The sequence below is a fragment of the Wenyingzhuangia sp. 2_MG-2023 genome (assembly GCF_030548295.1).
Classification (GTDB): domain Bacteria; phylum Bacteroidota; class Bacteroidia; order Flavobacteriales; family Flavobacteriaceae; genus Wenyingzhuangia.
The window spans coordinates 1-230,686 of the sequence record NZ_JAUOSB010000004.1; the positions used below are offsets into that span (position 1 = coordinate 1).

A 230,686-nucleotide genomic window follows, 5' to 3' on the forward strand; every position below is an offset into this window, starting at 1 on the left:
AGAGAGATATTCAACCTAAAAACAACCCTACAAATTGCTTATACAAAACTAGCGCATTGGTATAAACAAGTAGAAAAATCAGGGTTTAATCAATTTAAATCTATAGTAAATACAATTACTCTAAACTACAGATCAATCCTAAATTACTTTGTAAATAGAAGTACCAATGTTGCGGCTGAATCTTTCAATGCTAAAATTAAAGCTTTTAGAGCGCAATTTAGAGGGGTTAGAAATCTAGAATTCTTCCTCTTTAGATTAACCAATATTTTTGCCTAAACACAACAACTTGTCTTGATCCCTCAAAGCTTCTAAAAAGATTTTTATTATTCAGAAGCACTCATAATAATTGGTTAAAATATAATTTTCGAGATTGATTTTTATTTGTAATAAATATAAAAAACGCGAAAAAAGCCTTACTGATTATCAGTAAGGCTTTGTAGTCCGTAGGGGAATCGAACCCCTGTTACATGGATGAAAACCATGCGTCCTAACCCCTAGACGAACGGACCAAAATTTCGTTTCTTATAAAGAAGCTACGTGCTTTGTCAATTTAGACTGTAAGTTAGCTGCTTTATTCTTATGAATAATATTGTTCTTAGCTAACTTTTGCAACATTGCAACAACTTTAGGCAATTGCCCTTCAGCCTCTGCTTTTTCTGTCATGTTACGTAAAGCTCTAACAGCGTTTCTAGTTGTCTTGTGCTGGTACTTATTTCTTACCTGCTTAGCGCTGTTACTTCTTATTCTCTTTAATGCTGACTTGTGATTTGCCATCTTATTCTATGTGTTATCTTATTCAAAAAATTGTAGTCCGTAGGGGAATCGAACCCCTGTTACATGGATGAAAACCATGCGTCCTAACCCCTAGACGAACGGACCAAAATCACTAATTAAAAAAGCGCTCTGCTTTTTGCTTTAGCGGTTGCAAATATACACACGTTTTGTAATACTGCAAACTTTTTTTCAAAAAAAATCAAACTTTTTTTATCAATACGCTTTTGCAAACAAAACACGTTTGTGTGAAGGTTCTCCAGAAAACACACATTCCCCCTCTTCCTCTTCAAAATCTAAGGGAATGCAACGAATGGTTGCCTTGGTTATTTCTTTTATTTGATCTTCTGTTTCTTCCGTCCCATCCCAATGAGCCGCTACAAAACCACCTTTGTTTTCTATCGCTTCTTTAAACTCCTCAAAAGTATCTACATATGTAGTGTGTTCTTTTCTGTAATCCAAAGCTTTGTTTAACAAATTCTCTTGGATTTCTACTAGTAATTTTTCAATCACCTCCACAGCCTCTTCTTGCTGGTAACTTTGCTTAACCAAAGTATCTCTACGTGCAATTTCTAAAGTACCATTCTCCAAGTCACGGGCTCCAATAGCAACTCTTACAGGTACTCCTTTCATTTCATATTCCGCAAATTTCCATCCTGGCTTGTACGTGTCTCTATCGTCAAATTTCACAGAAATCCCTTTTGTTTTTAATTGACTCACAATCTCATTTACTTTTTTTGAAATTGCATCCAACTGTTCTTGTCCTTTGTATATGGGAACAATCGCCACTTGAATTGGAGCCAATTTTGGAGGTAATACCAAACCATAATCATCGGAATGTGTCATGATCAATCCACCAATCAAACGAGTAGAAACTCCCCATGAAGTAGACCAAACATGTTCTTGTTTCCCTTCTTTTGACGTATATTTCACATCAAACGCTTTGGCAAAATTCTGTCCTAAAAAGTGAGAGGTTCCCGCTTGCAATGCTTTTCCATCTTGCATTAACGCTTCTATAGTATAGGTATCATCTGCACCAGCAAAACGTTCACTTTCAGACTTCACTCCTTTAACTACGGGCATTGCCATAAAGCTCTCTGCAAACTCAGCATAAATTTGCTGCATTTGCAAAGTCTCATCAATAGCCTCCTGCTTGGTTGCATGTGCTGTATGACCTTCTTGCCATAAAAACTCAGCAGTTCTTAAAAACAATCGTGTTCTCATCTCCCAACGCACTACATTTGCCCATTGGTTTATTTTGATAGGCAAATCACGATACGATTGCACCCAACCTCTATACGTATTCCATATGATAGCTTCACTAGTAGGTCTTACTACCAATTCTTCTTCTAATTTTGCATTAGGGTCTACAATTAATTTCCCCGGATTGTCTGGATCTGTTTTTAATCTATAATGCGTTACTACAGCACATTCTTTCGCAAATCCTTCGGCATTTTTCTCCTCTGCTTCAAACAAACTTTTAGGAACAAATAAAGGAAAATATGCATTTTCATGACCTGTTTCTTTAAACATTCTATCCAATTCATTTTGCATTTTTTCCCAAATAGCATACCCATAAGGTTTGATGACCATACATCCTCTAACTGCTGAATTCTCAGCCAAATCGGCCTTTACCACCAATTCGTTATACCATTTTGAATAATCAGCACTTCTACTCGTTAATTTTGCTCCCATATGTATTTTTTTGGCACAGAAATTGTAATTTTACTATATATAGTTTGGATCCTATGTCCAGCTGGCAAAACTACTATTTTTTGCATTGTTCAACAATAAAATAAAAAGTATTATGAATATCTATAAAGTATTTTCTCTGCCTTGGACAAAATTTATTGTACTAGGAATCATCAGTTTCACCTATAGTTCTTGTACCTTTTACCAAAATTATCCGTACTACGACGGTATCTACGAAACTAAGAAGCATGTACCCAATACGGTTTTTAGTGATGAAATGAAAAAAGTAAATGGTTTGGATCCTATTTTGTCTGACCCTTCACTTTTGACACCAAACAGCATAAACCCCCAAGAGGTTTACTCATCAAGAGAAATACCTCAAGAAGTTAATATATACGTACAGCCGAACAGCAATTACGACAATTCTGGATGGAACGATCCTTTTTGGTGGAATGATTACCGTTGGAATCGTTATTACTGGAACAATAATAGTTACTACGGATACAACAACTGGAACTGGAACTTGGGGTTTGGATACAACTACAATCCCTACTGGGGAAGCCCTTATTATTACGGATCTATGAATCCTTATTATTACCAAAACTACCAATACCCTAACACCAATTACAGAAATAGGACACAAACAAAAAGAGACAATACCAATCGCTATAGAAGCAGTTACTCTAATCAACAATATTCAACTCCGAGCAGCTCTACTACTTCACAAAAAAATAGTAGCTACTACAGAAGAAGTTCTAGCAATACAAACAACAACACCTACACACCTTCTACAAGAAGCTCTAGGAGTAACAACAGCAATTCTTCTAACTACTACAGCCCTAGCAGTTCATCAAGTAGTGGTAGCAGTAGTAGCTCTAGTTCAAGTTCCAAAAGAACCAATTCTAACAGCTACCGAAGATAATTTTAAAAAAAGACATCATGAAAAAAACCTTTTATATCGCTTTGACAATTGCCTTATCTAGCATTGTCTCTAAAGCACAGAGTTTGAATTACACTGATTTAGGAGTGTTGTTTTCATCTGAAGAAAACTTGGGAACTGCCAGATTTTCTGGACTTAACGGAGCCATGGGAGCTGTTGGTGGTGATTTGAGTGCCATCAATGTCAATCCAGCTGGAGCGGCAATTTTTAATCATGGTGAGTTTGCGCTTACCTTTGGTGTAAACAATTACAAAAACACCAGTGACTATTACAACACGACTACAACTAATACTTCTAGCGATTTTAATCTAGAACAAATTGGAGGTGTTTTTATCTTAAAGAATTACGCTTACAACAGTGGGTGGAATAAAATAGGACTTTCTGTAAACTATCAGAAAACAAATCACTTTCAAAAAAGAGATTTGTACAGAGGTAACAGTGGATATGCTGACTTCTACATACACCCCAACGACGAGGAAAACGAGTACAACAACGCACAAAGTCAACGTTTTTACAATGATTATGAAGGAGATCTTTCTAAACTTAGTTTTGTACTAGCAGGACAATTTGAAAACAATTTAAACCTTGGATTTGCATTAAATTTTCATAGTCTAGACTTTTATCAATCTACTGAATTGAATGAAATCAACGAAGATGATTCCGCTCCAAGCAATGTTCTAGACGTATTGTTTGAAGAAAACAACTCTCAACAATCAGATGGAATTTCTGTTGGTGCAGGAGTTATTTACAAACCCATACATGAATTGCGATTAGGATTGGCTGTTGAATCTCCAACTTGGTACTATACAATTACAGAAGATTATAATTCTCTTACCCGATTTGCAAGCATCCCTACTAAGAATATAAATGCTGCTAATTTGAGTCCTGAAAGTTCTTATTTTGAATACAAACTTAGAACTCCAAGTAAAGTTACAGCAAGTATTGCTTACGTTTTTGGCAAACTTGGGTTTGTGAATATTGATTACACTTATAAAAGCTATACAGCTTTAGATCTTTATGGTGAAACCGATTTTAGAGAAGACAATTCCTATTTTATGGATGTGCTACAAAATACAAATAATGTAAACATCGGAAGTGAATTTAGATTGGGAAAAATGTATTTGAGAGGAGGTTTTGGTTATCAACAAAGTCCATTTAAAGACAATGTAGACCCTAGAAACATTGATGTGGTAAAAATTGGTGAAAAATACTCCGGATCTTTTGGAACAGGAATACGTTTTGGAAATTCTAAACTAGATATTGCTTACAACAAAACGAAACAAACCAATGAGTACGATTTTAACGACCGAGAAAGCACCGTAAATCCTGCTAAAATCAAAAATAACAATTCTAGACTAGCACTTACCTATACTTATATATTTTAGGTTTATTTAGAGCAATTATCACCTCAGCCCTTTCTCAAATTCACAAGGAATTTAAATTTAAATAAACTACTTTTGTACAAATTTTTCAGAAATGAGTACACACAACATCACTATAGCAGGTACAAACAATACATCTATTGTTAAGTTTGTCAGCAATCAACAAGTTACCAACGGAGGAAGTTATCAATTTAATAATATAGATGAAGCTAAAGAATCACCTATATCACAACAGTTGTTCAAACTTCCATTTGTAAGCAAGGTATTTATTAGTGCAAATTTTATTGCTATTGAAAAATACGATATTGTAGAATGGAGTGACATTCAGAACGACATTAGAGAACTGATTGAAATCTACTTGAACGAAGGAAACACCATTGTTACTGACAAAGCAGAGACAAGAAAAGTTGCTGTTGAAATCTATGCAGAAAGCACTCCCAACCCCATGGTGATGAAATTTGGTTGTAACAAAATGTTAACTCCAGATGATCATGAATACAAATCTTCGTCAGAAACTAAAAACTCTCCTTTAGCTCAAGTTTTGTTTGAGTTTCCGTTTGTAAAAGAAGTTTATATTTCAGAAAATTATGTTTCTATTACTAAGAATGAATTGATTGAGTGGGGAGAAATCAACTTGCAATTAAGAACTTTTTTAAGAGAATACATTCAGTCAGGAAAATTAATTATTGACACGACTATAGAAAAACCTAAAGTAGAAATTGAAACCACTCCTATTGAAAACCTAGAAGGAACTCCTTTAGAAATTGCAAATATTCTAGAAGAATACGTAAAACCTGCAGTTGCTAATGATGGAGGAAATATTGTTTTTCAATCTTATGATGCAACAACACAAGATGTACATGTAATTCTACAGGGAGCTTGTAGCGGATGCCCTTCTTCTACCATGACTTTGAAAAATGGAATTGAAACCATGTTGAAAGAAATGTTACCCAACAAAATAAACAATGTAATTGCCGTAAACGGATAATCTAAGTCAACGCTCATGTCTAAAATTATAAAACCCTACAAAGATTCTGATGCTACTAAAAAAACACAAGTAGCCAATATGTTTGATACCATTTCTGGAAACTACGACGGACTTAACAGAGTCATTACTTTTGGTATTGATGTAAAATGGAGAAAAAAAGTTGTTGAAATTGTAAAAGCTACCGAACCTAAAAAAATCTTAGATATTGCAACAGGAACTGGTGATCTTGCTATTATGCTAAGCAATTCCATCTCAACAGCCAAAATTATAGGCCTTGATATTTCTGCCGGAATGTTAGAAGTAGGAAACGAAAAAATAAAAACATTAGGACTTAGTAACAGTATAGAAATGGTACTGGGAGATTCTGAAAAAATTCCATACGAAGACAACTATTTTGATGCAATTACCGTTTCTTATGGGGTTCGTAATTTTGAAGATTTGAACAAAGGATTGCAGGAAATACATAGGGTTTTAAAACCAGGAGGTACTTTTGTAGTCTTAGAAACTTCGGTTCCTACTAAGTTTCCCTTCAAGCAAGGATATCAATTTCATAGTAAGGTAATCCTTCCATTTGTGGGTAGACTTTTTTCAAAAGACAAAACAGCATACAGATATCTTTCAGAATCTGCAAATTCATTTCCCTACGGAGAACAGTTTAATTTAATATTAAATTCGGCAGGTTTTATAAACGTTAAAGATTTTATTGTTACATTTGGAGTATCAACAATCTATAAAGCAAACAAACAATGACCCCTAAAATTGTTATATTTTTCTTATTACTTTGTACATTTTCTTTCGCACAGGAAGAAAAGATAAGTAGACTACAGCATTTTGACAAAAGTAAAATCCGTTATGGATTCTATCTTGGACTGCATCAAAAAGGTTATTCTGTTGAATCTGACGATCCTGTTTCTGTTACAGTAGGTAGTGGATTTCAACTAGGGGTAATTGCAGATTACAGTCTCACACAAAATATTAGTATATTTTTAGAACCAGGTATTATGAGTTCTAGCAACGTACTGTCTTTTGGGGGGAGAAGCTTCGACTTGAACGCAACCTATTTTCGTTTCCCTGTATCCTTGAAATTAACTACTGATAGAATCAATAATTTTAGAGTTTTTGCTACAGGTGGATTGTCAATGAATTATAATTTTAATACTGAAGACAATAACAATAATAATGGGGCTGATCCTTATGATTTTAGTTTGAAAACAACGACAGTAGCTGCAGAAATCTCTATGGGTTTCAATATTTACCTTCCTTACTTCAAATTAACACCATCTCTAAAAGGGATTTATGGTGTAAACAGTGAGTTTTCAGGTGAAAATATGGGGTCAATAGCAAGAACAAATGCTCCTTACAAATTGAACTCTAGAGCTATTATGTTTAGCTTAATTTTTCAATAAAAATATTACGTCTAAATTCATTCAATAAAATAGCCGTAGCAGTAGCTACATTTAGGCTTTCTGTTGCTTGAATTTCTCCATATCTTGGAATTGTCAATTTGTGGGTTACTATCTTCTTGATATCGTTACTGACTCCATTGGCTTCATTCCCCATGATTACAATTCCATCACTTGGCAATTTTGAATTGTAAACATTCTCCCCTTCCATATCTGCAATAAACAATGGCTGTGATGTTTGTTCTATGTAAGACATCAAATCAACATATTTGATATTTACTCTTGTCAACGACCCCATCGTAGATTGCACTACCTTAGAATTGTAGCAATCAACTGTGTTTTTACTACAAATTATTTCTTTTACACCAAACCAATCACACAATCTGATAATTGTTCCTAAATTCCCTGGATCATTGATATCGTCTAACATTACTTTTAACCCCAATAGTTGATCAATTCTTGTTTCTTTAGGAATTTTAAAAAGTGCTAGTACTTTGTTTGGAGACTTTAATCCACTTATTTTTTTTAATTCTATCTCTGTAATTATTTCAGGATTGGACCCAAAATAACATTCTTTTACATCTTCAGTGCAAAAAAGAGAGTTCAACTCAAAGTCAGACTTCAAAAACTCATCTACAACTTTTATTCCTTCTACAACAAAAAGACTTTCTTTCAAACGATACTTTTTTTGTTGCAAACTCGTTATCAACTTGATTTGACTTTTAGATATAGACATATTTTTATTTTTTGAAACACCAAATTTACTACTAAAATTCAACAAGCATTACTTAGTAACCTATTTAATGCTTATTTTTGATTTACAAATTATTGATATTTGAAAACGTCTTTATACTCTTTCTTATTTTCTCTTTTAGTTAGCTGTGTATTTACAGCATGTAACACTACGAAGTATGTGCAGAAAAATTCTTTTTTACTCAAAAAAAACGCCATTCGTATAGATCAGGATAAAACTTCTGACATAGCAATTACCTCTTATTTAATTCAACGCCCTAACAATACGTTACTTGGTTTCCCTATAAGTTTAGCTGTTTACAATATTGGAAACCCTGATTACGATTCCATTCATCAACAAAAAATAACCAACTTCATCAACAGAAATAATCTGTTCACCAAAATACTATCTAAAAAACAAACTTTAAAATTACTCAATAAAAAAAGAAGCATCAATAATTGGTTTTTAACTACTGGAGAGGCTCCTGTAATTTTAGAACCTAAAAAAACAACTCGTACAGCTGACAACTTGAGAACTCATTTTTTTAATCATGGTTATTTTGATGCAAGCGTAAAAACTATTGTCATCAAAGATTTAAAAACGGCCAACGTTACGTATGAGATCACCAAAAACAAGCCTTATTATTTAGGAGATATCACTTACAAAATCGCCTCCAAGGCTATAGACTCAACCCTTAGCAAACACAAAAACCACATACCTCTAAAAAAAGGAGATCAATACAATTTAACCAATTTCACAAAAGCATTGTCAGAAATTACTACAACCTTACGAAACAATGGTTTTTATCATTTTTCAGAAGGATTGATTAGTTTTAGAAACATAGATACTCTTGCTCAAAATCACATTACCTCTGTAGAAATCAACATTGACAATCGAAAAATAAAAAAAGAAGATAAAATAGTTGAGTTGCCTACTGAGATTCAAACCATCAAAAAAATATCTGTATTCACAGACTATTCCTACAACAATAGAAACAATCCATACGATGTAAAAAAAACGTATCGATTTATAGATTTTTACGCGCACCATAAATTAAAGCACAAATTAAAAACACTTAACAATTCTATTTTTATTCAACCCAACCAGATTTACAGCGATAAAAATGTGGAGTTGACCCGAAACCATCTTAGGTCTCTTAACAATTTTAAATCTGTTAAAATCACTCACAAAGAACTTTCTGACAATACACTTTCTACAACAATTGTTTTGACACCACAAAAGAAGTATGGAATTGGACTAAACACAGAAATTATTCATTCTAACATCAAAAACCTGGGTTTGTCTGGAGGATTTAGTTTTGTAAATAGAAATCTATTTAGAGGAGCAGAAATGTTTCAGCTTTCACTACAAGGAAGTATTTTTGACACCGCAACTAAAGTTAGTGGAGAAGAATCAAGAGATTTTGATGCTTTTGAAGTGGGTATTGATGCTTCCTTGGAGTTTCCTAAATTCATTTTTCCTTTTTTAGGAAACATCATCCCAAGAACCATGACTCCAAAAACAAAAATTACCATTGGTACTAGTTTTCAGAAAAACATAGGATTAGACAAACAAAAAGTCTCTGGGATTATTGATTACAATTGGAAATCATCAACAAAAAATACGCATACATTTGAAATTCTAAACCTACAGTTTATCAATAATTTAAATCCAGAATCTTATTACACCATTTACAGTTCTGAATATACAAAAATTGAAACAATTCAACCTCTTGTTGGAGCTTATGATTTGACTACAGAAAATGCAAGAAATTTTATTGAGAGTGTTCCTTCATCCTTTGGGGACACATATCCAGATGAGTACACCACGCTACAAAACATAGGAAAAAGAGAAGACATTATTACAAGCAACAACATCATACCCGCTACTTCTTATTCTTTTGAACACAATAGTCGCAAAGGCCTTTCTGACACCAATTATAATTATTTTAAAACTAGAATTAGCTCTTCTGGAAATACAACTTCTTTTTTATATCAAGAAAAGGACGAGCAACCTGTTTTTGAAGATATAGTAATCTCTCAGTTTGTAAAACTAGATTTAGATTTTCGAAAATTCTGGAGTACTACAAACAACAATTCAATTGCTTTAAGAACTTTTATGGGAATTGCAATTCCAACAGGAAAAACAAAAGAAATTCCTTTTATAACCAGTTATTTTGCTGGTGGTTCTAACGATATTAGAGCATGGAAAACATATGAGTTGGGACCTGGTAGCTCCAATTCTGGATTGGAATTTAATATTGGAAACTTAAAATTACTATCAAGTCTAGAGTATCGATTCAAAGTCATCAATAGTATTCACGGAGCTGTTTTTATAGATGCCGGAAATATTTGGAATTTACCAAGCTCAACTACCGCCTCAGAAGAGGAAATCTTTAGAGGCATCAAATCTTTAGAAAATATTGCTGTAGGTAGCGGTTTTGGGGTTCGTTATGATTTTAACTTTCTTGTATTACGTTTGGATTGGGCTTTTAAAACCTATGAACCTTACTTAGAAAAAAACAAATGGTTTTCTAACTACAGGATCAACGACTCTGTATTGAACATTGGAATCAATTATCCCTTCTAGAACGATATCGTTTTCGTATAACTATCGTGATTCTGACCCTTATATCTTATAAAAAATGACTATTTTTGTTAAGATTAATACCATAAACTAATTATATAATGAGTTACAATATTAAACCAGGAGTTGCTACAGGAGATGCAGTTCAAGAAATTTTCAAATTAGCAAAAGAGAAACAATTCGCATTACCTGCAGTTAACGTAACGGGTAATAACACGATCAACACAGTTTTAGAAACTGCTAAAGAGTTAAACTCACCAGTAATTATACAATTTTCTAACGGTGGAGCAGTTTTTAACGCAGGTAAAGGTTTGCCTAACGATGGTCAAGCTGCTGCTATTGCTGGAGCTGTAGCTGGAGCAAAACACGTTCACGAATTGGCTGTTGCTTATGGAGTGCCTGTAATTTTGCATACAGATCACGCTGCAAAAAAATTATTGCCTTGGATTGATGGTTTGTTAGATGCTTCTGAAAAGCATTTTGAAGAAACCGGAGCTCCATTGTTCTCATCACATATGATTGATTTGTCTGAAGAGCCTATCGAAGAAAACATCGCTATTTGTAAAGAATACTTAAAGCGTATGGACAAAATGGGTATGACTTTAGAAATTGAATTAGGAATTACAGGAGGTGAAGAAGATGGTGTTGATAACTCTAATGTTGACGAATCTAAATTATACACACAACCCGAAGAAGTAAACTACTGCTACGAAGAATTGTCTGCAATTTCTCCTAGATTTACAGTTGCCGCTGCTTTTGGAAACGTTCATGGTGTATACAAGCCAGGAAACGTAAAATTAACTCCAAAAATCTTAGACAATTCTCAAAAATTTATTGAGAAGAAACACGGATTAGGACACAACCCAATTGATTTTGTATTCCACGGTGGTTCTGGATCTTCTGTTGAAGAAATTAGAGAAGCTATTGGTTATGGAGCTATCAAAATGAACATTGATACTGACTTACAGTACGCGTTTATGGAAGGAATTAGAGATTATATGGCTGCAAATAAAGATTATTTAGCTTCTCAAATCGGTAACCCTACAGGTGCTGATGCTCCTAACAAAAAATACTACGACCCAAGAGTATGGTTGCGTAAAGGTGAAGAAACTTTAAAAGCTCGTTTGATCAAAGCTTTTGAAGATTTGAACAACGTAAACACTTTATAATCTGCTTTTAGATTAGGTTAAAATATCTATACACAATAGAGAAACTGATTTTATTCAGTTTCTCTATTTTTTTTAGTAAATTGCCCTCCATTAAAATGAATAATTTATGACAGCTTGGTTTAAAAGAAGTGATAAGGGAATTCAGACTCCTACTGAAGCAAAAAAGGATGTTCCTAAAGGACTGTGGTACAAAACACCTAGTGGTAAAATTATTGATACCGAAGAATTGAAGCAAAACCTTTACGTAAGTCCAGAAGACGGATATCATGTAAGGATTGGTAGTAATGAGTACTTTGAAATTTTATTCGATGACAATAAATTTACTGAGTTGAACATAAATTTAAGCTCAATAGATTCTTTAGAATTTGTAGATACAAAGCCGTACCCAAATAGAATTAAAGAAGCACAGGAAAAAACAAAATTAAAAGATGCTGTTAGAACTGCTGTTGGTAACTCTTTTGGAAAACCTTTAGTGATTGCTGCTATGGACTTTGCCTTTATTGGTGGATCTATGGGTTCTGTAGTTGGTGAAAAAATAGCTAGAGCAATAGACTACGCTAGAGAAAACAAAGTCCCTTTTTTAATGATTTCTAAATCTGGTGGTGCTCGTATGCAAGAAGCACCTTTGTCGTTAATGCAATTGGTAAAAACATCGGCAAAATTGACCCAGTTAGCAGAGGCTAAAGTACCTTATATCTCTTTGTGTACAGATCCTACTACAGGAGGAACAACAGCTTCCTACGCTATGCTAGGAGACATTAACATAGCTGAACCTAACGCCTTAGTAGCTTTTGCAGGACCACGTGTGGTAAGAGACACTACAGGTCAAGACTTACCAGAAGGATTTCAACGTTCTGAATTTTTATTAGAACATGGATTCTTAGATGCTATCTACGAACGCAAAAACTTAAAAAAACAAATCAACTTGTATATTGATTTGATTCAAAACAATAAAGTTCGAACTGAGAAAGTATAATTCTACAAGAATTTCACTTTTTTTAATAAACATAAAAAAACCTCCTAATGGAGGTTTTTTTATGTTTATATGATAATCTGCAATTTCTATCTTTCTTCTATTGCAACATAAGGCCTTAAAGTTTCACCAATATATAATTGACGAGGACGACCAATTGGCTCTTTGTTCTCTCTCATTTCTTTCCACTGAGCAATCCAACCTGGCAAACGTCCCATTGCAAATAAAACCGTGAACATTTCTACAGGAATTCCTAAAGCTCTGTAAATAATTCCCGAATAAAAATCTACGTTAGGATATAAGTTTCTTGATTTGAAGTATTCATCATTCAACGCCGCTTCAGACAGTCCTCTAGCAACATCCAAAACGGGATCTTCAATTCCTAAATCTGCCAACACCTCTTCCGCTGCTACTTTTATAATTTTTGCTCTTGGATCAAAGTTTTTATACACTCTGTGTCCGAACCCCATCAAACGGAAAGGATCTGATTTGTCTTTTGCTTTTAAAATGTACTTTTCAAAATCACCATTATCTTCTTTAATTGCTTCCAACATTTCAATTACAGCTTGATTTGCTCCACCATGTAAAGGCCCCCACAATGCAGAGATACCCGCAGAGATTGACGCAAACAATCCAGCATGAGAAGAACCTACAATTCTTACGGTAGACGTAGAACAGTTTTGCTCATGATCCGCGTGTAAGATCAACAATTTATCCAAAGCGTCAATAATCACTTTGTTGCATGTGTATTCTTTGTTAGGTCTTTTAAACATCATTTTCGCAAAATTCTCTTCATAACCCAAATCAACATCTCCATAATCTAAAGGCTCCCCTTTCATTTTACGCATACACCATGAAACCAAAACAGGAAATTTCCCCATCAACATGGTAATTGCACGATACATATCCTCTTCAGAAGAAACTTGTACAGCTTTTGGATTAAAAGCTGTTAAAGCACTTGTCAGACAACTTAAAACTCCCATTGGGTGTGCATTCTTAGGAAAAGCATCTAATATTTTGTGAATGTCTTCATCCACCATAGATTGATCTTTGATATCTTGATCAAATTTATCCAATTCCGCTTTTGTTGGCAATTCACCAAAAATCAATAAATAAGAAACCTCTAAGAAAGAAGCTTTTTCAGCAAGCTCTTCAATTGCATACCCTCTGTATCTCAAAATACCCTGTTCACCATCTAAAAATGTGATAGCACTTTTACAAGAACCTGTATTCTTAAACCCTGGATCTATTGTAGTTACACCACCTGTTGCAGCCCTAAGCTGTTTGATATCAATAGCGATTTCCTTTTCAGAACCAACTTCTAATGGAAATTCGTATTTTTTTCCTTCAATTTCTAATGTTGCTGTATTTGACATATATACTGTATTATTCCTTATTTTTATGAATTTCACAAATCTACAAATAAATAAATATTCTCAAAAGAATTAAATACTTAATCTCACTAAGTACATATACGTAATACAAGATTATTAAACACATTCCATCAAAAAACATGAATTTTTAACTTTGCAATAAGCTTAAATACGATTTCATCACCTAGACACCATGTAATTAAAAACACAAACAATTCATAACAAACACATTAACAACTAAAAACAACATCTGGACAACGTAAGTTTTTTCGATTTATTTTTTAAAGGCTCATCTAGTATCCTAATTTTGACAGTTGTAAAGTTATATTTGAAAAAACAAACTTAAAAATGGCATTAAATAAACACAGTCAGAGACTAACACAAGATCCTTCACAACCAGCTTCTCAAGCTATGTTGTATGCTGTAGGATTAACGGATGAAGACATGAACAAACCTCAAATTGGTATTGCAAGTACTGGTTATGACGGAAATCCATGTAACATGCACTTGAACCGATTGGCACAAGAGATCAAAACCTTCACCAATCAAAATAACCAAGTAGGATTGACATTCAATACCATTGGAGTGAGTGACGGTATTTCTATGGGTACTTCTGGAATGAACTACTCTCTAGCATCTAGAGACATTATTGCAGATTCTATGGAAACAGTAGTCAATGCTCAGAGTTATGACGGTTTGGTTGGTGTTGTAGGATGTGACAAAAATATGCCTGGAGCCGTTATTGCCATGTTGCGATTGAACAGACCTTCTATCATGGTTTATGGTGGAACCATTGCTTCAGGAAAATACAAAGGACGCAAATTAAACATCGTATCTGCTTTTGAAGCTTTAGGACAAAAGGTAGCAGGAGAAATTGACGAAGCCGAATATAGAGAAATCATCAAAGCATCTATTCCAGGAGCAGGAGCTTGTGGAGGAATGTACACAGCAAACACCATGGCATCGTCTATCGAATGTATGGGATTGGCACTGCCTTACAACTCCTCTATTCCTGCTGAAAACCCAAATAAATTAACAGAAGCTGAGCGTACTGCACAAGCCATGAAAAATTTATTAGAGTTGGATTTGAAACCTAGGGATATTGTTACCAAAAAATCGATAGAAAATGCCATTGCTATTGTAAATGCCTTAGGAGGTTCTACCAATGCTGTTTTACATTATTTGGCCATTGCCTATGCAGCTGATATTGAGTTTACTTTGGAAGATTTCCAAAGAGTATCTGATAGAACTCCGTTGATTGCTGATTTAAAACCTTCTGGAAAATATTTAATGGAAGATGTTCACAGTATCGGAGGAACACCAGCCATCATGAAATATTTATTAGACAATGGTTATTTACATGGTGATTGTATGACTGTGACAGGTAAAACCTTAGCAGAAAACCTAGCCGATGTTGAAGCGATGGAGTTTGAAGATCAAGATGTGATTCACCCAACAAGCAAAGCTTTAAAATCTTCTGGTAACTTACAAATTTTATACGGAAACCTTGCTGAAAAAGGTGCAGTTGCTAAAATATCTGGAAACGAAGGATTGAAATTTGAAGGTAAAGCTGTGGTTTACGATGGTGAACAAGCTGCAAATACTGGAATTTCAAATGGAGAAGTAAACAAAGGAGACGTCGTCGTTATTCGTTATGTTGGACCTAAAGGTGGACCTGGAATGCCAGAGATGCTAAAACCAACATCTTTAATTATGGGAGCTGGTTTAGGAAAATCAGTTGCTTTGATTACGGACGGACGTTTTTCTGGTGGAACTCACGGGTTTGTAGTAGGTCACATAACGCCCGAAGCACAAGACGGTGGATTGATTGGATTGGTAGAAACGGGAGATACCATTACTATTAGCGCAGAAGATAATTCTATTACACTGCAAGTTTCAGAAGAAGAAATTGCAGAACGTAAAGCAAAATGGATACAACCACCTTTAAAACACACTAAAGGTATTCTGTTTAAATATGCAAAATCAGTAGCTTCAGCTTCTGAAGGATGTGTAACAGATAAATATTAAATTTTAGTACCCAGTACTAAGTACAGAGTCACTAGTTTTAAACTCTGTACTTAATACTTTGTACTTTATACTATACGAAGTATGAAAAAAACAGAAAGAATCATAGGAGCCGAAGCCGTTGTAAGATCACTTATTGCAGAAGGTGTTGATGTTGCTTACGGTTATCCTGGTGGTGCCATTATGCCCATCTATGATGAATTGTACAAATATCAAGACCAATTGCATCATGTTTTAACAAGACATGAGCAAGGTGCCACACATGCAGCACAAGGTTTTGCAAGAACTTCTGGTCGTGTTGGTGTAGCTTTTGCTACTTCTGGGCCTGGAGCTACCAACCTGATTACTGGAATTGCAGATGCACAAATTGACTCTACACCCATGGTGTGTATCACAGGTCAAGTAGCTTCTCATTTGTTAGGAACCGATGCGTTTCAAGAAACAGATGTGATTAGCATCTCTTCTCCAGTTACCAAATGGAACGTACAAGTAACCAAAGCAGAAGACATTCCAGCAGCAATTGCCAAAGCATTTTATATTGCCAAATCTGGAAGACCAGGACCCGTATTGATTGACATCACCAAAGATGCTCAATTGGGAGAGTTGGATTACAGTTATGAAAAATGTACCGTTGTTAGAAGTTACAAACCGATTCCAGAAACAAATATCGAAAAGGTAAAAGAAGCTGCTACACTGATCAACGCTGCTAAAAAACCCATGATTATTTTTGGTCAAGGAGTAATTTTAGGAGGAGCAGAAAGTGAATTGAAAGCCTTGGTTGAAAAAGCAGGAATTCCATCCGCATGGACTGTTTTAGGATTGTCTGCATTAGCAACCAATCATCCTTTAAACGTAGGTATGGTAGGAATGCACGGACATTATGGACCCAACAAATTGACCAACGAATGTGATTTGTTGATTGCTATCGGAATGCGTTTTGACGACCGTGTTACGGGTGATTTGAGTAAATATGCCAAACAAGCCAAAGTCATTCATTTTGATATTGATCCTGCAGAAGTTGACAAAAATGTTAAAACAGATGTTGCTGTCATCGGAGACTCTAAAGACACCTTGGCAAAGGTTTTAGAATTTATTGATGAAAAAGAACACTCTTCTTGGTTGCAAGAGTTTAGATCTTTTGATAAAATTGAATTTGAAAAAGTAATCAACGGTCAGCTAAACCCTACCAAAGAAGGTTTGACCATGGGAGAAGTATTGCAAGGAATTAACAAAGCAACACATGACGATGCTGTTATTGTTTCTGATGTAGGACAACACCAAATGATGGCGGTTCGTTATGCCAACTTTACCCACACTAGAAGCAATGTAACTTCTGGAGGATTGGGAACTATGGGATTTGCTTTACCAGCTGCAATTGGAGCTAAAATGGGAGCACCTAGCAGACATGTTGTTGCTATTATTGGTGATGGTGGTTTTCAAATGACTTGTCAAGAATTAGGAACTATTTTACAAACAGGAACTGCCGTTAAGATTGTAGTATTGAATAACGAATTTTTAGGAATGGTACGTCAATGGCAACAATTGTTTTTTGACAAACGTTATGCCTCTACAGAAATGATCAATCCTAATTTTGTAAAATTGGCAGAAGCCTATAGTATTCCAGCCAAAAAGATTGTAAAACGTGAAGACCTTCAAGGAGCTATTGACGAAATGATTGCCTGTGAAACCTCTTACTTTTTAGAAGTGATGGTAGAAAAAGAAGACAATGTATTCCCAATGGTACCTACTGGATCAAGTGTTTCAGACATAAGACTTGAATAACAGATCATTACAAACAAATGAAAGAAATGAAGTCTATTTGATTTGACTCCGTTTCTTTCATCTAGAACCCTAAGACATGGAAAAAAAATTATATACCATATCCGTTTATTCTGAAAACAATTTAGGATTGTTGAACAGAATTTCGACCATCTTTGTCAAAAGACACATCAACATAGAAAGTTTAACCGTTTCTGCTTCAGAAATTGAAAACGTATCTAGATTTATTGTTGTTGTCAACATGACGGAAGAAGCTGTAAAGAAAATTATTGGTCAGTTAGAAAAGCAGGTGGAAGTAATTCAAGCTTATTATCATACCGATGATGAGATTATTTTTACAGAAACAGCTATGTTCAAATTCAAGTCTGATTTGTTGTTTGAGAATCCACAGATTCAAAATATCATCAAAGAAAACAATATGAATATTGTGACCGTAAACAGAACTTTCTTTATTGTAGAAAAGGCAGGCAGAAGACACGAAATAGATGCTATTTATGATGCTTTTGCTCCTTTTGGAATTGCTCAATTTGTACGTTCAGGTAGAGTAGCCATTTCAAAAGAGGCCATGAACATTCGTAAAATTTTAGGAGAGATAGTTCAATAGAATTCCCTAAATTTGGCAACGCATTAAACAAAATCATGAGCCAGCAAAGAATTCAATTCTAGCCAACTCATTTTTAGCACAATAACTAGTAAACAATTAGAATAAAAATAAAAGCAAAATGGCAAATTATTTTAACACACTTTCTTTAAGAGAGCAATTAGAGCAATTAGGACAGTGTGAATTTATGGATAGAAGTGAATTCAGCAATGGAGTAGAAGCTTTGAAAGGTAAAAAAATCGTAATCATTGGATGTGGAGCACAAGGGTTGAACCAAGGTCTGAACATGCGTGATTCAGGATTGGATGTATCTTATACTTTAAGAGCCGCTGCTATTGAAGAAAAGAGACAATCTTTTTTAAACGCTAGTGAAAATAACTTTGCTGTAGGAACTTACGAAGAAATGATTCCTACTGCTGACTTGTTGATCAACTTGACACCAGACAAACAACACACTGCTGTTGTAACTGCTGTGATGCCATTGATGAAAGAAGGAGCTTGCTTGTCTTACTCTCACGGTTTCAACATCGTAGAAGAGGGAATGCAAGTTCGTAAAGATATTACGGTAATTATGGTAGCACCTAAGTCTCCAGGATCTGAAGTTCGTGAAGAATTTAAAAGAGGATTTGGAGTACCTACATTGATTGCTGTTCACCCAGAAAACGATCCAGAAGGAAAAGGATGGGATTATGCAAAAGCGTATGCTGTTGGTACAGGAGGACATACTGCAGGTGTTTTAAAGTCTTCTTTTGTAGCTGAGGTAAAGTCTGATTTAATGGGAGAACAAACCATTTTATGTGGATTGTTACAAACTGGATCTATCTTATGTTTTGACAAAATGGTAGCTGAAGGAATTGATGCAGGATATGCTTCTAAATTGATTCAATACGGATGGGAAACTATTACTGAAGGTTTAAAGTACGGTGGTATTACAAACATGATGGATAGATTGTCTAACCCAGCTAAAATTGAAGCTTTTAAAGTTTCTGAAGAGTTGAAAGACATCATGAGACCTTTGTTTCAAAAACATATGGATGATATCATTTCTGGTGAATTCTCATCTACAATGATGGCTGACTGGGCAAACGATGATGTAAATTTATTAACTTGGAGAGCTGCTACAGGAGAAACTAACTTTGAAAAGACTCCAGCTGGTGATATGGAAATCTCTGAGCAAGAATACTACGACAATGGTACCTTAATGGTTGCTATGGTAAAAGCTGGTGTAGAATTGGCTTTTGAAGCAATGGTTGACTCTGGAATTGTTGAAGAATCTGCTTACTATGAATCTTTACACGAAACTCCATTAATTGCAAACACTATTGCTCGTAAGAAATTATTTGAAATGAACCGTGTTATTTCTGACACTGCTGAATACGGATGTTACTTATTTGACCACGCTTGTAAGCCTTTAATTGCTGAGTACGTAAACAACGCTCCTATCAACTTGATTGGAAAACCTTTTGGAAACACTAGCAATGGTGTTGACAACGCGGAATTGATTGCTGTAAACAAAGCTATCCGTGAGCACGAAGTTGAATACATTGGTGAAGAATTACGTGAGTCTATGACTGCTATGAAAAAAATCGTTTCATAAACAACGTATTTTTATACATATTTTAAAGCCGTTGCATTTTGCAACGGCTTTTTAGATTTATACCTTTTTCTTACACAAACCCTGTTAGAGTACTATTTGAGGCTTAAAAACAGCAACAAACTGATCAACGCCATCTACTTTATTTCTAAGTTGATTTCTCGTTAAAAAACTCTTCGAATTTTTACAGAAAAAAAGACTCAGAATTTGTTTCCAATCCTGAGCCTTTCTTACTTTTACCTTATCTAAAAAATTTCTTATGCTAACTTTGGCTTCCGTTATCAAAGCTCAACTGAATATCAAAGGTGTTGTGCAAAACACTCCCCTTACTTACATAGACAACTATTCTAAATCATTAGAAGCAACTATTTATTTTAAAAGAGAAGATTTGCAAATGGTTCGTTCTTATAAAATTAGAGGAGCTTATAACAGAATCAAAAATCTAAAACCAAAAGAATTAGAAAACGGTGTTGTTTGTGCCAGTGCTGGTAACCACGCACAAGGAGTTGCTTACGCTTGTAACGCCTTAAAAGTACAAGGAGTTATCTTTATGCCGGTGACCACACCTAAGCAAAAAATATCTCAGGTAAAAATGTTTGGAGGTAATTACACCACCATTCAGCTCATTGGAGATACTTTTGATGAAAGTTCTAAAGCCGCAGAAGATTATCAACAAGAAACCAAAGCCATTTATGTACACCCTTTTAATGATTGGGATGTGATGGCTGGACAAGGTACTGTAGGTTTAGAAATTTTAGATGCAATCAACGTTTCTATTGACTATCTATTTTTGCCTATTGGAGGTGGTGGCTTGGCTTCTGGAATTATTACTGTTTTTAAAAACTTGAGTCCCCATACCAAAATTATTGGACTAGAACCCAAAGGAGCTCCTTCCCTAAAAACCTCTTTAGAAAAAGGGGTAAATACCAAAATATTTGACATCGACAAGTTTGTTGACGGAGCTGCCGTTCAAAAAATGGGCGATAGAACTTATGAAATCTGTAAAGAACACTTACACGATGTTGCTCTTATAGATGAAGGACATATCTGTAAAACGATTTTAAAACTGTACAATGAAAACGCTATTGTTGCAGAACCCGCAGGAGCATTGTCTATTTGCGCATTGGATTTGTACAAAGAAGAAATCAAAGAAAAAAACGTGGTCTGTATTTTGAGTGGTGGAAACAATGACATCACCCGAATGGAAGAGATGAAAGAACGTGCCTTGTTGTACGATGGATTGAGGCATTACTTTATTGTACGTTTTCCTCAAAGAGCAGGAGCCCTAGAAGAATTTGTAAGTAATGTTTTGTCTGACACCGACGATATTGTTCATTTTGAATACACCAAAAAAAACAGCAGAAGCACTGCCTCTGCCGTTGTGGGGATAGAACTTAGTAACAAAATTGATTTTGAACCTTTGCTTGAAAGAATGAAAAACAAAGGTTTTTTTGGAGAATATTTGAACGAAAAACCTGAATTGCTAGGGTACTTGATTTAAAAGTGTACTGCTACAGGTTGCTCAATCACAGGAAATTTTACCATATCATTTATCAACTCATCAATCTGAATTTTTGTTACATTGGGCATACAAATGATATGTGAAATAGCTCCCTGAGAAGCCAATTGCCATTTTAAAATCACTTCGTTAGAAACTCTTGGTAAAATCACGGTAATTGCTCCAGGATTTTTCCAAGATTCAATTCCGATAGTCTCTAATTTCTGAATGCAATAAGCAGCTACCTCTAAACTGTGATGGTAACGCTGTTTCAAACCTTCAAATCCATATTTTTTTAAGGCATACCACAAGAACAAAACACTGTGTCCATTTCTAGACCCTGTGATGGTCGTATCTAAAGTACCAATTACAGAAACTCCTTTAGCCACCCGATCTCTGTTAGATTTTTTTGTGATGATGACTCCAGCAGGAATGGGAGCTCCAATAAATTTATGTGCACTGATGGAAATACTATCAACTCCATCTACAAAATCAAAAGGCACACGAGGTTCTACAAAAACACCATAAGAACCCGACAAAGCAGCATCGCAATGAATGTAGTGATCTTGAATTCCGTAATGAATCAAAGTATTTTTTATTTTTGAAACATCGTCTTTTGCTTCCGTCATAGTCGTTCCAAATGTGGTCAAAACAATAGCAGGTCTGTGTCTATTCAATTTGATTACATTTTCAAAATCTTCATAATCTATTTCTCCGCTTTTTTGAGATCGAATTACAATACTCGGTATGTTCAATAATTCTATATTTTTACGAACACTATAATGTGTAGCGTCCGAATAATAGACCATTGCTTTAGGATACAATTCCCTCCCCAAATACAGACCGTACAAATTGCTTTCAGATCCACCGTTAGTCACATATCCCCAATAATTATTGATTTCTGCTCTGAATAACTTTGCAAAAAAAGAAACCACCTCTCTTTCCATAAAATGAGTTTGCACTTTGTTTGTTCCTTCTTCAAAAGGGTCTCCCACGTTGTTGATTGGAAATTTAAAAAACGGAATCAATTCCTGATAATCAAAATCTTTAGAAACAGGATATCCTAGCATAAATTCGTTGTTCTTATCTAAATTGATCCTAAGATTTTCTAAAATATCTTTGTCTTCTGGTTTTAGTTCTTTCACAATCATATTAATTAATTTATAATCACTGCAAAAGTAACAAAAATCAAAATTAAAAACTTTTATTAATTACAAACACAGTAAATAAAACTTGAATAACAAATAAAACAGTACATTTACACTAATCGAAACAGTCTACTAATACAAAACAGAATATTTTTCTAATTCATGGACACTATTGATAAAAAAATACTGATGTTATTGCAAGAAAACGCAAAGCAAAACACCAAAGAAATTGCCAATAAAATAGGACTAACCGTATCTCCTACCTTTGAACGAATTAAAAAACTAGAGCAAAAAGGATACATTAAGAAATACAGCGCAGTGCTTGACAGAGCAAAAATTGACAAATCCATCATTGTTTTTTGTCAAATTTCTTTGCAAACCCACTCCAAAGAATTGTTAGAAAGTTTTAAAAAGGAAATCTCCACAATTAAAGAAATAACAGGTTGCCATCACATGTCTGGAAATTATGACTTTTTATTAAAAATTGCCGTAAACGATATTAACGAGTATCAAAAATTTGTTGTAGACAAACTTTCTGTTGTAAAAGGAATTTCTAACGTTCAAAGCTCTTTTGTTATTGAGGAGGTTCTTGACGGAACTGTGTACGATTTAGCATAAGATCCAGATTCAAAAAAAAATCAGTAACCAACACCAATAAAACGCTTCAGTAAACATCTAAAAAATAAAAACAAAGACATTCTCTAATTTAAGAATCTATTGCCTTATAAAAGATTATGTATTTACTAAAATTTTTAATATTTTTAGTAAAGTTTAAAATATATAAAATTTAATCACTGACTCACAATCACTTAAATTTTATTTGTTTTTTCACCCCTTTACCTCAACCCCTAGAAAACAATGAAATTTATCAACATCAAAAAGCTCCTACTATTTTTCATTCCATTGGTTGCTCTTAGTTATTTGGCTATTGATCATTATTACCATATCATTACTAAAAACGAATTAGAAATTATAAAAAACGGAGCCGTTAATGATTTAGATACAAAAGGAATTTTCATCAATGACGTGTATAAATATTTGGCAACAGATATAGACATTATACAATGGGAATATGATAAAGATTTTAATAAAAGCTTGCAACCTAAAAAAAAGAACCTGGTAGACTTTTTTTTGCATCTATCTAATTTACAAACCACGTACGATCAGGTAAGATTTATAGACACTCTTGGAAACGAAATTATTCGTGTTGATTTTGATAGCATCAATACTGCTAAAATTAGAGACTTTGACAAACTACAAGACAAAAGCAAACGCAACTATTTTAAGCGTGCTAAAGAATTACAAAAAGACGAAATCTATTTTTCTGACATAAACCTAAACATGGAGTATGGTAAAATTGAAATACCATACAACCCAGTACTTAGAGTAGCTAAAAAAGTACACAACGCAAAAGGAGAGTGGAATGGTGTTATTGTGATTAACTATTTTATCAACAATCTATTTTATAAACTAACCAAACAAAACAACCTGTACTATTCTTCTTTTGAATTGAGAAACGCAGAAGGATTTCCTTTAATTTCTGAAGATGAAAAAACTACTTTTAGTCATATTTTATCCAATTCCGATAGTTTGACTTTGCAGCATACACACAAAAACATTTGGGACAAAATCAAGAAAAACAACGCTGGTAGTGACACTTACAACAATGCCATTTATGTATTTAAAAAACTAACCATCAACGGTAAGAGTACTAAAAACATTCATTACAAAGACACTAAGTCGTTAATCCTTATTCATAAAATTGATTTAAAAAAAGTAAATCAATCTCAATTCATCTATGTTGTTTACGAATGGGGTTGTATCATCATCATAAACCTCTTAATCCTTATGATCTTAATATGCCATCAATATTACCTTCATAAATTGCATCTTCAAAATAAAAAATTGCTGACTACAAATAATGAATTGGAAAAATTAAAAAACAAAATAGAAGAAACATTAAACATCAAATTAGATGAATTAAAACTTACTGAAAAAAAGTTTTACTCTATATTTAACAATGCAGGTATTGGTATTGCACTTTTAGACTTGACAGGAAAACCATTATTCACTAATAAAAAATTCACAACTATTTTAGGGTATTCTGAAAAGGAACTTACCCAAAAAAAAATTGCCGATTTTACGCACCCTGATGACTTAGATACTGACCTTAAGTTATTTGATAAACTAATAAATAGAGAAATAGAATCTTATCATATAGAAAAACGTTACATCCGAAAAGATGGAGCTATTATTTGGGGTAATTTGGATGTTTCTTTGCTTGTAGATGAAGAAAATAATATTATCAATGTAATTGGGGTAGTAACCGATATTACCGAACTTATAGATGCACAAACAGAAACTAAAAATCTCAAAAAAATTATTCATAGCCTTAACTACATTGCAAAGGTTTTAAATATTGATTCCATAGAAAATATTGCTGAAATAAATGAGTCGGTAAACTTGGTAAAACACATAGAAAAACAATCTGATGACATTTTACAAGCTAATAAAGCTAGAGAAATATTGTTGAAGAATTTAGAGTATAAAAATGTTGAACTGAACAACTATGCACATATTGTTTCACACGATTTGAAAACACCGTTGCGAGGTATTTATACTTTGTCTAAATGGATAGAAGAAGAAACAGGTAATAAATTAACCGATGAAAGTAAAATGTACTTTCAGTTAATTTTAGAAAATCTAGAAAAAATGGAATCTCTTATCAATGGTATTCTAAACTATTCTAGTATAGATAAAAATGAAGAATCTGAATATGAAATTAACACCTATGAATTGGTAAACGATATTGTAAAACTCATACCGATACCAAAATCAATAGAAATTAAAATTGACAAAAATCTTCCTATCATTAAAAGTAACAAAAGTAGAATGCATCAGGTGTTTCAAAATTTACTTCAAAATGCCATCAAGAGCATTATTAATGAAACTGGAACCATAGAAATTGGTGCAAAAGAAACTCCAAAATCGTGGGAGTTCTATATAAAGGATAACGGAAAAGGAATTGATAAAAAGTATTTTAAAAAGATTTTTGAATTATTCCAAAGCATAGATGATGATCCAAAAAGTTTAGGAATGGGACTTTCAATTGTTCAAAAAGTAATCGATTTTTATAATGGAGAAGTTTGGCTTGAAAGTGAGGTTTCTAAAGGATCTACTTTTTATTTCACACTACCTAAATAATCAGCAAATACCTACTATATTTTTGGCACTGAAATTCGTTAATTTGATAGAAATTCTTTAAAAACTTCTATCAAAATTCACTCAAATTTCTAAAACCAAGAGACTATTGGCGTTACGCTTTGATGTATTTTATATTTTGAATGGCTGTTTTTGTTTTTAACTTCAACAAATACATTCCCTTGCTCCAATCCTCATTTTTATTGTATTCAAACGTTTTTACATTGTTGAATTCATTTTCATAAATCAAACAACCATCCATACTGTAAACCTCCACAATCAATTGAGTCTGAAACTCATTCAAATCAATTGTGAAAGGACCTTTTGAAGGATTTGGAAACAAGGTTCCTAACTTTTCTTTTTTTAAGCTTTCCTCGTCAGAAGTCAAATCCTCTCCTTTTTCATCTGTCAATTCAATCAAATAAACATCGTAAGGTTTTAAAATTAATTTAGCAGGCACCTTTACTCCATTCAACAAATCCTTGCAAACTGTTCCATTCTTAGCTTCTTTTATTTTTATATCTAACGTAGCATCTGTTTTTCCTAAATTCACAATAGACAGTACGTAATTTCCTTTTTCATTTTTTACACATCTCCAAGTACATCCTTTGTAACCATTTGCATTGGTTTCTACAACTGTAACTTTTGGCAAGTTGTTTTTGGATGCTAAAATTTGCAGAGCCTCCATTTTTGCATGCTCAACTGTATTCGCTAAAATCAACCTACCTTTGGTTTGTTTCAATCCTGTTAATGGGAGTCCGTATTCATTCTTTTTCAAACTTATTGCATCCGAAATTACAGTCCCTCCATTGTCTATGTAATTCTGTAAGGTTTTTAACTCCTCTATGGTTACTTGCTCTGTTTTGTGTACCACAATCACATCCCACAAATCTGTATTTTGTTTTGATACAATGTTTTTGGTAGCAAAGCCCAAAGGAATTCCTTCAAAATTTAAAGCCTCGTACATTTCAAACACACCTTCCATATAGTTCCCTTTATTAGCAGCTGCAGCTTTGGAATAGAAAACTCTAATTGGCTTACGTTCTCGTTGCATTTTCATGATTAACTCACTATGTGTATTTAAATCCATCATAGTTGCATGCAATGCATTTGTAACACGAGGTTGCTGATTGTTAGAACCCGCATAAGCACCTGTTATGCCAGACTTAAGAGAACCGTCCTCTTTTCTTGGCCAATACCAAGTTTGAGAAGCGTTTAACCCTAAGGTATGCGCTACCCAATACACAGCTCTAGGATATTTTGGATCCATGTACAAGTCTCTTGCATTGTTGGTACTTAACAAATGACTTTCTGAATTAAAGATCAACTGATTCGGTTGTACAGATTTTAAGAAATCATAGCCCATATACAACTCTTTCCATCCAAAAGCATATTTCTCATCTTTGATACTTTTTCCTTTGACCATGTAATTGTAATTGGCAGCTACATCATTTCCGTTGATCTCACTCAACTCGGTTAAAGCCTCTAAATCTATTCCTGTAGCAGGATCATTTTCAGTAAAGAACGAAGGCATTATTTTTAACTGAGCTTTGGCAGTAGCATCGTATTTTCTTAATTCTGATTTCATCCATGTAAACCAATCTGTAACTCTATCTTCATTAAAAGTTACCCAATCGTACCATTTTGGTGTTCCCATTAAAGAAATATCAATTGGAATGTCTATAGCCACTTCCTCAAAATTAGAAAAGTTGGAATTCCATAAAGCATTTAACTGAGCTATATTCTGATGTTTGTTTTGCAACCAACCTTTAAACTTATCTATGGTATAATTACTCACACCACTTGTGTACCAAACTTTTTTTGCACCATCTTTGTAGGTAATCCATCTTGGCTCATTACACAACATATAGCCTAAATCTGTATAATGTTTCCCTTTCATTTTTGCCACTGTTCCTTTTAACAAATGAGATACCATCACTTTTGCTCCTGGATGATCAATATCATAATCTAGAAATGGAGCACCTTGAAACTTCGTAAAATCCTCACCATAATTATCGATAGCCCATTGAGGTACATTTTTATTATTGATGAACACAAAACCAGGAGTACCACTCTCTTTTGTATTTAAATTATTTATTACGTTTTGATTTATTTTACCCGAAGCATTGGTCACATAGTTTGGAGAGATGTAAAAACCATTCAATTCACCATAAAACTCAGTCAACTCAGGTGTATCAGGTTTCCAAGTGTAATCTGCCAAAAAAACAGGCTCGTTGTTTTCTCTGATAATTTCATCTTTTTTGACTGTTACTTTTGACCAATCTACTTTTGGAATAGGGGCTCTAAAAACCTCTCCTTTTTTAATTTTTTTAATGTACGCTATGGATTCATCTAACAATGCTAAAATGTCATTTCTCTCAAAATCTGGCAATTCCTCAGCCATTTGCGTTGCTACGTTTTTGTACAACCAATACTTTTCAAAATGACTCTTATTTTCAGCTATGTTTTTTTCATCCCAGTTGGCAAACTTTAAGAAAATTTCAGCAGTACGAACTGCCAACTTTTCTTTTAAAGCATCTTTTCCTAAGGATTCTACCTCAGCAATTAATGTGTTTAAACTATCTATTTTAACTCTTGCTTTTTGCTCTAATGTTTGTGAAAAACCACTTTGGGTTAACATCAATACAAATAATAGCAAGTACTTACCTAACTGTTTGTATATCATTTATTAAATTTTACGATTATTTAAATGCCGTTCTGTAAGTTACCAACAAGTAAAACTTCATAGAAACACTATGTATACTTATACAAGTATTTTTTAAACACTGAGTTTAACAATATTTGAAGTTTCATCATTTTAATTTAATAAAAAATAAGGCATATAAACCCCTACTAAAATTTAAATAAATAATATGAAGCTTTAAATGCTATGAAAAATTTATTAAAAAACTATTAGCGATCGTTGCTATGTCGATTTGTTTAACTTCTTGTACAAAAAATGTCCAATTAGAATTCGATGACATGACTGCTGATAAAGTTTTAAAGAATAAAAACTTACTTATGAGAGTTAAAAAAGCCTGTAAGAATTAATTCTTACAGGCTTTTTTAATTAATTGTAACAACTACTAAATACACTACTCTATAATTACTTTTTTAGTAAATACCTTACCTACATTTGCCACTTTTACAAAATAAACTCCAGAAGCTAAAGATGAAGCATCTATAGATGCTTGGTTAGATGAAGCTACCAAACCACCTGTAATAGCATATACATTAGACTGGCTTCCTACTGGTGCTACAATGTTTATAACATCATTAGCTACAGACACATTTGCTCCTTCTAAAGTGTTGTTTTTAGTACTTAACAGATTCGTTGTGAGAAACTCAACAGAATCAATCTCTACTGTTTCTCCAGCAAAATTAGCTCCATCTACTCCTATAAATGCCATTGCTATGTCTGATGTAGTTCCACTCCAAAAAGTATCTTCGGATAAATCTAAATCATATGTTTTAAAACTAGTGTCATTTTTGGTGATTGCTTTATCCGTAATATTTTTATATCCACCAGCACCATCAATTTTAACCCTAAATCTTAAAACTTCACTTTCAGAATTATTCTTTAAAACTATTCTTACATATTGATAAGTATCTGTATTAAAACCTGAAGGATCTGTATAATTTGTTGGCATATATGCCTGAATATTAGCATTATCCACAGACTTAGCTTTTATATGCAAAATTCCTGTATTAGGAGACGTTCCTGCTAAATATTCATTAGTAGATCCCCAAGCTCCAGCACCATTAGATATCCAACCTTCTGTATCAGTATCAAAAGTATATACCTGTGCACTTACGTGTATTGTTGCAAAAGCAAACATTAGCAACATTGATATTTTGTGTAATTTTTTAATCATGATTGTTTCGTCTTTAATTAGATAACAAAACTATCACATATAACTAGTTGGTTATAATCACTCATTCACAAGAGCAAGTCCTTTTTTGATTAATTCACATAAAAAACCTATAAAATTACATTTTCAGCAATAATAAAGCTAAAAAACAGCATTAAACCACATACATAAAACAGGACAATTGATATATTTAAACTAGACAAAAACAAAAAAATGTTCATACACATCAAAAAACGACTTAAAAAAGCAATACAGTACTGTTATTAGCTAAAATCAACAAACTTATTATTAACAAAAACTCGTCTCTTTGTATTTAACATTTTGTCAGTAAATTATAGTTAAAATTAAGAATTATATAATTTTAAAAGGACAAAAACCATAAAACTAATCCAAACTAAAGTAAATGAAAGGTAATCTAAAAATAGTATGTCTAAAAAAAACACTATTCGTGTTAGGACTTATTTTATGTTGCTGTAGTATTAACAGCTATGCACAAAAAATAAAAGTACAAGGTACTGTAACAAATCAGGTAGACAAAACACCTCTATTAGGAGTTAGTGTATTAATCAAAAATTCTAACAAAGGTGTTTTTACAGATTTTGACGGGAACTACTCCATTAAAGCTTCTATGGGAGATATTCTAATCTTTAACTCCGTAGGAATGATTAACAAAACCGTCAAAGTTACTTCTGCAAACATGAACGTATCCTTGCTACCCAGTGTAGAAGACTTAGATGAAGTTGTTGTGATTGGATACGGTTCTGTAAAGAAAAAAGAAATTACAGGTGCTGTTTCACAAATAAAAGCAGAAAGCATAGAAAACTTTGTAAATCAAGATATTGCCTCTAGCCTACAAGGTCAAGTTTCGGGAGTAAATATTACTGCTCCTAGTGGAGAACCAGGAGAAAGTGCTAGTATTCAAATTAGAGGTATTACCTCTTTAAGTGGTGATAACACTCCTTTATTTGTTGTTGATGGAATTCCACAAGAAGGAGACCCTAGGTTGAGTCCTAACGAAATTGAAACCATTGATATTTTAAAAGATGCTGCTTCTACGGCCGTTTATGGTACTAGAGGAGCTGCCGGTGTTATTTTAATCACGACCAAGCAGGGAAAAGAAGGAGCTATGAGTATTAGCCTTAATGCTTCAAACAGTTTTCAATATCTAGGTGATGTAGTTCCTTTAATGAATGCTCAAGAACGAATTTCTTATGAATTGACAAAATACAATTTAGGGACTCCTGATATTGGAACCCCTGGTCCTTTAAGAAACCCCGATTGGTTAAATAACGACAATAGATTTGATGATCTTGTTCTGGTCAACGGAGCACAAACACAACAATACACCTTGAATGTATCTGGAGGAACAAAAAACTTTTCTTACAACATGGTTGGAGGATATTACGATCAAGAAGGAGCTTTGATCAATTCTGGATTTAAAAGATACAACGCTAGGGTTAGTACTACCTATAAAACAGACCAATGGCAAATAAATGGAAGTTTGGCTGCTACTACAGAAACCAATAACAGAGTTAGTTCTGGGTTGGTGGTGAGCGCTATTAGATATCCAGCCTATTACCCTAGAGTAGAACCCAATGCAGACGTAGTATATACCGATCAACTGGGAAGATCGAACATTAACAATTTTGCACAAGCTTTGTCTCGCACCAATGTAACGGATACCGATAGAGTAAATGCAAGCTTGAATATTACTAGACAAATCACCAAGGAGTTTGATATCACCGCTCGTATTGGAGGTACTATTTTAAACCAAAATCAAAATCAATTTTCTCCTCAATACACCGAAGTAGATATTGATGACGATGTTAGTAGCAAAGATCCCACGCGTAGTTCAGTTTCTGCCTCCAACACAAGAAGAACCAACTATACTGCAGAAGCTATCTTAAATTATAATAAAAGAATTGGAGACCACAACATTCGTCTTTTAGCAACCACCTCCATTAACGAAACGCAACAAAAAGAATTTACCGCTTACAAACAAGGGATTATCAATAACAATGTAGATGTTTTGAACGGAGCAAGTATCAATCCAGATGCATATTCAGGATTCAACTATACCTCAAAAATTATTGGTCTTTTGGGTAGAGTTCAATACAACTACAAAGGTAAATACTTAGTTTCTGCCTTAGTCAGAAGAGATGGTTCTTCTAAATTTTCTCAAAATAATAGATGGGGTGTCTTCCCTTCCGCTTCTTTAGCCTGGAATATTTCTGATGAAGATTTTTGGCAAAATATGAAAGGATCTGTAAACAATTTTCGTTTGAGAATTAGTAGTGGAACTGTAGGGAATGAAAGTTTTAATCCTTACGAATACACCTCTAACATTGCCTTTGGTAGTGATTATGTTTTTGATGCAGATGACAATTCTCCCTCTTATGGAACCGCTATTAGATCATATGCCAATGCAAATGTAAAATGGGAAACTTCTGTTCAGCAAAATATTGGTATCGATATAGGAATTCTTAAAAACAAAATCATCTTTACGGCCGATTATTACAATACACAGAAAAAAGACATGTTATTCCCTGTAAGGTTACCAGGGTCTTCAGGAGCTTATTACGACCCTACCATTACCTTAAACGTAGGTAACATGACCAATTCTGGGTTAGAACTAGCCACAAAATATAGAGAACGAATCGGAAAAAGCAGGTTGGATGTGAATGCAACTTTTACTACCAACAACAACAAAATCACCAAAATGTCTGGTGACACTGGTGTGATTTACAATGCTAATTCTTCCTTAATAAACGGTGACCCACAAGCTATTACCACCGCTATTGCCAAAGGTTACGAAGCTGGTGCCTACTTTTTATTAGAAACTAATGGAATTATTAAAACTCAAGAACAACTAGATGAGTATAAAAAATTCCCATCAAGATCTGATGCGCAATTGGGAGATTTAATTTATGTAGATCATAACAAAGATGGAGATATTACAGATGAAGACAGACATTACATGGGAAGTGGATTGCCTGATTTTGAATTTGGTTTGAACCTTAAGTGGACCTACCAAAACTTTGATTTGGCTATGAATTGGTATGGAACTGTAGGATCCGAATTGTTAAACGGAACCAAAGCAGCTGCTTATGCCGTAGGAAATCACAAAGGACTGGTTGATATGTGGACTCCACAAAACCAAGACACCAATATTCCATTAAACAATGGAGACAACAAGAGTGGTTCTTACAATTACCGAGGAAACACAGATTATTGGTTAGAAAATGGAGATTATTTAAGGTTAAAATTAGTAACTCTAGGATACAATCTTTCTAAAAAAATAAATGAGCAATTGGGAATTACCAATGCAAGATTTTATGTTTCAGCACAAAACGCATTAACATTTACCAAGTACTCTGGATACAATCCTGAAGTAGGTGGAAATGTTGCTACTAGAGGTTTGGATAGAGCTAGATATCCGCTAACGGCTTTATACACTGTTGGACTTAACCTTAAATTTTAAAACTAAGAAATCATGAGAAAACTATTATTATATATAAGTTATACCTTATTTACATTTGTTGCTTCTTCTTGTTCTGAAGATTTTTTAGAAGAAACAAATCCTAACACCATTTCTGCAGACTTGTATTGGAGTAATTTAGAAGAATCTAATGCCAACCTTACTTCTGTATATGGTGCCTTATTAAACAACTACCTTATTTCGGTAGATTTTGAATCTTGGAGAAGTGATATTGCTTATCCAAAAGACAGAGACAATCCCTATCAAAACGCATTGCCCTGGTATAGAAAAACCTATAACAACAGTGTAAAAGACTACGAAAAAAGTTGGGATGCTATGTACCAAGTAATTTGGAGAGCTAACCAAGTAATTGCTGGTTTAAACAGTATGGGACAAGAATTTAAAGAGCAAGACGGATGGAAAGAACAAATGGGACAAGCTCGTTTTTTTAGAGGTTTGATGCATTTTTACTTAAATTCAAACTACAACAATGGTAAGGTAATTATTAGAGATAAAATTCCTGTAACCATCTCCGATTTTTCTAAACCTGTATCTAGTTCACAAGAAGTGATTGATTTTTACAGAGAAGATTTGATGTATGCATACAACAACCTTCCCCCTACTTTTGAAGATAAATCAAGAGTAACTGCAGGTACAGCCGCAACCATTTTAGGTAAAAGCTACTTGTACACTCAGGAGTATGCATTAGCCAAACAATACTTATTAGATGTAATTACCAATAACGATTACGGATATAAACTATTAGAAGGAGACGATGTTAACTTGCTATTTACAAAGGCTGGAGATTTTAATGATGAATCTATTTTTGAAATTAACTACTCTCAAGACCACCAACAACAAGACGGTACTTTTGATGAAGAAAGTTTCTTTAACAGATTTGCTAGATATGCTGCACCAACAGTTGCCAAAGGAGGTTCTTTTATGGTACCTACCGCTTGGCTAACTTATGAATACTCTGCTGAAGAATTAGACTCTAACGACCCAAGAAATTATGTAAGTGATGGTAGCGGAGGTGTAAAACTTAGAAATGTATCTTTAAGAGCTGCACAAATGGTTGCTGTAGTTAATGATGAACAATCAGAATATTATGGAACCACTGCAAACGTACTAACCACCTTTGCAGGTACCACCTTCTCATATTTTAAAAAACTTACTAATCACGATATTGTAACAAGTGAAGATAATATTTTAGAAACTGCATGGAAATCTGGTAAAAACTTAGTACTGTATAGACTAGCCGATGTGTATTTAATGTATGCCGAATGTCAAATTAAAACTGGAAACATTACAGATGCTTTAACGTACATCAACAAAATTAGAAGACGTTGGGGATTGGTACTTTTAGGGCCTAGCGATGGAAGTTCTTATGATTTTGACGAAGTAATTTATACTGAAGAATCTTTAATGGAACATTTAATGTATAAAGAAAGACCTTTGGAATTGTGTAATGAAGGATACGCACAAAGATCTATTGATCTTAGAAGATGGGGTGTTATAGAGGATCGCTTCAACTCTTTGGCCAGTCAAGAATATTACTTAGATGACTATACAACGCAAACAGGTACAAATAGAAACAAATCCTTAATTCAAAAAGGGACTAGTCCAGATCCATCAGATGCTACTATTACTATTAATGAATTTGATGAAGCAGCCGCTAATTACAATTCCAATTTACACGATTATTTACCATTGCCTATTTCAGAAACCTTATACAATCAAGGTTCTTTAAAATAATAAAAGCACAAATCCATGAAAAAACTATTCATATTATTCCTATCATTTACAGCTTTAATTGGCTGCAGTAATGATCCCGATTTAACAACCGACCACTCGTCATTTTTATGGTACACCAGTGGTGGGTTCGAAGAAGCTGACTATACCTTAGGTATTGAAGACTACATTACTTTGTTAGACTTATCTAAAAACCCAAGTACTAATTTATTTACCATTCCAGAAACGGCAAAATTTATTAAAGGAGATTTAAACAGAGCTATTGCAGATTTTACTCCTTACATTATCCCAAATACTGGAAATACGATAAGTGACACTAAAGTTAATGTGATTTTTACAGAAGCTGGTTTACAAACCATTACTCTTAAAAACACATATGAAGAAGAAATAGAAGGAACTACACTTATAGAAGACCAATGGGTAGCAGAACAAACTTTTACTATTGATGTTTTTGACAGAATTAAACCTGCTCTAAAATTATCTACCTATGATGTTACCGATCCTGAAAACCCTGTTTTACAAGATGTTTTTTCTTTAAATGAAAACGATGAACCCACTATAGAAAATAAATCTGACTGGCAAGTAATTAACATTGAAGCAGGAGAAGAAGTTGTTTTTACAGATCTTACCACAACAGGAAGATCGACTGCAAGAACGTGGTATACAGATGGGGGGAAACCAGAAGAATCTACCAAAGAAGTTTCCAATGTACGATATAATAAACCTGGAGAATATACTGCTTATATAGAAAGTAAAAGAAGTGGTTCTGATGTACCTGCCTATACTACCGAAAAACTAATCCCTGTACTTATTAAAGTAATCCCATCTAGCAAACCTTTTGTGATTGATGGTAACGTAACGTTAAACAATGGTATTATTTCATTTAGTGTCACTGGAGAAATTGAATCTGTCATTGCACAAGCCTCTAAATTCACAGTCCACGTAACCAATACTGCTGCTGGTTTTGATGCAAATATACCTGTATCCAGTGTTTCTATCAACTCAGATGATAGTTCTCTAATAGACCTTGAATTAGCAGAAACTATCTATAATACAGATACGATTGAAATCTCTTTTACAGACGGTAATGTAACTTCTGTTGATGGTCGAGTTTTAGAGAATTTTGGTCCTTTAGAAGTAAAACAAGATGCAGGAGCTAGTGTTTTTGTACAAGATGTTGCTGGTTTTGAAAACGAAAATGCCAACTGGAAAAAAGGACTTTGTCAAAACTATTTTATTGGTAACAGTAACGGTACAGAAAGTAATCCTATTTTTGTAAGAACTACTGAAAAAGCTTTCGATGGAGATGCTAGTATGAGATTTAAAATTGAAGAACTTAGCAACATTAGTTTGTTAGGGTCTGATTTAAGCAAACCTAGTGGAATTGAAGCTGGAACCTACTTAATGAGCTATATGATTTATATTGATGATATTGATACAGATGACACTAATGATATTAAAATATTTAAAACTCAAATTAAATCTGGACCTACATTATTACAAAACGAAGATTGGTCTATAGATGGTGTAGAAAAAGGAAAGTGGGTAAAAATTGAAAAAGAAATTACAATAGATGCTATTGCTGCTGGAACTAGAATTGACATTCGATTTGAAACTGCAGACAATCCAAACACTACTGGACCTCAAACTATTTATTTTGACAGTCTTTCTTGGATTAAATTAAACCCTAGACCCTAAGAGCAGTTTATATACTCTATTTAAAAAAGAGGGAAGCTTTAAAAGCTTCCCTCTTTTTTGTTTTGTTTACCTAAGAAAAACTCATTTACCTCATCCTGTCTTTAGCAATAGAAAAAATACATCCTTTGTTCAAGAGTACATTTTCTTAATTTGGATGAAATTCTAAAAGCATTCTCATTCAAAAAATTCAGATAAACAATAATTATCGATACAATTCTCTATCGAAAACCACTAGAACTTACCCTTTGCCCCCTTTTAAATATTCCTAAAGGCACTACAGATTTATTTTTTATTTATCTATTTACCGGTAATTTTAACACCTTCCAAAGCTCTAAGCAAGCATCTTTTTAAACTAGTAATTTCACATAATATTATATACTTACAGCAATACTCTAGAAAACAAAAAAAAAGGCAAAGAATGTGTGTTCTTTGCCTTTTTTAGAATTACTTATTCTAATTCTATTTGTAAACCTCAGCGTTTAATTGCTTCGTTAATTTAGCCACCAACTTAGGATTTTCTTTTGCAATATTTACAGACTCAATAGGATCTTTTTTATGATCGTATAATTCAACATACAAAGGTTCTTCATTGAGTCTTCTTCTATCTTTCCAAAGCACCAACCTATAAGAGTCCGTTCTCATGGCATAGCCCATTACAAAACGCTCAAAAGTATCTCTATCCCATTTATCCCCCATTTGCTTTTCTATTTTAGCCTCAATCTTTTCTATCAAAGGCATAAAAAAGGTCGTACGGAAAGGAGGTGTAAAAGGTCTTGCTGCCCACTCTCTTAAGGCAGGTGATGGAAATACACTAAACGCAGCTTTTGCTCCGTTAGCACTTGGTTTTTTCAACAACTTTACCAGACTCTTACCTTCCAAATGTTTTGGTTTTTCTAAACCTGCTATATCACACAAAGTAGGATACACATCTAGCAACTCTACCAAAGCATCCGATTTTTGTCCTCTTACTTTGTCGGAAACTTTTGGAGCCACAATTATAAAAGGGACTCTTGTAGCTATTTCGTAGTTGGTTGCTTTTCCCCAATATCCCATTTCACCTAAATTAAATCCATGATCTGACCACAAAACAATAATTGTATTGTTGTATTCTCCTGAATCCTTTAAAGCTTGTACCATTTTTCCTATTTGAGCATCTATATAACTGATACACGCATAGTATCCATGGCGTAAATGACGTTGCAATTCTGGAGAAAAATCACCTGTTTTTGGCATATCTGCCCCTACTCTAACTTCTAAAGATTCAGACAAACCAATAGCAGCACCATCTTTTGGGGGATTTACTTGGGTAGCAATAGGAATATTGTTTTCCTCATACATATCCCAATATTTTTTGGGTGCAATCCAATCTAAATGTGGTTTTTTAAATCCTAAGCCTAAAAACCAAGGCTTATCATTTTTAACTAGCTCCTCTAAAGTTGCGATAGCACTTTTAGTATTGTACCCATCTTCATAAGTGTCATCAGGAACATCAGCACATTCGGTATCTGGTCCTTTTGCTAACCAATTTTCACGAATGATTTTTGCACCATACTTAGCTTCTAAAGCAATTTTATTTTGAGTATAAATTTCTTGACTTTCTTTTAAAGCATATCCTCCTTTGGTAATAGGAGCATTTTCGCTTCTTTTTACTTTTACAGGTTTACGACTCCACGACATTACGTCATCTGTATATTGACCGTGAAATATTTTTCCTGTAAATACAGTTTCATATCCATTTTCTCTAAAATGTTGAGGAATGGTTACAATACTAGGTCTGTTTTCTCTAAAATCTTGAAATAAATCAATAACATTGATAGTTTCTGGTCTAGCACCCGTCATGATACTTGCTCTAGAAGGACCACAAATTGCCTCTTGACAATAAGCTCTATTAAATTGTACTCCTACGCTTGAAAGTTTATCTATATTAGGAGATTTCACGATTTCTGAACCATAACACCCTAATTCGGTTCTTAAATCATCCACAGCAATAAACAGCACATTCGGTTTTTTATTTTGTGATTGAATAACCGTTACTGAACTCAATAGGAATACAAAAAAAAGATGTTTCATTCTAAGATGTTTTTATTTATCAAATAGTAAGAACTATAATTCTTGTTTGTTGCCTTTTTAGAAAAGGCAACAAACAAAGTAAACAAATAAAAAGCTGTAGTTTTTAACTATTATTAGCTTATATCAACACTATTTTCACCTTGAAATGAAAATCTAATAAAAATCTCCTAAGACTTCCATTTCGGTCTGAAAAGAAATTACTTTTTCACTACTAAATTTCGTCATCATTTTTGCATTCATTCTCCCGACATCTTCTAAATAGAAAGCCTTAAAAAGTGCTTTGCTCTTAACGGCATACTGTACAGAAAATGTTTTACCTCCCATTTCTTCTTGAATCATTACCCTACTCATTTTAGCTCCTGTAAATTTACCTGTAGCCATCATTTCAGGAATGTAAACTTCTTTCATCCACAACAACCAATCTTTAACAACATCTTCGGTAACATTGGTAGTAACATTGTATATATACATCATCTGTTTTTAAAACAAAAATAAGATTTATTTAAAGTTTGGTTTCCTTTTTTCAAAAAAAGCAGTAGTTCCCTCCTTAAACTCTTCCGTTCCAAACCCTTGTCCAAACAATCTAATTTCTTCTTTAAGCCCACTATCATCAAATACAGAATTGATTGCTTGAATTCCTCTTTTGATTGCTTTGGGAGAATTTTTTATCATTTTGTGCGCAATTTCTATAGATTTCAACAACAAATCTTCTTGAGAAACCACATCATTTACCAAGCCTAATTTCAAAGCTTCCTCTGCAGCAATCATATCTCCTGTCAAAATCATCTCAAAAGCTTTCCCTTTCCCGATCAATTGTGTCAGTCTCTGCGTTCCTCCATAACCTGGAATCAACCCTAAAGAGACCTCAGGCTGTCCTAATTTTGCGTTGTCAGAAGCTACTCTTACATGCGCTGCCATCGCCAATTCTAATCCTCCACCTAATGCATATCCGTTGATTGCTGCAATGACTGGTTTTGAATAATTTGCTATTTTATCAAACAACAATTCGTGTCCAAACTGAGCCAATTCCTCACCTTCCTTTTTAGAAAAATGAGCAAACTCTTTGATATCTGCTCCTGCCACAAAAGCTTTTTCACCCGCTCCTGTTAAAATGATGACTCGGATCGATGCATCATCTTCACACAAACACAACAGATGATTCAATTCTAAAATGGTTCTTTTGTTCAACGCATTCAATTGCTTTACACGATCTATTGTGATGTAAAAAATTTGTCCTTCTTGTTTGTAATTAAGATTTTCAATATGCATTACTTATCGTTTTTTGGTAGTCTTATGATAAACTCTGTTCCCAAACCAACTACCGAATTAAAATCTATTTTTCCTCCATAAGCTTCTACAATGTTTTTTACCATTGGCAAGCCTAGCCCCATCCCACTACTTTTTGTGGTGAATTTAGGTTCAAAAATGTAAGTTTTATCAACCTCCGAAATTCCCTTTCCATTATCTTTTACGGTAAGAATCACCTCATCATTGGCTTCTTCTAAACTTACTTCTATCTTTGGTTTTTCAACCATTTCTACTGCCTGTATTGAATTTTTCACCAAATTGTTCAACACTCTCGTGATTTGATTTTTATCTAAAAAAAGATATATCTCCTTCTTTTCACAATAAAACGAAATCTCATTCTGATAGAAAATATCAATCGCAGATTTTACAACATGAATCAATTCTATACGCTCTACATTTTTATTTGGCATTCTAGCAAAATCAGAAAAAGAAGTGGCAATAGACGACATCACATCTATTTGTTGGGTCAACATTTCTGCGTAATCTTTAACCTTTTCTCTAATTCCCTCTTCATTAGGATCAAAAGTTCTTTCAAAATTTTGCACTGTTAATTTCATTGGAGTCAGTGGATTTTTAATTTCGTGAGCCACCTGTTTTGCCATTTCTCTCCATGCTTGTTCTCGCTCACCTTTTGCCAACTTTTCGGCACTTATTTCCAGCTCATCAATCATTTGGTTGTAAGCATCTACAATAGAAGCAATTTCAGAAGTAGTTCCTTCTGCATCAATTCGCTCATTCTTTTTCATCAATTTGGTCTTTTGAATTTTGTCTGAGATAGAATGTAACGACCTGGTGATATAACTAGATAAAAAGTAAGCAAAACTGACTGCTAAAAAAAGCATCGCTCCATAAACCAAATACAACCTGTTCAAAAACGTTGACAATTGCTCTTCTTCCTGAGTATTGTCTTGTAAATATTCTACTTTTAAAATACCTACTTTGTTAGAATTCTTGTCATGAATGTAAGAATATGCAAACTGAGAAACTTTACCACTTTCCAAACGCATGGATTCTTTGTACTCATCTTTTCGTTTCAATTCCAAAATAATATTCTTTGAAATACGTTCGCTAAAAATACGAAACCAAGGTTCGTATGAATTCAATTGCAGTTGTCCATTTAGATCGTAAATGCTCATCTTCATGTTGTGAACAGTAGCAATTTCGTATATACGTTCTCTAAAAATAAAACCTAAAAACTGCTGTGCTGCTGGGTAAATTGTGTTTTCTAATTCATAATTTACATTTTTCTGAGCTGCCTTTTCTTTTCTCTCAAAGCGTAAATCATAATATTCTTTATTCTGTCTCTTATACTGCTTTACGGTAACCACAGCTATCAATATAGAAGCTAAACCGACTAGCAACAACATTGCTAAAAATATTCTTGTTCTTAAAGAAACTTTATTCATATTCTATACTCTAAATGATGGATTGTGCTTAAGTATACAAAAGCCAAGCCAATTTAATCAATATACCCTCCAGAAACAAAAAAGACGATACCAAGGCATCGTCTTTTTTATAAAGCTAAAAAATATTATCCTACTATGTTGATAATTTTTCCAGGTACAATAATTACTTTTTTAGGTGTTCTACCCTGTAATTGTTCTTGTGTTTTATCGTGTTCCATCACTATTTTCTCTATCTCTTCTTTAGACAAGTCTAATGGCAACTCTAACTTAAACCTCATTTTCCCATTAAAAGACACAGGATATTCTTTTGAACTTTCTACCAAATGACTGGCATCAAATTCTGGAAAAGGAGCAAAAGCAATAGACTCTGTATTTCCTAACTTCTCCCACAATTCTTCGGTGATGTGTGGTGCGTATGGAGATATTAACACCAACAAAGGCTCTAAAATTTCTTTTTTAGCACATTTCAAAGCTCCCAATTCGTTCACTGCAATCATAAACGTACTTACCGAAGTATTGAAAGAAAAATTCTCTATATCTTCTTGTACTTTTTTGATGGTTTTGTGTAAAACTTTTAATTCGTCTTTGGTTGGTTCTCCTGCTACTCCTTTAAAATCGTTGGCATTGGCATACAATCTCCATAATTTTTTTAAGAAAGAATGTACTCCAGAAATCCCTGCGGTGTTCCAAGGTTTAGACTGTTCCAAAGGCCCTAAAAACATTTCGAACAAACGCAAACTATCTGCTCCAAACTCTTCACAAATACTATCTGGATTGACTACATTGTATTTCGACTTCGACATTTTTTCTACCTCACGTCCTACAATATACTTTCCATCTTCTAACACAAATTCTGCGTTTTTATATTCTTCTCGCCAATTTCTAAAAGCTTCAATATCTAATTCATTTTGTGGATTCACAAAAGAAACATCTGCATGCAACTCAAACGAAGAAAAACGATATACATTTTCATAAAACTTCCCTACTTCAGTTTTATCATGAGAAATTGCGTCTGGGAATTTATTTTTGATAAAATTGTCTATTTCTGTATAATCTTTTGAAACTTGAATTTCATCATATTTCCCTTTAGAAATAAAGACAGGAAATGGACGTTCTACTGGAATAGCTATTAAATCTCTACTGCTACTTTTATTCAAATTAGCAAACTCAACCCAAAAACCACATGCTAAAGCAGAAGTCCCCGTAATCATCCCTTGATTGATCAATTTTTTGGCAAATTCCTCTACAGGAACATAATTCAAGTCAAACAAGAATTTTTGCCAAAAACGCGCATATAATAAATGTCCTGTTGCGTGCTCAGAACCACCTAAATACAAATCCACTTCTTTCCAATATTCCAACGCTTCTTTACTAGCAAACTCGTTTGGATTGTTCGCATCCATATAACGGTTAAAGTACCAAGATGAACCTGCCCAACCTGGCATGGTGTTCAATTCTAGCTGAAACACTGTTTCGTTATTGATTTCATCATTAGAAACCACTTTATTATTCACAGTATCCCATGCCCAAACTTCAGCATTTCCTAATGGTGGTTGTCCATCTTCTGTTGGCAAGTATTTTTCTACTTCTGGTAATAAAACTGGCAAATGTTCATTGTCAATCATTTTAGGCATTCCATCTACATAATAGACTGGAAATGGTTCTCCCCAATAACGCTGACGGCTAAACACAGCATCACGCAAACGATAGTTTATTTTTCCTTGTCCAAAACCTTGCTTTTCCATTTCATAAATAGCCAACTTAGTTGCTTTTTTTACGTTTAATCCTGATAAGAAATCAGAATTGGTAATTTTAGCGGTTTTGTCTTCACAAGCACCTTCAGAAATATCTACTCCTTCAAAAATATTTTTGATTTCAATTCCAAAATGTTTGGCAAAATCGTAATCACGTTGGTCTCCACATGGAACCGCCATTACCGCTCCTGTTCCGTAGCTAGCCAATACATAATCTCCAATCCAAATTTGGATTTTTTCTCCTGTAAAAGGGTGAATGGCATAAGCTCCTGTAAATGCACCAGAAATGGTTTTTACATCGGCCATTCTATCTCTTTCAGAACGTTTTGCTGTTGCTTGAATATAAGCTTCAACTTGCTCTTTTTGCTCTTCAGTTACTATTTGTGATACCAACTCGTGTTCTGGAGCTAAGGTCATAAAAGTGACTCCAAAAATAGTATCGGGGCGAGTGGTGAAAACTTCTATTTCAAAATTTTGCTTCTCGACTCCGCTCGAAGACCCTTCTAAGTTTTGGTTATTGGTTGTTGGTTGCTCGACCCCATCTCGACTACGCTCGATGACCTTACTCGAAGACCCATCTACTTTAAATGTTACACTTGCTCCTTGAGAACGTCCAATCCAATTGGTTTGAGAATCTTTCAGTGGCTGAGGCCAATCAATGGTATTCAAACCATCTAACAAACGTTGTGCATAAGCTGCAATACGCATAGACCACTGCATCATTTTTTTACGAACTACAGGATGCCCTCCACGTTCAGACAGTCCGTTGATGATTTCGTCATTTGCCAAAACTGTTCCCAATGCAGGACACCAATTCACTTCGGTTTCAGACAAATACGTCAATCTATACTTAGCTAATATCTGCTCTTGTTCTTTTTCAGAAAAAGCTTTCCATTCGCTTGCAGTAAATTCAATTACATCTTCGTCACAAACAGCATTTACATTTTCTGTCCCGTTAGCTTCAAAAGACTGAACTAAGGATTCAATTTTTTCCGCTTTGTCTGCTTCTTTATTGTACCAAGCATTGAACAACTCGGTAAAAATCCACTGTGTATGTTTGTAATATTCGGGTGTAGAAGTTCTAATCTCTCGAGACCAATCAAAAGAAAAACCAATTTTATCTAATTGTTTTCTATAGGTATTGATGTTGGTTTCTGTAGTGACAGCAGGATGTTGACCTGTTTGAATAGCATACTGCTCTGCTGGTAATCCAAAAGAATCATATCCTTGAGGGTGCAATACATTAAAACCTTTGTGACGTTTGTAACGTGCAAAAATATCTGAAGCAATATATCCTAATGGGTGTCCAACGTGCAACCCAGCTCCCGATGGATACGGAAACATGTCCAATACATAAAACTTTGGTTTTTCAGAATTATTATCGGCTTTAAAAGTTTGTTTGTCAGCCCATGTTTTTTGCCACTTGGCTTCTATCTCGTTAAAATTGTATTCCATTTTTTAGCTATTCGCTATTGGCTTTTAGCTTTGCTCATTCCCTTTTTGCAACATTGCTAAAAGACAGAGGCTAACAACTAAAGGCTAACTGCTATTTTGAGTGGCAAAAATACAGTTCTTAAACGAGAGTTGAAAGTTATCATCTCCCTAAAATTTAGACATAAAAAAACAGCAATATTACATGCTGTTTTTTTATATTATGTTGTTTAGACTGTAAAAAACAATTTTTACTTTTCGCTCATCGGCAAAGTCACCAACGTAGTTCCCCAAGCCATATATAGATTCATATCCTTATCAAAAGCCATGGTAAAAGCCTCAATGCTTTCTTTATTTTCAGAAACCTCAGCTTTTACTCTTACAACATCATTTTCTTTTTTATAGGAATACGCACCCCATACATTGATGTCTTTGTTTAAAATAACCGTCCATTCTTTTTCACCAGGAATAGCAAATAATGAATAGGTTCCTGCTTTTACTTTCTCACCACCAAAAACCACATCTTTATACAATCTTACTTCAGTAGCTTCATTAGCTCCCATTCTCCATACTTTTCCATTTGCAGCTAAACTCTCTATAGATCTTCCTTTTAACTGAGGTCTGCTGTAGATAATCTTCACTACTTTCTCCGATGTTTTATAACTTAAAGGATAAGATAAAGCATCCATTGGACTTACATCCAAATCTCTAAATTCCTGAGCGCTTATTGCTAAAGAGCTCAACATCAATGCAAACAAAAAAACTACTTTTTTCATGATTTAAATAAATTTAATAATTGATTTTCTATGTAGGCAATATACAACACTCCTTACATAAAAACAGTAATTTATTTAGATGCGATTATTATCCCAATGGAATACTCTATATTTGCACGTTGAACAAGCTAGTATTTTACGATAAATGAAGAACATAAGAAACTTTTGCATCATTGCACATATTGATCACGGTAAAAGCACATTGGCCGACAGGTTGTTGAGTTTTACGAACACAGTTACCCAACGAGAGGAACAAGCACAGCTTTTAGACAATATGGATCTGGAAAGAGAACGTGGAATTACCATCAAGTCTCATGCTATTCAGATGGAGTATCACTACGAAGGAGAAGACTATATTTTAAACCTGATAGACACTCCTGGTCACGTAGATTTTTCTTACGAAGTTTCTAGATCTATTGCTGCTTGTGAAGGAGCTTTGCTAATTGTAGATGCCGCACAAAGCATTCAAGCGCAAACAATTTCTAACCTATATCTTGCTTTGGACAACGATTTGGAAATCATCCCCGTATTGAACAAGGTAGATTTACCAAGTGCAAATCCTGAAGAAGTAACGGATGATATTGTAGATCTTTTAGGATGCGACCCAGAAGACGTAATTCACGCAAGTGGAAAAACTGGTTTTGGTGTAGACAACATTTTAAAAGCAATTCTAGAAAAAGTTCCAGCTCCAAAAGGAAATCCAGACGCTCCTTTAAAAGCCTTAATTTTTGATTCTGTTTACAACTCTTATAGAGGAGTTGAAACTTATTTCCGTGTGATTGATGGAGAAATCAAAAAAGGACAAAAAATTAAATTTATTGCTACGGGTCGTGAATATTTTGCAGATGAGGTTGGTACCTTAAAACTAAAACAAGCACCCAAACAAAGTATAAAAGCTGGAGATGTTGGTTATTTGATCACAGGAATAAAAACTGCATCCGAAGTAAAAGTTGGAGATACCATCACTGATTTTGCCAACCCTACTCAAGATAAAATTGATGGTTTTGAGGATGTAAAACCTATGGTATACGCAGGTATCTATCCTGTAGACACAGATGAATACGAAGAGCTAAGAGCCTCTATGGAAAAGTTGCAATTGAACGATGCTTCTTTGGTATTTCAACCAGAAAGCTCTGCTGCTTTAGGTTTTGGTTTCCGATGTGGATTCTTAGGAATGTTGCACATGGAAATTATTCAAGAACGTTTGGAACGTGAATTTAACATGACGGTGATTACTACCGTACCCAATGTATCTTACCACGCATTTACCAAAAAAAATCCAGAAGAAATTATTTTGGTAAACAACCCAACAGATTTGCCAGACCCATCCAGCATGGACAGAGTAGAAGAACCTTACATTAGAGCTTCTATCATTACCAAATCTAATTTTGTAGGTCAGGTGATGAGTTTGTGTATTGAAAAACGTGGAGAAATTGTAAACCAAACCTATTTGACCACCGAACGTGTGGAATTGAACTTTGACATGCCGTTGGCTGAAATTGTTTTTGATTTTTACGATCGATTGAAAACCGTTTCTAAAGGATACGCTTCTTTTGATTATTTCCCTACCGGAATGAGAGCTTCTAAATTAGTGAAAGTAGATATTTTATTAAATGGTGACTCTGTAGATGCGCTTTCTGCATTGATTCACACAGACAATGCACATCATATTGGGAAAAAGATGTGTGAAAAATTAAAAGAACTAATTCCACGTCAACAATTTGACATCCCAATTCAAGCAGCTATTGGTGCAAAAATTATTGCTAGAGAAACCACCAAAGCCTTACGAAAAGATGTAACTGCCAAATGTTACGGAGGTGATATCTCCAGAAAACGTAAACTTTTGGAGAAACAAAAGAAAGGAAAAAAACGAATGAGGCAAGTTGGAAATGTTGAAATTCCACAAGAAGCATTCATGGCTGTTTTAAAACTAAACGACTAATTATCAGAGACCTTGCTAAGCAAGGTCTTTTTATTTTCAAATCCTTTGGTTTTTTTTGCGAATATCTTTACGTAACTCATTTCATTTTATTAATTTAATAGTGTTATTAAATGATAAAAGTTTTTTACTAAGTTTAGTCTCATGAATTAAATTAACCAACTATGAAAGTAATACATGTTAGTGCCGAATGTTATCCAGCAGCAAAAGTGGGAGGTCTTGCTGATGTTGTAGGTGCGCTACCAAAATACCAAACCAATTTAGGTTATGAAGCCGCAGTTGTCATGCCTTATTATGAAAACAAGTATGGTAAATCCTCTAAACATACTACAGATTACCAAACAGTAGTTGATTTGGCTGAAAACAATTACAAGGCAACTGTTTATAAAACGGACAATAGTCTTAAAGAATTTGGATACCATTTGTACCAAGTTCACATTGAAAACTTATTAGATCGTGAAGAAGTTTATGGTTATGAAGATGACACAGAACGTTTTATTGCTTTTCAAAAAGTAGTTTTGGATTGGATTTTGCAATTTGCACAAGTTCCAAAAATTATCCATTGCCATGATCACCATACAGGATTGATTCCTTTTATGTTAACTCAATGTACCAAATACATTCCTATTAGAGGAATCCCCACTGTTTTCACCATTCACAATGCACAATACCAAGGGGAATTTTCATTTGAAAAATTAGCATACTTGCCAGAATACAACCTTGAGCAATCTGGAATATTAGAATGGGATTATTCTATAAATTCAATGGCAGCAGCTATCAAAGCCTGCTGGAAGTACACTACTGTATCTCCAAACTACATGAATGAATTGCCTTATGCAGCAACAGGATTGGATTGGTTGTTTGATACCGAAAGAGACAAATCCGTAGGTATTTTAAATGGAATTGACACGGATGTTTGGAATCCTTCTTCTGACAAAATGATTGCCAAAAATTACACTGTAAGAACCGTAGAATCTGGAAAACAAGCCAACAAAGCACTTTTGTGTGAGAAATTTAATTTGGATCCTAAAAAACCATTGGTCGCTTTTATTGGTCGTTTGGTGTATCAAAAAGGGGCAGATATTATGGCCGGAATTTTTGACAGAGCTTTAGATGCTAACGACATTAATGGATTGGTATTAGGTTCTGGAGATCCTCATGCAGAGTTTTTACTAAACGAATTGAAGGAAAAATACCCAGGAAGATACAACACTTATATTGGGTACAATGAAGAACTTTCACATTTGATATATTCTGGAGCAGATTTCTTAATCATGCCTTCTCGTTTTGAACCTTGTGGTTTGAATCAACTATACGCATTAAGATACGGAACCATTCCTGTTGTAAGAACTACAGGAGGATTGAAAGATACCGTAAAAGATATTGGAGAAAAAGGTGGTTTTGGAATTAGACACGAACATGTTTCTGTAGACGACGTAGCATTGGCAATTACAAGAGCAAACAAACTTTACAACGATACTGCTGAGTTCAAACGTATTCGAAAAGAAATCATGAAAATTGACAATTCTTGGGAAAACTCAGCGCAAGAATACATTGAATTATACAATCTTATAGCACAATAAAAAATCATGAAAAAAAAAGTATTAGGAATTATTTTAGGAGGAGGACAAGGGTCTAGACTGAAACCTTTAACATCTACACGATCAAAACCAGCAGTACCCATAGCCGGAAAATATAGATTGGTAGACATCCCTATTTCTAATTGTTTGCACTCTCAAATTGACAGAATTTTTGTTTTGACACAATTCAACTCTGCCTCATTGAACAAACACATTAAAAACACCTATACTTTTGGTAACTTCTCGGGTGCTTTTGTAGATATTATAGCTGCCGAGCAAACTCCTGAAAATGACGGTTGGTTTCAAGGTACTGCGGATGCCGTTCGTCAATCTATGCAACATTTCATGGCTTACGAATGGGATTATGCTTTGATTCTTTCTGGTGATCAATTGTACCAGATGGACTTTAACAAAATGGTTAAAAGCCACGAGAAATCTGGAGCAGAAATTTCAATAGCAACGTTGCCTGTAAATGCTCATGACGCTACTGGTTTTGGTATTTTAAAAACAAATAATGCAAACGAAATCACCTCATTTATTGAAAAACCAACCCATGAACAGCTGGCAGATTGGACATCTGAAGTTAGAGATGAAATGAAACATCAAGGAAGAGAATATTTAGCTTCTATGGGTATTTACATTTTTAATAGAGAGCTCTTAAAAGAATTGATGTGCGATAAGGAAACCATGGATTTTGGAGGTGAAATTATTCCACAAGCAATCAAAACACACAAAGTAGTTAGTTACCAATACGAAGGGTATTGGACAGATATAGGAACAATAGGTTCTTTCTTTGAAGCAAATCTTGGTTTGACTGATGACATACCTCAGTTTGATTTGTTTGACAATGATAAAAATGTATTGACTCGTCCAAGATTCTTACCACCAACAAAAATATCTGGAACCACACTAGAAAAAACATTGATTGCAGAAGGTGGAATCATAAGCGCTAGTAGAATTGAAAGAACCATTGTTGGTATTCGTTCTAGAATAGGAATTGGCTCTACCATTTCTAATTGCTATGTAATGGGAAATGACAAATACGAAGGTGCTGAAGAAATTGAACACAAAAGAAATGCTGGCATTCCATTAAAGGGAATTGGTGAGCGTTGTTACATCAACAACTGCATCATAGATAAAAACTCAGCCATAGGTAACGACGTTAAGATTAACGGAGGAAACCATCTACCAGACGCAGATACCGAACTATACACAGTAAGAAACGGTATTGTAGTTATTAAAAATGGAGTTGTAATACCTAGTGGAACAACCATTATTTAAGCTACAAGTCTAACTCACTCACATACATCCCAAGGCCTACTTTTCTTGGGATGTATTTTATAAACTCATAACTACTTATAACACATGAATCATGTAAAACCTTATAGTTTATTTACAGAATTTGACATATACCTTTTTAAGTCTGGAAAACATTTTAGACTTTATGAAAAATTTGGAGCACACCCCGTTACAATTGACGGTGTAAACGGAATGTATTTTTCTGTTTGGGCTCCCACTGCTAACAGAGTTTCTGTTATTGGTGATTTTAATTATTGGAATGAAAACGAACATGCTTTAAATGTTCGATGGGATAGTTCTGGAATTTGGGAAGGTTTTATACCCAACGTAAAAATTGGAGAAGTTTATAAATACAAAATTCACTCCAACAATAGTGGAGTTGTTACAGAAAAATGTGATCCTTATGGTTACCATACAGAACATCCACCAAAGACAGCTTCTGTTACTTATGACATAGAAGGTTACGAATGGCAGGACAAGGATTGGATGCAATATCGCCAAGACAAAAACGGTTTAGACAAACCCTATGCGGTTTACGAAATTCACTTTGAGTCTTGGATGAAAAATGTAGAAGAAAATAGACCTCTTAGTTATTGGGAAGCTGCTACCAAATTGGTTCAGTACGTAAAAGACATGAATTTTACACATGTAGAATTTATGCCTATTATGGAGTATCCTTTTGATCAATCTTGGGGATATCAAATCACAGGATATTTTGCTCCTAGTTGTAGATTTGGACACCCTAAAGAATTCATGAATTTGATTGATGAATTTCACAAAAACGATATTGGTGTTATCTTAGACTGGGTTCCTTCACATTTCCCTTCGGATGCACACGGTCTTGGATTTTTTGATGGATCTCATTTGTACGAACACCCTGACAAAAAGAAAGGATACCATAAAGACTGGAAAAGTTTGATTTTTAACTACGGAAGAAACGAAGTTCGTTCTTTTTTAATTTCAAATGCTTGTTTCTGGTTAGACAAATACCACATTGATGGTTTGAGAGTAGATGCAGTTGCTTCTATGCTCTATTTGGATTATTCTCGAGAAGATGGAGAATGGGAACCTAACGAGTTTGGAGGAAATGAAAATTTAGATGCTATTTCTTTTTTACAAGATTTTAACAAAGAAGTCTACGAAAGTTTTCCTGGGGTACAAACCATTGCGGAAGAATCTACTGCTTTTTCTGGAGTTACAAGATCTGTAGAACACGGTGGACTTGGATTTGGTATGAAATGGATGATGGGATGGATGCACGATACTTTAAGTTATTTTAAAAAAGATCCTATTTACAGAAAATACCATCACAACGAAATTACGTTTAGTTTGGCTTATGCATTTACAGAAAGGTACATGCTTCCTCTATCTCATGACGAAGTTGTTTATGGTAAAAAATCCATCATTGGAAGAATGCCTGGAGACAAATGGCAGAAATTAGCCAATTTAAGATTACTTTTTGGAAATATGTACACGCATCCAGGAGCGAATCTATTATTTATGGGGGCTGAATTTGGACAAGAAAACGAATGGAGTTATGCCAAAAGTTTGGATTGGCACTTGTTAAATGATCCTGGGCACAAATCGGTTCAAACCTTTTTAAAAGATTTGAACCAATTTTTAAAAGACACACCCGCATTGTATGAAAAAAGTTTTTCTCGTGAAGGTTATGAATGGATCAATTATGAAGATGGCGAACGATCCATTTTAAGTTATATTAGAAAAGGACACGACCCTATAAACGACTTGATTATTGTATGCAACAATACTCCTGCCGTACAAGAAAACTACCTTATAGGAGTACATAAAGAAGGAAGCTTAAAAGAAATATTTAATTCCGATTTGAAAAAGTATGGAGGAAGTGGTGTTAAAAACACCAAAAGTATTAAAACCTCTGAAAAACCTTGGAACTGGAAGGATTACTCAGCAGAAGTAACATTACCTCCTTTGGCTATTGTGGTCTTCAAAATAAATTAAAGCAGATTAAAGTCCTTAAAAAATATTTTTAAGGACTTTGTTTATTACACATGCTTTAAGTTTTTACGATAGACGTTATTATTTTTCTAAGAAAAATAGTTATTAACTATTTAATCACTAAAAACAAAACACAACAAACCTACTCTAAAGTATTTTTTATACATTAGGACTATTGGAACAAGAATAAATCGCTGAATATTATGATTTTAAACGAGCAAATTGAACACAAGGGGAATGCATTTCCTACAAAAATAATTGATTTTAAAAAAGATGTAGACACCCTTTATTTCAGTAGTGAAAACGGTGTTATTTTACAGATGACCATCTTAAGAGACAGTATGTTTCGTTTTCGTTATGCAACTGGTGCAAAATTTGAAAATGATTTTTCTTATGCTATTTCTCATGATGCCGTTAGAGGATACAACAAATTAGAAATCACAGAGGATATTGAAAAGTACATCATTACAACCTCTAAACTTGTTTGTTACATTTCTAAAACTGATTTACGCTCTCGTATCTACGATGCTATTGATGAAACTCTAATTAGCGAAGACGAATTAGGTTTTCATTGGGAAGAAAGTTACGAATTGGGAGGTAACATCGTAAAAATGACCAAAAGCTCTCCAAACGGAGAAAGTTTTTATGGTTTGGGAGACAAAGCGGAGCACACCAATTTAAAAGGAAAACGTTTCCAAAATTGGGCAACAGACTCTTATGCTTTTGGTCGTTATACAGACCCTATTTATAAGGCGATTCCTTTTTACACAGCACTTCAAAATAAAAAATCTTACGGAATTTTCTTTGACAATTCTTTTAGAGCTTATTTTGATTTTTGTTCCGAAAGAAGAAACGTAACTAGTTTTTGGGCTGAAGGTGGTGAAATGAATTACTACTTTATTTACGGACCTAAAATGCAAGATGTTGTAGCGGCTTATACCAACTTAACAGGTACACCAGAATTACCACCTTTATGGGCTTTGGGATACCATCAATGTAAATGGAGTTATTATCCAGAATCCAACGTTAAAGAAATTACACAAAAATTTAGAGACCTAAGAATTCCTTGTGATGCCATCTATTTAGACATTGATTACATGGAAGGTTTTAGATGTTTTACATGGAGTAAAGATTATTTTCCGGAACCAAAAAAAATGGTAAAAGAACTGGCTGATGATGGGTTTAAAACCGTTGTTATTATTGACCCAGGAATTAAAATAGATTTAGAATACGATGTGTTTCAAGAAGGTTTGGAAAAAGACTATTTCTGTAGAAGAGCTGACGGCCCTTATATGAAAGGAAAAGTATGGCCAGGAGAATGCTATTTTCCAGACTTTACACGTAAAGAAGTTAGAGAATGGTGGGCTGGTTTGTTCCAAGAATTGATTGAAGACATTGGTGTAAAAGGTGTGTGGAATGACATGAACGAACCTGCTGTAATGGACGTTCCTGGAAAATCTTTTCCAAACGACGTACGTCATGATTACGATGGAAACCCTTGTTCTCATAGAAAAGCACACAATATTTACGGTATGCAAATGGCCAAAGCAACCTATATGGGATTGAAAAAATACAACTACCCATTGAGACCTTTTGTCATTACACGTTCTGCATATTCAGGAACACAAAGATATACATCTACTTGGTTGGGTGACAATGTTGCTACATGGGAACATTTATGGATTGCCAATGTGCAAGCACAAAGAATGGCCATGTCTGGTTTTTCTTTTGTAGGTTCTGATATTGGTGGATTTGCACAACAACCTAATGGAGAGTTGTATGCTCGTTGGATACAATTGGGAATTTTCCACCCATTCTGTAGAACACATTCCTCTGGAGATCATGGAGACCAGGAACCTTGGACTTTTGGACAAGAAGTTACCGATGTTGTTCGTAAATTTATTGAATTACGTTACCAATTATTACCTTACCTATATACTTCTTTTTACAAGTACATTGAAGAGGGAATCCCGATGTTAAAATCATTGGTTTTGTTTGATCAAGAAGATACACAAACACATCATAGAACAGATGAGTTTATGGCAGGTGAACATATTTTGGCTTGTCCTATTGGAGAACCTAATGCCAAAGGACGTAGAATGTACATTCCCAAAGGAACCTGGTACAACTTTTGGACTCACGAACAAGTGCTTGGTGGTGATGAAAAATGGGTAGATGCTGACTTAGACAGCATGCCTCTTTTTGTAAAAGAAGGAGCTATTTTGCCTATTTATCCTGTTCAACAATATGTAGGGGAAAAAGAGATTGAACAATTAACTTTAGACATTTATTATAAAGATGGAAAAGAAGAATCTGATGTTTTTGAAGATGCAAATGATGGATATGATTACACCAAAGGAAGGTATTCTTTAAGACATTTTACCTTAACAGGTAAAGAAGGAAAATTAACTATCAAACAACACAAGTCTGGTAGTTTTATTACCAGCTACGAAACCTTTAAAATCAATTTGATTGGATTACCATTTGAAATTAAAACCATCAAAATAGATAGTGAAGAAATAAGTTTTGAAGATTTAAAATTAACGCACAGAACATTTGAAATCACCAAAAATTTTAACCAATTGCAGGTGATAGGATAGTTAAAACTACCAAGAACAACAAAAAGCCGAATAGTAATTATTCGGCTTTTTTACTTTCTAAACTATCTATATTATTTCCATTTGATACTACAACCAATACTAGGCTTTATGTTGTCTTCATAAGGTTTTTCATCCAATAAAGTATTGAGCACTTTTTTAATATCTTTTCCTGTAGTAGGAATTCCGTTTCCCGGTCTAGAATCATCCAATTGTCCACGATAATAAGCTTTTAAAGCTCCATCAAATACATAAATATCTGGGGTACAAACAGCATTGTATGCTTTTGCTACATTTTGAGTTTCATCATATAAATAAGGAAATGGGTATTTATTACTTTCTGCATGAATTTTCATTAGATGAGGTGCATCTTGAGGATAATTTTCTACATCATTACTACTAATTGCTACAAAATTAACTCCCTTCTCTTTGTATTCATTTGCTAAAGAAACCAGTAGTGAATTTACATGAATTACAAAAGGACAATGATTGCATACAAACAACACAACCGTTGCTTTGTTTCCTTTGATTTCTTGCAGGTTCATTTCTTTATCAGAAACCGTATCTAGCAAACTAAAATCAGGAGCAACAGTTCCTACTTTTAACATATCTGAAAGAGTTCTTGCCATAATAATTGTCTTTTACGCATTAAAGTTAGTTACTTCAAATTACAAACAGGCTCAAAACAGAATCAATTTTCATTGCTACAAACACTATCAAACAATAAATTCTATTGGTTATTTCTATGGATTAGGAGTTCTTAGAAATTAAAAAATGTTGATACAAAACTTTGTACCAACATTTTTGAAAACTTACCCCAATGCTTACCCCTAAGCATTGTGTGCTATGTAAATACTTACCCCTAAGTATCTATACTGTAAACTTACATCATAACTAATCAAAATTTCCATGCTATCAACAACCAATTCTGACAAGAAAAAAATCATTTCAGACATTTCTATTAAATACTCAAACAAAAAAATACCCAATAAGTTGATTATCAAACATTAACAAGAAAAACACTTGTTACTAATAATCTTTATGCCTTATATTGCATAGGATGTTATGAAAGCAAAATGTATCTTTACATTAATAAACATAGTAAAATATGCTAGTATAAAGAACTACTCTTTTAACCATACACTATTAAAGTTATATTTTGATAAGTTGTAAATAACTAATAGATTTTTAAACTCATTTGCATATTAATTTGGAAAACAACATTAACAAAAATATCCCCCTAAAAGAGAACTCAATTCAGACAAGAATATTAGTTGTAGATGACTCGTACGAAACAAGATTCTACATCAGATCTATTCTAGAAGATTATGAGTTGATAGAAGCTTCAAATGGTATTGAAGCTTTAGAGATCATATCAAATCAATCAATAGACTTATTGATTACCGATTATTTGATGCCCAATATGAACGGGTATGAATTGGTAAAAGAAGTCAAAAAAAACAATTACCTATTCCCTATTATTGTCATTACAGCCCTAGATTCCCATTCTAGAAAACTTGATCTTCTACGTTTGGGAATTGACAATTACCTCTACAAACCTTTTTTTAAAGAGGAGTTGAATGCCATTATTGACAGAGCTTTGGTCTACCACAAAGCTATGATGATTCAAAAAGAAATCAACACTAATTCTGATGATCTAAATGTTCCCTTAGGTTTTAAAGAGAATCTAGAAAAAATATTATTTAAGAACATAGAAAATCACTTGTTTGGTGTAGAAGATATTGCCAATCATTTTAATATTTCTTCTAGAACATTGGCAAGAAAAACAAAAACTATTTATGGTCAAACCCCAAATCAACTGATTTTAGAATTTCGTTTGCATAGAGCAAAAGACATTCTTAATGAATTTCCACACATTAGCTTAAAACAGTTGACAAAAATGGTAGGATTAAAAAATAGTAGTTATTTAAAAAAAAGAATGAATATTAGGTTTAACGAATAACACATACATTATCAAGCCTTTGACATTTGATACATGATGAGGCAAAAAATTATTAAAACCTCCCTAATAGTTCGTGAACAAAAGTTATGCAGACTATTTTTATTATACTAAATTGAACTTTCAAACATATTTTTGATGAAAACTAAAGACTTTAACGTAGTAGCAATTGGTGCCTCGGCCGGTGGACTCGATGCTATCCAACAATTGTTTGACCATGTGCCAAGCAATACGGGTATTGCATTTATTGTTATTCAACACTTATCTCCAGATTTCATAAGCTTGATGCCGGAATTGTTGGCGAAACACACCAAAATGAACATCTATACTGCGGAAGACAAGTTAGAAATAAAACCCAATTGTATCTATCTTAACCAACGTAATAAAAACCTACATATTAAAGGGAACAAACTTTACCTTTTAGACAAAGGACCTAAGCACAACCTAAATTTACCTATTGATATTTTCTTCCATACATTAGGAGAAGAGTACAAAGAAAAATCAACTGGAATTGTATTGTCTGGTACTGGTTCTGATGGATCTCGTGGTATCAAAACCATTAAAGAAGCTGGAGGTACAATTTTAGCACAAGACCCAACAACAGCACAATTTGATGGAATGCCTAATAGTGCCATTGGCACAAATTTGTGTGACTTTATTCTTTCTCCCCAAAAAATTGCTAAAGTAATTGCTAAAATACCAACGCAACGAATCCTGATACACACAGATATGGACAACAGCCAATCTAACGACGTCATTTTTAATAAAATTTTAGAAGAAGTTCATAAATCATCTGGAATTGACTTTAGACAATACAAAAAAAATACTTTGATTCGTAGGCTTGAGAAACGAATGAATATCAACAATATTGAGCTACTTTTTGATTATCATGTATTTCTAAAAAGCAACCCAAAAGAAAAAGAAATGCTAAAGCAAGACTTTTTTATAGGTGTGACTAGTTTTTTTAGAGACATAGAAGCTTTTGAATCGCTAAAGAAAAAGGTTATTCCTAATCTCTTTAATTCCACCCCTGCTAAAGATGTTATACGTGTCTGGGTTCCTGGTTGTTCTACAGGTGAAGAGGTATTTTCTGTTGCCATGTTAATTGACGATCATATTAGAACCAATAGAATCAATCAAGATTTTAAAATATTTGCAACGGATGTAGATAGCAATGCTTTGGCTATTGCCGGACAAGGAAGCTTTAACATAAACGCGATCAACGAATTAGAAAGCTACTACCTTGAGAATTATTTTATAAAAGCAGGCGACAAACTCATCATTCAAAAACGCATACGCGATAAAATTGTTTTTTCAAACCACAATCTTTTAAAAGATCCTCCATTCATTAGAATGGACTTAATTACCTGTCGTAATCTCCTTATTTATTTTGATTCAAGAACACAACGAAAAGTGATTCTTAACTTTCAATTTGCCTTAAATAAATTTGGTCATTTGTTTCTTGGAAGTAGTGAATCATTAGGAGAAATTGATAAATTTTTTAAAGTGATTGACACCAAGTGGAAAATATTTCAAAACATATCTGACACTAAATTAATTCCAACACAAGCAAGTCCTGAAAGTAGGATTACCACTATCTCTTATAGAAATCCTGTAAGAGATATTCACAACTCAGAATTTCGTTTTAAAGAGAATCCTGAAACTGTTTTTCACAAATACTTAAGTAAAAAATTTAGTCCTTCATCTATTTTTATTGACAATGAGTTTAACATTCTTTTCATTAAAGGAGATGCTGGAAAAAAGCTAATGCACAATGAAGGACTGTTTCAGAACAATTTGCTTAAAATGGTGTCTACAGAAATTGGAACCGTAATTCGTAACGGTGTACGAAGACTGGAAACCGAAAAAAAAGATATTTTAGTCAAAGATGTTGCCTTTAAACAAAACGGTGAAACCTACACTTTTGATTTAAGTTTTCACAAACCTTATGATGAAGACAACTTAAGCGGTGTTTATTTGGTGCATTTTAGTGAAGACAGAGTCTTAGACAATAATGTTTACGTTATTGAAAACATGCCTATGGACAAAGTTTCTAAAGAGCGTTTGGAAGATTTAGAAACAGAATTAAAAAGTACCAAAGCAGAGTTGCAAAATGTTGTAGAAGAATTAGAAACTAGCAACGAAGAACTACAATCTTCTAACGAAGAATTGATGGCTTCTAATGAGGAGCTACAAAGCACCAATGAAGAACTACAATCTGTAAATGAAGAATTATACACGGTAAATGCCGAATTGCAAGAAAAAAACAAAGAGCTAGAATTGATCAATAATGATATTACCAATTTACTAGACAGTACCGAAATAGGGACTTTATTTCTTGATTTAGACTTGCGCATACGAAGGTATACTCCAGCCCTGCACCAATTGTTTAATTTGCACGAAACCGATATTGGTAGACCTATCACAAGTTTTGCTTCCAATTTTTCTGAAGAACACAGAGGACTTATGTTGGATGACACAAAAGAAGTACTCAATAGACTTTCTATGATAGAGAAAGAAATTATGGACATAGATGACAATCATTATTTAATGAGAATCATTCCGTTTGTAACCGTTGATAAAAAAATAGATGGTGTGGTGGTTACTTTTGTAGATATCACAAAAGTAAAAGAAACAGAAACAAAATTAGCTATCAGCGAAAAACGTTTAAAAGAAGCTCAATCTATAGCTTTGCTAGGTAATTTTGAGCATGATTTTGAATTGAATACACAATGGTGGTCAGATCAAACGTATAAAATATTTGGTTTTGACAACAACGAAAAACCACCTGTTTATGAAGTTTTCATCCAATATCTTGATGAGAATGATGCCAAGGAGATAGAATCTCTTATGACAAATGCAGCTACTAATGGTGAAAATTTTACCATTACGTACAAGTATTTAATGCCAAATACCAATCAATTAAAGCACATACTACTAAATGCTGAAGTTATTTATGAGAAAGGCAACAAACCAAAAGGTTTAAAAGGTATTGTTCAGGATGTAACCGAGAGAAAGGAAATTGAAAATCAACTGGCTTTTGAAAAACAATTTACGGATAAAATTGCCAAAACTTCTCCGAGTGGTATTTATGTTTATGACTTAGAAAAAGGAACCAACATATACACAAACAAACGATACCACGAAATTTTAGGATACAGTATTGATGAAATGAACACCATGTCTAATTCTGAGTTCAATAACCTTTTTCATGCTGATGATATAGAGACCATTCAAAAGCACCAGCAAAAAATTGCTGAGGGCTTAGAAAACTGCAAAGTAGAATATCGTTTTAGACACAAAAATGGACACTGGGTTTGGTGTTATTCTATAGACAATCCTTTTGAAAAAGACCAAGATGGCAATGTAGTTAGTTTTATTGGTTCTTTTATGGATCTTTCTGAAAAAAAGATTTTTGAAGAACAACTTAAAGACGCTAAGCAAAAAGCTGAAATTGCAAACATTTACAAAAATCAATTTTTGGCCAATATGAGTCATGAAATCCGAACTCCCATTAATGGTATTGTCGGTTTTGCAGACTTGTTGAAAGAAAAAGGTTTGTCTCCACAAAAAAGAGAAAAATACTCAGAGGTTATTAAAAACAGTTCAAACCAACTGTTGATTTTAATAAATGATATTATTGATATTTCTAAAATTGAAGCTGGAGAATTGACCCTTTTGCAAAAGCCTTGTCATGTTGGTAATATGATGCAAGATTTGGAAACTACTTTTAATGAAATAAAATTTCAAAAAAACAAAGAGCATATAGAAATTATATCTGTTATCCCTTCACAACATTCAGATTTAATTATTGAAACCGACCCCTATAGACTACAACAAGTACTCTCTAATTTGGTAAACAATGCGTTAAAATTCTCTAAAAAAGGAAAAATAGAATTTGGATTTGACGTTATTGATGATCTTATCAAATTTTATATTAGAGACGAAGGAATTGGTATTCCTAAAGAAAAAATAAACCTGATTTTCAATCGTTTTGAACAATTAGGAAATGGACATTTAGGGAAAAATGAAGGTACTGGTTTAGGACTTTCTATTTCTAAAGGAATTATCAATCTATTGAATGGTAATTTAATTATTGAATCTCTTGAACATAAAGGTAGCATAGTAACCATTGAATTGCCTTTGACCAAAACAGACGTTATTGTACAAAATCCAGAACCGAACAAGATTAAAGACGAAAAAAATATCATAGACGGTTCTACAATTTTAATTGCTGAAGATATCTATGTAAACAAAGAATATTTTAAAGAACTTTTGTCTTCTTTTTCTTGTACTACTATTTTTGTAGATAATGGGAAAGAAGCCATAGATACTTATTTCTCTAATAAAAACGTTGATATTGTTTTGATGGACATTCGAATGCCTATTGTGAATGGGATGGAAGCTCTAAAACAGATTTTAGAAAAAGATCCAAAAGCTAAAATTATTGCTCAAACAGCCTATGCAATGGAGTCTGACTACGATAAATTTCTTGAACTAGGATTTGTAGATTATATTTCAAAACCTATTATGAAAGAGCAATTATTGTCTAAAATAGCTTTTCACCTAAAAAACAAATAAAACTATATTCTCATTTTGCATGAGTAGCAACAATTGACAAGATACTTTTTAAGAATGTTATTTCTTACAAGTCTTTTTAGATAAAAGTATCCATACAACCATCGCTACTCATGCAATTTGTTTATTATCTCATTCCGGGAGAATAACCAGAACTCCCTTCTTGACTTTTTTGTATTTCCCATTCATTAAGCTCAAACTCTGCATTGGGCTCCGTTACTGTTTCTTTTCTGACCCCTACTCCATCTGTATACTCCCAATCCTCCCCTGTACCATCACTATTGGGGTTTCCAAATACATCCACAACATTTCCAAACGGATCTATCAACTCATAAGCATCATCACCATTTCCATCTAGGTTGGTAAAAGTTGCATCAGGACTCATTCCAAAATATGTTTCAAAATCCAATTGATTTCTTGCAATCACCAAAAATCCTTTTGCAGGAATGCTTAATGCATCCAGAGACATTGGTAAAGCAGCCAATGTTTTGGTGTTTTTAGCTGTTGTATAATTGTACCTTACCAAAGACCAATTTTTCAAAGGAACTTCGGAATCTGTAGCATTGTAAATTTCTACAAACCTTGCTCCAACCTGTTCTTTAGGGTCTGCAATTTCAGTAAGCAACAAAGGTGCCGTCTGTATCAAAATTGGCGTTTCTGTAGATGTTCTTTCAAAGGGACTAAAATCTGCTGGTGCTTCTTGATGATCTTTGATTACTGTCCATTCCTCTAGATTAAATTCTGAATTTGGTTTTGTAATACTAACATTTCTATACACTCTCCCATCAGTATATTCCCAGTCTTGTCCCGATCCATCTACAGCAACCTCTCCAAATATATCTACTACCACTTCGTTTTCATTGATCAAGGCATAAGCATCGTTCCCATTTCCATCCAACTGAGAATTTGTCAAACTTGGTTCTCTTCCAAAAGCGTCTTTAAAATTTAAATTGGCACTAGTGCTTTCTTTATTGTTTGCAATGATTAAAAATCCTTTTGCTTGTACAACCAATCCGGATAAAGAAATTTTAGACTCCGATGTTCCGTTGTTGTACCTAATTAGCGACCAACCTTTCAAATCTACCGCTACATTTTCATGGTTGTACAATTCCACAAATCTAGAAAAAGAAGCATTTTCAGGATCTGCAATTTCCGTCATCAAAACATCTGGAATTTCAGTATTGCAATCCACATAACGACCTCTCTCTAACAAATCTTGAAATTGATTCAACACCAAAATAGGCTCATCATCAAAGTTGATGCTATAAATTGCTTTTACATCCATCTGATAGTTTGGAATTTCTTCAGAAGCAAAATCAGAAAAATTACTCGTTTCTAACAAAATTGTGTCACGTCTAAAAGTCTCACAATACACCAACGTTCTTTTGCCATCAAAATCATCCGTAGGCAAACCTGCCAACACCATTCCAACTTGAGAACTTTTAAAATGTACATTTTCTATACTCACCAACGTGTTCAAATCTTTTGTAGTCAATTTAGCTATTGTCGTTTCTTTAGGAATTAAAGTTGCTATTTCTTCAAATTTTAAGATGTGTGTATCCAAATCAAATTCAGAAATATCTTTGATGTACGTATTGCTAGGTTTCCCAATAGTCAGCAAATCATCACTTACGGTTCTTTTCAAACCCTCTAGATTGATAGCTATTTTTCTTCCTTTTGCGTATTTGGTACTTGTTGTAGACAAACCTACACGCACTCGCAATCCCATCCTAGGGTTGTCACTTCCTAAATCTGTTGCATTCTGAGTATTCTGAATATAAATTTCTTTGTAAAAATTACCCTGTTGATCGGTAGAAACCACGTACCCCGTGACCAATGTATCTCTTCCGATTTCATTGCTATGCAAATCAAACAACTGCTGAAACGTAATCTCTGTCTTTTCAGAAATATCAGGATTGATTGTGGTCGTATTTATATTTTTATGATCAAAATCCTCTACACAAGAGAGCAGAAATATCAAAACAAAACCTATTGTATATTTTTTCATCGTTCTATTTTTTTAAAATGAGTAATACAATCCTGTAAAAAACGTTCTTCCATTCCCTACAAAATACCGACTTCCAAACAGTGGCTGTTCTCTATTGTAATCATTCAATTGTTCGCTATAATTGGCAGCTCTACCACTGGCAAATCCACCTGTTCTGTAATTGATTTCTAATAAATTTTGTACCGTCCAAAAAATACTCAAATACCCATGATCTCCCAATCTCCAAGATTTCCCTCCAGACAAATTGATCAAGGTAAAATTTTTCAACTTTTCCTGTTCTCTAAATTTGCTCACCAAGTTAGTGTCTAAATTCTCTATAAGATTTCCATTGATTTCATGTGTAAAATTACTGGTATAACGCAAAGGGGCAATATCTACATAATTGTTTCTAAAATGATTCACACTCAGTTTGATTCGCCAATAATTAGGATCGGTATAGGCCAAAAGAAATGAAAAAGCCTGTTGAGGACCTGCTGCTATTTTTTTATCTTTTACCATTGCCTTTCCAAAATCTTTTTCGCCGTTTACAAAACCCAAACGTTGTGCAGTGTCATCATCTTCTGTAAACAAACGTAAATTTGGATTGTTGTTATAAGTATATGTTCCCAAACCAATTACTCCTGTCAATTTTATAGAAGCATTCAAATCATAAGAAGCCCCAACTTCTGCACCTTTATATTTTTTCTCAATATTGTTCAAAACCTCTTGCACAAACAAGCTATTCTCATCCAACAAGTCTTCACTTTCTGGATTGTCTGTATTCTGAGTTCCAAACCCCTCAGCAAAATAAAAACCTGTTTCTGTAGCGTTGCTCTGCAAATTGTAATAACCCGTTAGTTTTACATTGTAGTTCAATCCTCTACGTATAAAACTCAATGAATTGGTCCACAAATTCTCTGTTTTTATATTGTCTAAAATTTTATTACTCACTCTAGCATTTGGAAACACCAATTTTACACTGGGTGATTTTTGCAAATATGCTGTTTTAAAATCCACCAAATTTCTTCCTGAAAATTTATACAATACACTAGCTTTGGCTTGCATTGCCAACAAATTAACTCTCTCACTTTTGCCTTCCGCATCTGCATAATTTTCATAATTGTACTTTCCATCTCTTTCATGGTTGGAATATGAAATACCAATAGCTTCTGAAACCTCTATTTTTTTCTCTTTCCAAACGGCTTGTAAAAACCCATGAACGTTGGAACTATTTATATTGTAATGGTATTTGAATCTATCTCCCTCTTGCACCACTCTATCAGGATGATTCAAATCACTCTGTGCTAACGTAAAACTAGCCACATCTAAATAGCCGTTCCCTCCAAGTAAATCTATCACTTCTGCATAATTTTCAGAAGTCGTTTTTCGATAATCTACACTCGCATTTAATTGCCAACTCTCATTGATTTTTTTAGTCAAATTAGAATTGAACTGAAATCTTGTTTCGTCTCGTTTGTCGCTGTACAATACATAAGCTGCTGGTTGATCTAAAGCTGCCATTTCTGCATTTGCTTCGTATAAAAAACTCCACTCTAACTGACCATTCCGAATAAATTGCTGCTCATAATTGTAAACATTCTCGTAATCAACTGTATTTCTTGACAACCAATAACTCGGCAATTTTTGATAATACGCAGGATCGGGATTGGAACCCCCATTGTAATCCAACCTAGAATAACCAATACTACCTGTTTGGTATAAGACTGTATTTTCCCATCGAGTTCTGTCTTCATCCTCATAAGTATGTGTCAACAAAAACAAAGGCTCTTCTACCTCTTTTACCCGAGCATTTCTTTTTTTGTCGTTTTGATATCCCCAATTCCCATTGTAACTATTGGATTTTAATCCAAACACTTCATTGGTGTAAGACCCTGCAACTCCCCTTCTATTGGGTGTATATAAGAAACTTGCTGTCAGACTATGTTTTGTATTTAAATATTTTTCTACACTCAACATCAAAGAATTCGCATCGTAAAAAGTTCCCTCTCTATATCCTTGATTCCCCCATCTTCTACTTGCAGAAACCACATAAAACCAACTATTCGGCAAACTTCCTACATGACTTACAGAAGCTTTATTTTCATAAGACCTGTTGGAACGAGCATAAGAAACTCGTGTTCCCATTCTATATTTAGAAGCTCTAGTAGTCAATGAGTTCACTCCCAAAGCTCTTCCCATCGTTTTTTCTGAAACTCCCAGAGGCTCCGAAACATCTTGTGTCCTATAAATACCGTCTACACCTCCCCAATTGTTCCAAGCAGGTACATCATCATACAATCTATTTTGATTGACACCATTCAATAAAAAAGTAACTTGATCGGAGCCCAAACCTCTAGCTCTGTAATAGACTCCTTGAAATTCAAACCCAATTGTATTCAAATAAATATCATCCGAAGCGGAGAAAATTCCAGCAATATTGGCTACCTCACCACTTTCATCGTCTAAATCATCATCTGTTAAATTGACCAAACTGAAAATATCTTTGCTTGCTTCTGCAGATTTTGGAATTGTATCTTGAGCATGTACCATTGCACAGAACATTCCTGCGCAAAAAAACTTACGAACGAATACCATAAAAAATTATTGAAAAGTTAGAAAATAGCTATTTTTTTTATTAATTTATGAATTATGTTACACAAAAACAACTTATTAGCCATCTTATACATTTCTTTTTGTTTGAACACCAGTATGTTTGGGCAAAAATCCTATGCCATTCATACGGTGGCTTTTTACAATCTTGAAAATCTTTTTGACACCATTAACGATGTTACCAAAAAAGATGAATTGAGTCCTATGATGGAAATAAAATCCAATCGGAAATTTATCTATCAAGACAAACTTTCAAAGTTAGCCTCTGTTTTAACCAAAATTGGTAGTGAGCAAAATTTCTTGCCTCCTGCGGTTATTGGAGTGGCAGAAGTAGAAAACAGAAAAGTTTTGGAAGATTTGATTGCCACTGCTCCTCTAAACAAATATCCTTATGATATTATTCATTACGACTCACCAGACCAACGAGGAATTGATGTGGCTCTTTTGTACAACAAAGATATTTTTAGACCTACACATAGCGAATCTATTGATGTTCGACTCTATAAAGACGGTTATAAAGTAGACACCCGAGATATTTTACAAATAAGTGGCTACCTGACCAACGAAAAAGTTCATTTGATTGTAAACCATTGGCCCTCTAGACGTGGTGGGGCTAAAAAAAGTAGTATTCTAAGAGAGAATGTGGCTCGAAAAGATTTGTACATTTTAGAAAAAATTAGAAAGCAAGAACCAGAAGCTAAAGTTATTTTTATGGGAGATTTTAACGACAATCCTACCGACAAAAGTTTTAAAAAGGTTTTAAAAACTGAAAAATCAAAGAAGAAAGTTAAAAAAGGGGAGCTTTACAATCCTTTTGAAAATATGTTTCGAAAAGGCTACAACACACTTACTTATAGAGGTGAGATGTTTTTGTTTGATCAACTTTTTTTCACTGATAATTTTATAAAAAACACTAACAAGCCATCAACTTTTAAATTTTACAAGGCAGGTATTTACAACCCTAGTTACATGACCTTACAAAAAGGAAAATACAAAGGAAGCCCCAAAAGAAGTTTTTCTGGAGGTAGCTATCTCGGTGGTTATAGCGACCATTATCCCGTATACATCTATTTGTTGCAAGAAATCTCCCCAAATTAAGACAAGATATTTAGCATTCTAAAGTATCTTTGTTAAAAATTTATGGAACATGGCTCTGATTCTTAACATAGAAACTTCAACTAAAAACTGCTCTGTTAGCATTGCGAAAGAGGGAACGTGTATTGCGCTCAAAGAAGAGAACAATGGTAATTACTCACATGCAGAAAAACTACATGTTTTTATAGAAGACATCTTAAAAGAACAACAATTAAAAATTTCTGATTTGGATGCCATTGCCGTTGGAAAAGGGCCTGGATCTTATACAGGACTTAGAATTGGTGTTTCTACAGCTAAAGGACTTGCTTATGCTGCAGACATTCCTTTGATTGCTATTGATACCTTAAAAGCACTGGCAAAAAGCATCACTATTGAAAAAGGATTGATTGTTCCAATGATTGATGCCAGAAGACTAGAAGTTTACAGTATTATTTTTGATGCAAATTTTGATTTGGTTAGAGATGTAGAAGCTCAAATTATTGACGAAACTTCTTTTAAAACTTACTTTGATGCAAACCAAACACTTTATTTTTTAGGTGATGGGGCTGCAAAATGCAAATCGATATTGACAGATTCTAATGCTGTGTTTATTGATGACCACTTTCCTTCTACCCAAGAAATGTGTGCTCTGGCTGAGCTAAAGTTTAAAGACAAAGCCTTTGAAGACACCGCTTATTTTGAGCCTTTTTACCTCAAAGATTTTATGGTAACACCTTCTAAAAAATAAAAAAAGCATTGTTTGAAACAATGCTTTTTACTGTGTTTTATAAAATTTCTTAATTCTGATTGGTCACATATACCTCTCTTTGTGGAAAAGGAATTTTGATACCTGCATTGTCCAATGCAATCTTGCAATTTTCCAAAGTACCAAAATACACATCCCAATAATTTTCTGGAGTTGCAAAAGGTCTTACGGCCAAATCTACACTGCTTTCTCCCAAAGAAGAAACATTCACAGAAGGAGCAGGAATTTTTAACACTTTAGGATCCGCTAACATTACTTCTTCTAGAATCTTTTTAGCCAATTTTATATCAGCATCGTACGCAATCCCAATGGTCAAATCTACTCTTAGCTGACCTTCTTCCGTATAATTTTTAATATTTCCATTAGACAACGGTCCGTTTGGAATGATGACTAATTTGTTTTGAGGTGTGACAATTTTGGTTACAAAAATCTGAATCTCTTTCACCACTCCTAACTCACCCTGAGCCTCTATCAAATCATCCACTTTAAAAGGTTTGAACAACATGATTAGTGCTCCACCTGCAAAATTCCCCAAAGCCCCTTGCAAAGCCAAACCTACAGCCAAACCAGCAGCACCTAAAATTGCAATAAAAGAAGTAGTTGCAATTCCCAACTGTCCTAAAATGGTGATTCCCAACAACACCTTTAAAACCCAATTCAACAGATTTCCTAAAAATTTCTGAAGAGACAATTCAATTTTAGACTTGTGAAATATCCCCATGATCACTTTGTCAATCTTTTTTATCAACCATAATCCTATGATTAACAACAGAACGGCTGTGGTAATTTTTACTGCGTATTCTGTAACAATTGGTAAATACTCTGTTACCAATCCTTTAAAATCTATTTCTTCCATAATTAAATATTTATTTAGTTGCTACTAAAATTAACAATTCCCTGCCCATCACAATGTTAAAACTCATTTTTTTAAGGTGAAATCTAATGAAAATAGTAATGTTAACTTAACAATAACAATGTTGAACTTAAATACTTTTGTAACGTTTTAAACTTAAACATATATAATGGACGATATATACATTTTAATGGTTGTCGCACTTGCATTACTAGCCGTTATTGACTTGGTAGTTGGAGTAAGCAATGACGCTGTAAACTTTTTGAATTCAGCAATTGGTTCAAAAGCGATTCCAATTAAAAAGATAATGATGATTGCCAGTCTAGGGGTTTTAGCCGGTGCGCTTTCTTCTAGTGGTATGATGGAAGTTGCACGTAAAGGGATTTTTGTTCCAAGCCAATTTCAATTTCACGAAATCATGTACATTTTTATGGCCGTGATGATTACCGATATTATTTTATTGGACGTCTTTAACACCTTGGGAATGCCAACATCTACAACAGTATCTATTGTATTTGAATTGCTTGGATCTGCTGTTACCATTTCTATCATCAAAATTTTAGGAAACGATGCACAAACCATGCAAGACATATGGTCCTATATCAACCATCAGACGGCAGTAACTATTATACTAGGAATTTTACTCTCTGTTGTGGTTGCGTTTAGTGTGGGAGCTATTGTACAATTTGCTTCTAGATTGGTTTATTCTTTTAATATTGATGAAAGGCCTAACTACATAAGTGCTATTTTTGGTGGTCTTTCTATCACATCTATCACCTATTTCATCATTATCAAAGGGATGAAAGGAACAAGTTTTTACAATGAAATCAAACACATTATCAACGATAATACTTTAGAAATTTTAGGAATTGCCTTCATTATTTGGTCACTGATTTCTTTCTTTATCATTTCTGTTTTCAAAGTCAATATTTTAAAAATAATCATTGCGATAGGAACTTTCTCTTTAGCCATGGCCTTTGCAGGAAATGATTTGGTAAACTTTATTGGTGTGCCTATTGCTGCTTGGAACTCTTACGAAATCTGGTCTGTTTCTGGAATTCCAGCAGAGAACTTCTCTATGGGAATTTTAGCAGAAAAAGTACCTTCTAACAATTACCTACTTATTTTAGCGGGAATCATTATGGTTGTTACTTTGTGGTTTTCTAAGAAAGCGAGATTGGTTATTGAAACAGGTGTCAATTTATCGAGACAAGGAGATGGTCATGAAAAATTCAAACCAAACTCTGCTTCTCGTGCCATTGTAAGAACTGGAATTACTATCAACAATCTGTACACCAAAGTAGTTCCTCAAAAGACTTTGGATTATGTAGATACTAAATTTAGCAAACCAAAATTAGAATTTACAAGAACTGAAATCAAAGACATTCCAGCTTTTGATATGGTTAGAGCTGCTGTAAACTTGGTAGTAGCAGGAATCTTAATTTCTATAGGAACGTCTTTAAAACTGCCTTTATCTACTACTTATGTAACTTTTATGGTTGCTATGGGTACTTCTTTGGCTGATAGAGCTTGGGGTAGAGAAAGCGCTGTATATAGAATTGCGGGAGTATTGAGCGTTATTGGTGGTTGGTTTTTAACCGCTATTGTTGCTTTTTCTGCTGCAGCTGTAATTGCTTATCTAATTTATTTAGGAAGCATCGTGACCGTCGGAATTTTATTGACCTTAATTTTAGTTCTCTTAGGTAAAAGCTACCTATTCAAAAAAGGTTCTAACAAAGAAGAAGAAGTTGCCCTACAAATTGCCAAAGAAAAAGAAACTATTGACACTATTAGCGGCGTGATCAAAGATAGCTCTGACAAGATACATGAAGTAACCAGGAGAGTTATGAAACTATACAGTAATGTAATTGATAGTTTGATCAATGAAAACCTAGACAACCTTCGTAAAAACGACAAGTCCGTTAGAAAATTAAACGAAGACATGGAGTCTTTGAGATCTAATGTTTTCTATTTTATCAAATCGTTGAATGACAATTCCGTATTGGCAAGTAAATTTTACATTGTCTCGTTAGAATACATTCAAGATGTTGCTCAATCTGTAGAATACATTTCTAAAATTAGTTTTCAACACGTTCACAACAATCACAAAAAACTAAAGAAAGAACAAATCAAAGACTTAAAGGCTACCGAAGAACAAATGAAAATTGTTTTTAGTCAAATGTTGGTTTTCTTTGAAACGGTTGATTTTGACAAATTACCAAGTATCATTAACAATCAACAAAACTTGTTGAACAAAGTTTCTAAATCCGTAGAAGAACAGATTCAACGAATTAGAACTACAGAAACTTCAGCTAAAAATAGTACGCTATATTTTGGTATTATTTTAGAAACAAAAGATTTGGTTTCTGCATTGATCAATTTATCATTGCAATACCAAAGTCATTATACCGACACCAAAACCATTGAAGATAAAATTACTTTCTAAACATAGAAAAGAATTTTGCAGCAAAAAAACTCCATCATAATTATATGATGGAGTTTTTTTTTAAGCTTGTTGTTAGCTTACATCTATTAAAAACTTATTACATAAAAAAGTCCATCTTGTAAAACACAAGATGGACTTTTGTTAATGACGCTAGTATAATAATTAAGACAATACTTCTTTAATTCTTTTCACCGCTTCTTTTAATTGAGCTTCTGATGCTGCATATGAAATACGAATGCATGTAGGTGCTCCAAAAGACTCACCAGATACTGTTGCAACATTTGCCTCTTCTAACAACAACATAGAAAAATCTGCTGCTGTTTCAATTGCTTTTCCTTTAAATGTTTTACCAAAGAAAGCAGATACGTCTGGAAAAATATAAAAAGCTCCTTTAGGAACATTCAATTTAAATCCTTCAATTTCTCCTAACAACTCCAACATCATGTTTCTTCTTTTTTCAAACTCATCTACCATGTATTGAATTCTAGAAACTGGCTCTGTCAAAGCTGTAATAGCTGCTCTCTGAGCAATACAGTTGGTTCCTGATGTAACTTGCCCTTGCATTTTAGTACAAGCCTTTGCAATCCATTCAGGAGCTCCAATATACCCAATTCTCCAACCTGTCATCGCAAATGCTTTTGCCAATCCGTTTACAGTAATGGTTCTATCATACATAGATGGAATACAAGCAATACTAAAATTAGGAGTTCCGTAGTTGATGTGTTCGTAGATTTCATCAGAAATGATAAAAATATCTGGATATTTTTCTAATACAGCCGCCAATCCTTTGTAATCTTCTTCTGTATAAACAGTTCCACTTGGATTGTTTGGAGAGTTGAAAAACACCAATTTTGTTTTTGGAGTAATCGCTGCTTCCAATTGCTCAGGAGTGATTTTAAAATCCGTTTCAATAGTAGAAGGAATTTCTTTGTAAGTAGCTCCTCCTAAAATACCTAACGCAGAATAAGATACCCAATAAGGTGCTGGTAACAATACCTCATCACCTGGATTTAGCAATACTTGAGTGATGTTGGCCAACGATTGTTTTGCTCCTGTAGAAACCACAATCTGACTTGGTTTGTATTCTAAATTGTTATCTCTCTTAAATTTTAAACAAATTGCTTCTTTCAAGTCTACATATCCATCTACTGGACTGTAAGAATTGTAATTATCATTGATTGCTTGAATAGCGGCATCTTTTATATATTCTGGAGTGTTAAAATCTGGTTCTCCCAAACTTAAACTAATAATATCTTTCCCTTCTGCTTTTAATTCTCTTGCTTTGGCAGCCATAGCTAACGTAGCAGATGCAGGCAAACTAGTAATTCTCTCTGATAATAATTGTTTCATTTTAAACGTTGTATATAATTATCCCAATTGGGGTTGTTTTCCTAAAATAATCAATTGATTCAAATGTGCTTTGAATGCCAATGCAATGGTTTCGTACTCATAATATGGCAACTGAAACTCGCTTGCAGTTTTTTTAACAATTTTTGCCAAATCTTTATAATGCACATGAGATATGGTTGGAAAAATATGATGTTCTATTTGAAAATTCAACCCTCCTAAAAAGAAAGAGATGAATTTATTTTTGGTGGCAAAATTAGCAGTTTCTAGCAATTGATGTGCTGCCCAGCTTCTTTTTTCTTTTTCTAAATCTTCAGGAGATATCACTTCTACCACATCTGTAATGTGAGCCAATTGAAAAACCACACTTAAAATAAGTCCAGCTATGTAGTGCATCACAAAAAAACCAATCAACCATTGGTACCATGCTATTGGTAAAACCAACATTGGCAAAGCTAGCCAGAAAAGATAATAAACAATTTTGGTCATGATCAATAACGCCCATTCTTTTCTAGGGTTTAACTCTCCTTCTGCACTCAACCCTTTTTTAATGTATCTTGGTGTTTGTCTAAAATCTACCACCAAAGCCCATTGAATGGTTAACAATCCATATAGTAAAAAAGCATAAATCTTTTGGTATTTGTGCATTGGTTTCCAACGCTCGTGTTTGGACAATCTAATAATCCCCTGAATGTCAATATCTTCATCTACACCTTCTACATTGGTATATGTGTGGTGTAATAAGTTGTGTTGTACTTTCCAATTGTAAACGTTACCCGCTAACAAATAAATACTATTTCCCAACAATTGATTTACCCACCATTTGCTAGAAAACGATCCATGATTGCTATCGTGCATTACATTCATTCCTACTCCAGCCATTCCCAAGCCCATTAACACACACATCAATAGACGAAATGCGTTGTGCATTGGAAAAAATAATAAAGCTAGGTAAGGAACAAATAACAAAGAAAGCATTAGGGCTGCCTTTGAATACAAAACCCAGTTTCCTGTGCGTTTGATATTATTCTCTTTAAAATATTTATTAACTCTTTGATTAAGAGTTTTGAAGAAAAGATTGTTTGAATCTCTTGAAAAACTTACTTGTTGCATCTAAAATGTACTATGGTTTGCAAAAATAACTAATTTTTAGTCAGTTTATTTTATACTAAAGATAAGAAATTTAAGTTTTAAACACTTTTACATACATTTATAAATATCCTTTGTTCAAATACATAGATTCTTATTTAGTTTCATTGAAAATCATTTACTTTTGCAATCTATGATTACAATTGCTATAATTTTAAAATATTTTCCGGATTTAACGGAAACTCAGATTCAACAATTCACACAATTAGAAGAATTGTACAAGGAATGGAATGCTCAAATTAATGTAATATCTAGAAAAGATATTGATGAGTTGTATATTAGACACATCCTACATTCTTTGGGAATTGCCAAAGTACAACCTTTCAAACCTGGTTCTAGAATTTTAGATGTGGGAACCGGTGGTGGTTTTCCTGGAATTCCGTTGGCTATCTTGTTTCCTGAAACTGAATTTTTACTGGTTGATTCTATCGGTAAAAAAATAAAAGTGGTAAATGGAGTTGCAGAAGGTATTGGACTGACCAACCTAACTGCCAAACATATGAGAGCTGAAGAAGTAAAAGGTGAATTTGATTTTATTGTCAGCAGAGCGGTAACGGCTATGCCAGATTTTGTCAAATGGGTTAAAAACAAATGTTTGAAAAAACAACGTCACGAACTTAAAAACGGGATTTTGTATTTGAAAGGTGGTGATTTGGCAGAAGAATTAAAAGACTTGCCTAAATGTACTTTGTACGATTTGACCAGCTACTTTGAAGAAGCTTTTTTTGAAACTAAAAAAGTGGTACACCTGCCATTAAAATTCAAACCTTAATCTTGCATGAAACGTATTTTCTTTATTTTTTGTCTGTCTTTTTCTTTTTGGGGATTTGCCCAAGAGGAGGAAGATTTTGATGACGACTCTGTTTTTATAGACGAAAAATATTTTGAAGATCAATTTTATATCGGAATTCAATACAGCAGTCTTATTAGCAATTATGGAGTTAGCAACAATGGAATTCCCTATGGTTTTGAAGTTGGATTTATCAAAGACATTCCAATCAACAAACAAAGAAACTTAGGTTTTGGATTGGGAGTAGGCTATTCTTATGATGTAATTAGACCCAACATCACCATTACTCAAAACGGAGATGCATTGGATTATAATGTTAGTAATGATTTTAGCAGTTACAAATACACTTCTAACAATTTAGAATTTCCTTTAGAATTTAGATGGAGAACTTCTACTGCTAGAAAAATAAGCTTTTGGAGAATTTATACAGGAGGTTCCCTTGTATACAATTTAAACAACAAAGCAGAGTTTGATACTGGCACTGAAGACACATCGTACACTAATTTAGATTCTTGGAATACCATCAACTATACTCTTTACGCATCTATTGGTTATGGAACGTGGAACTTCCACATCAAATATTATTTAAACTCTCCTTTTAAGGATGATGTTCTATCCACAAGTGGCGGAAAACTTAACTTTCATCCGTTAAAAGTAGGATTTATGTTTTACATTTTATAACACAAAGCTCAACACAATCGGTAACATCAAACCTAGAGAAGCTCCAATCCATATTTCTTTAGAGTTGTGTGCTTTTAAAGACAACCTAGCTGTGGCTAAGGCTCCTGTAAGCATGACCAAGAAGGCCACCAATATATTTGAATAGCCGTAAGAAGCTCCATAAACCAACACAAAACCCAACAAGCCTGTCATTCCTAACATGTGAAGACTCACTTTTATTTTTGCATAGAACAAAATTCCAACAGCAAAAAGACCGATGGCTGTTGCGTAAGCTAAAATGGTCAACTCTCTCATTTGCCATATGCTTTGCAAAACTTGTCCTAAAAACAAATAGTTAAAAATCATTAGAAAAACAGGAAATTTTCTTTCTTCTATGGTTTTGGCATCATTGGTTTTTACATACCCCATCATTCTTAAAATAAGCAACGTACACAAGGGCACCAAAAAAGTACCTCCTATTACAATGAAAAAAATCATGTATTTTTGCATAGAAGATAACGGCATTGGCAATACATTTAAGTACACCAAAGCAGCAATTGTAGGCAAAAGCACGGGATGTAAAAGAATTGAGAGGACTTGGTATGTTTTTTTCATTCGTTACATTTCTTTTCGTAATCTAGCAACCGGAATATCCAATTGTTCTCTATATTTGGCAATGGTTCTTCTGGCAATCAAATATCCTTTTTCTTTTAACAAGACTGATAATTTATCATCTGTCAAAGGTTTTCTTTTATCCTCTGCTTCTATTACCTGTTTTAATATGCTCTTAATTTCTCTAGTAGAAACATCTTCTCCTTGGTCATTTTTCATAGACTCTGAGAAAAATTCTTTGACCAATTTGGTTCCGTAAGGAGTTGCACAATATTTACTATTGGCAACCCTAGACACTGTAGAAATATCCATGTCTATTTTCTCTGCAACATCTTTTAAAATCATGGGTTTCAATTTGCTTTCATCTCCAGTAAGCAAATATTCTTTTTGCATTTCTACAATGGTATTCATGGTAATAGACAACGTTTGCTGACGTTGTTTGATCGCATCGATAAACCACTTGGCTGAATCTAATTTTTGTTTGATGAACTGAACTGCATCTTTTTGAGATTTGGTTTTTTTTCTAGATTCTTGATACCCTTTTAACATGTTGTGGTATTCACGAGAAACATGCAATTCTGGAGCATTTCTAGAATTTAACAACAATTCCAATTCTCCATCGTTGATACGAATTGTAAAATCGGGTACTACTTGTTCTGCAATTTTGGAATTTCCGACAATAGAACTCCCTGGTTTGGGATTTAACTTCTCAATCTCCTTGATGGCTTTCTTTAATTCCTCTTCTGAAATCTCAAATTTATTCAACAATTTTGAATAATGTTTTTTTACAAAAGGATCAAAAGATTGGTCTAAAATCTGAATGGCTAGTTCTACATATCTGGTCGGATTTTTATTTTCCAACTGAATTATGAGACATTCACGCAAATCCCTAGCTCCCACCCCAACAGGATCCAATTTTTGAACCACATCGTAAAGAATGTCGTCTACTTTGGTTTCGTCTGTAAAAATATTTTGTGTAAAGGCCAAATCATCTACAATGTCTAATGTATCTCTTCTTAAATAACCATTGTCATTAATGCTCCCTACCAAAAATTCAGCAATAGAATATTCTTCATCATTCAAAGAAAAAGTATTCAATTGATTGATCAACGATTGATGAAACGTGGTTCCTCCTTCATAAGGCATCTCTCTTTCCTCATCATCTGCAGAATAATTATTGGTTTGCAAATTGTAACTAGGAATGTCATCATCGCTCAAATACTCATCAATATTAATGTCTTCGGTTCCAATAGACTCTGTTCCCTCTTGATCGTATTCACTGTAATCTTCCTCGTAATCTTCATGCTCCTCATGCTCTTTACCAGCTTCCAAAGCAGGATTCTCTTCAATTTCTTGTTTCAATCGCTGTTCAAATGCTTGAGTAGGCAATTGAATCATCTTCATCAACTGGATTTGTTGTGGAGATAATTTTTGAGATAGTTTTAAGTTTAAGCTTTGTTTTAGCATAGTTCGTTCTGTTCCATTTGGCTTTTAATCTAATGTAAGCAAAGTATTACTTACAAACAAGGAACGCCCTATCAAATTTAATGCCGAAAAAAAATAATATGTTTAATTTTACTACACACCCACAAAAGAGTATCAAGGTTTCAAATAATTAATTACATTTAATAGTAGCTACAAATGTATCATTCTGGAGCTACAATGACCCTAAAAACAGAACAAATATGAATATCAACGAAATTGAAAATATTGAATTAAAATACTTGGACATAAACGATTATCAAGAGTTAAAAGAAGCGATGATTGAAGTGTACCACGATTTAGAAAACTCTTATTGGGATGAACATCACATCAAAACATTGATCAGTAAATTTAAAGAAGGACAAGTAGTTATTAAAGTAAACGGTCACATTGCAGGCTGTGCTTTGTCTATTATTGTAGACTATGAATCTTTTTCTGACGATCATACGTATAGCGAAATTACCGAAGACTACACTTTTAATTCCCATAAAGATAAAGGAGATATGCTTTACGGAATTGAGGTATTTATTAGACCAGAATACAGAGGATTAAGATTAGGAAGAAGGTTATATGATTACCGCAAAGAATTGTGCGAAAACCTAAACCTTAAAGGAATTGCCTTTGGAGGTAGGATTCCCAACTTTCACAAGTACGCTGATAAATTAACCCCCAAACAATATATAGACAAGGTTAAAATGAAAGAAATACACGATCCTGTATTGAACTTTCAAATGTCTAACGATTTTCATCCTGCTAAAATTATCAATGGTTATTTAGAAGGAGATGCTGGTTCTAACGACTTTGCTGTGTTGTTAGAATGGGATAATATTTACTACCAAAAACCTAAAAAAATTGCTACTCAGAATAAAGAAGTCGTTCGTTTAGGATTGGTGCAATGGCAAATGAGACCTTATGATAGCTTGGATGACATGATGAAACAAGCAGAATATTTTATTGATGCGGTTTCTGGTTACAGATCTGATTTTGCTTTGTTTCCTGAGTTTTTTAATGCTCCTTTAATGGCAGGTAACAATCACTTACCCGTGGCACAAGCTATTAGAGAACTGGCCATGCATACCGATGAGATTGTCAGAAAATTTTCAGAATTATCTATTTCATACAACATCAATATTATTACAGGTAGTATGCCCGAAATAAAAGATGGAAAGCTGTACAATGTTGGCTATTTATGTAGACGAGATGGAACGACTGAACGTTACGAAAAAATACACGTAACCCCAGACGAAGAAAAAGTATGGGGAATGCAAGGAGGTAACAAACTAGAAACTTTTGATACAGACTGTGGTAAAATTGGAATTTTAATTTGTTACGATTCTGAGTTTCCTGAATTAAGTAGGTTACTTGCAGATGACGGAATGGATCTTTTGTTTGTTCCTTTTTTAACAGACACTCAAAACGGATATTCTAGAGTGAGACATTGTGCACAAGCCAGAGCTATAGAAAACGAATGTTACGTTGCTATTGCTGGTAGTGTAGGTAACTTACCTAATGTAGAAAATATGGACATTCAGTATGCACAATCTATGGTATTTACACCTTGTGACTTTGCTTTTCCTAGCAACGGAATTAAAGCAGAAGCGACTCCAAACACTGAAATGATATTAATTGCGGATGTAGATTTAAGTTTGCTAAAAGAACTAAATCAACACGGTAGCGTACGAAATTTAAAAGACAGAAGAAAAGACGTTTACCAATTGAAAAAAATCAACTCGTAACCTAAATACACTTTATCAAACAGTATTTATACAAAAAGGGAAACAACTTAAATTGTTTCCCTTTTTTGATGTTGTTTGGTTGTATAAATAATTATTCTACCGTTAAAGTGTATTGTGGAGTTGGGTTTAAAGGACAGAAATAAACATATTCTCCTTTGGCAAGTGTTACTTCGTTAGAATGACCAGTAGTATTGTTTTCTACTTGTTTGGTTACATAAGCATTTTTAATGTGGTGAGCTTGATCAGTTTTCCCTTTTGGAGCCAATACAAAACCTACATTATGACCTACATTTTCATTTGCTACTTCAAAAATATAAGTCCCTTCTGATAAGGTAATCGCTTTTTGGGTAAACTCTCCTTTTGTTTGTTCTAACGTTACTGTTTTCACCTCCTTTTTTTGTGCATTTGCACTAAATACGGTTGCTACTGCTAATAAAACACCTGCTACTAAATTTTTCATCTTGTTTGTTTTTTTAATGATTGTTTTCTTATTTGTTTTGATACTACAAAGATGCAACCTATAGAAGCCTTTAAAAATGGACAAAGGTTCCTAATACTTGGAGACCTTTTTTGAGAAGTGAATTCAAAACCAAAACAAACTAAAAAGCACAAAAAAAGCCTGTTGCAAAATAGCAACAGGCTTGTTCTTTATAGAAAAGGATTGATTATCCTCCAAAGTCATCAAAACGTACGTTTTCTTTTGGCACTCCAAAATCATCACACATTTTAACTACTGCTTGGTTCATCATTGGTGGTCCACAGAAGTAGAATTCTACGTCTTCTGGAGTATCGTGTGTAGACAAGTAGTTGTCAATCAAAGATTGGTGTACAAACCCTACAAAACCGTCTCCTTCTTTATCGTGGATATCTTTTTTGATTTTCCAATTATCTTCTGGCAATGGTTCAGACAACACTAAGTACAATTGGAAATTTGGGAATTTCTTCATCAAATCTTCAAAGTAGTGAATGTAGAACAACTCACGCTTAGAACGTCCTCCGTACCAATAAGATACTTTACGACCTGTTTTCATGGTATGGAACAATTCGTACAAGTGAGAACGCATCGGTGCCATTCCAGCTCCACCTCCAATATAAATCATTTCTGAATCTGACTCTTGGTTTATAAAGAATTCACCATAAGGTCCTGAAATGGTTACTTTGTCTCCTGGTTTCTGATTGAACACATAAGAAGAAGCAATTCCTGGGTTTACATCCATCCATCCACCTTTCACTCTGTCAAAAGGAGGACAAGCTACACGAACATTCAACATGATTTCTCTTCCTTCTGCAGGGTAAGAAGCCATAGAATAAGCACGCTCAATTGTTTCTGTATTTTTCATTACCAATGGCCACAATCCAAATTTTTCCCATTCTTGTTGAAACTTATCAGGTTCTCCTGGGTGATCTGTTGGGTGTGCAGTAATGTCCATATCTGTAAACTTTACTTCACAAGGTGGAATTTCAATTTGAATATACCCTCCTGCTTTGTAGTCCATGTCTTCTGGAATTTCTACTACAAATTCTTTGATAAATGATGCTACGTTGTAGTTACGTACTACGGTAGCTTCCCATTTCTTAATTCCAAAAATTTCTTCTGGAATAGAAACTTCCATGTCATTTTTAACTTTTACCTGACACCCTAAACGAGCACCCGCAGCCAACTCTTTACGTGTAAAGTGTGGTGTTTCTGTTGGCAAAGCTTCACCTCCTCCAGAGTGAACGTGACATTCACACTGCAAACAAGTTCCCCCTCCACCACAGGCAGATGGTAAAAATATTTTTTCTGCACTTAAAGTTGCTAACAAAGAACTTCCTGTATCTACTTCAATTGTTTTTTCTCCGTTGATCGTAATCTTAACTTTTCCTGATGGTAATAATTTTGCCTTAGCACCTAATAAGATACTTACTAAGATCAATACTATAATCAAGAAAACTACGATACTTATTGCAATTACATTCATAATGATATCTGTTCTTTATTATTATAATTTAATACCTGAGAAACTCATAAACCCAATCGCCATTAACCCTGTAATGATGAAAGTGATTCCCAAACCTTTCAACGGTCCAGGGATATGAGAATAGGCAATTTTTTCTCTAATAGCTGCAATGGCAACAATTGCTAACAACCATCCAATTCCTGATCCTAATCCGTACACAGCAGATTCACCAACATTGGCAAAATCTTTTTGTTGCATGAATAAAGATCCTCCTAAAATAGCACAGTTTACAGCAATCAAGGGTAAGAAAATACCCAATGCACCGTACAATGCTGGAGCAAAACGCTCTACAATCATTTCTACCAACTGTACCATAGATGCGATTACCGCAATAAACATGATGAATGATAAAAATGACAAATCAATGCTTGCATATTCTTCTCCTAACCAAGATAACGCTCCAGGTCTCAATAAATAAGTATCAATTAAGAAGTTTACTGGCACTGTAATCGACAATACAAAAACCACTGCTGCTCCTAAACCTACTGCTGTATTTACTGTTTTTGATACCGCTAGATACGAACACATTCCTAAGAAATATGCGAATATCATGTTATCGATAAAAATACTTTTTACAAATATGTTAATATATTCCATTGTTCTTAATTTTTAGTGTTGTTCAATTAATTTTCTGTTCTTAGAACGTTGTACCCAAATGATGATTCCCACGGTAATCAATGCCATTGGAGACAACAACATAAATCCGTTGTTCTCGTATCCTAAAGCATACAATCCTGTAGAATCTGCAATGGTTTTTGCTTTGTGTCCTAAAATCTCAATTCCGAATAATTTTCCAGAACCTAACAATTCTCTAAACACCGCTACCAATACCAAAATCAATGCGTACCCAGCACCGTTACCTACTCCATCTAAGAAAGATTTCCAAGGCCCGTTTGCCAATGCAAATGCTTCCAAACGTCCCATTACAATACAGTTGGTAATAATCAACCCTACAAACACAGACAATTCTTTACTTACATCATATGCGTAAGCCTTTAACACTTGGTCAACTAAAATTACCAAAGAGGCAACAATTAATAATTGAACAATGATACGTATACGTCCTGGAATTAAATTACGAATCAACGATACAACAACGTTGGATGCGATGACCACAAACAATACTGCCAATGACATTACTACCGCAGGTTTTAACTGTACGGTAATTGCCAATGCTGAACATATTCCTAATACCTGAACTGAAATCGGGTTGTTATCGTTTAATGGATCTGATAACAACGCTTTATTTTGCTTTGAAAATAATGCTTCTTTTCCTTCTGCCATGACTAGTTATTTTTAAAATAAGGTAAATAATGTGACAAACGTTCCTCTATCATATTGGATACACCGTTAGAAGTAATAGTACCTCCTGAAATTGCATCTACTCCATGATCGTCTCCTGCTTTTGCACCCCCTTTTACAGCAGTTACAGAAACAAAATTGTTTGACTCATCTAAAATCTTTTTTCCTGTGAATTGTGCTTGAAACCAATCTGTAGTAATTTCTGCTCCCAAACCAGGAGTTTCTCCTTTGTGGTCAAAATTAGCACCTACAATTGTGTTCTGATCAGAAGCTAAAGCAATGTATCCCCAAATAGCATCCCAAAGACCTGCTCCGTATAAAGGAACAATGTAAAAAGTTTCACCTTCTTTTTCTGCTACGTACAAAGGATAACGTTGTTCGTCTTCAGATTTTTTAATTTCGTTTTTCAATCCAATTTTAAAAGCATCTGTTTTTGCATCTACTGTTCCTTGATTGGTCAAAGCCAATCGTTTTGTGATGTATTTGTCAAACTCAGCTTGTGCGTCTTCTCTAGAAATACCTGTTACACCGATAGTTCCTAAAATGTTCTGCATTTTTTCTGCTTTTACGTTTGTATCCTGTAAAGGTTTCAAACTTGTAGCAGTAAATGCTAACAATCCTGCAATAATCGTTACAATAATGATTGCAAAAATAAATGTATATGCGTTACTATTTCTGTTCATAATTATGCAGTTTTTAAACGGTTTTTACGCTTCTTAATGTTTCCAGCAATCACATAGTGATCAATGGTCGGAGCAAAAACGTTCATTAATAAAATAGCCATCATCATTCCTTCTGGATACGCTCCGTTAAAAACACGAATCATAATTGCGAAGAAACCGATTAAGATTCCGTAAATCCATTTTCCTTTTTCTGTTTGAGAACCTGATACTGGGTCTGTTGCCATAAACACAGCTCCAAACAAAAACCCTCCTACTAATAAGTGTTGCCACCAAGGAAAGTTCATCAATTCATTCAATCCCAAAGCATTAAAAATCAATCCCATTGCAGCACCTCCAAGAACGGTACCAGTCATGATTTTCCAAGAACCAACTCCTGTTGCTATTAAAATCAATGCTCCTAATATAATTGCCAATACAGATGTTTCTCCAATAGAACCAGGAATAAATCCTAAGAACATGTCCATTACAGACCAGCTAGCATTGCTAGCACCAGTTACCAAAGCTCTTGCAGGTTCACCATCTGCTGCCAATTGACCTAAGATTGTTTCTCCAGAAACTGCATCAATAGCACTAGCATCTACTACCCATACTTTGTCTCCAGACATTTTCGGAGCGTATGAGAAAAATGCAAAAGCACGAGCAATCAAAGCAGGATTGAAAATATTCATTCCTGTTCCTCCAAAAGCTTCTTTACCAATAAATACAGCAAAAACTACAGAAACAGCCAACATCCATAAAGGAAAATCAACCGGCATGATTAAAGGAATCAACATCCCCGAAACCAAATATCCTTCGTTTACTTCGTGTTTGTTATAAATTGCAAAAGCAATTTCTATGGTCAAACCTACACCATAAGAAACCAATAACATTGGTAAAAACTTAGTAGCTCCTAACAACATACAGTTTAACAAATCTGTACTTTCTCCTAATTGGGAATAGTGTTGGTAACCTATATTGTACATTCCGAAGAACATGGCTGGTAACAATGCAAAAATTACAGTTACCATTACTCTTTTTAAATCTACACCATCTCTAATATGCGCTCCTTTGATTGTATTGTGTTTTGGCACAAATAACAAAGTATCGATAGAATTGATTGCCGGAGCAAATTTTTCGAATTTACCTCCCTTATTGAAAGGCTTTCTTATTTCGTCTAATTTCTTTCTTAAAAAATCCATTAACCTACTTCTTTAATCATTAAATCTAATCCTTGTCTGATGATTTCTTGAGCTTCTAATTTAGAAGTGTTGGTGTAATCAACCAATGCAAAATCTTCTGGAGCTACTTCGTAAATTCCTAAATTTTCCATTTTCTCAATATCATTTGCAATACAAGCTTTCAACAATTGCATCGGAAAAACATCTAAGGCAACAACCTTTTCCATTTCACCTGTTACAACCAATGCTCTTTCTTCACCATTTAAACTTGTGTTCAAATCGTACTCTTTGTTCGGATTTAACCAAGACCAAGAAGTTTTAGAAGCACTGTGAATAGAACTGCTACCTACAAAAGGCAACCATCCAAAGAAACGGCTTTCGTTACCTTCTGGAATTACAGTAATGCTACTATCATAAAAACCTAAATAATCTTCAGCTTCTATTTTAGTACCTGTCAATACGTTTCCAGAAATGATACGAGCACCCTCTGCATTCACATTGTCTGCAATTAATTTTTGTAGATTCTGACCAGGCTTCAATTCAAAGTAACCTGAATTGTTTACTCTAGATCCTGCTAAGGCTACTAATTTTGTTGGGTTGTATTTACCTGTTAAAAACAACTCCCCAATAATTGCAACACCTAGTGGACTTACTGTCCAAACACGATCTCCTTGATTGATAGGGCTCACCTCAGCTATCTGAGTTCCTACATTACCTGCAGGGTGTTTTCCATATACATTCAAAATATTCGCATTTTCAATTTTGTCAAAAAAAGTAGCTTCGGTGCTGTTTACAGCCAAATTCACCACTCCTTCTGTTAATTTTGTCAACGCGTTGATTCCCGCCTGAAATGCTTTTTCTTTTCCTTTCAATGCATACGCATAGTCTGGAGCCAAAGGAGCTGTATCAAATGAAGAAACAAAAATTGCTTTAGGAGTATCTGAAGGATTTGCAATAACATCGTAAGGACGTTGTTTTACATAAGCAAAAGTTCCACTTTCCAAAATTTTGTCTAACACAGCCTCTCTATCTAAATCCAATGGATTTGCTGCACCAAAATCTTTAGCTTCATCTTCTGATTTTGCTTCAATTACAATCGCTAAAACTTTACGCTTAGCTCCCCTTTTTATCTCCTTGATGATTCCACTTACAGGCGAAGTAAACTTGATCCTGTCGTCTCCTTTAGAGAAGAACACCACATCACCAACAGCTACCTCATCACCCGCCTTAACAGCAAGCTTTGGTGTAATACCGTAAAAATCTGTGGGTTTGATAGCGTAGAAATCAGAACGATAAGACGCAGCTGTAGTCAAGGCCGCTTGTCCTTTCAGCTTAATATTTAAGCCTTTTTTTACCCTAATGTCTTGTGACATATTTATAATTTTAATTTATTTTGTACGTATAAAATATGCAACAAATTTAAATAAATTGAATCTTGGAAGAGACACAAAACAGTGTTTAATTTAGCTCCTTTATTTTATTTATAATTATTCTAAGTAATTTAATTCCGATTCCATCGTTTTAACACTAGAATATTTCATTTACGCAACAATTAACTATAAAACAGTATCTTAACAATTTTAAAAAACACACATGGTTTACCAATTATTTATCATACTCTTTTTGTCTTTTTCTGTAATACAAGCTCAAAACACAGATGTTCCTCATCTCAAAAGCTTTACCATGATGAGTGACAATGATCAATTTTCTCAAACCATACACCCATTAAACAATACGATTGATTTTTCTTTTGACGACGTTAAGGGAACCCAAGACACCTATTACTATAAAATTGTACATTGTCAAATAGATTGGAAACCCTCCGATTTGCCAAGTTCTTACTACATACAAGGTTTTGACAATTTTCAAATCAACCAATTTGAAAACTCTTTTGGAACCTTACAAAATTACACCCACTACACATTTACCATTCCCAACGAAAATACTGTCATTACGAAGTCTGGGAATTATTTGATTCAAATTTTAAACGATGATGATGATATTGTTTGTCAAAGAAAATTAATCTTACACGAACAAAAAAGCACTGCAACAATACGTATTTCTGAAAGCAGAGACTTATCTGATTTCAACAACAAACAAGCTACATCTCTGATCATAAATGCTGAAAATTTGGCTATCAATTATCCTGACGAAGAATTGAAAACGTTTGTTTTTCAAAATGGTGATTTGCAAATTAGAACTCCTTTTTTAAAACCCACTTTTATTCAAGGAAAAACATATACATACAGGCCCACCAATAAAACTGAATTTTTTGCAGGAAATGAATTTTATTATTTTGACAACAATGAAATTTTAAGAAACTCTAGATACGTTGCCAAAAGTTATCGTCAAGATCAAGAATTTCACTCTGTTTTGTTCCCTAAAAAAAGTAGAGAAGGTTCTATTTACACCTACAATCCTGACATCAACGGAAATTTTCTCATCAGAAACCATCAATCTACTAATACCGGCACCGAAGCAGAATACAGTATGGTTCATTTTGCTTTGAAAAACGAAACACATCTAAACAACAAAAATCTTTATGTTTATGGTGCATTTAACAATTTTCAATTTTCTGAAGAAAATAAATTAAAACTAGACGAGACTCAAACCTATTTAACCGCAGCTATTTTCCTAAAACAAGGATTTTACAATTATGATTTTGTAAGTTACGAAAACGGTGTGATAGACAAAACGGTTGTTAGCGGATCTCATTTTGAAACAGAGAACAACTACGAAGTTTTGGTCTATTTTCAACCTATAAATTCTATCTATTACGACGTAGTTGGATATGGTGTTGCCAACAGCAAAGAACAAAGAGAAAATTAGTTGCTTAGTTGCAATTTCTTAAGTATATTTATTAAAATGAAATAACACAATGACCGAGGCTACCACTCAAGGAATCAAAATATCAGTAAATTCTGTTTTTTGTGGTGTACAAGTAAGAAACCAACAGAAACATTTTTTATTTGATTACTACATCACCATAGAAAATTTATCCCCCTACACCGTACAATTGTTCTCCAGACATTGGGAAATTTACGATTCTTTGAACCCTACTGAAATTGTAGAAGGAGATGGCGTTGTTGGCCTACAGCCTATTTTAAAAAGTGGCGAGAAACACGCATACAAATCACATTGTATTTTGTTGTCCAATTGCGGAAGCATGAAAGGTTACTACAATATGGTCAACCTAGACCAAGAAACTACTTTTAAAGTTGCTGTACCTTCTTTTCAATTGCTAACAGAAGCTATTTTAAACTAATTATTCAATTCTAGCAAACAAAAAAGTTTTGTTTTCCTGAACAACAAAGGCCTCTTTACAGTTGGTTGGATGCACAAATTGATAGGTTTTACAGAATGCAAAAGAATTGTCATTCACTTTAAAATCTCCCTTAAATTCTAGAGTTCCATCATGAGCATATCTCGCGATTTGAAACCGTTCTGATATTTTATTTTCAATCCTAAACCAAGCCCCGCTTCCAATACCGCCCAACCAAGTTCCATTTTCCAAATCGAACAGTGTTTTGTTAGGCAATTCTGTTCCTAAAAGATTCAGTTCACGATCAAATTTGTTTAAAAAACAAGCAAAATATTCTTTCAATACAGATCTGTTTTCATACACTCTTATCTTTTGCTGAAACACTTCATAAATCTTATCCTGAGTTGTTCCTTTAATAACATTTCCTATAGGACTTGGTGTAAACAAATTAGAGGTTTTTAACTTTGCTTTTACAGATCTACTCACACAAGAGTTGACAAGTGTATCGGTTACAAAACGCGCACAATTGCTTCCTTTTTTCACAAAGGCTCCGTAAGCTATTTCTTTTGCCTCCAACAAAGACCCTATATAGTCTTTCGCTTTTTGATAATCTACCATAGCATTTACCCCAGCAACTAATCGACCTTCTCCATGTGTTTTTTCTGGGTGAGCCTCCAACCAAAGCAACAATGCTTCCAAATTAGAAACCTCATCATTAGCAACCTTTGCCTTTATCGGTACTTCCAGTTCAACATCCGTATCCTTAGAGCGAACCCTACCGTATCCCGTAGAAGTAATATATCTCCCAAAATCAAAATACTCAACCTTACCCGATTTTTTTTCAATCAACAACAAAGCCGCGTGCCCTGCCTGAACAGCATGCTTGGTTCCTACACCAAACAAAGGCCAAACTTTGCTAGAAAACTCAGAATATGCAGGTCGTACAACCGTATCTGGATAAGATAATATCACCACAAAACCATCTGTCATTTTTCTAAATTTTTACACTTCCAAAAATATTTTCGCAATCAAAATATAGATCATTAACGTAATCAAAATATTTCTTAGACAATGTTACTCCCTCTTTAACTACCAAAGTAGTACTTACGGTTTCTACCAAATTTCGTTTCATTTTAGGAGCAGTTCCCATATTTCCTAAATTTTCATTCTGATGAAATGCCAGAATTCGACCTTGCACAAAACCTGATTTAGACAACACCTCTTTATCAAACCAATCTTTGCGTTCACATTTCATTTCCTCGGTATACAACGTAGAAGAGGACCATATATAAGAATGATCTGACTTTAACTCTTTAAGATATTTTGTGCTTTTACACCAAACCATTTCGTAGACTTTGTTATCCTTCTTCCAATCTACCACGACCAATGTAAAAGGAGCAAACCCTGTTAAATCAACTTCTGTTAATGTTGTTATTAAATCTTGAGCAACCAAAATTTCTTTGACCACTTGCCCTCTACTTTTTGGAAATTTAATTGTCGGATCGTGATAAACATGTCCACCGTTTAGTAAACAAACCAACCTATTGTGCTCTGAAAGTCCAATCCATGTTCCTCCAGCAACTTCATCTTTGGGATAAAACAACTGCACTCCCAATTCCTGATAATAATCAGGCGGACTTGTTTTTCTCTGTGCTTGCTCATCTCTATTAGATGCAAACACAAAACCATTCTCTACGGGCGTAAAAGTTACTGTACACATATTTCTCTGCTATCAAATTCAAACATCATTTGTCTGTAAATCTATTAAAAATTACACTTCTTACACATTCACAACGCTTTGTTTCTCAAGATTGTTAAATTTGCACACCCAATAGACACAAATGCAACGCATTCAAAAACATTTTTTAGTTGACAACCTCTCACAAACAAAAGAACAACTTTTGGCCTGGGGAAATCAACACACTACCGTTGCTTGGCTTGATTCTAACAGTCATTTAAAATCTACCACAGAAGCTATTTTAGCAGTAGATATCATAAGTAGTTTATGTACTGATTACAAAAACGCTTTTGCACAGTTAAAGAGCTATATTACTCCCCTTCAAGATTATGTGTTTGGGTTTTTAGGATACGATTTGAAAAATGATGTTGAAAATTTAACTTCAACAAACACTTACGAAGTCGATTTTCCAGACATGTATTTTTTTCAACCTAAAAAAATTATTGAAATTACTGCTAAAGAAGTTATTTTCAAATATCCTTTGGCTTTTAAAAACGAGATTGATAAAGATTGGAAAAACATAAACACTTTTGTCAATACAAAAACCGTAAAGAATTCCATTCAAATCAAACACAGAATTGACAAGGAAAATTACATCCAGCAGGTAAAAAAAGCATTGACTGAAATTCACCTGGGAAATGTATACGAACTTAATTTTTGTCAAGAATTTTATGCAGAAAACGCACTAATAGACCCTTTGCAAACGTATTTGGATTTGAACACGATATCTGCAACTCCTTTTGCTAGTTATTTAAAAATGGAACATCTGTTTTTACTTTCTGCTTCGCCAGAGCGTTTTCTAAAAAAAACAGGAGAGACACTTATTTCAGAACCTATCAAAGGAACAGCGAAAAGAAGATCTGATGTTCAGAAAGACCAAGAACAAATTCACCTACTAAAAAACAACACCAAAGAAATTGCAGAAAACATAATGATTGTAGACTTGGTTAGAAACGACTTGTCTCATATTGCTCAAAAAGGAAGTGTAAAAGTGGATGAACTTTGTGGTATCTACAGTTTCAAACAAGTGCATCAAATGATTTCAACAATAAGCTGTCAGATTCAACCCAATATTCACCCTGTAGATGCTATCAAAGCCTGCTATCCAATGGGAAGTATGACTGGAGCCCCAAAAATTGCAGCAATGAATTTGATAGAAGAACTGGAAGCTAGCAAAAGAGGAATTTACTCTGGAGCCGTGGGTTATTTTACACCTGAACTAGATTTTGATTTTAACGTAGTCATCCGAAGCATTGTTTACAACGCTCAAAAAAAATACGTTTCTTTTTCTGTAGGAAGTGCCATTACCGCAATGGCAAACCCTGAAAAAGAATACGAAGAATGTTTGTTAAAAGCCAAGGCAATGAGAGCTGTTCTCTCTAATTAAGAATTCTTATTTTTAAAAAAAATATTGTGTTTCAAAAATTAAAACAACATCTAGAGCAAAATTTTCCTTTTTTAAAGGATCAAAAACTACTTCTTACGGTTTCGGGTGGAATAGATAGCCTTGTAATGACCTACTTGTTTCATGCGTTAGATTATTCAATTGGAATTGCGCATTGTAATTTTCAACTGAGAGGTCACGAAAGTGATTTGGACGAACTTTTCGTAAAGAATATTGCTACTAACATGAACTGTTCGTTCCACAGTATCCGTTTTGATACCAAAAATTATTGCCAACAACACAAAGTTTCTACTCAGATTGCCGCAAGAGAACTAAGGTATTCTTGGTTTGATAAATTATGCAAAACAGAACATTATGATACCATTCTGACTGCCCATCATTTGAACGATGTGATAGAAACATTTTTCATCAACCTTTCTAGAGGAACAGGAATTGACGGATTGACTGGAATTCCCGCCATCAACGGAAACATTGTCAGACCTTTGCTCATTTTTTCTAGAAATGAAATTGATGCTTATGCCACTAGCCACCACATCAAATGGAGAGAAGACAAAAGCAATGCCAAAACTGATTATTTACGCAATAAAATTAGACATCTTGTAATTCCTGAATTACACAATTTAAATCCGAATTTTAAAGAAAACTTTACACAAACAATTGTACACCTCAAACAGAGTAGAGATTTTATAGATCAGAAAATAAACAACTTAAAACAAGACCTTTTTACCGAACAAAAAGGCATTCTTAGCATTTCTAAAACCGCATTGTTACAACTGAGCGACTTTGAACTTTACGAAGTATTTAAACCTTATGGATTTACTTCTGTAGCAGAACTGCGAAAACTAGCAAAAACTCAAACGGGAAAAGAAATACATTCAGACACCTACCATCTTTTGAACAATAGAGAAGTATTGATGCTATACAGCTCCGAAAATAAACAACAAGAATTTTTCTATATCCAAGACCTAAACGACACCTCACACCTTCCTATTTCTTTACATTTTTCAACAAAAACCAAAGAACTAAACAGAGACACGATTGCTTTGGATCCAGAAAAAACACAATTCCCTCTAATTCTTAGAAAAAGAGAAGATGGTGATTTTTTTCATCCTACAGGTATGCAAGGAAAGAAAAAAGTAAGTAAATATTTTAAGGATGAAAAATTATCTAAAATAGAAAAAGAAAACACATGGCTTTTATGCAATTCTAAAAACCAAATTTTATGGATTGTCAACTACAGGTCAGACAGATACTTAACCGAAGTAATCCCTAAAGAGAACACAATATTTGTTAGCAAACAATGATAATTCTCAGTTGAAATATCAGTTGTTAACCCTCTAACTTTTTTATTATTTCCTGTATTTTTTTAAAAAAATTTTCTATAAGACTTTCCCATGTTGTATCTTGGTCTAAATTAATCTAATAAAACATGTCTAAACAAACCAAATTAACAAGATTCAACGACAACGTTCTTGCTAAATATCAGGTTTACAATAGTGTTTTTGCTACGCTTCCTTTTGATAGTGTTAGTAAAACAGGAACATTGTTACCTCTATTTAACGAGACTTGTATTGAGGGGTTTAAAAGTGGCAAAACTCCCACAGAAATTGTAGATGAATTTTTTAACAAATACAAACCTGATGCTTCAGAAGAAGACAGAATTAGCTTTTTGTTTAAAATCATTCAATATATTGAACGTCAAGTAGTATTATTTGATGCTATAGAAGATGCTGCTTTCCCGATCATCAACAACATGGGAGGTGTCGGAACCATCAGAAACATCAAAGAGGAGGCTAGTTCTAAGCGTGTTAGAAGAGAATTAACACAATACTTATCTGACTTTAAAGTAAGATTGGTATTAACAGCTCACCCTACACAATTCTATCCTGGTACTGTTTTGACCATTTTGACTGACCTACAAGAGGCTATTAAAAATGATGATTTAAGCTTGATTAAAAAATTATTGGCTCAATTAGGAAGAACAACGTTTTTTGCTGATAAAAAACCAACTCCTTACGACGAAGCGATTAGTTTGATCTGGTACTTAGAAAATGTATTCTACCACTCAATCAGTAAAATATACGATTACATACACTATCACTTATTCGAAGGAGAGGATGTAGACAATGAAATCATCAACTTAGGATTTTGGCCTTGTGGAGATAGAGATGGTAACCCATTTGTAACTACAGAAACTACCTTAAAAGTAGCAAGAAAACTAAGACAAACTATCTTAAAAAATTACTACAGAGACATTCGTAAGCTGAAACGAAGATTGACTTTTCCAGGTATTTTTGAATTGATGAACGAAATAGAATCTAGCTTATACGACAGTTGTATTACTGAAAATTCTCCTATTAGAATTTCTGTAGAATCTTTGTTAAGCAAAATGACTTCTATCCGAAAAACATTGAAAGAAGAGCACAGCAACTTATTTGTAGATGAAGTTGATAGTTTTACAAACAAAGTTAAAATATTTGGTTTCCATTTTGCAACTATGGACATCCGTCAAGACAGCCGTGTACACCACGATGTTTTTACAGGGATTGTAAAAGAATTGCAAGAAAAAGGAGATACCACTTTCCCTGCAAACTACTTAGAAATGTCTCCTGATGAGCAAATTAAAGTATTGGCAAAAGTAAAGGGAAACATCAATCCAGAGAAATTCTCTGAAGAAATGGTAGTTAGAACTTTAGGTTCTATGAGAGCTATTGAAACTATTCAAAAAGAGAATGGAGAAAGAGGTGCCAACCGTTACATTATTAGTAACAACCAAACGGCATTGAATGTAATGGAAACTTTTGCAATGTTGAACCTTTCTGGTTTTGACGATGGTTTGAACGTAGATGTTGCTCCATTGTTTGAAACTGTTGACGATTTGGCTATTGCTCCAGAAGTAATGAGGCAATTGTATTCTATTCCAGAATACCGTCAGCATGTAGCAAAGAGAAAAAACAAACAAAACATTATGTTAGGTTTTTCTGACGGTACCAAAGATGGTGGTTATTTAATGGCCAACTGGGGTATTTACAAAGCAAAAGAAGAATTGACCAAAGTATCTAGAGAGTTTGGAATTAAAGTAATATTCTTTGACGGACGTGGTGGACCACCAGCTCGTGGAGGTGGAAAAACATCTAAATTTTATGCTTCTTTAGGTGATAATATTGAAAACAAAGAAATTCAGTTGACCATACAAGGGCAAACAATTAGTTCTAATTTTGGAAACTTAGATTCTTCTCAGTTCAACATAGAACAATTGTTAGGTGCTGGTATTACCAACAAGATTTTTAACGACCCTATGAATGCTTCATTAACCGATGCACAAAAAGAATTGTTAGAAGACTTGGCTGAATCTAGTTTTAAAGCTTATTCTGACTTTAAAAACCATGAAATGTTTGTGCCTTACTTAGAGCGCATGAGTACCTTAAAATTCTATGGTAAAGCAAACATTGGTTCTAGACCTTCTAAACGTTCAAAATCTGACAAATTGAATTTTTCTGACTTAAGAGCCATTCCTTTTGTAGGATCTTGGTCACAACTGAAACAAAACGTCCCTGGATTCTTTGGAGTTGGTACTGCCTTTAAAAAATACGAAGATGCAGGAGAGTTTGATAAAGTTCAAGACTTGTACAACAACTCTAACTTCTTTAAAACTTTGTTAGAAAACAGTGTGATGTCTATGGCTAAATCTTTCTTTGATTTGACAAGCTACATGGCTAAAGATGCTGAATTTGGAGCTTTCTGGAACATTATTCATGATGAGTTTGAATTGACAAAGAGATTGTTACTAAAACTAACAGGTCACACAGAATTGATGCAAAACTATCCTGATGGTAAAGCTTCTATTGCTGTACGTGATTCTATTGTATTGCCACTGTTGACCATTCAACAATACGCATTGAAAGAAGTTCAAAATATGAGTAAGTTAGAAAACCCAGACAACAAACGTTTAGAGACTTTTGAAAAAATAGTAACTAGATCGTTATTTGGAAACACCAACGCAAGTAGAAACTCCGCTTAAACATAAGCTGGATTGCAACAATAAAAAGAGCCTTATCAAAATATTGATAAGGCTCTTTCTTTGTTTTCAGGAAAACTAAAAAAGGGAAGCATTATTTAATGCTTCCCTTTACCTGTTAAATTTAAACCCTTTGCTTTCTTCTCTTCAATTTACAAAGAAACTTGGTGGTAATACGTTTTAGAGTTGTTTTTTACAACTTCTAAGAAATAATTTTGTTCCTCTTTAGCTCTAGGAACAATTAAACCTCTGTATTTTTTACTAAAATCAGCCTCAACCTCATCACCTTTTAAGTTGACCAATTTGATGCTAGAATATTTACCGTTGTAACGAACCAACACCTCTGTTTTGGCTTTTCTAATTACAATGTTACTTCTAGACTTTTCATTTTTCTTTTTAAGATCTTCGGCCAAAAGCTGTTCTTTTGTTTTTGCTTTTTTCACAAATTCTTCATCACGATTCATCTTTTTAACCATCGAGAATGAATTGTAATTGTACAATCCAACAGGATACATATAGTTTTGTTCGTTTTGATTTGCAATAATTGGCTTAACAACTTTTACCTCTTCAAGAATCTCATCAACAACATTCTTCTCATAAGCGTTTAAGGTAGATAAAGATTCATAACTATACAACCCAACTGGATAGGTGTAATTTTGTCCGTAGGTAACTCCTACCAACAATAGCACTGCGATTAAGATAAATTTTCTCATAGTATTATAGTTTTGATTTACTACAAAGTTAAAGCTGAAATACCTAACCGAGTTTAATTTAATGTCAACATTAAAGACCTGATTCCAAAAGGCTTATTTTCACGAAGTCCCTAAAATTATGCTAGATAATAAATTTATAAAAAAGTAAAAATATTTTAAGCTTGTACAATATTCAATTTCAAAGCTCCTTTTTTAAGAAATTCATAAGCTATCAAAACACAGGTATGCCATTCTCACCTTCTCTATGTTAATTTAATGTTAACGAATTGGGTTTTGAATTCTTTTTTGCGCTGTGACAGTTATTTTTTTTCTTGCTATTGATTTTATGACATAAAAAAAGCTATCAAGAGAAAAACGATGAACAAATACACTTTCTAACATTAACATGTTATTTAAACAAAAAAATCCCAAACAAGCATACTGCTTGTTTGGGATTTTAAATACTATCCAGATCTAATCTAAGTCTGTATAATAATGATTTATTTAACCATTTATAATTTTATTCACTTCTGTACACAAACCATCTTGATTTAAGTTTATACCTGAATCTTTTACATCAGAACCTTTGATTGCATTCTCTCCTGAATCTGGTGTAATTCTAAACTTACCATCGTATTTAATTCTAAATTGATAGATTGTATCATCCTCTAAAGCAGGCCCTGTTCCTTTGATCCATCCATTTTTTATTGTTTGGAAGTATTTAAAGTTGGTCTCTCCAGCTGCTCTGTAGTAAACATCGTAACCGTTTAAAATAATATTTGCATCACAATCAATTGTTAAATCAAGATTGTAATCTGTTATAGCTTCATCAGAAGTAACATCACTCTCTACTGGTGTTCCAGTTTCAATAATTTCACATACAGAAATAGTTTGTTTGTCTATTAGTGTTTCAAAAGTAAATGTAGTATAATCAAATCTTCCTAATGAAAACTGATACTCTCCGTTTAAAAGAATTTTTAGAGCACCATAAAAATCGTTATTTTTTAATATAGCTCCAGTAATAGTAAATGTACCAACAGGAGCAGGAAACGCCCCCCCATTTAAATAATTTCCAGCATCATCATAAATTGCATATTTCATATCAGCGTATAAAGAATTGTTGGTAAAACTAAACACAACTGCATCATCAGGAACTTCACAAGCTTCTGCCAATGTTTCAAAAGTATTGTTTACTTTTCCTGCTTTAGTTACAAATGAGACCCCAGATGTTGGAAACAATGCAACTGGATACGATTGTGCTTCTTCTGCACCATCAAAAACAACTTCAATTACTTTATCATTAAATCCTGTAGCAGAAATGGTCATGGTTACAGCTATAGGATTGTCTGCACTAGCATTTGCTTTTCTTTCTACTCCAAAAGAAAAAATACCATCCTCTGCATTAAATTCATGTGATTCATATATATATTTTCCATATTCATCTTTTTCATATGATTGTGATCGACCAGCTTCATTGTATACATACTGAGCATTATCACCTGTAAAAGTGATTCTAGCATCATCCACAGATAAAAAAGTGTTAAAATCTAATAACCGCACGTTTATTTTATTTACAACTGCATCTGGCGTTACAGATATTTTAAACTCATCTTCAAATTTTGTATCGATACATCCTACTTGTAACCCAAGTAAAAATGCTATCATTATATATTTTATTGTTTTCATTTTTTTATGTTTTAGTAGTTATTTCTTTAGACTAAAAAGAGAAAGCAAGCCTTAAGGAAACATAAGGCAAAAATTTATTTTCTTTAAAACTTTCTTGTAGCAATGCTTCTTGGTTTTTGGTTTCCTCTATTATACCTGTAGCATCTAGTGACATTTTTGGTCCGTCTGCATCGTAATAAGTTCCTAATTCTAATCCAAAACCAAATCCTGTTTTAGGTACAGGTTTTCCAAAAGCAATACCAAAGTAAGGCAATAAATTATCCCATTCTGCATTGATAAAGATCTCTCCTGTTTCGTCTGGAGTAAAAACTACATCTCCTATTTTTGTCTCCTCGGTAAAAGTCATGTCAACATCTACTTGGCTACTTGTAAAATAACCAGCACCCAATACAAATCTAAATCCTTTTCCAAACGGAGCAATACTTACTAATGCATCTACATGTCCAAAGTCAAATTCACCATCTATGGACATGTTCTCGCCATCTATTTCATACTCATAATCCTCATGTTTGTATTTTAGAACTCCATACCTAGCGGTTGCATAAAAATGATCATTCAATTTGTAAGAATAATCTACACCAAAACCTGTACCAGCACTAAGACCTATGGCATGGTGTCTTTCTTTAGTTTCTTGTGCATTTGCTACTCCTAGAGTAAACAGGGCACAAATCGTTAATAATAATTTTCTCATATGTTTAGTTTATAGTTAATTCTCATCTTAAAATAGGTTATAGTAACTCCCTCCTCTCTCACCAGGAGGGATAACTATACTCAAAACATAAAAAGATTAAATATCACTTTTATATTTTAATCCAAAGTAAGTTACATTCCCTCAACAAATGTTAATACTAAAGTATGATTTTAACAATCATAAAAAAATAATCCCTTGATGTTTTTTATAAAAATAACTTTTTCACGGGTGTAAACGCTCTTTTTCATAAGTAGAACCTAAAACTTATCTATAAAAAAAGAGGATTTCTATGGTATGTAGAAATCCTCTTTACATAAAACTCACTAACTCTCTCTCTTTCAATCATATATTTTTACAGCTATTCTTAGACAGCTAATCAATTTTCTTTAACTAAATTTTAGCACTACTAACCTCACTTCTTTAGAAAAGCAATTCCATACAAAGAAAATGACATTTAGCCAACAAATGTTAATACTATAGTATGATTTCGAAAAAAACATAACAAAAAACATTTTTTCATTTCCTATAAATAGTACTTTAGTATGGTACACAACATTATATCCGTTAGTAATATTGTAATTATGGAAAAAAAATATAAAATTATTATTGCTGACGATAATAAATTCTTTTTAGATGCACTTGACAACTATCTAAGTTCTTTTAAAGATTTTAAAGTAATGGCAACATGTAATTCTATAAAAGAAACTATTGTACAAACTAACAACACCAATTTTGATCTTTTGATTCTGGATCTTAGTTTTAATGGTGAAAAATCTTTAGACTACCTTCAACAAATAAGACCTAAAGGATTGTCTTTTAAAATTATCTGTTTAACAAGTTACAACAATGGAATTATAAAAGAAGAAGCCATCACCAATGGTATTGATTTGTTTATAGGAAAAGACAACGATTTAAAAAATTTTCCTATCGCCATAAGAGAATTGTTAAACAACGCCCGTCAGAATTCTAAAAATGCTGAACTTTATTTAAAACCTGATTTGACCACTAGACAAATTGACATTATAAAAGCTTGCTTTGAATTTAGTACAGAAAAAGACATTGCAAATCATTTAGGAATCAGTATCAACACCCTAAAAACACACAAACAACATATATTTGCCAAAACTTGCGCAAAAAACAACTTAGAACTGATTAAATATGGTATAAAGGAGGGAATTATTATTATATAATAAACCTACCTTTAATCCATGAAATATGTTTACTTAATCGTTGCCTTTCTTACAAGCATTTCTTTAGCCGCGCAAAGTAAAAACATCTACAAACAATGTTTTTTTTTAGCAGATTCTATTGAATGCAATTCTGTAACCGAAGCGGTTGTTCATTTCAAAAATGGAGATTTTACCAAACCCTTTGGAAACAATGTTTACCATATTATTCCCTCTAACAAAACGGTTTGGTTTCATTTTAAAATACCGCCTCATAAAAACCACAGTTACTTTACCATTGCTAATTCCTATTTGCACCATGGAAAAGTATATACTTATAATGACACGCAACAAATAGATAGTTTGGCAACTATAAACTACTATGAGAAATTTGGATTTAAGAATGTATTTTACAGACATCCCACATGGGAATTAAAAGCAACGAACAAAACCACTGATTGTTTTATACAAATTAGAGATGACGAACCCAAAGCAAGATTAGAATTGATTTTTAGCAATACTAACGAATTCTTAAAAAGGAATCAAATAGAGTATTTTTTACTAGGTACAACCCTCACATTTTTGTCCTCTTTAATTCTTATTATTCTTTGTCTCTTTGTTACTCAGAAACAATTTAGTTTGCTGTGGTATGGTGGTTTTATATTGTTTTTAATTACTGCAATTCTTGCTAACAAAGGTGTGGGAGCCCAATATATTTGGAATAATTATGATTTCTTAATACAATCCGCTAAAAGTTTTTCACACACATTGGCCACCATGTGTGCTGCGTTTTTTTATGCCAATTTTTATCCTCTAAAAAACAAATATCGTTACTTTAAAAAAATATTCTTAGGTATTGGATATATTTGTTTGGCACTTGCTCTTGTTTACGTCTATAAAATGTGCTTTGGGGGACTGCCTTACTGGTATTTATTTGTTTGGACTATCTTAAAGATTTGCTTGGTCTCAACGGGATTGATACACGCATTTCTTCTCATCAAAAAAATAATCCCTGCTTATTTGGCTATTGGTTTTATCGTTTCAATTATTGGAACATTTACATATCAATTTTACAATCCTATTCAAAATTCATCTTTGCTAAAAAGTTATTTTTTTACAGATATTTTTTACTTAACTGTAATTTTAGAATTGGTCTTGATTATGTTCTATATTATTTCTGAAATTGTAAAAGGAAAACTACTTTCTATTACTTTGGAAAAAGAAAACTTAAAACTTAGAACTTCTTTATTGGGAATAGAAGATCAGCAAAAACATAAATTTTCTAGCAATGTGCACGATACTTTTGGTAGTTATATAGAAGCTTTAAACCTACAAGTATTAACCAACCCAAACACAGAAAAGCTTACAGAAATTATCAGTGCATTTAGAAATGAATATCAATTGTTGTTGACAAACATGTTTATCCCCAATGTATACGACAAAAATTTTAGAGAATCTATTGAGAATTATTGTGATAAAATGAAGAGTTTGACTTCTCTAGACATTCACTTTTCATACACAAACACAACTCAATTACCTATTCCCAAAATTCATGCACAGGAAATCTATAAAATTATTACTGAACTTAGCGCTAACGTCATCAAACATTCTAAAGCAGAGAAACTTGTCATCAATTTTGTCTACTTTTCAAGTTACTTGTCTCTAGAAGTAAAAGACAACGGTACTGGTTTTTCAATCGTTAAAAACACAAAAGGAGTTGGTTTGCAAAGCGTAAAAAATAGAGTACAACTTTTAAAAGGTACTTTTTATTTAGATTCAATTCCAAATACAGGAACCACCATTAAAATAAATCTTCCTATCTAAAACACCACCTAAATTCAACCCCTCTAATTCCTTTAAAAAATTAAATATATTGACTATTTCAGAGCTGTTGTTTCTAACAAAAACATTGTCTTTATTCTATTCTTGTTAGAAACCACAGTCTTAAAAAATAATTTAACCTTTACTCCATCTCAAAACGTACCAAATACGCTTCTCCTTTTTTAACCTTCATGGCAATTCCCCAACCAGGAATATTATCTCCTTTATTTCCATCTTCTAAATCTGGGCGATACAAGCCTGGTGCTTTAGGGATATTGGTTAGATTTTCTGCCATCGTAGAAAAATGAATTCCATCCTTAGCATAATTAACGGTTTTACTGATCGATGCTAATGAAGCCACTCCTCCTTCTTTTTTCCAAACCAATACCTCATGACTTTTATCTAAAAGTGCACCTTTATGTTTTACAAAAGGTCCTTCCGGTTGGTCTGCATAGGCAACACTCATTTGCGTTAACTTTGGTCCTTTAGCTCCATGAACAATAGACCTTCCTTTGTAATACAACAAAATCTTATTATTACTTACCATTAAACTAGCATCATCTATTCTATAACTATCAAAATCTTCTGGTGTTTTACCAATCTCTAAAATAGGATTGTTTTCTACTCTTTTAAAAGGACCATTAGGATTGTCTGCTACTGCTAAACCAAATGCAGTAAAATCTGTAGTATGATTTCCTTCAAACTCTCCTTTAGGATTCCCTGGGGTAGGCTTTACTCCTGTGTAATACAAATAATATTTTCCGTGGTAAGCCAAAATATTTGGAGTAAAAACTGAATGACTATCAAAAGCTCCTTTTTCTCCTAAACCTAATGCTTGTCCTTGCTCTTGCCAAGAATACCCTCCATCTTTAGAAGTTGCATACCATATAGTTGCCCAATAGCCCGAAGTTATAGGACTATCCATTCTAGAATACCAAACATAATAAGTATCACCTACTTTAATCACATCACTGTTATCTCTTCGGTTGTAAAGACTATCTTTTCCTATACCCGTAATATTTTGATAGGTGAATTTTAAAGAAGATGTTTTTACAGAACTTACTAACTCTTGCTCTGTTTTTTCTTTGTTTTTATTTACACCACAACTTATTAGAGTGATTAAAGCAATAGAAGAACAAATTTTTGTTACAATTTTATTTTTTTGATGTTTCATTTTATTTCTTTTTTATTTCATTCAGACTTTTTTCATCTATAGCATAGATAATTGTTTCTATGGTGCCATCTTCTCTAAATTTCATCTTATCAAAGCAGGTAGATCTCTTATGAAAAGATCCCTCATTTACATCTCCTCTGTGGTAAAAAAAGTACCATTCCTTTTTAAATTCTATTACTGATGCATGATTAGGAGCATTAGGAGCATCTGGAGCTAATTTACCCTTAGGCATAGCATATTGAGGTAGAGGAGAGTCTGCCATCCAATAATTGGTATTTTTACCAACTCTTGCATGAAAATAATACGTTTTTTTGCGTTTGAATACATGTACTGCTTCATTCACCTTTTCTTTACTTAACTGCACCCAAGCCCCATCTAATTCAATCATATTATCTTTTAACTTAGCCCCCATAATATGTGATCCCGGCTCTCCTATATCCACTTTATGATCGTTTCCATATATATAAGCCTGACCATCATCATCTACTATCACACAAGGATCAAAAATGCTGGTAATTTTATCAGTAACAGCTTCTTCCCAAGGACCTATAGGACTACGACTTTTTGCAACACCTATGTTTGTTTTATCATAAGGAAAATAAAAATAATACCATCCGTTTTTATAAGCCACGTCTGGTGCATTCATCTGACCATATGCCCAATCATAAGATCTTGGCTTAAGCACCACTCCATGGTTCGTCCATGTTTTCATATCGGGAGAAGATAATACCGCATAGTCTTGCATTGTTTTATAAGACACCGCATTGGGCACGTCTCTAGAGCTGTAAACATAGACTGTATCCTTAAAAACCTCTGCTGCAGGATCGGCAGCATAAATAAAATTTTTAGCTGTCTTTTTTAAAATAGGATTTTGAATTCCCCGGCAGCTACCTAACATTATTACTAAAACTAGTATACTTAATTTATTGATCATATTGCATATTTTATATTCTAAGTAGATTTTAAGACGGATACTGGGGGTAACGGAACATGGTTCTCTTTTCTCCAATTAACTAATTCCTCCAACAACTGCATCGTTTTTTTTGGATTTTGGTCTACAAGATTTTCTGTTTCTTTTAAATCTTCTTTTAAATTGTAAAGCTCTACTTTTCCATCATTTACAAACTGAATCAACTTCCAGTTTCCTTTTCTAATAATTGAACATGGTGGATTTTTATAAGTACTAGCGATATGCCAAAAAAGAGAGCGTTCGGTAAAACTTATATCTTGTAAGAGCGGAACAATACTTTTACCATCTAAAATACCTTTGTAATCTTTAATTTTAGCCAACTCTAAAAACGTAGGAAAATAATCCATTCCACAAATAGGCATATCAGAGTTTCCTGGTTTTATACTTCCTTTCCAATTTACAAAAGCAGGTACTCTAATTCCTCCTTCATAAACAGTTCCCTTAGCTCCACGCAATGTATTCGTGTTACTTTGTAAACCGTTGAACCCATTGTCTGAAGTAAAGATTACTATAGTATTCTCTCTTAATCCCTCTTGATCTAAATAATCAAAAATGCGTTTTACATTTTCATCAATAGAAGCAATCATAGTTGCATAACCCGCAATTTCTTCTAATCGTTCTTCTCCTTGTCCCGTTATAGTATCTGGAAGTTTATTTAAAAACTTTTGATATTGCTTTGAATTTCTTGGTACTGTTGGACGATGTGGAGCATAGTAATGAAGATTGACAAAAAATGGTGCTGTTTTATTTTCTTTTATAAAATGAATCGCTTCATCTGTTAACCTATCTGTCAGCCATTCATCATCATTTCTATCCTCTATAAAAGGATTTTTAAAGGGGGCTTTGTAACCTCCACTTTCAGATTTGTATCCTTTGGCATAACCTCTTGCAGGATCTCCCCACCAAGAACCTCCAACATTTTTATCAAATCCTTTTCCTACAGGATAATATTGTTGAATTTCTGCTGATTTATGATCAGACAACCAGTCTAAATTTCCATTGGCGGGTTGTTTTAATGGTTTAACAAATGGATCATTAGTTTCTTCCTCTGGATTGGGTCCCACCACATGCCATTTACCCAAATGAATAGACTTGTAACCTGCATCTTTTAAAGGTGCTGCATACATGGTATGTTTTAAATCAACTGTCCAACGTGAGAAAATATTATGTTGTGCATCCCCTTTTTCTAACACAGGCACATTGTAAACTCCAGTTCTAAAAGATTGTTTACCCGTTAACAAAGCTGCTCTTGAGGGTGAGCATGTTGGATACATATATGCATTACTAAACACCAAACTCTCTTTAGCAAATCTGTCTAAATTTGGAGTCTCAAACCATTTGCTCCCCATAAAACCAACATCTTGCCAACCTAAATCATCAGCCATAATAAAAATAATATTAGGCTTTTTTACTTGTTTGTTTTGACTAATACCCACAAATGCTATAAAAAGGAAACCACAAACCAGGTTTATCGTTTTAAAGATTTTCATCATTTTAGTTAAAAATTGTTTTTACATCCTCTACAGATGTTCCAAAAAGTTGTTTTATTATTGGATTTAACCTTGCTACATCCCCTTCTATATGACAAGTTAATTGTACATGCGTTCCACTTTCTCCAGGCTCTAAAGCCAATGCTGGCGATGATGTTTCTAACTCATAAAAAGGCCCTAAAGGCTTTGCTCCTAGTTCTGGCTCTCCATCATTGTAGGCATTGACAACATCTCCCTCAAAAGGTTCGTCCTGAATTTCCCACATAGAGTTTACATAATCTATTGCATTTTTAGGCTTGTTGTATTTTACCAGTGTTAAAATTCTGTTTTTAGAATCGTAAGAACCCGCTATGTTTTTAGCTCTTTTAGGAGACAGCCCTATTTTACTTCTATACGCTCCATCTCCTTTAAAATAAATAACACCTTCTTTCACTACCAAACGATCTGAGGGTACTCTTCCAAAATAAGTATCATTTACTACCTTTCCCAATTCAGCATCATCACCTTGAACATAAGGAACCATAATTATAGTATTTGGCGAATGATTGAACATACCTAACAACCAAATAGAAAGCAATCCGGTTTCTTTTTTCCAATTGGTTTTCCCTAAGTTTGTAAGTGTATTGGTCGTTTTATATGCAACCGTTTTTAATTCATCTGAAAAGGTATTTAACCCTAATTCTTTTTGAATTTCAGTTCTTGATAAAACAGCAATCTCACGTTCAATACCTAAATCAAATTGAAATCCAGAATAATTTTTTAAAGAGGCCTTTTTAGTAAAAATCGCTTTGTTTGAGGTTACGCTTTTTACATCAAAATGATCTAAGTCTATTAGCTTTGGAGTATACCAATTATCTAATGTAAATTCTGCTCCATTTTTAAAGAAAATAGAATATTGCCCTCCTTCTGGCCCTAACCAAAAACGTTCCTCTCCTCCAAACACATTAATATGTTCTAAGGTATCTTTGGATTTGAACAAATCTCTGTTAATCCAACCGTAGCTTCTTCCCTCATTTCCAAAAGCACTACTGGTCATTACTCTACCTTGTAATGCAGCAGAAATAGCTACTTTTGATTGCTTTGATTCATCTGTAAGTTCAATGATCTTTATGTAATCTTGCATAAAAGCAACATCATCACCATAGGTAGCTCCTTCTATTTGTTCACTTTGATCTTGCTGAATATTTAAAGAATTGTCTTTACTTTCAGATTTTTTTTTGGTTTCACAAGAAATCATTAAAATTATTGACAAGACCAAAAACCCTGTTGTTTGATTTTTTTTCATTTGTGTATTTTTCATAAAAATCTAATTCGTTTTTGGTCTATACGTTTCTAAAACAGCTTCCATTTCTTTAACCTTTTCAGGGTATTGTTTGTATACATTGGTGGTTTGATATTTATCTTTTGACAAATTGTACAATTGTGCTACTGGAGCTTCTTTTTTAATTTTACCATCCTTTATATCACTGTTCACACTTCCTACAAATTCTATTGCAGGAGCACCTCCCCATGCATGATGATTTGGTTTAGATCCTGAAAAACCTCCACTACCTTGCGCAGGTATATACATCCATTTTCCTTTTCTAAGAGATAAATGACCTTCTTTTCTTGGAGCTAATATCAATTCTTTTCTAATATTCTCCTTTGGATTGTCTATCAAAGCAGCCAATATATTTACACTATCTGTATTCTCTAACTCATTACCTTCTTGTTTTGTAATCGCCATAAATGTAGCCAACATATCTACATTACATATTAGTTGATTAGACACTGTTCCTGCTTGGATCTTACCAGGCCATTTGGCAATAAACGGTATGCGATGACCACCTTCCCAAACTCCAAATTTAAATCCTAGCAAATCTCCATTAATTTTATGCCCAGCTTTTATGGCATTACGACCTCCTAAATTTAACATTGCACCGTTATCACTGGTAAATATTACCAATGTATTATTACTAACTCCTTGTTTTTCTAGTGTAGCCAAAACTTCACCAACCATCCAATCTAATTCTTGAATAAAATCACCATAAAGAGTTGCATCACTTTTTCCTTGGAAGTTTTTTCCTGGTGTAAAAGGGTGGTGAATATGTGTAGTAGCCATGTATAAAAAGAATGGATTTTCTTTTTCTTTGGTTGTTTTATCTGTAATCCAATTCACTGCTTTTTCTGTTAACACTTGTCCAACTGTATAATCATTGTACAATTTGTGAGCAACTTTAGCTCCTTTAAACATATTAACCGTTCGTTGAGATGCTTCTTTTGGAATGGGTGTAATTGGAGTCACTTCATTGGGTTTTCCTTTACCTATATACACCAAAGGATCTTTTGAATCTCCTCCAACTACCTGTGTGTTTTCTACATACACATAAGGTGGTGCACTATTTACAATAGGAACTCCGTAGTAATAATCAAAACCAACATCGTTAGGACCTGGACTTAACGGTTCTTGCCAATTATTTTCTCCAATCTTAAAACCTAAATGCCATTTTCCCAAAGCAGCAGTTGCATAACCGCTATTTTTAAACACATCGGCTATGGTGGTTTGGTTCGGTTTAATTAATAATTCTGAAGTGATGGGAGCTGGCCCCCAGATTCCTTTTCCGTTATTTGCTCTTACAGGATATTGCCCTGTTAGTAATGCATAACGAGATGGTGTACAAACTGCAGAAGCAGAATGAGCATCTGTAAATATTTTCCCTTCACTTGCTAATTGATCAATATTCGGTGTTTTCACTTTCGTAGCACCATAGCACCCTAAATCTCCATAGCCCAAATCATCAGCATTGATTAAAACAACATTTGGTAATTTTTGATTGGCTTGTGCAAAGCTAAATTGACTCAATATTAAGACGATACAAAAGGTTAAAAAGTTTTTTTTATGATACATAGTTTTATAATTTATTGGGTTTATAGAGTAGAGTTCACTTACGTTAATCGTGATTTTTAATTTCCTGAGTATAAATATTTATGGAATTAATAAGACCTCTCTAAAATTTTACTTTGATAATGATTTAATTTTTTTCTTGAATATTCTTAAATGGAGGTATTCGTTGATCAGTTCCTACTATATCAACATCTCCTAACTCTTTTCTAATTCTTTCTGCTTCTACCAGTAACTCTTTTACTATTTCGGGATGTTTATGAGAAATGTCTGTCAATTCTCCCATATCCTTCTCTAAATTAAATAAAAGTGGTCGTGTTAATACTTCTAAACCTTTACATGAAATATTTTTAAGGTTTTTACCTTTAAAAGATTTTCCTATCATTTTTTTAGACCAAAAAGGCTGATCTTCTAAGGTTCTAGGAAGATGTAATTTCCATTTATCTTTTCTTACTGCTTGTAAGTTTGCTCCATTGTAATAGTATACATATTCATGAGGAGATGTTCCTTTCCCTTCTTTTAAAATAGCGCTGATATCTTTTCCATCAATTACTCTATCATTAGGTATTTTTGCTCCTGTTAAACTTGCTATGGTTGGTAATAAATCCATAGAAGACAAAAAAGTATCATTTACTCCTGCAGCAAATTCCCCTTTCCATTTGACAATGGCTGGAATACGAAAACCACCTTCCATTGTTGTGTATTTCCCTCCGTTTAAAGGACCTGCTGAACCTCCAAAATGACAAAGAGCCGGACCGTTATCAGATAAGAAAATTACAATAGTGTTTTCGTCTAATTTATTATCAGAAAGAGCACTTGTTAATTCCCCAACGAAATAATCTAATTCTTGAACATAATCTCCATACAAACTTCCTTTAGAAGTACCAATAAATTCTTTATTAACTATAATTGGTGAGTGCACTGAGTTATAAGCTAAATAAAGAAAAAATGGATTTTCCTTATTCGTTTCTATAAAATCTATCGCCTGTCTTGTATAGTTTTTTATCAATGCTTCATAAGGTACATTTTCTTGTACAACTTCTCTATTCTTATACAGTTGCATTAATTTAGGATCACCATCGTGCCAATTAGATTGTAAACCATAAAAATCTTGAAAACCATGATCTACAGGTTGCATTCCTTTTTCAAAACCTAAATGCCATTTTCCAATAGCCATGGTAGCATACTTTTGTTCTAAAAGGATATCTGCAATGGTAATTTCATCTTGATGTAAACCGTAATTCTTGTGTTTTTCACCCAAATGTTGCGCTACAGGAAATCCATTTCGCATAGGATAACGACCTGTTAACAATGCTGCTCTTGAGGGACTGCAAACAGATGAAGCCACTTGAAAGTCTGTAAACCTCAACCCTTCACTAGCCAACGCATCAATATTAGGTGTTTGTACATCTTGTGCACCATAACAACTTAAATCTCCGTACCCTAAATCATCTGCAAAAAGAATAATGACATTGGGTTTTTCTTGGGCCAATAACTTAGGCATTTGAATACCAAACAAACTCAGAAAAACCAGACTCCATTTGAATATTATTTTCGGATTAAATTTCATTTTTAAATGCATACTTGTTGTTATTTTTCTTGCGGGTTATCAAAAGGCACTACGCGCTGATCTCTTCCAACTACATGAACATCACCAAGCTCTTTTCTTATTTTTTCTGCTTCTAATTTTAGTTCTTCTACCAGCTTTGGATATTGGAGAGAAAGATTTTTTGTCTCACTAACATCCTCTTTTAAATTGTACAGTTTGTATTCTGAAAGATTTACAAATCCTTTTCTTTTATCGCCTACTTTACACCAAAACGGTTGATCATTTACAGTTCTAGGAATGTGTAACTTCCAGTTTCCTTTACGCACTGCTTGCAAATTGGTTCCATTATAATAATACAGGAGTTTATGGGGATTCACATGGCTTTCTCCTTTTAACAAAGGCAATATATTTTCACCATCGTAGATTCTATCCTTAGGTAATGGTTTTTCTACCATAGCAGCAATAGTTGGCAATAAATCCATGGATGAAATAGTCAGATTTGATACCTGTCCTTTTTTAATTTTCCCCTTCCAAGACATCATCCCTGGTACACGATGCCCCCCCTCCATAGTTCCATACTTACCTCCTGACAACCCTCCTGTAGATGCTACTTTTACAGCAGCACGAGCAGGCCCGTTATCCGAGGTGAAAATCACCAATGTATTTTCTTCTACTCCTGCTTCTTTTAAAGCTTTCATTACCTTTCCTGTACTATCATCTAGCTCATGTATAAAATCTCCATAGGTTCCTATTTTAGAAGTGCCTTTAAATTTTTCACTTGGTAAAATGGGAAGATGTACTGCATGATGAGCTAGGTATAAGAAAAATGGTTTTTCTTTATTTTTATGGATAAAATCAATGGCTTTGTTGGTGTATAATTCCATTAACTCTTCAAAAGCAACCGCTTTTATAGAATCTCTTTGATGAAACACCACCTGCTCGTTTCTATTCGCATGGTTAAACCCCTCAATTCTACCATAATATTCATCAAATCCTTTATCTAATGGATGAGAACCTTTGGTTTTATACCCTAAATGCCATTTACCAATACAAATGGAATTGTAGTTTGCTTCTTTTAGAAACATAGGAATCGTCAACTCATCAGGATGCAATCCATAATTAGCCTGTTTTTTACGCTTGTAATTGATGGGAACTGGAAAACCATTTCTCATAGGGTAACGTCCTGTAAGCAAAGAAGCTCTTGAGGGACTACACACATTGGATGGAATAAAGAAATCCATAAATTTAATTCCATCTTCTCCTATTTTATCAATATTTGGAGTAGCAACTCCCTTTGCTCCATAAGAACTTATATCTCCATAACCCAAATCATCTGCAAAAATTAGAATAATGTTTGGCTCCTCTTTATTCTTTTGTGCTATTGAATAATTACTGATAAACATTACCAAGACAAGTATTATTATTTTCATTAATCTTCTCATCTTTTTTTACTTTATAGGAATCATGTTATTTGGTGTAAAATAAGGTTCGTTACCTAGTGGACGAGCATTTTTTCCTCGTTTTTCAAAATCACCAATATCTTCTTTTGCCCAATCTAAAAGCTTTGTCAATTCTGCAACTATTTCTGGATGCTTTTCCGCAACATCAGTCGTTTCCGCAATATCTTCGTCTAGATTATACAACATCGGTTTTGTAAATAAAATTCGATCTTTCGGTGCTACATGGTTCGGCCATTTTTTATAAACGATAGATTTAGGATTAGGATGATGTGCTAAGTGTAATTTCCATTTTCCTTGGCGAACAGCTCTCAACTCTTGATGCTGATAGTAGAAAAAAGGTCTAATAAAATATTTTGATTTTCCATGAATGATATCGGAAATATCTAAACCATCTATTACTCTATCTGTAGGAACTTTTGCTCCTGCTAAATTAGCAATGGTTGGTAATAAGTCTATGGTTGCAGTTACAAGATCTGATGAAGTGTCTGCAGGTACTTTTCCTGGTGCTCTAATAATAAATGGAACACGTGAACCACCTTCCCAAGCAGATGTTTTGGCTCCTCTAAGCGGTTCTGCATGCCCTGCATATTTACCTTTAATCCACCAGGGACCGTTGTCACTCGTAAAAATCACATATGTATTTTTATCTAATCCACTATCCTTTAATTGCCCTAAAAGTCGTCCAACATTAAAATCTATTTCTTCAATAACATCTCCATACAAACCTCCTTCTGACTTTCCTCTAAACTCATCAGAAACCGCTAATTTTGTATGTGGCATGGTATGCGCTAAATAAAGAAAAAACGGTTCTTCTTTGTTTTTCTTGATAAAATCAATAGCTTCATCCGTATATTTTTTAGTCAAGGTTGACATATCTGCATTTAATTCAGCCACTTTTTTATTTCGAATTAAATGAACACGAACATCATTACTGGTTGGTGTAAAAAAAGACTCATCAAAACCTTGATGTATCGGTAATAAGTCGGGATTGAATTTTTCAGGATTATGCCCTGCCAAATCCCATTTACCAATCATTCCAGTTCTATAGCCTACAGATTTTAACACCTCGGCAATGGTCACCTCACTTAAAGATAACTTAGGATGAGGAACTTCTCCATTATCATTTCTAGCATTTCGCATTGGGTAACAACCAGTCATTAAAGCAGCTCTTGAAGGACCACAAACGGTTTGCGCATAAAAGCTTGTAAACCTCATTCCTTCAGAGGCCATTTTATCTATGTTGGGTGTTTTGATGTTTGGAGAACCAAAACAACCCAAATCTTGATACCCTTGATCATCTGTAAAAATGACAACTATATTGGGTTTCTTGTTTTGCTTTTTTTGACCAAAAGAATAAACACTAAATAGATTTATAACGATTAGAAAACATAAATTTATTCTCATTCTGTTTCTTTTATAATTTAATTTTCAATGTGTTAGAACTATTCATTATTTTATTCTTCATTTTTTTGGTACCTACACCTTCCAACGAAAAACTAGTTAATTCTAATTGTCCTGAAAGCACCGTTAATACTGCTGCTTTATTTTCTACTTTACAAGTTCCCCAGCTATACCCATTACTCCAAAAATAAGTTCCTGATTTAGACGTAAAAGTCATTGATTTTTCTACCCCTGAATAATGAAAACCTGAGTTAGCTAAAACTCCAGCCCAAGCCATCATACTACGAGCATAATGATGTCCATATTCAGCCTCATTAAAAGGATTTCTTTTTTTACCATCGTAACGATTACGAATGTCTTGAATGGTTTTTAAAGCTTCTTTTTCCTGTCCTTCATACAACATACTTACTGCTGCTGTATGCTCAAAACCAGTCATTACTTCCGTATAATAAGGGAATGGTTGTTTAGGTCTTTTTCCAGGGTAAGCAGCCATTAATAATGCTGATTCATGACCATAAGCATAAGAACGCATAAAGTTAGGGTGCTTCATTAAGTCCTCACGATAATTGTATTTTAAAACAGATTCGTTTGTTTTTTTGATGTTGTTTTTATCTGCTAAATATCCTAAATCAAGAATATGAGCCATGACTTGTCCTACCAACTGATCTACAAGCACTCCTTCTCCCAATTGATATTGAGGATCATCAGCGATCAAACGTTTTTTTACACGTATCAATCCTTTGGCAATGCTATCCAAATGCATTGGAGGCACTATTTCTTGTACATAATATTCTCCATTAAAAAGGTTCTTATCCATCCATTTAGATCCATTATTGTATAAAGATTCACAGGTTTTAGCTAATTTTTTATCCCCTAAATAATTGGCCATTTCTTCGGTTGCACGCAAAGCACCCAAATACCAAAAGCCCATTTGTGGATTAGGTCCATAATACTCTACATCCATGGTATTGTGTTGACTTCCTTCCATGACACCGTCTTTATCAGGATCCCATCCATTAGGTATCCAACAAAATTCCAAGGCTTTTTTTACATTGCCCCAGTTTTCTTTTAAAAACTCATCATCACCAGACAATTGCCATTCACGGTAATATTTCATAATACTTCCCATTTGTCCATCGGCTGCAGCCAAACCAAAATTTGTTCCTTTCGTTTTTAATGGCAAATGAATACGGTAAGACATCAATCCTTGTTCATTCGTAGCATACTTAAATTCTACTTCTCGCATATTTTTTGCCACCTCTCCAAACAAAAAAGGAATGGTTTGCTCGTAATTCCAAACATGCGTACAAGTACCATCTCCACTACCTTCATTGTCTTTTATTCCTTCCCATCCTAAATAATATCCCGAGTTGGTTTTAAATGCCAACTGAGTCCTAAAATGTGCTAAGTTGAACAAAGCTGCTTCTTTTATAATTTCAGGAGTATCACTATTGATAAATGCATTTACAAAAGTTTTTGTTTTTTGTTCTAGTTCAGGAATTCTCGCAACGTGTTTCTGTGCTACCTCCCATGAATCTTTAAATTGTGTTGCATAAAAATTTCCTACATTTTCTTTATCGTTTCTCCACGCAGATCGATTTGGAAAATTCCAGGTGATGAAAAAACGAATGTCTTTTTCTTCATTGGGAGCTAATGTAGTTTTTACAGCTAAAGACCCCATATTATTTTTTTGATCTGATGTTCTTTCTTCCAAAAGTCCGTCATCTGTATAATCATCCCAAAACTCTAAAGTACTATTTCCCCATTCTCCAGGTTTCCAGGCGGTACGATAAGAAATTTCTTCTTTGCTATTGGTCATCATACTAAAAGTTCCCCATTGCATACTTTCTTTATCAATTTCTTCACTAGCGGTGTAATGAATTCCTTTTAATCCATTTTCTTCTTTATAAGTATTGATATTTTGATAAGCTTTTCCTTCTTTCCCATCAAATCCAATAAAATTAGGAATGTTTCCCGCTAAAGAAATAGTGATGGGCTTGCTACTTGTATTTTTTACTTTGTAGCTCAACACTGCCATCGGTAAACTACTATCTTCTATATTTCCTGGTATTAATGGATTGAATGCCCCCACAGTTACCTCTACCGGTAAATCTTGATCACTTAACAATACTTGTCCAAAAGGATAAGCGGTTTGAAAAATAGCTTCTTTAAAACGTGGCAATCCATGATTTGGAGCTGTAGAACCATAATACCCTTCGTCAAACCTAATAGGTACTGGCCCCTCTAAAAGTAGTGCTTGTGCTTCTTTATTTTCTTCTTTTAAATAAATAGAAAAAAATGGTGCACGATTGATAACTTCTACTCCAGCATATATCGGATTGTAACCTTTGGCTGGACGACTCATCACTTCCCAATCAATTAAAGCTCCGTAACCACTCATAGATACAGTTCCTGTTCCTATACCACCTATAGGCATGGCAATTCTATCCAAATGATTTTGATCGTAAGACTTTAGAACTGGCCATGTATTTTGCTTTTGAGCATTAGAAGTACCAATTGCTCCTGAAAACAAGATTAGAAAATAAAGTAAAGTTGATTTTTTCATTTTTTTAAATTTTAATAAGTACTGTTTCTCCAGAATTTAGAATCTTCCCTTTCATTTTTTTCGTTCTCTCACCTTCTAAAGAGAAATAATCTAACTCCAATTTTCCAGAAAGTACAGTTAAACTAACTTCGTTATTTTTTACCTCACAGGTTCCATAACTGTAACCATTACTCCAAAAATAAGTTCCTGGTTTAGAGGTAAAAGTCATTGATTTTTCTACTGCTGAATAATGAAAACCTGTAGCCGCTAAAATTCCAGCCCAAGCCACCATACTTCTTGCATAATGATGTCCTGCTTCAGCTTCGTCAAACGGACTTCTTTTTTTTCCATCATAACGATCTCTAATATTACGAATACATAACAGACCATCTTTCGTTAAACCTTCTTGTAACATTCCTATAGCCGCTGTGTATTCAAAACCTGTCATCACCTCCGTGTAATAAGGAAATGGTTTTTCCGGTCTTCCATTAGGATACGCAGCCATTAACAAAGCAGATTCATTTCCTAAAGCATAAGATCTATGAAAGTTAGCATGAGAAGTCATATTTTCAACATAATTGTATTTCATAATAGACTCCGTTGTTTTTTTGATATTCTCTTCTTTCCCCAAATACCCTAAGCCTACAATATGTGAAAAAACTTGCCCTACCAATTGATCTACCAACACTCCGTTTCCCAATTGAAAATCTGGAGAAGTAAGGTCTATAGAGTTTTTACCAGACGTTGCTCCAATTAACGAAGGAGCTACCTTATCTGTTGACATAGGTGGTTGAATGTGCTGCTCGTAGTATTCTCCATTGAATAAATTTTCATCCATCCATGTAGCTCCTTGTTTGTATAATTTTTTACACGTTTTAGCAAATTTCTTATCGCCCAAATAAGAAGCCATTTCTTCTGATGCTCTCAAAGCTCCTAAATACCAAAATCCCATTTGAGGATTTGGACCAAAATACTCCACGTCCATGGTATTGTGTTGTGAACCTTCCATCACTCCATTTTTATCGGCATCCCAACCTCCTGGAATCCAACAAAACTCTAACGTTTTTTTTACTTTTGGCCAGTGTTCTTTTAGAAAAGCATCGTCTCCAGACAATTGCCATTCACGATAAAATTTCATAATACTTCCCATTTGCCCATCGGCAGCAGCTTTTCCCCATTCTTGACCTTTTTCCAATGGTAAATACACTCTAAAACTCATCAAACCTGTATCATCTGTAGCGTATTTATACTCTACTTCTCGCATAGTTTTAGCCAAATCTCCAAATAAGAAAGCCGTAGTTTGCTCGTAATTCCAAACGTGTGTACATGAACCAAAACAAGAACCATAGGTATCAAAAAGACCTTCCCATCCTAACAAATGTCCGCTTTTGATACGAAAGGCTAATTGAGTTCTTAAATGTGCCAAATTAAACAATGCTGATTCTTTAATCTCTTCAGCTATATCACTTTTAATAAGTGCATCTACAAAAGTTTTAGTATTATTTTCTAATTCATTTAAACGTGGAATTGTTTTAGAAATCACCTCCCAAGAATCTTTATATTTTGTGGTGTAATAATTTCCAACGGTTGCTTTAATCAGCTTTTGAAACCCTGGTTTGTCCCAAGTTTGTCTGTTTGGAAAATGCCAACTGATTAAAAAAGTAAAGTTCTTTTCTTCTCCAGCCTTTAAAGTAGTTTTTACGGCCAAAGATCCCATGGGAGCATTGGATTCTTTATTTTCTCTTTTTTCTAACAAGCCATCTTCACTAAAATCATCCCAAAAATCAAGTCTTTTTTTATCCCAACGACTTGTCTTAGGCTGCCATGCTGTTCTATAGGTTGTTTCTCCTTCACTTAAAGAAACAAAACTCATCGTTCCCCATTGTTCGCTTTTAGGATCTACTCCATTGGTAGAATAATGAATTCCCTTTACTCCATTTTGTTCTCTAATAGAATTTATATTTTTAATCGCTTTTCCTCTATTCCCATCAAAACCAATAAAGTTTTGAATAGTTCCTGAAAGAGATACATTTATATCTTTATGACTCGTATTTTTTACTTTGTAAGAAAGAATAGCTATAGGAATACTACTATCATCTATGTTTCCAGGAATCAAAGGATTGTATGCTCCTACAACCACCTCCACAGGAAGTTTTTCATCGCTTAAATGTACTTGTCCAAAAGGATAAGCGGCTTTAAAAGATGCCTTGTTAAAACGAGGCAATCCATGATGATTAGATGTTGCTCCCAAAGCTCCTTCGTAATAGGATTCATCTGGGGCTCCTTCTAACAAACGAGTCTGTTTATTTCCTTCTTTATCTTCTATAAAAATGGCAAAGAAAGGTCCTTTTTCTTTCACGGGTCCCCAATTTTCTAAAGTAGGATTGAACCCTTTTGCAGGTCTATTCATGATTTCCCAATCTTCCAAAGAACCTCTTCCTGTTAATGAAACGGTTCCTGTTCCAATACCTCCTACAGGCATTTTTATTTTCTGAATATGCTCTTGGTCATACGTTTTTAATACAGGCCAATCACTACTAATAGTTTGTGCAAATAACGATACAACACTAAATAATTGAAAGAATACAATTAACTTAAAACTTTTCATAAATCTTTATATTAATTTTTAAAAACTTTGGTTTCTCCTTTTTTCAAGGTGATCACTTCACTTAATTTTCCTTGATAAAAAATTCTAAAAGCTCCATTTTTAGTTGCCTGAATCTTAGCTTTGACTAATCTTCCTTTTTCCCAAGAGATGTCTACTTCAAAACCACCACGAGCTCTTAATCCTTTTATATTTCCTTTTGGCCATGCCGATGGTAAAGCAGGTAATAAGTCTAATATATAAGGTGAATTAGCTAAAGATTCATTTGGAGAAACAGGTATAAAATGATTAGGATTTTCTGCACTTTTTTGATAGGCTACAAAAGCAGCTTTTTCAATGGTATTTGCTTTATTATTTACACTTCTTAAATGACTTTGTAACAACATTTCGCAAACACCTGCTGTTCCTCCATAGTTTCCATCAATTTGAAAAGGTGGATGAAAATCAAATAGATTTGGGTAAGCACGTTTTGATGTTAAAAATTGATAGAATTGATGTGCTTTATCTCCATTATGAAGTCTTGCCCAAAAATTAGTTTTCCATGCTGTGCTCCATCCTGTTGAAACATCACCTCTATGTTTCATGGTTACCAAAGCAGCCTCAGCAATTTCTTTTGTAGTAAGTGGTGAAAAATCACGACCAGGATGTAATGCGATTAAATGCGAAATATGACGATGCTGATCTTTTGGATCATCCCAATCTTCTGGCCATTCTTGTAATTGCCCATATTGTCCAATTTTTTGAGGACATAATTTTGGAATCATTTTTTGAAGTGTTTCTCTAAGTTCCGCATCACATTCTAAAACATAAGAAGCTTCAATACAATCTGTAAATAAATTCAATACCAATTGTTGATCCCACGAGGCTCCATAAGTCTGTTTGTTTAATTTGCTAAACTGTTCTTTTAAGTATGTATTTTCTGGAGACCATGTTGGATACACCACTAAGGAACCATCTTTCCAAGAAGATAAAAATTCCACATAAAACTCAGCAGCTCCTTTTAAAATTGGATAAATTTCTTTTAGATATGTTTTGTCTTGATTAAAAGCATAATGTTCAAATAAATTTTGAGACAACCAAGCTCCCGATTGTTGCATACGTCTACCATGTTCATTGGGAGCAGTAAACCCAAAAGCATTTCCGTTAAGGCCTGCACTCCATCCTTTTTGAATTCCAAAACCTTCTTTAGCAGTGTGTTTCCCTGACTCAGCAATCATTTTCAACCACTCCAAATAAGGCTCAAAAGAATCTGGAAGATTTGCTGTTTCTACCATCCAATAATTCATGGCTACATTGATATCGTTATGATAATCTGCATTCCAAGCAGGTTTTAAATGTCCGTTCCATAATCCTTGTAAGTTTGAAGGAACAGGAGCAGTTCTTGAAGAACTTAACTGTAAATAACGAGCGTAATTAAAATATAAATTTTCTAATTCTAAGCTTGCACCTTGTTTGATGAGTTGATCTGTTGTCAATCCAGATGGTTGATAGTCTAAAGCTAATTGACAACGATCCATCAATGCAGAAACATCTTTTACATGTGCTTGTTTTAGATGATCATAGCCCATATCTAAGGCTATATCCATAACTTTCTTTGTATCTAATTGATAATCTCGACCTTTAAAACTAGGATAAACAGGTACATAATCTGAATAGGCAGTTACATATATCTTTACATCAGTAGCATTTTCTATTTGAATAGAACCATCAGCTTGAGGAATTACTTTAGCATCACTTGCATCAATATAAACCAATTGTTGAAAGTGAATGTTGTCTTGCACCATAGAAACTTCTCCTTCAAGAACAATTGTATTATCATGTGCTTTTAAATTATTGATTGTATGCAAGGTACTTACCTTAATATGAAGGTTCATCTTCGCTTTATTGGCTGTATATCTTACAGCAACTACATCATTAGGATAACTACAAAAATATTCTCTATGGTATTTAGTTTTACCAATACTATAACTTACTTGACCAATTCCTGAGTGAACATCTAAAGTACGTGTATAATTACTAACTGATTCATTATCATGATCTGTGGAAATATAGACATCTGTAAAAGGAGCATAATTTCCTAAAGGCTGTTTACTGCTTAAGTATTTAGTAGACATGCCTTCCATGCTATTTTCGGAAGCACCATAACGTCCTTGTTCGTAGGCTTCTTTTACTTTATTAAAATTTTTATAAGCTCCTATTCTTACTCCAGACTGAGCAACAGTATCTAAACCACGTTTGCTATTCATCCACAAAGTGATATCATTTAGCATGATATGTTCTTCATCGATTCCTCCAGAAAACATGGCTCCTAAACGACCATTTCCTAAAGGCAATGCCTCTTGCATATATCCTAATTTTCGATAATCTTTTCTCTGTTCTTCTGTAAATTTACTAGCAGGTTTGTCATAACTCAACAAGAATTGAGCATGCGTTTGTGTGTAGGCGAGAAAAAAGAATAGGACATATAGAATCTTTTTCATAGAAGATAATTTATATTGTATTTCTTAAAATATTATTAACTCATTGTGCATTTGGGGATCTTAAAAATCCTAAATATCGGTTCGAGTGCTTTTGAGGTACGAAAAAGTGTATCGAGAACTATTTTTGACACTAAAATTCTCATTCTCGATACAATTTTTCTTCATTTCATTCCGAAAAACCACTCGAAAAGACAGAATTTCACCCAAATGCACAACGGGCATTATTAGTATTTGTACACTAAATCACTATTTGATTATCCTATCTACTCAGAGAACGACTCCCTTGTATAGGCTAAATCTTGTCATGAATAACATACTATTTAGACTACCTAAATATTCAAATTCAATAATTAATAGTATTGCTTACATCTCTTTTCATAATGCTTAAATTAATTTTCTCTATTCTAAACAACATGTTTTTTAAGATATCTTTTATTTTGTAATTGTTTCTATCTGTTTCCATCCATCCATTCCATCATTTTTCTGATTTTTTCCTTTCGTACTTCTTCCGTCTAAAATGATTTTTTTAAGTGCTAACTTTAACTCTGCTACTTTCTCTGGATGTTCAGCTATTAGATTCTTAGTTTCTCCAATGTCTTCTTTCAAATTGTACAATTGCATATATGGAAATTCCTTTTCATTCTTTTTCAAATCTTGATGTGTTGGGTAGCTCCATCCTCCAGAACCTTGACATACATTTAATTTCCAATCTCCTTTTCTAATAGCAAAAGATCCATTTATAGAATGATGAACTGTATATTCTCGAATATCCATAGCTTCTTCTTCTGTGATTAAGGGTAACATACTATAACTATCTACTCCCTCTGCATCGTTTAATTTATACCCAGTTATCTGCGCACAAGTTGCTAAGAAATCTGTAGTACAAATGGTTTTGTTTGAGGTGGCATTTTTTAATCCTTTTGCAGGCCATTCTACTATAAAAGGTACGCGATGTCCTCCTTCAAAAATATCTGCTTTGGTCCCTCTAAACGTATAGCTTGGATCGTGATTTACTTTAGCCAACTCTTCAAAATCTGCTTTTGGAGAACATCCATTATCACTAGTAAACACCACCAAAGTATTTTCTGAAATTCCTTGTTCTTTTAATACTTCTCTAATTTGACGAAGTACATCATCTACCTGCATGACAAAATCACCATACATATTGGTATTACTTTTTCCCAAAAATTTTGTAGTGGGTAAAATAGGAGTGTGCGGTGCTGGTAAAGGAAAATACAAAAAGAAAGGTTCTTTTTCTTTGGCCTGATTGCTAATATAATTTACTGCTCTATCTGTTAAATCTTGCAATACATTGGTGTGATCAAAATCATCTGAAGTAAGTCCTTTTCTCCATACTCCTTTCTCATCAACTGAAACAGTTGTTTTGGTAGGCACCATAGTTGGCATGTCATTTTCTACATATACATATGGAGCCATGTCTAGCGAACCACAAAAACCAAAAGAATAATCAAACCCATGTGTAGAAGGACCATTTTTAATTGGCATCGTAAAATCTACTTCAGGTTTAGCATTTAAACTATTAATATTTTTTACATTTTTATTTTTAAAGCTCCAATCCCAACCTATATGCCATTTTCCAATATAAGCAGTACTATATCCTTGTGTTTTTAACAAATCTGCAACCGTTGTACGATCTTGTTTTATTAAGGATTTTGAATACCCTCCTAACACACCACTCTTCAACTTGGTTCTCCAATTGTAACGCCCTGTTAATATTCCGTAACGAGTTGGAGTACAAACAGAAGAAGAAGTATGAGCATCTGTAAACTTAACACCGTTTGCTGCCATTTTATCCATATTAGGTGTTGGAATTTTTCCGTTTGGATTGAATGCTTTTACATCTCCATAACCTAAATCATCTGCCAAAATATAAATAATGTTTGGAGCTTCATTTTTACTTTTTTTTGATTGACTTGTCATAAACAATGATGACAAGAAAACAACTACTACTAAATATTTCATTTTTTTCTTTTTAATTTTATTTTACTTTACTTCCCCACCAATTTTCATTAGGTTTCCAATTTGGGCTTAGCATTTTCTTTCTTTTGACTTCTAACTTTGGCATCAACTTGTTTTTATTGTTCTCTAAACGTTGTTTCCATGCAGACTCATTCCATAAAGTGTCTTTTTCAGCATATTGAGTATTCATCGATTCTAACCAAGTCATTAATTCTTTTTTCATTTCCAAAGCCAGTTCTTTATTCAGCATAAACACATCATTTACTTCTCCTATATCCCTCTTCAAATCATACAACTCTAAATGATCATCTTCCCAATAATGTATAATTTTCCAATTACCTTTTCTCATTATTGAAACCGGTTCTCCTCCTTGATTTCCGTAATGTGGATAATGCCAATACAAAGGACGTTCTTGAATTTCATCACCTCCAGCTAAAAGTGATTTTAGACTTAAGCCATCTATATGTTCTTTAGGTCTTAACGGAATTTCCGCTAAATCTAAAAGTGTAGGAAACAAGTCTGTAGCCGAAACAGGTGTTTCGATAATTTTTCCTTTTTGATGCATCCACGGCACGTAAATAAAATAAGGAACTCGAAGACCTCCTTCCCATTGATATCCTTTTCCTCCTCTAAGAGAAAGTTGGTTGGTAGAAAAATCATCACCCGATGTTACCCCTCCATTATCCGAAGTAAACACTATAATGGTATTTTTATCCAAACCATTCTTTTTAAGAGTTTGCATTACAGTTCCTATAGCTTCATCAACTTGTTCTATCAAACCTGCATAAACGGGATTGTCTTGGTGTTTTCTAGCTGGCAACACACGCTCCATTTCAAACCCATTTTTTGCAATTCCCATTTTTTCTGCTTTGTCTCTGTATTTTTCCCACTTTTCTTTTGTGGTTTGTATAGGTGCATGCACAGCATAAAAAGAAAGATAAGCTAGAAAATTATTGTCTTTGTTTTTCTGAATAAACGCAGATGTTTCCTTAGCCAATTTCATAGAAAGAGACATCCCCTTCTCATCTTCATAATCTACTATTGTAGGATTGTTAAAAGGTGAAAAATAACCACCACTATATGGACCACCTCTTTCATACCCTCCAACATTAATATCAAAACCATGATCGGTTGGTAGTGAGTGATCCTCTGCGCTTCCTAAATGCCATTTTCCTGCAAAAAAAGTTGTATACCCATTTTCTTTAAAAACCTCTGGCAGTGTAACATCACTAGTATCTAAATGATGTTTGTATTCTGGTGGTAATAACTTTGTGTGTTTGTTTAATTTTCGCCAAGCCTGACCAGATTTCGCTCCGTCAAACTGAGTAACACCATGTCTTGCTGTAAACTGACCATTTAACAAACTTGCTCTAGATGGACTGCAAACTCCGCAAGTAGCATATCCATTGGTAAAAATATCTCCAGACTTTGCCAATGCATCAATATTAGGTGTTTCATAATAGGCACTTCCCATCACACTCAAATCTGCATATCCCAAATCATCCACAACTATAAAAAGAACATTCGGTTTGGTTGCTTTAAAAGGTTGATTTTTGCTTTTACATGAAGCAAAAAACAGGCTTAGAATTGTAAAAAAAGTTGCTATTTTTCTCATTTTCTAAAAAAATTATTCAGGTTTTATCCACATACAATGTCCACCACCAGCAACCATTGTAGCCTTTACCACATCTCCTTTTTTAACCACTGCAGTTCGTATTTGATAAGCTTCTGGATTTGTTTTACTATCTGCATTCTCTGCATCTTCATAATAAGTGATGGTATATTTCTGATGTTCTTTTAAAAAATCTAAAGAAATATCTAAAGTTCCTCCGTCATTGTGCACAGAACCTACAAACCACTCTTCTCCATGTCTTCTTGCTGTAGAGACATAAGCATCCATTTTAGCATGTAATACTTTACTCTCATCCCATTTACCCACAGGCATTTTTTTGATAAATTCAAATAAATCTTGTTTGGCTGCATAAGACTCTGGAGCATCTGGTATACAAACCAAACCACTAAAAACAATTAGTGTACGTGCAACTTCTGCTGTAACTGTAGTCTGTAAAGAATTTAATTTTCGGGGACCTTTTTGTCTTTCTCCTGCATTTACGCTAGAGATATCAAAAATTCCATTATTCATATCCAAAGGACCTTGTATAGCATTGATTAATGCCATTCTTATAAATGTTTTAGGTGTAAATGCTTTTCTTGAATCTTGTTGCGCATGGCAAAACTCTCTTGTAATAGCGTTTGGATATGTTCTAGATACTCCTGTAAAAGGAACAGGACTGTCATGAAAGTCTATCAACAAATTGCTTTCTGCACTCATACGAATGGCATCTCTTGTGAATGAAACTTTTTCTCCCATAAAACCGTATTTGATACCTTTCATTTCCAGAGATTTGTAATATGGAAACAAAGCCTCATCTCCGTAATCACCTTGCCTTCTATCGTAATACAACAACAACGAAACTCCTTTTTCTTTAGCATATGTTGTTACTTTGTCTAAATCTAGTTTTTCAGACATTTGAATATAACCTGGCCTTACATCTGTGTACCAAGCATCATCTATCATAAAGTATTCAATATCATTTTCAGCCGCAAAATCTATAAAACGATAATAACTTTCGTTATTGATGCCATATGTAAACCCATCATCTGTAGTGTAACCATGCACTCTCCAATCCCACAGGGTTTTCCCTGGTTTTATCCACGACGTATTTTTAATTTTATTTGGTTCCGCTACATTTAAAGCTACCGTATTTGTTAACAAATCACCTATCTGATCTTCCAAAAGAATGACACGCCAAGGAGTGATAAAGTTCTTTTCATCTGAATTAAAATCATTTTTAGAAATTAGCTTATTTCTCTGTTTGTCAAATTTAAAATCTATCAAATCAAATCCTGGAGCACTTACCAAATCAGACTCTAAAAGTGATAAAAACTTCTGTTGATCGTGCTCAATAAGCAAAGGCATACTTAATTTGTCTTTCTTAGAATTGAATGTCAACGTTGCTAAATCTTTTATAGCTACGGGACCAATAGGAGGTTTTTCACCTGCAGGAGAATATAAAATACTTGAATCTGTCAACCCATATTCCATAAGAAAGGAAGGTTTCACCTTTTTTGACACCTCTAAAACATGAAAACGAAAAGCAACACCTTTGTTATATGTTCTTATGTAAAGTTTAGCTAAAGTTCCTTCATAATCTAAGGAAAGTTCTAGTTCATTATAAGTATCTTCTATTTCACTAAATTGCCCCCATACAGGATTCCATTTTTTATTTACCTGTTCTATTTTTGTAGCTAAAACACGAACCTTTAAACTTTGTAGAATTGAAATTTCAGAGTCACTAACTAATTCTTTTTCATCATCGTAAAGATGGTATTTTAAAGAACCTTGATGATTCTCTAATACAACTTTAACCAACCCATCAGGAGATTTTATTTCTAACTCTTTGGATTTTGCGCAACTAAATAAAGTGAGTGTAAAAATAATTGCAAATAGTATTTTCTTCATTATTTTGATGATTGTTTAATTTTATTTATTGACAACTGTTATTGCATTCCCTTTTTTATAACGGATTGTATTCGCTCCTTTTAACTCTAATTTTGAAAGTTTCAGCTTACTATGTAGCACTTTAACATCCGCTTTAAACTTATTCTCTTTTTTGACAATATTGATAATTCCATAAGCATACCTATTAGACCTAAAATATTGACCTTCCAGAGCATTAAACTTCATGACACCCAAAGACACTGTCCCCGCTACCAATACCACATAAAGACATAACTACTTTATGAACGTAATCTCCTTTATATGTTTTTAAGACAAGCTAATTGTCAACTTTATTTTGAGCAGTGAACTCTATTAACAATATTTATTCTTTATAATATGTAAATTGTTTTATACAAAATCTAAAATTAAATTACGAGATAAGAACATACTTCTCATCTTAGGGCTATAAATGTTGCAATGTCTTATGTAAAACGAACGTTTAATACACTTCGTTTTACATAAAAACACTATTTATTAATTTAACAATGTTTTTCTTTCTTCAGAAAACGTATTTGCTGGTGGTGCTTTTGGCAAAGTCTTTTGAAACACTTCAAGTTTCTCTGTTAAAGCTTTTACTTTATCTGGATAATCTGCAGACACATCATGTTGCTCTGCCCAATCTGTACTAATATCATACAATTCTGTGCGGTTCATTTTTTTGTTAGTTAACAATTTCCAGTTTTCATCTTGTACAGCTGCACTTGGCCAAAAATAAGGACGATTACTAGAGTAACGCCAATCCCAATAAATAGCTTTTTCTCGCTTATATTCTTGTCCTTTTATAGCTGCAACAATACTTTCTCCATCAGACTCGTACCCCTCAGGATATGCTGCTCCTGCCAATTCCATAAATGTTGGCAATAAATCTACAGCTGACATTTGAGTTGTTTTATCTACTTTTCCTGCTGGTACTGTACCAGGCCAACGTACGATAAACGGAATACGTACCCCTCCAGCAAATAATGAGCGCTTACGTCCATGAAGCTCTTTGGTTTCTCCTACAGAATAAAACTCACCCATTCCTGGTCCTGTAGAATTGTCTTCCGTTCTCTTTTTAGTACCTGTTATTTCTGGACCGTTATCTGAAGAAAACAGCACTAAAGTATTGTCATCTATTCCCAATTCTTTTAACGTAGCAAATAGTTCACCTATACGAGCATCGTATTCGGAAACTACCGCTGCATAAACCTGTTGCTGCTCATCCAAATGCGCATATTTCTCCATGTATTCTGCTTTAGGATAATGTGGTGTATGTGTAGCATGAATCCATGCATTGATAAAAAATGGTTTGTCTTTATTACGTTTTGCAAAATCTATTGTTTTGTACAATGTAGAGTCTACCTGCATTTGATGCAATCTACCCGCAATATTAAAGGCTCCATATTCATCATAACCATATTCCAACGGAGTAGGAGCATCTTTTACATGCGTATTTGTAAGATGCCATTTACCAAAATGAGCCGTAGTATAACCAGCACTTTTAAGCATGCGTGGCAACATTGGTGCATTAGGATCTAACCAATCTGGCATGTTTCTTTTGGCATGAGATTCTACAGAAGCAAAATGTCCATGTACACTTTGTCTTGCTGGAAATTGCCCCGTTACCATCCCTACTCTACTCGGAGAACAGACAGGGTTAACAACAGAAAAGTTTTGAAAATCCAAACCGTCAGCAGCCATTTTATCCAAATTAGGAGTTTCTAAAAACGAACTGCCATGAATTCCTAAATCTTTATACCCCCAATCATCAGCAAAAATAAAAATGATGTTAGGCTGGTTTTCAGTAATGGTTTCTGTTCCTTTTGTTTCTGTTGAATTTTCTGTTTTATTCTTGCAACTTTGAAAAGATGTTATTACAATTAAACAGAGTGTAATTAATTTAATAATTTTCATGATAAATATTTATTTGTTGATTATACTAACTTCTATATTATATGCCTCTCTCACTAGAAACACATTCTATATTATTTTTTATAGACTTTGAATGTTCTTTGTTCTTTTTCATTCAGAACTTTTACATAATACATTCCCTTTTTTAAAGCACTTAAATCCATATTAGATTTGTACGCTTCTTGTTTTAGCAATTGTCCTAAGTTGTTATAAATAAACATCGTTGTTTTTTCATTCGAAATTCCTTTTACGTATAAGACATCATTTGTAGGATTTGGATAAACAACAATTGCATTGTTATCAAAATCTAGCTCATCATCTAAATTTAGCGTAACTGTACTGGTAGAAATAATGATTTTTGGTTTCTCATTATCGCTTAAGGCTGTTTCTTTGCTATAAATACTATTTGTAATAGCAGAATCTTTAGAGATAATTTTAATTGAAATAATCTTATTTTCTTCTATCTGAGAAAGAACTGTACTAGTAACATCCCATTCTATGGTTTGACCATTATTAGTAACTGAACCTAAGGATATTTCACTATCTGGAGCATTGTTCCAATTGATAGCTGTTTCTGTCCAATTATCATTCGTAATCAAAAAAGCTTCGTAGTTTCTAATTGTTCCAGGAACTTGCTCTAAAGTAAGTATAAATTTAGCTGTAGCAACTTCTGAAAGAATGCTTAGATCAAATTTCACAAATGAATCACGATTCAAACTTGAAGAATTATCTCTAACCAATAACTTTACAGCTCCATAATTATTGGTTGCAAATTTATCCCAAGTATAAGCATCATCGGTAGGATAAATTGTTACACCTGTATCTACAGTTTCTTGTTGAATTGTAATCTCTTTTTGACCATAAATAGCTGAGCCATCAGTAGCCGTTGCCGCAACAGTAACTGTTCCTAAAGTTTGTGCTGTTAATACTCCCATAGTATTAATGGTAGCAGTACCTGTTCCGTTGATAACAGACCAATTTATACTTGGATCATCTGCATCAACAGGCAATATTGATGCTTGCATTTGAAGAGTTGCTCCTACCTGAACTGTGTTTACTCCATTTGGACCAAATACATTAATCGATTTCACTAGAGGTTTCGTTACTACCGTAATAGAAACCAACCCTGACACTCCTGAATTATCCGCAGCAGTTGCATGTATATAAACCGTTCCGTCATTACTACCTATAAATATACCGTCTGAACTTATAGTACCAGTACCTCCCTCTGGCTCTACTTCCCAAACAACATTTTTGATTGATGCATCTTCTGGTAAAACAAAGGCTTCCATTTGTAATTCTTCTCCAATTTCTACAGCAATAGCTCCTCCTATACCTTGTACAGTTACATCAGTAACCGGATTCAATTCACTCACCATAACTTCTGTTTGTGATGAAATTTCACTACCATCATTAGAAACAGCAGTAACTGTTACCGTACCTGTAGCAACACCTGTCAACAAACCATTTTCATCTATAATAGCTGAACCTGTACCATTAGCTACAGACCAAGTCACACTTTGATTAGCCGCATCTTCGGGTAAAACTGACACTTCCATTTGAATTGTATTGTTCTCAAAAACCTCTATAGAACCTTCTTCAAAAGACAATGAAGAAACTAATATTGGGCCGTTGATTATAGTGTTAATTTCTAAAGAATCTAAAGCTGTATTGTATATTCTAAAATCATCCAAATACCCATTATACCCCACCCCTACAACAGCAAAAGTATCACCTGTTGCAATATCTTTCGGATTTCCTGCAAGCGTAGTTGATGCAATTAAATCACCATCAATATATAGCAATACATCATCCGATTGGGGATTTGGTATACTTGGCAACACCACAGCAAAATGATGCCAATCAGATGTTAAAGACAAATTATCTCTACCCCACTTATGACCATTTACAGCAACACTAAACTCATTAACGTTTCCTATGATTTGAAAACGCTCTCCTGTTGCTTCTGTTCCGTAGCTAAATAAACTTCCTGAAGCAGCTGTTGTTTTGAACCATCCTGCAATTGTACGTGCAGCAGCCCCTTTAGGAAAATTGCCTATATGATCTGTTATTTTTATCAAGTCCTCATCTCCATCCAATAACAATGAAAAATCTCCTTCTTTGGTTAAAGAATTGTTAAAAGTTGGATTTCCAACCAAAGTTCCATGATTTTCTCCTATTTCATCATTCAAATTATTTTCAAAAAGATATTGAGAAACGATTCCTGGCACAGGTGGTTCTTCTATTGCATCTAGATAATTAATTTTTCCTATAACCTCTCCATTAATTTGAAAGTTAATTTCCTTTGAAACATTTAAACTCCCTCCTTCTTCTATCAAAATATTTCTAACACTTGCATCTGATGCTACAAGAACAGAATCTCCTGCTTTGATAACTACATCTGCTGTAGATGTTGGCAACGCACCACTAGACCAATTTGATGTATGACTCCAATAATTATTAGAAGAAGTATCAAATCTGTATTCTTGATTAAAATAAGCTCCAATAGGTCTTGTATACGTTTCGTAATCTGGCTTTTTAGATTGTTGCATACGCTCATCTATTTCTTTAAACATCTCAAACTCTTCTTGTGTAATTGCTCCAGCAGTTACGGTATTTGCCCAACTATGCGCTCCACCAGCATCGGTCAAAGTTCTTACAAAACGATATGCTTGTTCAACATCAAACAATACAGGAAAAGTTAATTTTGTACTTGTCCAATTTTGACGCATAGGTGTCCAAAAATGTCTTAATATTTTTTTACCATTAAAAGTTACCCAAGGCATATTTTTAGTTTCTTCCAAAGTCAATTCCTCGTAAGCCCAAGAGTTTGGTGGTGCACCTGTAGCAAGTGGTGTAGGATGTCCCGCAGAAAAATCATTATAAGTACCACCTGTAGGCCACAAATCAACTACTTTATGATTTGCATTCACTCCTATACCATTTGATCCTACAGTTTTGTCAAAATATTTTTTACCATAATTTACAGTAATCGCAAAGTTTGGGTTCACTGCTTTTAGCATATCTACAAAATTGGTCACCCCACCAGGTAGTGATGTAGCATGATCTACCCAGAAACCATCTACCAAACCTAAATCATTAAATCTTTCAACAAAACCCTGACATAGCAGTCTCCATGCTGGCCCTTCAGCCCCATCAAAATTCTCATCATAATAATTCTTCCATGCTGCTTTATATTCTGCGTTGTTAGGAGTACCTCCTGTTGCAGAAGGACCATCTGACGCAATGTATAAAATCACTTTTTTACCACTATTTTTAAAAGCTTGCAGTGCATCAATAATAATTTGTTCATTCTCCTCAGACGGAACAAAATCTGGATGTATTTCATTGGCAATATCTATATAAGGATGATTTCTTAACGTATAATGATATCCGTGTGCATTGTTTGTTAAATTAGAAATTACATAGCCTACCGTTTTAAGCGTATCTGCTATTTGCTTTACACCATTACTGTAATTTGCACCCGCAGCCACAACTGCATCTAATTTAGAACCACCTTGCACTGTAAATCGGACTCCCCATTTTCCAGACATCCATGCTGCTGTAGTATCATCTGTAGAAGGTGTTACTTGTTGCACTGTAAATTGCTTGCTATAAGTCGCAACTGTATCTCCTTCTAAATCTTCTATACTTCCAACAATGCTAACATGATGGCTCATGTCATGGTCTCGACTTTGCAACACAACATCATATCCTGTTCCGTTCTTAGAAAGTGATAAGTATGATGCGTCACTCGTATTTTCTAATGTTAAACTTAGTTGATGTGCTTCATCAACTGTAATTGAGAAATCGTTTTTTATTGAATTTTGAGTATCTCCATCTGCATAAGCATGCGTAAGTGTCTGACCAAAAACCGCAGTGCGAAGAAGTAATAAAAACAGTACAAAGAATTTTATTATTGTCTTATTGCTATTTTTTATTTTCATAATGATTTTTATTTGATAGGTTTGATCATAACAGCTTTTAAACTTGATGTTTGGGGATCTCCTTCTACTAAAGAAACGGAGATAGTATGCTTACCAGCTGTTTTAAATTCAATAATACCCATGTTGTAAAATTGATATTTTTCTGTTGCTGCTTGTTGATTTTGTACCCTAACACCTTCATCGGTTACGGTTTTCCATACCAAACGATCATTTCCTTTATAATTTAAATCTAAATAGTAATATCCTGGCTGTTGTACATTTACTGTCCACGTTACTTTACTATCATTATTCCATTCACTTACTTGGTTTGCATGTTTCCATTCTCCAAATTTCTCCATCCATTTAATTTCACTTTCAACAGCATTCTGAACTTCTGAAAATTCTACACGTAACAAAGCATCAATATTTGGATACACTCCTAAAGTTGTATCTACTTTTACTTTTTCAGTCTTGGTTTCTAGTTTAACCTCTATAACGGAGATGAGAGATTCTGAAGATTTAAAGGGTAGGTCAAAAATTGTCCAATCTTTATTTTTTGTAAAAGAAATTTTCTTGGAACCATTATCACTTAACAATGAAGCTGATGTTATTTTGGCATCAATACCTGGTAAATATAGCTTACCGTCTTGTGGCCAATCAAAAACAGAGAGGAACAATGAGTTTTCTTGTGTAGTTACATCTCCCCATGGCAATGCATGTTTCCAAGGAGAAGCTCCTGCATTGTAGACCACTTGTGGATATTTCTCAATCCAATCTCCTGCTTCTTTTAAAAATTTCACTCCAATTTCTGGAATAGCACCATCTGGCCCTGGACCGACATTAAACAAATAAGTACCACCACGACCCACTGTAGAAATAAGACGATTTAAAATTTCTTTTGGGCTTTTAAAATTGTTATCGTACCATGCATAAGACCAAGAATCATTATTTGTATCGCAAGTTTCCCAAAGTCCTTCAATATTTTGTGTAGGCACTTCCATATCTCCGTTGCTAGAATAATCTCCCATTCCATGTCCAACCCTGCTACACATCATGGCATTTGGTTGTAACTCTCTAACCATAGTAGCCAACTCTACTACATATTCCTTTTTCATGTCTCCAGGAGTATCAAACCAAACAAAATCAATTGCTCCATAATTGGTACATATTTCTTTAACTTGTGGCTTGCACTTGTTGTAGAAATAATCTTTAAACTTTGCTTTTTTTCCATCCTCATCTAACTCAGGCCCACCTGTTGCACCTGGAGTTGTCCAATCTTGGTTATGTGAATAATAGAATCCAAAACTCAAACCTAACTCATGACAAGCTGCAGATAGTTCTTTCATAGGATCTCTGGCAAAAGGAGTAGCATCTACAATATTAAAATTGCTTACTTCAGAATCAAACATAGCAAAGCCTTCGTGATGTTTGCTAGTAATAATAATGTATTTCATACCCGAATTTTTTGCTAACTGGGCAATTTTTTTAGCATCAAAATTTTGAGGATTGTAATCTTCCGCAATTTTCATATACTCTACTGGTGGAATATCTGCCACTCTTGGGTTCATGATCCATTCACCAATTCCATAGTATGTTTTATCATTCCAAACACCTGCTAACTTAGAGTACAAACCCCAGTGAATAAACATTCCAAAGTTACCTTCGTCAAACAACTTAGCTTTTCCATTTTTAAGACTTTGAACAGAGACATTTTTCTCCCCCCACATCTCACTCATATTTACCTTTTTATCATCTTTTTTTTGAGCACACACAAATGATGCACTCAAAACCATTACCAAACAGTTGATTATGAAATGTTTCATTAGATTTTAATTCAGTTAGATTAATAGATTCTATTGATGTATAAAAATCAAAAAACACCCCAGTTTTTAAAAACTGGAGCGTTTTTTTGATTGCTTAAAATTTATATCTTGCTCCAAAAGTATAAACCTGACCTGGAGTACTTAATTGTGTAAACAAAGAAGGGTCATTATTTATATAATCACGTCTATCACTAGCAGTAAGGTTTTGACAACTAACAGATAATTGTAAATTTTTAGTTACTTCTAAATTTGCACGAACATCTAATCTATCAAAACCATCCGTGTAAGTTACATTAGAACGAACATCACTACCTCCACCTATGTTTCTAAGGAAACTACTTCTAGTGTTATAAGCTACACGCATTCCAAATACTTTACCATCATAGTATAAAACAGAGTTTAAGTTATGTTTTGAAGAACCTGGAAAACTATTATCTACTTCATTAATTTCTTCATCAAACTTGCTATCTACGTACGTATAGTTGGCTTGCACTCCAAAATTTCTAAAAGAATCACTAATAAAACTTAAAGGTTGTCTAAATCCAAATTCAAATCCGTATAACTGAACTCCTGTAAAGTTTGTTGGAGTTGTAGCATTGAATATTTGATTATCAATTCCTGTCGCTTCAGTATCAAAAGAAATATCACCAAAATCAGATAATTCTGATCCAAAAGTTGTTTCGTCAATAATAAAATCATCAATTAATTTGTAAAAAGCACTTAAAACAAATGCTCCTCCAGCATGGTTGTACCATTCACCAGTTGCATCAAACTGCCAACTACTAAAAGGTTGTAAGTTAGGATTAGATAAAGATGCTGTACCGTTTTGTGAACCTGCATCAGGAGAATCAGGATTGATATAGCTAAGTGTATTGGTTGGTCTTAAGTCTAAATAATCTGGTCTTGAAACTGTATTTACAGCAGACAAACGCAATTTAAAATCTTCATGTAATTCAAAATTTAAATTTAAAGAAGGAAGAACATCCCATCTGCTAGACGATGCAGTAGTAGGAACTCCAGCATAATTTATAGGACCTAAAGTTTCTGAAGGGTCAGTTAAAGTAATCGTAGAAAATGCACGTCCTTCTACAGCCCAGTTTACAGCTCTTACCCCAAAGTTACCCGTAACTGGTAACCCAATAAATTCTGTTTTAAAGTCCATTTGACCATATACAGAAGTAGTAGTTTCATCTAACTCCCATGAATTTTGAGTTAGTAATGGAAGATCTCCATCAGTAACATCAAACAAATCACCTTCAAAAGAAGAACCTGCAGATCTATTAAACACATCTGGATTGTTTTTTCTTATTAAAGCATCATTAATAGACAACCAACGATTACTTCCTACAGCATCTCCATTAGCAAAATCTGAACCAAGTGTACCTGTTACATATGTGTCAAAAAATGTTTGTTCATCAAGATAACCAGCACTCCAAGGTTGACCTGCACCTGCTACTTGAGCTTGTCTACTATTTAAACTATTTGAACTGTAACGCCCTCCTGCTTTTATGGTTAAACCATCATTTACTTTTTTCTCAACATCAAAACGAACCGCATGATTGTCTCCTTTAAACATGATATCTCTTAAGAATGCATAATCTCTAATATCTGCATTGGCAACATCATTGGCTGCAGCTTGATCATAACCAAAAACAGCATAGTCACCTGTTAAGTCATAACTTAACGACGGTACATTTATCCATGTTTGTGTAAACGTAAGTCTTTGGTCAAATTCAATATTAGAAAGAGAGAAATCTCCTGTTATTTTCCAATCATCTTTTTCCCATTTTAGGTTCAATCCTCCCATGTAGCTAGATTGTAAATTATCGTATTGTGTTGGTAAAACTGCTGTTCTAGCAGCTGGATTGCTAGAATTAGCTGTATCAAAATTTCTTAACACACCATCTACAATATTTAAATCGGCACTAGGAAAAACATTACTTGTTTCAAGTTGAGGGAACAATCTAAATTGATTACGAGTAGATCGGTTGTCAAACTGAGTGTATAAAACATCTGCAGTAGCTTCAAAATTATCTGTTATTTTCCATTGTATTGTTGATGAAACTCCAACTCTATCTACAGAATTACGTACCGGATTAAATCTTGTCAATCCAGGAGCTAACACATTATCATGTGTTACATCAGTAACACCATCACCATCTGTATCTTCATTGATACTTTTAGTCTGATATGCCATTACGTAAGAGTCAAAAGCACGATTTGAACTACTTGTAATAGCAGAAACAACTACTCCAAATTTTTCATCTTTTGACTTAAACCCTAACAACCCACTTAAACGTGGTTTCAAAGCACTGTTATCTCCATAATTATTAAAATCACCTCTAGCATTTACAACTGCATAATAATTTTTATCACCATAACGTAAAGACAATGGTTTTATCGTTTGAAAGTCTACAGCTCCCCCTAAACCAGGTTCTATAAGATGTGCTTCAGAAGATTTATACACCATAGCTCCACCTACAATTTCCGTTGGCAATACATCTAAGTTGAATTGTCTTAATTGATCAATTCCTTCTGATCCTGCTGACAAAGGTGTTCTTCCATTAATGGTTACTTTTACAAATTGAGGTCCCACACCTCTCACTGAAACACGATCTCCACCTCCGTTACCAGAGTCATCACGTTCTACCTGTAATCCTGGAACACGTTGTAAAGCATCTGCTATGTTTTCATCGGAATAATTTCCAATGTCTTCTGGCGTAATTGCCTCTACAACACTAGTAGCTTCTCTCTTTACTGCAATAGCTCTTTGCTCCGCTCCTCTAAACCCTGTAATAACAATTTCATCTAATTGTGCTGCATCTTCTTTTAAAGAAACATTTATAGTTGTTTTACCCCCTATAACAACTTCTTTTGTTTGAAACCCTAAAGAAGAAAATTTAAGAACGCTAGCATCGTTTGGAATATTAAATTCATAATTCCCATCTATATCACTCACTGTTCCAATACTGGTTCCTTTGACAAGAACCGTAACTCCCAGAACTGGTTGATTTGTTTCATCTACTATATTTCCTACAATATGTTTTTGTTGAGAAAAAACCAAAAATCCATGTAAGGCACATAGTAAAAACAATAATTTGTTTAGTTTAACTTTTTTCATAAATATTAATATTAGTTGTTTAATTGTGTTAACAAAAGAACTTAAAAACAAGAAAAACAACTTACTGAAATCGATTAATTTCTTTACTTCATCTATTCTTCACAAAAAACAAAACACTGAAAAACAACAACTTAACAAAAACAACTATTTATTTAAATAAAAACAACATATTACACAGTAAAAAGACATATCCACAAACTAATTGCTTTTTATATATAAAAAAATCAACAATTCTGTAAAACAAACTACAAAAAAACAAACACCGACTCAGATATTCTTCTTCACTTTTCAGAAAAATTCTAGAGCAAATATGTTCCTATTTTTACACTAACGTAGAAAAACAACTCGACACCTATTTTAATGTCACGTCAGAAAATTTATCTTTCATTCTCTAAAAACAAATAATACTTATTTAGTGTGCTATAACAATGGCATATTTAATAAAATAAGCCCGATACAATATCGAGCTCATCTTATTATTCGTTAAATTATATCTTCTTGTTTTAGAAAATATTTCGATTTATTATTTTTTAATAATTCGAAACGTTTTTTGCTCCAAATCATTAGTAACCTTTATATAATACAACCCTGTATTTAACGTTGTCATATCAATCTGTGCATTGTATTCTTCATGCTTCATCAATTTTCCTAAAGCATTATACACACTTATCATTGTTTGCTTGTTCATCAATCCTCCAATGTAAACACTTGTTGTTGTTGGGTTGTAATAAACAAAAGCCTTATCAATACCTGAATCCGCATTATCACCTATAGAAAGTGTAGCTTCAGAAACTATCAAACTAGGTTTTTGACTTTCTAAAGTTGCTGTATTTGTACTATAAAAATGACTAGCAACATCCTCTTCTGTAGAAACTATTTTAATAGAAATTAGAACTTCACTATTCTCTACATACGTCTTTAACTTGTCAGTAATATCAAATTCAACAGTATTTCCTACATGAACACCAGAAGCAATAGCAGTTCCAGTAGCAGAGGGAGCATTATTCCATTTGATAAAATTATTTGACCATGTGTTTTCATTATCTACCAAGTAAGCTTCATAACTTCTGGTGGTGGCAATGGTAGATTCTAAAGTAAGTTTTACTATTGCTAAATTTACATTGTTTAGTGAAGCTATCGGAAATTTTAAATATACTTCTCTAATGTGTGAGCTATTATCTGTATCATTACTTATAATTAATTTTGAAGATCCGTAATTAATATTTGATTGTGAATTCCAAATATATGAATCATTATTAGCAACAATCGTTGTTTGAGAAAAGGTTATAAAGCTATGCAATACACATACTGATAATAGAAAGCTTTTAAATGTAATTTTTTTCATAAAGTGTGAGTTTTGGGTTTTTATTATTTTCAGAACAAAAGAACTAGAAAACAACTCAAACTACTTTCTGTAATCAATTCATTACTTTATCACAGCACTTAAAAAACACATCTAAAACATTGATTTACAATAAAAAAAACATAAAACATTACTTATTCAATTTCTTAAGAAATTCCGAAGGAGAAACACCGTGTAGTTTTTTAAAAGAAGTGGAAAAGTAAGAAGGTGATTCAATTCCTATTTGATACATAACTTCCGTTACATTAAAACCTTGGTTACTTTTTAATAAATCTGCAGCACGTTGCAATCTAAAATTCCTTAAATACACACTTGGTATTTGACCCGTAAGTTGCTTTAAGCGTTTGTAAAAATGAGAAGTACTTAATCCTATTGCTGTAGATAATTCTTCCACCCCAAAACTCGAACTAGAAAGATTATTTTCAACAATTTTAATAATATTATTTAAAAATTCTTTATCTCTTATAGAGAGATCAATATCTCCTTGAGGAATAGAACTATTTTTAGAAAAATGTTCTTTTAATTTAAGTTTATTCTGTATAAGTCTTTCTGCACGTATAGACAAATGCTTTAACGAAAAAGGTTTACTTATGTATTCATCGGCTCCAAACTCTAAACCTTTGATCAAATTTTCATCATCTCCAAGAGCAGTTAAAAGCAATAAAGGAATATGACAAGTTTCCGGATTTGTTTTAATTTTTTCACACAAAGCAAATCCATCCATTTTAGGCATCATCACATCACTTATGATAAGATCTGGCTCTTTTATCTGAATTTTCTCCAATGCCTCAAATCCATTTTTAGCCATTAAAATATTGTAGTATTTAGATAAAAAACCACTTAAAAATATTTGAAGATCTTCTTCATCTTCAACAATTAGCACCGTTTGTTTAAAAGCCAAGTCTCCATCGTTTTCTTGGTTTATGGTTTCTGTTTTGTATTCACTCGGCAATGGAACCCAGTCTTTTATATACGACTTACTTGTTGTATCAATTTCAGTAGCAGTATACTCACTAGACGTAGAGGGTATAACAACCGAAAATCTAGTTTCTACATCTGGCTCGCTTTTCACCGTAATTTCTCCTTTAAAAAGTTCTACTAGTGATTTACAGAAAGCCAAACCTATTCCACCTCCACTAACATTTTCTTTATTGTTTCCTAATTGATAAAAACGCTCAAAAATATTATTTAAATCATTTGCTGGAATTCCTTTTCCTGTATCAACAACATCAATTCTTATCAACTTCTCTTTTTCCGTATTTATGACATCCGCTTCTATGCTAATACTACCATTAGGTGGTGTGTTTTTAAAAGAATTAGAAAGAAGATTATACATTATACGCTCTACTTTTTCTACATCTATAACAATTTCTTCATTAGGTGAATTTACTTTATAAAAAAAGTTTATTTCTTTTTCAATAGCATAACTCTCAAAAGCTTCGGTAGTAGGGTATATAAAATTACCCAAGGTTACTTTGTTAAGATTTAAGCTAATAAAACCTTGTTCTGCTTGACGAAATGTAATTAGCTGATCTACCAAGCTTAAAAGCCTCTTGGTATTTTTTTGAATAATGGCTAAATATCTAGATTGCACCTCATCTTTATTCGCTTGAATAGCTTGCTCTAATGGTCCAGCTATAAGAGTTAATGGTGTTCTAAATTCATGAGATATATTTGTGAAATAGCGAAATTTCCCTTGATTGATTGTATCTATTCTTTCTTTATCTAATTGCTCATAAATTAATTTTTGTTTTAACTTTTCATGAAGTATAAAATAAATCATCACCCCTACACAGATAAGAATTATCAATATTATAAAAATCAAATAGCTCCACCAGGTTTTATACCAAGGTGGCAATATTTTTACTTTTAATTTTTTAATATCCGAACTCCACACCCCATCTCCATTAGCTGCTTTTATTTTAAATGTAAAATCACCAGCAGGTAAGTTTGTATATGTTATAACATTTTTACCACTTTCTGATTCTATCCATTCATTATTAAATCCTTCTAATTTGTATGCTAGTTTGTTTTTTGCGGGTATAGAAGTATGTTCTACAAATAATTGAAAAGCTACAGATTGTTCATTTTGACTTACAGATATACTTTCTGTTTCTGCAATTGACTTTTTAAGTATTATTTCATTATTTAATTTTTCACCTATTTTAACTTCTTTATTATTGATAAACAACGAAGTGATTTGTATTTTTGGAAGTGTTGTATTTTTCTTGATGTTTTCGGGTTTAAAAACAGTCAGGCCATTTAATCCTCCAAAATAATAATAGCCAGATTTTCCTTTGAAATAAGCCCCTTGCCTAAAGTTGTTCTGAGTCAAACCATCTCTAACATCAAAAACATCAATTTTATTGGTTTTCATATTAAATTTAACCAACCCCATATCTGTACTCATCCACAGGTACGTATCATTTTCTGGTATTATACCATAAATAGCATCATCTGGAAGAAAATCATTTTTCCTATAATAATTAACATTTATCGGTTTCCCCTTAGAATCTAGGGTTATTTTATTAGCACCTCCTCCAAATGTTCCTGCCCAAATATTTCCTTTTTGATCTTCGTATAACGAGAAAACATTAGAATAGCTTAATCTTACATCGTTCCTTTTATCATCTGATAAAACTCCAGAAATCTTTATTTCTCCATTTTTAAAGGTCCCATACAACAGGCCTTTACTAGTACCAAACCAAAGAATGTCATTTTTATTTTTTAGTACAGTATGACAAAGATCTCTTTCGTGTAAATTTGTAAATGATGTTACTTTTAATGAAGGTATCTCTTGCTGTTCTATGGTTAACCATGGATCTTTAACTACCGTAATTTCCCCTCCTGCAAATATAAAATTATGATCATCTACCTGAAGTATGTCTCTAAACTCCTGTTCTGGAAGCCTCCTACCTTCTTTCTCAAACTCTAACCTTTTAAACTCTTCTTTAACAGGATTATAAACAAACACTTCTTCATCTGTTCCAAACCAAATTAACCCTTTACGATCTTCATAAATACACCTAATAGGTATGTCTATTGAGAAAGGAATTTTATTTTTTAAGCTTTTAAACTGTAAATTGTAAACAGATTTTTCAGTAACTTCTGTAGTACTTCTTAACAAGTCATTATTGTTGTAAACAGACATCCAAAGCCTACCTTTATTATCTTCTAAAATAGCCGTTATTAGGTTGTCTGTAATAGCATAACTATCATAAGGGTTGTGGTAATAATTTATAAATTGCTTTTGAGAAAGATCCAACTTATTAATTCCACCCTGAGCAGTTCCTATCCACAAAACACCATAATTATCTTGAAAAATAGTGTTGATATGATCACTACTTACACCTAAATCATTTTTCGGATTGTATTGGTAACTTAAAAACTGATCTTCTTCTTCTACATATCTTAAAAGACCACTGTTTGTAGTTCCAATCCATACGTTATTACTTGCATCTTGAAACACCGTTTTTACAGACATTGGAGTACTACTTTTCTTAGAAACACCTATGTCATAAAACCTCTTGATTACATTAATTCTATTTTCTTCAAGACTTGTTTTAAACAATCCTTTGTCTGTTCCAATCCACAGAATATTTTTGATGCTTTTTACAACGGTAACATCTGCATTCTTAAACCTTTTAAGGTTTTTAAAAATTTTAATTCTTAGTTTTTGATTTAGCAACTCATTTTCTTCTAATTCAATTTTTTTTATACCAAAATTGGTCGCTAATATCAATTTACGATTTTCAACAAAACTAAAATCATTAATAGTTAAAGTGTTCGGATATTTTACAAGAAGATTCTCTGAAACACTCAAACTCCCTGTTTCATAATCTAACAGTTTACAATAGTGCAATCTATTCTCTCCCGAAAACCATATACTCCCATTTGGACCTGTTGTTATATGACTAACTTGTAACTTAGACAAAAGCGGCACTGAGTAAAATTTTTCTAGCCAAGGTATGTAAACATCTACTCCTACATTGGTTCCAATCCATAAAACACCATCGCTATCGCTATGCAGACTGGTTAAATTATTACTAGAAATATTTCCGTTCGTTTTAGACTGTGTTGTATAAGTCTCAAAATCATAACCATCATATTTTATCAATCCATTTGGAGTTCCAAACCACAAAAAACCATATTTATCTTGTGCTATTGTATTTATAGTATTCTGATTGAACCCTTCTTTATTAGAAAATCTTTCAAAATTTTGAGCATAAATCACAAATGAATTTGTTACGAACAGCAGTATTGCTTCTACAACAAATAGAAGTGTTATAAATCTCGTTGGTTTTATCATAAAGCTAGTCTTAAACAAAATGTAATCGATTTAATGAAAAAGGGAAAATACCCAAAAAAAGTAGTCAAAAAAAGACATTTTACACATTATATTTGACCAATATTCAAATTTATAAAAATAAGCCTCTTTATCAATATTACAATCGAATGGTTTTTTTTACAATTCAAAAACAGAGTCTCTTTCTACCAAACGAACCAATTCTGAAACTTTATTTACCTCTAATTTTTTATAAATATTTTTTACATGAGAATGAACCGTTCCGTATGAAATTTTTAAGATACCCGCTACCTCTTTTTGAGTACAACCTGCTGACAAAAGTTGCACTATCTCTTTTTCTCGAACGGTTAGTTTTTTTATGTTATCTACCTTAGTTGGTCTTGCTCTATTCTGACACACCCCTAACGTAATCGCATACTTTGGCAGACCTTCTTCTGTTCTGTAGATTGTTTTTGTAACTCCTTGAACATCTTTCCAAGCTTCTCCCTTATATTTTAGTTTATAATCTAACTCTAAATAACCTCTGCCTCCTTGTTTAAAAAAGAAAAAAGATTTTGCCAATGTGTGTATTGTTGACGGATGTAATAATTGCAAATAATACAAATAGTCTACATCTTGAAACCAGTTACTTTTGAACCCATAAAAATCTCTAAAAGAATTATTCAAACATAACGGTTTGTATAATTCTACATCGTGCAACGTAATTAAAAATACAGTTTGATTGATTGTTTTTAAAAAAGATTCACATTCATGGATATTATTAAAATCAATATCTGAATGAGCCAACAATTTCTCTACAATGTTATCTAATTCTTTTTTTAAGACTATTTTTTTTTCCATTTGATAAAATCTATTAAATTATCATTTATTTTTTCTACAATAAACCTCTAACACGAAACATATACCCTAAAAAGGGGATAGATTTTATACCACAATAAATTTATGTTTGCTATAACTATTAAAAATCATACATAAGTATGATTTTTAGATGATATTTAATTCACACTCAATGTGTTTATTGTAACAAAGTTTATCATATGAGATTTTTTTATTGGTTTCTTCTGTTTGCAAATATTGTTTATGGTCAGATTCCATTAGATAAAAATCTTTTTCACACAAATACATACAACGACAGTTTGACTATTAATGACGTTGTTCTGTTGGAAAAAAAGGGAGCATTTAAGCATACTTTTAAAAATGAAACCTACAAATACCTTATTGGAAAAGAAGCTAATTGGGTTTTGTTAAAAATTCCAAAACAAAATGAAGAACGTTTTTTAAGCATTCAAAATTCACTTTTTGAAGAAATTGATTTTTACCTTGTTAACGATTCTATTAAAAAACTAAATCACCACCAAGAATCCTACCGATTTCCGCTTGTAAAAATTAGTACTAGCGACACTCCTTGTCAATTATTTATCCGAACCAAAGATGCCAAAAGTTTTAGAACTGAATTTTTAATTAAGGTTTTTACTGTTGATGAGCTTCAAAAAACTAGTCAGGTTGATTATTTTAACATAGGAGCTTACGTTATTGGGCTTCTTGTTTTATTACTTTCTGCTTCTATTATTTTTCTATACAAACGTCAATATGTTATCCTTTGGTACATGCTACACTTGCCAACCTTAATTATAGAATATTTAATTAGTACCGGTACATTTAGTCAATGGTTTGTAGACAATAAAATAATTCTTACTTACGGATTAGATCATGTATTTATGCTTATCTCTACCTTAGCTTTGTCTGAGTTTTTTCGAAATTTTTATCCTTTTAATAAAAAAACTTTGTTCTGCAAGCACATATACTTTATCGTTAGTATATGGTGTACAATAGGAATTGTTTTTGCTTTTGTAGATGGTTTTTCTGGCAATATTTACAACGTTGAGTATTATGCTCAAACAGTTCTAAACTACGCTTCTTTAATTTCATTAATCATACATTGTATTCTTGTTTATTATCGAGTTATTCCTATTTATTTATTCATAGCCTTTTTACTACCTGTTCTCGGAATTTTTGCAAATCTTGGTGATTTTAAAGAACAATTTTCAAATCCTAAAATAGTGTACTTTCTTTACCAATCTGTCTATTTAGGAATCTTGATTGAAGTCCTTGTAATCATATTCTACATCATCAAACAATCTGTAGATGGAGAATTACTTTCTATCAATCTAAAAAAAGAAAACAGTACGCTAAAAAATAATTTTCATGAAGAATTATCACTTGTTCAAGAACAACATCAAAATAATTTGATGAGTGACGTACACGATTCTTTTAGCGGATATATTCAAGCTCTAAAACTCAATCTTTTGAGCAAAACGTTAGACAACGATAAAATCAACGAAATTTTAGATGCCTTTAAAAAAGACTATAAATTTTTATTAAATTCACTATACGTTCCTAATGTAGATTCTGGCAATTTTGAAATGGCAATAAGCGAATATTGCCAAAAAATGGATCAACTAAGTAGTATTAAAATTTCTTTTAACAGCCACAAAGAAAAAAACCATCTCCCTCTGAATCAAAATATTGCGAAATTAATTTTTAAAGCAGCTTCAGAACTCACTACCAATTCAATTAAGTTTTCTGAGGGTAGTATTATTGATGTAAATTTAGCTCTAAATCATGATTATATTGAATTGAATGTGAAAGACAATGGTCTTGGATTTGACCCTAATAAAATTCCAAAAACTTCTTTTGGAATTCAAGGACTTAAAGAAAGAGTAGGACTCTTAAATGGTAGATTTGCAATTAAAAGTTTTAAAGGAACCTGTGTTTCCATTAACATTCCTTTAAACCAAAAAATTACCGAATAATGGTTTTTAACAAAGAAAATCAACAGTTAATTAAAGAAATAGAAGACACTATGTCTAACTATATTTTAAAGACATACAAGAAAGGGAACACCAAGAGAGATGCTCATCCTAAAACACATGCTGTTGTAAAAGGATTGTTTCACATCAACCCAGATCTTCCTGAAACATTAAAAATAGGATTGTTCAACAACCCGTCTAGCTACCAAGCCGTAATTCGTTTTTCTAACGCTAGTCATATTATAAAACCAGATAGCAAGCCAGACATTAGAGGTATTAGCATCAAACTCTTAGGAATAAAAGGCGATCGTGTAAAAAATTCTATCGAAACAAAGACACAAGACATTTTACTGATGACCCACCCAACTATGCCATTGGGAACTTTAAAAAAATTTCACAACACTATAACAAATACCGTTAATACAAACATCCTAAAACGTCTTTTTTGGGTTGTAAAAAACAAAACTCTTTTCAATAAAATAAGACAAGCTGAAAAAACACACAATTCACTATCTGACTTGAGTTACTGGAGCACAACAACGTACGCATTTGGGGATAAAATCATCAAATACAAACTAACCCCCAAAGTACATGAAAACAAGACATATGCCATTAATCAAAATCCAAATTTCTTAAAAGAACGATTGATTTCGGAACTTACCAACAATGATATTGTTTTTGATTTTTGTGTTCAATTTTACAAAAATGATACTCTTACACCACTAGATGATATGTCTTTAGATTGGGATGAGACTTTAAATCCTTTTTTAAAAGTGGCCACATTGGTAATTCCTAGTCAAACCGTAAAAGAACAACCTGAAATAGACAAACTCTTAACTTTTTCATTAACCAACTCTTTATTAGCTCACAAAGCTGTTGGAGAATTGAACGAAGTAAGAATAAAAATCTATCAAAAATTAGCGCAATTAAGGCACAAACTAAATCATTTAGACCTAAAAGAATTTACTGAAAACGACTACAACAACTTATAATTTTTTGGCCACTTTGTTATAATTAAAGCCAACATTACTGTCAACCTCTTCTGTGTAATCTATAATTTCTTTTAACGAACCTATATGGTTGATAATCTTCATTCCGAATGCACTAAATGTATTTTCATTGTATACTTGCTCAGACAACAGAGGATTGGTTAATGCATGAGAAAACGCATCTGAGGCAATCATTTGCAACATTAAATCTCCTAAAATAGGTTTCTCTTCATACATCACATTTTTAGGTGGATCTTGAGCCAAAGCCCCCACTGTTAAATCAACTTTATCAACATCTCCGTTGTACAAAGAATTCAACAATGCTAATTGATTTTCATCTTTTGTAATATCTGACATCACCCTTGGTCTTGCTTTTTTAGAACTTTTTACCATAGCTCCTGAAAAATGTTCACAATAATCTGCATACGGTTTTAGCTTAGAAGCTCTAGATATAAAAAGCGATGACATTTCTGCATGCATCATAAAATCAGGAGTGTTTGACAAGGTCATTTTCCCTGCTTTTTGATAAGACAATTGATGAAAAATAGTTTCTAAATTATTGTTTTCGACAAATTGATTGTTGAATCTAAAATGATCTTTAACATCATACACTTTTCCATCAAAAGAAAAAGAATCAGGAATAAAAGAATGCCATCTATAGAGCAAATTGAATTCTGTAGCTATCCAATTATTTCTATACCAATCTTGCTTGGCTGCAAACGTAGTATCAAACTCAAAGTGCATCCACTTAAAAGGTTTTAAATGATTTACATAATCTTCAATCACAACTTTAATCAACACCACTATCAGAATATTTCTTGTTGTCTGAAAAATTCTTTCATCATTCCATGAGTATTTTTTTTCTAAAGCTCCCGCCACTTTGTTGTGAAATCTCAAAAAAAGCGTATTTATAGCAACATGAGAAACTGTTGAATTTCCTCTTCCCAACCCTGTAGCATAAAATTTTTTGACTTTTTCTTTATCCTGCCATAGATCATGATAAATATGAGGTAAGTAACCCACATATTCAATATTTTTAAACTCTGCATCTGCAAATTCTAAATTCTCATTGTACAAATAAGGAGGAAATTCTTGGTTCTTAATGAACTGAGATTTTAATCTTCCACCTTTCTTACTTCTTAATGCATCGGTGGTTTGCTTGTTTAAACCATACAATTGGCACAAATCAATTTCATGATTTGAAGTATTTTTACGTAGATCATTAAAATCTATTCTAAAAAATGCATCTGTAAACCATTGCGCAAAGCCCATAAACAATACAGAAGTTCTATGGCAAGATTTCATGGGACTTCCATTTCTCATAAACACGTTTACCGTATCTTTAATCGACGGCAAATTCAATTGACTTTCGGGTGTTGCAATTGGCAACAATCTATTGTTGTAGGTTTTATCTCTTAAACTTTGCCAAGAAGTGTAATCGTTCACCTTCCATTTGCTAGGATCTTTAAAATTTGGCATACCATTCTTTCCTTCTATATCCAACACAGGAGCAGGTTCTGGAGAATACATGCTAAAAGGATAGGGTCTAGACGGTTTGGACTTGACGTTAGAGTTAATGACCTTCCTTGATAAAAATCTATTTATTTTTCCCATTTTTATGTAACTTAACTGCCTTAAATATAAGGAAATGACTTACACCGACCTATCCGAATTTAAAAATCATCTACAATCTGGAGATGTTATTATGCATCATGCCCATGGCTTTATTTCCAACACCATTAGAAAATTCAATCGCAGCAATTACAACCATTGTTCTGTATACGACAAAAACGGTTATGTTTATGAATCTGTAACTGGAGGAATACAACGAAAAACCGTTGAGGATAGTCTTAAAACACAAAAAACCTACGCAATCAGTATCTATAGATTGAATAGTTCTTCTGAGGATAAAATTGTAAAAGTTACTGAAACAATTCAAAATCACTATACTAGCAAAATATATGCGTATAGTCAAATTGGTTATTTAGGAATTCTACTTGCTAGAAAATTTTACGGAACAAACAGCAAGTTTCGAAAATACACTTACAAATACTTTTTATATGCTTGTGATTTGTTTGGAAAAATAATGGATCCTTTAAATAAAAATCATACTTGTTCAGAACTGGTATACAGAGCCTACAAACAAACAGCAAATACTCTTAAAGATCCAGAACTCTACATTGTTTTTCCTTTTGAATCTAGTCCTCTTAATTACCACAACACTACTTATCTGCCTGAAAACTCAACAAATTCTTCTAGCAAAAAAGGAATATTAGTTATCATTAACAACACATATAGTTTGATAAAAAAATCGATTCCTATATTCTTCAGCGCATCTTTTTTATCTCAAAACGCAACTAGTGACCTCCAAAATATAAAGCAAGAATTAAGTGAAATTCTCACAGAAATAGATATTGATAATTTTATAACTCCTGGTGATTTAGAAAAAGCAATCAATCTAGATTTTATTGCAACGTACAAAACAGACAAAAGTGATCGAAAATGTAATTTTTGCAATTACTAAAAAACCCACTATGCTTTAAAAAATCGTTTTATCAAATAAAACCACCACCTTTTCTTTAATTTAATAATAGACACAACATCTAGTCCTTTTCCTTTCTTTTGTTCTGTAATAAGATAAGGTACTGCAAATTCTGTTTCATTTAAGTTTGGAGATTTATAACCATATCTCACATCATTGATATACAGTTCACCTGCTATTTCAGAAAAGGAATACCAATTACTCACCACCTTTTTAAACCTACTTATCAAGGCTAAAAATTCAGGATCATCGTACTTTATTAAGTTTTGGTTTATAGGAACAGAAATAAATTCTATCTCTTTCTTTTTTTGAAAAATAGAATAATACCCTATCAAATATCCTTCTTTTACCCTTACGTTCACTGTCCATAAAATAGCATTAAAAAACGTGGGTTTTACCTCTATTTCATAGTAAGTAATTTTTTGAGAAGCTAACTGCTCTTTAAATTTAGGAACAATAAAAATCAACCTTAAAAGAAACGTAGCTATCAAATACGTTAGAACTAAAATTATGGGTAAATAATTTATTGAACCCACTTCTTCTCCTTGAGTTTTGTTATATACATATTGAGCGATTATTAACAACTGAGCAACCATTAGAAGTGTTACAACAAAATCCCACACAGAAACACTTTTTGTCTTTAATGCAGTCTTAACAGGATAAAAATAATAGACTCCCCAAGAAGTACAAAAATCTAAGGCAACATGAGTTCCTAAAATTAGAAAACAGTATAATGCAATTTCTATAAATGTAGTATTATCAAAATTTTCTACCGAAACTATCAAAGAAATTACCATGCTGATCATCAAACTAAAAACTATATGTACAAAAAAGGAATGTGTCCATTTTCTATGTCTCTCCATGTACACAATTGTTGAGTGAATTTTCTTATTCATCAAATCAACATCAGGTAAAAATCCCAATACTGCTCCTATCAAAGCTGAAAAAAGGGTCGCCTTTACTTCTCCTACTCCAACCTCTAATTTGTCTTTAAAAAGCAATACACCTGTTGTTGCTCCTACTGATATATGTGTAAATGGTCCCAAATGCTGCGGTTTTATTTCATTTTTTGACAATACGTTAAATATAAAAACATTTACAAAACCTAACACACTGAATGCATTCACTTTACAATTTACACCTAAAAAAGGCTGTTTGAATTTTCAAACAGCCTTTTACTATATCTTGAAGCTTATGGTTTATTAATAAGCTCTTTTATTATTTCCTTCGTAAAAGTTGATAAACGCTTCATTTACCACTCTTTTCCCTCCATCCGTAGGGTAATCTCCAGTAAAATACCAATCTCCTTCATGCTTAGGACATGCAGCATGCAAACCTTCAATTGTTTGGAAAATAATCTGAACTTCAGAGTTGATTTCAGAAGTTTTTAACATCTCTGAGATTTTTGCAGAAATCTCTTCTGGTTTGAAAGGCTTGTAAATTTCTTTTACGTAGTTTTTTATTCCAGCATCTTCACCGTTACGTTGTTTTACACACTTGTTGTAAACATCCGTTACAATTTGATACCTTCCTGTTTCTTTCAACAATTCAATAGCCGCTCTAAAGGCAATAAAATCTCCTAATTTGGCCATATCGATTCCGTAGCAATCTGGATAACGAATTTGAGGTGCTGAAGAAACCACAACTATTTTCTTAGGTTCGGTTCTGTCTAAAATTTTGATGATACTTTTCTTCAAGGTAGTACCTCTTACAATACTGTCATCAATAATAACAATATTATCGTCTTTTTTAACAATACCATAAGTAACATCATAAACATGAGCTACCAAATCATCACGACTATCATCAGACGTAATAAAAGTTCTCAACTTAGCATCCTTGATTGCCAATTTTTCAAAACGAGGTCTAATAGCTAAAATATCTCCCACTTGTTTTGCACTCAAACCTCTGCCTCCTGCTAATATTTTTTCTGTTTTTTGTTTGTTCAAAAAGTCTTCTGCAGCTTCACACATTCCAAAATATGAAGTTTCAGCAGTATTTGGAATGTAAGAAAAAACTGTATTTTCAATATCTCCGTTAATACTATCTACAATTTGAGGAAAAACTCTTACTCCTAAATCTTTTCTTTCTTTGTAAATTTCGGCATCACTACCTCTAGAAAAATATATTCTTTCAAAAGAACAAGCTTTTTTCTCTTTAGGCTCTAATACTTTTTCAACAGAAACCTTTCCGCTCTTTTTTGCAATAATAGCATGTCCAGGTTCTAGTTCTTTAACCTTATCCATAGACACATTAAAAGCTGTTTGAATTACAGGTCTTTCAGAAGCAACTACCAAAACTTCATCATCTTTGTAATAAAAAGCTGGACGGATCCCTGATGGATCTCTCATCACAAAAGCGTCTCCATGTCCTAACAAACCTGCCATGGCATAACCTCCATCAAAACTGCGAGTAGCTCTTTTTAAAATTTTAACCAAATCCACTCTTTCGGCAATAATGGGAGAAGCTTCTTTTTTGGTATAATCTTCTTTTATTTCTTGGTAAATGGTCTCTACTTGATCATCTAAAAAGTGACCAATTTTTTCCATTACAGTTACTGTATCTGTATTTTCTTTTGGGTGTTGCCCTAACTCAATCAACTCATCTAATAATTGTTTTGAATTGGTCATGTTAAAATTCCCTGCAACAATTAAGTTCTTATGTCTCCAATTGCTCTGACGCAAGAAAGGGTGTACATTTTCAATAGAGTTTCCTCCGTAAGTACCATACCTAGTGTGTCCTAAAAATAAGTTCCCTATAAAAGGAATGTTTTCTTCCAACCAAGCAACATCATCCTTTTTTTCTGGATTTGCTTCTATAGTTTCGCTAATTCTACCATTGATTTTTTTAAAAATATGCTGAATCGGCTGTTGTTTGTTAGAACGAATTCTACTAATGTATCTGCTCCCAGGGTTTACATTAAATTTGATACTTGCAAAACCGGCACCATCTTGTCCACGGTTGTGCTGCTTCTCCATTAGTAAATACATTTTATTTACTCCGTAAAAAGCAGTACCATATTTTTCTTTATAATACTCTAAAGGTTTTAGCAACCTCACCATTGCAATACCACACATAGTTGTATTTTTTATCGATTAGATTTTACTTTTGTCGTAAAACCATTAATTTTTTGCAAAATTACAAAGAAAATTTCGTTAAGTCTTTAAATTTTTCCAATCGCTCTAATACTTCAGGTTCTGTAACTTCAGCAATTCGTTTTACTCCAAACTCTTCTACAGTAAACGATGCCAAGTTAGACCCCCAGATTACAGCATTCTTAATGTTCTCAAAAGACAATTCTCCCTGTTGTGCCAAATACCCTGTAAATCCACCCGCAAAAGTATCTCCTGCTCCTGTAGGATCAAAAACATCTGCTAAAGGCAATGCTGGTGCAAAAAACATATTTTCTTCATGAAATAATAACGCTCCATGTTCTCCTTTTTTGATGACAACATATTTAGGCCCCATTTCGTGAATCACTTTTGCAGCTTTCACTAAAGAATATTCTCCACTTAATTGTTGAGCTTCTTCATCATTAATGGTAATCACATCTACCTTTTTCAACAAAGTCTTCAAGTCATCTAAAGCAATGTCCATCCAAAAATTCATAGTATCTAAAACCACCATTTTCGGTTTTTTAGACATTTGCTCCAATCCTGCATTCTGCACCAACGGATGCAAATTTCCTAACATGACAATTTCTGCATCTTTGTACTCTTCTGGCACTACGGGCTTAAAATGCTCTAACACATTCAATTCCGTAACCATGGTATCTCTTTTGTTCATATTGGTGTGGTATTTTCCACTCCAGAAAAAAGTTTTCCCATCTTTTACAACCTCTATTCCATCTATATTGATGTTCTTGCTTTTTAACAAATCAAAGTGCTCTTGTGGAAAATCGTTTCCAACAACAGACACCAAAGCAGTGTCTACGTTTTTAAAATTACTAGCAGACAGACCTGTATAAGTTCCTGCACCACCTAAAATTTTATCTGTTTTTCCAAAAGGAGTTTCAATGGCATCAAAAGCCACTGTTCCAATAATTAATAATTTACTCATGTGTTTAATTTCAAATAAATATGTCATTTTGAATACGCATAGCTTACAGTTGTATGCTAGCATTATACTCAGTATCTTTGTGCCTGCAAAAGTAAGTTTAAAATATGACTATCAAAGAAATACAAGAGGAAATTGTAGAGGAGTTTGCGATGTTTGATGACTGGATGGAACGTTATGAGTATATGATAGAACTAGGAAAATCAATCCCTGTAATAGAAAACCAATACAAAACTGACAACAACCTTATCAAAGGATGTCAATCTAAAGTATGGTTGCACTCTGAATTAGAAAATAACAAAATAAAATTTTCTGCGGATAGCGATGCCATCATCACCAAAGGAATTATTGCTGTATTGTTACGTGTTTTTAACGACCAAGCACCAAAAGAAATTCTAGAAGCTAAAATGGATTTTATAGATGAAATTGGTCTAAAAGAGCATTTGTCACCTACTAGAGCCAATGGTTTGGTTTCTATGATCAAACAAATCAAACTGTACGCATTGGGAATGCAAAGTAAGTTAAACGCTTAAAAATTAAAAAAATGAATCACGAAGAAACTGTAGAAATAGGAGATAAAATAGTAAATGTTTTAAAAACAATATTTGATCCTGAAATTCCTGTAGACATTTATGAATTAGGATTGATTTATGATGTCTTGGTAAATGATAAAAAAGAGGCTAAAATTTTAATGACACTTACGTCTCCAAACTGTCCTGTTGCAGAAACACTTCCTAAAGAAGTAGAGGACAAAGTTTGTGCCTTGGAAGAAATTGACAGTGCAGAAGTAGAACTAACTTTTGACCCGACTTGGACACAAGACATGATGAGTGAAGAAGCTAAATTAGAATTAGGATTTCTATAAGTTACCGCCATGGATGAAATTGTAAACAGAGTTGCCAATAGCAGCTTGAAAAATATTGACCTAGAGGATTATTACCCTACAGGAAAACGTGTTTTGTTTGATATTAAAGATTGGTTGTTTGAAGAAATTATTCTAAAAGAAAAAGATTTTAGAGAAAAAGCAGATAGCTACAATTGGTCTCAACTACAAGACAGTTATGTTGCATTTACATGCAGCGCAGATGCTATTATTCCATCTTGGGCTTACCTGTTATTAACCACCAAAGCAAGTAAATTCGCAAAAAAATGTGTGGTTGGAGATTTAAAAATCTTAGAAACCGTTTTGTACACAGAAATTATTTTCAATTTAAAAATTGAAGATTTTCAAGACAAACCTATCATTATTAAAGGCTGTGCCAACAAACCTATACCTGAATCCGCTTATACTTTACTGATTCAGAAACTTTTACCGATAGCAAAAAACATCATGTATGGTGAAGCTTGCTCTACGGTTCCTTTGTTTAAAAAATAAAACTAAACTAACGCTAACTTTTATGAAAAAAATTATTGCATCGGCATTATTACTGTGCTCAATCATTTCCTATTCTCAAGAAAAAGAAGAATCTAATTGGAAAAAAGAAGGTGTTTTTACCTTATTGTTCAACCAATCTGCTTTTAACAACGATTGGCAAGGTGGTGGTGTGAACAACATTGCAACTAATGGAAGCATCAATTACGATTTTAACTACAAAAAAGACAATGTTGTTTGGGATAACAAAATTATGCTTGCTTATGGTTTGACAAAAATTGACGGTTACGACAACTTTCAAAAAACGGATGACAAATTTGAGTTTTCTTCTCTTTATGGTAAACAATCAGGGAAATATTGGTTTTATTCTGCTTACGCAAACTTTAAAACTCAATTTGCAGATGGATACAAAAGCTCTGCACAAATTGATAAAATTTCTACATTCTTTTCTCCTGCTTATTTACAAATAGGTCCTGGTATGTTGTGGAAAAAATCAGACAATTTAAAAATAAACATCACTCCAGCATCTTCTAGAGCTATTTTTGTAAATAGTGAATTTACTGAAGACGGAAGTGCTTTTGGTGTTGACCAAGGTGAAACTAGTCGTTTTGAACTGGGGGCTAACGTTTCTGCGTACTACAAAACCAATATTGTTCAAAATGTAAGCATACAAAACACTTTAAACTTATACGCTAATTACTTAGAAAATCTTGGAAACGTTGATATTGACTACACTTTGAGTATTGCCATGAAAATCAACTCATTTCTATCTGCCAACATTATTGCACAAGCTATTTATGATGACAATGCCATTGCTAAGGTACAGGTAAGAGAAGTTTTTGGTTTAGGATTTAATTACAAATTCTAAATTTAAATTTTTAAAACAAAAAATCCCGAGTGTATACTCGGGATTTTTTTGTTTTAGGCCATCTTGTTTCCATCGTTATCATATTCTGAATACAAATAATTGTTGTACGGAAAACGCTTGGCATGAATTTCTCGAACTTTTTCAAAAACCAATTCTTTAAAATCCTCCATATTATCTTTGTTCAAAGCAGATATGAATACACAATCTTCTTGCATTTTAGACATCCAAGAATTTTTCAACTCTTCTAAAGTATAGTGTTTTTCCGTTTTTTCGGTCATCAAATCATCATCATCAATAGATTGATAAGTGTAACTATCAATCTTATTAAACACCATTAATGTGGGCTTATCATCACTTTCTATTTCTTTTAAAATAGTATTTACAGAATTGATATGATCTTCAAACGTTGGGTGTGAAATATCCACCACGTGCAATAACAAATCTGCTTCTCGTACTTCGTCCAACGTAGATTTAAAAGATTCTACCAACTGTGTGGGTAACTTTCTGATAAAACCAACCGTATCTGTCATTAAAAAAGGAACATTCTTAATTACTACTTTTCGTACGGTAGTGTCTAAAGTTGCGAATAGTTTATCTTCTGCAAACACTTCACTTTTACTAATTACGTTCATCAACGTAGATTTCCCAACATTGGTATATCCTACCAAAGCAACACGAACCATTTGTCCACGATTTTTTCGTTGGATGGCCATTTGTTTGTCAATGGTAATTAATTTCTTTTTCAACAAAGAGATCTGATCCCTTACAATACGTCTATCCGTTTCAATCTCAGTTTCACCAGGACCACGCATCCCGATTCCCCCTTTTTGCTTGTCCAAATGCGACCATAATTTGGTCAACCTTGGCAACATGTATTCACATTGAGCCAATGCTACTTGCGTACGAGCATAGCTAGTTTCTGCTCTTTGAGCAAAAATATCTAAAATCAATGTTGTTCTATCTAAAATTTTGGTATCCAACACTTTTTCAACATTCCTTAACTGTGCTGGCGATAATTCATCATCAAAAATTACGGTACCAATGTCATGCGTATCTATGTACACTTTTACATCTTCCAACTTACCCGTACCAATAAATGTTTTAGGGTGTGGTTTTTCTAATTTTTGGACAAATCTTTTCACCGCAACTCCACCTGCGGTAGTTACCAAAAACTCCAACTCATCTAAATACTCTGTAGACTGAGCTTCGTCTTGATGTTGTGTAATGACACCCACCAATACTGTTTTCTCTGAGGTTACTTTCTTTTCATCTATCATAATACAAAGGTACATAATTCCCGCAGTATCAATAGCATCTGTTTCTTTTACAAAACACCTTTATTTACATAGGTATAATAACACAACTTTGTTTGAAAATTTTCAGTAATAAAGATATCTTTACGTTCCAAAAACACCACCTGTGGAAGATGACAACTTATTTTCAATTGCCTTTTACAATACCGAAAACCTATTTGATTATAAAGATGACAAACATACTTTAGACACAGACTATACACCTAGCGGACGTAAAAAATGGGGACATTATCGTTACCAACACAAAATCAATAAAATTGCCAAAGTTATTTCTAAAATTGGTACTGACAATTGCATGTTTCCTCCTGTTTTGGTTGGACTTGCCGAAGTAGAAACCAAACAAGTGGCTATTGACATTATTCACAGCGAAACGTTGAGGTATTTAAACTATGACTGTGTGCATTACGATTCTCCCGACGAAAGAGGTATTGATGTTGCTCTTTTGTACCACAAAGATTTTTTTGAATTGACCTCATCAGAAGCCATTCCCGTTCAAGTATTTGAAACCAACGGTGTAAAAGATGATACCAGAGATATTTTATATGTTCAAGGAAATCTCTACGGAGAATTGACTCATATTTTTGTCAATCACTGGCCGTCGAGAAGAAAAGGGATTGATAAAACTTATTTGAAAAGAATTGCGTTGGCCAATATTTTGACCTACAGAATGGATTCTATTTTACAAAATGATCCTAATGCAAAAATTATTATTATGGGGGATTTTAACGACGATCCTACTTCTGATAGTATTGCAAAACACATTGTTTCTGATCAAATTAAAAACCCAATGACATCACTTTTAACCCCAAAACAGGGGAGCATGGTACACAATGGAGTTTGGCATTTGTTCGATCAAATACTCTACAGTAGTTCTTACCTAACCTCTGATGGAAATAAATTTGTAAGTGCCAAAATTTACAACAAAGATTTTTTAACAGATTGGACAGGTAGAAACAAAGGAGAACCTTTAAGAACTTACATTGGTAAATTTTACAGAGGTGGTTTTAGCGATCATTTTCCTGTATATTCCCTTTTTCAAAAAAGCAAATGCTAAAAAGCTCTTAAAAACACAGATCATTAAACCCCACGTATTCACCGTTTATTCATACAAATTTTTATATCAATAGTAGAACTACTTCTAAAACACATCTGTTACGAAATTAAATTTAAGCTTTTTCACATATCATTTACTCCGTTAGAAGACTCCTAAAACGAGAATCTTGATAACTATTAAAAAATAAATTTTAAAAAATAACGTTCTTTTTGTAACAAAAACTATAAATCTCTCGTATTTAGATAGACACATTATAGTTTAACAAGTAGAAAAGTAGATGAGACAACTTAAAATTACCAAGCAGGTTACCAATCGTGAAACCGCATCTTTGGATAAATATTTACAAGAAATCGGAAAAGTAGATTTGATTACTGCCGATATGGAGGTGGAATTAGCACAACGTATCAAGGCTGGAGATCAAGCGGCATTAGAACGATTGACCAAAGCTAACTTGCGTTTTGTGGTATCTGTTGCTAAACAATACCAAAACCAAGGGTTGACATTACCAGATTTAATCAACGAAGGAAACTTAGGATTGATTAAAGCTGCAAAACGTTTTGATGAAACTCGTGGTTTTAAATTTATCTCTTATGCTGTATGGTGGATTCGTCAATCTATTTTACAAGCATTGGCAGAACAATCTCGTATTGTACGTTTGCCATTGAACAAAATTGGTTCTATCAACAAAATCAATAAAATGTACGCTTTCTTAGAGCAAGAAAACGAACGTCCTCCATCTGCAGAAGAAATTGCTAAGAAATTAGACATGACTGTGAACGATGTAAAAGAGTCTATGAAAAACTCTGGTCGTCACGTATCTATGGATGCTCCATTGATTGAAGGTGAAGATTCTAATTTATACGATGTCTTAAATTCTGGAGAATCTCCAAATCCTGACAGAACGTTGTTACACGAATCTTTAAAAGTAGAGATTGAGCGTGCTTTAGAAACCTTAACTCCTAGAGAAGCAGACGTGGTACGTTTGTACTTTGGATTGGGGGAACACCAACCTATGACTTTAGAAGAAATTGGAGAAACTTTTGATTTGACACGTGAACGTGTTCGTCAGATTAAAGAAAAAGCAATCCGTAGATTGAAACACACTTCTAGAAGTAAAATTTTAATGACCTATTTAGGTTAATCAAAACACCTTATAAAAATAGATGAGTAAATTAGTAGCTCCTTCGGTATTAGCTGCCGACTTTGCCAACATCCAACGTGATGTGGAAATGATCAACAACAGTGAAGCAGATTGGTTTCATATTGATATTATGGACGGTGTTTTTGTTCCTAACATTTCTTTTGGAATGCCTGTAATGAAAGCCATTAAAAAATACGCAACCAAACCGATGGATGTGCATTTGATGATTGTTGATCCTGATAGATACATCAAGACATTTAAAGATTGTGGTGCCGATATTTTAACTGTGCATTACGAAGCTTGTACACACTTGCACAGAACCATTCAAGCAATAAAAGCTGAAGGTATGCAAGCAGGTGTTGCTTTAAATCCACACACACCTATTTCTGTTTTAGAAGATATTATTCAAGATTTAGATCTAGTTTGTATCATGAGTGTAAATCCAGGTTTTGGAGGTCAATCATTTATTGAAAACACCTACACCAAAGTACAACAGTTGAAAAATTTAATCATTTTTAAAGGTTGCGCTACTAAAATTGAAATTGATGGTGGTGTAACAGATAAAAACGCAAACAACTTGGTAGAAGTTGGTGCTGATGTATTAGTAGCTGGTAGTTACGTTTTTGGTGCAGAAGACCCAATTGCCACTGTTAAAAATTTAAAAGAAATGATCAATTAGTCAAAAACTGATCTTCTATTTCATAAAGCTCTTTAAAATTTATTTAAAGAGCTTTTTTTATTTTACAAAATCTTAATATGTTTCCCATCAAATTCATTTCTATTCTATGGATTGAATTTCTATATTTACTAGGAACAATAAACTCAATAAAATGAAATTTTTTATAGATACTGCCAACTTAGATCAAATTGAAGAAGCACAAGCATTGGGGGTTTTAGACGGTGTAACTACCAATCCTTCTTTAATGGCTAAGGAAGGAATTAGTGGAGAAGCTAACATATTTAATCATTACAAGGCTATTTGCGAATTGGTAGATGGTGATGTAAGTGCCGAAGTACTTTCTACGGATTTTGATGGAATGGTAAAAGAAGGAGAAGCTTTAGCTGCTTTACACCCACAAATTGTTGTAAAGCTTCCAATGATAAAAGATGGAATAAAAGCGTGTAGGTATTTTAGTGCTAAAGGAATTAAAACCAATGTAACTTTAGTGTTTTCTGTAGGTCAAGCATTGTTAGCTGCAAAAGCAGGTGCTACGTATGTATCTCCTTTTATTGGTCGTTTGGATGATATTTCTACTGATGGACTACACTTAATTGGTGAAATTAGAGAAGTATACGACAACTATTTCTTTGAAACTGAAATTTTAGCAGCCTCTGTTAGACACACTATGCACATTGTAGATTGTGCTAAAATTGGAGCAGATGTAATGACAGGACCTTTGTCTGCTATTGAAGGATTGATGAGACATCCCTTAACAGATAGTGGTTTGGCTAAGTTTTTAGAAGATGCTAAAAATTTATAAACCGCACTTTTTCATAAAAAAAGCGACTCTTTGGAGTCGCTTTTTTTATGCTATTTCTATACTTACTTTATAACCTTCATAAGACCTTACATTAAAAACTTTTCCGTCTTCAAAAATCAGATATTGACCTTTGACTCCAATCAATTTTCCTTGGTAAAAATTTTCTTTTTCTAAATTTAAACTCCCCACTTTTATTGGATAATTTTCAACTGGATAATTGAATTCTAACACAAGATCTTCATGTACATAATATTGTTGTACCTCTTCTGGCAAATAAGCTTTTAACTGCTCTTTAATTGCAATCAAATCTTCTTCAACTACATCATTTTTTAACATCTTTTGCCAACTAGTCTTATCACTCACAAATTCCTTTAAGGCAACTTCTGTGATTCCTGCCAAAAATCGATTCGGTGTTTCTACAAAAACAATTGCTTTGTTGGCTCCTTGATCTATCCACCTGGTTGGTATTTGACTTTTTCTTGTAACCCCAACTTTTACATTGCTAGATAGAGCCAAATATACAATGTGTGGTTGTAATTGAGCTTTTTCTTCATAAGCCAAATCCCTATCCTCAATACCCAAATGAGCTTTACTTAACTCAGGTTTCATTACCCAATCTGCAACACCGGGTTGTTCGTAAAAACATTCATAACAGTGTCCTTGTCTAAATATTTTTTTTTCTTTGCCACAGCACAAACATTGATATCCTACAAAGGTAATTGCTACCGATTTGTCGATAATTTGATTCAAATGCAACACGTGGTTTTCTGTATTTAAATAATACTGAACTTGATTTGTGTTTTCCGTGGTCATTTTGGTTAATACTCCCTGATATTTCATAGAAAAAAACTAAATTAGATCAATCAAAGATATTGAATTTAACCCGCAATTAGTATAACAATCTATGACATTGCCAATAATAAACTCTATTATTTCCTGGTTTTTAAAAAAACGAAAACATCAGATAGAATTGTTCTTAAAATATCCTGTGGAAGTTCAAAACGAACAGTTAATCAAACTTTTAACTGCTGCAAAAAAAACAAGCTACGGAAAGAAACATCATTTTAAAAAAATAAAAAACTACCAAGATTTCAAAACTCGAGTTCCATTGGTAAATTATGAAGCATTGAGTCCGTATATAGAAAAACAAAGAACAACCAACAAAAGTGTTCTTTGGGACAACAAAATAAAGTGGTATGCCAAATCTAGTGGTACCACAAACGCAAAAAGTAAGTTTATTCCCGTAAGTGAAGATGCCATAAAACTATGCCATTTTAAGGGTGGAAAAGACATGCTTACTTTGTTTTGCAACAACAATGAAGATGCAAAATTATTCACGGGTAAAAACTTACGTTTAGGAGGCAGTAGTGCTGTATATGAGGACAATGATGCTTATTTTGGTGATTTATCTGCTATTATTATAGAGAATTTACCTTTGTGGGCAGATATGAGTAGTGCTCCCAAACAAGAAACTGCATTGATGTCTGAATGGGAGTCTAAAATGGATGCAATTATCAAAGAAACCGTTGGTGAAAACATTACAAGTTTGGCAGGTGTTCCTTCCTGGATGTTGGTTTTATTAGAAAGAGTTCTGCTACATACTGGCAAAAAAAACATCTTAGAAGTATGGCCTAATTTAGAGGTCTATTTTCATGGAGGAGTCAATTTTTCACCTTACAAAGAGCAGTACAAAAAATTAATCCCTTCTGATAAATTTAAGTATTACGAAACCTACAATGCTTCTGAAGGATTTTTTGCTATCCAAGATCAGAACCACTCTAGTGATTTATTACTTATGCTTGATTATGGTATTTTCTACGAATTTATTCCGATGGACGAATACCGAAGTGTACACTCCAAAACAATTTCTTTGTCTGAGGTTGAAATTGATAAAAACTACGCTCTAGTAATTACAACCAATGCAGGATTGTGGAGATACATTATTGGTGATACTATTAAATTTACCTCTCTAAAACCACATCGAATTAGGATTACAGGAAGAACCAAACACTTTATCAATGCATTTGGTGAAGAATTGATTATTGAAAACGCAGAAGAAGCTTTAAAACATGCTTGTGCCAAAACTCAAGCACAAATAAAAGATTACACCGCAGCACCTGTTTTTATGCAAGAGAATAACAAAGCAAGACATGAATGGTTGATTGAATTTGACACTTCTCCAAATTCAATAGAGATTTTTAGCACCGAACTAGACAATGCTTTGAAAAAAATAAATTCAGATTACGAAGCAAAGCGCTATAAGGACATGACTTTGATCAAACCTCTTATTACTATTGCTCAAAAAGATTTATTCCACGATTGGTTGAAAAGCAAAAACAAATTAGGAGGTCAACACAAAGTACCAAGATTGTTTAACGATCGAACTTTTATAGACGAAATAGGTAAATTTAAACACTAATTCTCTATAGTCACATCTTTCAAGATTGGCTCAATAGTACTTCTAGGAATGTCACTAATTCTCATAAAAATCAATGCATCAATAGCATCGTTAAAATCATGATCAACATTGTAAGCAACAAACTTTGCATTTTGTTTTATGTATTGTTTGATCAACACAGGCAATCGCAATTTATCACCTTCTACTTCTTTGATAATAGCATCTAATTTTTTCACTTCAGGCCCTACAAAACTTTCCATGTACCGTTTTTCACTTACTGTTAAATCAACTTTAAATGGATTTTTAGAGGTAACATAAGGTGTAATATCAGCGTTACTGTAGTAATTTTCCAAGAAACTCATCATTAAGGATTTTGAATAATTGGTAAACAAATTACTTATTGTAGCTCCTCCCATTAAGTATTCATATTGTGGATATTTAATAGTAACCGCAGCAATTCCTCTCCACAACAAGAAAAGAGGCATCGGTTTTTGTTGGTATTCAGGAACAATAAATGCTCTTCCCATTTCTATAGTCTTGGGTAATTTCTCATCCATCTCTTTTGAAAAATTAAAAAAGGTAGAAACATAAAAACTCTTAAAACCATTGCGTTTAAAAATCTCTTCTCCCAATCCCATTCTATAAGCCCCTACAAATCTTTCTTCCTCCGTATTCCAAAGAATCAAATGGTGGTAATAACTGTCAAACTTATCCGTATCAGACTTTTTATTGGTTCCCTCTCCAATCAACCTAAATGTAATTTCTCTAAGCCTTCCTATTTCTTGCATCAGATTAGGAATGTTATCTGCTTTTGTTAAAAAAACCTCGTATTCATTAGAAACAAACAAACGTTTTTTAAGCGTGCGAATACCTTCTATTTCATTACAAATATCCTGGTGATTTTTTGGTGAGGCAATTTCTTTAGCTTTCTTTTTTAAATGTGTTCTATACTCATTGATTTGTTTTCTTTTCCTCAAAAAAGATTTAGACAGTAAATACGTTTTTTCTCTCAAGAAATTCTTTAAAACTTCTAAATCATCAATGGCTTTGATTTCCTTTGGTTTGATTGGAGTACCAATTTTCACATGAATGATTTGCTTACGCTTATTACCTAGCTCTGAAGGTAATTTTAGGGTTCTAAGCACTCCACTTATACTTGACAATCTATAAAACCAAGGACTATTTTTTGCATGAAAATAAATAGGAAGTACAGGAACGTTGGCTTTTTTAATCAATTTGATAGCTCCATCTTCCCACTTACTATCTACATAAATATTTTTTTCTTTCAAAGTAGAAACTTCTCCAGCAGGAAATATCCCCAAAGGGTTTCCTTGCTCCAAATGCTTTAAAGCAGCAATCAGTCCTTTTACACTAGACTTTTGATCTTTTCTATCTTCAAAAGGATTGACAGGCATTATATGAGAACTTATAGGCTCAAGCTTTTGTAATAAAAAATTTGCGATAATTTTATAGTCATCCCTAACGCTTAATAAAATCCTAAGCAAAATAGCACCGTCAATTCCCCCTAACGGATGATTTGAAATGGTGATAAAAGCATCACCTCTAGGTATTTTCTCTAAATCAGATTCTGAAACATGAAAATTGATATCATATTCATCTAATAGACTATTCAAAAAATGCAAAGCAGTTTTGTTTTTATGTCTATCATACACCTTATTCACTTTGTTTAGTTGTGTTAAGAACATAATAAGTCTACCCACTAAATTTCCAAGTAAAGGAACTTTATCTAATTTTAACAGAACTTCAAAATCTTTTGCATTTACTAACGACATATTCAAACAATTAATTCATAGCTTACAAGAATAAAAAAAAACTTCCAGTATTACTGAAAGTTTTTTTTATGTATTCATTAAGAAATTGTAATCTAATAGGTCCACATATCAGATTCTAAGTCTCTTATTTCGTTTTTAATATCTTCAGCTTTTCTTAATTGTAATAAAGATTTTGGTTCATATTCACTTATGCTTCTATTTCCAAACATGTTTTCTTCTTTGATAATTACAGAAGAAAAATCTCTTGTATTCAAAATATAATCATACGAAGCGCTTTGTGCAGCAAAACCAGTTTTGATTGGATAAGTGTTGTGTAAAACTTCTCTTGCATTTGGATAAAACACCCAAAACAAAGGATAAATTGCATCATCTATGATATCATCTCTACCGATTGTTTGAACATCGGGAGCCATGGGTGCAATAGCTAACAAACGATAGGTCATTTGTCCTGACAATTTATTGAAGTACCAAATACCTTTTACCTGATAAGATTGTATATCTTGAGGAGTGATGAAGTTCTTATCAACATATTCACTAATGTCTGTTTCTCCTTCATTTAGTAAATCATACCCATAACTTGCAGTATCAACACGTACTAATTTCTTTTCTATTTCAGAAAGAGGTAATTTATTTACAAATTGAGAATCTTCATAGATTTCAGTAATTTCTCCATTTCTAATGTTATTCAACAAATTTGAAAATAAAGACTTGCTACCTAATTGATCATCATTTACAGGATAATACAATCTAAAGTTTTTCTTTTGGTACAAATCAATAGTTTCCCAAACAACTTTAGACCATAAAATATCTCTTTCATCCACATATGCATATGGTAAAGGTTTGTCATTATCTACACGAATTCGCTCTTCTGACTTTACACCAATCTGTGATGCTTTTGTAGCATTCAACAAACCAAAGTTAGTTTGCGAAAAACTTATGGTCGTAACTATTAAAAATAAAAACGTACTAAATACTCTATAATTCTTCATTTCAATATTAATTAGAAATTTCTACACTAATAGGTAACACTTCTTTCAGCTTATAAGATGAGTTACCAACAATTGCTGCTCTAATTCCAAAGATAGTAACTATATCACCTCTCTTGGCAGATTCTATAGCTTTTTGAGCTTGAGAATTCATTCTACCTCCATTAACGATAACTGTTGTTTTTCCAGGAACTTTTACTTTAAAACTTTGTACTCTTAAGGTCAAGTCAAAAACAAAATCTGGTAATCCAGCACCTACAGATGACTTAGCCAAACTTGTTTTAGGCATTTTAATACTACCATATTCTCCTCTAATACTAGCCATAGCCTGAGGAATGTCTTTAATCCTAAAGGTAACAGGGTCAGATTTAACTTGTTCTCCACTATCTGCCGTACCTACAACATTTATGGTTACCGTTTTACCTGTTCCAGGTTTTAATATATAATTAGTACCACTTTTTTGTGACAAACCAGGAGCACTTGCTTTTACTTTTGTTGGGCTAATACCAGGAATTGTAACTGTAATAGGATTTTCTAATCCTCTATACACTACATTCATTTTATCAGCAGATACAATTGCTTGGTTAGAAGCAGCAACTACAGAATAGTTACTTTCAATTGGCACTAAAATTTCTTTTCCATTTTCTTTAAAAACAAATTCTCCAACAATAGGTCTATCTCCTACATTTCCCGCTCGAAAGCTGTAACTTACCATTCCTCCTTTAAAGTTTTTATTTAAATCAATGTTACTTCCATTAATTTTTACTTTATGTGGCACTTTGGTATCATCCTTACTTGCTAAAAAAACTTCTGCTTTAACCTCACTACCAGGACTGTACGTGCTTTTATCCAACCTTACAAAAGCCTTCAACTGTGTTGCAGACGAAGCTTCTTTTAATCTTCCAGATAATGCTGCTGTTAATGATTCATTTTCAATATTCAACACTGCATTTTCCATACTAGACAAAATAGCAATGGTTCCAATAGTAGGAATTCCTTTGAAATTGTAATCTAACCAAGGTTTTTTTGGACCTTCTTTAGACGCTACTGGTGATGTATCAAAACTTGCATTTAGTTGATTTACAATGGCACTATTACCACCAACCAACTTTGTCATTTGATTTTTATATTCGTCTACAGCTGCTACAAATTTATCACCTGCTGGTTTGTTACCTTCACCACCAAACAAAAATTCATCCATCAAATCACCTTTTCCCATTTCAGAGGCTGGTAATTTACCAGTTTCTGGTTCAATAGGATTTGCTTCCTTTATCACATTTTTTAAAATTTCAATTTCAGAAATAAATTTCTGAGTAACTTCTTCAACTTGTTTTGCAGTTTTATATGTTTTTTCATATTGAGCTGGATTTTCAACACTCATTCTCTGAAGATCCGCTAAAGTAGCTTTGTTTTTCTCTACTCCTTGTTCTATTGCATCTTCAGATCTTTCGTACATCTTTCCGAATGCCTCCATAACCTCTACTGATACCTGCATTGCCAAAAGGGCTAATAATACAAGATACATCAGGTTAATCATTTTCTGCCTAGGGCTTAATTTTCCTCCTGCCATAAAATATAATTTTTAAAATTCTTAATTATAACAGTTCTTTATTTTGATCCCATTGCAGACAACATACCACCATAAACAGTATTCAATGAAGAAATATTTTTTGAAAGTGCATCCATTTGCTTTGTCAACTCTTCAGATTTTTGAGACACAGAATTCACCAATTTAGATTGATTTTCTAGCACTTCCATTTGAGACTTCTGTACTTTAGTCATACTCTCTTCTTGTGTTGAATACATCGCATTTATTTTTTCTAAATGGTTTGCAGCAGAAGTAATCTCTTTGTTGTATTTAGTTGTATCCGCAACAGCTCCTGAACTATCTCCAATTTGCTTAGCAGCAGCAGAAAGGTTATTCATACTTGTTGTTAACTTATTAACGACACCTGCATCTAGCTTAGCAGCAGCTAACATATCGTCAATTTTTTTAGTTAAGATACCTTCAGGTGTTTCTTTCTCTTTTTCTTTTTTCATAGACTTGCTTCCTCCAGCTAACTCAGGATATACTAAAGACCAGTCTAATTCATCTTGTGGTAATGGTTCAAATGCAGATATAACGAAAATAAAGGCTTCAGTACCCAATCCTAAGACCAACATTTCTGATGATCCTTCCCAGTGCATTAACTTAAACAAAGCCCCTACAATTACTACAGCCCCTCCAATACCATAGGCCATTGCCATAAATTTCTTAAATCCTTTTGAATGTAACATAGCTAATAAATTTTTATTCTTAAATTGTTTTGTTTAGTTTCTAGTTTTCTGCTCTAATGTCTCCTAAGTAATCTTGTACAGTTCTAAAACCAATGTAACTTTTAGAAGAGTCAGCATATTCGTAATCTTGCGTACTTACTTCTAAAAAGTAAGCAATATCTTTCCAAGAACCACCTCTTATGATTTTTCTTTTATTTGCAGGGTCATCTACATTTACATTTAAAGATGACGTAACGTAAGTACTTGTTATATTGTATGCATTTGATGTCCATTCAGAAACATTTCCTGCCATGTTATACAATCCATAATCATTTGATGGAAAAGACTTAGACTCAACGGTATAAATAAAACCATCTGCACCAAAGTCATTTCTTTTTGGTTTGAAATTCGCTAAATAATATCCAGCTTTATCAGTAACATAAGGACCTCCCCATGGATATTTCCCATTTTCAATTCCTCCTCTTGCTGCAAACTCCCACTCTGCCTCTGTTGGCAATCTAAATTCTGGTGCTTGTATTCCTGATTGAGAAGATCTTAAATAATCGTTTTTCTTTTTAGTTCTCCAATTACAAAAAGCTTTTGCTTGATTCCAACTTACCCCTACAACAGGATATTTTTCAAAAGCAGAATGCCAAAAGTAATTGCTTACCATTACATCATTATGAGAATACTCAAAGTCTTTTGCCCACACAGTAGTATCTGGGTAAACATTGATATCTACAGCATCATTAATTTTTTTCTTTCCATCGACAAGATCTAAATTACTCTTGTGACTAGATAAATAAGAATACTTTAAAAATTCTACGTCAAAAACTCTTTTTTCACCAACATCTTCACTAGGCAAATACATCTGATCCATTACCTCTGCATACGCTTCATCAGGATATTCATTGATGTCCCAAATGATAGGCACATCCCAATTTAATGGGGAAGTTCCTAAATGATTTCTACTTAAAGAACCATAGGTATTCAACATGTACTTTTGATACGGTGTAATTTTATCTGAATCTACATCGATACTTAAATCCAAATATTTATAGTCAGCGATTGAACCTTGTCTACTTTCACCCTCTATAGAAGTTGATGTTTCTGCAAACATTGCCAATTCTGTTCTTACAATAGAATCTCTAACCCAATAAACAAATTCTTTGTATTCACTGTTTGTTATTTCGGTGTCATCCATAAAAAATTCTTTTACTGATACACTTTTAGGAGACATTTTAAATGCTTCCCATCTGTTTTCTTCAGTCTTCCCCATAGTAAAAGTACCACCAGGAATTAAAACCATACCAAAAGGTCTCTCTGCAAACCAAGATTCAGACTTAGCCCCTACAAGTTCACCTCTATCACTAAATAATTTACCACAACTTACTAATGATGTTGCTATTAAGGATAAGAAAAGTATTTTCTTCATATTATTTTATTGTTGTATCTTCTTAACTATAGAATTTGGTGTAAACTTAGAAAAAAAATCTAATTAAGCAATAAAACTATTAGACCATATTTCAAACTTAACCTAATCTTAAGACAATTAACTTAAATCCATTTTTTTACAAGCATTGAACCACCTATCTGGTATTTTCTGTTCTATTGCATTTAAATAATCCTCGTGTGAACAAGGAATCAACACATGTCTTTTGTATTTACTCTGCGTATTTACATCTACTTGCATCCACCATCTCAAACTTTTATCACTTTGATAAAAACAAATAACTTCGTTTTCAAAAGGAACTAAATATTTATAATACGAATCTTTAAATCCGTATGGATAATCATTCGTTCTTAGTGAGAATCCTTCTATAAAGTACCAAATCATTTGAGAAATTAATTTCCCTGTTTGACCATTTTGATCAAAAATAGGATTGTATTCATAAATCCCAAAAGAGGTTACTTTATCACTAATTCCAGCATATCTTGCTAGGGCACAAATATCATCTCCATACAATCCATTTGGATTTGCATTTCCATTACCTGGTGCCTCACTCGCTCTTACAGCCCCAATATCAATTCCAACAATATCAGCATCTCTCATTACAGGTTCTGCAATTGTTAAATCTTTCAAAACACCCACTCTATGAGCCTCAAAACTCAACTTTTCTATCAATAAAATCTCTTCTGAAGAGTTGTAATATGTTTGATATCCTAAATTAGCATAATTGAACAAGTTACAAGGCTCTTCTAAAATTATTTTACTCAAAAAGGAATTTGAACTCAACTCCTCTTCTTCATTTCCAAAATTGAACTTAGGACTCACAACAGCCAAATTAACCGTTTGATCCAATTGACTGTAGGCTTTGTAATTTGCATAAATCAAATCTTGACCGCCTCCAATTATAATTGGCAAAATATCATTTTTCAACAAGAAAGAAACTGTTTCTTTGACAGCATAATAAGTGTCTTTTATTAGATTTCCTGCTTTAATTGTTCCCAAATCTGCAATTGAAACTGTCCAATTTCCTGAATGTAGCCTGTACAATTCTTTTCGAATTTCACTTGCTCCAACACCTGTTCCCTCATTATTTATAGATGCTCTACTTTCTTGAACATCAAAAATAGCCAACTTAACACCTTCTAACACGGGAAACTCCTGCCCTTCTATGTTTTTAATCAACAGACTCTCAAAAACACTACTTTCCGAATTGTTTTGTTGCAAAACACTTTCCGAAATTGGAGTGAAAAATTCTTGAATCATACTCCTTTATTTTTTCTTTGTTGTTTTTGCTGCTGGTTTCTTAGCCACTGTTTTTTTAGCTGGAGCTCGTTTTTTAGCTGGAGCTTTCTTTTTAGGAGCGTTTTTTTCAATAATATCTTTCACTTCTTCTAAAGTAAGCGCAGGTGCATCTATTGTTTTTGCCAACTCAATTTTTGTCTTCCCTTTAATAATATTATGCCTCCCCCAACGTGCTTTCTCAACTCTAATCCCTTCATCTTCCCAATTGTGAACAACTTTTTCAATCTCTTTTCTCTTTTTGTCTTCAATCAGTGTAACAATATCATCATCTGACAAATTATCAAAATCATACTTTTTGTTCACATTGATAAACATTCCGTTCCATTTGATAAAAGGACCAAAACGACCTACTCCTTTCTGAACAGGCAAGTCTTCATATTCTGCAATTGGAGCATCTGCTTTTATTTTTGCCTCTATCAGTTCTACGGCTCTATCAAAATCTACAGACATAGGATCTTCTCCTCTCTCTAAAGAAACATACATAGCTCCGTATTTGATATAAGGACCAAAACGACCGTTAGAAACAACCGCTTCTTCACCTTTATATGCTCCTAAATTTTTAGGCAACAAAAACAAATCTAAAACATCTTCTAAAGTAACCGTTCCTAAATTTTGCTCTTTTAACAAACTAGCAAACTCTTTTTCTTCGTCTTCTGGATCACCAATCTGAGCCAAAGGACCAAATTTACCCAAACGCACCAAAACTGTTTTACCTGATTCTGGATGCTTTCCTAAAATACGTTCTCCACTTTCTCTTTCAGCATTTTCTGCAACATCTTTTACAACAGTATGGAATCCTTGATAAAATTCTTTGATCATTCCAATCCACTCCTCATTTCCTTCTGCAATCTCATCAAACTGCGCTTCTACTTTTGCTGTAAATCCGTAATCTAAAATTTTCTCAAAATGCGCAACTAGAAAGTCGTTTACAATATTTCCGATATCCGTTGGAACCAATTTTCCTTTATCAGAACCTACTTTTTCTGTTAAGGTTTTAGAAACAATTTCATCATTTTGCAAAACAAACTGTTCATAACCTCTTTCTACTCCCTCAATAGTTCCTTTCTCTACATAACCTCTTCTTAAAACAGTAGAAATTGTAGGTGCATAAGTAGAAGGTCTACCTATTCCTAATTCTTCTAGTTGCTTTACCAAAGATGCCTCAGTAAAACGATAAGGTGCTTTTGAAAAACGTTGTGTTGCTGTAATATATTCATGTTCTAAAACATCACCAACGGTTAAGCGTGGTAACATTCCATCTTGCTCTTCATCCTCATTATCTGTTCCTTCTAAATATACTTTTAAGAAACCTTCAAACTTGATCATTTCACCGTTTGCAGTAAAAATCTTAGTATTTTTATCATTTTCAATTTTCACGTTTGTACGTTCCAATTGAGCATCACTCATTTGAGAAGCTAATGTTCTTTTCCAAATCAAATCGTACAATCTATTTTGATCGTATTCTTGATGAATTTCATGAAGTGTCATGTCTGTAGGACGAATGGCCTCATGTGCTTCTTGTGCTCCTTTAGACTTAGTATTGTAATTTCTTGGCTTGCTATATTCTGCTCCATAAGAAGCTGTAATTTCATCTGCTGCTAATTTTTTAGCTTCTTCAGATAAGTTTACACTATCCGTTCTCATGTATGTAATAATACCCGCTTCGTACAAACGTTGTGCAACGGTCATGGTTTTAGAAACAGAAAAACCTAATTTCCTAGCTGCTTCTTGTTGCAATGTAGAGGTTGTGAACGGTGCTGCTGGAGATTTTTTTGCAGGTTTGGTTGTTAAATCTGCTATTTTAAACGCTGCTCCCACACATTCCTTTAAAAACTTTTCTGCCTGTTCTCTTTTTTCAAATGCTTTGGGCAAAGTTGCTTTGAATTTTTTTCCTTCATCATTAAAAAATTCCGCAACCACTTTGTAACTAGCTTCTGTTACAAATTCTAAAATGCTTCGTTCTCTTTCTACAATCAAACGAACTGCTACAGATTGAACTCTACCTGCAGAAAGTCCAGCTTTAACTTTTCTCCACAAAACAGGAGACAATTCATACCCTACAATTCTATCTAAAACTCTACGAGCTTGTTGAGCATCTACTAGATTGTAATTAATTTTTCTAGGATTTTCAACCGCTTTTAGAATTGCTGTTTTGGTAATTTCATGAAAAACAATACGCTTTGTATTATCTTCACTCAAATTTAGCTGTTCTTTTAAATGCCAAGCAATAGCTTCTCCTTCTCGATCCTCATCACTTGCTAACCAAACAGTGTCTGCTTTTTTTGCTAAACTTTTCAACTTCCTAACAACCGTTTTTTTATCATCTGAAACCAAATAGGTAGGTGAAAAATCGCCATCTACGTCAACTCCCAATCCGTTAGAAGGCAAATCTGCGATGTGTCCAAAACTCGATTCTACTTGAAAATCTTTTCCTAAAAATTTCTCAATTGTCTTAGCCTTTGCTGGTGACTCTACGATTACAAGATTGCTTGCCATATCTCTCTCTTCCTTATTTTTTAGTACTCTATTTTGCGACAAAAGTAGGGAGAAAAATTAAAACGATCATTTATATTCTTGTATTTAAGATTTTCTTAACCACATATATTCTGACATCTTGTCATAAAATACAATATTTATTGTAAATTTGCATCCCTAGAAAATCACAAAAAATGAGCAGAGTTACAACAGAAGAAAAGATTATTGATGCAAACAAACAAGGACATCCCCTTTCTACTGATTATAAAGAAGGTAACACTAAAAAGCTTTATATAGAAAGTTATGGTTGCCAAATGAACATGAATGATAGCGAGATTGTTGCTTCTATCTTGTCTGAAAGTGGTTACAACACAACATTAAATTTAGAAGAAGCTGATTTGGTAATGGTTAACACTTGTTCTATTCGCGAAAAAGCAGAACAAACTATTAGAAAACGTCTTCAAAAATACAATGCCATCAAAAAAATAAATCCTAGTATGAAAGTTGGGGTTTTAGGATGTATGGCAGAACGTTTGAAATCTAAGTTTTTAGAAGAAGAAAAAATTGTGGATTTGGTGGTTGGACCCGATGCTTATAGAGATTTGCCCAACTTATTAGAAGAAGTTAACGAAGGTAGAAATGCTGTAAACGTTCTTTTGTCTAAAGAAGAAACGTATGCCGATGTATCTCCAGTTCGATTAAATTCTAATGGAGTTTCCGCCTTTGTCACCATTACTCGTGGTTGTGATAATATGTGTACTTTTTGTGTTGTGCCTTTTACGCGAGGACGAGAAAGATCTAGAGACCCACAAAGTATTATTTCTGAAATTAAAGATTTACAAACTAAAGGATATAAAGAAATTACTTTATTAGGGCAAAATGTTGATAGTTACCTTTGGTATGGTGGTGGACTTAAAAAAGATTTTGACAAAGCTAGTGACATTGCTCAAGCTACTGCCGTTGGATTTGCAGATTTATTAAAAATGGTGGCTAGTAATTTTCCTGAAATGTGGGTGCGTTTTTTCACCAACAACCCACAAGACATGGATATTGAAGTATTGCATGCCATGGTAAAATATCCAAACATCTGTAGGTATTTACATTTGCCTGTACAATCTGGAAGCACTACTGTGTTAGAACGCATGAACCGCCAACACACGCGTGAAGAGTACATGGAGTTGATAGACAAAATCAAAACTTTATTGCCAGATTGTGCTATTTCTCAAGATATGATTATTGGTTTTTGTGGTGAAACAGAAGAAGAACACAAAGACACTCTATCTTTAATGGAATATGTAAATTATGACTATGGATTTATGTTTTCTTACTCTGAAAGACCTGGAACTTTGGCTGAGAAAAAATTTCCAGATGATGTACCAGCAGAAACTAAAAAAAGACGTTTGCAAGAAGTGATTGATTTGCAAAGAAAAATGAGTCTTGCCAACACCCAAGCTTATCTTGGTAAAACTGTAGTTGCTTTGATTGAAAGCAATTCTAAAAAATCCGATCAGCATTGGATGGCTAGGAACTCTCAAAACTATGCGATTGTTTTTCCAAAAGGAGAAAATCAAAAACCAGGAGACTTTGTGAAAATTAAAATTACTGATTGTACTTCTGCAACATTGCTAGGAGACTATGTAAGTCATTCTTAAATTATCATCAAAAAAACAATTATGGAATCTGTTCAAGTAATCAAACAGCGTTTTGGAATTATAGGTAACGATCCTCAACTCAATAGATCTATCGAAAAAGCTACACGTGTAGCTCCTACCGACATTTCCGTTTTGGTGATTGGTGAAAGTGGTGTGGGTAAAGAAAGTATTCCTAAAATTATTCATTCCCTATCTCACAGAAAGCACAACAATTACATTGCGGTAAACTGTGGTGCTATACCAGAAGGAACTATTGATAGTGAATTGTTTGGACACGAAAAAGGAGCTTTTACAGGTGCCAACAACTCGCGTAAAGGATATTTTGAAGTAGCCGATGGAGGAACTATTTTTTTAGATGAAGTTGGTGAATTGCCACTAACCACACAAGTACGTTTGTTGCGTGTTTTAGAAAATGGGGAATTCATCAAAGTAGGTTCTTCGGATGTTCAAAAAACAAATGTAAGAATTGTAGCTGCTACCAATGTAAAAATGATAGAGGCTATTAAAAAAGGACGGTTTAGAGAAGATCTTTATTACCGACTTAGTACCATAGAAATAGAATTGCCTCCACTAAGAAACAGAAACGAGGACATTCATTTGTTGTTCAGAAAATTTGCTTCGGATTTTGCCCAGAAATACAAAATGCCTACCGTAAGGCTAAACGAAGAAGCTATCGATTTGTTATTGAGATACCATTTTCCTGGGAACATTCGACAATTGAGAAATATAGCCGAACAAGTTTCTATCATTGAAGAAAATAGAAACATTACCGCAACAGTCTTAAAAAATTACTTACCAAATCTAAGCAGCTCTTCTCTTCCTATGGTTGTAGAAGAATCTAAATCTTTTAGTACCGAAGAAAAATCTGGGTTGTTAAAAATGATTTATGAATTAAGAACTGAATTAAACGAACTGAAAAAGGTTACTCTTAATTTAATGCATGGTAATAAGGATAGAGATTCTGAAAGTTTTTTAAATACTTCTTCTCAGCCCAAAGCAATTGCTCCAGCACCTGTTACAAAACCAAATTCTAGTTTGATTTCTTATCAAAGTAAACCTGAGATTGAAGAAGATTTAGACGATGAATATTCTTTTATTGAAACCATTGAGGAAGATGAAAATCTATCTTTACAAGACAAAGAAATTGAAATGATTAAAAAATCATTGGAACGCAATAACAACAAGCGAAAACTAGCCGCTAAAGAATTGGGAATCTCGGAACGAACTTTGTATAGAAAAATAAAACAATACAACTTATAATTTATATTTGCCATCAAACACATTTAGTATATGTTACACAAAATTTTATCTAGAATTGCTGCTATTTTAATTCTTTCTATAACTATTAGTTGTGGTATTTATAGCTTTACAGGAGGTGATACAGGAGATGCTAAAACCATTCAAATTGATTTTTTCAACAACAATGCCCAATTGATTGAACCAACATTAAGTCAAGAATTCACCATCAATTTACAAGACTTTTTCATCACACAAACCAATCTAAATTTAGTAAAAACTGGTGGAGATTTGCAATTTGAAGGAGAAATTACTCGCTACACCATTACTCCAATGTCTGCCAATGCAGATCAAGGAGCTTCCCAAAATAGGTTGACCATAGAATTCAATGTCCGCTTCTACAACAAAGCTGATGAAACCAAAAACTTTGAAAAAAGATTTAGTCACTTTTACGATTACGATGCTGATGTAATTTTACAAGGAACTGGATTAGACACTGCTTTTGAAGAGATTTTTGAAAGAGTGAACCAAAACATATTTAACGCTTCGGTAGCCAACTGGTAAAAAAATATGCACAATACTTTTACACAAGCCGTTAAAACAAAAAACACCAAAGACATAGGCATCAGTCAATTGGAACAGATTGCTGATGCCTATCCTTATTTCTCTCTTGCAAAAACTATCTTACTAAAAAAATACCATTCTTCAGAGCATTTTAAATACAACCACACTTTAAAGAATGTAGCTGCACATACTATAAGTAGAGATGTTTTGTTTGATTTTATCAATCTTTTAGAAGAAGAAAAAGAACAACCATCAAACCCAAGTGTTGCAAAAACGGTAAAGAATACAATTTTTAACCTAAAAAAAGAAGTTGTTGATCATAGCTCTACAACAACTCTTAACACAGAAACTCCGTTTGAATTTACTTCATCAGAAAAACACAGTTTTCAACAATGGTTGCAATTGAATCATCAAAAACCAATTGCTAGAAATACACCAAAAGCAAAACCTTTAGAGCCCAAACTAGACATTATTGACCAATTTATTTTAAACAATCCTAAGATTTCACCTGTTAAAAAAACAGAAACTCCTAAGAAAAATTTGTCTCTTAAAAAAAGTGATGATATCAACACAAACCAGTTAATGACAGAAACTTTGGCCAAAGTTTATATCGCACAAAAGAAATACAATGATGCCATTCAAGCCTATAAAATTTTAAGTTTGAAATATCCAGAAAAAAGTAGTTTCTTTGCAAACCAAATAGAAAGAATAGAAATATTACAAACTCATAAATCATGACATACAACTTATTGTTAATTCTAATTATGGTAGTGGCTGTGCTACTTATATTAATTGTACTAGTACAAAACCCTAAAGGAGGAGGATTGTCTTCATCTCTAACAGGTGGAAGTGGTTCTACTATTGGAGGAGTACAAAGCACTAACAACTTTTTAGACAAAGCTACCTGGACGTTAGCAATTACTTTATTAGCCTTGATTTTATTATCTAGTCTTGCAATTCCTAGAGATCAATCTAGTCAATCTGAATTACAAGAGACTATTCAACAAAGAAATGAAGTAGCTCCATCTGAAGAAGATGCTGCACAAATTGAAGATATTATTAACAATACTCCTCAAGAAGAAAACAAAAAAGAAGAATAGTTTAAACAAAACATATTTAAATTATAAAAATGTCATCATGTCACTCATGATGACATTTTTTTTTAAAACAAATGACATTCTCAGATTGGCATACTTTTCGAATATGCATGAATGTAAATTATAAACACATTTAAATAATATATTATTATGAGCATTAACATTAAACCATTAGCTGATCGAGTTTTGGTAGAGCCAGCTCCAGCAGAAACAAAAACTGCTTCTGGATTAATTATTCCAGACTCTGCAAAAGAAAAACCATTAACAGGTACTATAGTAGCTGTAGGTAATGGAACCAAAGACAATCCTATCACTGTAAAAGTAGGAGATACTGTATTGTACGGAAAGTATGCAGGTACTGAATTGGCTTACGAAGGAAACGATTATTTAATCATGAGAGAAAGCGACATATTCGCGATTATCTAATTTAAAAAACTGAACTAAAATGGCAAAAGAAATCATTTTTGATATTGAAGCACGTGACGGTTTAAAACGTGGAGTTGATGCATTGGCAAATGCAGTAAAAGTAACTTTAGGACCTAAAGGTCGTAACGTAGTAATTGGAAAAGCTTTTGGAGGACCACACATCACTAAAGATGGTGTAACAGTAGCTAAAGAGATTGAATTATCTGATCCTTTAGAAAACATGGGAGCTCAAATGGTAAAAGAAGTAGCTTCTAAAACCAATGACTTGGCAGGAGACGGTACAACTACCGCAACTGTATTGGCACAAGCAATTGTTCAAGAAGGATTGAAAAATGTTGCTGCAGGAGCCAATCCTTTAGATTTGAAAAAAGGAATCGATAAGGCCGTAGCTTCTATTGTGGCTGGTTTGGCTGAACAATCTGTAGCTGTAGGTTCTGATTCTGATAAAATTCAACAAGTAGCTGCTATTTCTGCAAACAATGACAATACAATTGGAGATTTAATTGCGCAGGCTTTTGGAAAAGTTGGTAGAGAAGGTGTTATTACCGTAGAAGAAGCTAAAGGGACTGAAACATATGTTGACATTGTAGAAGGTATGCAATTCGACAGAGGATATTTATCTCCTTACTTTGTTACCAATTCTGAAAAAATGTTAGCTGAGTTAGAGAATCCTTATATTTTGTTATACGATAAGAAAATATCTAACCTTAAAGAATTACTACCTATTTTAGAACCAATTTCTCAAAGCGGTAAACCTTTATTGATTATTGCTGAGGATGTTGATGGTGAAGCATTGGCTACTTTGGTTATGAATAAATTGCGTGGTGCTTTAAAAATTGCTGCTGTAAAAGCACCAGGTTTTGGAGACAGACGTAAAGCCATGTTAGAAGATATTGCTATCTTAACTGGTGGTACTGTTATTTCTGAAGAAATGGGTATGACTCTTGAAAACACTACATTAGAGGCTTTAGGTACTGCAGAAACTATTACCATTGATAAAGACAATACTACTATTGTAAATGGTGCTGGAGCTACTGATGCAATCGCTGCTAGAGTAAATCAAATCAAAGCTCAAATAGAAACAACTACTTCTGAATACGACAAAGAAAAGTTACAAGAACGTTTGGCTAAATTAGCTGGTGGTGTTGCTGTATTGTATGTTGGTGCTGCTTCTGAAGTAGAAATGAAAGAGAAAAAAGACCGTGTAGACGATGCTTTACACGCTACAAGAGCTGCCGTGGAAGAAGGTATTGTTTCTGGTGGAGGTGTTGCTTTGGTAAGAGCTAAAATTGCTTTAGCTTCTTTAACAACTGAAAATGCTGACGAAAAAACAGGTATTGCAATTATCAACAGGGCTATTGAAGAGCCTTTAAGACAAATTGTAAGCAATGCAGGTGGAGAAGGGTCTGTAGTTGTTTCTAAAGTAATTGAAGGAAATGGAGACTATGGATACAACGCTAAAACGGATGAATATGTTCAAATGTTCAAAGCTGGAATTATCGATCCTACAAAAGTAACACGTGTAGCTTTAGAAAATGCTGCTTCTGTTGCCGGAATGATTTTAACCACAGCTTGTACTTTAACAGATATTAAAGAACCTGAAACTGGAGGTGGACAACACCACCCAGGAGGAATGCCAGGAATGATGTAAGTCAAACTCTGATATTCTCATAAATTAAAAACGCTTCAAATTTAATTTGAAGCGTTTTTTTATACCTGTTTTAAAAATCAAGAATTACTTTATTCTTAGTTCTTGCCCTATGGAAATATCATTAGACCTTAAGTCATTCATTTTTTTCAATGCATCAACTGTCAATCCATATTTTTTAGAAATAGAATACAACGTTTCTTTTTGCTGTACAATGTGATGATTTTTCAATTCTGAATTTGTTTTTAACCTTAACACATCTCCTTTATGAATGGTATTGTCAGACAAGTGATTTAACTCTTTCAGTTCTTCAACTGAAACTCCATATTTTCTAGAAATAGAATACAGCGTATCCTCATCTTCTACCGTATGCGTGTCATATCCAAAACCATTTTCTTCTTCATGAACAACAACTACTTTTACAGGACTTTCTTCTTTTCTATCATCAATAATAGTAACCAAGTCTACTTTTCCCTTTAACACCATTTCATCGTACTCATCCAAATTATACCTCTCTATATAACTAATCAACTTGTTTGGGTATTTTGGATCCGTTGCATAACCCGCTTTTTTCAATCCTTTTGCCCAACCTTTGTAATCTCCTTTTCTCAATGTAAATAAATCCGCATACCTAGACCTTGTTGTCAAAAAAAGAGAATGATCTTTATAAGATGTAGATGCATATTCGTATTTTCTAAAACATTCCCCTTTTTTATCATCATCATGAGTCACACGTTCTCCCTCCCAACCAACATGACATTTGATTCCAAAATGATTGTTAGATTTTCTAGCCAAGTTACTTGTTCCACTACCTGATTCTAAAATCCCTTGTGCTAAGGTAATACTTGCGGGAATCTTATATTTATGCATCTCTTCCATTGCCATGGGAGCAAATTTCTCTACGTAAGCCAACGTGGTTTCACTTAAATACGTTTTAGATTTTTTTTTGGTTTGATTGATGACTTTTTCTACCTCTTTCTCCACTTCTTTTGTGGGAACCACCTTTACTTCTGTTCCTTTATTTGTGGTTGTAGACCTTTTACTTGATACTACTTTTTTACTAGAACCACAGGACGCTAGCAATAAAATCACCCCAAAAACGAAGACTTTTCTCATAAAATTATACGTTTGTTTTTTTGTTTTAATCGTAGGTTTACACCTTCTATTCCTTGCAAACCGCCTGTGTGAATTGCTAAAATTTTATCTCCTTGTTCAAATTTCCCTTTTTGAATTTCTTTTAAAATTCCAAACAACATTTTTCCTGTATATATGGGATCTAAAGCAATGGCTGTTTCTTTTTTAAACTCGTTTATAAAAGTAATTAATTCCTCGGTTATTTTTCCATAACCTCCAAAATGATAGTCAGAAATGACCTTCCAATTGCTTTTATTTGGCTGTAGCGATTTGATTTCATCAACAATCCAATTCCCTTTAAGCGCAGGAAACACCATAACTTTTTGAGCAATTGAACTAGAATTGATAACACCTGTTACCGTTCCTCCAGTTCCCATAGCACAAGCAATGTGTGTAAAATCAGCATCTGCATCTGTGAGTATTTCTTCACACCCCTTAATCGCTAAAAGATTGGTTCCTCCTTCTGGTAAAAAATAACTATTGGGAAATTGATTTTCCAACTCCATTAAAAATGAACTTTCTTTTTTTTGTTGATACTGAGATCTAGTAACAAACAGAAAATTCATTCCAAATTCATATGCCTTTCTCAAGGTAGGGTTCTGACTCAATGTTTTGTGTAAATCCACTCCCAATTCTTCACCACGAATTACACCAACAGTCGTAAATCCGTATTCTTTACCCGCAGCCGCTGTGGCTAAAATGTGATTGGAATAAGCTCCACCAAACGTTACAAAACTTTGCTTGTTTTGTTTTTTAGCTTCTTGTAAATTGTATTTTAGTTTCCTGAATTTGTTTCCCGAAATAAAAGGATGCAACAAATCTTCTCTTTTTACATAAAGCTCTACTTCTTGCTCTTTTAAAATAGGTAAATGAATTTGTATGTTTTGGGAAGTACTCATTTATCTTATATCCACCTTTTTATTTTTTGACACACAATCTTGTCTAAAAAATCACTACATCTATTATCACTTATTCTTATGCAAATCTAGATAACCAAACAAAAAACCATATCAAAGTAGAGTAGAAAACCAAACCTTTAGAATAGCATTCCTAACACAAACGATCTATCCTTCTTTTGATGCAATTTCATCATCCAACTCAAACAGTTCCTCAGTAAAAGCATCTAACTCATTTTTTTTAGATTGATACGTTTCAAAAAAAGTTCCATCAGCAGCATGTTTTTCATAATCTTCTGCCAACTGATCGTCCATTTTTTTGATTTCGTTTTCCAAATCACCTATTTGGCGTTCTAGCTTACTCAATCTATTTTTCATCTTCTTTAATTCTTTCTCTTCTTCCCTACTTAGTTTTCCAGATTTTTTCTCAGTTGATTTTTCCGAAACCACAACTGTTCTTTTTTCTGCTTCACGCATGTCTTCCAACTTGTGTTCTGCTAAAAAATAATCCAAATCTCCCAAATACTCTTTGATGACCTTGTCTTTAAAATAAAATACTTTCTCGGTCAATCCTTGTAAAAAATCACGATCATGAGAAACCAAAATCAACGTTCCTTCAAATTTTTCTAAAGCCTGTTTCAACACATTTTTAGAAGCAATATCTAAATGGTTGGTAGGCTCATCCATCACCAAAACATTAAAAGGCTCTAACAACATTTTACACAATGCCAATCGGTTTCGTTCCCCTCCAGACAATACTTTTACTTTTTTATCTACATCATCTCCCCTAAACAAAAAAGAACCTAACATATCACGAACTTTTGCTCTATTTCCATCATTCGCAGCATTTTCCATGGTGTCCAATAAAGTAATTTCACCATCCAAATGTTCTGCTTGATTCTGTGCAAAATATCCAATTTCTACATTGTGCCCCAACTTTAAGTGTCCCGTATAATCCGTTTCACCCACCATCATTTTTGCCAAGGTAGATTTCCCTTGGCCATTTTGACCTACAAAAGCAATTTTAGAACCACGCTCTATCAACATTTCTACATTAGACAATACGTGTTTCTCTCCATAACTTTTAGACACATCCTCTGCTTCTACAACTATTCTACCTGGTTCTTTAGACAACGGAAAACGAACATTCATCACCGCATTGTCTTCACCATCTACCTCAATTCTTTGTACTTTATCTAACTGCTTGATAAGCGACTGTGCCAAAGACGCTTTGGTTGCTTTGTATCGAAAACGCTCAATCAACTCCTCTTTGGCTTTGATTTCTTTTTCCTGGTTTTTTTGAGCCTGCATTTGTTTTTCGCGAATTTCATCTCTTAACAACATGAATTGAGAATACGACTTTTTGTAATCGTAAATCTGCCCCAAAGAAATTTCAATAGTTCTGTTGGTCACATTGTCTAAAAACATTTTATCGTGAGAAACCAATACTACTGCCCCTGCATAATTTCTTAAAAAATTCTCTAACCAGATGATGGATTCAATGTCCAAGTGGTTGGTAGGTTCATCTAACAACAAAATATCATTTTGCTGTAATAAGAGTTTTGCCAGTTCAATACGCATTCTCCAACCTCCAGAAAAAGTATCTGTCAACTTGTTAAAATCTGCTCTCTGAAAACCCAACCCTTGTAAAATCTTTTCGGTTTCTCCTTGATAATTGTAACCTCCTAACAGTTCGTAACGTGTGGTTTTTTCTTCTAAGTCGTGAATTAAATTAGTGTAATACTCACTCTCATAATCAGTTCTTTCTGCAAGCTCTCCATTGATTTTTTCAATTTCTACTTCTATCTTTTTAATCTCTTCAAAAGCCTGATAAGCCTCTTCTAAAATGGTTCTTCCTGGAACAAAGTCAATATCTTGACGTAAAAACCCCATCTGAATATCTTTATCAAAAGCCAAGGTTCCACCATCGCTCGGAAGATCTTTAGACAAAACCTTTAATAAAGTAGACTTACCCGCTCCATTTTTTCCTACCAACCCTACTCTATCACCTTTTTCTAATTTGAAAGTTATTCCCGAAAAAAGATCAGTTCCATTAAAAGTGACCGTTAAATTATGTACGTTAACCATATGTAACAATTGTTGCTTATATCAAAAAAATAGGAATTATATTTGTATACACAAATCTGAGACCTACACTGTATTATCTCTGTATTAAGAGTGATGCAAAAGTACCATAAATATAACTATCATGTTTACAAAAGAAAGCAAACTCTACAGCATCTTTACTTCTAAATGTCCACAATGTCATGAAGGAGCGTTTTTTGAAAACAAGTTCTCTTTCAACGTTCTAAAAACGACACAAACCAAAAGTCATTGCCCAAAATGCAACTTAAAATACATGAGAGAACCCTCTTTCTTTTATGGAGCTATGTATGTAGGTTACGGATTGAGCGTTGCTTTAGCTGTAGCGTTGTACATTATTAGTGTCGTGTTTTTAGGACTGACTATGCGAGAAAGTTTGTTTGTAATTGCCATAGGTCTATTCGCATTAGCTCCTTGGAGTTTGCGTATTTCTAGAGTTATATGGATTCACTTATTCATCAAATACCAAAAAGACGAAAGCCTAAGAAAAAAATAGTTTTACTCTATAATTTCACCATTCATCAACTTAACAATTACTACATCTCGTAATTTCAAATCATACAAAACAATTCTTAGGTATTTTGCTTCTTCAAACGTTGGAAAATTACCTAACACGTAATGGTTCAATCCATCTTTTTTAATTTTTTGAACTTCTGATGTAAAATGAATGTCTAAGTCTTTGTAAACACCTATTTGAACTCCATAAGTAACAACGTCTGTTTGAGCTATTTCTTTACTATCTTGTTCTACAATTGGTTTTGGTGTTTTTACTGTTTCTTCCGTTTTTACAGCAGTAGCAGCAACTTTTGTTGCTCCTGCATCTTTTTTGCCGTTAAAAAAAGCGTAGGTTCCCCCTAAACAAATCAACATTAAAAGAACTCCTACAACTACAGCTGCTTTTAATTGATTGTTTTTAGTCTTAATTTTTTCGACATGATCTTGTTTTAGTTCTTCCAAACCTATACATTCTGACTGTAATGAAGTAAGCTTATCTTCTACAGTAACAAGTTCTTTTCCCAAAGCAGAAATCTGGGTTTCTAAATCTAAGTTCTTATGCTTAAGCGTAGAAACTTGATTTTCCATAGTCAAACGCTCTTCTTCAAGACTTGAAATTTGTTCTTTCAATTTTGAACATTCTTGTTCTAGACTTTCAATTTTATCATTGAATTCTATAAACTCATCCTCACTTATAAATGGCATAGTTGTAATGTTTAATTAAATCTTTCTATGTTAACTTCAATTGGCAATGGTTCTTCATTTTCCAAATGAGCATATAATTTTTTTGCTAAGGTTGGAGCTATCATAACTCCTCTTGTTCCCAATCCGTTAAAAATAATTATATTCTGGTGAATAGGATGCTTTCCTACCAACGGTCTTCTATCTTTTACGGTAGGCCTTATTCCTCCAAACTGGCTGATTACTTCATAAGGCACCTCTAGCATGGTTTCTAATTTTTCTAACAGTTCTTTCTTCCCTTTTTCTGTTGCCTCTGTGGTCTTGTCTGCCCAATTGAACGTAGCTCCCACCCAATACTTATCATCTCCAACAGGCAACACAAACAATGCTGATTTTATTTGTTGTGTCAGCTTTAGTTCTGGTGCTTTTATAAACAACATTTCTCCTTTGGTTCCTCCTAACGGTAAATCTTTGAAATATGGATTTTTTTTAATTCCATATCCTTCTGCAAAAATAATTTTCTTAGCCGTAATATCATTATAAACTACACTTTCTATATCAACTTTTAAATCTTCGTGTACAAAAGGAATTTCTAAAAAGAGTCCTTTGTTTTTTAAATACGCTGTATAGTCATCTAAAACTTTATTAATTAGAACACGTCCAGTTCCTTTTACTTTTCCAAAGCCTTCAAAATGCTGAATTCCCTTAATTTTTTCTTTTAAAATTTTAGGTTCTAAATGTTTTTCTAGCAAAGGTTTGTCACAAGCCAAAAACCAATTATTCTGATCTTTTATGGTTTTAAAAACTTTTAATGTTTCAAAAAAAGTCAAATAACTCCCTCCTAATTTATCTGATAAATCCTTATAAAAAGGAAATAAATTTTCTAATTGCTCATCTGCATTCCAAACAGGCGTAAAACGTTTCAGAATAACAGGATTAAAAACTCCTGCCGCCACACGAGACGAAACTTGTGACGAGTCATTTATAACCACAAAAGAACGACCTTTGTCTTCTAATTCTTTGACCATGGCCATTCCAGCCAGCCCAAAACCTACGATAATATAATCTACTTGCATGCTACAAATTTACAATTTTAAGAAATCGTAGTATATTAAATTACAACTTATTAATTATGAGTATATTTGTTATTGGAACAAGATTTTACACTATTATTTTGCACCTTTTTTTAACTTATGAAGAAAAAACTAACCATTAAAGACATTGCCAAAGAGCTAAACGTTTCTATTTCTACGGTTTCTAAAGCCTTAAATGACAGCCATGAAATAGCAGATGTTACCAAAAAGAGAATACAAGCTTATGCAAAAGAATTTAAATACAAACCCAATTTTAATGCTCTTAGTTTAAAAAATAAAAAAACTAAAACCATAGCTGTTCTTATACCGAACATGCTAAAATATATTTATGCACAAGTTTTTAATGGAATAGAACAAGTAGCTAACGAGCTAGGTTATAAAATAATCACCTGTGTTTCTAACGAAAAAACAAGCAAAGAGATTGAGATTTTAGAAATGTTATCTAACGGTAGCATTGATGGGTTCATCATCTCTCCTGCTCTAGAAACTAGCATCAATAAAGATTATGTACACTTTCAGAACATTATAGAAGAAGGATTTCCTATTGTAATGTATGATAGAGCCCCTAAAGAATTGGACTGTGACAAAGTTGTGATTAAAGATCATAAAGCAACCTATAATGCAGTGGAACACCTAAAAAATACAGGATGTAAAAACATTGCTTTTATCTCTACTCATACAAAACTTGCCAGTACAAAAAAAAGGAAAAAAGGATACATAAAAGCTTTGGAAGAATTTGGTTTGGACATCAATCGTGAAATTATGATTGACATGACTGGAATTCACTACAAAGAATACGAAAAGATATTGACACCTATTTTGGAAAAACACAAGATAGATGGTGTTATAACCACCAATGAAGCTACGGGAATTGCCATTCAGAAAGTAGCTCAAAAATTAGGGTACAAAATACCCGAGAATTTCTCAGTAATTGCGTTTTCTAATGGAATTTTGGCAAGACATGCCAGTCCACAAATGACTACCATCAGTCAACACGGTGAAAAAATGGGAGCCAAAGCTGCCAAATTATTGATTCAACGAATTGAAAACGAAAATGAAACTCTTGAATACGAAACCAAAATTATTCAAACAGATTTGGTGATGAGAAATTCTACAAAAAAATTCTTGAAACTAAATTACAACGTATAATTTTTTGTGCTTTTCATCGACATCCCAAATTACAGCACTAAATTTTGAATAAAAAAACAGTTAAAATATTATGAGATTTCATACACGAAAATGGGTTAAACCCGAAGACTTAAATGCCAATGGAACTTTGTTTGGAGGTAAACTATTAGCCTGGATTGACGAAGAAGCTGCACTGTACTCTATCATACAATTAGAAAACAACAGAGTAGTAACCAAATACATGTCTGAAATTAATTTTTTAAGCTCTGCCAGACAAGGTGATATTATTGAAATTGGAATTGAAGTCGCAAAATTTGGAGGTTCTTCTTTGACCTTAAACTGTGAAGTACGTAATAAAATGACCCGAGAAACCATTATTAGTGTTGACAATATTATTATGGTAAACCTAGGAGAAGACGGCAAACCTAAAGCTCACGGTAAAACCGAAATAGAATTTGTAAAAGACAGATTAAAAGCAGCAAATTAAAAAAACAACATCCTCTCAACAATAAAAAACCGCATCAATCGATGCGGTTTTTTTTATAAAGAACTTAATTATTTCATTAAGACAATAACTGTTTAATCACTACCGAAATTGCTTTTCCATCTGCTTTTCCAGCAAATTCTTTTGAAGCTACTCCCATCAACTTCCCCATATCTTTAATAGAAGATGCTCCCGTTTCTGAAATTAATTTTGTCAAGGCAGCTTTCAATTCATCCTCGGTCATTTGAGTTGGTAAAAATTGAGAAATCACCTCTGCTTGAGCCAATTCTGGTTCTGCCAAATCTGCCCTACCTTGTTCCGTGTATAAAACAGCAGAATCTCTACGTTGTTTTACCAACTTTTGTAAAATTTTAAGCTCTGTATCCGCTGTTAAATCTTCTTTAGCTCCACTTTCTGTCTGTGCTAATAAAATGGCAGACTTAACCGCTCTTAATGATTCTAATGCAACTGTATCTTTGGCTTTCATAGCTTCTTTCATTTTAGCCATGATCTCTTGTGATAAACTCATTTTTATTCTATTTAGTTGATTGAACTATAAAAGTATTAAAAAAAACCAACTCAGAGGTTTAGTTTTTCACTCGTTGTTTTTTTATAGAAAACACTTATCACATACAAACTATTACAGCGGAGAATAATAAAGAAGTTCCATTTTCAACAACTTTTCTTCTTTTAGAAAAACTTCCAATTCTACAGCATCAAAATCTTTGGTTGATGAACCCATTCTTAAGCCTTTCGGGTTTTTATCTATATAGTATTCATCATTATTCAAATCTTTTAAAATACTATTGATTACAGCTACATCTGCAACTCTTCCTTTTATGATTGATTGAATATTATCTTTACAAAAACGTTCAATATCAAAATTTTCAGAATCTTCAATAGTAATATTAAAATCATATTTAAACCCATAATGACTTTCTCCAACAATCTCTTTAGCAACAAATACTACAGAAGTTATCTTTGTATTTTGTGAATTCAATCCTTGTATTGTCAACACAAGAAATACTTTTAAAAACAAATTCCTCATTTATATTTTTAAAGATAAATATAAAACAACTATTGTGGCAGAATGAAATAAAGTCAAATAAAAAACCCAACCTTTTGGCTGGGTTCTCACTACTTATTTTAGTTTTCACTAATCTACATTGTCATGTAAAAAAGAATTGTTTTTTCTAATAGTCACTTCGTTGTCTTTTACTTCTACAGAAGTTCTAGACATTTTATCTACATCTTGTTTGGAATGCAAATCCAAGCCCAAACGTTTGTACGCAGGTTCCTTCTCAATATCTTCTATCAAATCTTCATTAAAGGCTGCATTTTTAAAACGATGACTGTATTGTTTAAAAGTACTTTTTCTCTTATCGGTTGTTTTTCTCAATTCAGAAATGGTCAAATTCAACGGAGAAACCTGCTCTGTATCTTCTGAAGAGTTTACAGGAGCAACTCTCGTTTCCTTCTTCATTTCAAGCCTAATTTCTTCTGCTTCGTTTACCTTAGTTTCTTCAACCCTATGGACTCTTGGAGAAGAAGAGTTTTTAATTGTAGGCTGAACATCAAAATCATTCAACGTGTACCTTTTTATCCCTAAATCATCCTCTTTCACCAATTCTTGAGCTTCTTTCTTCTCGGCAACTTTCTCTATTGTTTCATCCTCCAATACATAAACTTTTCTCTCTGGAGTTTTATGCTCTACTTTTTCATGAACAACTTCTTCAGCTCCAAAAACAGGAATATCCATTATATTCAATACCTCTTCTAAAGAATCTGCCTTAATTTCTTCAGGATCTACTACTGGTAAATCATATAAACTAACCGTTTCAGGTTGTTTTTTAACCTCAACAACCTGATGTACTGGCAAATCAAAAACATTAAGCTGCACTTCTTCTGTTTTTTCTTCATCTTCTATAGAAGAAAACAAATCCAAAGTAACATCATTGATGACAAAATCATCTTCTTCTACAGTTTCTGTTTCAAAATTAGGTTCCTCTACCTTTTCAAAATCAACAGGAATATTTTCAATTTCACTCGTTGTTTTGATCAATACATGATCTATTTCTTTATTTAATACGACAGGGTTGAATCCTTGTGAATCTTCTTCTAATAGCTGATGTACTACTTTTTTTTCTAGAACAGGTTCTTCTTCTACAACACGTGTCATTTTAGGCCTTACAAAAGTATCTTTGTCTTCAAAATTGTAATGAGCCGTTTGTTCTGTATTTAAAGTATGATATACTTTTTTTACTTCTGTGTTGGTAATTTCTCTTTGCTGATCCATTGCAAAACCTGTAGCAACTACAGTTACCGCAATAGCATCTTCTAAAGATTCGTCCTCACCAACTCCCATAATAATGTTAGCATCATAACCTGCTTCTTCTTGAATAAAATCGTTGATTTCTCCAATCTCATCCAAAGTCACTTCATCAGTTCCTGATACAATTAACAACAAGACATTTTTAGCTCCTCTAATTTTATTGTCATTCAACAATGGAGAATCCAATGCTTTCATAATCGCATTCTGAGCTCTGTTTTCACCAACTTCTTTAGCAGATCCCATAATAGCAGTACCGCTATTAGACAATACCGCTTTGGCATCGTGTAAATCTATATTTTGTTTGTAGTGATGCGTAATTACCTCTGCAATTCCTCTAGAAGCTGTAGACAATACCTCATCCGCTTTAGAGAATCCTGCTTTGAAACCTAAATTTCCGTAAACCTCTCTTAACTTATTGTTGTTGATAACAATTAACGAATCTACATTTTCTCTCAACTCATCAATCCCCTTCTGAGCTTGTTTCAAACGCATTCTACCTTCAAACTGGAAAGGCATGGTAACGATTCCAACTGTTAAAATGTCCATTTTTTTTGCAATCCCAGCTATGATTGGTGCAGCTCCAGTACCTGTACCACCACCCATACCCGCAGTAATAAATACCATTTTAGTTTGGGAAGTCAACATTTTTTGAATTTCTTCAATACTTTCTTGTGCTGCTTTTTCTCCTACATCAGGATTTGCTCCAGCTCCCAAACCAGAAGTTAACGTAACACCTAGTTGCACTTTGTTAGGAACAGGACTGTTTTGTAAAGCTTGCGCATCTGTATTACAGATTACAAAATCTACTCCTTTAATATCTTGTGCATACATGTGGTTTACAGCATTGCTACCACCTCCTCCAACTCCTATCACTTTGATAGAATTTGATTGAGATTTTGGCATGTCAAACGATACGTTGTTAAATGGTGTTTCACTCATAGTATTTGGGATTTATGGGACTTATTCTGCTTCATTCAAAAAATCTTTTAAACCCGATGTAAACTTATCAAGCCATGATTTTTTTCCTTCACCTTTACTTGTTTCTTCTTTTCTTTCTGTTTGTGATATTTCTGGCTCTATTTCTTCAATTTCTTGATGACTAATAGGTTCTGGTTCCTCCACAACAGGTACTTCTTCTATTTTTTCTTCTTTCTTTTCTGGTGGCATTTTTGCCAAACCTTCCATTAACAAACCAACGGCGGTAGCAAAAACAGGGCTTGACAACGACTCATCAGAACCTCCTGCCAAATGCTCGTTTGGATACCCAATACGTGTATCCATTCCAGTAATATATTCCACCAGCTGTTTCAAATGCTTTACTTGCGCACCACCACCTGTCAACACAATTCCCGCAATCAGTTTTCCATTCTGCGTATCGTGTCCGTAATTTTTAATTTCTAAATATGCCTGTTCTACAATTTCTGTAATACGAGCATGAATAACTTGAGACAAACTCTTTAAGGTGATTTCTTTTGGCTCTCTACCTCTCAATCCAGGAATTGAAACAATTTCATTTTCTTTATTCTCCCCTGGCCAAGCGGAACCAAATTTAATTTTCAACAATTCTGCCTGTTTTTCAATAATTGAAAAACCTTCTTTAATATCTTCCGTAATCACATTACCTCCAAATGGTATTACTGCCGTATGACGAATAATTCCATCTTTAAAAATGGCCAAATCTGTAGTTCCACCACCTATGTCAATCAATGCTACACCGGCTTCTTTTTCCTCGTGACTCAAAACTGCTTCTGCAGATGCCAAAGGTTCTAATGTTATGTTAGACAACTCTAATCCTGCACTAGTTACACATCTCCCAATATTTTTAATTTGAGAAACTTGCCCAACTACTACATGAAAATTAGCTTCTAATCTTCCTCCATACATTCCCTTAGGTTCTGTTATATCTGCTTGGCTATCTACTTTAAACTCTTGTGGTAATACATGAATAATTTCTTCACCCGGCAACATTACCAGTTTATGTACTTGATTGATCAAATTCTCAATATCATGATCATCAATTACCTCCTCAGCATCTTGTCTTGTTATATAATCACTATGATGGATACTTCTAATATGATGACCTGCAATACCTACAGTGACTCTATCAATTTTTAAACCCGAGACATTTTCTGCTTCATCTACAGCTTGCTGAATGGACTGAATAGTTTGCGTAATATTATTAACAACACCACGCTTCACTCCTAAGCTTTTTGCCTTACCAATCCCCAAAACCTCAATTTTACCATACTCGTTTTCACGACCTATCATGGCAACAATTTTAGTTGTCCCAATATCTAATCCTATAGCAATACGGTTATTTTCCATCTTTTACTTATTTTGAGCAAACAACTTGGTTGTTGTACTGCAAATCTATTTTTTTAAAAGTGCTAGACAAACTATCTTGTTCCATATAGGTATAAAACACTTTTAATTTTTTTAATTTTTTATTGATATCATTCAAATCTCCTAACAATACTTTTTGATGATTCAATCTTGTGGACAACCAAAATCCTTCATTATTTTTTTGGACTGACACCACTAATTTTTTCAAAAAATCATCCGCATCAATCTTCTGAATTAATGGAAACACTTCTTTTGGCTCTATCAAACCATTTGTATTGTTGATGATTGGAACTCTTGCAGAATAATTGTTTGACAAAGGCATTTCCAATCCTTTTGTATCTAAATAAACAACTTCTCTTGCATTAAACATTCTTGCCAAGGGCTTTCGTTGCTTAATTTCCACTTCTAATTCTCCAGTCACACCTACGGAAACTTCTGCAGATGAGACCATTGGATGAGCTTCCACCAAATTTTCCAGTTCTTGTAAATTTATAGAGGTTTTCTGTTGATTTCTAACGCTTTCTCCATTTTGTATTAACAAGTTATCAACCATCTGAGATGTCAAAAATAAATTGTCTTCATTGCTAAAAAAAACAGCAATCCCATCCACTTTACGAAGAGAATTTTTTCGAGCTGTAAAACCCAAAACAATTCCTATCACAATTAGGAACAAAACTGTTTTTATGTACACAAAATATTTCTTCATTAACCTATTATTTCTTTAGTCACTTCTTCTATTAACACACCAATATCTCCTGCTCCCAACATCACCACTACAGTTGCATCTGTGTTTTTAACACTTTCAATTGCTTTTGCTTTAGACTGTAAAGATTTGTTTGTGTTTTTAATTTTATCCAACAACCATTCTGAGGTAACCCCTTCTATTGGCAATTCTCTAGCAGGATAAATATCTAACAAAATCACTTCATCAAACTTAGACAGGCTCATTGCAAAATCTGTCACAAAATCTCTAGTTCTACTAAACAAATGAGGTTGAAACACAGTCAATATTTTTTGCCCTGGATACATTTCTCTCACTGCATTTTCTACCGCATCTATTTCCGTAGGATGATGTGCATAATCGTCTATCAATACAAAATCATCACGTTTTATTTTGAATGAAAATCTTCTTTTCACTCCTTTGTAAGACACCAAAGCTTGTTTGATATCTTCCAAATTCAGTCCATGTTTTTCTGCCATCGCAATAGAAACCAACGCATTAGAAACATTGTGCCTTCCTGGTAAATGAAACACCACATCTTTCACAAAACCATGAGGTGTTTTTACATCAAACACAAAAGATCCTTTTTCAATAGCCACATTCAATGCCTGATAATCGGCGGCTTCCTCTACTCCGTAAGTCAAACCTTCTACAGACAATCCTTTTTTCACAATCAACGTATCCGACACCTTTCCTGCAAACTCTCTAAACGATGCCTCCAAAGCTTCTTTTTCTCCATAAATATCCAAATGATCTGCATCCATATTGGTGATGCATGCAATATTTGGTGACAATTGTAAAAACGAACGATCAAATTCATCCGCCTCTACCACAGATATTTTATCTTCTCCCAAGATTAGATTAGAATTGTAATTTTCCGTAATCCCTCCCAAAAAAGAAGTAGCTCCCGTTCCACACACATGCATAATATGTCCCAAAATAGAAGATGTAGTTGTTTTACCGTGTGTACCTGCCACTGCGTAACAAATAGTATTCTTAGTAATTTCCCCTAAAATAGCCGCACGTTTTAATACCCTATAACCATTAGTCAAAAAGAATTTTAAAATCTTACTCTCTTTCGGAATGGCTGGAGTATAAATTACCAACGTATCTTCAACTTTCAAAAACGAATCAGAAATTGTAGTTAGCTCATCCACAAAAGTAACCTCTACTCCTTGAGATTCTAATGCAGCAGTCACCACAGAAGGTGTTTTATCATACCCTCCCACTAGTTTACCATTTGCCACAAAATAGCTAGCAATGGCACTCATACCAATTCCACCAATCCCTACAAAATAGATGTTTTGTATACTCTTTAACTCCACTTAGCTATCTTTTCTATTTGTTCTACAATCTCTTTTGTTGCATTGGGTTTTGCCAAAGCTTTTATATTTTTAGACAATTCACTTGCTTTTACTTCATTCTGTAAAATGACTCTCATTTTAGACATGAATTGTTCTTTTTCTGTTTCTTTTAACAACAATGCCGCACTGTGTTCTACAATTGCATTTGCATTTTTTGTTTGATGATCTTCCGCCACATTGGGTGATGGAATAAAAATCACTGGTTTTCCAACGATACACAATTCTGATACTGAACTAGCCCCTGCTCTTGACACCACAATATCTGCAGCTGCATAAGCCAGATCCATACGAGACAAATACGCATGTGTTTGCACTCCCTCCTCATCATTGTATTTCTTATACTCTTCAATATAAAACTTTCCTGTTTGCCAGATAATCTGAACTTCTTCAGACAACAAATCTTGCAAATTGCTCTCAATAATTTGATTGATTGCTCTCGCTCCCAAACTTCCACCTAAAACCAACACTGTTTTTTTACCAGCATTTAATCGAAAAAACTCTTGTCCCTCTTCTCTTTTTGATGCAATCGACAACAAATCTTGTCTTACCGGGTTTCCTGTAAACACAATTTTATCCGATGGAAAATAACGTTGCATATTTTCATAAGCCACACAAACTTTATCCACCTTCTTTGATAAAATTTTATTGGTAATTCCCGCATAGGAATTCTGTTCTTGTATCAATGATGGAATCCCTTTTTTAGCCGCAACTTGCAAAATAGGTCCACTGGCAAAACCACCCGTTCCGATGACAACATCTGGTTCAAATTTTTTCACCACCTTTTTGGCTTTCCACAAACTATGCATCAATTTAACAGGAAATAGTAAGTTTTTCAATGTCAAATTACGTTGCAATCCTGCAATCCACAACCCCTTAATATCGTACCCTGCTTGAGGCACTTTCTCCATCTCCATTTTATCTTGCGCTCCTACAAATAAAAACTCAGCATTAGGATAACGATTTTTCAGTTCGTTAGCAATGGCAATGGCAGGATAAATATGACCTCCTGTTCCACCTCCACTAAGCATTATTTTCCTCACTTCTTTCATCTTTATACTTCTTTTGGGTTTGGATATAAATTCTCTAAAGAATCATCACTCTTGGTTACTAATTCTTCTTCTGTCACCTCATTAGAAGCCGTTACACTCAACACCATCCCCACAGCCAAACAAGTCATCCATATAGAAGTACCTCCACTACTAATTAACGGTAAAGTCTGCCCTGTTACAGGACCCAAATTGGTTGCTACCATCATATTTATAACCGCCTGAAACATGATTGGAAAACCTACACCTACCACCAACAATTTGGCAAAAATTGTTCCTGCTTTTTTAGCAGCAACAAACAATCTGTATGTTAACAACAAATACGCTAACAACACCAAACAAGCTCCTACCAATCCATACTCTTCTACAATAATGGCAAAAATAAAATCCGAAGAAGATTGTGGCAAAAAGTTTTTCTGAACACTTTTCCCTGGTCCCTTTCCTGTCAACCCACCTGTTGCAATGGCTATTTTTGCATTCTCTACCTGGTACCCTTCTTTCAAATCATCATTAGAAAAAGACTCCACTCTACTAATCCATGTATCTACCCTATTGGGCATCAAACCAGGAAAAGCTTTTGCAGTCAATACAAACAACATCAAAATCATCACCCCAGCTCCCACAATTCCCAATAAATATTTTACAGGATATCCACCTACAAAACACAACAACAATACCATTACAAAAACAATTGCTGTGGTAGAAAAATTGGCTGGTAAAATACACACCAATACCAAAGCAATAGGAGCCCAAAGTCGAAATAAACTTTCTTTAAAATCTATTTTAGCATCCTTACGTTGCGCTAAATATCTTGCCGTGTACACCATAATAACCAAACCTGCCAACGTAGATGTCTGAAAACCGATTCCTATGATAGGAATACGAATCCATCTTGCAGCATTTGCTCCTCCAATGGTTGTTCCTTGGGCCAAGGTTACAATTAACAAAACGATGATTACTGGAATCATCATGACAGAAACTGCGCTAAAATATCGATATGGAGTTCTGTGTATTAAAAATATAATCACAAACCCCATCAGCAACAAAACTGCATGTTTTATTAAAATTCCAACAGTAGTTCCATTTCCCGCCACATACACCAAATTGGTACTTGCGCTATATACAGGCATAAACGAAAACAATGCCAATACAGCAACTAGAGCCCAAATAAACAGGTCTCCTTTTATGTATGATTTTATGTAGCGTAACAATTTTGACATCTTATATTATAATCTTCTTACAGCTTCTTTAAATTTTCTTCCTCTATCTTCGTAATTTTCAAACAAATCAAAACTAGCACAAGCTGGAGACAATAAAACGGTATCTCCTTTGTCTGCTAACTTGTAAGCTATTTTCACTGCTTCATCTGCAGTTGCAACCTCTTCTATAAAGTCTACAATACTCCCAAACGCATTTTTAATTTTGGCATTGTCTAAGCCCAAACAAATAATTGCTTTTACTTTTTCTCTTACCAAAGGATACAATTCTGAATAATCATTCCCTTTATCCACACCACCCACAATCCATACCGTAGGATGATCCATACATTCTAATGCATAAAATGTTGCATTTACATTTGTTGCCTTTGAATCGTTGATATATTCTACACCATTTACTTTTATCACAGATTCCAATCTATGCTCTGCACCTTCAAAATTTTCTAAGGATTCTAAAATCGTCTTTTTCCTCGCTTTTAGGAGTTGAGCAGCCAACGATGCTGCCATTGCATTTTTAGTATTGTGTTTTCCTTGCAATGATAATTTTGAGATACTCATTCTTAATTTTTCTTTGTTTATTTTTATTACTATATCATTTCCATCAACATAGGCTCCGTATTTTAGTTTTTGCACTAACGAAAAAGGCACTAGTTGAGCTTTTGGATTGTATTTTTTTATCCCCTCTACAATCACGGGGTCATCTGCATCGTAAATTAAATAATCTGATGCTTTTTGATTTTTTGTGATTCTAAATTTTGAAGCAATGTACTTGTCAAATTCATAATCATATCTATCTAAATGATCTGGAGTGATATTTGCAATTACAGCAATATGAGGCCTAAAAGACACTATTCCATCTAACTGAAAACTACTCAGTTCCAATACATATTTTGCGTAGGTTTCATTCGCTACTTGTTTGGCAAAACTATCTCCTATATTCCCTCCAATTCCAACATGATACCCTTCCTCTTTCAACAAATGATATGTCAACATTGTTGTGGTTGTTTTTCCGTTAGAACCTGTAATCCCCACTACGATAGCATCGCTATATTTGGATGCAAATTCAATTTCAGAAATGACCGGAATTTTTAATGCTACCAGTTGCTGTATCATAGGAATGTGATCTGGAATTCCAGGACTTTTCACCACTATGTCTGCATTCACAATCAATTCCAGAGTATGCTGTCCAGATTCAAAAGCAATTTCTTCCTCTTGTAAGATCTCTAAATTGGGGCTTTTGATCACCGATTTATCGCTCACAAAAACATCCATCTCTAGCTTTTTTGCTAAAATGGCTGCTCCTATACCGCTTTCACCTCCTCCTAAGACAACAACTCTACTCATAATTTCTTTTATCTCATTTTTAAAGTAACCACGGACAATACTGCCAATAAAATCCCCACAATTAAAAATCTTGCTACAATCTTACTTTCATGGTATCCTTTCTTTTGATAATGATGATGCAAGGGAGCCATTTTAAAAATTCGCCTTCCTTCACCGTATTTCTTTCTTGTGTACTTAAACCAACCTACTTGCAAAATAACCGACATATTTTCTGCAAAAAAGATTCCTGCTAAGACAGGAATCAACAACTCCTTACGAACCGCAATTGCAATCACAGCTATAATCCCTCCAATTGTCAAACTACCCGTATCTCCCATAAATACTTGAGCTGGGTAGGTATTGTACCATAAAAAACCAATCAACGCACCTGCAAAAGCACTTATATAAACGGTCATTTCTCCAGAATTAGGAATGTACATGACATTTAGATAATCTGAAAAAACAATGTTTCCTGACACCCAACAGAAGACTCCCAACACCGCAACTATAATGGTAGACGACCCTGCAGCCAATCCATCAATTCCGTCTGTTAAATTTGCTCCATTAGAAACTCCTGTTACAATAAAAATAACCACTGGTATAAAAATAATCCATGCATAATCTGCAGCATTGTCTCCAACCCACGATAAGACAGAAGCATAATCAAACTCATTGTTCTTTAGGAAAGGAATGGTTGTTTTTACTGATTTATGCGCTTCTCCAAACAAATGCGTATTTGCTATCTTTTTAGAAAAAGGCAGCTCTTCTTTTAATGTTACTGACGGATGAAAATAAAGCATAACACCTACAAACAATCCTAAACCTACTTGGCCTAAAACTTTGAACCACCCTTTTAGCCCCTCTTTGTCCTTTTTGAACACTTTAATGTAATCATCTATAAAACCAATAGCTCCCATCCAAAGTGTTGTAACCAACAAAATAACAATGTAAATATTTTCTAATTTTGAAAACAAAAGCACAGGAATCAACGTTGCTAAAATGATGATGATTCCTCCCATAGTTGGAGTTCCAGATTTTTGAACTTGTCCATCCAAACCTAAATCTCTAACCGTTTCACCAATTTGTTTTTTACGTAAAAAATCAATCAATCTTTTACCATAAATGGTCGACAGCAATAGAGAAGTCATAAATGCCAAAGCAGAACGAAATGTGATGAACTGAAACAAACTTGCCCCAGTTAGTTGAAATTCATTCTCTAAGTAATCAAATAGATAATACAACATTATTTTTTTAGTATTTGAAAGGTTTCTATAAGTATCTCTTTATCGTCAAAGTGAGTTCTCTCACCATTTATTTCTTGATAGGTTTCATGACCTTTTCCTGCCACCAAAACCACATCTCCTTTTTTCGCCAATTTACAAGCTGTTTTTATTGCCTGTTTTCTATCCAAAATGCTCAACACTCTAGAAACATCTTCTTCTGCCACTCCAGCTTCCATATCTTCTAGAATACACATAGGGTCTTCTGTTCTTGGATTGTCCGAAGTTAAAATCACTTGATCGCTAAATTCCATAGCAATAGCAGCCATCTTTGGTCTTTTGGTTTTATCTCTATCTCCTCCACAGCCAACAACAGTAATGATGTTTGTTTCTAATTGCACAATATCTCTGATTGTGCTCAATATGTTTTTTAAAGCATCTGGCGTGTGTGCGTAATCTACCACACTTACAATTCCCGCGCTCGAAACTTGGTATTGAAATCTACCGTCCACACTTTTCAACTGACTTAAGGCGATAAGCAACTCCTCTTCTTCCACACCTAATTCACTAGCTACTCCATAAATAGCAGCCAAATTAGAAGCATTAAAACCACCTACTAATTGCACCCAAACCTCTTGGTTATTAACTACCAACAACATCCCTAAAAAGCTCTTCTCAACAATCTTTACTCTATAATCTGCCAACGTTTTTTGAGCATAGCTTTTTTTACTTGCTTTGGAATTCTGCAACATAAAACTTCCGTTTTTATCATCTAAATTGGTCAATGCAAAAGCCTGTTTACCCAACTCATCAAAAAACACTTTTTTCACATCTCTGTATTCACTAAAAGTCTTATGATAATCCAAATGGTCATGGGTTAAATTTGTAAAAACTCCTCCGTCAAAATCCAATGCATAAGTTCTAGATTGGTGAATTCCATGAGAACTAACCTCCATAAAACAATAAGTCACTCCATTGGCAACCATTTCTGCCAAATACTTATTGATCGTTAAAGAATCTGGTGTGGTGTGTGTGGCTGGATACTCTTTAGCACCTACCTTAATTTTTACTGTAGACAACAAGCCTGTTTTGTAACCCAACAATTGAAACAACTGATACAGTAAACTAGCCACCGTTGTTTTTCCATTGGTCCCTGTAACTCCAACCAATTTTAATTTTCCCGAAGGATGTCCATAAAAATTAGCCGCTACCAACGCCAATGTTTTGTCAGCATTTTCTACAACTATGTATACAACTGAAGCAAGTATTTCTTTTGGAAGTATTTCACAAACAATCACGTTTGCACCCAAAGCAATTGCCTTAGCAATGTAATCATGCCCGTCAACATGCACTCCTCTTTGAGCAATGAACAAAGTATCTTCTGTCACTTTTCTAGAATCAAAAGCAATTGCAGACACCTCAACCTTTTCCTTAAAGTTGATTGCCTCCAATACTGTTACTTTTTCTAAAATTTCTTTTAACTCCATACCCTTAGTTTAACACTACTTGTTGTCCTTTTTTAATTGACACTCCTACGTGAATTGACTGTTTTCTTACCTCTGCATCATCTCCTAACACTGCTACTCGCAATCCTTTATTCTCTAACACCGAAACAGCATCCATCAATGGCATCCCTTTCACATTCGGCATTTTTGACTCTTCGCTTGTATTATTTTTCTGATAACGATCGTATTTTTTTTCTAACGTTGTTAACGTTGTATCTTCTGTTAGAATTACATTTTTTTCTTGCAAATCACTTGCATATATTTTCTGAGCTATCGCTTTAAAAACTGGTGCTGCTACTGTAGCCCCATAGTATCCTTTTCTTTTGTTTGGTTTATTTACAACCACAATACAAGAATACTTTGGATTTTTAGCCGGAAAAAAACCTGCAAAAGAGGATACATATTGTGTGTTCCCTGTCCAATACTCTGTTTGACAAGTTCCTGTTTTACCTGCCATAGAAAATCTTGGAGAATACAACGCCTCTCCAGTTCCTCTTTTTACTACATTTTCTAAGATTGTCTGGAGTTTTCTCACATTGTCTTTTGATGCAATTCTCTCCTTTATCACCTCTGTCTCAAACACTTTCTCTACTTCTCCTTGATTCCTCAACTCTTTGATAAATCTAGGCTTCACCATCACTCCATCATTTCCAATAGCATTGTAGAAAGTCAACAATTGCAAAGCCGTCACTTTGATTCCATATCCCCAAGCCATCCAAGGCAAAGACAAACCACTCCAACTATTTGGATCTCCTTTTTTCACATATTTAGGATCCGGAATATAAGGCTTTCCTTCTCCTTTGATAGGAACTCCTATTCTAGCTCCAAAACCCAATTCATGAACTCCATCTACGAACTGTTGCGGATTGTCTCCGTAAGAATTCATCACCATCTTAGCAATTCCAACATTGGAAGAAACCTCTATAGCTCTAGCCAACGAAATTTTACCATATCCACCTCTGTGAGAATCAATGATACTTCTTCCGTATACCTTTATCACCCCCTTCTCAGTATCTATAACATTTCCCGTATCTATTTTTTTATCTTCTAAACCAACCAATAAACTTGCTAACTTAAAAGTAGACCCTGGCTCTTGTGCCTCATAAAGCGCGTAGTTTCTTTTTTCATAATAACCTCCATACTCTGATTTTCCTAAATTCACAATTGCCCTAATCTCTCCTGTTTGGGTTTCCATTACCACTACACATCCATGATCTGCTTCAAAGTTCTCCAACTGCTCCAATAAAGCATAATGGGCTACATCTTGAATATTTACATCAATTGTTGTAATAACATCACTCCCATCTTGTGGCTCCTGTTCGTTTTGATCATTGATAGGCTTCCATTGCCCCTTGGCTATTTTTTGTTTTTTTCTCCAACCGTGTTGCTCTCTTAAATAATTAATATAAGCTCCCTCTACACCAACATTACCTCTATAATCTGAATACCCAACAGTTCTAACCCCCATTTCTCCCAAAGGTCTAGCCCTAACATTTCTTTGCTCTGTAATTAAACCTCCTCTATATTGACCTAATTTTAAAATCGGAAACGTTTTTAGCTTGGCATAATCTATATACCCCAAATCTCTAGCTAACAACAAGTATCTATTTTTACGTCTTTTGGCTGTACGCAAATAATTTCTATAATGAGAAGAAGATTTCCCAAACAAACCAGATAAGGAATCACTCAAGGCATTGATATTCTTTTCAAAAACATCATTTTCAATGGTAACCATATCTAAACGAACTGTGTATTTAGACATTGTAGTCGCTAACAAATCTCCACCAGTTGCATAGATATTTCCTCTATTGGCAAAAACAGTATCCGTTTTAATGGTACGTTGTTGAGAAATTTTTTTATAATAAGGACCTTCTACAGATTGAATAAACCCCACACGTATTGCCAAAACAACAAAAGACACAGCTAGCACTAACACTAACCAGCCTAACTTGTCCATAATGCTTTTTTCCGTGGTACTCACTGTTTTATTTATTTTGATGTTTTGACAACTATTTTTACTGGTGGTTCTTTTGAAGAAACCAATCCTTGACTTATTACTTTATCTTTGATACTCGACTCCATTTTTAAGCGAGTTACCTTGGTTGCACTATCTACATATTCAGCTTTAAGCGACCTTATTTTTTTCTGAAGCGATGCAATTCTCATTACTTTTTCATCCGTCTGATGAGAACAGGTAATCATTACTATAGACATTCCCAAAACAATAAAAATGACTTTCCAATTCCGAAAAGAATTCCCTTTGATTAAAAAATCACCTTTTAACATCCCTGAAAAAAACTCACCAACTCCAACCATTGCCTTAATTTTTCAATTTTGCTATTCTCAACTTAGCGCTCCTTGCTCTATTATTCTCTTTAATTTCTTCATTACTCGGCAAAATCAATCCACCAACTTTTACCATTGGAACACTAAAATTCCCATAAAAATCTTTCTCTGGCTCCCCTTCAAACATTCCTTTCTGAATAAACCTCTTCACCAACCTATCCTCTAAAGAGTGGTAAGAAATCACACTCAACCTTCCGTCTTCTGTTAAAATATCTGGAATCTGAGTTAAAAACTCTTTCAACACTTCCAACTCTTGGTTTACTTCAATTCTTAACGCTTGAAAAATCTGAGCCAATATCTTATGTTCTTTTGCTTTTGGTAAAAATTGAGCCAACACTTCTTTCAATTGGAAACTTGTTTCTATTTTCTGTTCTTCTCGTACAGCTACAATCACTTTGGCCATTGCACGTCCATTTCTCAATTCCCCATATTGAAACAAAATATTTGCAATATCTTCTTGCGAAAAATAATTTACAATATGAGCTGCACTTACCTCTGCTTTCTGATCCATCCTCATATCCAAATTCGCATCAAAACGGGTAGAGAAACCTCTTTCTGCCTGATCAAACTGATGAGAAGAAACACCAAAATCACCCAACACACCATCTACTTTTCTAGCTCCGTAGAATCTTAAAAAACGTTGTATGTATTTAAAATTCTGAGGTATCAATGTAAAACGTTCGTCATCTATTGCATTCTCATACGCATCCGGATCTTGATCAAAAGCAAACAATTTACCTTCTGAACCTAAACGAGACAATATTTCTCTAGAATGACCACCGCCACCAAAAGTTACATCCACATAAACACCATCTGGTTTTATAGCCAAGGCATCTACACTCTCTTTCAACAACACTGGTTTATGATAACTCATTTTCTTCTGTATTTAATCCTCCCATTACTTGTTCTGCCAATTCTGCAAAATCATCCATAGCACCTTCAATTGCATCTTCATACAACTGTTTGTCCCAAATCTCTATAATCGACACTGCAGATGAAAACACCACCTCTTTTCCAATTTTTGAATACACTAACAAATCCTTAGGCAACAACAAGCGTCCAGAAGCATCCAATTCAACATTTTTTACTCCCGCAGTAAACAATCGGATGAAATCATTGTTCTTTTTCACAAAACGATTCAGTTTACTTACCTGCCCCATTACCTTCTTCCACTCTTGCATTGGATACAATTCCAAACAAGGTTGAAAAACAGAACGCTTCAACACAAAACCCTCATGCACAACACTTTCCAGCTGCTTTTTTAAGCCAGCAGCCATCATAACTCGACCTTTTGAGTCCGTTTTGCATTCGTATGTTCCTATTAATGATTCCATTGTCTATTTAACTTTCCAAAAATATAAAATATTTTACCACTTTCTACCACTTTCTACCACATTGTTGATAAGTTTTGACACAAACAAAGCACTGAGCTATATTTTTAGCTATCAACCCATTAGGATTCTATATTTTATCAATCTGCCTATATTACATAATACGTGGTTTTTTACTAAAAAAAGTTTACATTTGTGCCAAACCTAAGCCTAGAGTATAAGCATGGAATACAACGTTAAAACGGAAGGAGAGTTTAAATATATAGAAGCTGGAGAAGGAAAAACCGTTATTCTTTTACACGGTCTGATGGGAACTCTTGATGATTTTGCTGGAGTAGTTAACTATTTTTCAAAAAAAGGATATCATGTTCTGGTTCCAGAACTACCAATTTACTCATTACCCATTCTTAAAACGAATGTTAAAAATTTAGCCAAGTTTGTAAAAACATTCATGGAATTTAAACAAATACCTAAAGCAACCTTTATAGGAAACTCTTTAGGAGGACATGTTTGTTTGTACCTTACTAAATCATTTCCAGAATTGGTAGAGAATTTAGTTCTTACAGGAAGTTCAGGGTTGTATGAAAAAGCAATGGGGGACACCTATCCAAAAAGAGGAGACTACGAATATATCAAAGCAAAAACAGAAGCTGTTTTTTACGATCCTAAAACAGCCTCTAAGAAAATGATTGACGATCTTTTTGCTGTTGTTAATGATAGAAATTGTGCTATTAGAATTTTGGCTTTAGCTAAAAGCGCTATTCGTCATAACATGGCCAATGATTTGCCTGATATGACTGTTCAAACCTGTTTGATCTGGGGAAAACAAGACGATGTAACACCTCCTGATGTTGCTGAAGAATTCAATAAATTAATGCCAAATTCTGATTTATTTTGGATTGACAGGTGTGGACACGCTCCTATGATGGAACACCCAGACTTATTCAACGAAATAGTAGATGCTTGGTTTGTGAAAAACAACATAAAGTAATGCAGATAAAATCTGCCGAGTTTATTATTAGTAATTCTGAAGTAAGCAAATGCCCTACAGAAAAACTACCTGAATACGCATTTATCGGACGTTCCAATGTTGGAAAATCGTCTTTGATTAATATGCTAACAGGTAGAAATAAACTTGCAAAAACATCAAGCACACCTGGAAAAACTCAGTTAATCAATCATTTTAAAATCAATAAAAATTGGTTTTTGGTAGATTTACCTGGTTATGGTTATGCACGCGTTTCTAGAACTACCAAAAAAGAATTCCAAAGTTTTATTACCGATTACTTTAAACAACGCAAAGAATTGGTTTGTACTTTTGTGTTGATAGACTCTCGTCATACACCTCAAAAGGTAGACGTTGATTTTATGGAGTTTTTAGCTGAAAACGAAATTCCTTTTGTGATTATTTTCACCAAAACGGATAAGTTAAAACCCAATGCAATTCTCCAAAACATCACTAAATACAAAGAGACTATGTTAAAAGGAAATTGGGCAGATTTCCCTATGTATTTTACCTCTTCATCTACCAGCAAAAACGGTAAAGAAGATATTCTAAATTTCATAGACAGCATTAACAAAGACTTTAATACGGGGAATTTGTAAAAAATTTGCCATGCATTCTACCAAAAACAACTTGCAGATTTTATTTGAAGACAATCACCTGATTGTGATCAATAAACGTTCTGGCGATATTACGCAAGGTGATAAAACAGGTGACAAGCCTTTAAGCGATGTTGTGAAAGAATATATTAAAGACAACGAAAACAAACCTGGGAATGTTTATTTAGGTGTAGTACACAGGTTAGACAGACCTACTTCTGGAATTGTGATTTTCGCTAAAACTTCTAAAGCATTAGAACGATTAAACAAAGCCTTAAGAGACAAGAAAATTCACAAAACCTATTGGGCTGTTGTCAATAAAATTGACATTCCTAACCAACAAACCTTAACTCATTTTTTAGTTAAGAATCCTAAAAACAATAAATCTAGCGTTTGCAAAGCAAACACTCAAGGAGCAAAAGAAGCTATTCTGCATTATAAGCTCGTTAAGAAATTAGATAATTTTCAATTATTAGAAATTGAACTAGAAACAGGAAGACATCACCAAATTAGAGTACAGCTTTCTACTATGGACTGCACCATAAAAGGGGATTTAAAATATGGAGCTAAAAGAAGCAATAAAGACGGTAGTATTCATTTACATGCTCGTAAAATAACTTTCATCCATCCTGTAAAAAAAGAACCGATAACTTTAATAGCTCCGGTTCCTGATGATGCTGTTTGGAAGAATTGCGAGAATTAAATCTTAACCTAATAATTCGTTCCGAAAACAATCTTATCATTTTTCTTATCATAAAAGACATGATAAAACTTTTCGTTTTCTTTTAATCTTACAAACGAAAAATACTCTAGTTTCCCTTTTATTTTTTGTTTTAATATTTTCGATACATATTTATAATCTTTCTCAGGATCATAATTTTCTAATGCTGTTTTCTCATCATTATAATCTACAATCCCTTGATTCGGCTGAACAATAAACTTTAACGTTTTATCTTCTTTTCTTACCTCATCACCTAACCTTGGTATAGATACCATTTTAAAACCACCAACAGAAGGCACCCTAATATTCTGCATCATCATTTGTTGTTGTCGCATCATTTGCTGCTGGAACATCTGTTGATGAAACATAAAACCGTCATTATAATTAGTTTCCTTAGAAATATAAGAAATACTTACAATTGCATTATCATTATTTTTTTCTTTATGCACTACTAATGAAGGCACATTACTTAGAAAATTAACACCTCTTACTACCTTATTAAAAACATCTGAATTGATTTTACCTAAATCTGCCAAATCGTTCAACATATATTCTCGTGATACACTTTTTTCTAAATCCAAGATCCTAAACATTACTTGCTTTTTATTTTCTACAAGAAAATAATAGTAATCTCTTGCTATAAACGCATTGTAATCTTTAGTCTTTTTAGCAAAACCAAACTCTAATTCATGATAACCAAGCCAAACAAAATTATCTTCAACTCTTTGTAGTTTTAAAATTAAAGACACTCTCTTCTTAGGGAATAAATAATTTAAATAAATATTATTTGAATCATAAAAAATTCTGTTCTCTGGAATTCCAATACTTTCTAAATAAGTCTTATTAGACACTACTTTTAAAGAGCTTATTTCTAAACCTTTATGCTTTTTATAAATCTCTTTAGGTAATGAAATTTTAGACTCTTTTTTGAGATTAACATCTTTAATGGTAATTGTTTTTATCTCGTTATTTTCTAAATACATAAAACACGAAAAATCATCTCCTGAAAATTTTTTATCAGGTTTTTCTACATCTAATTTTTCCACCTGCATCCTCTTGTCATTTAAGTTAATTGAGACAAGACTATAATCTTTTTCTGTTGCGCTATAAGAAGGTTTATTCTTAAATCTATTGGTTTTTTTCTTTGCAGAAAAAATCAACACCAAGTGATTTTGTGTTTTATGATACAATTCTAAATCCTGGAAAACCTCAGAATCAAACTTAGTTAAATACTCTGTAACTGTATCTTTTAAAGAATATACTCTATACTCATATTTATCAATTCTAGAGTTTTCTGTTCCTATAACAGTAAAAAAATCACTATTAATTTCGCAATTAGATATTTTGTTTATCTCAAACCCCTCCTCTAATTTGAAATTTTGAGAATGCCCCAAAACACAACAGCCTAGCAATACAATAAAATTTAATATTCTTTTCATTTCTTTTTTCTACAAAAATAAAAAAGCCTGACTCAGTCAGGCTTTTTCTACATATTATTTTTCTTATCACTTAAGCACAGTACTCATCGTATGCTCCAGACAAGTTTGCTGCAATTGCTTCTGCTGAATGCCCCTCAATATGATGACGTTCTAACATATGCACCAATTGTCCATCTTTAAACAACGCTACCGCTGGTGATGATGGAGGAAAAGGAATCATAAATTCACGTGCCTTTTGCACTGCTGGTCCATCTACTCCTGCAAACACAGTTCCTAAACTAGTAGGTAGTTTTGCATTTTGTAAAGAAGCTATTACTCCTGGTCTTGCAGTTCCTGCAGCACAACCACAAACTGAATTTACTACTACCAAAGCAGTTCCTTCTTTTGCAATAAATGATTCAACATCTGCTGGAGATTTTAATGCCTCTACTCCTGCTTGTACTAATTGAGCTTCCATTGGAGCTGTTAATTCTTGTGGATACATATGTATATACTTTAAAATTCTATAAATAAAAGATTCAACTTTTTTGAATCGCTTTGCAAATTTAGACAATAAATATTCCAAAACCTTACACTCTGACATTTTATCGAAAACACGCACAAACCATGCTCATTTCCATATCAAAACTGACAATACTACCGATTTTGATTAAGGCAAGATTCTTGTTTAACCTTAAACACGTAACAAAATGGTTATTTCTTTTTAAAACAACCTAAAAACATACAATACATGAAAAAATTTGCCAATTGGCTTGGAGCGGGAATAGGATTTGTAGCAGGCGGACCCATAGGAGCTGCCCTAGGATATTTGATAGGATCCGTACTAAAAGGAGCTGCCTCTGATTATTCTGAGTTTCAAGAAAATAACACAAACAGTTACACGGATAAAACCACACAAGCTGGAGATTTTGAAATTAGCTTACTGTTCTTATCCGCAGTGGTTATTAAAGCTGATGGAAAAATATTACAAAAAGAATTGGACTATGTTCGTAATTATTTTGTTCAGATGTACGGAAAAGACAGAGCCAACAACGCTTTTAAACTATTCAAAGGAATCATCAACGACACCTCTTTATCCACACAAGAAGTTTGTACACAGATTAGAAATCACATGACTGCTGAGTCTAGAGCTCAACTAGTCCACTTTCTGTTTTCTATTGCCAAAGCGGATGGACATGTAGCTGATATTGAAGTAGAAACCATCAAAGCTATTGCTACTTATTTATACATTAGTCCAGCTAGTTTTGAATCCATCAAAGCTATGTTTTATGAAAATAGCGAATCTGCATATCAAATTCTGGAGATATCAAAATCTGATGATAACGACACCATCAAAAAAGCCTACCGAAGACTGGTTAAAGAACATCACCCAGACAAATTAGCTCATCTAGGAGAAGAACATATGAAAGGAGCTCAAGAAAAATTCCAAAAAATTCAAGAAGCTTACGAGACTGTTAAAAAGGAAAGAGGGATTTAAACCTACATAAAAGATTAAAACTCAAAAGGGAATTGCTGATACATAAGTAATTCCCTTTTTTTTATTCCCTAAAAACTTAAAACACAAGCACAAATACCTGTTGTGATTCATCAATTAAAACCGTAATTTCGCTGTCCAAATTGAATACCAATAGAATGAGTGCAAATTTCAAAGAACATAAAGGATTAAGTTTAACAAACATAGCAGCAGAAACACTTAAGTTTTGGCAAGAAAACAACATCTTTCAAAAAAGTATTGATGCTAGAGAAGGTAAAGAACCTTATGTGTTTTTTGAAGGACCACCTTCTGCAAACGGATTGCCTGGAATTCACCACGTTTTAGGGAGAACTATTAAAGATGTATACCCACGTTTTAAAACTATGAAAGGTTTTAAAGTTCAGCGTAAAGCAGGATGGGATACTCACGGTTTGCCTGTAGAATTGGGAGTTGAAAAAGAATTGGGAATTACCAAAGAAGATATTGGTACAAAAATTACAATTGAAGAGTACAACATTGCTTGTAAAAAAGCTGTGATGAAGTACACAGATATCTGGAACGATTTAACGAAACGTATTGGTTATTGGGTAGATATGGAAGATCCATACATTACCTACAAACCAAAATACATGGAAACAGTTTGGTGGTTGTTGGGTCAGATTTATAAAAAAGATTTGATTTACAAAGGGTACACCATCCAACCTTATTCTCCAAAAGCAGGAACAGGATTGAGCTCTCATGAAATCAACCAACCTGGAGCTTACCAAGATGTTACAGACACCACTATTGTAGCACAATTTAAAGCCGTAAAAGAAACACTGCCTGCAAGCTTACAAAACTTAGCAGAAGTACATTTATTGGCATGGACTACTACTCCATGGACCTTACCAAGTAACACCGCATTAACTGTGGGACCAAAAATTGAATATGTATTGGTAAAATCATACAACCAATATACGTTTGAACCTATCAACGTTATTTTAGCTAAAAACTTAGTTGGAAAACAATTTGGAAAAAAGTTTACAGCTGTAGCTACAGAAGAAGAATTACAAGCTTATACCAAAACTGATAAAAAGATTCCTTTCTTAGTTGGAGAAACCTTTATTGGTAAAGATTTAGTCGGAATTAAATACGAACAATTATTACCATGGGCATTGCCTTTTGAAAATGCAGAAAATGCATTTAGAGTCATTACTGGTGATTTTGTAACTACAGAAGATGGTACAGGTATTGTGCACACTGCTCCTACTTTTGGTGCAGATGATGCTTTTGTTGCTAAAAATGCAAGTCCAGAAGTGCCACCAATGTTGGTGTTGGATGATAACGAAAACCAAGTTCCTTTAGTAGATTTACAAGGAAAATTCACCAAACATGTTGGTCCTCATGCAGGAAAATATGTAAAAAACGAATATTATAACGATGGTGAAGCTCCAGAGAAATCTGTAGATGTAGAAATTGCCATTCAGTTAAAAGAAGAAAACAAAGCCTTTAACGTAGAAAAATACAAGCACAGTTATCCACATTGTTGGAGAACTGACAAGCCTATTTTATATTACCCGTTAGACTCTTGGTTTATAAAAGTTACGGAAGTAAAAGACCGTATGCATGAATTAAATGAAACCATTAACTGGAAACCTGAATCTACAGGAACAGGTCGTTTTGGAAACTGGTTGAAAAATGCAAATGACTGGAACTTATCTCGTTCTCGTTACTGGGGAATTCCATTACCTATTTGGAGAACCGAAGATGGTACGGAAGAAATATTAATTAGTTCTGTAGCAGAATTAAAAGTTGAAATTGAAAAAGCAAGAGCTGCTGGAATTGAAAACCCTGCTAGTTTTGATGCTTTTGAGGTTGGAAACATGTCTGAAGAAAACTATGACAACATCGACTTACATAAAAATGTAGTGGATGCCATCACATTAATTTCTCCAAAAGGACAACCTATGAAACGTGAAGCAGATCTTATTGATGTTTGGTTTGATTCTGGTGCTATGCCCTATGCGCAACAGCATTATCCTTTTGAAAACAAAGAATTAATTGACAACAGAGAATTTTATCCCGCTGATTTTATTGCAGAAGGAGTAGATCAAACTCGTGGATGGTTTTATACTTTACACGCCATTAGCACCATGGTTTTTGACAATGTTGCTTATAAAAATGTAGTTTCTAACGGATTGGTTTTAGACAAGCACGGTAAAAAAATGTCTAAACGTTTAGGAAACGGAATCAACCCATTTGAAACCATGGATCAATATGGACCCGATGCGACTCGTTGGTACATGATTTCTAATGCAAACCCTTGGGACAACCTTAAGTTTGATTTAGAAGGAATAGACGAAGTGAGACGTAAGTTTTTTGGAACCTTGTACAACACGTATTCTTTCTTTACTTTGTATGCCAATATTGATGGATTTAACTATACAGAGTCAGACATTAAATTTGAAGACAGACCTGAAATTGACCGTTGGATTTTGTCAGAACTGAATACATTGATCCTAAAAACTGAAAAGTTTTACAATGAATACGAAGCTACCAAAGCAACTCGTGAAATTCAACATTTTGTTACCGAAAACTTATCCAACTGGTTTGTACGTTTGAGTAGACGAAGATTCTGGAAAGGAGATTATGGAACTGATAAAATATCAGCATACCAAACTCTATATACTTGTATGTTAACTGTAGCAAAATTAGGAGCTCCTGTAGCACCATTTTTCATGGACAGTCTTTACAAAGATTTAACCCAAGCCACTCATACAGAAAACTTTGAATCTGTACATTTGGCCGAGTTTCCAAAAGCAGACAAAACTACTATTGACAGTGACTTAGAACGCAAAATGCAAAAAGCACAACAAATATCATCTATGGTATTGTCTTTGCGTAAAAAGGAAATGATCAAAGTACGTCAGCCGCTACAAAAAATCATGATTCCTGTGTTGGACAATCAACAAAGAGAAGATATTCAGGCGGTTCAAGATTTGATTTTATCTGAGGTAAATGTTAAAGAAATTCAGTTGCTAGACGATGCGTCTGGTGTACTGGTCAAAAACATCAAACCTAATTTTAAAGTACTGGGACCACGTTTTGGAAAAAACATGAGATTCGTAGGTGCTGAGATTCAAAAATTTGGACAAGAAGAGATTGCAAAATTAGAGCGAGAAGGTAAAATTTCTATTGAAATTGAAGAAAATTTAGTAGATTTAACGCTTAATGACGTTGAGATTAGTTCACAAGACATTGAAGGTTGGCTGGTTGTGAATCAAGGAGGTTTGACAGTTGCATTAGACGTTACAATTTCTGATGAATTAAGAGAAGAGGGAATTGCAAGAGAATTGATCAATAGAATTCAAAACCTACGTAAAGATTCAGGTTTAGAAGTAACAGATAAGATCAAACTATCAATTGTTTCTAACCAAATTTTAAAACAAGCAATTGATGCCAACCAAGAATATATTAAAAGTGAAACCTTAACCCAAGAATTAGAATTTGTTTCTGAATTGAAAAACGGTTTAGAAATAGAATTTGATGACATTCAGAGTAAAATATTGATAGATAAAATTTAAGTATTATGGCAACAGATGAAAGACTAGTTTATAGTGATGCTGATTTAGCAGAGTTTAAAGAAATTATCCTAAAGAAAATTGAAAAAGCGAAAAAAGATTTAGAAATCTTACAAAGCTCTTACAAAAACGGAAGTTCTAACAATACAGATGATACTTCTCCACAGTTCAAAGCCTTTGAAGAGGGTTCTGAAACTATGTCTAAAGAAGCAAATGTTCAGTTGGCAATTCGTCAAGAAAAGTTCATTAGAGATTTAAGAAATGCGTTGTTACGTATTGAAAATAAAACCTACGGAATTTGCCGTGCTACAGGAAAATTAATTAGAAAAGAACGTTTGAGATTGGTGCCTCACGCTACTTTGAGTATTGATGCCAAAAACGCCGAAAACAAATAAAAAAGGACTACAAGTCCAATATTAATTGCCATATAAAAGTTTGTGATTTCGATTGCAAACTTTTCTTTTTAAGACCGACATGAATATCAAAAAATCTATTCTACTTATTATAGTTGTTTTATTAATTGATCAAATTAGTAAAATTTACATCAAAACCAATTTTCAACTAGGAGAAGAAATTTACGTTTTTGATTGGTTCAGAATTCACTTTATAGAAAATAACGGAGCTGCTTGGGGAACTGAACTAGGTGGAAAAACTGGAAAACTAATTCTAACATTATTCCGTTTGTGTGCTATTGTTGGAATAGGATATTGGCTACATAAAAGCATTAAAGAAAAAGCACACAATTTGTTAATTGTTTCCATTTCATTAATTTTTACAGGAGCCTTAGGAAATATTATAGATTCTGTGTTTTACGGAATTCTATTTACAGACTCTTACGGTCAATTGGCCACTTATGATACGGCAAATGCGTATGGAGAACTATTCCATGGAAAAGTAGTAGATATGCTTTATTTCCCTATTTGGCAAGGAAATTTACCCGAATGGCTACCTGTAGTAGGTGGAAATAATTTTACTTTTTTCAATGCTATTTTCAACGTAGCAGATTCAGCTATTTCTATTGGTGTGATGATTTTATTATTTTTTAGTAAAACAATTTTCCCGAAAAAATAAATCAGCATTCAATTGTAAAACAAAAAAGGCTGTCTTTCATATGAAAGACAGCCTTTTTAATAATCGTATCAATATCTTTAATTAGATATTGGCAGCTAACCAATCTCCAACTTCTTTAGTTCCGTAAGATGTACCTCCGTCAGCTAAATCTTCTGTAACTACTCCTTCTTCTAAGGCTTTATTTACAGATGCTCTAATTGCCTTTCCTTCTTCAACCAAACCAAAGTGTTCAAACAACATAGCAGCAGATAAAACAGTTGCCATAGGGTTTGCAATATTCAATCCTGTAGCTTGCGGATAAGAACCATGAATAGGCTCAAACAAAGCAACTTCTGATCCAACTGAAGCCGATGGCATCAATCCCATAGACCCAGAAATTACAGAAGCTTCATCCGTTAAAATATCTCCAAACAAGTTTTCAGTAATCAATACATCATAAGAATTTGGCCATTGTACCAAACGCATTGCAACTGCATCTACAAATTCGTAAGCTACCTCAACTTCTGGATAATCTTTTTCCATAGCCTGAACCGTTTCTCTCCACAAACGTGAAGTTTCTAATACGTTGGCTTTATCTACACAGCATAATTTTTTAGAACGAGTCATCGCCAATTCAAAACCTTTCTTAGCCAAACGCTGTACTTCTTCTCTTGTATACACACAGTTATCAAAAGCAGTTTCTCCACCATCTCTTCTACCTTTTTCACCAAAGTAAATACCTCCAGTTAATTCACGTAAAAAAACCAAATCAGTTCCTTCAATACGCTCTCTTTTTAATGGAGATTTGTCTAACAAAGAAGGAAAAGTGAATGTAGGACGTACATTTGCAAACAATCCTAATTTTTTACGCATTTTTAACAAACCTTGCTCTGGACGAACCGGTGCAGAAGGATTGTTATCATATTTTGGGTGTCCAATAGCACCAAACAAAACCGCATCAGAAGCCACACAAATTTCGTGTGTTTCGTCTGGATAAGGCTCTCCAACTGCATCAATTGCAGCAGCACCTGTTAAAGCAGGTTTCCAAGTTAATTCATGTCCAAATTTTGCAGCAATTGCATCAGAAACTTTTACAGCCTGATCAATTACCTCTGGTCCAATTCCGTCACCAGCTAATAATGCAATGTTTAATTTCATTTTATTTATTTTAAGAATGTTAGAATTCAGAATTCAGAAGTTATTCACTTCGTTGTCCGTATCCTTATTTATATAATGTTCAACATTTTTTCCGTAGCCATGATTGCAGATACCGTTTGATCCGAATCTAAACCACGTGTTTTGTATTCTTTTCCATTCAGCTCCCAAGTGATTACCGTTTCACACAAAGCATCTGAATTAGACCCTGGTGGTATACGAACGGAGTAATCTGTTAGCGTTGGCAACTTCAATTCTTTTTTCTTGTATATTTTGCGTAGTGCTTTTACAAAAGCATCGTACTGACCATCACCACTTGCACTCTCTTCAATTGTTTCTCCCTCAAATGAAACCGCTACTGTTGTAGATGGTCGCAATCCTTTTGCATGGGTTAACACGTAAGAAACTACTTTAACTTTTTCTGAAATTGTATTGGAATTTAAAACATCAGAAATAATATAAGGCAAATCGTTTTGAGTAACTAATTCTTTTTTATCACCCAACTCAATCACTCTTTGCGTAACTAATTTTAATTCTTCGTCATTCAAATTCAGCCCTAAATCTTGTAGATTTTTTTGAATATTAGCTTTTCCCGATGTTTTTCCTAAAGCGTATTTACGCTTACGTCCAAAACGCTTAGGCAACAAATCATTAAAATATAAATTATTTTTGTTGTCACCATCCGCATGGATTCCTGCTGTTTGTGTAAATACATTTTCTCCTACAACGGGTTTGCTTTCCGGAATTTTAAAGCCCGAAAAAGCCTCTACCATTTTGCTGACTTTATACAGCGCTTTTTCATTGACTTCTACCAAGTAATTAGGCATAAAATCATTTACTACAGCAACCACACTTGCCAAAGGAGCATTTCCTGCACGTTCTCCCATACCATTTAAGGTTAAATGCAGACCATCGGCACCTCCTTTAATTGCCTCCATCGCATTGGCAACACTCAAATCATAATCATTATGACAATGAAAATCTAAATGTAACGTAGGATATTTATCCTTAATATCTTTAATATATTCAAAAGATTCTTGAGGAGTTAAAATTCCCAAAGTATCTGGCAGCATCACTCTTTTTACAGGTTGTGTTGCAATAAAATCTAAATATTGATACACGTATTCTCTAGAATTACGCATTCCATTAGACCAATCTTCTAAATAAACATTGGTTTCTATACCATTTTTATCTGCTTCTTTAACAGCATCTGCAATTTCAGAAAAATGTTGTTCAGGTGTTTTTCTTAACTGATGTTCTAAATGATTCATAGAACCTTTGGTCAACAAATTTTGAACTTTAGCCCCTGCCTCTAGCATCCATTGTATTGAGGTACCTTTATCAACAAAGGTCAACACTTCAATTTTACCTATATGCCCTTGTTGAATTGCCCATTCTGTAATATTTTTAACTGCATTGAACTCACCCTGAGACACACGTGCCGAAGCGATTTCTATACGATCTACTTTTAATTCCTCCAACAACAATTGGGCTATTGTAAGTTTTTCGTTTGCAGCAAAAGACACTCCCGAGGTTTGTTCACCATCACGGAGCGTTGTATCCATTATTTCTATTTTCTTTTTGCTCATATGATCTAAGCTAGTTTTTAGGAACTTTAAAATTTTAATTATGATATCCAATCATTTTAATTAAAACCCAACCCTAAAATACAGCAGGCAAAGATAAAAAAAGCGTTTTACAATCATATCTAAACCTCCTCATAAAAAACACTTTTTATTAAAACTACAGTAATTTAAAAATTAAATTCAAAAAAACACACAAACAATTCTTTCAAAAAAACAATCTTTACTCCAAAATATTAACTATAATACACCAAAAACACTTATTTACTAACAAAACAACATGAATGCAAAAAAAGAGCAAGTATTTGACTGAATAAAGAATCCTATAAATCTACAAGAATCTGATATTTGATAAAAAATTAACCTAAACCAAATGAGAACAATTAAATATTTTTCAACCATTCTATTATTACTAACTCTTCATATTTCGTGTTCAACAGATGACAATCTTAAATATGAATCCCCAAAAAGAGCAAATGAATTTACCAACTTTACTTTTAACAACACCAATCAAACTATAGATAGTGAAATAACTATTACAATTGAATCTGGTGACTATCAATCAACCGAAGTTCATTTTGTTGATGAAATTGGAGTTCCTTATACCCCTCCTAAAACAGAACCAAGTGAAGGAGAGACTATAGATGATTTAGACAATGTTCTTATACCGACTATTACAGCAACTGAAAACAACAATTTAGAATATAAAATCGAGGTTCATAAACTTAGGCCAGAAGATCAAGCTTTTTCTACTATCGAAGATTTTTTAGTCGAAATTAAAGTTGTAACCAATAACGGAACTGAATTAACCGGATATCGTAGAATCTATTTTAATGACATTGAATACACAATAGACAACGAATACCTATTTATAGGTGATGGAGCTAACATTGAATTTACCCCTCTAAAATATACAGAAATTGAAATCACACTTATGGATGAAGCTGGAGTACCTTCTGTTATTGATGAGAATGAGATTGTAACTATCAATGAAATAGACGATACAAATTTCACTATTTCTGCAACGGAACCAACGGAACAATTGATAGAAGTAAAATTAACCAATGAAAATGGTGATGAATTTACAAGTAATCATTTAATTCACTTTTATGCGCATGGAACAGTAGATTACTACAAAACTGTAGAAGGTATAGAGTTAGGTGTAGATACTACCGAAAAACTGACGTTAATACATGGAGCTCCCGTTGAAGAAGATAAACTGACATCAGAAGATGGCTTAACAGAAAGATGGCAATATTTATCAGATGGAATAGGATTTGAAGTAAACGCACAAACACAAATTATTGAAAAAGTTTATTACTATTCAACATCATATGAAGATTACCCTGCTGGTTCGCCATACGTAATTGAGGAGGATTTAAAATATAAAATGGGAGTAATGAAAGCAAAACACCCTAAAAATGGTATTGATGCTGACCCTACTGAAAACGGTACAATTAAGGAAGCAACTTCTGATGGAGATGGTGGATTCAATGTAGATGGTGTTTACTATTTTGATTTTGAAAACATAGGTAGATTTATCTATATTTCTGATAGTAAGGATAACGTAAATACAGCATTTGTAGTTCAAGTTATTATAGGATAAACTAGAGAACTCAATTAAGAATAATAAAAGGTCACTTAAATATATTTTAAGTGACCTTTATATGTTTAAAAAAATATTTTCATACACTACAACAATAGCTTGATTGTAGCTCTACAATTACACATCAAGTTTATAAACGCTATTAAAAATTTACATTAACGAAACAAAAAACTAGACCTATTTATATATAGCACCTTTGTCAGTTTGTAAGAATTAAAATTTGATATGGCAATATTTAATAATAAGGGGTTTATTTTCTGACTAAAATAAATTCACCTAAATTTTTTACAACATCACAATCCTTCTTTTTTTCATTCTTTACACATGTATGTCTTTTGCTATTATTTCTATCACAAGATCAAATCTAATTACAAATACAACCTTCCCTTTTTATAAAAACCTTAGACAAATATTCATTATTCAATAATTTAAACTCTATTAGTTTATCAAAAAAACAAGAATACCTCTATTAATTTAGACATGTTGCTCTATAAGATCAATTTAACATGATATGAGGATACATCAGCACGATAAGAGTAAGCCCCCCTTAATGGGTTATCTATAATTTTACAGATAAACCAATAAAACCAACAAACAGTCATGAAAAAACTATTTTCCGCATTAAAATCATGCTTTATTCTTACTTTATTATTTGCTTGTTCAGATGATGACACCATTACATCTAATCCAAACAATAACAATATTGTAACTAATATTTCCATCAATAAACAAAATGCTTTTACCGATGAAGAAATTACACTTACATTTGATGCTAGTAATTATGATGCTATTACTGTAACTTCAGAAGAACCTTCTATCAACATAACATCAACCTCAGAAACGTCTTACACATTAACTTCAGAGCAACTATCTTCTGGGTATATTAATATTACAACTACTAAAGATACTATTAGTGAACTAAATCAAGTATTGGTTAATTTTCATGAACACGGAATAACAGACTACCAAACAATAGAAGGGATAAACATTGCCGACAGCAACATTTACAACCTACTACTACTACACGGCGAACCTGAAGGAATTTACACACAAACAATTACAGAAACTGACACGATTGACAACACAATAACTACAACTACTTCTAATTTTGAAAACTGGCATTATTTATCAAAAGGACTTACTTTTAGAATTAATAGGTACCTTGAAACTGTATTATCTGTAACAGTTTATGGAACTGAATGGGAGGTGAAATTAGACAATGAAGAAAACAATGCTACTGGAGTTAAATATCCATATGAAATTGGAGACATAGGTAATTTTACTGATGGAATTCTAATGGATACGGTTATTGAAGAACTTGGTACAGTGGAAGATGAGGAAAACAAAATAGACGCAACAAATAGCTTGAAACTTTACATATATGATGATGCTAACCCGAACTTAACTAGTAATCAAGAAGTAGGGTTCTATTTCACCTCCGATGAACTTAACGAATATGAAAGTAAAAATGTAAAATTGATCACATTTACATACTAGTAAAAAAGACACCAAACAATTGTTTCAAGATTAAAAACAAATAATTTTTATAATATAAAAAGCCTTGTAATTAAAATTACAAGGCTTTTTATATTATATGATCAAATATATTAGAAAGGTCTTTTACCAGCAAATTCAGTAATTTCTCCTTCAATGTTTTTTAAGTAATCAATATCATCAAAACCGTTTAACATGTTGTCTTTTTTGTAAAGATTGATATCAAAAGATTCAGACTCCCCAGTTGCAACTAAAGTAACTGTTTCGTTAGGTAAATCTACTTTAATTTCTGTTTTAGGATCTGCTTCAATTGCTGCAAATAATTTATCTGCAAACTCAGCTGAAACCTGCACAGGTAATACCCCTACATTTAAACAGTTGTTTTTAAAGATATCTGCAAATGCAGAAGAAATTACACAACGTAATCCAAAATCATAAACAGACCAAGCTGCATGCTCTCTAGAAGAACCAGAACCAAAGTTACGTCCTCCTACTAAAATTTTAGATCCTGCGTAAATATCTTTATTTAATGGAAAATCTGCTTTAGGAGTTCCATCTGCGTTAAATCTCCAGTCACGGAAAAAGTTAATATCAAAATCTACACGCTCAGTTGCTTTTAAGAAACGAGCAGGAATGATTTGATCTGTATCCACGTTCTCTATCGGTAGTGGATAAGCTGTACTTGTTAATACTTCAAATTTATCGTAAGCCATTGTGTTCTATATTTTAAGCGTTAGCGTTAGCAGTTAAAATTGTTCTTGGGTCAGTAACCACACCTTCAACAGCAGAAGCTGCAGCCACTAATGGAGAAGCTAATAAAGTTCTAGATCCAGGTCCTTGACGTCCTTCAAAGTTACGGTTAGAGGTAGAAACTGATAATTTTCCTGCTGGAATTTTATCATCGTTCATTGCTAAACATGCAGAACATCCTGGTTCTCTTAATACAAAACCTGCTTCTGAAATGATTGTATCTAATCCTTCTTCTCTAATTTGATCTACTACTTTGTGAGATCCCGGTACCAACCATGCAGTAACATGATCTGCTTTTTTACGTCCTTTAACTACTGAACAGAAAGCTCTAAAGTCTTCTATACGTCCGTTAGTACAAGATCCTAAAAACACAAAATCAATCTTTTTACCAATCATAGTATCTCCTTCATGGAAATCCATATAACCTAAAGATTTTCTATAGGTCTCTACGCCTCCTTTTAAAGATTCTGCAGTAGGAATATCTTTTGTTACTCCCATTCCCATTCCTGGATTGGTTCCGTAAGTAATCATTGGCTCAATATCTGCTGCATCGTAGTTAAACTCAGCATCAAACTCAGCACCTTCATCAGTACTTAACGTTTTCCAGTATTCCATTGCTTTGTCCCAATCTGCTCCCTTAGGAGTTTGAGCACGACCTGCGATGTAATCAAATGTTTTTTGATCTGGAGCAATCATACCACCACGAGCACCCATCTCAATAGACAAATTACACACAGTCATACGACCTTCCATGGTCATATTTTCAAAAACATCTCCTGCATATTCTACAAAGTAACCTGTAGCTCCAGAAGTTGTTTGCTTAGAAATAATATATAAAGCAACATCTTTAGGTGTTACCCCTAATCCTAATTTTCCGTTTACGTTGATACGCATTGCCTTAGGCTTAGACTGCATAATACATTGAGTAGACAATACCATTTCTACTTCAGAAGTACCAATACCAAAAGCAATAGCACCAAAAGCACCGTGAGTAGATGTATGTGAATCTCCACAAACAATAGTTGCTCCTGGCAATGTAATTCCATTTTCAGGCCCTACAACGTGAACAATACCATTGTTAATATCTCCCAATCCCCAGTGAGAAATTCCATGCTTTTTTGCATTTCTTTCTAAGGCATTTAACTGGTTTGCAGACAATGCATCTTCTACAGGTAAATGTTGATTGATAGTTGGTGTGTTGTGATCCGCAGTTGCAAAGGTACGCTCTGGGTACAATACACTATTCCCTCTACTTTCTAATCCTAAAAACGCTACTGGACTTGTAACTTCGTGGATAAAATGACGATCAATAAAGAACACATCCGGTCCGTCTTGTACATGACGAACTACGTGTGAGTCCCAAACTTTGTCAAATAATGTTGTTGCCATATTGATTTAGACTTATTTATTATTTTCTGTTATGGTTGCAATTCAACGAATTACAGGTCGGCAAATTTACAAAAAAACATACGACAAGCAATTAGACTCACTATAAATTATTACGATGCCCAACGCTAATTTCTCTTTGGAATTCCTTCAGAAAAAACAACATAACTATTCCGCAAACAATGACTCAATTGCTATCTTTATCCCATTAACATCTTCTTTGTATTATGAAATATTTATCTTGCCACAATTGCCAACATTCTAATCCTTTAACCTCAGAATATCAAATATTTTGCGAAAGTTGTGGTAAAAAAATGGAAAACAATTTTAAGTCTTGGCAAAAAAAATATCCTCACAAAAACTTTGAAGCTTTTCAACTAGAAGTAGGCACAAACAAAACCGTCCAAACAAAACCCAAAAAAAAATTCACCTTAAAAAAAGGATTGCAAATTGCTTTCTTTATCATTTCTTTTAGCATTTCTTTTTTTCTGGTTAAAAAAGTGACTCCAAAAATCTATACTTATTTTTATGAATTGGCATTTCCTGTTTCTGAATTATTAGATAAGGAATGGTCTAGACAGTACTTTTTAAACAAACAAGTTTCTGTTAGCTCTCCTTTTCTGTTAGAAAAGAAAGATCTTGATTTGCCTCTTGATGAGTCTGTAAAAAAAGTGATTTTAGAAATGGAAAATCACATTTACGAAAGCAATCCTAACTTTAATATTGTACTTTCTTACGCTACTTACAGCGCATCTATTGGAAAAGTAGATCTGAAAGGAGCTTCTAACGGAACCGCAAATGGAGCTATGCAAGAATTAAAAGGTACAGACTTATTTTTTAATGATGAAAATATTTTCATCAATCAATATCCTGCCATTCTAAAAAAGGGAACTTTTAACGCAAAAGGAGAAGAGTTTCATTTTAAAATCATCAGTTGTGTTAAAAAGGATTTAACGCTAGTCAACTTGATCACTTTTTGGATTGGAAAAAATGAAAACTACGAATTACTTACTGACAGAATCGTCAATTCTTTAGAAATTAGATAAACCGTTATATTTCTTCAGAATCATACACTTGTACTTTTCCCCACAAATTAGAAGCTTCTTTTAAAAACAAAGCATGAGCAGGTTCTTTTTGATACAAATTGTGTTGTTCCTTGTTTTCAAAACTAACCAACAAGCAATAGGTATAACTATTATCTACTACTTCTCTATCTGTATGCGCTGGCTTAGTTATAAAAGCAGTTCTTGTATATATAGAAGCATTTAAAAACTTTTGCAAAGCAACTTCAAAAGCTTCGCAATCTTTATTGTTTTCTGGCTGTTTTAACCAAAAATACACGTTGTGAAAAAATATTTTATTCTCCATTTTTAACTAATTTATTTACCCGATACAATTAATACAATTTCTCCTTTTGGAGGTTTATTTGTATAAAATTCTGCCAATTCTGTAACCGTTCCTCGTCTAGTTTCTTCAAACATTTTGGTCAATTCCCTAGAAACAGAAGCCTGTCTATCTGCTCCTAAATACTCCGCCAAATGAGTCAATGTTTTAACCAATTTATGAGGTGATTCATACAAAATAATAGTTCTATCCTCTTCTACCAAACGTAACAAACGTGTTTGACGTCCTTTTTTTACAGGCAAAAATCCTTCAAAAACAAATTTTTCATTAGGCAAACCAGAATTCACCAAAGCAGGAACAAAAGCAGTTGCACCAGGCAAACACTCTACAGGAATATCATTCTGAATGCAAGCACGAGTCAACAAAAAACCTGGATCTGAAATGGCAGGGGTTCCTGCATCAGAAATCAAAGCAACCGTAGTTCCGCTTTTTATTTTATTGATGATATTCTCTACTGTTTTATGCTCATTGTGCATGTGGTGACTTTGCATATGCGTAGTAATTTCATAATGCTTCATCAGCTTACCACTGGTACGTGTATCTTCTGCCAATACCAAATCCACTTCTTTTAAAACTTTAATAGCTCTAAAAGTCATATCTTCTAAATTTCCAATAGGTGTTGGTACTAGGTATAGTTTCATTTTTTACAGGAATACTTTCTACTAATTAATCTTAAAATTTGTTAGCACATCGGCTATTTTTCGGTTGTCTGATAATTGAGGAATTTTATTCTGTCCTCCAAACTTCCCTATTGATTTCATGTACTCATGAAAACCACCTTTTTGAACTTTAGTAACAACCAAAGGTCTTAGCACACTACCTTTGATCAAATCAAAATAATATATATTCTGTTCTTGCATGGATTGATCCATCTTTTGAGTAAAAGCTTCTAAATCTTTTGGTTCGTTTTCAAATTCAATGAACCATTCATGATATGGCAATCCTTTTTCTGGAGCTACTTGTGGAGCAACCGTAAATTCACTTACAGCAACATCTGTTCCAGCAACAGCATCATTCAATGCTTTCTGAACTTCTTTCCCAATCACATGTTCTCCAAAGGCAGATATAAAATGTTTGATACGCCCCGTAACTTTAATTCTATATGGAGACACCGATGTAAACTCTATCGTGTCACCTATATTGTACCCCCACAATCCTGCCGAAGTATTTAAAATAATCGCATAATTCACCCCTAGTTTTACTTCTCCTATAGACAATCTTGGTGGGTTTTCGTCAAAAAACTGATCCGCTGGAATAAATTCATAAAAAATCCCACTATTCAACTGCAACAACATTCCTTTTTCAGTCTGACTATCTTGATAAGCTATAAAACCTTCGGATGCAGGATACAACTCTACATAATTGATCTCCTTACCAATAAGACTCTCAAATTTATTTTTATAAGGCTCAAAATTTACTCCCCCATAAATAAAGAAGTTGAATTTAGGAAACAACTCAGCCACCGTTTTCCCCGTTTTTTCGTGTAACCTCTCAAAGTACATTTGCACCCAAGATGGAATACCACTAATCACAGACATGTCTTCATTTACCGTTTCTTCTACGATAGCATCTACTTTGGTTTCCCAATCTTCAATACAATTGGTTTCCCAACTTGGCAATCTATTTTTTTGCAAGTATTTAGGCACATAGTGCGCTACAATACCGCTCAACCGTCCTAACTGAACTCCTTTTAAATCTTTTAAAATTGGGCTTCCTTGTAAGAAAATCATTTTACCATCTACAAAAGAAGCATCTCCTGTTTCTGCAATGTAAAACAACAACGCATTTCTAGCTGATGCAATATGCGTAGGCATAGATTCTTTAGTGATGGGAATGTATTTTGCTCCTGAAGTTGTTCCAGATGTTTTTGCGTAATACAACGGACGGCCTGTCCACAATACATCCGATTCACCTGCTACCATTCTATCTACATAAGACCGAATACCTTCATAATCATTTACTGGAACTTGTTTCTTAAAGTCTTCGTAAGTATTTATACTTTCAAAATTATGATCTTTACCAAAAGCCGTATTTTTTGCTGTTTTTATTAAATATTGAAAGACCTCTTCTTGTGTCTCTACAGGTTTGTTTGCCCATTTGTAAACTTGTTTACAAACTATTTTTGCAAACGGCAATGCTATTTTTGATTTGATACTCATTTCTTAAAACTTCATAAAATTAGTTGGATCTACAGGATATCCATCTTTCCATATTTCGAAATGAAGGTGCGGACCAGTACTCAACTCCCCCGTAGAACCTACATTTGCTATAATCTGACCTGCCTTAACCAATTCTCCTTGAGATACATTTATTTTACTATTGTGTTTGTATACTGATACATAATTTTTCTTATGTAATAAAACCACTACATAACCTGTTTCTATAGACCATTCTGAATACACAACCACTCCGTCGGCCAACGCTTTTACGGGAGCTTCTTTTTCGGTGACAATATCAACCGCAAAATGTTTGGTTACAGGATTAAATTCTTGCGTAATACTTCCGTAAACTGGTGTTACAAAAACCTGTTCTAGTTTTTCATTCTCATAACCATATATACTAAAACGTTCTTCTCTTTCTACATTCTGCCTAAATACCGAATCTAAACTTGAATTTTCTAGCAATTCTAACTCCTCATCATTAATGGTCATCTCATCGTCTAAATTGTCTAAACTCACAAATGAAGTAAGTGTGTCTGCTTTTAAATTGTAATTTTTACGTAAACTTTCTATTATTTTGTTTTTCTGCTCTAGCAACGCATACAAGCTTTTCAACTTGATATGTATAGAATCATTGTTTGCTATACCTGATTGATAAACAGACTCTCCTTCTTTAGTCACATAAGGCAACTCTCCTATTTCAATAGCATTGTCTCCTAACAAAACGGGCTTCATAGATTCCGTATAAGATTTTAACGCTACTATTTGTCGTTGTAAAGTATCTAGTTTAAAATTTAAATTGATTGCATCTTTTTTCAATTCTGGAGATTCAAACCCTGGAATGTATTCTTTTAAAGAAGTGGAAACAATCAAACCTGTTGTAAAAAAAATCAACAATACGCTAAACACTCCTCCAAAAACAAAAACATTTAGGAGTGTTAATTTAAAAGAGAATTTCTCCTCAAAAGAGTCCTCAGTCAAAACTACCAAACGGTATTTTTTAACTAATTTCTTTTTTATCTCTTTGCGTTTTTTCTTGGTCATTTACTTCTAAACTGTTTTTCAACTGGAAATTTTATTTCTTATTCAATCAACAAATGTACTATTTATACTTTTTATTTATAAAAATTCATCAAATCAATATATTCCCATACTTTGCATGGTAACAAATGTTTAACACTCTTTCCATTTTTAATGGCATTTCTTATAAACGTTGATGATATTTCAATAATGGGTGCTTCTACAACTTTAACTTTTGGGTGATTTACCAAATCATTTTCTTTTTGACTACTCCCTATTCTTGGATACACAAACACTTGGTAGTGTTCTAAAATGACTTCGTAATTTTTCCATTTATGAAATGATTTTAAATTGTCTTCCCCCATAATAATGCCAAAATCATAATTCGGAAATTTTTCTGATATATGAACCAATGTATCAATGGTATAATTGGGCTGTTTCAATTTGAACTCAATATCTGTAGGGTGAATGTGTTCAAAATCTTCCGTTGCTTTGTACACCATCTCTAATCGATGGTAATTTTCTAACAAAGTACTTTTTTTCTTATGTGGGTTGTGCGGTGTTACTACCATCCAGATTTCATCCATATCTGTATAATGCAACATATGATTGGCCAAAATTACGTGCCCCACATGAACAGGATTGAACGTTCCAAAATACAAACCAACTTTCATACTACACCAATTCTATTTGAATTCCAGACCAAAGTCCTATTCTTTTTTCAATCGCCTCTTCAGAAACGGCTAGGACCTCAATCCATTTTTGTTCATCATCTCCACACAATTCCTCTATCATTTTTAAAGACAATGGCCCATGTTCATCACCATCTAGTTCAATGTGTCTTTCTAAATAATACAACAACTTGGTGTAAGCCTTGTTTTGATTTTGTTTTTTAGTTTCCTTAACTATTTCTAAAAACATTTCAGGAATCACATCTTCTCTTCCAAAGGTAAAAGCAGCTGCAATTTCATGTGTATTTTCTCGCTCAATAATTTCAAAAGTATACGACACAAAATCATATACAGACGGAGAAACATTTACTTTTCTCAAAGCTTCTAAGACGGGAATTCCTTGTTGCAACAACGCAATAAAATCTTCTATTTTTTGAGTACTTGCCCCCACTTCTTTCATGGCTTCTAAGTACATTTCAAAATGACTCATTGGAGTTCCTAACTCATTTACATCGGTTTCTTCTCCGTGTACAATTTCATTGATAAACCTTGCCGTTACCGCATTTTCTACTGGCAACCAGACTTTAGAAACACAAGTCAATTGAATTTGTAAATTTTTTAACAAAGACATAAAATCCCATACAGCAAACACATGGCTTTCCATAAACAATTTTACATCATCAATTGTATTCAACTCTTTGTACAAAGAATGCGAATTCAATTTATCAATAGCTGAATGTATCTTTTGTTGAACAACTTCAATCTTCATAACTTATTTCTTCAAAAATTCTGACACCAATTTATAGGCTTCTTGTTTTGCTATATCTAACTCATTATTCACTAAAATAGTATCAAACTTTTTAGCAAAATCTAATTCCTGCTCCGCTTTGGCAACACGCATCTTTATTTTTTCTTCAGATTCTGTAGCTCTACCTCGCAATCTTCGTTCCATTTCTTCAATAGAAGGTGGTTGTACAAAAATTGCTAAAGTTTCTTTAGAAAATTGTTGCTTTATATTTAACCCACCAACCACGTCTATATCAAAGATTACATGTTTTCCCTCTTCCCAAATCCTATCAATTTCGGACTTTAATGTTCCGTAAAAATTATCTTTATAAACTTCTTCCCATTCCAAAAAAGCTCCTTCTGTTACTTTTTCTTTAAAATCTTTTGCTGATAAAAAATAATAATCTTTTCCATGTACTTCTCCCACTCTCGGTTCACGAGAAGCTGCAGAAATAGAAAAATCCAAAGGCAAGTCAGTTTCTGACAACAAATGCCTAACTATAGTCGTTTTTCCAGAACCCGATGGGGCAGAAAATACAATTAACTTTCCTGAGGCCATTTTACAATACGTTTAAAATTTGTTCTTTTATTTTTTCTAGTTCATTTTTCATCTGAACCACTACTTGCTGCATAGGTGCATAATTAGATTTTGATCCTGTGGTATTGATTTCTCTACCAATTTCTTGAACAATAAATCCTAATTTTTTACCATCAGAAACCTCACTATTCAATTCTTTCAAGAAATATTCTAAGTGATTTGCCAAACGAACTTTTTCTTCGTTGATGTCTAATTTTTCTAGATAATAAATCAATTCTTGTTCAAATCTATTTTCATCTACGGTAACTTGTAAATCATCAATAGCTTTGCGCAATTTTTCTTTTACTGCAATCATTCTATCGTCATCGTGTTGATTGACTTCAATTGCCAAATTCTGAATATTCTGAATACGCTCTCTAAAATCTACTTCTAGTGATTCTGCTTCGTCTTTTCTAAACTTTACCAATGCTGCAATAGCTTCATCAACTCCTCCTTCTATCAAAGCCCATTCTGTTGGATCTAATTCCTCACGCTCCGTTTTTAAAGCATCTGGCAGTCTCATTGCCATGTCTAAGAATTCAACATCGGATCCTGTTGCAATTTCTTTTAGCTGATTCATGTATCCCGAAACAACGTTCACATTCACTTTAGTTTGTGATATTTCGGAAGTCATTTCTACATAAATAGAAAAATCTACCTTTCCTCTAACCACACTCTTTGCTATGGTTTTACGTACATTGATTTCTTTTTCTTTGTAGTATTGAGGTATGCGAACATTTAAATCTAACAATTTACTGTTTAAAGATTTAATTTCGATGGTTACTTTTTTGGTAGGCAATTGTACAATTGCTTTCCCGTATCCTGTCATTGACTGTATCATGAATCCAAAAAATTTGGCTGTAAAAATACGGATTTTACATGGGATAGGCTTCCGAACTACACAGTAACTTTGCTCTTAGTTTCGTTAGGCCTTAAGGTGACTAAATAAACACCTAGAAAAATAAGAAGTGTGCAGCTTATTTTCATCCAAGACAACTCATCCGTTCCTAACAACAATGCAAACAAACTGGCAACAACAGGCTGCACATAAATAAAGGCACTTACTGTAGTTGGCTTTAAATGTTTCAACCCATAAAGATTGAATAAAAAGTTAAAATATGTAGCAAAAACAACCACGTAAGCAATTGCCCAATAAATATTTAAAGGAATTTTATCCCACTGAATTTCTATGACTTCATGAAACACCATAGGAGTCATAAAAATGACACCAAACGTATACAACCATTTTACAAAGACCAAAGGATGGTATTTGTCTACCATTTTTTTGGCTAAAATTAAATACAACGAATAACTTGCTGCATTTACAAACACTAACATATTACCCAAAGGAATGTTGGCTGCATTTGTAGAATTTTGTTTTCCAGCAGTTGTTAAAAAATAAGCCCCTAACAAACCAATAAATATTCCCAATGCACGTTTCCAATGTAATTTTTCTTTGAGTAAAAAAAGAGAAAAAATCAAAACCATGATAGGAGATATAACCATGATGACAGCTCCATTTATGGGAGTTGTTAAACTCAAACCCTTATAAAAAGCCATGACATTCAACACCATTCCAAAAAATGACAGCATAATTATGTATGGAAAATCTTTTTTTTCTAATTTAGGAGACTTCATTACCCAACTCGTAATCCAAAACAGAACGCAAGCACAAGCAATACGTATCCAAACCAATGAAAAAGGTGTCAAATAAGCAGGCATTATTTCTTTGGCAACAGAATACGTTATTCCATAAAAAACAGAAGTACTTGCTACAGCCATTAAAGCCAAGTTTCTTTTTGTCATTTCTATTAGATTTAAATGCAAATATCTATTTTAGCTACCATGAAAAAAACTAAATGCTTTTATATTTTCGGAATTTTCATACTCCTATTTACTTCTTGTAAATCAACCTCTTATATTCAATCAGAAAAGAACAGAAAAATTGTAGCTACTGCTAAAGAATACAAAGGGACTCGATACAAACTAGGAGGTATTACTAAAAGGGGAATGGATTGCTCTGGATTGGTATACACGTCGTTTTTAGAAAACAACATCAAACTACCAAGAATCTCTAGAGAACAAGCTAAAATAGGTAAAACCATTGCTCTTAACCAAACTGTTCCAGGAGATTTGGTCTTTTTTAAAACGTTAAATTCTAAAAACATCAATCATGTTGGAATTGTCATAAAAAATGATTCCCAAAACATTCAGTTTATTCACGCTGCTTTTGAAGGAGTGATCGTTTCATCAACCCAAGAACGATATTGGCATAAAAACTACATTCAAGCACAACGAATCATCAACCCTAAGGCAAATAACAATCAGACAGTAACTACTCAGTATTATACCGTAAAATCTGGAGATACTCTCTACAAAATTTCTAAAACCTATCACACTTCAGTAAAAGCTATTAAGGAAGCAAACAAGCTGTCTTCTGATAAAATTAACATCGGAATGGTTTTAAAAATCATCTAAAAGAGCTCTTCCATTTCCTTTCACATCAACTCTATTTCTATGGAACCAAAACATATTTTAGTCATTCGTTTATCTGCCATGGGAGATGTAGCTATGACCATTCCTGTTCTAAAAACTCTGACAAAGCAACATTCAAACCTTAAAATTACCGTTGTTTCTAAAGCTTTTTTACAACCTCTTTTTGAGGACATCGACAATCTTAATTTTTACGCTGCCGATGTTAACGGAAAACACAAAGGAATTAAAGGTATTTACAAATTATACCAAGAGCTGACCTTGTTTAAAATAGATGCTGTTGCGGATTTACACAACGTTTTACGTTCTAAAATTTTAAGAAGTTTTTTTAAATTAAACGGAACCCCAATCGCATGTATCAACAAAGGAAGAACGGAGAAAAAAGCTTTGACTGCTTTAAAAAACAAACTTTTTAAACCTTTAAAAACCACACATCAACGTTATGCAGATGTTTTTGAACCTTTGGGATTTACACTGAATTTATCAAAACCTGCTTTTAAAGACAAACAACCTTTATTAGAGGAGTTGAAACCCATTTTCAATTATCAAGAACATGACAAAATGATTGGAATTGCTCCTTTTTCTGCACATCAAGGAAAAAACTATCCTTTGGAACTGATGGAAAAAGTGATTGAAGAATTGAGCAAACACGCTAAAATTTTATTGTTTGGTGGTGGACAAAAAGAAATTTCCGTTCTAACAGAACTGACCAAAAAATACAACAACACCTATTGCGTAGCGGGAAAAACAAAGCTAAAAGCAGAGTTGAATCTTATAAGCAACCTAAACGCTATGATTAGTATGGATAGCGGAAACGGACATTTTTCGGCTATGTATGGAGTTCCAACCATTACTATCTGGGGAGCTACGCATCCATTTGCAGGATTCGCTCCTTTTAACCAAACCGAAAATTGCATTTGTGCAGACAGAAATCAATATCCCCTGCTACCCACTTCCGTATATGGCAACAAAATAATTCCTGGCTATGAGAAAGTTATGGAAACCATTACTCCTAACACCATCATAAACAAAGTGTTATCAACAATTAAATAGATTTGTTAATAAAGTTTAATTCGATTCCATTCTTATATTAAGAC

At 33.6% G+C, this 230,686-nt stretch carries 175 protein-coding genes and 2 tRNA genes; 73 read left to right on the plus strand and 104 right to left on the minus strand.

Features of this window, described 5'->3' with window-relative positions; translation table 11 throughout:
• A partial coding sequence (locus Q4548_RS06740; RefSeq protein WP_303452901.1) for a transposase occupies positions 1-276 on the plus strand: 276 nt, incomplete at its 5' end.
• Between the two features lie 161 nt (positions 277-437).
• On the opposite strand, the gene Q4548_RS06745 is transcribed toward Q4548_RS06740, so the two are convergent.
• From Q4548_RS06745 to proS, 4 genes are all read right to left on the minus strand, one after another.
• A tRNA-Glu gene (locus Q4548_RS06745) sits at positions 438-509 on the minus strand.
• Between the two features lie 13 nt (positions 510-522).
• Complete coding sequence (gene rpsT, locus Q4548_RS06750; RefSeq protein ID WP_303452903.1) at positions 523-774, minus strand: 30S ribosomal protein S20; 252 nt, start codon at positions 772-774, stop codon at positions 523-525.
• Between the two features lie 33 nt (positions 775-807).
• Positions 808-879: transfer RNA gene (locus tag Q4548_RS06755), tRNA-Glu, on the minus strand.
• Between the two features lie 108 nt (positions 880-987).
• Positions 988-2,466 carry a proline--tRNA ligase gene (gene proS / locus Q4548_RS06760; protein ID WP_303452905.1) on the minus strand — a complete coding sequence of 493 codons (1,479 nt, stop codon included), beginning with the start codon at positions 2,464-2,466 and terminating at the stop codon, positions 988-990.
• A gap of 112 nt (positions 2,467-2,578) precedes the next feature.
• Here proS and Q4548_RS06765 point away from each other — a divergent pair, with 112 nt between their 5' ends.
• From Q4548_RS06765 to Q4548_RS06785, 5 genes are all read left to right on the plus strand, one after another.
• Entirely contained in the window at positions 2,579-3,385 is an 807-nt protein-coding gene (locus tag Q4548_RS06765) for a hypothetical protein (protein WP_303452907.1), read from the plus strand.
• A gap of 17 nt (positions 3,386-3,402) precedes the next feature.
• Positions 3,403-4,788 carry an OmpP1/FadL family transporter gene (locus Q4548_RS06770; protein WP_303452909.1) on the plus strand — a complete coding sequence of 462 codons (1,386 nt, stop codon included), beginning with the start codon at positions 3,403-3,405 and terminating at the stop codon, positions 4,786-4,788.
• Between the two features lie 91 nt (positions 4,789-4,879).
• Positions 4,880-5,773, plus strand: coding sequence for a NifU family protein (locus tag Q4548_RS06775; RefSeq protein WP_303452911.1), 894 nt, complete (start codon positions 4,880-4,882; stop codon positions 5,771-5,773).
• Between the two features lie 15 nt (positions 5,774-5,788).
• On the plus strand, positions 5,789-6,523 hold the full coding sequence (gene ubiE / locus Q4548_RS06780) for a bifunctional demethylmenaquinone methyltransferase/2-methoxy-6-polyprenyl-1,4-benzoquinol methylase UbiE (RefSeq protein WP_303452913.1): 735 nt from the start codon (positions 5,789-5,791) through the stop codon (positions 6,521-6,523).
• The gene (locus Q4548_RS06785; RefSeq protein ID WP_303452915.1) at positions 6,520-7,179 is read left to right on the plus strand and encodes an outer membrane beta-barrel protein; all 660 of its coding nucleotides are present in this window, start codon (positions 6,520-6,522) and stop codon (positions 7,177-7,179) included. The genes ubiE and Q4548_RS06785 overlap by 4 nt, the downstream gene beginning before the upstream one ends.
• Here the strand turns inward: Q4548_RS06785 and Q4548_RS06790 are convergent.
• Complete coding sequence (locus Q4548_RS06790; RefSeq protein ID WP_303452917.1) at positions 7,160-7,912, minus strand: RNA methyltransferase; 753 nt, start codon at positions 7,910-7,912, stop codon at positions 7,160-7,162. The genes Q4548_RS06785 and Q4548_RS06790 overlap by 20 nt on opposite strands.
• Positions 7,913-8,011: 99 nt before the next feature.
• On the opposite strand from Q4548_RS06790, the gene Q4548_RS06795 reads away from it, so the two are divergent.
• From Q4548_RS06795 to accD, 3 genes are all read left to right on the plus strand, one after another.
• A complete protein-coding gene (locus tag Q4548_RS06795) occupies positions 8,012-10,498 on the plus strand; it encodes a BamA/TamA family outer membrane protein (RefSeq protein ID WP_303452919.1) in 2,487 nt (828 codons plus the stop codon).
• Positions 10,499-10,596: 98 nt separating this feature from the next.
• Positions 10,597-11,664, plus strand: coding sequence for a class II fructose-bisphosphate aldolase (gene fbaA / locus Q4548_RS06800; protein ID WP_303452921.1), 1,068 nt, complete (start codon positions 10,597-10,599; stop codon positions 11,662-11,664).
• A gap of 106 nt (positions 11,665-11,770) precedes the next feature.
• Positions 11,771-12,640, plus strand: coding sequence for an acetyl-CoA carboxylase, carboxyltransferase subunit beta (accD, locus tag Q4548_RS06805; RefSeq protein WP_303452923.1), 870 nt, complete (start codon positions 11,771-11,773; stop codon positions 12,638-12,640).
• Between the two features lie 86 nt (positions 12,641-12,726).
• Here accD and Q4548_RS06810 read toward each other — a convergent pair whose 3' ends face one another.
• The gene (locus Q4548_RS06810; protein ID WP_303452925.1) at positions 12,727-14,013 is read right to left on the minus strand and encodes a citrate synthase; all 1,287 of its coding nucleotides are present in this window, start codon (positions 14,011-14,013) and stop codon (positions 12,727-12,729) included.
• 345 nt (positions 14,014-14,358) lie between these two features.
• On the opposite strand from Q4548_RS06810, the gene ilvD reads away from it, so the two are divergent.
• The 5 genes from ilvD to ilvA all read left to right on the plus strand — a co-directional run bounded on the left by ilvD (position 14,359) and on the right by ilvA (position 21,510).
• On the plus strand, positions 14,359-16,038 hold the full coding sequence (gene ilvD / locus Q4548_RS06815; RefSeq protein ID WP_303452927.1) for a dihydroxy-acid dehydratase: 1,680 nt from the start codon (positions 14,359-14,361) through the stop codon (positions 16,036-16,038).
• 81 nt (positions 16,039-16,119) lie between these two features.
• Complete coding sequence (ilvB, locus tag Q4548_RS06820; RefSeq protein WP_303452929.1) at positions 16,120-17,817, plus strand: biosynthetic-type acetolactate synthase large subunit; 1,698 nt, start codon at positions 16,120-16,122, stop codon at positions 17,815-17,817.
• A gap of 76 nt (positions 17,818-17,893) precedes the next feature.
• Positions 17,894-18,418: an acetolactate synthase small subunit gene (gene ilvN / locus Q4548_RS06825; RefSeq protein ID WP_303452931.1), complete on the plus strand. Its 525-nt coding sequence runs from the start codon at positions 17,894-17,896 to the stop codon at positions 18,416-18,418.
• A 118-nt stretch (positions 18,419-18,536) separates the two neighbouring features.
• Positions 18,537-20,012: a ketol-acid reductoisomerase gene (gene ilvC, locus Q4548_RS06830; RefSeq protein WP_303452933.1), complete on the plus strand. Its 1,476-nt coding sequence runs from the start codon at positions 18,537-18,539 to the stop codon at positions 20,010-20,012.
• A gap of 256 nt (positions 20,013-20,268) precedes the next feature.
• Positions 20,269-21,510 (plus strand): threonine ammonia-lyase IlvA, encoded by a 1,242-nt coding sequence (gene ilvA, locus Q4548_RS06835; RefSeq protein WP_303452935.1) that lies wholly within the window; start codon positions 20,269-20,271, stop codon positions 21,508-21,510.
• Here the strand turns inward: ilvA and Q4548_RS06840 are convergent.
• Positions 21,507-22,658 carry a histidine decarboxylase gene (locus tag Q4548_RS06840; protein ID WP_303452937.1) on the minus strand — a complete coding sequence of 384 codons (1,152 nt, stop codon included), beginning with the start codon at positions 22,656-22,658 and terminating at the stop codon, positions 21,507-21,509. The two genes, ilvA and Q4548_RS06840, sit on opposite strands and share 4 nt — an antisense overlap.
• Positions 22,659-22,817: 159 nt before the next feature.
• Here Q4548_RS06840 and Q4548_RS06845 point away from each other — a divergent pair, with 159 nt between their 5' ends.
• Together Q4548_RS06845 and Q4548_RS06850 are read left to right on the plus strand one after the other, a co-directional pair.
• Entirely contained in the window at positions 22,818-23,273 is a 456-nt protein-coding gene (locus tag Q4548_RS06845) for an Lrp/AsnC family transcriptional regulator (RefSeq protein ID WP_303452939.1), read from the plus strand.
• Between the two features lie 240 nt (positions 23,274-23,513).
• A complete protein-coding gene (locus Q4548_RS06850) occupies positions 23,514-25,859 on the plus strand; it encodes a PAS domain S-box protein (protein WP_303452941.1) in 2,346 nt (781 codons plus the stop codon).
• Between the two features lie 112 nt (positions 25,860-25,971).
• Here the strand turns inward: Q4548_RS06850 and Q4548_RS06855 are convergent, their stop codons facing one another.
• Both Q4548_RS06855 and Q4548_RS06860 read right to left on the minus strand, forming a co-directional pair.
• A complete protein-coding gene (locus Q4548_RS06855; RefSeq protein WP_303452943.1) occupies positions 25,972-28,542 on the minus strand; it encodes a T9SS type A sorting domain-containing protein in 2,571 nt (856 codons plus the stop codon).
• A gap of 409 nt (positions 28,543-28,951) precedes the next feature.
• Positions 28,952-29,731 carry a T9SS type A sorting domain-containing protein gene (locus Q4548_RS06860; RefSeq protein ID WP_303452945.1) on the minus strand — a complete coding sequence of 260 codons (780 nt, stop codon included), beginning with the start codon at positions 29,729-29,731 and terminating at the stop codon, positions 28,952-28,954.
• Between the two features lie 400 nt (positions 29,732-30,131).
• On the opposite strand from Q4548_RS06860, the gene Q4548_RS06865 reads away from it, so the two are divergent.
• From Q4548_RS06865 to Q4548_RS06875, 3 genes are read left to right on the plus strand one after another with little or no spacing between them, the layout of a single operon-like run.
• Complete coding sequence (locus Q4548_RS06865) at positions 30,132-33,209, plus strand: TonB-dependent receptor (protein WP_303452946.1); 3,078 nt, start codon at positions 30,132-30,134, stop codon at positions 33,207-33,209.
• A 12-nt stretch (positions 33,210-33,221) separates the two neighbouring features.
• Positions 33,222-34,961 carry a RagB/SusD family nutrient uptake outer membrane protein gene (locus tag Q4548_RS06870; protein ID WP_303452948.1) on the plus strand — a complete coding sequence of 580 codons (1,740 nt, stop codon included), beginning with the start codon at positions 33,222-33,224 and terminating at the stop codon, positions 34,959-34,961.
• Between the two features lie 15 nt (positions 34,962-34,976).
• Entirely contained in the window at positions 34,977-36,656 is a 1,680-nt protein-coding gene (locus Q4548_RS06875) for a hypothetical protein (RefSeq protein WP_303452950.1), read from the plus strand.
• 459 nt (positions 36,657-37,115) lie between these two features.
• Here Q4548_RS06875 and Q4548_RS06880 read toward each other — a convergent pair whose 3' ends face one another.
• The 6 genes from Q4548_RS06880 to Q4548_RS06905 all read right to left on the minus strand — a co-directional run bounded on the left by Q4548_RS06880 (position 37,116) and on the right by Q4548_RS06905 (position 45,401).
• Complete coding sequence (locus tag Q4548_RS06880; protein ID WP_303452952.1) at positions 37,116-38,726, minus strand: sulfatase; 1,611 nt, start codon at positions 38,724-38,726, stop codon at positions 37,116-37,118.
• Positions 38,727-38,879: 153 nt separating this feature from the next.
• Positions 38,880-39,200 (minus strand): DUF4286 family protein, encoded by a 321-nt coding sequence (locus Q4548_RS06885; protein ID WP_336622732.1) that lies wholly within the window; start codon positions 39,198-39,200, stop codon positions 38,880-38,882.
• 24 nt (positions 39,201-39,224) lie between these two features.
• Positions 39,225-39,995 carry an enoyl-CoA hydratase/isomerase family protein gene (locus Q4548_RS06890; RefSeq protein ID WP_303452954.1) on the minus strand — a complete coding sequence of 257 codons (771 nt, stop codon included), beginning with the start codon at positions 39,993-39,995 and terminating at the stop codon, positions 39,225-39,227.
• The gene (locus Q4548_RS06895; RefSeq protein ID WP_303452956.1) at positions 39,995-41,440 is read right to left on the minus strand and encodes a HAMP domain-containing sensor histidine kinase; all 1,446 of its coding nucleotides are present in this window, start codon (positions 41,438-41,440) and stop codon (positions 39,995-39,997) included. Before Q4548_RS06895 ends, Q4548_RS06890 begins: the two co-directional genes overlap by 1 nt.
• A 125-nt stretch (positions 41,441-41,565) precedes the next feature.
• Positions 41,566-44,649 carry a leucine--tRNA ligase gene (locus Q4548_RS06900; RefSeq protein ID WP_303452958.1) on the minus strand — a complete coding sequence of 1,028 codons (3,084 nt, stop codon included), beginning with the start codon at positions 44,647-44,649 and terminating at the stop codon, positions 41,566-41,568.
• 227 nt (positions 44,650-44,876) lie between these two features.
• Complete coding sequence (locus Q4548_RS06905) at positions 44,877-45,401, minus strand: DUF2911 domain-containing protein (RefSeq protein ID WP_303452960.1); 525 nt, start codon at positions 45,399-45,401, stop codon at positions 44,877-44,879.
• Between the two features lie 145 nt (positions 45,402-45,546).
• On the opposite strand from Q4548_RS06905, the gene lepA reads away from it, so the two are divergent.
• From lepA to Q4548_RS06930, 5 genes are all read left to right on the plus strand, one after another.
• Positions 45,547-47,343, plus strand: a complete 1,797-nt coding sequence (lepA, locus tag Q4548_RS06910) for a translation elongation factor 4 (protein WP_303452962.1) — start codon at positions 45,547-45,549, stop codon at positions 47,341-47,343.
• Between the two features lie 161 nt (positions 47,344-47,504).
• A complete protein-coding gene (locus Q4548_RS06915) occupies positions 47,505-48,923 on the plus strand; it encodes a glycogen synthase (protein ID WP_303452964.1) in 1,419 nt (472 codons plus the stop codon).
• A gap of 6 nt (positions 48,924-48,929) precedes the next feature.
• On the plus strand, positions 48,930-50,201 hold the full coding sequence (locus Q4548_RS06920) for a glucose-1-phosphate adenylyltransferase (protein ID WP_303452967.1): 1,272 nt from the start codon (positions 48,930-48,932) through the stop codon (positions 50,199-50,201).
• Between the two features lie 84 nt (positions 50,202-50,285).
• Positions 50,286-52,196, plus strand: a complete 1,911-nt coding sequence (gene glgB / locus Q4548_RS06925; protein WP_303452969.1) for a 1,4-alpha-glucan branching protein GlgB — start codon at positions 50,286-50,288, stop codon at positions 52,194-52,196.
• A gap of 200 nt (positions 52,197-52,396) precedes the next feature.
• A complete protein-coding gene (locus Q4548_RS06930) occupies positions 52,397-54,793 on the plus strand; it encodes a glycoside hydrolase family 31 protein (RefSeq protein ID WP_303452971.1) in 2,397 nt (798 codons plus the stop codon).
• Positions 54,794-54,864: 71 nt separating this feature from the next.
• Here Q4548_RS06930 and Q4548_RS06935 read toward each other — a convergent pair whose 3' ends face one another.
• Entirely contained in the window at positions 54,865-55,419 is a 555-nt protein-coding gene (locus Q4548_RS06935) for a thioredoxin family protein (protein WP_303452973.1), read from the minus strand.
• 581 nt (positions 55,420-56,000) lie between these two features.
• Here Q4548_RS06935 and Q4548_RS06940 point away from each other — a divergent pair.
• Positions 56,001-56,753, plus strand: a complete 753-nt coding sequence (locus Q4548_RS06940; RefSeq protein WP_303452975.1) for a response regulator — start codon at positions 56,001-56,003, stop codon at positions 56,751-56,753.
• 135 nt (positions 56,754-56,888) lie between these two features.
• Complete coding sequence (locus Q4548_RS06945) at positions 56,889-61,331, plus strand: chemotaxis protein CheB (RefSeq protein WP_303452977.1); 4,443 nt, start codon at positions 56,889-56,891, stop codon at positions 61,329-61,331.
• 124 nt (positions 61,332-61,455) lie between these two features.
• On the opposite strand, the gene Q4548_RS06950 is transcribed toward Q4548_RS06945, so the two are convergent.
• Positions 61,456-63,336, minus strand: a complete 1,881-nt coding sequence (locus Q4548_RS06950; RefSeq protein ID WP_303452979.1) for a DUF5689 domain-containing protein — start codon at positions 63,334-63,336, stop codon at positions 61,456-61,458.
• Positions 63,337-63,348: 12 nt separating this feature from the next.
• Positions 63,349-65,910, minus strand: a complete 2,562-nt coding sequence (locus Q4548_RS06955; protein ID WP_303452981.1) for a TonB-dependent receptor — start codon at positions 65,908-65,910, stop codon at positions 63,349-63,351.
• A 54-nt stretch (positions 65,911-65,964) separates the two neighbouring features.
• Between Q4548_RS06955 and Q4548_RS06960 the strand changes: the two genes are divergently transcribed.
• Positions 65,965-67,023: an endonuclease/exonuclease/phosphatase family protein gene (locus tag Q4548_RS06960; RefSeq protein ID WP_303452983.1), complete on the plus strand. Its 1,059-nt coding sequence runs from the start codon at positions 65,965-65,967 to the stop codon at positions 67,021-67,023.
• Between the two features lie 49 nt (positions 67,024-67,072).
• On the plus strand, positions 67,073-67,747 hold the full coding sequence (tsaB, locus tag Q4548_RS06965) for a tRNA (adenosine(37)-N6)-threonylcarbamoyltransferase complex dimerization subunit type 1 TsaB (RefSeq protein ID WP_303452985.1): 675 nt from the start codon (positions 67,073-67,075) through the stop codon (positions 67,745-67,747).
• A gap of 49 nt (positions 67,748-67,796) precedes the next feature.
• On the opposite strand, the gene Q4548_RS06970 is transcribed toward tsaB, so the two are convergent.
• A complete protein-coding gene (locus tag Q4548_RS06970; RefSeq protein ID WP_303452986.1) occupies positions 67,797-68,621 on the minus strand; it encodes a mechanosensitive ion channel family protein in 825 nt (274 codons plus the stop codon).
• A 166-nt stretch (positions 68,622-68,787) separates the two neighbouring features.
• Here Q4548_RS06970 and Q4548_RS06975 point away from each other — a divergent pair, with 166 nt between their 5' ends.
• On the plus strand, positions 68,788-71,064 hold the full coding sequence (locus Q4548_RS06975) for an inorganic phosphate transporter (RefSeq protein ID WP_303452988.1): 2,277 nt from the start codon (positions 68,788-68,790) through the stop codon (positions 71,062-71,064).
• A gap of 162 nt (positions 71,065-71,226) precedes the next feature.
• Here Q4548_RS06975 and Q4548_RS06980 read toward each other — a convergent pair whose 3' ends face one another.
• Both Q4548_RS06980 and Q4548_RS06985 read right to left on the minus strand, forming a co-directional pair.
• Positions 71,227-72,414, minus strand: coding sequence for a pyridoxal phosphate-dependent aminotransferase (locus tag Q4548_RS06980; protein WP_303452990.1), 1,188 nt, complete (start codon positions 72,412-72,414; stop codon positions 71,227-71,229).
• Positions 72,415-72,432: 18 nt separating this feature from the next.
• Positions 72,433-73,524: an acyl-CoA desaturase gene (locus tag Q4548_RS06985; RefSeq protein ID WP_303452992.1), complete on the minus strand. Its 1,092-nt coding sequence runs from the start codon at positions 73,522-73,524 to the stop codon at positions 72,433-72,435.
• Between the two features lie 169 nt (positions 73,525-73,693).
• Here Q4548_RS06985 and rsmG point away from each other — a divergent pair, with 169 nt between their 5' ends.
• Positions 73,694-74,332: a 16S rRNA (guanine(527)-N(7))-methyltransferase RsmG gene (gene rsmG, locus Q4548_RS06990; protein WP_408068629.1), complete on the plus strand. Its 639-nt coding sequence runs from the start codon at positions 73,694-73,696 to the stop codon at positions 74,330-74,332.
• A 6-nt stretch (positions 74,333-74,338) separates the two neighbouring features.
• Positions 74,339-75,031 carry a porin family protein gene (locus Q4548_RS06995; protein ID WP_303452993.1) on the plus strand — a complete coding sequence of 231 codons (693 nt, stop codon included), beginning with the start codon at positions 74,339-74,341 and terminating at the stop codon, positions 75,029-75,031.
• Here Q4548_RS06995 and Q4548_RS07000 read toward each other — a convergent pair.
• Together Q4548_RS07000 and rpoN are read right to left on the minus strand one after the other, a co-directional pair.
• Positions 75,026-75,625, minus strand: coding sequence for a hypothetical protein (locus tag Q4548_RS07000; protein WP_303452995.1), 600 nt, complete (start codon positions 75,623-75,625; stop codon positions 75,026-75,028). The two genes, Q4548_RS06995 and Q4548_RS07000, sit on opposite strands and share 6 nt — an antisense overlap.
• A 3-nt stretch (positions 75,626-75,628) precedes the next feature.
• A complete protein-coding gene (rpoN, locus tag Q4548_RS07005) occupies positions 75,629-77,089 on the minus strand; it encodes an RNA polymerase factor sigma-54 (protein ID WP_303452996.1) in 1,461 nt (486 codons plus the stop codon).
• 218 nt (positions 77,090-77,307) lie between these two features.
• Here rpoN and Q4548_RS07010 point away from each other — a divergent pair, with 218 nt between their 5' ends.
• Positions 77,308-78,840 carry a bifunctional GNAT family N-acetyltransferase/carbon-nitrogen hydrolase family protein gene (locus Q4548_RS07010; protein ID WP_303452998.1) on the plus strand — a complete coding sequence of 511 codons (1,533 nt, stop codon included), beginning with the start codon at positions 77,308-77,310 and terminating at the stop codon, positions 78,838-78,840.
• A 91-nt stretch (positions 78,841-78,931) separates the two neighbouring features.
• Here Q4548_RS07010 and Q4548_RS07015 read toward each other — a convergent pair whose 3' ends face one another.
• The 7 genes from Q4548_RS07015 to Q4548_RS07045 form a co-directional block, all read right to left on the minus strand.
• Positions 78,932-79,300 carry a plastocyanin/azurin family copper-binding protein gene (locus Q4548_RS07015; RefSeq protein WP_303453000.1) on the minus strand — a complete coding sequence of 123 codons (369 nt, stop codon included), beginning with the start codon at positions 79,298-79,300 and terminating at the stop codon, positions 78,932-78,934.
• A gap of 205 nt (positions 79,301-79,505) precedes the next feature.
• Positions 79,506-80,801 carry an NADH:ubiquinone reductase (Na(+)-transporting) subunit F gene (nqrF, locus tag Q4548_RS07020; protein ID WP_303453002.1) on the minus strand — a complete coding sequence of 432 codons (1,296 nt, stop codon included), beginning with the start codon at positions 80,799-80,801 and terminating at the stop codon, positions 79,506-79,508.
• Positions 80,802-80,822: 21 nt separating this feature from the next.
• Positions 80,823-81,437 carry an NADH:ubiquinone reductase (Na(+)-transporting) subunit E gene (nqrE, locus tag Q4548_RS07025; RefSeq protein ID WP_303453004.1) on the minus strand — a complete coding sequence of 205 codons (615 nt, stop codon included), beginning with the start codon at positions 81,435-81,437 and terminating at the stop codon, positions 80,823-80,825.
• A 12-nt stretch (positions 81,438-81,449) separates the two neighbouring features.
• Positions 81,450-82,124 (minus strand): NADH:ubiquinone reductase (Na(+)-transporting) subunit D, encoded by a 675-nt coding sequence (locus tag Q4548_RS07030; RefSeq protein ID WP_303453006.1) that lies wholly within the window; start codon positions 82,122-82,124, stop codon positions 81,450-81,452.
• 2 nt (positions 82,125-82,126) lie between these two features.
• Complete coding sequence (gene nqrC / locus Q4548_RS07035; RefSeq protein WP_303453008.1) at positions 82,127-82,825, minus strand: NADH:ubiquinone reductase (Na(+)-transporting) subunit C; 699 nt, start codon at positions 82,823-82,825, stop codon at positions 82,127-82,129.
• 2 nt (positions 82,826-82,827) lie between these two features.
• Positions 82,828-84,003, minus strand: a complete 1,176-nt coding sequence (locus Q4548_RS07040) for an NADH:ubiquinone reductase (Na(+)-transporting) subunit B (protein ID WP_303453010.1) — start codon at positions 84,001-84,003, stop codon at positions 82,828-82,830.
• Positions 84,003-85,355, minus strand: coding sequence for a Na(+)-translocating NADH-quinone reductase subunit A (locus tag Q4548_RS07045; protein WP_303453012.1), 1,353 nt, complete (start codon positions 85,353-85,355; stop codon positions 84,003-84,005). The genes Q4548_RS07040 and Q4548_RS07045 overlap by 1 nt, the downstream gene beginning before the upstream one ends.
• A gap of 220 nt (positions 85,356-85,575) precedes the next feature.
• On the opposite strand from Q4548_RS07045, the gene Q4548_RS07050 reads away from it, so the two are divergent.
• Both Q4548_RS07050 and apaG read left to right on the plus strand, forming a co-directional pair.
• The gene (locus Q4548_RS07050; protein WP_303453015.1) at positions 85,576-86,811 is read left to right on the plus strand and encodes a type IX secretion system plug protein domain-containing protein; all 1,236 of its coding nucleotides are present in this window, start codon (positions 85,576-85,578) and stop codon (positions 86,809-86,811) included.
• Positions 86,812-86,860: 49 nt separating this feature from the next.
• Positions 86,861-87,247: a Co2+/Mg2+ efflux protein ApaG gene (apaG, locus tag Q4548_RS07055; protein ID WP_303453017.1), complete on the plus strand. Its 387-nt coding sequence runs from the start codon at positions 86,861-86,863 to the stop codon at positions 87,245-87,247.
• Here the strand turns inward: apaG and Q4548_RS07060 are convergent, their stop codons facing one another.
• Both Q4548_RS07060 and Q4548_RS07065 read right to left on the minus strand, forming a co-directional pair.
• Entirely contained in the window at positions 87,248-88,234 is a 987-nt protein-coding gene (locus Q4548_RS07060; protein WP_303453019.1) for a DUF6695 family protein, read from the minus strand.
• A 4-nt stretch (positions 88,235-88,238) separates the two neighbouring features.
• On the minus strand, positions 88,239-88,964 hold the full coding sequence (locus Q4548_RS07065) for an NRDE family protein (RefSeq protein WP_303453021.1): 726 nt from the start codon (positions 88,962-88,964) through the stop codon (positions 88,239-88,241).
• 181 nt (positions 88,965-89,145) lie between these two features.
• On the opposite strand from Q4548_RS07065, the gene Q4548_RS07070 reads away from it, so the two are divergent.
• The 3 genes from Q4548_RS07070 (at position 89,146) to Q4548_RS07080 (ending at position 94,408) form a co-directional block, all read left to right on the plus strand.
• Positions 89,146-90,369: an anthranilate synthase component I family protein gene (locus Q4548_RS07070; RefSeq protein ID WP_336622733.1), complete on the plus strand. Its 1,224-nt coding sequence runs from the start codon at positions 89,146-89,148 to the stop codon at positions 90,367-90,369.
• A 26-nt stretch (positions 90,370-90,395) separates the two neighbouring features.
• Positions 90,396-91,691, plus strand: a complete 1,296-nt coding sequence (gene tilS, locus Q4548_RS07075; protein ID WP_303453026.1) for a tRNA lysidine(34) synthetase TilS — start codon at positions 90,396-90,398, stop codon at positions 91,689-91,691.
• A 125-nt stretch (positions 91,692-91,816) separates the two neighbouring features.
• Complete coding sequence (locus tag Q4548_RS07080; RefSeq protein WP_303453029.1) at positions 91,817-94,408, plus strand: phosphoenolpyruvate carboxylase; 2,592 nt, start codon at positions 91,817-91,819, stop codon at positions 94,406-94,408.
• 149 nt (positions 94,409-94,557) lie between these two features.
• On the opposite strand, the gene Q4548_RS07085 is transcribed toward Q4548_RS07080, so the two are convergent.
• The 3 genes from Q4548_RS07085 to Q4548_RS07095 all read right to left on the minus strand — a co-directional run bounded on the left by Q4548_RS07085 (position 94,558) and on the right by Q4548_RS07095 (position 97,474).
• Positions 94,558-95,118 carry a hypothetical protein gene (locus Q4548_RS07085; protein ID WP_303453032.1) on the minus strand — a complete coding sequence of 187 codons (561 nt, stop codon included), beginning with the start codon at positions 95,116-95,118 and terminating at the stop codon, positions 94,558-94,560.
• A 483-nt stretch (positions 95,119-95,601) separates the two neighbouring features.
• Positions 95,602-96,783: a hypothetical protein gene (locus tag Q4548_RS07090; RefSeq protein WP_303453035.1), complete on the minus strand. Its 1,182-nt coding sequence runs from the start codon at positions 96,781-96,783 to the stop codon at positions 95,602-95,604.
• 31 nt (positions 96,784-96,814) lie between these two features.
• Positions 96,815-97,474 (minus strand): hypothetical protein, encoded by a 660-nt coding sequence (locus Q4548_RS07095; RefSeq protein ID WP_303453037.1) that lies wholly within the window; start codon positions 97,472-97,474, stop codon positions 96,815-96,817.
• A gap of 581 nt (positions 97,475-98,055) precedes the next feature.
• On the opposite strand from Q4548_RS07095, the gene Q4548_RS07100 reads away from it, so the two are divergent.
• A complete protein-coding gene (locus tag Q4548_RS07100) occupies positions 98,056-98,664 on the plus strand; it encodes a response regulator transcription factor (RefSeq protein WP_303453040.1) in 609 nt (202 codons plus the stop codon).
• Positions 98,665-98,682: 18 nt separating this feature from the next.
• The gene (locus Q4548_RS07105) at positions 98,683-100,464 is read left to right on the plus strand and encodes a 7TM diverse intracellular signaling domain-containing protein (protein WP_303453042.1); all 1,782 of its coding nucleotides are present in this window, start codon (positions 98,683-98,685) and stop codon (positions 100,462-100,464) included.
• Between the two features lie 139 nt (positions 100,465-100,603).
• Here the strand turns inward: Q4548_RS07105 and Q4548_RS07110 are convergent, their stop codons facing one another.
• The 21 genes from Q4548_RS07110 to Q4548_RS07210 all read right to left on the minus strand — a co-directional run bounded on the left by Q4548_RS07110 (position 100,604) and on the right by Q4548_RS07210 (position 141,827).
• Positions 100,604-101,635 carry a hypothetical protein gene (locus Q4548_RS07110; RefSeq protein WP_303453044.1) on the minus strand — a complete coding sequence of 344 codons (1,032 nt, stop codon included), beginning with the start codon at positions 101,633-101,635 and terminating at the stop codon, positions 100,604-100,606.
• Between the two features lies 1 nt (position 101,636).
• The gene (locus Q4548_RS07115; RefSeq protein ID WP_303453047.1) at positions 101,637-102,569 is read right to left on the minus strand and encodes a family 43 glycosylhydrolase; all 933 of its coding nucleotides are present in this window, start codon (positions 102,567-102,569) and stop codon (positions 101,637-101,639) included.
• 17 nt (positions 102,570-102,586) lie between these two features.
• Positions 102,587-104,098 carry a sulfatase gene (locus Q4548_RS07120; RefSeq protein WP_303453050.1) on the minus strand — a complete coding sequence of 504 codons (1,512 nt, stop codon included), beginning with the start codon at positions 104,096-104,098 and terminating at the stop codon, positions 102,587-102,589.
• Position 104,099: 1 nt separating this feature from the next.
• Positions 104,100-105,380, minus strand: coding sequence for a DUF6786 family protein (locus Q4548_RS07125; RefSeq protein WP_303453053.1), 1,281 nt, complete (start codon positions 105,378-105,380; stop codon positions 104,100-104,102).
• 21 nt (positions 105,381-105,401) lie between these two features.
• On the minus strand, positions 105,402-106,982 hold the full coding sequence (locus tag Q4548_RS07130; RefSeq protein WP_303453055.1) for an arylsulfatase: 1,581 nt from the start codon (positions 106,980-106,982) through the stop codon (positions 105,402-105,404).
• A gap of 124 nt (positions 106,983-107,106) precedes the next feature.
• Positions 107,107-108,546: a sulfatase gene (locus Q4548_RS07135; RefSeq protein ID WP_303453058.1), complete on the minus strand. Its 1,440-nt coding sequence runs from the start codon at positions 108,544-108,546 to the stop codon at positions 107,107-107,109.
• A gap of 20 nt (positions 108,547-108,566) precedes the next feature.
• Positions 108,567-109,955 carry a sulfatase gene (locus tag Q4548_RS07140; protein WP_303453061.1) on the minus strand — a complete coding sequence of 463 codons (1,389 nt, stop codon included), beginning with the start codon at positions 109,953-109,955 and terminating at the stop codon, positions 108,567-108,569.
• A gap of 18 nt (positions 109,956-109,973) precedes the next feature.
• Positions 109,974-111,389 (minus strand): sulfatase, encoded by a 1,416-nt coding sequence (locus Q4548_RS07145; protein ID WP_303453063.1) that lies wholly within the window; start codon positions 111,387-111,389, stop codon positions 109,974-109,976.
• Between the two features lie 10 nt (positions 111,390-111,399).
• Entirely contained in the window at positions 111,400-113,952 is a 2,553-nt protein-coding gene (locus Q4548_RS07150) for a GH116 family glycosyl-hydrolase (RefSeq protein WP_303453065.1), read from the minus strand.
• 4 nt (positions 113,953-113,956) lie between these two features.
• Positions 113,957-116,539, minus strand: coding sequence for a GH116 family glycosyl-hydrolase (locus Q4548_RS07155; RefSeq protein WP_303453068.1), 2,583 nt, complete (start codon positions 116,537-116,539; stop codon positions 113,957-113,959).
• Positions 116,540-116,550: 11 nt separating this feature from the next.
• Positions 116,551-119,016, minus strand: a complete 2,466-nt coding sequence (locus Q4548_RS07160) for a glycoside hydrolase family 95 protein (RefSeq protein ID WP_303453071.1) — start codon at positions 119,014-119,016, stop codon at positions 116,551-116,553.
• A 432-nt stretch (positions 119,017-119,448) separates the two neighbouring features.
• A complete protein-coding gene (locus Q4548_RS07165) occupies positions 119,449-120,999 on the minus strand; it encodes an arylsulfatase (protein WP_303453074.1) in 1,551 nt (516 codons plus the stop codon).
• A 16-nt stretch (positions 121,000-121,015) separates the two neighbouring features.
• Positions 121,016-122,611 carry a sulfatase gene (locus Q4548_RS07170; RefSeq protein ID WP_303453077.1) on the minus strand — a complete coding sequence of 532 codons (1,596 nt, stop codon included), beginning with the start codon at positions 122,609-122,611 and terminating at the stop codon, positions 121,016-121,018.
• A 12-nt stretch (positions 122,612-122,623) separates the two neighbouring features.
• On the minus strand, positions 122,624-124,519 hold the full coding sequence (locus Q4548_RS07175) for a glycoside hydrolase family 97 protein (protein WP_303453080.1): 1,896 nt from the start codon (positions 124,517-124,519) through the stop codon (positions 122,624-122,626).
• 513 nt (positions 124,520-125,032) lie between these two features.
• Positions 125,033-126,451, minus strand: coding sequence for a sulfatase-like hydrolase/transferase (locus Q4548_RS07180; protein ID WP_303453083.1), 1,419 nt, complete (start codon positions 126,449-126,451; stop codon positions 125,033-125,035).
• A 71-nt stretch (positions 126,452-126,522) separates the two neighbouring features.
• Positions 126,523-130,395: an Ig-like domain-containing protein gene (locus Q4548_RS07185; RefSeq protein ID WP_303453085.1), complete on the minus strand. Its 3,873-nt coding sequence runs from the start codon at positions 130,393-130,395 to the stop codon at positions 126,523-126,525.
• Between the two features lie 8 nt (positions 130,396-130,403).
• Positions 130,404-132,197, minus strand: a complete 1,794-nt coding sequence (locus Q4548_RS07190) for an alpha-L-fucosidase (protein WP_303453088.1) — start codon at positions 132,195-132,197, stop codon at positions 130,404-130,406.
• A gap of 94 nt (positions 132,198-132,291) precedes the next feature.
• Entirely contained in the window at positions 132,292-135,318 is a 3,027-nt protein-coding gene (locus Q4548_RS07195) for a TonB-dependent receptor (protein ID WP_303453091.1), read from the minus strand.
• A 523-nt stretch (positions 135,319-135,841) separates the two neighbouring features.
• A complete protein-coding gene (locus Q4548_RS07200; RefSeq protein WP_303453096.1) occupies positions 135,842-136,663 on the minus strand; it encodes a DNRLRE domain-containing protein in 822 nt (273 codons plus the stop codon).
• Positions 136,664-136,811: 148 nt separating this feature from the next.
• Positions 136,812-140,990 carry a two-component regulator propeller domain-containing protein gene (locus Q4548_RS07205; protein ID WP_303453099.1) on the minus strand — a complete coding sequence of 1,393 codons (4,179 nt, stop codon included), beginning with the start codon at positions 140,988-140,990 and terminating at the stop codon, positions 136,812-136,814.
• 156 nt (positions 140,991-141,146) lie between these two features.
• Complete coding sequence (locus Q4548_RS07210; protein ID WP_303453103.1) at positions 141,147-141,827, minus strand: helix-turn-helix transcriptional regulator; 681 nt, start codon at positions 141,825-141,827, stop codon at positions 141,147-141,149.
• Between the two features lie 197 nt (positions 141,828-142,024).
• Here Q4548_RS07210 and Q4548_RS07215 point away from each other — a divergent pair, with 197 nt between their 5' ends.
• Together Q4548_RS07215 and Q4548_RS07220 are read left to right on the plus strand one after the other, a co-directional pair.
• On the plus strand, positions 142,025-143,800 hold the full coding sequence (locus tag Q4548_RS07215; RefSeq protein WP_303453106.1) for an ATP-binding protein: 1,776 nt from the start codon (positions 142,025-142,027) through the stop codon (positions 143,798-143,800).
• Positions 143,800-144,789 carry a hypothetical protein gene (locus Q4548_RS07220; protein ID WP_303453109.1) on the plus strand — a complete coding sequence of 330 codons (990 nt, stop codon included), beginning with the start codon at positions 143,800-143,802 and terminating at the stop codon, positions 144,787-144,789. Before Q4548_RS07215 ends, Q4548_RS07220 begins: the two co-directional genes overlap by 1 nt.
• Here Q4548_RS07220 and Q4548_RS07225 read toward each other — a convergent pair.
• Entirely contained in the window at positions 144,784-146,400 is a 1,617-nt protein-coding gene (locus Q4548_RS07225; RefSeq protein ID WP_303453112.1) for a peroxidase family protein, read from the minus strand. The genes Q4548_RS07220 and Q4548_RS07225 overlap by 6 nt on opposite strands.
• Before the next feature lie 34 nt (positions 146,401-146,434).
• Here Q4548_RS07225 and Q4548_RS07230 point away from each other — a divergent pair, with 34 nt between their 5' ends.
• A complete protein-coding gene (locus Q4548_RS07230; protein ID WP_303453115.1) occupies positions 146,435-147,310 on the plus strand; it encodes a hypothetical protein in 876 nt (291 codons plus the stop codon).
• Between the two features lie 8 nt (positions 147,311-147,318).
• Here Q4548_RS07230 and Q4548_RS07235 read toward each other — a convergent pair whose 3' ends face one another.
• The 3 genes from Q4548_RS07235 to Q4548_RS07245 all read right to left on the minus strand — a co-directional run bounded on the left by Q4548_RS07235 (position 147,319) and on the right by Q4548_RS07245 (position 151,387).
• Entirely contained in the window at positions 147,319-148,374 is a 1,056-nt protein-coding gene (locus Q4548_RS07235; protein ID WP_303453117.1) for a metal-dependent hydrolase, read from the minus strand.
• Between the two features lie 156 nt (positions 148,375-148,530).
• Complete coding sequence (locus Q4548_RS07240) at positions 148,531-150,405, minus strand: amidophosphoribosyltransferase (RefSeq protein WP_303453120.1); 1,875 nt, start codon at positions 150,403-150,405, stop codon at positions 148,531-148,533.
• Between the two features lie 61 nt (positions 150,406-150,466).
• A complete protein-coding gene (locus tag Q4548_RS07245) occupies positions 150,467-151,387 on the minus strand; it encodes a PfkB family carbohydrate kinase (RefSeq protein ID WP_303453122.1) in 921 nt (306 codons plus the stop codon).
• 104 nt (positions 151,388-151,491) lie between these two features.
• Here Q4548_RS07245 and Q4548_RS07250 point away from each other — a divergent pair, with 104 nt between their 5' ends.
• From Q4548_RS07250 to Q4548_RS07265, 4 genes are read left to right on the plus strand one after another with little or no spacing between them, the layout of a single operon-like run.
• Entirely contained in the window at positions 151,492-151,917 is a 426-nt protein-coding gene (locus Q4548_RS07250) for a SufE family protein (RefSeq protein WP_303453125.1), read from the plus strand.
• Between the two features lie 11 nt (positions 151,918-151,928).
• Positions 151,929-152,249, plus strand: coding sequence for an iron-sulfur cluster assembly protein (locus Q4548_RS07255; RefSeq protein WP_303453127.1), 321 nt, complete (start codon positions 151,929-151,931; stop codon positions 152,247-152,249).
• Between the two features lie 9 nt (positions 152,250-152,258).
• Positions 152,259-152,759 (plus strand): DUF2480 family protein, encoded by a 501-nt coding sequence (locus Q4548_RS07260; protein ID WP_303453130.1) that lies wholly within the window; start codon positions 152,259-152,261, stop codon positions 152,757-152,759.
• A 22-nt stretch (positions 152,760-152,781) separates the two neighbouring features.
• Positions 152,782-153,624, plus strand: a complete 843-nt coding sequence (locus Q4548_RS07265) for a DUF3078 domain-containing protein (RefSeq protein WP_303453132.1) — start codon at positions 152,782-152,784, stop codon at positions 153,622-153,624.
• 53 nt (positions 153,625-153,677) lie between these two features.
• Here the strand turns inward: Q4548_RS07265 and hflX are convergent, their stop codons facing one another.
• The gene (gene hflX, locus Q4548_RS07270; RefSeq protein WP_303453134.1) at positions 153,678-154,901 is read right to left on the minus strand and encodes a GTPase HflX; all 1,224 of its coding nucleotides are present in this window, start codon (positions 154,899-154,901) and stop codon (positions 153,678-153,680) included.
• A gap of 142 nt (positions 154,902-155,043) precedes the next feature.
• Between hflX and Q4548_RS07275 the strand changes: the two genes are divergently transcribed.
• The 4 genes from Q4548_RS07275 (at position 155,044) to fsa (ending at position 158,613) form a co-directional block, all read left to right on the plus strand.
• Positions 155,044-155,991: an endonuclease/exonuclease/phosphatase family protein gene (locus Q4548_RS07275; protein ID WP_303453136.1), complete on the plus strand. Its 948-nt coding sequence runs from the start codon at positions 155,044-155,046 to the stop codon at positions 155,989-155,991.
• A 277-nt stretch (positions 155,992-156,268) separates the two neighbouring features.
• Positions 156,269-157,132 (plus strand): RNA polymerase sigma factor RpoD/SigA, encoded by an 864-nt coding sequence (locus Q4548_RS07280; RefSeq protein WP_068827853.1) that lies wholly within the window; start codon positions 156,269-156,271, stop codon positions 157,130-157,132.
• 22 nt (positions 157,133-157,154) lie between these two features.
• Positions 157,155-157,811: a ribulose-phosphate 3-epimerase gene (rpe, locus tag Q4548_RS07285; protein ID WP_303453142.1), complete on the plus strand. Its 657-nt coding sequence runs from the start codon at positions 157,155-157,157 to the stop codon at positions 157,809-157,811.
• 151 nt (positions 157,812-157,962) lie between these two features.
• On the plus strand, positions 157,963-158,613 hold the full coding sequence (gene fsa / locus Q4548_RS07290; RefSeq protein ID WP_303453145.1) for a fructose-6-phosphate aldolase: 651 nt from the start codon (positions 157,963-157,965) through the stop codon (positions 158,611-158,613).
• 45 nt (positions 158,614-158,658) lie between these two features.
• On the opposite strand, the gene Q4548_RS07295 is transcribed toward fsa, so the two are convergent.
• Positions 158,659-159,453: a DUF2797 domain-containing protein gene (locus Q4548_RS07295; protein WP_303453148.1), complete on the minus strand. Its 795-nt coding sequence runs from the start codon at positions 159,451-159,453 to the stop codon at positions 158,659-158,661.
• A 64-nt stretch (positions 159,454-159,517) separates the two neighbouring features.
• Here Q4548_RS07295 and Q4548_RS07300 point away from each other — a divergent pair, with 64 nt between their 5' ends.
• A complete protein-coding gene (locus Q4548_RS07300) occupies positions 159,518-161,032 on the plus strand; it encodes a GH3 auxin-responsive promoter family protein (RefSeq protein ID WP_303453152.1) in 1,515 nt (504 codons plus the stop codon).
• Here Q4548_RS07300 and Q4548_RS07305 read toward each other — a convergent pair.
• From Q4548_RS07305 to topA, 7 genes are all read right to left on the minus strand, one after another.
• On the minus strand, positions 161,029-162,804 hold the full coding sequence (locus Q4548_RS07305; RefSeq protein ID WP_303453154.1) for a lysophospholipid acyltransferase family protein: 1,776 nt from the start codon (positions 162,802-162,804) through the stop codon (positions 161,029-161,031). The two genes, Q4548_RS07300 and Q4548_RS07305, sit on opposite strands and share 4 nt — an antisense overlap.
• A 92-nt stretch (positions 162,805-162,896) precedes the next feature.
• Positions 162,897-163,793, minus strand: a complete 897-nt coding sequence (gene gldN / locus Q4548_RS07310; protein ID WP_303453156.1) for a gliding motility protein GldN — start codon at positions 163,791-163,793, stop codon at positions 162,897-162,899.
• Between the two features lie 7 nt (positions 163,794-163,800).
• Positions 163,801-165,360 (minus strand): gliding motility protein GldM, encoded by a 1,560-nt coding sequence (gene gldM / locus Q4548_RS07315; protein ID WP_303453158.1) that lies wholly within the window; start codon positions 165,358-165,360, stop codon positions 163,801-163,803.
• Between the two features lie 38 nt (positions 165,361-165,398).
• Entirely contained in the window at positions 165,399-166,067 is a 669-nt protein-coding gene (gene gldL / locus Q4548_RS07320) for a gliding motility protein GldL (protein ID WP_303453160.1), read from the minus strand.
• 40 nt (positions 166,068-166,107) lie between these two features.
• A complete protein-coding gene (gene gldK / locus Q4548_RS07325; RefSeq protein WP_303453164.1) occupies positions 166,108-167,481 on the minus strand; it encodes a gliding motility lipoprotein GldK in 1,374 nt (457 codons plus the stop codon).
• 117 nt (positions 167,482-167,598) lie between these two features.
• On the minus strand, positions 167,599-168,759 hold the full coding sequence (locus Q4548_RS07330) for a formimidoylglutamase (protein WP_303453166.1): 1,161 nt from the start codon (positions 168,757-168,759) through the stop codon (positions 167,599-167,601).
• Positions 168,760-168,765: 6 nt separating this feature from the next.
• Positions 168,766-171,294, minus strand: a complete 2,529-nt coding sequence (gene topA, locus Q4548_RS07335) for a type I DNA topoisomerase (RefSeq protein WP_303453168.1) — start codon at positions 171,292-171,294, stop codon at positions 168,766-168,768.
• Positions 171,295-171,467: 173 nt separating this feature from the next.
• On the opposite strand from topA, the gene miaB reads away from it, so the two are divergent.
• From miaB to groL, 7 genes are all read left to right on the plus strand, one after another.
• The gene (gene miaB / locus Q4548_RS07340; RefSeq protein ID WP_303453170.1) at positions 171,468-172,925 is read left to right on the plus strand and encodes a tRNA (N6-isopentenyl adenosine(37)-C2)-methylthiotransferase MiaB; all 1,458 of its coding nucleotides are present in this window, start codon (positions 171,468-171,470) and stop codon (positions 172,923-172,925) included.
• 21 nt (positions 172,926-172,946) lie between these two features.
• Positions 172,947-174,185, plus strand: a complete 1,239-nt coding sequence (locus tag Q4548_RS07345; RefSeq protein WP_303453173.1) for a sigma-54-dependent Fis family transcriptional regulator — start codon at positions 172,947-172,949, stop codon at positions 174,183-174,185.
• A gap of 30 nt (positions 174,186-174,215) precedes the next feature.
• Positions 174,216-174,725, plus strand: a complete 510-nt coding sequence (locus Q4548_RS07350; RefSeq protein ID WP_303453174.1) for an LptE family protein — start codon at positions 174,216-174,218, stop codon at positions 174,723-174,725.
• Between the two features lie 6 nt (positions 174,726-174,731).
• The gene (locus Q4548_RS07355; protein ID WP_303453177.1) at positions 174,732-175,463 is read left to right on the plus strand and encodes a hypothetical protein; all 732 of its coding nucleotides are present in this window, start codon (positions 174,732-174,734) and stop codon (positions 175,461-175,463) included.
• Complete coding sequence (gene secG / locus Q4548_RS07360) at positions 175,460-175,825, plus strand: preprotein translocase subunit SecG (protein ID WP_303453180.1); 366 nt, start codon at positions 175,460-175,462, stop codon at positions 175,823-175,825. The genes Q4548_RS07355 and secG overlap by 4 nt, the downstream gene beginning before the upstream one ends.
• A gap of 147 nt (positions 175,826-175,972) precedes the next feature.
• On the plus strand, positions 175,973-176,248 hold the full coding sequence (locus Q4548_RS07365; RefSeq protein ID WP_303453182.1) for a co-chaperone GroES: 276 nt from the start codon (positions 175,973-175,975) through the stop codon (positions 176,246-176,248).
• A 19-nt stretch (positions 176,249-176,267) separates the two neighbouring features.
• Positions 176,268-177,899: a chaperonin GroEL gene (groL, locus tag Q4548_RS07370; RefSeq protein ID WP_303453184.1), complete on the plus strand. Its 1,632-nt coding sequence runs from the start codon at positions 176,268-176,270 to the stop codon at positions 177,897-177,899.
• Positions 177,900-177,983: 84 nt separating this feature from the next.
• Here groL and Q4548_RS07380 read toward each other — a convergent pair whose 3' ends face one another.
• From Q4548_RS07380 to Q4548_RS07390, 3 genes are all read right to left on the minus strand, one after another.
• A complete protein-coding gene (locus Q4548_RS07380) occupies positions 177,984-179,012 on the minus strand; it encodes a glucosaminidase domain-containing protein (RefSeq protein ID WP_336622734.1) in 1,029 nt (342 codons plus the stop codon).
• Positions 179,009-179,929 (minus strand): 1-aminocyclopropane-1-carboxylate deaminase/D-cysteine desulfhydrase, encoded by a 921-nt coding sequence (locus tag Q4548_RS07385; protein ID WP_303453186.1) that lies wholly within the window; start codon positions 179,927-179,929, stop codon positions 179,009-179,011. Before Q4548_RS07385 ends, Q4548_RS07380 begins: the two co-directional genes overlap by 4 nt.
• A 165-nt stretch (positions 179,930-180,094) precedes the next feature.
• Positions 180,095-182,014 (minus strand): ABC-F family ATP-binding cassette domain-containing protein, encoded by a 1,920-nt coding sequence (locus tag Q4548_RS07390; protein ID WP_303453188.1) that lies wholly within the window; start codon positions 182,012-182,014, stop codon positions 180,095-180,097.
• 121 nt (positions 182,015-182,135) lie between these two features.
• Here Q4548_RS07390 and Q4548_RS07395 point away from each other — a divergent pair, with 121 nt between their 5' ends.
• Entirely contained in the window at positions 182,136-182,525 is a 390-nt protein-coding gene (locus Q4548_RS07395; RefSeq protein WP_303453190.1) for a DUF983 domain-containing protein, read from the plus strand.
• 2 nt (positions 182,526-182,527) lie between these two features.
• Here Q4548_RS07395 and Q4548_RS07400 read toward each other — a convergent pair whose 3' ends face one another.
• Both Q4548_RS07400 and Q4548_RS07405 read right to left on the minus strand, forming a co-directional pair.
• Positions 182,528-183,229 carry a hypothetical protein gene (locus tag Q4548_RS07400; protein WP_303453192.1) on the minus strand — a complete coding sequence of 234 codons (702 nt, stop codon included), beginning with the start codon at positions 183,227-183,229 and terminating at the stop codon, positions 182,528-182,530.
• 11 nt (positions 183,230-183,240) lie between these two features.
• A complete protein-coding gene (locus Q4548_RS07405; protein ID WP_303453194.1) occupies positions 183,241-184,281 on the minus strand; it encodes an FAD-binding oxidoreductase in 1,041 nt (346 codons plus the stop codon).
• 117 nt (positions 184,282-184,398) lie between these two features.
• On the opposite strand from Q4548_RS07405, the gene Q4548_RS07410 reads away from it, so the two are divergent.
• Together Q4548_RS07410 and Q4548_RS07415 are read left to right on the plus strand one after the other, a co-directional pair.
• On the plus strand, positions 184,399-185,448 hold the full coding sequence (locus Q4548_RS07410; RefSeq protein WP_303453197.1) for a LacI family DNA-binding transcriptional regulator: 1,050 nt from the start codon (positions 184,399-184,401) through the stop codon (positions 185,446-185,448).
• Between the two features lie 70 nt (positions 185,449-185,518).
• A complete protein-coding gene (locus Q4548_RS07415; RefSeq protein ID WP_303453199.1) occupies positions 185,519-185,914 on the plus strand; it encodes an acyl-CoA thioesterase in 396 nt (131 codons plus the stop codon).
• A gap of 76 nt (positions 185,915-185,990) precedes the next feature.
• Here Q4548_RS07415 and Q4548_RS07420 read toward each other — a convergent pair whose 3' ends face one another.
• The 15 genes from Q4548_RS07420 to mraZ all read right to left on the minus strand — a co-directional run bounded on the left by Q4548_RS07420 (position 185,991) and on the right by mraZ (position 202,662).
• Positions 185,991-186,440 carry a GatB/YqeY domain-containing protein gene (locus Q4548_RS07420; protein WP_303453201.1) on the minus strand — a complete coding sequence of 150 codons (450 nt, stop codon included), beginning with the start codon at positions 186,438-186,440 and terminating at the stop codon, positions 185,991-185,993.
• A 111-nt stretch (positions 186,441-186,551) separates the two neighbouring features.
• On the minus strand, positions 186,552-186,929 hold the full coding sequence (locus tag Q4548_RS07425; RefSeq protein WP_303453203.1) for a hypothetical protein: 378 nt from the start codon (positions 186,927-186,929) through the stop codon (positions 186,552-186,554).
• A 138-nt stretch (positions 186,930-187,067) separates the two neighbouring features.
• On the minus strand, positions 187,068-189,182 hold the full coding sequence (gene ftsZ, locus Q4548_RS07430; protein ID WP_303453205.1) for a cell division protein FtsZ: 2,115 nt from the start codon (positions 189,180-189,182) through the stop codon (positions 187,068-187,070).
• Between the two features lie 21 nt (positions 189,183-189,203).
• Positions 189,204-190,568, minus strand: coding sequence for a cell division protein FtsA (gene ftsA / locus Q4548_RS07435; protein WP_303453207.1), 1,365 nt, complete (start codon positions 190,566-190,568; stop codon positions 189,204-189,206).
• Positions 190,569-190,575: 7 nt separating this feature from the next.
• Complete coding sequence (locus Q4548_RS07440; protein ID WP_303453209.1) at positions 190,576-191,292, minus strand: cell division protein FtsQ/DivIB; 717 nt, start codon at positions 191,290-191,292, stop codon at positions 190,576-190,578.
• Entirely contained in the window at positions 191,292-192,632 is a 1,341-nt protein-coding gene (gene murC, locus Q4548_RS07445) for a UDP-N-acetylmuramate--L-alanine ligase (RefSeq protein WP_303453212.1), read from the minus strand. The genes Q4548_RS07440 and murC overlap by 1 nt, the downstream gene beginning before the upstream one ends.
• Positions 192,623-193,720: an undecaprenyldiphospho-muramoylpentapeptide beta-N-acetylglucosaminyltransferase gene (murG, locus tag Q4548_RS07450; protein WP_303453213.1), complete on the minus strand. Its 1,098-nt coding sequence runs from the start codon at positions 193,718-193,720 to the stop codon at positions 192,623-192,625. The genes murC and murG overlap by 10 nt, the downstream gene beginning before the upstream one ends.
• A 2-nt stretch (positions 193,721-193,722) precedes the next feature.
• Positions 193,723-194,937, minus strand: coding sequence for an FtsW/RodA/SpoVE family cell cycle protein (locus tag Q4548_RS07455; RefSeq protein ID WP_303453214.1), 1,215 nt, complete (start codon positions 194,935-194,937; stop codon positions 193,723-193,725).
• A gap of 6 nt (positions 194,938-194,943) precedes the next feature.
• The gene (murD, locus tag Q4548_RS07460; protein WP_303453217.1) at positions 194,944-196,278 is read right to left on the minus strand and encodes a UDP-N-acetylmuramoyl-L-alanine--D-glutamate ligase; all 1,335 of its coding nucleotides are present in this window, start codon (positions 196,276-196,278) and stop codon (positions 194,944-194,946) included.
• Positions 196,279-196,286: 8 nt separating this feature from the next.
• Positions 196,287-197,501 carry a phospho-N-acetylmuramoyl-pentapeptide-transferase gene (gene mraY, locus Q4548_RS07465; protein ID WP_303453219.1) on the minus strand — a complete coding sequence of 405 codons (1,215 nt, stop codon included), beginning with the start codon at positions 197,499-197,501 and terminating at the stop codon, positions 196,287-196,289.
• Positions 197,501-198,964, minus strand: coding sequence for a UDP-N-acetylmuramoyl-L-alanyl-D-glutamate--2,6-diaminopimelate ligase (locus Q4548_RS07470; RefSeq protein WP_303453221.1), 1,464 nt, complete (start codon positions 198,962-198,964; stop codon positions 197,501-197,503). Before Q4548_RS07470 ends, mraY begins: the two co-directional genes overlap by 1 nt.
• 4 nt (positions 198,965-198,968) lie before the next feature.
• Positions 198,969-200,963 carry a penicillin-binding transpeptidase domain-containing protein gene (locus tag Q4548_RS07475; RefSeq protein WP_303453223.1) on the minus strand — a complete coding sequence of 665 codons (1,995 nt, stop codon included), beginning with the start codon at positions 200,961-200,963 and terminating at the stop codon, positions 198,969-198,971.
• Positions 200,964-200,971: 8 nt separating this feature from the next.
• Positions 200,972-201,298, minus strand: coding sequence for an FtsL-like putative cell division protein (locus Q4548_RS07480; protein ID WP_303453226.1), 327 nt, complete (start codon positions 201,296-201,298; stop codon positions 200,972-200,974).
• Between the two features lie 4 nt (positions 201,299-201,302).
• Positions 201,303-202,202: a 16S rRNA (cytosine(1402)-N(4))-methyltransferase RsmH gene (rsmH, locus tag Q4548_RS07485; RefSeq protein WP_303453229.1), complete on the minus strand. Its 900-nt coding sequence runs from the start codon at positions 202,200-202,202 to the stop codon at positions 201,303-201,305.
• On the minus strand, positions 202,189-202,662 hold the full coding sequence (gene mraZ / locus Q4548_RS07490; RefSeq protein ID WP_303453231.1) for a division/cell wall cluster transcriptional repressor MraZ: 474 nt from the start codon (positions 202,660-202,662) through the stop codon (positions 202,189-202,191). Before mraZ ends, rsmH begins: the two co-directional genes overlap by 14 nt.
• 220 nt (positions 202,663-202,882) lie before the next feature.
• Here mraZ and Q4548_RS07495 point away from each other — a divergent pair, with 220 nt between their 5' ends.
• From Q4548_RS07495 to Q4548_RS07505, 3 genes are read left to right on the plus strand one after another with little or no spacing between them, the layout of a single operon-like run.
• On the plus strand, positions 202,883-203,650 hold the full coding sequence (locus Q4548_RS07495) for an alpha/beta fold hydrolase (protein ID WP_303453233.1): 768 nt from the start codon (positions 202,883-202,885) through the stop codon (positions 203,648-203,650).
• A complete protein-coding gene (gene yihA, locus Q4548_RS07500; RefSeq protein ID WP_303453236.1) occupies positions 203,650-204,264 on the plus strand; it encodes a ribosome biogenesis GTP-binding protein YihA/YsxC in 615 nt (204 codons plus the stop codon). Before Q4548_RS07495 ends, yihA begins: the two co-directional genes overlap by 1 nt.
• A gap of 10 nt (positions 204,265-204,274) precedes the next feature.
• Positions 204,275-204,964, plus strand: a complete 690-nt coding sequence (locus tag Q4548_RS07505; RefSeq protein WP_303453238.1) for an RluA family pseudouridine synthase — start codon at positions 204,275-204,277, stop codon at positions 204,962-204,964.
• 8 nt (positions 204,965-204,972) lie between these two features.
• Here Q4548_RS07505 and Q4548_RS07510 read toward each other — a convergent pair whose 3' ends face one another.
• Positions 204,973-206,421: a hypothetical protein gene (locus Q4548_RS07510; RefSeq protein WP_303453240.1), complete on the minus strand. Its 1,449-nt coding sequence runs from the start codon at positions 206,419-206,421 to the stop codon at positions 204,973-204,975.
• 70 nt (positions 206,422-206,491) lie between these two features.
• Complete coding sequence (locus tag Q4548_RS07515; protein WP_303453241.1) at positions 206,492-206,905, minus strand: BrxA/BrxB family bacilliredoxin; 414 nt, start codon at positions 206,903-206,905, stop codon at positions 206,492-206,494.
• Positions 206,906-207,151: 246 nt separating this feature from the next.
• Here Q4548_RS07515 and Q4548_RS07520 point away from each other — a divergent pair, with 246 nt between their 5' ends.
• The 4 genes from Q4548_RS07520 (at position 207,152) to Q4548_RS07535 (ending at position 212,526) form a co-directional block, all read left to right on the plus strand.
• Positions 207,152-207,898 (plus strand): TerB family tellurite resistance protein, encoded by a 747-nt coding sequence (locus Q4548_RS07520; protein ID WP_303453243.1) that lies wholly within the window; start codon positions 207,152-207,154, stop codon positions 207,896-207,898.
• 155 nt (positions 207,899-208,053) lie between these two features.
• Positions 208,054-211,458 (plus strand): isoleucine--tRNA ligase, encoded by a 3,405-nt coding sequence (gene ileS, locus Q4548_RS07525; RefSeq protein ID WP_303453245.1) that lies wholly within the window; start codon positions 208,054-208,056, stop codon positions 211,456-211,458.
• Positions 211,459-211,463: 5 nt separating this feature from the next.
• Positions 211,464-211,850 carry a TraR/DksA C4-type zinc finger protein gene (locus Q4548_RS07530; RefSeq protein ID WP_303453247.1) on the plus strand — a complete coding sequence of 129 codons (387 nt, stop codon included), beginning with the start codon at positions 211,464-211,466 and terminating at the stop codon, positions 211,848-211,850.
• 79 nt (positions 211,851-211,929) lie between these two features.
• Positions 211,930-212,526 carry a lipoprotein signal peptidase gene (locus Q4548_RS07535; RefSeq protein ID WP_303453249.1) on the plus strand — a complete coding sequence of 199 codons (597 nt, stop codon included), beginning with the start codon at positions 211,930-211,932 and terminating at the stop codon, positions 212,524-212,526.
• Positions 212,527-212,607: 81 nt separating this feature from the next.
• On the opposite strand, the gene leuB is transcribed toward Q4548_RS07535, so the two are convergent.
• Both leuB and Q4548_RS07545 read right to left on the minus strand, forming a co-directional pair.
• Positions 212,608-213,663: a 3-isopropylmalate dehydrogenase gene (leuB, locus tag Q4548_RS07540; protein ID WP_303453251.1), complete on the minus strand. Its 1,056-nt coding sequence runs from the start codon at positions 213,661-213,663 to the stop codon at positions 212,608-212,610.
• A gap of 68 nt (positions 213,664-213,731) precedes the next feature.
• A complete protein-coding gene (locus Q4548_RS07545; protein WP_303453253.1) occupies positions 213,732-215,249 on the minus strand; it encodes an alpha-isopropylmalate synthase regulatory domain-containing protein in 1,518 nt (505 codons plus the stop codon).
• A gap of 367 nt (positions 215,250-215,616) precedes the next feature.
• Here Q4548_RS07545 and Q4548_RS07550 point away from each other — a divergent pair, with 367 nt between their 5' ends.
• The gene (locus Q4548_RS07550; protein WP_303453256.1) at positions 215,617-216,849 is read left to right on the plus strand and encodes a hypothetical protein; all 1,233 of its coding nucleotides are present in this window, start codon (positions 215,617-215,619) and stop codon (positions 216,847-216,849) included.
• 600 nt (positions 216,850-217,449) lie between these two features.
• The gene (locus Q4548_RS07555; protein ID WP_303453258.1) at positions 217,450-218,346 is read left to right on the plus strand and encodes a hypothetical protein; all 897 of its coding nucleotides are present in this window, start codon (positions 217,450-217,452) and stop codon (positions 218,344-218,346) included.
• A 110-nt stretch (positions 218,347-218,456) separates the two neighbouring features.
• Here the strand turns inward: Q4548_RS07555 and leuD are convergent, their stop codons facing one another.
• A complete protein-coding gene (gene leuD, locus Q4548_RS07560) occupies positions 218,457-219,056 on the minus strand; it encodes a 3-isopropylmalate dehydratase small subunit (RefSeq protein ID WP_303453261.1) in 600 nt (199 codons plus the stop codon).
• Positions 219,057-219,069: 13 nt separating this feature from the next.
• Positions 219,070-220,482, minus strand: a complete 1,413-nt coding sequence (gene leuC, locus Q4548_RS07565) for a 3-isopropylmalate dehydratase large subunit (RefSeq protein WP_303453264.1) — start codon at positions 220,480-220,482, stop codon at positions 219,070-219,072.
• A gap of 311 nt (positions 220,483-220,793) precedes the next feature.
• On the opposite strand from leuC, the gene Q4548_RS07570 reads away from it, so the two are divergent.
• Complete coding sequence (locus Q4548_RS07570; protein ID WP_303453266.1) at positions 220,794-221,525, plus strand: hypothetical protein; 732 nt, start codon at positions 220,794-220,796, stop codon at positions 221,523-221,525.
• A gap of 4 nt (positions 221,526-221,529) precedes the next feature.
• Here the strand turns inward: Q4548_RS07570 and Q4548_RS07575 are convergent, their stop codons facing one another.
• The 9 genes from Q4548_RS07575 to Q4548_RS07615 form a co-directional block, all read right to left on the minus strand.
• Positions 221,530-221,847: a Dabb family protein gene (locus Q4548_RS07575; RefSeq protein ID WP_303453268.1), complete on the minus strand. Its 318-nt coding sequence runs from the start codon at positions 221,845-221,847 to the stop codon at positions 221,530-221,532.
• An 11-nt stretch (positions 221,848-221,858) separates the two neighbouring features.
• The gene (gene rsmI / locus Q4548_RS07580; RefSeq protein WP_303453270.1) at positions 221,859-222,524 is read right to left on the minus strand and encodes a 16S rRNA (cytidine(1402)-2'-O)-methyltransferase; all 666 of its coding nucleotides are present in this window, start codon (positions 222,522-222,524) and stop codon (positions 221,859-221,861) included.
• 21 nt (positions 222,525-222,545) lie between these two features.
• Positions 222,546-224,042, minus strand: coding sequence for a GH3 auxin-responsive promoter family protein (locus tag Q4548_RS07585; protein WP_303453271.1), 1,497 nt, complete (start codon positions 224,040-224,042; stop codon positions 222,546-222,548).
• Positions 224,043-224,045: 3 nt separating this feature from the next.
• Positions 224,046-225,086: a M23 family metallopeptidase gene (locus Q4548_RS07590; RefSeq protein ID WP_303453273.1), complete on the minus strand. Its 1,041-nt coding sequence runs from the start codon at positions 225,084-225,086 to the stop codon at positions 224,046-224,048.
• A gap of 71 nt (positions 225,087-225,157) precedes the next feature.
• Positions 225,158-225,736, minus strand: a complete 579-nt coding sequence (nadD, locus tag Q4548_RS07595) for a nicotinate (nicotinamide) nucleotide adenylyltransferase (protein WP_303453276.1) — start codon at positions 225,734-225,736, stop codon at positions 225,158-225,160.
• Between the two features lies 1 nt (position 225,737).
• A complete protein-coding gene (locus Q4548_RS07600; protein ID WP_303453278.1) occupies positions 225,738-226,502 on the minus strand; it encodes a DUF3050 domain-containing protein in 765 nt (254 codons plus the stop codon).
• A 3-nt stretch (positions 226,503-226,505) separates the two neighbouring features.
• The gene (gene gmk / locus Q4548_RS07605; RefSeq protein ID WP_303453281.1) at positions 226,506-227,078 is read right to left on the minus strand and encodes a guanylate kinase; all 573 of its coding nucleotides are present in this window, start codon (positions 227,076-227,078) and stop codon (positions 226,506-226,508) included.
• A 1-nt stretch (position 227,079) separates the two neighbouring features.
• Positions 227,080-227,937: a YicC/YloC family endoribonuclease gene (locus Q4548_RS07610; RefSeq protein ID WP_303453283.1), complete on the minus strand. Its 858-nt coding sequence runs from the start codon at positions 227,935-227,937 to the stop codon at positions 227,080-227,082.
• 56 nt (positions 227,938-227,993) lie between these two features.
• Positions 227,994-228,902 (minus strand): DMT family transporter, encoded by a 909-nt coding sequence (locus Q4548_RS07615; protein ID WP_303453285.1) that lies wholly within the window; start codon positions 228,900-228,902, stop codon positions 227,994-227,996.
• 39 nt (positions 228,903-228,941) lie between these two features.
• On the opposite strand from Q4548_RS07615, the gene Q4548_RS07620 reads away from it, so the two are divergent.
• Positions 228,942-229,574 (plus strand): NlpC/P60 family protein, encoded by a 633-nt coding sequence (locus Q4548_RS07620; protein ID WP_303453287.1) that lies wholly within the window; start codon positions 228,942-228,944, stop codon positions 229,572-229,574.
• A 39-nt stretch (positions 229,575-229,613) separates the two neighbouring features.
• On the plus strand, positions 229,614-230,642 hold the full coding sequence (locus Q4548_RS07625; RefSeq protein ID WP_303453290.1) for a glycosyltransferase family 9 protein: 1,029 nt from the start codon (positions 229,614-229,616) through the stop codon (positions 230,640-230,642).
• Positions 230,643-230,686 lie beyond the last annotated feature (44 nt).

What these genes read in the sequence shown, in the direction of transcription:
- Q4548_RS06770 (WP_303452909.1), top strand. Translation starts at nt 3,403, where the DNA reads ATGAAAAAAACCTTTTATATCGCTTTGACAATTGCCTTATCTAGCATT.
- Q4548_RS07090 (WP_303453035.1), bottom strand. Translation starts at nt 96,783, where the DNA reads ATGAAAACAATAAAATATATAATGATAGCATTTTTACTTGGGTTACAA.
- Q4548_RS07455 (WP_303453214.1), bottom strand. Translation starts at nt 194,937, where the DNA reads ATGTCAAAATTGTTACGCTACATAAAATCATACATAAAAGGAGACCTG.
- nadD (WP_303453276.1), bottom strand. Translation starts at nt 225,736, where the DNA reads ATGAAAGTTGGTTTGTATTTTGGAACGTTCAATCCTGTTCATGTGGGG.
- Q4548_RS06790 (WP_303452917.1), bottom strand. Translation starts at nt 7,912, where the DNA reads ATGTCTATATCTAAAAGTCAAATCAAGTTGATAACGAGTTTGCAACAA.
- ilvC (WP_303452933.1), top strand. Translation starts at nt 18,537, where the DNA reads ATGGCAAATTATTTTAACACACTTTCTTTAAGAGAGCAATTAGAGCAA.
- Q4548_RS06860 (WP_303452945.1), bottom strand. Translation starts at nt 29,731, where the DNA reads ATGATTAAAAAATTACACAAAATATCAATGTTGCTAATGTTTGCTTTT.
- ilvA (WP_303452935.1), top strand. Translation starts at nt 20,269, where the DNA reads ATGCTAACTTTGGCTTCCGTTATCAAAGCTCAACTGAATATCAAAGGT.
- Q4548_RS07170 (WP_303453077.1), bottom strand. Translation starts at nt 122,611, where the DNA reads ATGAGAAAAATAGCAACTTTTTTTACAATTCTAAGCCTGTTTTTTGCT.
- Q4548_RS07575 (WP_303453268.1), bottom strand. Translation starts at nt 221,847, where the DNA reads ATGGAGAATAAAATATTTTTTCACAACGTGTATTTTTGGTTAAAACAG.
- Q4548_RS06880 (WP_303452952.1), bottom strand. Translation starts at nt 38,726, where the DNA reads ATGAAACATCTTTTTTTTGTATTCCTATTGAGTTCAGTAACGGTTATT.
- Q4548_RS07530 (WP_303453247.1), top strand. Translation starts at nt 211,464, where the DNA reads ATGGCAACAGATGAAAGACTAGTTTATAGTGATGCTGATTTAGCAGAG.
- Q4548_RS07045 (WP_303453012.1), bottom strand. Translation starts at nt 85,355, where the DNA reads ATGTCACAAGACATTAGGGTAAAAAAAGGCTTAAATATTAAGCTGAAA.
- Q4548_RS07395 (WP_303453190.1), top strand. Translation starts at nt 182,136, where the DNA reads ATGTTTACAAAAGAAAGCAAACTCTACAGCATCTTTACTTCTAAATGT.
- Q4548_RS07155 (WP_303453068.1), bottom strand. Translation starts at nt 116,539, where the DNA reads ATGAAAAGTTTTAAGTTAATTGTATTCTTTCAATTATTTAGTGTTGTA.
- glgB (WP_303452969.1), top strand. Translation starts at nt 50,286, where the DNA reads ATGAATCATGTAAAACCTTATAGTTTATTTACAGAATTTGACATATAC.
- Q4548_RS07345 (WP_303453173.1), top strand. Translation starts at nt 172,947, where the DNA reads ATGGAATCTGTTCAAGTAATCAAACAGCGTTTTGGAATTATAGGTAAC.
- ftsA (WP_303453207.1), bottom strand. Translation starts at nt 190,568, where the DNA reads ATGGAAAATAACCGTATTGCTATAGGATTAGATATTGGGACAACTAAA.
- Q4548_RS06785 (WP_303452915.1), top strand. Translation starts at nt 6,520, where the DNA reads ATGACCCCTAAAATTGTTATATTTTTCTTATTACTTTGTACATTTTCT.
- nqrE (WP_303453004.1), bottom strand. Translation starts at nt 81,437, where the DNA reads ATGGAATATATTAACATATTTGTAAAAAGTATTTTTATCGATAACATG.
- Q4548_RS06875 (WP_303452950.1), top strand. Translation starts at nt 34,977, where the DNA reads ATGAAAAAACTATTCATATTATTCCTATCATTTACAGCTTTAATTGGC.
- murG (WP_303453213.1), bottom strand. Translation starts at nt 193,720, where the DNA reads ATGAAAGAAGTGAGGAAAATAATGCTTAGTGGAGGTGGAACAGGAGGT.
- Q4548_RS06955 (WP_303452981.1), bottom strand. Translation starts at nt 65,910, where the DNA reads ATGGTATTCGTTCGTAAGTTTTTTTGCGCAGGAATGTTCTGTGCAATG.
- Q4548_RS07015 (WP_303453000.1), bottom strand. Translation starts at nt 79,300, where the DNA reads ATGAAAAATTTAGTAGCAGGTGTTTTATTAGCAGTAGCAACCGTATTT.
- Q4548_RS06995 (WP_303452993.1), top strand. Translation starts at nt 74,339, where the DNA reads ATGAAACGTATTTTCTTTATTTTTTGTCTGTCTTTTTCTTTTTGGGGA.
- gldN (WP_303453156.1), bottom strand. Translation starts at nt 163,793, where the DNA reads ATGAAGAATTATAGAGTATTTAGTACGTTTTTATTTTTAATAGTTACG.
- Q4548_RS07355 (WP_303453177.1), top strand. Translation starts at nt 174,732, where the DNA reads ATGCACAATACTTTTACACAAGCCGTTAAAACAAAAAACACCAAAGAC.
- Q4548_RS06900 (WP_303452958.1), bottom strand. Translation starts at nt 44,649, where the DNA reads ATGGAATACAATTTTAACGAGATAGAAGCCAAGTGGCAAAAAACATGG.
- Q4548_RS07050 (WP_303453015.1), top strand. Translation starts at nt 85,576, where the DNA reads ATGGTTTACCAATTATTTATCATACTCTTTTTGTCTTTTTCTGTAATA.
- Q4548_RS07295 (WP_303453148.1), bottom strand. Translation starts at nt 159,453, where the DNA reads ATGAAATATCAGGGAGTATTAACCAAAATGACCACGGAAAACACAAAT.
- Q4548_RS06920 (WP_303452967.1), top strand. Translation starts at nt 48,930, where the DNA reads ATGAAAAAAAAAGTATTAGGAATTATTTTAGGAGGAGGACAAGGGTCT.
- Q4548_RS06960 (WP_303452983.1), top strand. Translation starts at nt 65,965, where the DNA reads ATGTTACACAAAAACAACTTATTAGCCATCTTATACATTTCTTTTTGT.
- Q4548_RS07175 (WP_303453080.1), bottom strand. Translation starts at nt 124,519, where the DNA reads ATGAAGAAAATACTATTTGCAATTATTTTTACACTCACTTTATTTAGT.
- gldM (WP_303453158.1), bottom strand. Translation starts at nt 165,360, where the DNA reads ATGGCAGGAGGAAAATTAAGCCCTAGGCAGAAAATGATTAACCTGATG.
- Q4548_RS07590 (WP_303453273.1), bottom strand. Translation starts at nt 225,086, where the DNA reads ATGACCAAGAAAAAACGCAAAGAGATAAAAAAGAAATTAGTTAAAAAA.
- leuB (WP_303453251.1), bottom strand. Translation starts at nt 213,663, where the DNA reads ATGAAATTAAACATTGCATTATTAGCTGGTGACGGAATTGGACCAGAG.
- Q4548_RS06840 (WP_303452937.1), bottom strand. Translation starts at nt 22,658, where the DNA reads ATGATTGTGAAAGAACTAAAACCAGAAGACAAAGATATTTTAGAAAAT.
- nqrF (WP_303453002.1), bottom strand. Translation starts at nt 80,801, where the DNA reads ATGAATGTAATTGCAATAAGTATCGTAGTTTTCTTGATTATAGTATTG.
- Q4548_RS07095 (WP_303453037.1), bottom strand. Translation starts at nt 97,474, where the DNA reads ATGAGAAAATTATTATTAACGATTTGTGCCCTGTTTACTCTAGGAGTA.
- rsmH (WP_303453229.1), bottom strand. Translation starts at nt 202,202, where the DNA reads ATGAGTTATCATAAACCAGTGTTGTTGAAAGAGAGTGTAGATGCCTTG.
- Q4548_RS07105 (WP_303453042.1), top strand. Translation starts at nt 98,683, where the DNA reads ATGAAATATGTTTACTTAATCGTTGCCTTTCTTACAAGCATTTCTTTA.
- Q4548_RS06930 (WP_303452971.1), top strand. Translation starts at nt 52,397, where the DNA reads ATGATTTTAAACGAGCAAATTGAACACAAGGGGAATGCATTTCCTACA.
- miaB (WP_303453170.1), top strand. Translation starts at nt 171,468, where the DNA reads ATGAGCAGAGTTACAACAGAAGAAAAGATTATTGATGCAAACAAACAA.
- Q4548_RS07200 (WP_303453096.1), bottom strand. Translation starts at nt 136,663, where the DNA reads ATGAAAAAAATTACATTTAAAAGCTTTCTATTATCAGTATGTGTATTG.
- Q4548_RS07535 (WP_303453249.1), top strand. Translation starts at nt 211,930, where the DNA reads ATGAATATCAAAAAATCTATTCTACTTATTATAGTTGTTTTATTAATT.
- Q4548_RS07300 (WP_303453152.1), top strand. Translation starts at nt 159,518, where the DNA reads ATGACATTGCCAATAATAAACTCTATTATTTCCTGGTTTTTAAAAAAA.
- gldL (WP_303453160.1), bottom strand. Translation starts at nt 166,067, where the DNA reads ATGTTACATTCAAAAGGATTTAAGAAATTTATGGCAATGGCCTATGGT.
- Q4548_RS07060 (WP_303453019.1), bottom strand. Translation starts at nt 88,234, where the DNA reads ATGACAGATGGTTTTGTGGTGATATTATCTTATCCAGATACGGTTGTA.
- Q4548_RS06865 (WP_303452946.1), top strand. Translation starts at nt 30,132, where the DNA reads ATGAAAGGTAATCTAAAAATAGTATGTCTAAAAAAAACACTATTCGTG.
- rsmG (WP_408068629.1), top strand. Translation starts at nt 73,694, where the DNA reads ATGATTACAATTGCTATAATTTTAAAATATTTTCCGGATTTAACGGAA.
- Q4548_RS07130 (WP_303453055.1), bottom strand. Translation starts at nt 106,982, where the DNA reads ATGTATCATAAAAAAAACTTTTTAACCTTTTGTATCGTCTTAATATTG.
- groL (WP_303453184.1), top strand. Translation starts at nt 176,268, where the DNA reads ATGGCAAAAGAAATCATTTTTGATATTGAAGCACGTGACGGTTTAAAA.
- Q4548_RS06765 (WP_303452907.1), top strand. Translation starts at nt 2,579, where the DNA reads ATGAATATCTATAAAGTATTTTCTCTGCCTTGGACAAAATTTATTGTA.
- hflX (WP_303453134.1), bottom strand. Translation starts at nt 154,901, where the DNA reads ATGATAGATGAAAAGAAAGTAACCTCAGAGAAAACAGTATTGGTGGGT.
- rpe (WP_303453142.1), top strand. Translation starts at nt 157,155, where the DNA reads ATGAGTAAATTAGTAGCTCCTTCGGTATTAGCTGCCGACTTTGCCAAC.
- Q4548_RS07110 (WP_303453044.1), bottom strand. Translation starts at nt 101,635, where the DNA reads ATGAAACATCAAAAAAATAAAATTGTAACAAAAATTTGTTCTTCTATT.
- Q4548_RS07140 (WP_303453061.1), bottom strand. Translation starts at nt 109,955, where the DNA reads ATGAAAATAATAATACTTGTCTTGGTAATGTTTATCAGTAATTATTCA.
- Q4548_RS07160 (WP_303453071.1), bottom strand. Translation starts at nt 119,016, where the DNA reads ATGAAAAAGATTCTATATGTCCTATTCTTTTTTCTCGCCTACACACAA.
- gmk (WP_303453281.1), bottom strand. Translation starts at nt 227,078, where the DNA reads ATGGCCTCAGGAAAGTTAATTGTATTTTCTGCCCCATCGGGTTCTGGA.
- Q4548_RS07220 (WP_303453109.1), top strand. Translation starts at nt 143,800, where the DNA reads ATGGTTTTTAACAAAGAAAATCAACAGTTAATTAAAGAAATAGAAGAC.
- accD (WP_303452923.1), top strand. Translation starts at nt 11,771, where the DNA reads ATGACAGCTTGGTTTAAAAGAAGTGATAAGGGAATTCAGACTCCTACT.
- Q4548_RS07245 (WP_303453122.1), bottom strand. Translation starts at nt 151,387, where the DNA reads ATGAGTAAATTATTAATTATTGGAACAGTGGCTTTTGATGCCATTGAA.
- Q4548_RS06935 (WP_303452973.1), bottom strand. Translation starts at nt 55,419, where the DNA reads ATGGCAAGAACTCTTTCAGATATGTTAAAAGTAGGAACTGTTGCTCCT.
- Q4548_RS07330 (WP_303453166.1), bottom strand. Translation starts at nt 168,759, where the DNA reads ATGATTCAAGAATTTTTCACTCCAATTTCGGAAAGTGTTTTGCAACAA.
- fsa (WP_303453145.1), top strand. Translation starts at nt 157,963, where the DNA reads ATGAAATTTTTTATAGATACTGCCAACTTAGATCAAATTGAAGAAGCA.
- Q4548_RS07305 (WP_303453154.1), bottom strand. Translation starts at nt 162,804, where the DNA reads ATGTCGTTAGTAAATGCAAAAGATTTTGAAGTTCTGTTAAAATTAGAT.
- Q4548_RS07120 (WP_303453050.1), bottom strand. Translation starts at nt 104,098, where the DNA reads ATGATGAAAATCTTTAAAACGATAAACCTGGTTTGTGGTTTCCTTTTT.
- Q4548_RS06905 (WP_303452960.1), bottom strand. Translation starts at nt 45,401, where the DNA reads ATGAAAAAAGTAGTTTTTTTGTTTGCATTGATGTTGAGCTCTTTAGCA.
- Q4548_RS07250 (WP_303453125.1), top strand. Translation starts at nt 151,492, where the DNA reads ATGACTATCAAAGAAATACAAGAGGAAATTGTAGAGGAGTTTGCGATG.
- Q4548_RS06890 (WP_303452954.1), bottom strand. Translation starts at nt 39,995, where the DNA reads ATGCATATTGAAAATCTTAATTACAAACAAGAAGGACAAATTTTTTAC.
- Q4548_RS07505 (WP_303453238.1), top strand. Translation starts at nt 204,275, where the DNA reads ATGCATTCTACCAAAAACAACTTGCAGATTTTATTTGAAGACAATCAC.
- Q4548_RS07080 (WP_303453029.1), top strand. Translation starts at nt 91,817, where the DNA reads ATGTCTAAACAAACCAAATTAACAAGATTCAACGACAACGTTCTTGCT.
- Q4548_RS07610 (WP_303453283.1), bottom strand. Translation starts at nt 227,937, where the DNA reads ATGATACAGTCAATGACAGGATACGGGAAAGCAATTGTACAATTGCCT.
- mraY (WP_303453219.1), bottom strand. Translation starts at nt 197,501, where the DNA reads ATGTTGTATTATCTATTTGATTACTTAGAGAATGAATTTCAACTAACT.
- leuC (WP_303453264.1), bottom strand. Translation starts at nt 220,482, where the DNA reads ATGGCAACAACATTATTTGACAAAGTTTGGGACTCACACGTAGTTCGT.
- ubiE (WP_303452913.1), top strand. Translation starts at nt 5,789, where the DNA reads ATGTCTAAAATTATAAAACCCTACAAAGATTCTGATGCTACTAAAAAA.
- Q4548_RS07000 (WP_303452995.1), bottom strand. Translation starts at nt 75,625, where the DNA reads ATGAAAAAAACATACCAAGTCCTCTCAATTCTTTTACATCCCGTGCTT.
- lepA (WP_303452962.1), top strand. Translation starts at nt 45,547, where the DNA reads ATGAAGAACATAAGAAACTTTTGCATCATTGCACATATTGATCACGGT.
- mraZ (WP_303453231.1), bottom strand. Translation starts at nt 202,662, where the DNA reads ATGGAATCATTAATAGGAACATACGAATGCAAAACGGACTCAAAAGGT.
- Q4548_RS07265 (WP_303453132.1), top strand. Translation starts at nt 152,782, where the DNA reads ATGAAAAAAATTATTGCATCGGCATTATTACTGTGCTCAATCATTTCC.
- tsaB (WP_303452985.1), top strand. Translation starts at nt 67,073, where the DNA reads ATGGCTCTGATTCTTAACATAGAAACTTCAACTAAAAACTGCTCTGTT.
- ileS (WP_303453245.1), top strand. Translation starts at nt 208,054, where the DNA reads ATGAGTGCAAATTTCAAAGAACATAAAGGATTAAGTTTAACAAACATA.
- Q4548_RS07215 (WP_303453106.1), top strand. Translation starts at nt 142,025, where the DNA reads ATGAGATTTTTTTATTGGTTTCTTCTGTTTGCAAATATTGTTTATGGT.
- Q4548_RS07205 (WP_303453099.1), bottom strand. Translation starts at nt 140,990, where the DNA reads ATGATAAAACCAACGAGATTTATAACACTTCTATTTGTTGTAGAAGCA.
- Q4548_RS07210 (WP_303453103.1), bottom strand. Translation starts at nt 141,827, where the DNA reads ATGGAAAAAAAAATAGTCTTAAAAAAAGAATTAGATAACATTGTAGAG.
- Q4548_RS06775 (WP_303452911.1), top strand. Translation starts at nt 4,880, where the DNA reads ATGAGTACACACAACATCACTATAGCAGGTACAAACAATACATCTATT.
- Q4548_RS07225 (WP_303453112.1), bottom strand. Translation starts at nt 146,400, where the DNA reads ATGGGAAAAATAAATAGATTTTTATCAAGGAAGGTCATTAACTCTAAC.
- ilvN (WP_303452931.1), top strand. Translation starts at nt 17,894, where the DNA reads ATGGAAAAAAAATTATATACCATATCCGTTTATTCTGAAAACAATTTA.
- Q4548_RS06980 (WP_303452990.1), bottom strand. Translation starts at nt 72,414, where the DNA reads ATGAAACAATTATTATCAGAGAGAATTACTAGTTTGCCTGCATCTGCT.
- Q4548_RS07085 (WP_303453032.1), bottom strand. Translation starts at nt 95,118, where the DNA reads ATGAGAAAATTTATCTTAATCGCAGTGCTATTGTTGGTAGGAGTTACC.
- Q4548_RS07165 (WP_303453074.1), bottom strand. Translation starts at nt 120,999, where the DNA reads ATGAAATATTTAGTAGTAGTTGTTTTCTTGTCATCATTGTTTATGACA.
- Q4548_RS07065 (WP_303453021.1), bottom strand. Translation starts at nt 88,964, where the DNA reads ATGTGTACAGTAACTTTTACGCCCGTAGAGAATGGTTTTGTGTTTGCA.
- fbaA (WP_303452921.1), top strand. Translation starts at nt 10,597, where the DNA reads ATGAGTTACAATATTAAACCAGGAGTTGCTACAGGAGATGCAGTTCAA.
- Q4548_RS07240 (WP_303453120.1), bottom strand. Translation starts at nt 150,405, where the DNA reads ATGTGTGGTATTGCAATGGTGAGGTTGCTAAAACCTTTAGAGTATTAT.
- Q4548_RS07515 (WP_303453241.1), bottom strand. Translation starts at nt 206,905, where the DNA reads ATGTATCCACAAGAATTAACAGCTCCAATGGAAGCTCAATTAGTACAA.
- Q4548_RS07555 (WP_303453258.1), top strand. Translation starts at nt 217,450, where the DNA reads ATGAAAAAACTATTTTCCGCATTAAAATCATGCTTTATTCTTACTTTA.
- Q4548_RS07135 (WP_303453058.1), bottom strand. Translation starts at nt 108,546, where the DNA reads ATGAAATTTAATCCGAAAATAATATTCAAATGGAGTCTGGTTTTTCTG.
- Q4548_RS07280 (WP_068827853.1), top strand. Translation starts at nt 156,269, where the DNA reads ATGAGACAACTTAAAATTACCAAGCAGGTTACCAATCGTGAAACCGCA.
- nqrC (WP_303453008.1), bottom strand. Translation starts at nt 82,825, where the DNA reads ATGAACAGAAATAGTAACGCATATACATTTATTTTTGCAATCATTATT.
- secG (WP_303453180.1), top strand. Translation starts at nt 175,460, where the DNA reads ATGACATACAACTTATTGTTAATTCTAATTATGGTAGTGGCTGTGCTA.
- Q4548_RS06895 (WP_303452956.1), bottom strand. Translation starts at nt 41,440, where the DNA reads ATGAATAAAGTTTCTTTAAGAACAAGAATATTTTTAGCAATGTTGTTG.
- Q4548_RS07415 (WP_303453199.1), top strand. Translation starts at nt 185,519, where the DNA reads ATGAGATTTCATACACGAAAATGGGTTAAACCCGAAGACTTAAATGCC.
- Q4548_RS06845 (WP_303452939.1), top strand. Translation starts at nt 22,818, where the DNA reads ATGGACACTATTGATAAAAAAATACTGATGTTATTGCAAGAAAACGCA.
- gldK (WP_303453164.1), bottom strand. Translation starts at nt 167,481, where the DNA reads ATGAAGAAAATACTTTTCTTATCCTTAATAGCAACATCATTAGTAAGT.
- Q4548_RS06975 (WP_303452988.1), top strand. Translation starts at nt 68,788, where the DNA reads ATGGACGATATATACATTTTAATGGTTGTCGCACTTGCATTACTAGCC.
- murD (WP_303453217.1), bottom strand. Translation starts at nt 196,278, where the DNA reads ATGAGTAGAGTTGTTGTCTTAGGAGGAGGTGAAAGCGGTATAGGAGCA.
- Q4548_RS07180 (WP_303453083.1), bottom strand. Translation starts at nt 126,451, where the DNA reads ATGAAAATTATTAAATTAATTACACTCTGTTTAATTGTAATAACATCT.
- yihA (WP_303453236.1), top strand. Translation starts at nt 203,650, where the DNA reads ATGCAGATAAAATCTGCCGAGTTTATTATTAGTAATTCTGAAGTAAGC.
- Q4548_RS07030 (WP_303453006.1), bottom strand. Translation starts at nt 82,124, where the DNA reads ATGGCAGAAGGAAAAGAAGCATTATTTTCAAAGCAAAATAAAGCGTTG.
- Q4548_RS07570 (WP_303453266.1), top strand. Translation starts at nt 220,794, where the DNA reads ATGGAAAACAATTTTAAGTCTTGGCAAAAAAAATATCCTCACAAAAAC.
- Q4548_RS07585 (WP_303453271.1), bottom strand. Translation starts at nt 224,042, where the DNA reads ATGAGTATCAAATCAAAAATAGCATTGCCGTTTGCAAAAATAGTTTGT.
- Q4548_RS07125 (WP_303453053.1), bottom strand. Translation starts at nt 105,380, where the DNA reads ATGAAAAAAAATCAAACAACAGGGTTTTTGGTCTTGTCAATAATTTTA.
- Q4548_RS07410 (WP_303453197.1), top strand. Translation starts at nt 184,399, where the DNA reads ATGAAGAAAAAACTAACCATTAAAGACATTGCCAAAGAGCTAAACGTT.
- Q4548_RS07400 (WP_303453192.1), bottom strand. Translation starts at nt 183,229, where the DNA reads ATGCCATTTATAAGTGAGGATGAGTTTATAGAATTCAATGATAAAATT.
- Q4548_RS06885 (WP_336622732.1), bottom strand. Translation starts at nt 39,200, where the DNA reads ATGATGTATATATACAATGTTACTACCAATGTTACCGAAGATGTTGTT.
- Q4548_RS07040 (WP_303453010.1), bottom strand. Translation starts at nt 84,003, where the DNA reads ATGGATTTTTTAAGAAAGAAATTAGACGAAATAAGAAAGCCTTTCAAT.
- Q4548_RS07365 (WP_303453182.1), top strand. Translation starts at nt 175,973, where the DNA reads ATGAGCATTAACATTAAACCATTAGCTGATCGAGTTTTGGTAGAGCCA.
- rpoN (WP_303452996.1), bottom strand. Translation starts at nt 77,089, where the DNA reads ATGCTAAAACAAAGCTTAAACTTAAAACTATCTCAAAAATTATCTCCA.
- Q4548_RS07545 (WP_303453253.1), bottom strand. Translation starts at nt 215,249, where the DNA reads ATGAGCAAAAAGAAAATAGAAATAATGGATACAACGCTCCGTGATGGT.
- apaG (WP_303453017.1), top strand. Translation starts at nt 86,861, where the DNA reads ATGACCGAGGCTACCACTCAAGGAATCAAAATATCAGTAAATTCTGTT.
- proS (WP_303452905.1), bottom strand. Translation starts at nt 2,466, where the DNA reads ATGGGAGCAAAATTAACGAGTAGAAGTGCTGATTATTCAAAATGGTAT.
- topA (WP_303453168.1), bottom strand. Translation starts at nt 171,294, where the DNA reads ATGGCAAGCAATCTTGTAATCGTAGAGTCACCAGCAAAGGCTAAGACA.
- ilvB (WP_303452929.1), top strand. Translation starts at nt 16,120, where the DNA reads ATGAAAAAAACAGAAAGAATCATAGGAGCCGAAGCCGTTGTAAGATCA.
- leuD (WP_303453261.1), bottom strand. Translation starts at nt 219,056, where the DNA reads ATGGCTTACGATAAATTTGAAGTATTAACAAGTACAGCTTATCCACTA.
- Q4548_RS06915 (WP_303452964.1), top strand. Translation starts at nt 47,505, where the DNA reads ATGAAAGTAATACATGTTAGTGCCGAATGTTATCCAGCAGCAAAAGTG.
- Q4548_RS07190 (WP_303453088.1), bottom strand. Translation starts at nt 132,197, where the DNA reads ATGAAACATTTCATAATCAACTGTTTGGTAATGGTTTTGAGTGCATCA.
- Q4548_RS07495 (WP_303453233.1), top strand. Translation starts at nt 202,883, where the DNA reads ATGGAATACAACGTTAAAACGGAAGGAGAGTTTAAATATATAGAAGCT.
- Q4548_RS07420 (WP_303453201.1), bottom strand. Translation starts at nt 186,440, where the DNA reads ATGAGTTTATCACAAGAGATCATGGCTAAAATGAAAGAAGCTATGAAA.
- Q4548_RS07100 (WP_303453040.1), top strand. Translation starts at nt 98,056, where the DNA reads ATGGAAAAAAAATATAAAATTATTATTGCTGACGATAATAAATTCTTT.
- Q4548_RS07550 (WP_303453256.1), top strand. Translation starts at nt 215,617, where the DNA reads ATGAGAACAATTAAATATTTTTCAACCATTCTATTATTACTAACTCTT.
- Q4548_RS07620 (WP_303453287.1), top strand. Translation starts at nt 228,942, where the DNA reads ATGAAAAAAACTAAATGCTTTTATATTTTCGGAATTTTCATACTCCTA.
- Q4548_RS07010 (WP_303452998.1), top strand. Translation starts at nt 77,308, where the DNA reads ATGAATATCAACGAAATTGAAAATATTGAATTAAAATACTTGGACATA.
- Q4548_RS06870 (WP_303452948.1), top strand. Translation starts at nt 33,222, where the DNA reads ATGAGAAAACTATTATTATATATAAGTTATACCTTATTTACATTTGTT.
- Q4548_RS07470 (WP_303453221.1), bottom strand. Translation starts at nt 198,964, where the DNA reads ATGGAGTTAAAAGAAATTTTAGAAAAAGTAACAGTATTGGAGGCAATC.
- Q4548_RS07405 (WP_303453194.1), bottom strand. Translation starts at nt 184,281, where the DNA reads ATGCAAGTAGATTATATTATCGTAGGTTTTGGGCTGGCTGGAATGGCC.
- Q4548_RS06855 (WP_303452943.1), bottom strand. Translation starts at nt 28,542, where the DNA reads ATGATATACAAACAGTTAGGTAAGTACTTGCTATTATTTGTATTGATG.
- Q4548_RS07150 (WP_303453065.1), bottom strand. Translation starts at nt 113,952, where the DNA reads ATGAAAAAATCAACTTTACTTTATTTTCTAATCTTGTTTTCAGGAGCA.
- Q4548_RS07350 (WP_303453174.1), top strand. Translation starts at nt 174,216, where the DNA reads ATGTTACACAAAATTTTATCTAGAATTGCTGCTATTTTAATTCTTTCT.
- Q4548_RS06945 (WP_303452977.1), top strand. Translation starts at nt 56,889, where the DNA reads ATGAAAACTAAAGACTTTAACGTAGTAGCAATTGGTGCCTCGGCCGGT.
- Q4548_RS07230 (WP_303453115.1), top strand. Translation starts at nt 146,435, where the DNA reads ATGACTTACACCGACCTATCCGAATTTAAAAATCATCTACAATCTGGA.
- ilvD (WP_303452927.1), top strand. Translation starts at nt 14,359, where the DNA reads ATGGCATTAAATAAACACAGTCAGAGACTAACACAAGATCCTTCACAA.
- Q4548_RS07600 (WP_303453278.1), bottom strand. Translation starts at nt 226,502, where the DNA reads ATGAAGATTGAAGTTGTTCAACAAAAGATACATTCAGCTATTGATAAA.
- Q4548_RS07510 (WP_303453240.1), bottom strand. Translation starts at nt 206,421, where the DNA reads ATGAAAAGAATATTAAATTTTATTGTATTGCTAGGCTGTTGTGTTTTG.
- Q4548_RS07380 (WP_336622734.1), bottom strand. Translation starts at nt 179,012, where the DNA reads ATGAGAAAAGTCTTCGTTTTTGGGGTGATTTTATTGCTAGCGTCCTGT.
- Q4548_RS07145 (WP_303453063.1), bottom strand. Translation starts at nt 111,389, where the DNA reads ATGAGAATAAATTTATGTTTTCTAATCGTTATAAATCTATTTAGTGTT.
- Q4548_RS07520 (WP_303453243.1), top strand. Translation starts at nt 207,152, where the DNA reads ATGAAAAAATTTGCCAATTGGCTTGGAGCGGGAATAGGATTTGTAGCA.
- rpsT (WP_303452903.1), bottom strand. Translation starts at nt 774, where the DNA reads ATGGCAAATCACAAGTCAGCATTAAAGAGAATAAGAAGTAACAGCGCT.
- ftsZ (WP_303453205.1), bottom strand. Translation starts at nt 189,182, where the DNA reads ATGAGTGAAACACCATTTAACAACGTATCGTTTGACATGCCAAAATCT.
- Q4548_RS06985 (WP_303452992.1), bottom strand. Translation starts at nt 73,524, where the DNA reads ATGCAACAAGTAAGTTTTTCAAGAGATTCAAACAATCTTTTCTTCAAA.
- rsmI (WP_303453270.1), bottom strand. Translation starts at nt 222,524, where the DNA reads ATGAAACTATACCTAGTACCAACACCTATTGGAAATTTAGAAGATATG.
- Q4548_RS07625 (WP_303453290.1), top strand. Translation starts at nt 229,614, where the DNA reads ATGGAACCAAAACATATTTTAGTCATTCGTTTATCTGCCATGGGAGAT.
- Q4548_RS06950 (WP_303452979.1), bottom strand. Translation starts at nt 63,336, where the DNA reads ATGAAAAAATATACAATAGGTTTTGTTTTGATATTTCTGCTCTCTTGT.
- Q4548_RS07255 (WP_303453127.1), top strand. Translation starts at nt 151,929, where the DNA reads ATGAATCACGAAGAAACTGTAGAAATAGGAGATAAAATAGTAAATGTT.
- Q4548_RS06970 (WP_303452986.1), bottom strand. Translation starts at nt 68,621, where the DNA reads ATGGAAGAAATAGATTTTAAAGGATTGGTAACAGAGTATTTACCAATT.
- Q4548_RS07480 (WP_303453226.1), bottom strand. Translation starts at nt 201,298, where the DNA reads ATGGTTGGAGTTGGTGAGTTTTTTTCAGGGATGTTAAAAGGTGATTTT.
- Q4548_RS07185 (WP_303453085.1), bottom strand. Translation starts at nt 130,395, where the DNA reads ATGAAAATAAAAAATAGCAATAAGACAATAATAAAATTCTTTGTACTG.
- Q4548_RS07390 (WP_303453188.1), bottom strand. Translation starts at nt 182,014, where the DNA reads ATGGTTAACGTACATAATTTAACGGTCACTTTTAATGGAACTGATCTT.
- Q4548_RS06810 (WP_303452925.1), bottom strand. Translation starts at nt 14,013, where the DNA reads ATGTCAAATACAGCAACATTAGAAATTGAAGGAAAAAAATACGAATTT.
- Q4548_RS07440 (WP_303453209.1), bottom strand. Translation starts at nt 191,292, where the DNA reads ATGAAGAAATATTTTGTGTACATAAAAACAGTTTTGTTCCTAATTGTG.
- Q4548_RS07115 (WP_303453047.1), bottom strand. Translation starts at nt 102,569, where the DNA reads ATGATCAATAAATTAAGTATACTAGTTTTAGTAATAATGTTAGGTAGC.
- Q4548_RS07385 (WP_303453186.1), bottom strand. Translation starts at nt 179,929, where the DNA reads ATGAGTACTTCCCAAAACATACAAATTCATTTACCTATTTTAAAAGAG.
- Q4548_RS06850 (WP_303452941.1), top strand. Translation starts at nt 23,514, where the DNA reads ATGAAATTTATCAACATCAAAAAGCTCCTACTATTTTTCATTCCATTG.
- Q4548_RS07195 (WP_303453091.1), bottom strand. Translation starts at nt 135,318, where the DNA reads ATGAAAAAAGTTAAACTAAACAAATTATTGTTTTTACTATGTGCCTTA.
- Q4548_RS07260 (WP_303453130.1), top strand. Translation starts at nt 152,259, where the DNA reads ATGGATGAAATTGTAAACAGAGTTGCCAATAGCAGCTTGAAAAATATT.
- Q4548_RS07615 (WP_303453285.1), bottom strand. Translation starts at nt 228,902, where the DNA reads ATGACAAAAAGAAACTTGGCTTTAATGGCTGTAGCAAGTACTTCTGTT.